Below are 230,686 nucleotides of genomic sequence, written 5' to 3' on the forward strand. Positions count from 1 at the left end.
CGGCTTTCGTCAGCCCCGCCTTCACGGCGACGGCGGCGGCCTGCAAAATTTCGGGCGCGTCGGGACCGATCATGTGAAGGCCGACGACCTGGTCGGTCGCCGCATTGACGACCATCTTGTACAGCGCCCGTTCGTTGCGGCCGGCAAGGACATTCTTCATCGCCCGGAAATCGCTGGTGTAGATGCGCACCGCGCCCAGCTTGTTGCGTGCCTCCGCCTCGGTCATCCCGACCGCGCCGATCGGCGGATGGCTGAACACCGCGCTCGGGACATTGGCATAGTCGACGGTCGTCGGCTTGCCGCCGAAGACACTGTCGGCGAACGCCTGCCCCTCGCGGATCGCCACCGGCGTCAGCTGGATGCGATTGGTCACGTCGCCGACGGCGTAGATGCTCGGCACCGAAGACTGGTTATTGTCATCGACCTTGACCGCGCCAACCTTGTCGAGTTCGACACCCGCCGCTTCCAGACCCAAGCCCTTTGTGTTCGGTACCCGCCCGGTCGCGACGAGCACGGCATCGGCCGCGATCGGATCGCAATTGTCGAGATGGACCATCAGCGATCCGTCGTCCTGCTTCTCGATCGACTTGAACGGCGCATTGAAACGGAATTCGATCCCCTTGGTCATCGAAATCTGGAGCAGGCGGTCGCGGATCTGCTCGTCATAGCCGCGCAGGATCGCGTCGCCGCGGTTGACGATCGTCACCTTGCTGCCGAATTCGTTGAAGATACCCGCAAATTCGTTGGCGATATAGCCGCCGCCAGCGATCACCACACGCTTCGGCAGGCTGTCGAGATGAAACACTTCGTTCGAGGTGATCGCATGCTCGCTGCCCGGAAATTCGGGGACGAAGGGCCAGCCGCCCGTTGCCACAAGAATGCGTTCGGCGGTGAGTTCGGTCCCGTCGGCGAGCCGCACCTTTTGCGGACCAACGATTGTAGCGCGCGTCTTGAGCAGCGTAACCTTGTGATTGTCGAGCGTCTGACCGTAGAGACCTTCGAGACGCGTGACTTCGCCGAGCACATTGTCGCGCAGCCGCTGCCAGTCGAAATGGCAATCGGGAACGTCCCAACCGAAATGCCGCGCGTCCTTCAGATCCTCGGCAAAATGCGCGCCATAGACGAGCAGCTTCTTGGGCACGCAGCCGCGAATGACGCAGGTGCCGCCAACGCGATACTCTTCGGCAACCGCGACCCGCGCGCCGTGCGACGCCGCAACCCGGCTCGCGCGAACGCCGCCCGACCCGGCGCCGATGACAAACAGGTCATAGTCGAAATCGCTCATGAAACACCTCTGGCAATCGTCGCTGACATTCGCGGCGAGGGCCTATGTGGTTACGCCGCGCCGTCTTGCCAATCGAATATTTGGATTAGCCTGATCGCCTAGTCCCCCAGCGCCGCCTGCATCAGCGCTTCGGTGGCCGGATCGAATTGCACCGTTCCTTCGGCAAGGCCCTTCGCCATTTCCTTGCCTAGCTCGACCCCGAACTGATCGAAGGGATTGATGCCGAGCAGCACGGCGTTGGCGAAAACGCGATGTTCGTAGAAGGCGATCAGCGCACCCAGAGTATGCGGCGTCACCTGTTCGAGCAGGATCGTCGTCGATGGACGGTTGCCGGGATAGGCGCGCGCGCCGTCCTCGCTCGCACGGCCGGTCATCAACGCCGCGCCCTGCGCGATGCAGTTCGCGACCAGCGTCTCGTGGTGGGCATCGTCAAGGATATGATCGGGCTCGCGCGCGACGACGAATTCAACCGGGGTCAGATGCGTGCCCTGATGCAGGAGCTGGAACACCGCGTGCTGGGCGTCGGTGCCGACGCCGCCCCAGGTGATCGGCGCGCTCTGCTGCGCGAGCGGCGCGCCGTCGAGCGTCACGCGCTTGCCGTTCGATTCCATTTCGAGCTGTTGCAGATAGGCGGGCAACAGCCGCAACCGTTCGTCATAGGCAAAAACTGCGCGGGTCTGGCAGCCCAGCCGGTTGGCGTAAATCTGGTCGGCGAAAGCGGCGAGCAGGCAGATATTGTCGGCGCCGTCGGCGAGCCGGAAATGGCGGTCCATCTCCGCCGCGCCTTCGAGCATGTCCTGAAAAGCGTCCCAGCCGAGCGCCAGCGCCGCCGGAAAGCCGATCGACGACCATAGCGAATAGCGCCCGCCGACGGTTTCGCTGAACGGCAGAATGCGCGTTTCGTCGATACCCCATTCGACCGCGCGTTCGGGATTGGCGGTCAGCGCAATAAAACGGCCGACCGGATCATCGACGCCCGCTTCCTCCAGCCATTGCAGCGCCGAGGCCGCGTTGAGCAGCGTCTCGGTCGTCGTGAAGGTCTTCGACGCGACCGCGACGAGCGTATAGGCTGGATCGAATTTGGCGAAGACTTCGGCGAGCGCGGCCCCATCGACATTCGAGACGATGGCGACGTCGTAGCGCGAGCCATGCCGCCCCAGCGCATCGATCAACAGGTCGGGGCCAAGCGCCGACCCGCCGATGCCGATGTGGAGCAAATGGCGGATTTCGCCGAACGCATCGGCCTCGATCGCGTCGATCAGCATCCGCATCCGCTGATGCAATGCCTGCGCGACATGGACGGACTCGGGCGCCCCTTCGCCGCGCTCGGCGCTGTGCTCTGCAGCACGGTCTTCGGTCGGGTTGGCGATGCCGCCCGCGAAAAGCGTCTTGCGTCGGCCGGCAAAATCCTGCGCTTCGGCAAGCGTCGAAAGGATCGCCAGCGCCTCGCCATCGAGATGCGTCTTTGCGAAGTCGAAGCGAATGTCAGCGACGTTGCGAACGAGCATCTGAAGCCGCGCCTCCGGATCGGCGGCGATCAGGTCGGCGATTGTTTGCGGTTGCCACGCGGAGAGCGCCTGCCACGCATCGGAGGAGGTGGTCATCGAAAACGTCCTTCTAAGGTCCCTTCGTGTCGAGCAAAGTCGAGACACCCCAAGGCGCGAACGACCGATGGGCATCTCGACTTCGCTCGATGCGAACGGGGATGGAGATGTTCGTCCATTTCATAGGCGCGCCACCGCTCGCGCGCCAGCGTCATCCGCCGATATTTACTTGACGCGCAGACCTATTCACCGTCAATGCGCCCCATGACCGACGCCAGCATCCCCGCCGAAAATCCCGCCCCCGCGACGCCCGAACCCGCGCCCGTATCCGCCAAGGAAGAGGCGGTCGACACGATCCGCTTTCTCGCGCTGCTCGCGATCGCGGTGCTGATCTTTCGAAGCTTCTTTCTGTCGCCCTTCAACATTCCGTCGGAATCGATGCAGCCGCGCCTGCTGATCGGCGACTATCTGCTCGTGAACAAGATGGCTTACGGCTATTCGAAATACAGCCTGCCGTTCAGCGTGCCGCTGATCCCCGGCCGTATTTTCGCGCGTACGCCCGATCGCGGCGACGTTGTCGTGTTCAAGGCGCCGCCGGTCAACGACAACGACTATATCAAGCGCGTGATCGGCCTGCCCGGCGACACGATCCAGGTGAAGGACGGCATCGTCTGGCTGAACGGCAAGCCGCTGAAGCGCGAACCGATGGCCGATTTCGTCATTCCGGTGACGCAGAATATGATCGACGCCTCGCGCGCCAACGGCACCCTGCCCTGCTATTCGCCCGAGTTCGAAGAGATCGGCGCGAACGGCCAGCGTCAGTGCCGCTACAAGCGCTTCAAGGAAACGCTGCCCAGCGGCAAGAGCTACGCCATCCTCGATATCACCTCGATCCCCGAGGATAATACAGCGCCCGTGACCGTGCCTGCCGGCCATCTGTTCCTGATGGGGGATAATCGCGACCGCAGCGCCGACAGCCGCTTCCCCGCCGTCGAGGGTCAGGGCATTGGCCTGGTGCCCGAGGAAAATCTGGTCGGCCATGCGCTGGTGACGATGTTCTCGACCGACGGGTCGGCAAGCTGGCTCAACCCGATCAGCTGGTTCACCGCCGCCCGCTGGAGCCGCGCCGGGGAAGGCTTTTGAACGAAGGCGTATCCGCGGAAACGCTTGCCGCCATTACCGGCGCAACGCCCCGCGACCTTGGCCTCTACCGCGAGGCGCTGACCCACGGCAGCAGCGGTGCGGGTGATTATCAGCGGCTGGAATTTCTGGGCGACCGCGTGCTCGGCCTCGTCATTGCTTCCGAATTGTTCGCCCGCTTTCCGAAGGCGGCGGAGGGCGAATTGTCATCGCGGCTGCACGCGCTTGCGTCGGGCGAAACCTGCGCGCGGATCGCGCAGGCGCTCGACCTTACCGCGCATGTCCGCTTCGGCGCGCAGGCGATCGGCGATGGCGGGCGGCATAGCGACAATATCGCCGCCGACGTGCTCGAAGCGCTGATCGGCGCGCTGTGGCTCGACCTTGGCCAGGACGCCGCGCGGGCATTCATCGTCCGCAATTGGGGCAGCATGATCGAAGGCCAGGTCGCCGCGCCCAAACATCCCAAGGCGGCGCTTCAGGAATGGGCGCTCGCGCGCAAGCGCAAGCCCCCCGAATATCGCCTCGTCCGCCGCGACGGCCCCGACCACGCTCCGCGCTTCCGCGTCGCCGTCGCGATCGGCAAGCTCGCCGAGGCCGAAGGCGACGGCCCGTCCAAGCAGGCCGCCGAAAAGGCGGCCGCCACCGCCCTGCTCGAAATCTTGACCCAGGAAGACGTAAAATGACCCAGCGCTGCGGTTTCGTGGCGGTTGTCGGCGCCCCGAACGCCGGCAAATCGACCCTCGTCAACGCCCTTGTCGGCCAGAAGGTCGCCATCGTCAGCCCCAAGGCGCAGACGACGCGTACCCGTCTGATGGGCGTCGCGATGGACGGCGACACGCAGATCATTCTGATCGACACGCCGGGTATCTTCGCGCCCACCCGCCGGCTCGACCGCGCGATGGTCGCTGCGGCATGGGGCAGCCTGGAGGAAGCCGAGGCCATCCTCGTCATGGTCGACGCCGCGGCCAAGCTGACGGGCCGCGTCGAACGCGTGCTGGAGGGAGTCGCGAACCGGCCCGAGAAGAAATATCTGGTGCTGAACAAGGTCGACCTGACCAAGAAGGACAAGCTGCTCACCATCGCGACCGAGCTCAACGCCCGGCTCGCCTTCGACGAAACCTTCTTCATCGCGGCGAGTAGCGGCGACGGGGTGCCCGAACTCAAGGCGCATCTTGCAGCGCTGATGCCCGAAGGGCCGTGGCATTTCCCCGAGGACGAGGTCAGCGACGCGCCCGAGCGGATGCTCGCGGCCGAGATCACGCGCGAGCAGCTTTATCGCCAGCTCCACGAAGAACTGCCCTATCAGTCGACGGTCGAGACCGAATTGTTCAAGACGCGCCCCGACGGCAGCGCCGAAATCCACCAGCAGATTTTTGTCGCGCGCGACAACCAGCGCGCCATCGTGCTTGGCAAGGGCGGCGCCCGCATCAAGGAAATTGGCGCAAAGGCCCGCGCCGAACTTGCCGAACTGATGGGCCGCAAGGTCCACCTTTTCCTGCACGTGAAGGTCAAGGAAAATTGGGACGAAGACCGCGGCGTCTATCGCGACATGGGCCTCGACTGGGTCGATTGAACGGCGAAATGGCGCACGATCCCTTCAACACCCCCGGCGACCGGTTCCGAGCGGTCTTCCGCTATTGGCAGGCCTATCTGCTCATCGCCGTGCTGATCGCGCTCGTCATCGAGCGCGATCGTTTCGCGAGCAGCGGCAAGGATCATCTGGTCGCCGGCGAAGTCATGCGGATTGAAACGCCGCCCGGAAAGCCGGAGCAGGCCGTCGTGCGCGTCAACAGCCTGCAGCAGGCGACCGTCGCGCTTCCCGCCAACGCGCATTGCCATAGCGGATCGAAAATCCGCCTCGTTCGACACGACGACGTCGCCCAGCACGACTTCCGCGCCGCCGACCAGCCCTGCGCGGGATAGGCGATGGAGCTTGGGCCGGTCGCCCAAGCAACATCACGCGTCCTTCGCGGCCTTCTTCTTTGCCGGCGCCTTCTTTGCGGCCGGCTTTTTGGCCGCAGCCTTCTTCGCGGGCGTCTTCTTCTTGCCCTTCGCCGGTCCCTTCGCGGCGCGGGCGTCGATCAGGGCGACAGCTTCCTCGACAGTCAGCGCGTCGGGCTCGACCGTCTTGGGCAGCGTGGCGTTGGTCGTGCCGTCGGTCACATAAGGCCCGAAACGTCCGGCCATCAGCTTCATTTCGCCGCCGCTCGTCGGGTGCGGGCCGAAAGTCTTCAATGGCTCGGCCTTGGCGCGCGCGCCGCGGCCGCCGCCATTCGCCGCATCGGCGATACGCGCCACCGCCGCGTTCATGCCGATGTCGAAGATTTCGGCGGTGCCGGTCAGCTTCGCATATTTGCCGTCATGGAGCAGATAGGGACCATAGCGCCCCAGTCCCGCGACGATCGGCTTGCCACTTTCGGGATGCGTCCCGACGTCGCGCGGCAGGCTCAGGAGCCGCAGCGCATAGTCCAGATCGAAATCCTCGGCCGGAATGTCCTTCGGGATCGACGAGCGCTTCGCCTCCTTGCCATCGCCGAGCTGGATATAAGGTCCGAACCGGCCGCTGCGCTTCGTCACCTCGAGCCCGCTTTCGGGATCGGTACCCAGCGTTTCGGGGCCGCTGTCGGCGCCGTCGCTGCCGCCCGGCTGCGCGAATTTTCGCGTGAACTTGCACTCAGGATAGTTACTGCACGCGATGAACGGACCGAAGCGCCCGCCGCGCAGCGCGAGCCGCCCGGTGCCACAATTCGGGCAGACGCGCGGATCGCTGCCGTCGCCCTTGTCGGGGAAGAGATAGGGGCCGAGAAACTCGTCGAGCGCCGCGGTAATTTCCGACGGCTTCTGCTCCATCACCTCGCCGGTGCGCGGCTTGAAGTCGCGCCAGAAGCGTTCGAGTACCGCCTGCCACTGGGCGCGGCCGCCCGACACATCGTCGAGCTCTTCTTCGAGGCCCGCGGTGAAATCATATTCGACATAGCGGCCGAAGAAGCGTTCGAGGAAAGCGGTGAGCAATCGCCCGCTCTCTTCCGGCAGGAAGCGGTTCTTTTCGACGCGCACATAGGCGCGGTCCTTGAGCACCTGAAGGATCGAGGCATAGGTCGACGGGCGCCCGATGCCGAGTTCCTCCATCTTCTTGACCAGGCTCGCTTCCGAATAGCGCGGCGGCGGCTGCGTCTCGTGGGCTTCGACCTCGACGCCGGTCTTGGCGGGTGCATCGCCCTTTGCCATCGCGGGAAGCAAGCGCGCATCCTCATCGTCGGCGCTGTCGTCGCGGCTTTCGTCATAGAGCGCCAGGAAGCCGGGGAATTTCACAACCTGACCTGTCGCGCGGAGCATTGTCTTGCCGGTGCCGTCGCTCAGATCGATGCTCGTGCGTTCGAGCCGCGCCGAGGCCATCTGGCTCGCCAGCGCACGCTTCCAGATCAGATCGTAGAGGCGCGCATGATCGCCGCCGCCGACCTTGTCCTTGCCAAAATCGGTCGGACGGATCGCCTCGTGCGCTTCCTGCGCGTTCTTCGCCTTGGTCTGATACTGGCGCGGCTGATCGGGAACATAGCCCCCGTCGTAGCGGTCAGCAATCGCCCGCCGCGCGGCGCTTATCGCGCTGCCGTCCATCTGAACGCCGTCGGTACGCATGTAGGTGATCGCGCCGTCCTCGTAGAGATCCTGCGCAACCCGCATCGTGTGGCTGGCCGAGAAACCGAGCTTGCGCGCGGCTTCCTGTTGCAGGGTCGAGGTCGTGAAGGGCGGCGGCGGATTGCGCGTCAGCGGCTTGGTTTCGACGCTGTCGACGGTGAAATGGCCCGCCTTCACATCGGCTTCGGCGGCGCGCGCATCGGCCTCGTTGGTGATCGTCAAGCGCTCGATCTTGTCGCCGCGCCAGCGCGCGAGCCGCGCCTTGAACGGCGTGCCGCCCATTTCGAACTGGCCGGTGATCGACCAATATTGCTGCGCAACAAAGGCTTCGATTTCGCGTTCGCGTTCGACGACGAGGCGCAGCGCCACCGACTGGACGCGGCCCGCCGATTTGGCGCCGGGCAGCTTGCGCCACAGCACCGGCGAGAGGGTGAAACCGACGAGATAATCGAGCGCGCGGCGCGCGCGGTACGCGTCGATCAGATCGTCGTCGAGACCGCGCGGATGCGCCATCGCATCGGTCACCGCCTGCTTGGTGATCGCGTTGAAGGTCACGCGGTCAACCTTTTGCGGCAGCGCCTTTTTCTGGCGCAGCAATTCCTGCACGTGCCAGCTGATCGCCTCGCCCTCGCGATCGGGGTCGGTCGCGAGAATCAGACGGTCGGCCTGCTTCGCGGCATCCTGAATATCCTTCAGCCGCTTCGCCTTGTCCGGATAGAGCTGCCACTCCATCGAAAAACCGTCATCCGGATCGACAGAGCCGTCCTTGGGCGGCAGGTCGCGGACGTGGCCATAGCTGGCCAGCACCTTGAAATCACGGCCGAGATATTTCTCGATCGTCTTCGCCTTGGCGGGCGATTCCACAATCACCAATTGCATCGAAAATTCGTTTCCCCGAAAACTCTTACGTACGTACGCGCGAGGGTGGCGGGCGCCGATCCCTTCCGTCAAGAGGGGAAATAGAGCGCCCGCCGTCGGGGATCAACGCAATGCGCCAAGTCTTCCGAGCAGCAATTCGTTTGCCAGGCTCGCTGCTTTCGCCGCGCCCTCCTCATAATTTCCTGGCTTTGCAGTGAACTGGAATTTACGCGTTTTGCCGAACATCGGCAGGCCGATGTTCGCCGCCGCTGCAAGGCCGCCTGCAACATTGGCAGCCGATTGCACGGCCTTTTCTGTACCGGTCGACGCATCGCTCTTGTCGATGAACTCGCCTTCGACGCCAATTGGGGCCTTGACCGTTATGACAGCCTGCTTGCCCGAGGGCGCAATAAGCGTCATTCGCGAATAATCCGCGCTGACAGACAGGCCGCTGTTTACATTGACCCCGCCGCCGAAGCTGAAAAAGCCCGGGCGCTTCTGATCCGAAAAGTCGATAAGATAGACGACATCAATCACGCCAACACCTGTTTGCCTGGCATAGTTTGACAGGGCCATATTCGCCTGCCCTGCCGACATATTGATCCCCATGCTGCTCATTCCGGAACCCGTAAAGTCCCCCGGGATCATCAACAGCGACGGGAGCGCACTCGGCTTGTAATAGGTTGCCTTGCCCTTGCTACCCTTCTCGAGCGCAATATTGACATCGAGCGGCGCTTCCAGCGACTTGGTCTTTGCAAGGGCCGCATGATCGAACAGGTCGGCGGCGGATTGAACGACATAACCGCGCGCACCCAGCTGCGACACGAAATCGGCATAGGCGGCATCGGTGATGGCCTGCATCATCTCAGGCGTGACGCCGACCAGTTCGCTCTTGGCCTTTGTGGTGCCGCCAAAGGCACCCATCAGACCACCCGTCTTCTTGATCTGGTCCGTAGACTCAAAGATGAAGCCGACATTGAAGGCACCGATCGTTACCGTCGTCACGCCCCTTGCATTGGCCGGCCCCGAAATCTTGACGGGTTCCTGATCCTTCGCAGCGACGACGACAGGCTGAAACAGCATCGCCGCAAGGGCGATGGCCGACAGCAATTTTTTCATGAAAACAAACCTCCGACCTCCCGCGGCCGGAATCGGACCAGCGACGGGAGATTTCCCGACGCAACCCACACCCCTGCATCGGTCAGATGCAGGAGGGTGTCAATGGCTGACGTCCAAGCGTCAGTTGCTGTCCCATTTGAAGTCGGCAGGCAGTACGCATTTGCCGCCGTCATATTGCCCCACGCTGCGGATCACCTCGTCCTTGTCGGGTTCGATGCGGCGGCCACTGATCTGGCTGTCGATCACCCGGCGCACCAGCGCGTCGAGCCGGGTCACGAGATAGCAGTCGATCGCCGGCGGTGCGTGCGGATTGCCCACGCCGCTGTCGTCGGTCAGGAAGAGGTAGCGCGACTGCGTTGCTGCGGCCATTGCGCGCATCGCATATTCGGCCTCGTCCGCAACGCCCGAAGCGGCGACCGGGGTGATATGGATCCGCTTGGCGCGAGCCGCTTCGGCGGCGGCCCAGGTGCGCCCGAACTTGTCGTCGTGCGGCGGCGCATCGGCGACGAGCAGCAGCGATTTGACCGCATCAGGACGCCAGGATTGCCCCACCGCGCGGATCATCGCCTGATCCATCGCTTCGGGATAGTCGCCGCCGCCGTTCGCGTCCTGCTGCGCCAGCACGCCTTGCGCGCGGCCGATATCGCGGTCGAAGCCGATAGTGCGCGTCACATAATCATCGCCGAGGTCGCGGTAGAAGACAAAGCCGACACGGATGTCGAGATCGCGGTGCCGCGTCGTGATCGCATTGATGATCGAACGCAGTTCGGACTGAAGATAGCGGATCTCGTCGCCCATGCTGCCGGTCGTGTCGATCACCAGCATCAGATCGAGCTTGGTGGCCTTCGCCGCCATCTGGTTAGCGGTCAGGCCGACAAGCTGGCCGCCCGGCGCATCGGCGACGAGCACCGGACGCGCGTCGGCAATCGTCCGTCCGCCCTGGCGCGCCGACACCGTAATGCGCTCGCTCAACCGGTCGAGCCCCGGAAAGAAGACTGCGCCGCCGTCGGCCTGCGTCGCCATGGTGATGCTGTTGCCGTCGCTGCACGTCACCACGACATCGGCGAAGGGAATGGGCTGCCCGTTGCGGTCGTTCACCTTCACGGTGACCACGCGCATCGTATCGACGCGCGGAAGATCGCGGATCTGCTGGCCCAGATTGCTGCGACCGACATAGGCCGCGTAAAGTTCCGGATTGAGCAGATCGTCATGCTCGCCGGCGGTCAGGATGCCCGACTGCGGCTGCGGCTGCGGATAGGGACGCGGCGGCATCACGGCGCCCGGCGCGCGATCGAAATCGGCCGACGATCCCTTTTCCATGGCGACGGGCTCGGCTGCACCGGCGCTGGCGTCACTGCGCGAGCCGGTGACGACGACGTCGCTCGCCGGCGGCGATGCCGCTTCGGCAGCCGGCGCCATCATCGGCGGTGGTGGCGGCGCAGGCGGCGGCGGTGGCGGCGGCGCGGCCATCACCGGTGCCACACTGTCATAGCGTCCACCCTTGCCGCCCGCGGCGGGAACGGGCCGCGGCCGCGTTTCGGGATCGAGCTGCGGCAGCGGGTCGGCATTGCGGCAAAAGCCGTCATTCCAGCCGGGCGCCGCCGCTTGCGCCGCCATGATCGGCAAGGGCGCCGGGCCGGAGGCCAGCAGCGCCGTTAATGTCACACCTGTCAGAAACCTGTTCCGCATCACCCAACTCCCCGCATGTGATACAATATCATCAGCCTGTCGCCGCGCCGCTGAACCGTGGCTGAACCGCGCCGAGCCGTTGCGGACCCTAAAGCAGCGCCCCCCGCGGGCCCATATGCCGCGCCAGCCCCCCGGCGCGTTCGAGTTCGAGCAGGACCGGTTGCACCGACGCGGCGGGATGTCCCGGCTGGCGAACGATCTCGTCGATCGCCACCGGCGGCGGGCCGAGCGGGCTGGTCACGACATGCGGCGTGCGGATCAGCCGGATCCGCGCCGACCGCTCTGGGTGCGTCACGCAGCGCCCTTCTTTGCGCCGACGCGCGGTTCGGTTCCGGCGCGCAGCCGCGCGATATTCTCCCGGTGGCGCCACAGCACGATCACCGCCAGCCCGGCGAGGCCGACTGCATAGACCGGATAGCCGAAGGCAAGCGCCGCGACCGGCGCCGCGACCGCTCCCGCCATCCCGCCGAGCGACGAAATGCGCAGCAGCAACACAGTCCCCAGCCACACAGCTGCGAACACCAGCCCGACCGGCCAGGCGAGCGCCAGCGCGAGGCCGAGCAGTGTCGCAACCCCCTTGCCGCCGCGAAACTTCAGCCAGACTGGATAGCAATGACCGATCATCGCCGCCGCACCCGCGATCATCGCAGCATGATCGCCGAGCTGGGGAACGAAATGACGCGCGAGCAGCACCGCGACCGCGCCCTTCGCGCCGTCGAGGATCAGCGTCGCCGCGGCGAGTTCCTTGCGTCCGGTGCGCAGCACGTTGGTCGCGCCGATATTGCCCGATCCGATCTGCCGCAGATCGCCGGCGCCGAACGCGCGCGTCAGCAGGACGCCGAACGGAATCGAGCCGAGCAGATAGCCGGCGGCGGTCAACAATAAGATGGTCATGGCGCTCCCGGGCGTTGGTTCGGGAATATTGTGGCGATGTTGCAGCGGGCAATCAATGGATTCGATGAATCTGGACGCCGCAAAGGACCGGATTGACGCCGGGCGGGCGCATGCTAACCGGCTCGCATGCAGACTCCCGCGCCCGACGCGCCTATTCTCTTTTTCGACAGCGGCCTTGGCGGACTGACCGTCCTCGGACCGACGCGTGCGCTGCTGCCGACCGCGCCGATAGTCTATGCCGCCGACTACGCCGGCCTGCCCTATGGCAAGAAAAGCGACGCCGAACTCGCGGCACGCGTGCCGGCGCTGCTCGGCCGGTTGGTCGAACGCTACCATCCCCGGCTCGCCGTTATCGCCTGCAACACCGCCTCGACCATCGCGCTCGCGCATGTTCGCGCAGCACTCGATCTGCCGATCGTGGGAACCGTGCCCGCGATCAAGCCGGCGTCCGAACTGACGCGCAGCGGCGTGATCGGCGTGCTGGGGACCGAGGCGACGGTGCGGCAGCCCTATGTCGATGACCTCAGCGCCAAATTCGCGCGCGACAAAATCGTGCTCCGCCACGGCAGCCCCGAACTCGTCACCGCTGCCGAGAGCAAGCTGCGCGGCGAACCGGTCGATCCCGCCGCGATTGCACGCGCGCTCGCCGGGCTGACCGATCAGGCGGGCGGCGGTGCCATCGACGTCATCGTCCTGGCCTGCACCCACTTCCCGCTGCTGCAGGACGAATTGCAGGCAGCTGCCGGACCCGGCGTCACGCTCATCGACGGCGCTGCAGGGATCGCGCGGCGGATCGCGCACCTCACCCAAGGGCAGGCGTGGCCCCAGACGGCGGCGCCCGGCATCGCGGTCTTCACGCGCAGCGACGATCGCCTGCCCCCGCCGCTGGCCGCGCTGGCGCCTTATGGCATCGGGCGAATTGAGACAATTTGACCCAGATCTGCGAATCGTTCGCACTGGATTTCACGGAAAATCGCGCGTATTGCCGCCCGGTTATCGCGCCGGCGGGGGCCGCGCACCCGAAACTGCGGGGCATGCAAGTGAACTACGACGATATTTTCGCCCGGGCCATCGACCGCCTTCACGAAGAAGGCCGTTATCGCGTGTTTATCGATATTCTGCGCAACAAGGGGGCCTTCCCCAACGCGCGCTGCTTTGCGGGGCATAACGGGCCGAAGCCGATCACCGTCTGGTGTTCGAACGACTATCTCGCGATGGGCCAGCACCCGAAGGTCATCGCCGCGATGGAAGAGGCGCTGCACGACGTCGGCGCCGGATCGGGCGGCACGCGCAACATCGGCGGCAACACCCACTATCACATCGATCTCGAAGCCGAACTCGCCGATTTGCACGGCAAGGAAGGCGCGCTGCTCTTCACCTCGGGCTATATCTCGAACGAAGCGACGCTCGGCACGCTCGGCAAGCTGCTCCCGAACTGCATCATCTATTCGGACGAACTCAATCACGCCTCGATGATTGCGGGTATCCGCAATTCGGGCTGCGAAAAGCGCGTTTGGCGCCACAACGACCTCGCGCATCTCGAAGAACTGCTCGCCGCCGACGATCCCGACGCGGCGAAGCTGATCGCGTTCGAAGGCGTCTATTCGATGGACGGCGACGTCGCCCCGATCCACGCGATCTGCGACCTTGCCGACAAATATAACGCCCTCACCTATTGCGACGAGGTCCATGCAGTCGGCATGTACGGCCCGCGCGGCGGCGGTATCACCGAACGCGACGAAGCCGCGCACCGCGTAACCATCATCGAAGGCACGCTGGGCAAGGCATTCGGCGTGATGGGCGGCTATATCGCTGCCGACAAGAATATCGTCGATGTGATCCGCAGCTACGCGCCGGGCTTCATCTTCACAACCAGCCTGTCGCCGGTGCTCGTTGCCGGCGTGCTCGCCAGCGTCCGTCACCTCAAGGGGTCGAGCGAGGAACGCGATGCGCAGCAGGCCGCCGCAGCTTACCTTAAGCGATGCTTCCGCGATGCCGGCCTGCCGGTCATGGATTCGGTGACGCACATCGTCCCGCTGATGGTCGGCGATCCGGTGCGCGCAAAGAAGATCAGCGACATATTGCTCGCCGAATATGGCGTCTATGTGCAGCCGATCAATTTCCCGACCGTGCCGCGCGGCACCGAACGCCTGCGCTTCACGCCCGGCCCGGCGCATGACGAAGCGATGATGCGCGAGCTGACGCAGGCGCTGGTCGAAATCTGGGGCCGGCTCGAACTCGAATTCAAAATCGCCGCGTGACGCAAGTCGAAGCGTATGACGCGGTCGTTCGCGGCCGCCGCTCGATCCGCGGCTTTCTCGACAAGCCCGTTCCGCGCGAACTGATCGCCGAAATCCTCGGCGTCGCGATGCGCGCGCCCTCGTCGTTCAACAACCAGTGCTGGAATTTCTCGGTCGTCACCGGCGACGCGCTCGCCGCAATCCGCCGGGGGAACACCGAAGGTATTCTTGCCGGCAAGCCGGACAGCCGAGAGTTTCGCCGTTTCGACGGCATTGCCGAGGAGCATCGCTTCCGGCAGATCGAAATCGCCAAGCAGCTCTTCGGAGCGATGGGGATCGCGCGCGACGACAAGGGCGCGCGGCAGGATTGGGTGCTGCGCGGCTTTCGCCAATTCGACGCGCCGGTCAGCATCGTCGTCACCTATGATCGGGTGCTGCTCGGCAGCGATATCGCGCCTTTCGATTGCGGCGCCGTGACCAATGCGCTGGTCAACGCCGCCTGGTCGCGTGGGCTGGGGTGTGTCATCAACAGCCAGGGAATAATGCAAAGCCCGGTCGTGCGCGAACATGCGCAAATCCCCGACGATCAGGTCATCATGATTTGCGTCGCCATGGGCTGGCCCGACGAGGCATTTCCCGCCAACGCCGTGGTATCGAACCGCAAGAACATCGACGAGGCGGTGCGCTTCGTCGGCTTCGACGACTGATCGCAAGCGCCCCGCCTTTCGAGAGGCCTCTGTAACGTTGGAGCCGCAGGCGCCGAATGACGGCCATGCGCATCCTGATCGTCCACGCCCACCCTGAACCCCGCAGCTTCAACGGCGCGCTAACCGATAGCGCCCGCGCATTATTGCCGACAATCGGTCACGAACTGATCGTGTCCGACCTCTATGCCATGGAGTGGGATCCGGTATCGGATCGACGCAATTTCAGGATACGCGCCAATCCGGAGCGATACGATCAGCAGGCCGAAGAGCGTTTCGCCGCATCCGCCGGCAGTTTCTCAAGCGACCTGCGCGCAGAGATGGACAAATTGCTGTGGGCCGACACGGTAATCTTTCAATTCCCCATCTGGTGGCTGGGAATGCCGGCAATCATGAAAGGGTGGATCGACCGCGTGTTCGCCGTGGGCGTCGCCTATGGCGGCGGCAAATGGCTTGACCAAGGGCGCCTGGCGCCGCGGCGAGCGATGCTGTCGGTTACGACCGGCGGCGGGGCGGCACCCTATTCGGATGACGGACTCTACGGCCCGATCGATCCCATACTCTATCCGATCCATCACGGAATTTTGCGGTTCTCGGGTTTTCAGGTGATCGAACCATTTATCGTATACGGTCCATCGCGAATGACCGAGCTTCAGCGCGCGGCGACGCTTGCCCAGTATCGGTTGCGACTGATGAACCTCGCGTCGGCGCCCACACTCCCTGTCATACACGCCGCCGACTATGAGAATTTCGTGCGACGCCAGGGCTAGGTCAGGACCGGTTGCCGCATCATGCCCCAGAAATGGGGGCCGCCGCCCGCAACGTCCCATTCGGCCTCGATCACGAAGCCAAGCCGCTCGTACAGCGGCACATTCTCGGGCGTCGCCGTTTCCAGCCGGCAAGGAAGGCCATCGGCATCGGCCACCGCCGTCTGCGCCCGGATGATCCGCCCGCCATGCCCCTTTCCCTGATGATCGGGGCGCACGCCGACATAATGGAGATACCAGAAGCGCCCTTTGGGCCGGTGCGCGTCGATGCTGCCCTGAACCTTCAGCCCGCGCGGGAGCGCCGTGCCGAAGGTTGCGATGAGTGGCAGCACGGTGCGCAGAAACTCAAGCCCGCCGCTGTGCGCTCGTCCCGGCCCACGCCACAGCGCCGCCGCCTCGCCCGCATCGGATCGCAGCGCTACGCCCGCGCGCATATCTGCGGGGACGAGCGTGCGGAACAGTCCGCGCAAGGCCCGCGCGCGATGGGCGGGGTCCGGCAGTATCCACGACAAGGCGGGATCGGTCTGGAATGCCTGCGCCAGCGTTTCGCCCACAACCGCTGCATCGCCGAGCCGCGCCGTCACGATTGCCTGCTCCATCGCCCACTCTCCCCCTGTTGCGCGCATGGGGATAGCAGTTTTTCAGCGCCGCGCGAGGCCCGCGCGGATCGCATATCCACGATAGAGCCGATCGCAGTTGACCCGTGCGGCGTCGGCCTCCCCCGCCAGGTTCGCGACCGCGATCGGCAGATCGGCGCGCGGCGCGACGTGAAAATGCGACAGCCAGCCGAACAGCAATCGGCGCCACAGGCCGGGTAATTCGTCCTGCTGGCCGAAATCGACAATCTCAAGCCGTCCACCCGGTGCGACGCAGCGCGCCGCTTGGGCGAGTGCCGCCCGCCAGTCGGGGATCATCGAAAGCGCATAGCTGATGAAGACGCGGTCGAAGGTAGGACGACCGAACAGCGCCACCGGGTCGAAATCGCACGCGTCGCCCCGAACGAGCGATGCCGCAATCCCGGCCTTTGCAAGCGATGCGTTGGCCTTTTCCAACATGGCCGCCGATATATCGATCCCGAACAGCTCGGCCTCGGGCCATGCCCGTCCGACGGCGATCAGATTGCGGCCCGTCCCGCAACCGATCTCGAGCACGCTGCCACCCGCCGGCGGCGCCAGATCGGCGATCAGCGCATCGCGGCCGAGCAGATAATATTTGCGCGTAGCATCATAGATGTGGCGCTGACCGCGATAGACGCGGTCCATCAACGCCCCATGGCCGCTCATATGCCGGCGTCCCGAAGCACATAGAGATGCACGCCGCCATATATCGCCGAGCGATCGCGGCGCGTGAAGCCCGCCGAGTCCTCGGCCCGATAGTCCCAGCGGCGCAGCAGATCGTCGGGCAGGCGCCCCGGCAGCAGGCTGGGTTCGGCCGCGGTGCGGAACAGCACGCGCGCGCCCGGCCGCGCGGTGCGCGTAACCTCGGTCCACAACGCCGCAAGCTGCGCGTTGCTCATCCAGTCCTGCGCGTCGAGGAAGACATAACGATCGAAGCTCGCGGCGTCCGACGCTGCCAGCATATCGGTCATATTCGCGTGGAGCATCCGCACGCGCCCCGCCCGCGCCTTGACCGCATCATAATGGCGGGCCTGAAGATAGGGCGGCAGCGGCGCCCTATCATCCTTGGCGTAGCCGCGCCCGAACGCCTGCCAGGCGAAATAATTTTCGGCGAGCGGGAAATCGCAGGCCAGCTTTTCGAGCCGCGCGCGCAGGACGTCGGCCATCGGCTTGCCGCCCGCCAGGGCATCATATTGCGCCGGCGGAATGCCGAGCCCGAAAAGAGATGACCGCTGTGCCGTGACCCAGCGAATGAAGCCGCGGTCGAAAAAGGGCGCGAATTTCGCGTCGAAGATTGCCCGCTGTTCGGCGACGCTTTCCGCGGTCAGCAACACACGCGGATCAACGCCGTTCAGCCGCGCCGCCAGATGCGCAAGGCTGATGAAACTGCCGAGCAGGCCGCGCCGATAGACCCCGCGTGCGAAGCCCCCGATCCGCCGCCGTCCCGCGAGATCGCGCCCCTCCCAATAAGCCCGGCTGACCGCGTCGAGATGCGGCGCGATATAATGCTGGTAGTCGGCGATATTCAGCTTGCTGTCGGCATCGCCGAAAAAGCGGCGAAGGCTGGCATGATCAGGCAGACGCTCGACCGCCGTGCGCTTCAGATGATTGAGCGCGACATGCGCGGTGTTGAGATCGACCGCGACGATCTCGCCGGGGTCGGCGGTGAGATAGGAGAAGACGTTACAGCCGCCGCTCGCGATCGTCGCGATCCGGTTGCCCGGTTCGATCGCAAGCGCCTCCATGTCGACCACCGGGTCTTCCCATATCTGGGCATAGACAAGACCCTTGAAGGCTAGCGCAAAGGCGCGGTCGAGCAGGCGCTGCTTCTGGTCGGCATCCTCGCGGACGACGGCGGTGGCGATCTTGCGGTTTGCTTGGCTGGCCATCGGTCATGGTCTCCCGGAAAAGCAATGTATCCGGGGCCGCGCATGGCAGCCTATGTTGCGATTCCCGCGTCGTTTCGATGACAAATCGGCGACACGGACGAAAATTATGATCCTATCCCGACATCCCGGCAGAGGTCGGGCTGCCGGGATGGAGGCCAATTAGTCGCGGCAATAGCCCTCGCCGCTTTTCACGATCAGGCATTCTTTCTTGCCCGCCAGATATTTGAGGCCGGTATCGTCGCCGTTGCCGCGATGCAGGCTCAATTCCTCGTCGCCGCGCTTGAACTTGATGCCATGCTCGCTGTCCCAACCGTCATATGTGCCCTTGGTGTCGAGATCGGATTGCATCTCCAGCTTGTAATGCTCGGGTTCGGTCGGGGTGATGGTGACGTACATGCCCTCTACCCCCGTCCACTTTCCAGCCCAACTGGCAAAGCGGTGCGGTGCAGTAGCCGGATCGCTCTCGGCTGCGGTGTCAGCAGCATCGGCCGGCATTGCGGTTTCGACCGGAACCTCGGTCGTTTCGGTCTGTGTCGGGGCGGGCGCTTCGGCCTTCTGACAACCCGCGAGCAGGGCCATCGCCGCGGCGCTGGCCAGAACCATGGTCTTCGTCATCTTGCGTCTCCTTCGCCTTCGTAAACGCGCCAGCGCCGACAAATATCCTTGATGGCTCAGCCGGCAATGATCTCGGCATATTTTTGCGGATCGACATTACCGCCCGACAGGGTCACCAGCGTCGCATCGCCCGGCTCGACCTTCCCCGCAAGTATCGCCGCCAGCGCCGCCGCGCCGCCGGGTTCGACGACAAGATGAAGCTTTTCGAACGCAACGCGCATCGCGTGGCGCACTTCCTCGCGCGTCACGACCACGCCGCGCACGCCGCGCGCCTGCAGCACCGCAAAATTGATCGGCCAGGTCTGCGGCGTCTGCAAAGCGTCGCATTCGGTCGGTGCCGCCAGATCCTCTACCGACAAGATTTCGCCGGCGGCGAGGCTGCGGGTTACATCGTCCCATCCTTCGGGTTCGACAGCGACGATCTCGGCATCGGGACAGGCGAGCGCCAGTCCCGCCGACAAACCGCCGCCGCCGCAGCAGGCCACGACCTTGTCGGGCCCCACAATGCCGCGCGCGGCCAGTTGAGCGCGCGCCTCGATCCCCACGCTCCCCTGCCCTTCGATGATCCACGGGTCCCCATAGGCATGGACGAGTGTGCCGCCCTTTTCCTCGATCAGCCTGGCCGCGACGGCATCGCGCGATTCGGTGACGCGGTCATAGAGCACGACGTCCGCGCCAAGCGCGCGGGTCGCCGCAAGCTTCATCTGCGGCGCGTTGCTCGGCATGACGATCGTCGCCTTGATGCCGAGCCGCTTCGCTGCCCATGCGACGCCCTGGGCATGGTTGCCGCTCGATACGCCAACCACACCTGCCGCCGCCTGATCGGGGGTCAGGTCGGTAAGCCGGTGCCACGCGCCGCGAATCTTGAACGCGCCGACCGGTTGCAGGCATTCGGCCTTGCACCAGATCGTGCGCCCGCCGACATCAAGCGGCAGGAGCGGCGTTTGCGGCAGGAGTGCAGCGACTTTGGCCGCCGCGCGTTCCACTCCGGCGAGGCTCGGCGTACGGTCGGGGCTGAGCAAGGGATCGGGGCTTTGCTGAGTCATGGCTTCGTCCTATAGGGCGCGGCATACAAGACAAGCGGCGATGATCGCCGCGACAGGAGATTTTCGAATGACCAAGGTTCTGGTGATCGGCGCCGGTGGCGTCGGATCGGTTGCGGTTCACAAGATGGCGATGAATCCCGACATCTTTCCCGACATCACCCTTGCCAGCCGCCGCAAGTTCAAATGCGATGCGATCGCCGAATCGGTCAAGGAACGCACCGGCGTGACGATCAAGACCGCCGAGGTCGACGCCGACCATATCGACGCGACCGCCGCGCTGATCCGCTCGGCAGGAGCGACGCACGTCGTCAACCTTGCCCTTCCCTATCAGGATCTCACGATCATGGAGGCGTGCCTGTCGACCGGCGCGCACTATCTCGACACTGCCAACTACGAGCCGCGCGACGAGGCGAAGTTCGAATATCACTGGCAGTGGGCCTATGACGACCGGTTCAAGGACGCCGGCCTGATGGCGCTGCTCGGTTCGGGCTTCGACCCGGGGGTGACGAGTGTGTTCACGACCTGGCTTCGCAAGCATCATTTCGACCGCATCGACACGCTCGACATCCTCGACTGCAACGGCGGCGACCATGGTCAGCATTTCGCGACCAACTTCAATCCGGAGATCAACATCCGCGAAGTGACCGCGGTCGCGCGCCACTGGGAAAATGGCGACTGGGTCGAAACACCGCCGATGTCGGTGAAGCAGCAATTCGACTTCGAGGCGGTCGGCCCGAAGAATATGTACCTCATGTATCATGAGGAAATCGAAAGCCTCAAAACGCATCTGCCCGAGATCAAGCGCATCCGTTTCTGGATGACCTTCGGCGATGCCTATATCCAGCACCTGACCGTGCTTCAGAATGTCGGCATGACGCGGATCGACCCGGTGATGTATGAAGGCAAGGAAATCATCCCACTGCAGTTCCTGAAGGCCGTTCTCCCCGAACCGTCGAGCCTCGGCGAGACGACGAAGGGCAAGACCAATATCGGCGTCATCGCAACCGGCCTTGGCAAGGACGGCAAGGAAAAGACGCTCTATCTCTACAATATCTGCGATCATGAAGACGCCTATGCCGAGACGGGCAATCAGGCGGTCAGCTATACGACCGGTGTCCCCGCGATGATCGGCGCGGCGATGATGGTCACCGGCACCTGGTCCGGCAAGGGGGTGTTCAACATGGAACAGATGGACCCCGACCCCTTCATGGACATGCTAATGAAGCACGGCCTGCCCTGGCAGGTGAAGGAACTCGACGCGCCGCTGGATTTCTGACGCCACGTCTTTCAATTTCGTCATTCCCGCGACAGCGGGAACCCGGTAGCAACGGCTGAACTGGGTTCCCGCTGTCGCGGGAACGACGAGGGTTGGATAATCGATGAGACTTCGAATAGCCGCACTTGCTCTGCTCGCGGCCTGCGTCGCCCCCGCTGCCGCCCAAACCGACGACGCCTATGCTCCCGCGCGCGCCATTGTTGCCGACATCGGCAAGATCGTCACGCCGAACGGTGTGCAGGAGACGTTCGAAGCGACGCTGGGCGGCGCGCGGCAGGTTGTGAACGTGCGCGGCGCGGACCGCGACAACCCGATTCTCGTTTTCGTTCACGGCGGCCCCGGCGCCGTCGAAATGCCTTTTGCATGGGCATTCCAGCGGCCGTGGGAGGACGTTTTCACGGTCGTCCAGTACGACCAGCGCGGCGCCGGGCGCAGCTATCCGCTGAACGATCCGGTGGTGCTCACGCCCACGATGACGCCCGAGCGTTACCGCGACGACGCCATCGAATTGATCGAACTGCTGAAGACACGCTATGGCAAGCGCAAGGTCGTCCTGATGGGCCACAGTTGGGGCTCGATCGTCGGCCTGTCGGTTGCGGTCAAACGCCCCGATCTGCTCTACGCCTATGTCGGCGTCGGCCAAGGCATAGATTTTCGCGAGGGCGAGAAAGCCGGCATGGCCTGGACACGTGCAAAGGCGCTGGCCGCCGGGAACAAGGAGGCCGTTGCAGCGATCGACGGCCTCGCGCCCTATCCGCAGGGCAACTTCACGATCGAGAAAGCCGATGGCTGGCGCAAATATGCGATCCCCTACGGCTCGCTGATCCACAACAAGCCCGATCTGAAATATTATTTCCAGACCCCACGGCTTTCGCCCGAATATTCCGCCGCCGACGTTCAGGCGTGGGGCAAGGGCAGCGAATTTTCGGTAAAGACGCTGTGGCCGCGTCTTGCCGATGTGAGCTTCCGGGGTGTGCACAGGATGGACGTCCCGGTGATCTTCCTGCTCGGCCGCCACGACTATACCGTTCCTTCACCGGTCGCCGCCGACTGGTTCGCGCAGGTCAAGGCGCCGTCGAAGACGCTCGTGTGGCTCGAACATTCTGCGCATATGCCGATGGTCGAAGAGCCGGGACATTTCTTTGCCGCATTGCTGAACGACGTGCTGCCGCTGACGAAAGAGAAGAAATGATCGCCTATCTTCTGCCGATCGGCCTGCTGTTCGTCTCGAACATCTTCATGACCTTCGCCTGGTACGGCCACCTCGGCGACATGTCGCGGCCGATCTGGCTCGCGGTGCTGCTCGCCTGGGGGCTGGCCTTCTTCGAATATTGCCTGGCCGTTCCGGCGAACCGGATCGGCTATAGCGTCTACACCGCCGCCGAACTCAAGACCTTGCAGGAAGTGATCACGCTCATCATCTTTGCGGGCTTCGCGGTCTTCTGGCTCGGCGAGAAGCTGACGGTGAATCATCTCGTCGGCTTTTCACTGATCGCGGCGGGCGCCTTTTTCATCTTCAAGGGGCCGATCGCGGCCTGACAGGAACGATATCATGGAAACCCGTGCCGGCGACCCCGGAGCCTTCGCCCGTTTTGACCTAAACCGCGTCCCTTCACCGGCCTTCGTCGTCGATGCGGCGAAGGTTCGCGCGAACCTGTCGGTCCTCCGCCACATCGGCGACGCGTCGGGCGCGCGGGTGCTTGCCGCGCTCAAGGCCTTTTCGATGTGGCCGCTCGGCCCGACGGTTGCGCACTATCTCGACGGGGTGTGCGCCTCGGGGCTTTACGAAGCCAAGCTCGGCCGCGAGGAATATGGCGGCGAGGTTGCAACCTATTGCGCAGGCTACAAGGAAGTGGATCTGCCCGAAATAGCGGCGCTGTCCGATCATCTGATCTTCAATTCGCCGGGACAAATTGCACGCTTCCGTCCGCTGCTCGCCGAATTGCGCGCCAAGGGTGTGACCTTCGATGTCGGGCTGCGCATCAATCCGCAGCATAGCGAAGGCGATGTCCCCAAATATGACCCCGCGGCGCCGTACAGCCGGCTCGGTTTTCCGATCAGCCAGCTTTTGCCCGAACATATGGACGGCGTGGATGGCGTGCATATGCACACGCTGTGCGAGCAGGATTTCCCTCCGCTCGCGCGCACCTGGGCGGCGGTCGAACCGATGCTGCGTCCCTTTTTCCGCCAGCTCAAATGGATCAATTTCGGTGGCGGCCACCATGTGACGCGCGCCGACTATCAAACGGATGACCTAATCGCCTTCCTGAAGCAGGTGCGCGCATCGACCGACTGCGACGTGATGATCGAACCCGGCGAAGCCGTCGCGCTTGATGCGGGCATCCTCGTCGGAGAAGTCCTTGACCTGTTCGACAATGGGATGGCGATCGGCATCACAGACATTTCCGCAACCTGCCACATGCCCGACGTCATCGAGGCGCCCTATCGCCCGGCGATGCTGGGGGAGGAAAGCACGGGCAAGCCGGTTCGGCTCGGCGGCCCGTCCTGTCTCGCCGGCGATGTGATCGGCGATTACCGGCTGCCCGGTGGCGCGCGCATCGGCCAGCGCTTCGCCTTCCTCGACCAGGCGCATTATTCGATGGTGAAGACGAACAGCTTCAACGGCGTCCCGCTGCCATCTATCTGGCTGTGGGATAGCGAGAGCGACGAACTGACGGAAATACGGCGCTTTTCCTATGAGGATTTCAAAGCGCGGCTCGGTTGAACGCCAGAAGTTAACGCGCGGTCCGATAAGGGTCTTTACAGGGGGGACCCCCCGCCATATATGCGCACCCCGCTGCCCCAGGGGGACTTCCAATAACCGCAAGGCAGCCTTTGATGTTTAACGTTAATTTTGGGGGTCCCTTGAGTTGCACCAGCATCATAGCGCCCACGGGCTGATTCAGGCACTTTCGCCGGTCGAACCTGTTACGCTTGTCCGCCCGCACGCCGCGCGGCGCGCAGCGCGTTTCTTCATCGAGCGATTTCCCGGCACGACCATGTATGCGGTCAAGGCGAATCCGTCGCCCGATCTGCTGCGCGTGCTGTGGGATTCGGGCGTCACCCATTTTGACGTCGCCTCGATCGCGGAAGTGCGTCTCGTTGCCCGCACGCTGCCCGGCGCCACCTTGTGTTTCATGCACCCGGTCAAGGCCGAAGAAGCCGTCCACGAAGCCTATTTCAAATATGGCGTGCGCACCTTCTCGCTCGACACGATGGACGAACTTCAAAAGATCGTCCGCGCGACCGAGGGCGCGCAGGATCTCAACCTGCTCGTCCGTCTGCGCGTCTCGTCCGATCATTCGAAGCTGAGCCTCGCCGCCAAATTCGGTGCCGAGCCCGAAGATGTCGCCGAACTGCTGATGGCGACCCGTCAGGCGGCCGATGCTCTGGGCATCTGCTTCCACGTCGGCAGCCAGGCGATGACGCCGCACGCCTATGCGCAGGCGATGGAACGTGTGCGCGCGGCAATCGTGGCGGCCGCGGTGACGGTCGATATCATCGATGTCGGCGGCGGCTTTCCGTCGTCCTATCCGGGCATGGAGCCTCCGCCGCTCGACGCCTATTTCGACACGATCCACCGCAGCTTCGAGAGTCTGCCGATCAGCTATTCGGCCGAGCTGTGGTGCGAACCGGGCCGCGCGCTGTCGGCTGAATATAGCTCGCTGATCGTGCGCGTGGAAAAACGCCGCGGCGAAGAGCTTTACATCAACGACGGTGCCTATGGCGCGCTGTTCGATGCCGCGCATGTCGGTTGGCGCTTCCCCGTTTCGCTGATCCGCGAGACGGCGAGCGACGAGATGACGGCGTTCAGCTTCTATGGTCCGACGTGCGACGACCTCGACCATATGGCGGGCCCCTTCTATCTCCCGGCCGATGTGAAGGCCGGCGATTTCATCGAGATCGGCATTCTCGGCGCCTATGGCTGCGCGATGCGGACGCGGTTCAATGGCTTCGGTGCCGAGGAAACCCACGTCGTCAGCGACGAACCGATGGTGAGCCTCTACACCGGCGAAGTCGAGCAGGAACGCCGCAGCGCGACGGTGACCAAGCTCTTCTGAGCCAGCGGAAAAAGCCAAACGAAAAAGGGCTGGCGCAGCGATGCGCCAGCCCTTTTTTCCATTGCGCCCGCAGGTCGGGCTACCGCGCTTTCGCCTTTTGCCCCAACGCCTGCAGTTCGGCCTTGCTGACCTGATTGTCGCGGTTGCTGTCGGCGGCATCGAACATCGGCATCGGCCCGCCGACGAACTCGGCGCGCGAGATGCGACCGTCGCGATTCTTGTCGAAATCGCGGCGCAGCTGCGTCATGCGGTCGCCATCCCAGCGCGACCGCGCCAGCGCGGGCAAGTCGTCCCTGCTGAAATAGCCATCGCCGTTGCGATCCATCTTCGCCCAGCGGCCGACGCGATAGTGCTGAAACTCGGCGCGGCTTACGGCGCCGTCGCCATTGCGGTCGGCGTCGCGCAATTCCTGCGCAGCGCGTTCGAAATCGCCGCCGGGCGCGGCCAGCGCACCCATTGCCGGAAGAAACGCCGCAAAGGCGGCAAGCGGCAAGACAGTCCTGATTCGCATAAATATCCTGATAGCGTCTCGATGCCGTTACGGGAGGGGCGATGGGGACGCCCCTCCCAACCGGGGTGGGTCTGGAGGGGGGAGGCCCCGGTTAACGGCAGGGGATGACGGCGCCCGACGCGTCGGTGCAAGTTCCGCTGTGAACAGGCTTGCCCGTCGCGGGATCGATCGTCGTCGATCCCGAATAGCTGGTGCCGGTTGCCGAATTGGTGGCGCTCGTCGAACGACCGCCCGACCAGCTTCCGTCGGCTGCGCGCGCGACGGCGCCGCTGCTGTCGAAGGTGCCGCGCGCGCCGGTGGCCGACGCGCTGCCGCTGTGGGTCAGCGAACCGTCGGGTTTTACCGTCGTCGTCGACTGGCGCCTGCCCTTGCTTCCATTGGCACCGCGGAACGCACCGCCCGAGCGCGTGGTCACCGATCCATCGCCGTTCTGTACAGCGCCGCGGCCGCGGATCACGCCGCCCTTCGGCCCTGCGCTGCCGGCGACGACGCCGTTCGAACCGCGGGCGCGGAACGAACCCTGCCGAGCATCGGCGGTGGTAACGGCGGCAAGCGCAGCGGTCGCGACGAAGGCGGTCAAAATGCGGGAGGGGGTGTTCATCGGTTTCATCCTTCCTGATGGTGAAGACCAGCGTCCAATGCCCCTGCCCTGTATCGCGGCGATGTCGGCCAAACGCGACTGTGCGGCAAAATGCGACACAGGTGCCGCTTCGACATGCTTTGTCACATCTTTGGCTCTGGCGACGGTGCCACCGGGCTGGCATGTCGGGTCCATGGACGCCAAGCCACCCCGCATCCTGATTGTCGACGACGATTCCGAACTGCGCGCATTGCTCCAGCGCTTTCTGGCCGAGCATGGTTTTGCCGTACGCGCGGCCGACGGCGGCAAGGCGATGGATATCAGCCTGACGCGCGATCCGGCCGATCTGATCGTGCTTGATCTGATGATGCCGGGCGAAGACGGGCTGGCGATTGTGCGCCGGCTGCGCGAGCGCGACGAGACGATCCCGATCATCATGCTGACCGCGCGCGGCGATCCGGTCGATCGCGTGCTCGGCCTGGAAATGGGCGCCGACGATTATCTCGGCAAACCCTTTCTCCCGCGCGAACTGGTCGCGCGCATCAATGCGCTGCTTCGCCGTCTTTCGACTGACCGGGCAACGCTGCGCGACGAGGTGGTGACCATCGGGCCCTTCGTCATCAACTTTTCCGCCATGTCGGTGCGCCGCGAAGATCAGGCGCTGACGCTCTCGTCGCGCGAATTCGCACTGCTCGCCGCGCTCGCGCGGAGCGCCGGACGGCCGCTCAGCCGCGCGCAGTTGATCGACCGCGCGCTCGGGCGCGACGCCGAAGTGACCGACCGGGCGATCGACGTGCAGATCGGCCGTCTCCGCAAGGCGATTGGCGATGATGCCGCCAATCCCCGCTTCATCCGGACAATATGGGGCGTCGGCTATGTGCTGGCGCCGGGCACCGATGCTTAGGCGGCTGTTCAGTCGCAACGTCGCGATGCTGATCGGCGTCGTGCTCGCGGGGCAACTGCTCGCCGGGCTGCTGGTGCAGATATGGGTGATCGGCCCGCAAACGACACGCGTCGCCGACGTGACCGCCGACATGATCCATGCGCTGTCGACGACAGTGGGAAATCTGCCCGCCGATCGCCGCGCAGCCGTGATCGCCGACCTCAGCGACGGATCGCATTTGCTGATCCGCCCCGTTTCCGCTCCCCCGACCGACGGGCAGCGTTTTCCCACCTTCATCGAATATAGGTTCATGCGGGCGCTCGCCGCGCGCCTGACGACACAGCACAAGCTCGACTGGATTACCGACACGCGCGGGCGGCTGTGGATCAGGCTTGCGCTCGGCCCCGATGATTATTGGGTGAGCGTGACACCGCCGCGTCGGCGCAGCGCGATGACCAGCCTGCTCGCCGCGCTTGCGGCGGCCTTCCTCGTCGCGACAATCGCCGGCCTGTTCCTGCAGCGCCGGCTCGATCGCCCGCTGCGCCGTCTCGCCGCTTCGGTCGACGCCTATGACCCCGAACGCCTGTCGCCGCCCGTTGCGACCGACGGCCCGGCCGAGGTCGCGGCGGTTGCGACCGCCTTCAACCGGCTGACCCAGCGCCTGGCCCGCAACGATGCCGACCGCGCGTTGATGCTGGGCGGCGTCAGTCACGACCTGCGCACCCCGCTTACCCGTCTTCGCCTGTCGCTCGAGATGATCCGCGGCGACGACGAGCTCAAAAATGTCGCGGTGCGGCAGGTCGACCGCATCGAAGCCATGCTCGGCCAATTTCTCGATTTCGCGCGGGGGTTCGAATCCGAACCGATCGCGCGCACCGATCTCGCGCCGCTGCTGCGCCAGATCGTCGCCGATTGCGGGGCAACGGACGGCGCGACAATATCGCTCGGCGACAATATCGTCATCCGTACGCGCCCGCACGCGCTGGCCCGTGCTGTCGCCAACCTGCTCGGCAACGCGCTGCGCCACGGCGCCGCACCGATATCGCTTACCGCCCGGATCGCGGGCGACCGGCTGCGCATCGTGGTCCGCGATGCCGGGCCGGGGCTGTCCGCCGGCCAGGCCGACGCGATGCTGCGCCCCTTCGCCCGCGGCGATAGCGCACGCGGCGGCGACGGTGCGGGGCTCGGGCTGGCGATCACCGACCGCGCGGTCCGGGCGATCGGCGGACGCTTGCACTTTGCCCGCGACAGTGAGGGCTTCGCCGCGACCATCGACCTTCCGCTCGCAATAGACAATTGATCCGCTGGCGGATTTGCCCTTCCGTTTTGTTCCGCAACCATTCTATCGTGGCGGCGCAAAGCAGAGGGGAGGACAAGCAATGCGGACGTCATCAGCACGATCGAGATGGCGGCGTGCGCAGGCAGGGCGCGCGCGGGCATGACCATGTTGTCGGGCATCCGCATCATCGACCTGACCACGGTCATCTTCGGCCCCTATGCCACGCAGATGCTCGCCGATCTTGGAGCGGAGGTCATCAAGGTCGAGGCCCCGGGCGTCGGCGACGTATCGCGCTATCTGGGGTCCGCGCGCAGCGATCCGACGATGGGATCGATCCATCTGACCGTCAATCGCGGCAAGCGCTCGATCGCGCTCGATCTCAAGCAGCCCGCCGATGCCGCCGTGCTGCGCGATCTGATCGCCGGGGCTGACGTCTTCTTCCACAACGTCCGCAGCAAGGCGATCGAGCGGCTCGGTTTCGACTATGCGAGTTGCAAGGCGCTGAAGGACGATATCATCTACGTCCATGGCACCGGCTTCGGCCAGAATGGCCCCTATGCCGACCTTCAGGCTTATGACGACGTCATCCAGGCGGCGACGGGGACGACCAGCCTCTTGCCGCGCGTCGATGGCGACCCGCGGCCCCGCTATTTTCCCTCGCTGATCGCCGACAAGATCGCAGGCCAGTTCGGCGCGCAGGCGATTCTCGCCGCACTGGTCCACAAATTGCGCACTGGCGAAGGCCAGGCCGTCGAAGTCCCGATGTTCGAATGTTTCGCGGCCTTCATGCTCACCGAACATCTGCGCGATGCCGCGCTCGACCCGCCGATCGGACCTGCCGGCTATCCGCGCCAGCTCGATCCGAGCCGCCAGCCCTTCCCCACCGCCGACGGCTATCTGGCGATCGTACCCTATACGCCCGAATCGACCGCGCGGCTGATGACCTTGCTGGGCAGCGAGGCGCTGCTCGCAAGTCCGGCGTTCGAGGCGGCGCGCGCCGCCGGAACCCATATGTCGCTCGTCTATGCCGAAATCGCGCGCAAGACGCCGGCGAAGACCAGTGCCGAATGGCTGGAAATCTTTGCCGCCAACGATATCCCGGCGATGGTGGCGCGCGATCTCGACGATGTGATCGACGATCCGCATTTGCGCGCCTCGGGCTTCTTCCACCGGCGCGAGCATCCCGACGTCGGCTCCTTTTTCGAGATGCGCTCGCCCGTGCGCTATGGCTCCGCGCCGCATGTCGAACCCCGCTTCGCGCCGCGGATCGACGGCGACGGAGCCGCGATCCGCGACGAATTGGCGCGCGGCGCTCCCTGACATCAGTTTCCGTTGCATATTGCGACGCACGCCCTAGCATCGCGCGCAGGCGGCCAGGTCGTGAACGAGCCGCGAGGACAAGGGGGACTTTATGCCAGGAAATCTGCTGGCGGCCGGCGCGGTGCTCGTGCTCTGGACGCTCATCATGCTCGTCTGGGTTGCGGCAACGCGCTTCCCGGCGATGGCGAAGGCCGGAATCGACGTCAAAACGGCGCAGCCCGGCGGGCGCGGCGCCGATCTGGAGCCGGTGTTGCCGCCCGGCGTGAACTGGAAATCGCACAATTACACGCATCTGCTCGAACAGCCGACGCTCTTCTATGCGGTGATCGTCTTTCTGCACCTGTCGGGTGGTGACACGGCGCTGACGCAGGGCTTTGCCTGGGCTTATGTCGTGCTGCGCATCGTGCACAGCCTGTGGCAGGCGACGGTCAACCGGGTTCCGGTGCGTTTCGCGCTGTTTGCACTATCGACATTCTGCCTGCTCGCGCTGTCGGTGCTGGCCGTTATCGCAACCTTGGGCTGAGGGGGATATCATGGACACGAATGCAATATTGGGGCCGGTCGCGACGCTCGCGCTCTGGTCGATGGTCATGTGGGTGTGGATGTATGCGACGCGCATCCCCGCGATGAACCGCGCCAAGATCGACGCGAAGAATCTGGTCGGTACGACCGGGCGCGGGCTCGACGAGGTGCTTCCGCCCGAGGTGCAGTGGAAAGCCCATAATTATAACCATCTGATGGAACAGCCGACGGTCTTCTATGCCGTCGCGCTAGCGCTCGCGGTCGGCGGCATGGGCGGCGGGCTGAATGCCCAGATCGCCTGGGCCTATGTCGGCCTGCGTATCGTCCACAGCATTGTGCAGGCGACGGTCAACCGCGTGATGTGGCGCTTTGCCATCTTCGCGCTCGCCAGTCTCGCGCTGATCGCGCTATGTCTGCATGCCTTCATGGGTTTCGTGCTGCATTGATCAGCGACTGAACCGCGCGGCCAGTTCCACATGGGTCGACCAGCGGAACTGGCCGACGGGTTGCACCCAGTCGAGTCGATAGCCGCCCGCGACAAGCAACTTCGCGTCGCGGGCAAAGCTCGCCGGATTGCAGCTGACATAAGCGATCACGGGCGTCGCCGCGGCGGCAAGCTGCTTCACCTGCTCCTCGGCGCCGGCGCGCGGCGGGTCGAGGATCACGGCGCCGAAGCGGTCGAGCTCCGCAGGCACCAGCGGCCGCCGGAACAGGTCGCGATGCTCGGTCGCGACCAGCGCCCGCGCGCGGTTTGCGGCCCCCGTCAGCGCAGCGATCGCATCGCGCGCGCCCTCGGCGGCGTAGACTTTCCGTCCCGCCTGCACCGATAGCGCGAAGGTGCCCACGCCCGCGAACAGATCGGCCACCGCAGGCGCATCGCCGATTGCCTCGCGCACCGCGCCGAGCAGAGCCGCTTCGCCCGCAGTCGTCGCCTGCAGAAAGGCAAAGGGCGGCACTTCCACGGCAATGTCGCCGAAGCACACCGTCGGCGGTTCGGGTTGCCACAGGATTTCGAGCCCGTCGCCCTGATCGATGGCGAACCGCGCGAGCGCATGGGCGCCGGCAAAATCCTGCAGCGCCATCGCGGCATCGAGTCCCTCGGCCTTCACGCCTTCGAGGATGAGTTCGACGCCCTGATCGAGCCGTTGCAGCTTGACCTTCACCGGGCGCCGCTGCGGCGCGATAAGTCCGAGCAGATCGCGGATCGGAGCGATCAGCGCGAAGAGTTCGGGCGCGAGCAACGGACATTCGCGCATGTCGACGATCTGATTGCTCTGCGCGGCGTTGAAGCCGATCGCGACCTGTCTGCCCGCCTTGATCGCGGTGAGGACCGCGCGGCGGCGGCTATGGGGCGGCGACAGACGCGCGAGGCGGACATCGCCCGCCGTCACCTGCTGACCGGCGAGCGCCCCGGCAACGCGCTCGCGCACGAAATCCGCAAGCGCCGCCTCGCTGACATGCTGGAGCTGGCAGCCGCCGCATTTGCCGAAGTGTCGGCAGACCGGAACCGCGTGGTTCGGCCCGGCGACGAGCGTTCCGTCGGCGGCCACTTTGTCGCCCGGAACTCCGCCCGCGACATGGCGACCGTCGGCGGTTACGCCGTCGCCGCGCGCGGCGATGCGGACAATCAGGTCGGTTTCGGTCACGGGTATAGCTTTCGTCAGAACGGCGCGGCAACAAGATCGTCGGCGACAAGGCCGGCGCCTATACGCCGCGCCTGCGCAATATGCCAGCCGACGGCTGCGACCGCGGCATCGAAGGGGTCGCCGCCGCGCGCCAGCATCGCGCCGCACGCCCCCGCCAGGACATCGCCGGTCCCCGCCGTCGCAAGCCAGGGGCTCCCGGGCCAGGCCGCGCATATCCGCCCATCGGGCGCGGCGACCACCGTGTCGGCGCCCTTGTAGATCACGACGGAGCGCGCCCGTGCCGCCGCGGCACGCGCTCGGTCGATCTTGCTGCCGGTCGCTTCCGGAAAGGCGCGCGCGAACTCGCCCGCGTGCGGGGTCAGGATCGCGCTCCTGTCTCCGCCTTCGAGATTCGGAAGCGCGGCCGGGATCGCCGCCGCATCGAGCACCACCGGCGTCCGGCTTGCCAGCGCGGCGGCTAGTTGTTCATCGAGTGCATCGCCGGCGGGAAAGCCGGGGCCGATGACGAACGCGCCGACACGCGGATCGCCGAGCCGCCGGGCAAAGGCGTCGCCCTCTTCGGCGATGATCGCCGACAGCGGCGCCGGGCGATCGCTTTCGAGCACGACATAGCCCGCCCCGGCGCGCAGCGCCGCCGACGCACTCAGCGCCGCCGCGCCCGGCATCGGACCGGACGCGACCAGGACCATGCCGCGGCTATATTTATGCGCATCGGCGGCGGGCGCCCCGCGCGTCGGAGCAGGCAGCGTCTGCATATGGCGGTCCGCCGCAATCCCGATCGGTGCCAGCAGACAGCGCCCGCAGGCGGGTGCGGTCGGCAGCAGCACATGCGCGGGCTTGAGGGCGCCGAGCGCCAACGTCACGTCGGCAGCGAGCGGCGGCAGCCAGTCGGCGTCGCCGTCGCTCGCAACCCCGCTCGGCACATCGACGGACAATATCCGCCGCTCGGAAAAGCGCCGCAACATCGCTGCCAGATCATCGGCCAGCGGCCGCGTCAGCCCGGAGCCGAACAGCGCGTCGACGATCAATGGCGCCGCAGCCGTTTCGTCGCTCAGGCTTTCGACGGGTCCGTCCCAGGCATCGCGCGCGGCCTTGGCCAGATCGGTGGTGGGCAGGCCAAGCGCGGCAACCCTCACCGCCGCGCCGCGCGCCTTGAGCCGGCGCGCCGCGACATATCCGTCGCCGCCATTATTGCCCGGCCCGCAAAGGATCAGGATCGGCGCGCCTGCCGTCATGCGCCAGGCGAGATCGGCGACCGCGGCGCCCGCGCGCTCCATCAAATCCCCAAGCGACACGCCCGCGCGCACCGTCGCGGTCTCGGCCTCGCGCATCGCGGCAGCGGTCAGGATCGGTGCATCGGCGGGAACGGACATGCCCTTTCCTACCATGCGAGCGGGAAAAGTCGCGCTACTTCGCTCCGCCGGTGTTGGCAGGCAGCCGGTAGCGGTCGGGGCCAACCGCAACCTCTATCACCCCGTCGCCGATCACCGTCACCTTCGCCGGATCGACGCCATCGGCCGAAACGACCCCGCGGCCATCGGTTGTCACCTGCAGGCGGCGGTAGCCGCTGTCGCTGCGGCCGACGATCAGGATGGTGCCGTCGGCGCTGCTCATTTCGGCGATGGTGCAGGTGCGGTCGAACAGCTTGGCGCCGCCAAGCGCGCAGTCGATCCGTCCGCTGATCGCGGCGTCCTTCGACCCCTGCGCTTCGGCCTCGGCCAGCGCGCCATTGTCGGGACCGGCATTGCAGCCCGCCAGAACGAGCAGCAGCCCTGCCCCCGCGATAGATTTCATCCCTTGCCCTTCAACTGCGATAGGTCGCGCACGGCGCCGCGCGCCGCACTCGTCGTCATCGCAGCATAGGCCTGAAGTGCTACCGAAACCTTGCGCGGGCGCGCCTTTTCGGGTTGCCAGGCAGCCTCACCTTTGGCCTCCATCGCGGCGCGTCGCGCCGCCAGTTCGGCGTCGGGGACCGCCAGCGTGATTGTGCGGCTCGGGATGTCGATCTCGATCCTGTCGCCATTTTCGACCAGTCCGATCGTGCCGCCATCGGCCGCCTCGGGCGACACGTGGCCGATCGACAGCCCCGACGTGCCGCCGGAAAATCGCCCGTCGGTGATCAGTGCGCATGCGGCGCCCAGCCCCTTCGATTTGAGGTAGCTCGTGGGATAGAGCATTTCCTGCATCCCCGGCCCGCCCTTGGGCCCTTCGTAGCGGATGACGACGACGTCGCCCGCCTCGACCTGTCCGGTCAAAATGCCCGCTACCGCCGCATCCTGGCTTTCATAGACCTTCGCCGGGCCGGCAAATTTCAGAATCTTCTCGTCGACCCCGGCGGTCTTCACGATGCAGCCGTCGAGCGCGAGATTGCCCGACAAGACGGCGAGGCCGCCATCCTTGCTGAACGCGTGGGTGGCTGAGCGGATCACGCCATTTTCGCGGTCGAGGTCGAGCGAATCCCAGCGCCGGTCCTGGCTGAACGCCGTCTGCGTCGGCACTCCCCCGGGAGCCGCGAGGTAGAAGGTCTGCACCGCCGGATCGTTGGTGCGCGCAATGTCCCATTTATTGAGCGCGTCGCCCAGCGTCGCGCTGTGCACCGTCGGCAGATGCGCGTGGAGCAACCCCGCGCGTTCAAGTTCGCCAAGGATCGCCATGATCCCGCCCGCGCGGTGAACATCCTCCATATGGACGTCGCTCTTCGCAGGCGCGACTTTCGACAGGCACGGCACGCGGCGCGACAGCCGGTCGATGTCGTCCATCGTGAAATCGACCTCTGCCTCATGCGCGGCGGCAAGCAGGTGGAGCACGGTGTTCGTCGATCCGCCCATCGCGATGTCGAGGCTCATCGCATTTTCGAACGCCTCGAAACTCGCGATGCTGCGCGGCAATACCCGCTCGTCCCCTTCTTCATAATAGCGGCGGCACATGTCGACGATCATCGCGCCGGCGCGCAGGAACAGGGCCTTGCGATCGGCATGCGTCGCGAGCTGCGATCCATTGCCGGGCAGCGACAGGCCCAGCGCTTCGGTCAGGCAGTTCATCGAATTGGCGGTAAACATGCCCGAACAGCTGCCGCAGGTCGGACAGGCGGACCGTTCGACCGCCGCAACCTCTTCGTCGCTATAGGCTTCGTCGGCTGCGACGACCATCGCATCGACCAAGTCGAGCGCGACCTCCTTGCCCTTCAGAACCACCTTGCCGGCCTCCATCGGCCCGCCCGACACGAACACCACGGGAATATTGATCCGCAGCGCCGCCATCAGCATCCCGGGCGTAATCTTGTCGCAGTTGGAGATGCAGATCATCGCGTCGGCGCAGTGCGCGTTGACCATATATTCGACGCTGTCGGCGATCAGGTCGCGGCTCGGCAGCGAATAGAGCATGCCATCATGCCCCATCGCGATGCCGTCATCGACCGCGATGGTGTTGAATTCCTTGGCGACACCGCCCGCCGCTTCGATCTCGCGCGCGACCATCTGCCCCAGATCCTTGAGGTGGACGTGGCCGGGCACGAACTGGGTGAAGCTATTGACCACCGCGATGATCGGCTTGCCGAAGTCGCTGTCCTTCATTCCCGTTGCGCGCCACAGGCCGCGCGCGCCCGCCATGTTGCGGCCGTGGGTGGTGGTTCGCGAACGATAAGAAGGCATTTTAGCGTCTTTCTGATAATTTTATTTCATAAAATGGCGACAGAAGGCGCCTCTACACGCCTAACGCGGTAGAATCAAACCCAGTTTCCGGCCCATATTGGACAGCCGCTGCGCCCAGAGCGCATGCCCCGGCGGATCGCCGACCAGGTCCTGCCGCATCTCGATCCCGACATAGGGGATGTCATTCGCCTCGGCGTGGCGGTTCATCGTCGCGTTGAGCAGCTTGCCCGAATAGGGAAGCTGGTCGCCGACGATCAGCCCCTCGTCGCCGAGCGCTGCGATCGCTGCGGGCGCCAACCGCGCGTCCTCGTTATAGAGAACGCCGACATGCCACGGCCGCGCCTGCGCCGGATCGCTGGCGAGCGTGGGGGTGAAGCTGTGCAGCGAAAGGATCATCGCGGGCCGGCGCGCGGCGATCACCGCCGCGATATGATCGTGATAGGGGCGGAAAAAGCGCGCAATCCGTGCCTCGCGTCCGGCATGATCGAGCGCGTTGCCGGGGATCGCATGGCCGTCGCTGGCGATAGGCACCGCGCCCGGCGCATCCTCGTCGCGATTGCAGTCGACGACCAGCCGCGACACGCCGCCCAAAATCGCCGCGTCGACCGCGCCGTTCCGGACGAGCAACGCCGCGACTTCCGCAACGCCGATGTCGATCGCGATATGCTGCGACAGCAGCGCGGGGTCGATGCCGAGGTCGATGTCGGGCGGCACGGCCGCCGACGCATGATCGCCGATCAACAGCACCCCGCCGACGCGCGGCGTACCTAGTTGTTGCCACGCCTCGCTCATCGCAGCGCCCCCGTCATCTGCCACCAGCCGGGATGGCGCACGGCGATTGCCGCCGCCGCGGCATCGCGTTCGGCGGGCGCGTCGAACAGCGCGAAACAGGTTGCCCCCGATCCCGACATGCGCGCGAGCCACGGGCCCAGCCCGCCAAGCTCGGTCAATATGTCGGCGATCGCCGGGCATTGCGCGATCGCCGGGCGCTGCAAATCATTGCGCGCCGCAAACAATTGCGCGCGCAGGTCGGCGCCGGTGAACAGCGGGCCGCGATCAGTGCCGTCCCAGGCCGCGAACACCGGCCCGGTCGCGACGGGGGCGCGCGGATTGACCAGCAGCACCGGAGTCCCGCCCAGCGCCAGTTCGGGCACAGGGCTGAGTTCGGCGCCGGTCCCGACGCCAAGGCAGGTCGCGCTGGCGACGCAGGCGGCAATATCGGCGCCGAGCGTGCCGACGAGCCGCGCGAGCGCCGCATCGCCGACGTCGGGCAGAAAATGCGCCCGCACCAGCCGCGCCATCGCCGCCGCATCGGCCGAGCCGCCGCCGATCCCCGCCGCAACGGGCAATGTCTTGGTCAGGCGGGCGGCAAGCGGCGGCACGCGAGCCGCGCCATAGCGATCACGCAGCAAGGCGAGCACGCGCAGCACCAGATTGTCGGCGCCGGCGCTCAGCCCGTCGCCGAACGGCCCTTCGATGGTCAGATCATCGGCGTCCGACACCGCCGCCGCAATCGCATCGCCGCCGTCGACGAACGCGAACAATGTCTCGATCTCGTGATAGCCGTCGGCGCGCCGCGCCCGCACGTGCAGCGCGAGGTTGATCTTTGCCCAGCCGGTCTCGTGGAACAGGGTCATGGCGCGATCAGGGCGCGGTCGTCTGCGGCGTAAGCCCGCCTTCGAGCTTTGCCGCGACGCGCGCCGCCATATCCTCTTCGGCGAGCAGTGCCGCGGCCCGCCACGTATAGCGCGCGCGGAAGCGTTGCCCCGCCTTCCAATAGGCGTCGCCCAGATGCTCGACAATCACGGCATTTTCGGGCTCGCCCTGCTGCGCCTGTTCGAGCAGTTCGACGGCCTTGTCGGTGTGTCCGGTCAGAAAATAGGCCCAGCCGAGCGAGTCGGTGATGCTCGCATTCTGCGGGTCGGCCTTCCATGCCGCCTCGATCTGGCCGAGCGCGCGATCGACATCGATCCGCCGCTCCAGCGCGGAATAGCCGACAAAATTCAGGATCGTCGGGTCGTTTGGGCGCAGCGCGAGCGCGCGTTGCATCAGCGGCGCCGCCCCGTCCCAATCCTTCGCCTGCAGCCGCAGTTCGGCGCGCGCCACAAGCAAGGTCGCACGCAGCGGAGCGCTGTCGTCGCCATCGCCGAGCGCGGCTTCGAGCCGCGTATAGGCCCGCTCGGCCGCCGCGGCATCGTCGCTCTGCCGCGCCAGATCGGCGAAACGGACGAGCAGGCTGCGCGGCGCATCGCCCGCGACGGCGTCCTCGGCCATCTTCACCGCCGCCGCACGATCACCCTCCTCCGCCGTCAGTTCGGCAAGGCGCATCCGCAACACCGGCGGCAGGGGTCCGCGAAGACCGGCAAGAAAGGCAGCGCCGTCGGCGGCACGATCGCTGCGCGCCAAGGCGTCGGCGAGCGCGCTGCGCGCGGTCCAGTCCTGATCGTTGAGCCAAGTCGCAGCGCGCGCGAAAGTCAGCGGCAGGCGTGCATTGCTCTTGGGTAACCGCGCGAGCGTGTCGGCGACGAGCGCCAGCCAGTGGGCGGCGCCGGCCCGCGGGTTGGTCACCGCCTGTTCGGGCAGCAAGAGCAGAGGATCCTCGCGCTCACCCGCCGCCAGTGCAATGCGCGACCGCAGCGTCCCCGCCGCATCCTTCTCCCGGGCAGCATCGAGGCTGGCGACAAGGCGCAGAGCGACGAGCTGGCTCAGCCGGTCGGTCGGGGTTGTTTCCAGGGCAGCGGCCACGGCGGCATCACTTTGTCCGGCCGCAAGCTGAACCAGCGCCGCTTCGAGCGCATAGGCGGGTTCGGGGCGCCCGCGCGTCGCGGCGGCCACCAGCGCGCGTTCGGGCTGGCGCGCGCGCTGCCCGGCATCGACCCATGCGCCCAGCGCCGGATCGATCAGGCGCGATATCGCATCGCCGCCCGACTTGTCGTCCTGCGCCGTCCCCAGAAGGGCGCGCGCGCCCTTCCAGTCGCTGCGCCGCATCGCGTCGACGACGAGCACGAGCCGCGCGTCGAACCGCTGCTCGCCGCTCGCCCACAGCGCCGCAGCTGCACTGCGCGCTGCGATGAGGTCGCCGGCGTCGATGGCGCGCTCGAGCATTTCGGCGCGCAAGCCCGGCAGATCGGGCGCCTGGCTTGCGAGCGATTGCAGCGCCGCCAGCGCCTCGGCGGGATTGCCTGCTTCTTCGGCAAGCCGCGCCCGGACAAGCGCGTCGAGCGCTGCCTGATCGGGATCGACCGCCGCCATCGCAGCGGGCGCCGCAGCCACCATCAGGGTGGCCGCCAGCGGCGCGAGAATCGATCGGCGAGCGAACTTACATATTGGGATAATTGGGGCCTCCGCCGCCTTCGGGGGTGACCCAGTTGATATTCTGGGTCGGATCCTTGATGTCGCACGTCTTGCAATGCACGCAATTCTGCGCGTTGATGACGAAGCGCGGTTCGCCCTCATCCTGACCGACAACCTCATAGACGCCGGCCGGGCAATAACGCTGCGCGGGCTCGTCATACATCGGCAGATTATATTCGATCGGGATCGTCGGATCCTTGAGCTGCAGGTGGATCGGCTGATCTTCCTCATGGTTGGTGTTGGAGAGGAACACCGAGGACAACCGGTCAAAAGTCAGCACCCCGTCGGGCTTCGGATATTCGGGCTTGGGCATCATATCGGCGCGATAGAGCGTCGTGTTGTCGGGGTGATGCTTCATCGTGAACGGCATGCGGATGCCGAAGCTTTCGAGCCACATGGTCATCCCCGACAGGACCGTCCCCGCCAGATCGCCGAATTTTTCGACCAGCGGCAGCACGTTGCGGACGACACTCAGCTCCTTCTTCACCCAGCTGTCGTCATAGGCGTCCTGATAGGCGGTCAGCGTATCGCCCGAACGACCGGCATTGACCGCAGCGAAAGCCGCTTCGGCCGCCATCATCCCCGACTTCATCGAGGTGTGCGTGCCCTTGATGCGCGGCACGTTGAGGAAGCCGGCGCTGTCGCCGATCAGCGCGCCGCCCGGAAAGGCGAGCTTCGGCACCGACTGGTAGCCGCCGTCGCTGATCGCGCGCGCGCCGTAAGAGATGCGCTTGCCGCCCTTCAAAATCTTCGCGATCTCGGGGTGCGTCTTCCACTTCTGCATCTCCTGGAAAGGGGAGATGTGCGGGTTGCGGTAGTTGAGCCAGGTCACGAAGCCCAGCGCCACCTGCCCGTTCGCCTGATGATAGAGGAAACCGCCGCCATTGGCGTTGGCATCGAGCGGCCAGCCCTGCGTGTGGATGACGCGGCCGGGGGCGTGATTTGCGGGATCGATGTCCCACAATTCCTTGATGCCGATGCCATAGACCTGCGGCTCGCAATCGGCGTCGAGTGCGAACTGCGGCTTCAGCATCTTGGTCAGGTGGCCGCGCACGCCTTCGGCAAAGAAGCTATATTTCGCATGGAGCTCAAGCCCCGGCGCATAGTCGGGCTTGTGGCTGCCGTCGCGCGCGATGCCCATGTCGCCGGTGGCGACGCCCTTCACCGACCCATCGTCGTTGTACAGGATTTCCGCGGCGGCAAAGCCGGGGAAGATTTCGACGCCCAGCCCTTCGGCCTGTTCGGCCAGCCAGCGGCAGAGATTGCCGAGGCTGCCCGTATAGGTGCCCTTGTTGTGCATGAAGCCGGGCGTAATCAGATGCGGGACGGAGATTTTCTTCTTCTTCGTCAGCACCCAATGCTGATTATCGTTCACCGGCACCTCGGCGAGCGGACAGCCCTGCTCGCGCCAGTCGGGAAGCAGCTCGTCGAGCGATTTGGGATCGATCACCGCTCCCGACAGGATATGCGCGCCGACTTCGGACCCTTTTTCGAGCACGCAGACCGACAGCTCACTGCCCGCTTCGTTCGCGAGTTGCTTCAGGCGGATCGCCGCCGAAAGGCCCGCCGGCCCTGCCCCGACGATCACCACGTCATAAGGCATCGATTCCCGTTCGCTCACCTCAAAGCCCTTTCTGCCGTCCCCGCCGCGATCATTCATCGTAAGCGGCGCTCATTCTGTCACGATTTGCGATGCCTTCCAATTGACGCGCGCGTCAACCTCCTGTTTCAACATTTTCATGGGTGGGCGGAATTCAGCCTTGCTGGCGGAAAGCTATTGCGACTGGTGGTCGCTGGCCGGCGTCGATGCGCTGGTCGGCGAAGTGCCGGCCGGCTGGCTCGACGTGCCTGCCGCCAATGACGCTGCGGCACCGCGGCGAAGCCCCGTCCTTGCCGAACCCGAGGTCGCCCCGCTGCCCGCCGCGCTCCAGCGCGTCGAAGCGCCCCAAAATGACGAACCCAAGGGGCCGGTCGCCTTGCCGGGCGAATGGGACGAATTCCAGCTTTGGCTCGCCGAGCACCCCGACGTGCCCGGCAGCCAGTGGGACGCGCGCCGCGTGCTGCCGCAGGGAATGCCGGATTCGGCGCTGATGGTCCTCACCGCGTGGCCCGAGGTCGATGATCAGCGTGACGGGACGCTCTTTACCGGACCGGCTGGTCCGTTACTCGACGCGATACTGCGCGCGATCGGGCTGACGCGCGACGACTGTTATATCGCCAGCCTCGCAGTGACGCGCCCGGCGGGCGGCCGCTGCGACGAAAGCGACGCTGCAGAGCTCGACCGACTGCTGCGGCACCATGTCGCGCTGGCGCGGCCGCAGCGGTTGCTGCTCGTCGGCAGCGACATGCTGCGCATTGCGACGGGACGCCCGCTCGCCGATGTGCGCGGAAAGTTACTCGATCTTAACCATGATGGCGGCAAAGTGGAGGCGGTGGCAATCGCGCATCCCGCGATGCTCCTCGCCCGGCCAGCGCACAAGGCGGCGGCCTGGGATAGTCTCAAACTGCTCAACCGGGGACGTTGACAGATGACAAAAGCGAAATGGGCGCTCGGCGCCTCGATCCTGATTTTCCTTGCGGCCGGAACCGTCCCGGCGATGGCCGCCGACGCGCCCGATCGCGATTTTTCGGCTCCGTCGCAAACGGTGCCCGAAATCCTGTCGGCGAAGCAGAAGCAATTCTACACGCAAGTGCTGACCGCCATTCGCGGACAGCGCTGGGCCGATGCGAAATCGATGCTCGACGGCGCCGACAAGGGCCCGCTCAACGATTTCCTGCGCGCCGAATTGCTGCTCGCGGCAAACAGCCCGCGCGCCGAAGTGTCGGACCTTATGCCGGTTCTCGCACGATCGCCCGAACTGCCGCAGGCCGACCGTCTGGCAAGCCTTGCCGCGAAGCGCGGCGCCACCGACGTGCCGGTCCTGCCCAACCAGAATCGCCTGAGCTGGTCGGGCAGCGCCCCGCGCCGGCTCGGCGCCGACAGCGTGGGCGGCGATCCGGTCGCCGCCGGGCTGGCCCGCACCATCCCGGACCGTATCAAGAACGACGATCCCGCTGGCGCCGAGGCGCTCTATGCAGCGGTCGCCGACCAGCTGACGCCCGAGGCGCGCGACGAATGGCGGCAGAAGATTGCTTGGTCCTATTATATCGAGAATGACGACGCCAATGCGCTTCGCCTCGCGGCGGAATGCAGCGCGAGCCAGGGCGCCTGGCCGGTGCAGGGCGCGTGGGTGCAAGGCCTCGCTTCGTGGCGCCTGCGCGACTATCGCACCGCACTGGGCGCCTTCGACCGCGTCGCCAAGGAAGCCCCCGACAGCGAGCAGCGCGCCGCCGCTTATTATTGGGCCTCACGCGCGGCGATCGCATCGGGCGAGCCGCAGCTTGTCGAGCCGCGCCTGCGCGCCGCGGCGAGCAATGAGGAAACCTTCTACGGCCTTCTCGCCGCCGAAACGCTGGGTCTGGAAACCAATATCCAGCGCGAGAATGTCCGCGCCGACCGCAGCGCCTTCCGCGCGCTCGAGGAACTGCCCAATGTCCGCGCCGCGGTTGCGATGGCCGAGATTGGCGAGGACGGCTACGCCGACGCGCTGCTGCGCCAGCAGGCGCGCATCGGCGACCCGCGCCAGCACGAACAGCTCATTGCCCTGGCCCAGGCGCTCAGCCTGCCCGAAACCCAGCTCTATCTGGCCCACAACACGCCGCGGGGCCGCAAGCTCGCCGCCGCGACGCGTTATCCGCAGCCGCGCTGGGAGCCCAATGGCGGGTGGAAGGTCGATCCGGCGCTGGTCTTTGCCCACACGCTGCAGGAATCGCGTTTCCAGCGCACGGTGGTCAGCCCGGCGGGCGCCTATGGCTTGATGCAGGTGCGCCCCGGCACCGCCAAGGATCTGGCGCGGTGGCGGGGCGAAAGCGTCAATCCTGCCGATCTGCGCATCCCCGCGGTGAATATGGATTTCGGCCAGAGCTATCTGCAGTATCTGAGCAAGGATTCGTCGACCGGCGGCCTGCTGCCCAAGGTGATCGCCGCCTATAATGCGGGCCCCGCGCCGGTTGCGCGCTGGTCGACCGAAGTGCGCGACAATGGCGATCCGCTGCTCTTCATGGAATCGATCCCCTATTGGGAAACGCGCGCCTATGTCGGCATCGTGCTACGCAATTACTGGATGTACGAAGCCGAACAGGGCAAGCCGTCGATCAGCCGCGCCGCCCTCGCGCAGGGCAAATGGCCGCGCTTTCCCGACAGCAAGGACCGGGTACGGCTGACCTACGCCGGTCCCGCCGGTCTCGCCAATGCCGATTGATCCGGCGCGCCCGTTCAAGCCCGTTCGCATCGCCATACTGACGATTTCGGACAGCCGCAGCAGCGACGACGACACATCGGGCGACAAGCTCGCTGAACTTCTGACCGGCGCGGGGCACGAGCTTGCGGCGCGCGCGATCATTCGCGACGAAACCGATCTTATCGTATCGCGGTTGCACAACTGGATTGACGACCCTGCGGTCGATGTCGTCATTGCGACCGGCGGCACGGGCCTGACCGGCCGCGACGTGACGCCCGAGGCGCTGCACCGCCTCGATGGCAAGGATATTCCGGGCTTCGGCGAACTGTTCCGCTGGATCAGCTTTCAGAAGATCGGCACCTCGACGATCCAGTCGCGCGCCTGCGCCGTCGTCGCACGCGGGACCTATATCTTCGCGCTGCCCGGGTCGACCGGCGCCGTCACCGATGCCTGGGAGGGCATTTTGGAAAGCCAGCTCGACAGCCGGCACCGCCCCTGCAACTTCGTCGACCTGATCCCGCGCCTCACCGAATAGCCCAAATGTCGCCACCGGCTTCCCGCGGGCGACGATATTTGTTCTTTATATGTTCTCGATGTTCCACTAGATTGCGACAGTGGAACCGACCCGTCCCCTTCCCCCGATTTCAGGCCGCGGCGCCCCGACCAACCTCCGCCCGACGCGGACCGGATCGCTCGACCGCGCGGCCGATGGCGACTGGCTCGACACGGCCGAAGACATCGACGGCGCCGCGCCGGCGCTGCGCACCACCGTCACCGTCGAACATCCCAGGACGATCATCGCGCGCAACAACTCGCCAGACATCGGTTTCGACCGTTCGATCAATCCGTATCGCGGCTGCGAACAGGGCTGCATCTATTGCTTCGCGCGCCCCACCCACGCCTTCCACGACCTGTCACCGGGGCTCGATTTCGAAAGCCGGCTCTTTGCCAAGCCCGATGCCGCCGCCTTGCTGCGAGGGGAACTGGCCAAGCGCGGCTATGTGCCCGCCCCGCTTGCCATCGGCACCAACACCGACGGCTATCAGCCGATCGAACGCGAATGGGGCGTGACGCGCGCGGTGGTCGAGGTGCTGGCCGAAACGCGGCATCCGCTGATCGTCACGACCAAGTCCGATCGCATCCTTCGCGATATCGATCTGCTCGCCGACATGGCGCGCGACAATCTGGTCGGGGTAGCGATTTCGGTCACGACGCTCGATCCCGCAGTCGCCCGTACATTGGAGCCGCGCGCGCCGCATCCCAAGCGGCGGCTCGCGGCGATCCGCAAGCTGATCGACGCGGGCGTCCCGACGCAGGTCAATATCTCGCCGATCATTCCCGCTATTACCGATCACGAGATAGAGGCGATCATGGCTGCGGCGGCAGAGGCCGGCGCGATCCGCGCCTCCTATATCCTTCTCCGCCTCCCCCACGAAGTCGCGCCGCTGTTCCGCGCCTGGCTCGACGCCCATTATCCCGACCGCGCCGCCAAGGTGATCCACATGGTGCAGGACATTCGCGGCGGCCGCGACAATGACCCCGACTATTTTTCCCGCATGAAGGGGCGAAGCGTTTGGGCGCAGCTCATCCGCACCCGTGTCAAGCGCGCGGCGCGCGAACATGGCCTCGACAAAAGCTTTCCGCCGCTCCGCAGCGACCTGTTCAGGCCGCCGGAACGCGACGGACAGATGGAATTGTTCTAACCGGCTGCAAAAGCCAATCGTCATTGCGAGCGAAGCGAGGCAATCCCCAGTTATTCGCTTGCCCTGTCGCGGTTGGCTGGAGATTGCTTCGTCGCTGCGCGCCTCGCAATGACACCCATAGGGGGTTACGCCTCCGCCAACGACTTCAGCTTGTAATCCTTGTAATCGTCGCGGATCTGGCGCTTCAGGATCTTGCCCGTCGCGGTGTGCGGCAGTTCTTCGACGAAAACGATCTCGTCGGGCAGCCACCATTTCGCGACCTTGTCCTTCAGATAATCGAGGATGCTCGCTTCGGTCGCCTCGGCGCCGGGTTTCCTGACGATCAGCAGGATCGGTCGTTCGTCCCATTTGGGGTGGAATACGCCGACCGCGGCGGCTTCCTGAACGCCGGGGGCGCCCACCGCGGCATTTTCGAGTTCGATCGACGAAATCCACTCGCCGCCCGATTTGATGACATCCTTCGCCCGGTCGGTGATTTGCATGACCCCGTCGGGATGGATCACCGAGACGTCGCCGGTATCGAACCACCCGTCGCTGTCGGCGGCATCGGCGTCAGCCTTGAAATAGCGCTGGATGATCCAGGGGCCCCGGCATTGCAGCCGCCCGCTCGTCACCCCGTCGCGCGGCAGGACATTATCCTCCTCGTCGACGATGCGCAGTTCGACGCCAAAGGGCGGGCAGCCCTGGCGGCAGACGATATCGACGCGCTCGTCGAAGCTCATTTCGTCCCAATTCCACGGCCGCTTGCCCATCGTTCCGATCGGCGAGGTTTCGGTCATGCCCCATGCGTGGCCGACGTCGATCCCCGCCTTCATGAAGCGTTCGATCATCGCACGCGGCGCCGCCGAGCCGCCGATGATGACGCGGTAAAGCTTGCCATAGTCGATCCCGGTCGCATCCATATGCGCGAACATCGCGAGCCACACCGTCGGCACGCCGGCGCTGTGCGTCACCCCTTCGGCGTGCATCAGTTCGCAGAGCACCTGCGCATCATTGGTCGCCGAAAAGACGAGCTTCGCCCCCACCGTCGCGGCGGCGAAGGGAATGCCCCAGCTGTTGGCGTGGAACATCGGCACGATCGGCAGGATGACGCTGCGGTTCGACATGTCGAAGACATCGGGTTGAATCTCGGTGATCGCATGGATGACGTTCGAGCGATGTTCGTAGAGCACGCCTTTCGGATTGCCCGTCGTTCCGCTGGTATAGCAGAGGCCCACCGGATCGCGCTCGTCGAGATCGACCCATTCGAAGCTGCCGTCTTCGGCGTCGATCAGATCCTTGTAGGAAAGATAGCCGTCGCGCGCCGGCGCATCGAACAGCACGAAATGCTCGACGGTGGGAAGCTGATCGCGCAGCCGTTCGACGATCGGCAGAAATGCCGCGTCGAAGAAGAGAATGCGGTCCTCGGCATGATTGACGATATAGACAAGCTGTTCGTCGAACAGCCGCGGGTTCACCGTGTGCAGCACCCCGGCCATGCCGGCGGTCCCGTACCAGCTCACCAGATGATGGCCATGGTTCATCGCGAGCGTCGCGATACGGTCGCCCTTCGTCATCCCCAGCCGCGTCATGGCGGCAGCGAAGCGGCGGGCGTCCTTGCCGACCTCGCCCCAGCTCGACCGCGTCATGCTGCCGTCGGCCCAGCGCGAGACGATTTCACGTGCGCCATGTTCGCGCGCCGCATGATCGATCAGGCTTGTAACGAGCAGCGGCTGGCCCTGCATTCCCATATGCATCTCTCCCGTGTCTTTCGTCAGGGATAGGGCCGGAAATGCGCGGCGCGCAAGAGGGGGCGAGCCTAGCGGACGCGAAAATCGCGCGGCGGGACCAGCGAAAGCGCCACATCGGTTACGCCTGCAACCATTTGGAGCCGCGAGACGGTGTCTGGGCCGAGCGCGAAGCCGCGTCCCAGCTCGATCCGGATGTCCTCGCCCGTCAGCGGATCGGGCGTCGATACGATCACCCGCCCGCGCGCATCCTCGCGCCGTTCGAGATAGCGGAGCATCTCGCCCGGCGCCTCGGCGAGTTCGATGCGGCAATCGAGTTGCAGCGCGGCACTCGCCGCAATGTCGGCGAGCGACTGCGCCCCGCGCACCGTCACGCGCGGCGTTTCCTCGCCCTCGAGCAGATCGAGTTCGACGTTGAGCAGCGCGCAGCCGCCGTCGACCGCCAAGGCCTCCAATATCTTGCCCGTCTGCTCGTCGAAGCAGCTCGACTGAAATTGTCCGCTGCGGTCCGACAGCGTCAGGTTGAGGAAGCGATTGCCGCGCTGCGACACGCGCGGGCGCGCGCTTTCGACCATCGCCGCCATCACCATCGGGATGCGGGTTCCGGGCGTCATTTCGACCGTTTCGCAGATATTGCCGTAGGTCCGCGCACCGCGCGCCGCGATCACCGCCTCATATTGTTCGACCGGGTGAGCCGAGAAATAAAAGCCGAACGCGTCCTTTTCCTTCGCCATCCGCTCGGCAAGCGTCCAGGGTTCGGCAGCGGACAGCTGGAGCACCGGCGCGATCGCGACATCACCGCCGAACAACCCGCCCTGCCCCGTCGAGCGTTCGTGCGCCGAACTATTGGCGCAGGCCAGCAACGCCTCGGCTCCAGCAAAGGCGCGCGGTCGGTCGGGTTCGACGCAGTCGAACGCGCCGCCCCCCGCCAGCGCCTCGATCTGGCGGCGGTTGAGCAGCTTGGGGTCGATGCGCGCGGCAAAATCGTCGAGACTCGCAAAATCGCCCTTGGCTTGACGCTCGGCGACGAGAGCCTCCATCGCCTTTTCGCCGACACCTTTGAGCGCGCCGAGCGCGTAGCGGACCGCGAGCCCGTCTTCGCTGCGCCCGACCGAAAAATCGGCCTCGCTGTCGTTGATCGACGGCGGCGCGATCGCGATGTCGAGGCGGCGCATATCGTCGATGAAGATCGACAATTTGTCGGTCTGATGGCTGTCGAACGACATCGACGCGGCGAAGAATTCGTGCGGATAATGCGCCTTCAGCCACGCCGTCTGATACGAGAGCAGCGCATAGGCCGCCGCATGGCTCTTGTTGAAGCCATAGCCCGCGAATTTGTCGATCAAGTCGAACAGCTCGTTCGCGGCCTTGGCGTCGATGCCATTATGCTCGCCGCAACCTTTGACGAAGGTGTCGCGCTGCGCGTCCATCTCCGCCTGCACCTTCTTGCCCATCGCGCGGCGCAACAGGTCCGCGCCGCCGAGGCTGTAGCCGGCCAGGATCTGCGCCGCCTGCATCACCTGTTCCTGATAGACGAAGATGCCGTAGGTTTCGGCGAGGATGCCTTCGAGCAGCGGGTGCGGATAGGCGATCGGCTCACGCCCGTTCTTGCGCGCGCCGAACAGCGGAATATTGTCCATCGGCCCTGGCCGATAGAGCGCGACGAGCGCGATAATGTCCCCGAAATTGGTCGGCTTCACCGCCGACAGGGTGCGCCGCATCCCTTCGGATTCCAGCTGGAACACCCCGACGGTGTCGCCGCGCTGGAGCAGCTCATAGACCGCGGGATCGTCCCAGCCGAGCGTATCGAGATCGACATCGATCCCGCGCAGCGCGAGCAGGCGCCGCGCTTCCTTGAGCACCGACAGCGTCTTGAGGCCAAGAAAGTCGAACTTCACCAGCCCCGCCGTCTCGACATATTTCATGTCGAACTGCGTGACCGGCATATCCGAGCGCGGATCGCGATAGAGCGGGACAAGCTGGTCGAGCGGCCGGTCCCCGATCACGACCCCCGCCGCGTGGGTCGAACTGTGCCGCGGCAGGCCTTCGAGCTGGCGCGCCATGTCGAACAGGCGGCGGACGCCGTCATCCTGCTTATATTCGGTCATCAGCTCGCTGACGCCGTTCAATGCGCGTTCGAGCGTCCAGGGATCGGTCGGATGGTTCGGTACCAGCTTCGCGAGCCGGTCGACCTGCCCATAGCTCATCTGGAGCACGCGGCCGGTGTCCTTCAGAACCGCGCGCGCCTTCAGCTTTCCGAAGGTGATGATCTGCGCGACGGTGTCGCGGCCGTATTTCTCCTGCACATAGCGGATCACCTCGCCGCGGCGGGTTTCGCAGAAGTCGATGTCGAAGTCGGGCATCGACACGCGCTCGGGATTGAGGAAGCGTTCGAACAGCAGCCCGAGCTTAAGCGGGTCGAGGTCGGTGATGGTCAGCGACCAGGCGACGAGGCTGCCCGCACCCGATCCACGCCCCGGCCCCACCGGAATATCGTGCGCCTTCGCCCATTTGATGAAGTCGGCAACGATCAGGAAGTAGCCCGGAAAGCCCATCTGCGTGATGACGTCGACCTCGAAGTCGAGCCGCGCGACATAGGCCTGCTTTTCTTCCTCGGTAAGGTCCGGATAGAGCGCAAGCCGTTCGGCCAGCCCTGCGTGGGCATCGACCTTGAGCTGCGCCGCCTCGCCCTCGCGGTCGCCGGCAAGGCTCGGCAGGATCGGTTTGCGCTTGGGCGCCATGAAGGCGCAGCGCTGCGCGATCACCAGCGTGTTGCGGATCGCCTCGGGCAGGTCGGAGAAACTGTCCTCCATCGCCTCGGCCGATTTCAGCCAGGCTTCGGGGTTGGACGAGCGGCGATCCTCGCTTTCGACATAGGCCGACTGCGCAATGCACAGCATCGCATCATGCGCGGGATGAAATTGCGGATCGACGAAATTGGCGGGATTGGTCGCAACCAGCGGCAACGCGCGCGTGTAGGCCAGCTCGATCAGCGCCTCCTCGGCGGCCTTTTCAGTCGCATCGCCCCGCCGCGACAGTTCGATATACAGCCGATCGGCGAAAAGCGCTTCCAGCTGCTCGACATACTCGTCGGCGGCCGTCTTCTGCTCGCCGGCCAGCAAGCGCGCCAGAGCGCCCTCGCCGCCCCCGGTCAGGCAGATGAGCCCGTCGGTCTTGCCGGCGAGGTCCGAAAGCAGGACATGCGGCTCCTGCTCGACCGGTCGGCCGAGGTGCGCCGCAGACACCAGCGCGCAAAGATTATTGTAGCCCGCATCGTCCTGCGCATAGAGCGCAATCCAGTCGATCAGCGGTGCGCCGCTCGCCAGCCGCTGCCCCGGCCGCGCCACGCTCAGCAGCGCACCGACGATCGGCTGGACACCCGCCGCCTTGCACGCGTCGCCAAAGGCCATGACACCGTACAGCCCGTTGCGATCCGCGACCGCTATCGCCGGAAAGCCCCGCTCGCGCGCCGCTTTCGCGATCGCCTTGGGCTCGATCGCCCCCTCCAGCATGGTGAAACTGGAAAAGACGCGCAGGGGAACAAAGGGGCTGTAGGCCATCGGATGACGCTAGGCACATGTGACGATTCGGGGAAGCGTCCGTGTGCAAAATATGCACATTGGCCGCGCACCCGAACCGTTCGTTCTGAGCTTGTCGAAGCACCGTCCTATTCTTCACCGCCGCAAAGTGAAGTACGACCCTTCGACAAGCTCAGGTCGAACGGCTTTGGCTTGGGGGTTCCTAACCCAGCAATTCCTCAATCTCCTTGCGCAGCTGCTCGGGCTTGGTTGTCGGCGCATGGCGCGAGACGACATTGCCGTCGCGGTCGACGAGGAATTTGGTGAAATTCCACTTGATCCCGCTGCCGAGCAGGCCGGTCTTTTCCTTCTTCAGATGCTTGAAGATCGGATCGGCGTCGTCGCCGTTGACGTCGATCTTCGCCATCAGCGGGAAGCTGACATCATAGGTCAGCGAGCAGAAATTCTTGATTTCCTCGGCATCGCCCGGCTCCTGCGCGCCGAACTGGTTGCAGGGGAAGGCCAGAACCTCGAACCCGCGATCCTTGTAATCGCGGTAGAGCTCCTCCAGCCCTTCATATTGCGGGGTAAAGCCGCATTTGGAGGCGGTGTTGACGATCAGCAGCACCTTCCCCTTGTAGTCGGCCATCGCCTGCGATCCGCCGCCCGGCAGTTTCGCTGAGAAATCGTAGAGCCCCATATTCGCTTCCCCTTCGGCTGGGCGTCGGCAATCGCTTCCAGCTTTGCCTACGCCTCGATCTGTCCTTCGTGCAAGCGCCACACGCGATCCATTCGCGCCGCCAGCCGTTCGTTATGCGTCGCAACCAGTGCGGCAGAACCATGATCGCGGACGAGTTTGACGAACTGGTCGAACACGCGGTCCGCCGTCGCTTCGTCGAGATTGCCCGTGGGTTCGTCGGCGAGCACGAGCAGCGGCCGGTTCGCCAGCGCGCGCGCCACCGCAACGCGCTGTTGCTCGCCGCCCGACAGCTTGCTCGGCTTGTGGTGCAGACGCTCGGCAAGTCCGAGCCGGCCGAGCAGGTCGGCAGCGCGCTCTTCGGCTTCGGCCTGGCGCGCGCCGCGAATGAGCTGCGGCAGCACGACATTCTCGACCGCGCTGAAATCGGGGAGCAGATGGTGGAATTGATAGACGAAGCCGATCTTCTCGCGCCGCGTCGTTGTCCGCGCGCCCTGATCGAAGCGCGTCACATCCTCGCCATCGATGCGGATCGTGCCCTCGAAACCGCCTTCAAGCAGGCCGACCGCCTGCAGCATCGTCGACTTGCCCGATCCCGACGGGCCGAGCAGCGCGACGATTTCGCCGCGCTTCAGCGCCGCATCGATGCCGCGCAGCACATGGATGGTAACGTCGCCCTGCGTAAAGCTGCGCTTCAGGTCGACAAGTTCCAGGACGACATCATTCATAGCGCAGCACCTGCACGGGATCGGTATTCGCGGCCTTCAGTGCCGGATAGAGCGTCGCGAGGAAACTGAAGACGATCGCCATCACCGCAATGCCGACGATTTCGAACGGATCGGGCTTCGACGGCAATTCGGTCAGAAATCGGATCGACGGATCCCACAGCGGCTGCCCGGTGATGAATTCCGCTCCGCGCAGCACGCCGGCGCGGAAGTAAAGCAGGCTGAAGCCGATGATCATGCCGACAATGGTTCCCGCAACGCCGATCGACAGGCCGATCGCCATGAAGATGCGCATCACCGCATCGCGCGGCGCGCCCATGGTGCGCAGGATCGCCATGTCGCGCGTCTTGGCGCGGACGAGCATGATGAGCGAAGAGATGATGTTGAAAGCGGCAACGAGCACGATCAGCGACAGGATCACGAACATCGCGACGCGCTCGACCGACAGCGCCTCGAACAGACTGCTGTTCATCGACCGCCAGTCCGAAATCACCGCCTGCGCCGCGACCTTTTCGGCCAGCGGCTGCAATATCTCGCCCACCTTGTCGGGATCGGTCGTCTTGATCTCGATCATCCCCACCTGATCGCCGGTGAGCAGCAGCAGCTGCGCATTCTCCATCGGCATCACGACATAGGCCTTGTCGAAATCATAGACGCCGATCTCGAAGATCGCCGACACGCGATAGGCAATCTCGCGCGGCACCGTTCCGAACGGCGTCGACCGGCCTGCGGGATTGATGATCGTGATCATCGACCCGACCGTCGCGCCCAGATTACGCGCCAGTTCGCTGCCGATCGCGACATTGTCGGTGCCAGGCTTCAGCGAATCGAGGTTGCCCTGCAAAACCTTGCCGTTGAGCACGCCGTTGCCGCGAATGTCGGCGACGGTCATCCCGCGCACCAGCACCCCCTCGACGCGCCCGTTGAAGGTGGTGAGCAAGGGTTGCTCGATCAGCGGGGTTGCGGACACGACGCCCGGCGTCGCCTTCACCTCCTTGAGCAGATCGCGCCAGTCGTCGAGACGGCCGCCGAAGCCCTGCACCACCGCATGGCCGTTCAGCCCGACGATCTTGTCGAACAGGTCGGAGCGGACACCGTTCATCACGCTCATCACGATAACCAGCGCCGCGACCCCCAGCATCACCGCGGTAAAACTGAACGCCGCCGCGACGAAGATGAAGCCTTCGCCGCGTTGCGGGAGCAGATAGCGTTTGAAGATGGCGCGTTCGTAAGGACGCAGGATCATCGGGCGGACGCCCCTTCAGGCGCGGTGCGCGTTGCGGTCATGCCGCCGCTTTAGGGGGCGTCCGGGCCGCTGGCAATGGTCACCGTGGGGCGCAATTCGCTGCGAATGATTCGCAGAATATGTTGCCGAACGGCCACAGGGCGGTGCAAAAGCGCCGCAGCCTGTCGACGAATGGGTGACAAAGCCCGGCGCGGCGCATAGCCCAATGGCTTCTGGTTCAACGCGGCGCAAGGCCCGGTTCCAGGGAGTGCAGGCCGGTCGCCTGGCCTGCGCACAAGGGGGATGGCGACGTTCGTCACAGGCGCCCGGGTCTCGAATGAGGCCCGGGCGTTGTGATTCCGGGCCATCGTGCGGCCGGACCTCCGCGCCGCCCTCATTTGCGCCCGCACAGCTTCTCCACATCGTCCATCGCCAGCTTCACCCCAGCCAACCCACAAGAGGTGCCAGCTTTTCCGCCGAAGCTGGAGTAGAAATTCCCGATATGGGGATAGGAAGCGGACGAGAGACCGTCCTATTCGGCATTGGCGGCTAAGCCTTGATGCCATCCAGTATCGACTGTGCTTCGGCCCGGATTTGCTCCATTTCAGCTGCTGCGAGCATGGCCTCGGCATCACCGGAAGTTACATCGACGAGGTCGCAAAATCTTTCCGCAAGAGCCATGATCCGCGCATCCCAATGACCGAATACCGGTCTTCCGGACTTGAAATTCAGCGCCAAGTTGCTGCTGAACAGAATGGAATGACATAGCTCTTCAGGAACGCATACTACGCTCTGGTCTCGCCCCATCCAGTAGTATTCTTGAAAGCCTTTGTCGCTTAGCTCTCCAAGAGCCTCTAAAACTATTCCCTTGTTTGGTTTAAACATGTCGGGGAATGCCTGCTACGATGATCGGTAACGACATCTTGGCAAATTGAGCCAAAGTCCGCAATGTCGGTCCTTTGCAGTCATCAATCATAGTCGTCCAAGCTATCAACAATGATCAATTAAAATAGCAACACGCTAACCCATTCATTTACGCCCAAAAAGTCGCTCAACGTCCGCCATCTGCAATTTTACCCAGGTCGGACGGCCGTGGTTGCACTGACCCGAATGGGGCGTCACTTCCATCTGTCGGAGCAAGGCGTTCATTTCGGCGACATTGAGCGGACGCCCGGCGCGCACCGACCCATGACACGCCATCGTCGCCGCCACGAGTTCGAGCCGCTCGGAGAGGCCCAGCGCTGCGTCATAGCCCGCCAAATCGTCGGCGATATCGGTGACGAGTTTGTGGCAGTCAATCGCGCCCAGCATCGCGGGCGTCGCGCGCACCATCACCGCCGCGGGGCCGAAGCGCTCGATCTCGACCCCCAGCGCGGAAAGCTGACCCGCAGCCGCTTCGAGGCGATCGCACGCCGGCTCGTCGATCTCGACGATCTCGGGCAGCAGCAAGCCCTGCGACGGCACCGCCTGCCCCGCCATGCCGCGGCGCAATTGTTCGAGCACCAGCCGCTCGTGCGCCGCATGCTGGTCGACGATGACCAGACCGTCCTCGGCCTCGGCAACGATATAGGTGTTTGCGATCTGTCCGCGCGCGATGCCTAGCGGATGGTCGGCGGCGACCGGCGGCGGCGCTTCGGCCACTTCGGCTCGCCCTGCGATCGGCGCGGCGGCGCCCGCAAAGGTCATCATTCGGTCATAGACGCGCGCCGCGTCGGCGGGCGGCGGCGCGGCATCGGCGCCGAACAGATGCACCGCGGGCTCGCTGCGCTGGCCGAACAGAAATCCGGTCGTCGGCGCCGGTGCGGCCGGTTCCTGCTGCCACGCGGCGAGCGCGGCTTCGGCAGGGCGCTGGACGCTGCGAAACCCCTGCTCGTCGAGCGCGCGGCGCAGCCCGCCGACGATCATCCCGCGCACAAGCTGCGGATCGCGGAACCGCACTTCGGTTTTCGCCGGATGGACGTTCACATCGACCTCGCTCGTCGGCAGATCGAGGAAGAGCGCGACGACCGGATGGCGATCACGCGCGAGCAGATCGGCATAGGCGCCGCGCAATGCCCCGACAAGCAGCCGGTCCTTCACCGGACGGCCGTTGACAAACAGATATTGATGATCGGCGATGCCGCGGTTGTAGGTCGGCAGGCTGATCACGCCGCCGAGCCGGACCTCGCCGCGCTCGACATCGACGCCGATGCTGTTCGCCGCCAGGTCGCGCTGGGTCAGTGCCGCGACACGGCTGAGACGATCCTGGCCGCCCTGCACGTCGAGCACGCGGCGCCCGTCATGCTCGACGGCAAAACCGACGTCGGCGCGCGCCATCGCCAGACGTTTCACGACATCGAGGCAGGCGGCATATTCGCTGCGCGCGCTACGCAGAAACTTGCGCCGGGCAGGCACGCGCGCGAACAGATCCTCGACCATCACCCGCGTGCCCTTGGCGAGCGCCGCCGGCCCTTCGGCGATGAGGCTGCCATTATCGATCACACGGCGCCACCCGTCCGCGCCCGCAACGCGGCTTTCAAGCGTCAACCGCGCAACGCTGGCAATCGACGGCAAGGCTTCGCCGCGAAAGCCCATTGTCGTCACTTCCTCGATCGCATCGGTCGGCAATTTCGAGGTCGCATGGCGCTCGAGCGCGAGCGCCATGTCGGACGCGGTCATCCCGCACCCGTCGTCATCGACTTCCAGCCGCAGAATTCCGCCCTCGGCGATTCGCACCGCAATGCGAGTCGCCCCCGCATCGAGGGCGTTTTCGACGAGTTCCTTGAGCGCTGCGGCGGGTCTTTCGACCACTTCACCGGCTGCGATCCGATTTACTAGCTTTTCCGGCAGGCGGCGTATTGACATGGGGGCTGTCCTAGCGCAGTCGGACGCAAATCGCGACCCATCCGCTCAGCCCTGATCATTTTGTCCAGCCACCCCGTCCGGGAAGAGCCGGAATCTCCCCCTGATTGGTCCTGTGCCGGTAGGCGCGCGGGTTCACATTCGATGGCGGCAGGACCAGACCGACCCGGCTGGCACGTGCCGATGACAGGAAGCAGTATCGATGTCCTTCTTTTCCCGTTTTCTGAAGTTCAATTCCCAAGACATGGCAATCGACCTCGGCACCGCGAACACGGTCGTTTACGTGCGCGGCAAGGGCATCGTGCTCAATGAGCCCTCGGTCGTCGCGGTCGAGACGCTGAACGGGATCAAGCGGGTCAAGGCGGTCGGCGACGATGCCAAGCTGATGATGGGCAAGACGCCCGACAGCATCGAGGCCATCCGCCCGCTGCGTGACGGGGTCATCGCCGACATCGATGTCGCCGAACAGATGATCAAGCACTTCATCACCAAGGTGCACGGCGGCAAGGCCAACGCGTTTCGCAGCCCCGAAATCGTGATTTGCGTGCCGTCGGGTTCGACCAGCGTTGAACGCCGCGCGATCCGCGACGCCGCATCGAACGCCGGGGCAAGCCAGGTGTGGCTGATCGAGGAACCGATGGCGGCCGCAATCGGCGCCGACATGCCGGTTACCGAACCGATCGGCTCTATGGTCGTCGACATCGGCGGCGGCACCACCGAAGTCGCGGTGCTCTCGCTGCGCGGCCTGGCTTACACGACCTCGGTCCGCGCCGGCGGCGACAAGATGGACGAAGCGATCGTCTCCTACGTTCGCCGCCATCACAATCTGCTGATCGGCGAATCGACCGCCGAGCGGATCAAGAAGGATTTCGGCATCGCGCGCGTGCCCGCCGACGGCGTCGGCATGACGATCCACATCAAGGGCCGCGACCTCGTCAACGGCGTGCCGAAGGAAATTTCGATCAATCAGGCGCAGATCGCCGAAGCACTGTCCGAACCGATCGGCACGATCGTCGAAGGCGTGCGCATCGCGCTCGAAAACACCGCCCCCGAACTCGCAGCCGACATTGTCGACCAGGGCATCGTGCTCACCGGCGGCGGCGCTTTGATCCGCGAACTCGACGAATTGCTGCGCGACGCAACCGGCCTGCCGGTGACGGTCGCGGAAGACCCGCTGACCTGCGTCGCGATTGGCACCGGCCGCGCGATGGAGGATCCCGCCTTCCGCGGCGTGCTGCAGCAAGCCTGATCGCGGACAGACGGTCCATGGTTCGCCCGGCACATCGGCGTCCGGGGCAATCCCGAAAGGCCCAGTACAGCCTCTTCGCTGCCTATGTTATTGCGATAACGGGCGCGCTTGCGGGGCTGCTTCTGGCGATCCTTTCGGTCGCCGACCCCGTCGGCTTTGCCGCCCTGCGCGTCGCCAGTCAGGAAATAACCGCGCCGATCGCGCGCGGCACGCGGTCGGTGATCGGGTCGATCTCGGGCGTCGACGACACTGTGTCGGCCTATGTCGGCGCGGGATCGCAGAACCGCCGCTTGCGCAAGGAACTGGCCGAGGCGCGCCGCCGTCTCGTCGCGACCAGCGCGCTCGAAGAGGAAAATCGCCAGCTCAAGTCGCTGCTGGGTCTGCAGCAGACCGATCGCTCGGCGCTCGCCCATGGCTATCTGCTCACCTCGACCTCGACGAGCAGCCGCCGCATCGCGCTGCTCAGCCTCGGGCGCAACCGGGGTGTTTTGGCGGGCCAGCCGGTACGCGGCGCCGACGGCCTGATCGGCCGCGTGCTGACCGCCGGGCCATCGGTGTCGCAGGTGCTGCTCCTTACCGACGTCGAAAATGTCGTGCCGGTGCGCCGGGCTCGTGACGGCCTGCCGGCGCTCGCAACGGGCCGCGGCAACGGCGATCTCGACGTTCGCACGCTCAACATCGCGAACAATCCCTTCAAGCCCGGCGACATCCTCGTGACGTCGGGAACCGGCGGCCTTTATCCTCCGAACATTCCGGTCGCCATCGTCGTGCGGCGCCAGGACGATGGCGCGCTCGCGCGTCCGCTGGCCGACCCGGCAAAGGTCGATGCGGTAGCGGTGCTGCGCCCCTATACGCCCGATAATATCGAGGCGCAGGCGATGCCCGCCCAATCCTCCGCGGCGGCCGGCGCGCCATGAACCGACACGGACAGCGGATCGGCGAGCCAGCCTCGCGCTGGCGGATGCAGGTCGTGCCGATCGCGACGGTGATGATCGCGTCGGCGCTGCCGTTGATGCTGCCGCTCGTCGCCAGTTCGCCCGTGCTGCCCCCGCTCGGTCTCCTCTTCTTCCTGAGCTGGCAACTTCTGCGCACCGAAATGTGGCCGGTGTGGATCGGTCTGCCGCTCGGCCTGTGGGACGATCTGTTCAGCGGCGCGCCGATCGGCACAGCCATCGCGCTGTGGACCGCCGCGAGCATCGCGATCGCCTATCTCTCGCAGCGCATCTATTGGCGCGGCTTCCTGCACGACTGGGCGATCGGCGCGCTGCTCGTCGCCGCTGTTCAGGCGCTTGCGGTGCTTATCACCTTTCCACACGCTCCCGCCGGGCATATGCTCGGCCTCGTGCTGCCGCAGATCATCATTTCGGTGCTGCTGATGCCGCTGTTCCTCCGCCTGACCGGCAAGTTTGACAATTTCCGTCTCAAGCGCCGATAATCGCCCGCCTCCCGCCCCCGCCTTAGCCTTCGCCCCAGATTGCCAACGAATTTCCGCTTTCATGTCCCGCAAGAAAAGTCCGCCCATTACCGAAGCCTGGAGGGGCCTCACCTTCACGCGCCGCACCCTTGTCGTCGGCGGCGGACAAATCGCCGTGGGCGCCGCGCTCGCGGCGCGGATGGGCTATATCTCGATCATCGACAATGATCGCTATGTCCTCGAATCCGAAAGCAACCGCGTCAATCTGACGCTCATCCCGCCGCGTCGCGGCTGGATCGTCGACCGCCACGGCAAGGCGCTTGCCAACAACCGCGTCTCGCTCCGCATCGACATCATTCCCGATCGCATGCACAGCAAGGAACTGGTGCTGGGCCAGCTCCGCACGTTGTTGCAGCTCGACGGCGACGCTATGGCGCGCATCGAACGCGACCTCAAGGCGGCATCGGGATTCCAGCCGGTTGCGGTTGCGGAGGACGTGACCGAGCAGCAATATGCATCGATCCTCGTCCGCCTCCCCGACCTCCCCGGCATTGCCCCGACGCGCGGTTTTGCCCGCAACTATCCCACCGGCGCCGCGGTCGGCCACCTGATCGGCTATGTCGGCGCCCCGACTGCCGAGGAATATGAAAAGGTCAAGGATCCGCTCTTCATCACCCCCGGCTTCAAGACCGGCAAGGACGGGCTGGAGAAATATTTCGAGGAATTGCTGCGCGGCAAGGCCGGCGCCAAGCGCGTCGAAGTCACCGCGCGGGGCAAGGTCGTGCGCGATCTCAGCACCCAGCCCGACACGCAAGGCAAGACCGTCCACCTGACCATCGACGCCGATCTGCAGGAATATGCCGCGCGCCGCATGGGCCCCGAATCAGGGGCGGCGGTCGTCATCGACTGCCTCAATGGCGACATCCTCGCCTTCGTTTCGATGCCGTCTTTCGATCCGAACAGCTTTTCGGACGGGATCAGCAATGCCGAATATGGCTGGCTGCGCGCCGACGATCACCAGCCGCTGATCAACAAGGCGACCCGCGGCCTCTACCCCCCGGGATCGACGCTGAAGCCGATGGCCGCGATCGCCGCGATCGAACATGGCATGGACCCGAGCGAACGCCACACCTGCATCGGCGGCTATCGCCTCGGCAACCGTTTCTTCCGCTGTCTCGGCACCCACGGCAGCGTCGACATGCCGACCGCGATCATGAAAAGCTGTAACAGCTATTTCTATTGGGTCGCCGACCGGCTGGGCTATGACGCCATCGCGCCGACCGCGAAGATGATGGGGCTGGGCGAGGAATTCCAGCTTGCCGGAAGCAACCAGCGATACGGCACGATTCCCGACAGCGCGTGGAAGATGAAAAAATACGGCCAACCCTGGTCGGCGTCCGATTCGCTGAATGCGGTGATCGGCCAGGGCTATGTCAGCGTGAACCCGCTCCAGCTCGCCGTCATGGCGTCGCGTATCGCCTCGGGCCGCAAACTCTACCCCCGCCTCGTCAGCCGGCAATTCTCGAACGAGCCTTTGCCCTTCTCAGCCGAAGCCTTTGCGACCGCGCGCGAGGGGATGAACCGCGTCGTCAACGCCCCCGGCGGAACCGCGGGGCGCAGCCGCCTGCCGCTCGACGGCATCCAGATGGCGGGCAAGACCGGCACGGCCCAGGTTCGCGGCCTCAACACCGGCAACGGCAAAGGCGGAACGTGGAAATTTCGCGATCACGGCCTGTTCATCTGCTTCGCGCCGGTCGAAAATCCGCGCTATGCCGCGTCGGTCATCATCGAACATGGCATGGGCGGCAGCCGCGCGGCGGCGCCCGTTGCCAAGGACATCTTCACCTTCCTCTACGACCGTGAAAAGGCGATGGAGGCACTGACCGCCTTCGAGGCCGGCTGGGGCGGCACGATCAAGGAGCGGATGGACCGCGACTATGCTGCGTGGAAGGCGGGTATCGCGCGCCCCGATCCGGGGCTCGCGCAATGATCCCGGTTCCGCCCGCCGTCCAGCGCATCCCCTGGAAGCTGATCGCACTCCTGTCAGCGATCACCGGCTTCGGCCTGCTCGTCCTCTATTCGGCCGCCGGCGGCAGCGTGACGCCCTGGGCGCTCCAACAGGGGGTGCGCTTCATCGTCTTCCTGCTCGTCGCGCTCGCGATCGGGCGCATGCCGATCCGCATTTTCGAAGATTTCTCCTACCTTGGCTATCTGGGCGTCGCGCTGCTTCTGCTTGCGGTCGAAGCGCTGGGTTTTGTCGGCGGCGGCAGTCAGCGATGGCTCAATCTCGGATTCATGAACCTCCAGCCGTCGGAACTGATGAAGGTCGCGATCGTCCTCGCCCTCGCGCGCTTCTACGCCCAATTGCCGCCGGGCAGCACGCGCACCTTCAACGCCTTGTGGCCCGCGCTGGTGATGATCGGCATCCCCGCCGCGCTCGTGATGCTCCAGCCCGACCTCGGCACGGCGCTGGCGATCTGCGCCAGCGCGGCGATCGTGATGTTCGTCTCGGGCCTTCCGCTGTGGTGGTTCGGCAGCGCCGCGCTCGCGGGACTGGCCGCGTTGCCGATCCTCTTTTCGATGCTGCACGACTATCAGCAGAAGCGCGTGCTGATCTTCCTCGACCCCGAAAGCGATCCTCTGGGCGCCGGCTATCACATCAGCCAGTCGAAGATAGCGATCGGATCGGGCGGACTGTTCGGCAAGGGCTTCCTCAACGGGTCGCAAAGCCACCTCGATTATTTGCCCGAAGGGCATACCGACTTCATCTTCGCCACCATGTCGGAGGAATGGGGGCTGGTCGGCGGGCTGTTGCTGCTCCTCGGCTTCTTCTTCCTGCTGCGCTGGTCCACGCGCGTCGCGCTCAACGCGCGGACGCGCTTCGGCCAGTTGACCGCGACCGGCCTCACCATGACGATCTTTTTCTACATCGCGATCAATCTGGGGATGGTGATGGGGCTGGCCCCGGTCGTCGGTATCCCGTTGCCGCTCTTCTCCTATGGCGGATCGTCGATGCTGACGATCATGACCTGCATCGGCATCATCCTCGCGATCGAGAGTGACAGCAAGAAGCGGCACAGCCGGCTGAGCTGACGACGCCAGCGGCGCCGCGACCGCGCGTGCCGCTTATTCGTGCCGCAGCGCGTCGATCGGATCGAGCTTCGACGCCCGGCGCGCCGGATAATAGCCGAATGTTATCCCCATCAAGGCGGAGAACAGGAAGCTCATCACATTGACGACCGGATTGAAGATGAAGGGCACGTCGATCACGCTCGCCATCCCCCAGGACAGGATGAAAGCGAAGGCGATGCCGACCGCACCGCCGAAACAGCACAGCACGACGGCCTCGGTCAGAAACTGGAGCTGCACCTCGCGCGCCAGCGCCCCGATGGCGAGACGGATGCCGATCTCGCGCGTCCGTTCGGTGACCGAGACAAGCATGATATTCATGATCCCGATCCCGCCGACAAGCAGGCTGATCCCCGCGATCACGGCAACCATCGCGGTCAACGCGCCGGTTGCCGCACCGAGCGCCTGATTGACCTGCGCGGTATCGACGATGTTGAAGTCGTTGGTGGCCGCGCCCTGCAACAGGCGCCGCTCGCGCAGCAGGCCGACGAGCGAATCCTGAATGGCGGTGCTGGCGTAGGCGCTGTCATATTTGATCACGAAATATTGGATATCGTCGCTGCCGGTGAAGCGGCGCTGCGCCATTTTCAGCGGGACCATCACGACATTGTCGCTGTCCTGATCGGGACCGCCGCCCTCGCCGCGTTCCTTGAGGACGCCGATCACGGTGCAGGACACGTTGTTCAACCGGATATTTTCGCCGAGCGGACTGCTCCCGGCGACGAATATCGCCTTTTGGACCTTGGGCCCGATCAGGCACATATTCTTGCCCGCGCTTTCCTCCTCGTTCGTGAACGCGCGGCCGCTTTCGACCTCGATCGACCGGGCGCGCAGGAAGTCATTGCCGACGCCCTGCACGGTCGTGCGCCAGCTCTGCCCGTTATGAAAGGCCGCGACGCTGGACGACACGCTGCCCGACACATCGACGACGCCGGCGATCTGCCTGCTCACCGCATCAACATCGGCTTGCTTGAACGGCCGCGGCCTGCCGCGATCGCCCTGCACGGGAAAGACGATCAGCACGTTAGACCCCAGCGAGGATATCTGGTCCTTGATCGATGCCGTGACGCCATTGCCGAGCGTCACCATCGTGATCACCGCCGCGACCCCGATGATGATGCCGAGCGTCGTCAGGAACGAACGCAGCAGATGGCGCCGTATCTCGCGAAAGGCGAGCAGGAGCGTTGCGCCGAACATCAGGCGGGTTCCTCGCTGCGGGTGCGCCTGCCGCGTTCGACCCGTTCGACCAGCCCGTCGCGAAAGCGCACGATGGTGTTGGCAAAGGCCGCCATTTCCTCCTCATGCGTGACCATCAGGATGGTGATGCCCTCGCCGTTCAGGCGCGTGAGCAACTGCATGATCTCGATCGAGCGTTCGGTATCGAGATTGCCCGTAGGCTCGTCGGCGAGCAGCACGTCGGGCTGGGTGACGAGCGCCCGGGCGATCGCCACCCGCTGCTGCTGGCCGCCCGACAATTCAGCCGGCGTGTGATCCGCCCAAGGCGCAAGACCCACCTGATCGAGCGCGCGCATGGCTGCGGCGTGGCGCTCGCTCTTCTTTTCGCCGCGATAGAGCAGCGGCAGTTCGACATTTTCGACCGCGCTGGTGCGGGCAAGGAGATTGAAGCCCTGAAAGACGAAGCCCAGATATCGCCGCCGCAGCAGGCTGCGTTGATCGCGATCGAGCGCCTGCACCTCGACCCCGCGAAAGCGGAACACGCCGCTCGTCGGGACATCCAGGCAGCCGAGGATGTTCATCGTCGTCGATTTGCCCGAGCCCGACGGCCCCATCACCGCGACGAAATCGCCGCGCTCGATGCGCATGTCGACGCCCTTGAGCGCCTGGAAGGCCGCCTCGCCCCGGCCGAAGGTCTTCGTTATCCCTTCGAGTTCGATCAGCGGGATCTCGGGGGGCGTCACTGGCCCGTCGCCCCCTTGCCCGTCACCACCTTCATGCCGGGCCGCAGCCCCTTGGCCGTCACCGCAGTCAGGCGGCCGTTGCTCTGCCCTGTCACAACGTCGACGGGCTTCAGCGTCCCGTCGGCCTGAAGCACCCAGACGCGCTGCTGGCTGCCCACGCCGATAGTCGCGCTCTGTTCATTCTTTTCCAGCCCGATTTCGGGATTGAGCACGCCGCCCTTTTCCTTTTCCTTCGCATCGGGCTGAAAGCGCAGGGCCCCGTTCGGAACCAGCAATTGTTTGCCGGTGCTGCCCGTCGCAATGGTCGCCGTCGCGGTCATCCCCGGACGCAGCAGCCCGTCGCCATTGGCGACCGCCAGCCTTGCCTCATAGCTGACGACCGCATTGGCGGTTGCGGTGGCCGTCTGCTGGCTCGCCTGCGAAGCCGTGTTGCTCGACGCCTGATCGACGCGCTCGACGACCGCGGGAAAGCGACGACCGGGATAGGCATCGACCGTGAAGTCGGCCTTCTGTCCGGTCTGGACCTGTCCGACGTCGGCTTCATCGATCTCGACGCGAAGCTGCATCGCGGACAGATCTTCGGCGATGATGAACAGGGTCGGGGTGTTGAAGCTTGCCGCGACAGTCTGCCCGGGCTCGACCTGGCGCGCGAGCACGACACCCGAAACGGGCGAACGGATCTCCGCGCGGTTGCGGTTGGTCACCGCCGACGACAATTGCGCCTCGACAGCGCGGACATTCGCCTGCGCCGCGGCAACGGCGGCGGTATCGCGCTTCACTGCCGCGCGACCCTGATCGAGTTCGACCCCGGAGGGAACCTTGCCGCCCGAGATCTTGAACACATTTTCCAGCCGCGCGAGCTGCGCCTTGTCGACGTCAAGCGTCGCCTGCGCCTGCGCCACCTGCGCGCGCGCCGCGTTGAGATTGGCCTCGGCCTGGGTGATCTGGTCCTCAATCACGTCGGTGTTGATCTGGGCGAGGACCTGCCCCTTGGAGACGCGGTCGTTTACATCGACATAAATGTGATCGATCTTGCCCGACACTTCGGACCCCACCTCGACCTGATTGGTCGGCCGCAGATTCCCCGTCGCCGTGACGCTGAGCGTCAGCGACTTCTCGGTCACCGGCTCGGTGATATATTTGGCCTCGTCTTTCCCGCGCGAACAGGTTGCCATCGCCAGCAATATGACGAGTATCAGCGCCGCTGGCAGCCAGTATTTCATCCAGCGCCGCCACTTGGGGCGCGGCCTCGCGCCAAGAAAATCCTCGAGTTCCTGCGTCGCAGTGCCGGTATCGGTCATTCGCTAGTCCCCTGTGTCCGAACGCCGGCATCCGGATCGAAATTGGTCCCGTCCCAACCGCCGCCGAGCGCCTGGTTGAGGCTGATAAAGGCGTTGGCCCGCTCGGCCTGGCTCGCCGCCAGCGCGTTGCGGGCCGCGAGCAACTGGTTCTCCGCAGTCAGCAAAGTTTGAAAGTCGATCAGCCCCGCCTGATACTGGCTGCGCGCCAGCAGCGCGGCATTGCTCGCCGCATCGCGCGCCGTTTCGAAAAGGCTAACGCGCTCGCCCGCCGCGCGCTGGGCGGCGGCGGCGCTCTCGACATCCTCAAGCGCGCCAAGGATCGCCTTTTGCCAGGCCGCAAGCGAAGCCTGCGCGGCTGCATTGGCGGCGTCGACACCCGCGCGCGCACGGCCGCCGTCAAAGATAAGCTGGCTGATCCCCGCAAAGAGCCGCCCGGTTATCACATCGAACAGATTGCCGATCCCGAACGAGGCGGTGCCAAGGTTGCCGGTAAGGTTGACAAGCGGTAGCATCTGCGCGCGTGCAACGCCGATGCGCGCCGTGTCCGCGAGCAGCGTCGCTTCTGCCTGGCGGACGTCGGGGCGGCTGCGCAGCACGGCGGCCGGCGCATCGAACCCCACTGCGTCCGGCGGAGCCGGAATTGCTCCTTCTTCGCCCTCGATCGCCGTCCGCACCGGGCCGGGCGCTTCGCCGATCAGGGTCGAAATGCTGTTCGCCGCCTGCGCGAGATCGCGTTCAAGCGCCGGAATGCTCGCCGCGGTCTGCGCCCGCTGCGCGGCGGCCTGCTCGACATCGAGGCTCGATACGAGGCCGGCCTCGCGTCGCCAGCGCGCGATCTGGAGATTATCGTCCTGAATGGTCAGCGTTTCGCGCGCGATCGCGAGTTGTACCGCGAGCGTTCGCGCCGAAACGGTGGTCTGCGCCACCTGTCCCACGATCAGGCGCTGCAGGTCGGCAAGGCCATAGCCTGCGGCGGCAAGATCGGCCCGCGATGCAGCGACATTGCCGCCGATGCGTCCGAAAAGATCGATCTCCCACTGCGCGTCGGCGCCGAGCGAATATTGCAGCCGCTCGTCGCCCAGATCGCCGACATCGCGCTGAAGCCCCCCGGAGGCCGTGACCTGCGGGAAATAGCCTGCCCGCGCCGCGCGCACGCCCGCGCGCGCCTGCACCAGGCGGGCGGCCGACTGGGCAATGTCACGATTGTTCGCCAGCGCCCGCGCGACATAGGAATCGACCAGCGGATCGTTCAGTCGCGTCCAATAGGATGCCGTCGCGGCGGGATTGCCTCCCGATTCGACCGACCATTGCTCGGGAACGGGAATGCCCGGCCCGGATGGATATTCGGTCGGCGCCGAAACGCAGCCCCCAAGACCGCCCGCCATCAGGGCTATTGCCAGCCAGCGCCGTCCCGTCTGCATGCGCCCCTCAAAGTCCCACCGCGGATGCAAAAATTACCGCGCTTGCCGGACGGCAGACCATAAATTGCTGGAATACGCAAGCTTTCGGGCGCCGCGCAAGCCACCCGATGCCTCCATTTGGGTCGCCGACGCTCCCCCATTCCCGACATTTCCCGGCGCCGCCGTCCGACGCCCTCAACGCAAAAGCCCGATCGCACGCCTTACCCAAGCAACGTAAATTGCCTTTTGCGAAAAAATATTGCCGAAGCCCATTGCCATGCCCGAACGAGCATGATAGCGGGCCGCTCTCTTCGCAGCACAAAGCCTTTTTGGCCGCCGCGAAGTCCGCCGAAAACCGGCATGTGGACGCATAGCTCAGTTGGTAGAGCAGCTGACTCTTAATCAGCGGGTCCTAGGTTCGAGCCCTAGTGCGTCCACCAAAAACTTCAATAAAATCAATATTTTAGAGCAAGGTCGCCGAAAGTGGCCTTCTTCGTTTTCGGCTTTCGTGCAACAAAACGTGCAACAAATTCGAGGTGATGCGGGGCGTCACCGGGTTCAAAAAAATTTTCCGATGTTTCATCCCAAGGCCGCCTTCCGACGCTCAAATGAGCGGGCAAGGCAGCGAATCACGCTCCACAATCAGTGGGCTTCGATTGTTCGGGAAATTGGATGCTCCATCCACACGGCGATGCTCCAAGCAGATCTCTGCGTGGTCTTCGAGAACTGCGGCCTCAAGATGCCGCCAATCCCCTGCCTCACGCATTTCGGCGGTCGATTGGTATTCTCAACCGCGCCTGCCCACCTGGATCAGGTCTATGTTATCAAGTGGACCTAGTGCTTTTGAAGCGGGAGGGATGCGCGAGACTTTGGCCGTCTTTGCCGATACGCACCCTAATCAGGAGGGGCTGGCAGCAGACCTCTGCGCCGGGCAAGCTCAGCATCCCTTTCAGCCATGCGCTGGACGAACCAGGCATCAACTTCCGCGGCGATCCACCGATTGGTTCCAATTCCGAGCTTGATCGGCGCGGGAAAGCGCCCCTGCTTTATCAGGCGGGCGATGTGCTGGCGGGTGAAGGGAATCCCTCTCCCCGCGAGATCAGAGTAGGCTAGGTAGGAATCGTCGGTTGCACGGACGGCCTTTCCACCTTCTGCGCCGAGGGTGCCCTCAACCATTGGCCTGCTCCGGCCACCAATGCGGCGTCAACTCGCTCGTGAGAGCCTTGATCGATCCAGCCGCAATCAAATCGACACACTCGCGTTCGAGCCCGGCGGTTTGGGAATGCAAGATATGTCGCGGCACGGGCATCCCCGAAGCGACGAACAGGATTGCTAGCGATATGTGAGCGGTGGGAAGCCCGAGCAGCATGGCGCCATGAAGATGGTCCTCCAACCTGGCGGCGGGGTTTCCTGTCTCGATTTCCCGAATCCAGCGCCCGCTCACATTGAGAGCGCGAGCGAATTGTTCCTGCGTAATGTGTCTGCGCCGGCGCTCATCGCGGATCATCTCGCCTGATACCTTCTTGATCAGGCGGAGGCCGGAAAGATCGGCTGAAGCTAGGCGTTCGAAGCGTGACATACCGAATGTCCCTCTGGAGAACAGTTTCGCCAGCATTGCCCAACAATTTATTGTGACGCCGAAATCGCAAATGCAAGATGAGACGTCGCCAAATTCATCAGCAAACCCGTATTCAAAACAATATCGGTCATTTTTATGATATTGGTCTGCATTTTGGCGCAAATCATCATAAAGGACGCATTCCGGTAAATCCGCCTGCTATATCGGTAAAATCGCGATTTATGTCGAAAATTCCACGTTACGACAAAATCGCCTAATCCATGACATTATTGACCGAAACCGGAAGTTAACTTCCGCATCGCGTTGCACGGTCATTCTTTTCCTTTCATGCACTGGTCGTCGCCGGACTGGTTACACGAATCGATCCTGCTGGTCCGGCTTTCATCACCGTCAACATCGGCGCTCTCCGCGCCGAACAGGGAGTCGTGCATGAACAAGCCGATTACCAGTGCGATCGTTGCTGCCTGCGCGCTTTGCGCAGCGGCGGCCCCCATCGCCGCCAAGACCAGGGCCATCGTCGTCCCGTCGCCCAAGCCGCGCCAGATCGTCGAGACCGCCAATGGCTTCGTCATCAACGAGCGTGTCGCGACGGAGGCCGCCGACAAGCCGGTACTGGCGGCGGTCCCGATCGGGGCCAGCGTGCGTCTCGATGCCTCGCTGCTGCGGGGTGCGAACGGGGAGACCACCGATGCGCAGCGCTAAGTTCTATATTGCCAGCGCCGCGCTCGTGTTGGGTATCGCGCCCGTGGCCGCCCAGGTTGCCGTCGATTCCCCGCTCGAAAAGGCAGCGAAGGAAGCTGAAGCACAACTCCAGCAGACCTTCACGAACCTGAAGTTCGAGGATTTCGGACCCTCGCCGATCAAGGGGCCGATCTACCAGGCGAGCGCTGGCGGCCGGATCATCTACTACGCCCCGGATAGCGAACATCTGCTGTTCGCGGCAATTTACGATCGCAACGGCGTCAATCTCACCGCCCTGGCGCAGGAAGCTTCGGCGCGGCGCAAGCTCGGCGCGATCGATCCGGCCAAGGCCCTCGTCATCGGGCCCGCAAATGCTCCGACCGTCATCGAGTTCACCGACCCCGACTGTCCCTATTGCCGGGCGCTCGAACGGTTCTGGGCGGCCAAGGAGGCTGAAGGCAAGCCGGTCAGACGGCTCGTGTTCTTCGTCTCCGGCATCCACCCCGATGCGGCCGCCAAGGCGGAGCACATCCTTTGCTCACCCGACAAGGCAGCCGCGTTCAAGGCGATCTATGCCGGAGCCGCGCCCAAGGACCTGATTAAATGCGCGCCCGGCGCCGCCAAGGTCAAGGCCGACGCCGAGATGGTGAGCAAGATCGGCATCGGCGGCACGCCCACGATCATCGCCGGCGGCAAGGTCATTTCGGGCTTCCGGCAGGACGAACTCGAGACGTTCCTCGCGGAAAGCAAGGCTCCGGCCAAGGCGGCGGCCAGTGTCCCGCACTGATCATACCCCATTCATGGCGGCCGCTGGCGCGCAAGGGAGCCTGCGAGGAGCAGGCCAGGATGCGCCGCGGACCGGAATGCCGGCGGCCATGGCCCCATCGGGCCGTCCAGCCATGCCGCCGGCCGACAGCGATCCCAATCGATGCCGGCAGGCAGTCTCACGGACGGCCCATATTCGACGGAGCAAGTCTATGATCAGAAAGCTCGGCAACCGGATCGCCCCGGTCGCCAATTTCGGCCTCCCTTTGGCCGTACTCGCCCTCGCGAGCACCGGGGCCCACGCCTTCACGGCGCCGGCCACCGGCGACCTCGGCTACGATATCTACGACATCGTGGTGAACAAGGGCGTGAAGGGGCCGCTGGGTTTCGTCGGCGGCGTCGCCGCCTTCCTGTTCGGCGTCAGCCGCCTGTTCTCCAACGTCATGGTCGGCATCCCGACCATCGTCGCGGCGGTCTGCCTGATCAAGTCGGACACCATCCTCCAGACGTTCGGCATGGTCATCTGACGCCGCCGCCCCGGCGCGGCAGACAGCGAGGCCGCGTCGGGGCGACACCCCTTCGGGATGCGCAGGCGCCCGAAATCCCCGTTCTGCTCAAGTCACCCAGCTTCGCGGGACGGTTCTGAAGCAAGAGGAGAAGGCTCGTGGACGAGCGGTTACCCCAATACCTGCACAAGCCGGTTCAGATCCTGTGGTTTGCATCGGACGAGTTCGTGCTGGTGATCACGACGATCTTCGTCGCCACCATTCTCGGCGGGATGCTCGGTTGGGCGCTGGTCGCGGGCCTTCTTCTTTTTGTGCCGTGGCTCAGGACCAAGCCGAGGGGCTTCATTCCCCACCTCGCCTGGCGCTGGGGCCTCGTCTCCTTCCGCAACTATCCGGGTCCGACGCAGACCCGCTTCTACGAGTGAGCGCGTCCATGTTCCGTCGAACTCCCCGACCGTCCGGCGATCCGCTGCTCGGCAAGCCCGCCAGCTTCGGCATTCATCGCTACCTCCAGGGGTCGAGCAACCTCTTCGAGGAAAACCGGCTCCTGAAGCTCGCCATCGCCGGCATGTTCGGCGTCACCCTCGTGCTCGGCACGGTGATGTACACCTCGAACCAGAACCAGCGCACCGTGGTAGTGCCATTCGGGGCCAGCGGCGATCTCTACGTCACTGGCAGCAAGCCGTCCGAGGCCTATCTGCGCACGATCACGTTCAACGTGGTTTCGCTGTCGGGCACCTACTCGGCCTACTCGGCTGACCGGCAGTTCCAGGAACTGCTGAGCATCGCGCACCCTTCGGCCTACAATGCCCTGCGCGACAGCCTGAACCGGCTGCTCGATGAGCTGGCCGACAATCCGACGCTCTCGATCTCGACCTATATCCGTCCCGACCAGCCCGTCACCTGGACCGACCGCGCAATCGTCGTGCCGGTCGAGAAGGTCCGGGTGATCGGCGGCGTGGTCCGCAAGTTCCGGGGCAATCTGCGGATCAGCTACGCGATCGACAATGGCCGCTTCTGGCTGACCGCCCTGACAGAGGAAAACTTCGATGCCGACCCCCGCTAAGCGGCTGCTGGCGCTCGCCCTCATGGGCCTGCCCTTGCCCTCCATGGCCCAGACCATCGTCGCGCTGCCCGACCAGACCAGCACGGTCCGCCTGTCCAACCGCGACATCAACCATGTCGTCTGCACCGGCGGCGAGATCGAGGATGTCAAGTTCAGCGCGGAAAAGGCCATCGCGGTCGAACGCGCGGGCTCGGACGCCTGGATCAAGTTCCTGGTCAAGGAGGTCGATGACGCAGGCGCGGTCACGCGCTCCTATGTCACCGTCCCGTCCGAGTTCTTCATCACCTGCAACGGCGCGGTCTATGCGCTCTATGCCGAGCCCTCCGACATTCCGGCGACGACGGTGATGCTCCAGCCCGGCACCGCGCAGCGGGCACGCGCCAACGAGGACCTGCTGGGGCCGCTGGTCGAAGAGGAGCGCGCGGTTTCGATCACGCTCTCGATGCTTCAGGACCGCATTCCCGGCAGCTTCACCGCAGTCGCGCCGCGCAGCGCCAGGATTCGCCTGTCGGACCTGCCGGGTGCGAGCATCGAGGAACGCCGCCGCATCGAGATCGAAGGCTCCGGGCTTTCGGCCTCCGAATATCTGGTGACCGCCGCAGCCGACGCCGCCATCGATGAACGCAGTTTCCTCGTGCCGGCGTTCGGCGCCAACATCTTCGCGGTGACGCTCGACAGAGGCGTCCTCAAGACCGGCGAAACCGCGCGCGTCATCGTCGTGCGCCGGGGAGCGGTCCAGTGAGCGGCGGCGGCGAACCCACCGGCCCCGGCCGCGACCGTCCGGAGTCCGGCAGCTACCGGGCTCATCTCGACGCGGAGGCGCGAGCCGACATCGACACCGAACCGCGCGGACCCGCGCTGCTCGACTTGCGGACCCGCTGGGCGGCGCTCAGCGCGCAGCAGCAATTGCGGTTGAAACAGGTCGGCGTCGTCGGCGTTGTCGGTCTCCTGGGCATCGGCCTTTATACGGCAAGCGGCAGCAAGCATGAGGAGCAGAGCGCGCCGCCGGCCTCCAAGCTGGAAATGGGCGCAGGGCTGCGCGGCGATAGTCTCGAGGTAAAGCTGCGCGGCGACCTCAAGAAGATCCTCGACGGCCAGTCGCTGCTTGGCGAGCGGGTCACCGCGATCGAGGAAGGCAAGATCGTGCCCGGCGCGGGATCGCAGGCCGGAACGGGCGCGACGGGGAGCGATCTTCCCCCGGCGCTTCCCGGCTCGGTCCCGGCCTTCCCCGAGCCGCCCGCGACCGGCGACGTGTCCGCGGGCGCCCCGACGCCGCCCGCCATCCCCTCCGCCCCGCCCGCACCGCCGGCTCCTCCGGTCGAGAAGACGGTGGGCGCGATCGGCGCGGCGACCGCCCTGGTCGCGGCCACCGACAAGCCTGGCGGCGCTAAAAAAAAGTCGAGGACGATCTATTTGCCGCCTGGTTTCATGAAAGCGCGGCTGCTGACGGGGATCGACGCGCTGGCGAGCCGGGACGCGACCAGCAATCCCGAACCCCTGATCGCGCGCGTGCAGGCGCCGGTCGTACTCCCCAATGACGTCAAGGCCAACCTTGCGGGCTGCTTCGTCATCGGCAACGCGACGGGCAGCCTCGCCAAGGAGCGCGTCGAGGTCCAGCTCGTCTCCCTGTCCTGCGTCGATTTCGACGAACGCTCGGTGGTCGACCAGCCCATCAAGGGCTTCTTCGTCGATACCGACGGTAAGAAGGGCCTGTCGGGCAAGGTCGTCACCCGCGCCGGCGCCGCGCTCGCGCGCTCGTTCATCGCCGGCACCATCACCGGTGTCGCCCAGACGGTTCAGGACACGGTCGGCGAGGTCTCGACCTCGGCGCTGGGATCGGTGCGCAGCTTCAACGCGGGCGACGCCGCCAAGGCCGGCGTCGCTGGCGGGCTGTCCCGATCGTCCGAGAAGCTGACCGACTTCTATCTCGACCTCGCCCGCCAGGCGGGGCCCATCGTCGAGGTGGGCGCGGCGAAGGATGTCGTCGTGGTCATCCAGGAGGGAGTCACCCTCGAAATCAAGCCGACCGCGGGGAGCAAGTTCTGATGCGGTCGTCCTCCATCCAACCGGGAGCAGTCTCCATGCGCATCTCGTACCGCGCGCGGCTTTCGCGCGCCGCCCGTCTCGGCCTTCCCCTGTGCCTCGCGGCCAGCCTCGGCGGCTGTGCGACGCTCGGCTCGATCATGTCGCCCTACAGCGAGAAGTTCTCCTGCAAGAACTCCGATCATGGCCAGTGCATCCATCCCGACAAGGCCTATGCCGACGCGGTGGCGGGCGCGGCGTCCAAATCCGATCCCGCCGTCACCCGCGACAAGGCGATGCTGCGCGATCGCGCCGCCGGCGCCGTGATGCCCGGCAAAGGCCAGTCGACGTCCGGCAGCGGCTTCGCCGGATACCGGGAGAGCGTCTATCGCGAGCTGCAGGGTCTGATCGATCAGCCGGTCACGCCGATGCTGAAGCCGCCGCGCACGATCCGCACGCTGATCCTGCCTTACGCCGACCAGCAGCGTCCCGACCGGCTTTACATGCAGCGCTACGTCTTCTCGATCCTCGAGCGGCCGCAATGGGTGGTGGGCGACTATCTGGTCACCCCGCAGGCCTCGTCGCTCAATGTGCCGATCCTCGAGCAGGTGCGCGAGCGTCCCGCGGACAAGGACGAGCGGCCGTGAGCGGGCTCGTCGACCAGCGCGACGGCATGACGCTGGCGCGGCTGCGCCAGAGCGTCTCGCGCGACAGCTATTCGGATTTCCTGCCGCTCGTCGCCTGGGTCGAGGAAGAAGGCGCTTTCCTCACCATCGACGATGGCTGGGGGTATTCCTGGGAGTTGGTGCCCAGCGCCTACATGTTCGCGCATGTCCATGAAGCGCTGCTGGGGCTGCTCAACGTCAACTTCCCCGAAGGCACGGTCCTCCAGTTGCAGAGCTTCGCCGATCCGCTGATCGACGACGCGCTCGACGCCTATCTCGATCTCAAGACCCGGCCCGATCCGCTGATCCAGGCCTCGGCGCGGCGGACCTTCGATTATCTCAAGGCCGGGACCGCAGGGCTGAAGGCGCTCCACGGCATTCCCGTCCGCGACTTCCGCACCTTCCTGTCGGTGAAGACGCGCGAGCCGATGGACAATGACCTGAAGCGCCAGATCGAGGAGCAATTGGCCAAACTCGGCATCCGCCGGCTCCCGCCGGAGGAAGTGGTCGCCTTCTACCGCCGCGTGTTCAACGGCGTGTTTGAGCATGCGCCGGGCGTCTTTTCCGCAAGCGATGCGAACCGGGCAGTACCGATCAGGAAACAGATCATCGACGCGGGACCAGGCTTCGTTTTCGACGGCCCCGAGGTGTTCCTCGGCAATCAGGTGGCGCGCTGCCTGACGCCGAAGTCGCCGCCGCGCCGAATCACCGCCGAGCGGGCCAACCGGCTGACGGGCGGCATGCGCGGCAGCTCGGAAGACACCGACCAGATCGGCGGCCCGTTCCTGTTCACCTTGAACGTGCTGTTCGACCAGTCGGCCTTCGAGATCCACAAACGCGCGCAGATCCTTTCGGCACAGAAGGCTGCAGGCAGCTTCGCGGTCGAAGTCGGCAAGCAGATCGAGGAAATCTCCTGGATCCTCGACGAGATCGGCAACAGCCGGTTCCTGTCGGTCATCCCGACGATCTGGGTGTTCGGCCAGACCCGCGCCCAGGCCCGCGAGATGTCGGCCCGCGCCAAGCGTTTGTGGGAGAGCGAGCCGCTGCCCTGGATGGTGCAGGAGGAAAGCTACCTCAATCCCATCCTGCTGTCGGCAAGCCTGCCTTTCGGACTCTATCCCGATCGCCGCACGATCGGCATGCTCCAGCGCGATTTCCGCGTGCCGGCGCGCGCGGGCGTGCTGATGGCGCCGATCCAGACCGATTTTCGCGGCGGCGGCCGGCCGGCACTGCTCTATACCGGCCGCAAGGGTCAGCTCATCACGCTCGACCTGTTCGATCCCCGGATCAACAACTACAATTTCATCGTCTCGGCGGAATCGGGCGCGGGCAAGAGCTTCCTGCTCAACAACCTGTGCCAGCAATATTTTGCGCAAGGATCGCTGATTCGCATCATCGACATCGGCGGCAGCTACCGCAAGCTCTGCACGCTCTGCTCGGGCCGCTATATCGATCTCGGCGAAGAGCATCTGGTGCTCAACCCGTTCGATCTCGGCCTCGCGCTCGATGGCGATGACCGGGAATCGGCGATCTCGATGGCCGTCGCGATCGTCGCGGAAATGGCAAATGCCGCGACCCGCAAGGGCGTCTCCACTTCCGAATGGAACCTCATAAAGTCCGCGGTGCAATGGGCGATAGAAAGCGGCCGCGCCGAGGCCGGGATCGACGCGGTGCGCGAATGGCTCGGTTCCTATCCAGCATACGCGACCTCCGATCTCGACCGGGTGGAACACCTTGTGCCGGTGTCGCGCGAACTCGCGTTCAACTTGCGCGATTTCGGGTCGGACGGCGCCTACGGCCACTATTTTAACGGGCCGTCGACTTTCGACATTTCCACCGACGAATTCGTCGTGCTCGAACTCGAGCGCCTCAAAGCCATGCCCGACCTGTTCAACGTCGTGATCATGGTCGTGGTCAACGCGGTCACGCAGGAACTCTATCTCTCCGCCCGCGATCGCCCCCGCTTCGTGCTGTGCGACGAGGCCGCGCAGTTCATGACCCGCAGCGACGGCCAGGACCTGTCGCGGCTCGCCGAAGCCTTTGCCCAGGGCTATCGCCGCGCGCGCAAATATCGCGGCAGCTTCGGCATCGTGCTGCAGTCGATGAACGACCTCATGCTGTTCGGCGGCACGGGGCAGGTCATCCTCGAAAATGCCGCAACCCGGTTCCTGTTGCAGGGCTCGACCTACGACAAGGCGGTCGACAACAAGATCCTCGATTATTCGGGCTTCGTCCTCGATCTCGTGAAATCGGTCAGGAACAACAAGCCCAACTACAGCGAGGTCTTCATCGACTCGCCGCTGGGCCTCGGCATCGCCCGGCTCGTCGTCGATCCCTTCTCCTACTGGATCAACACCTCGGCGCCCGAAGACGTCGCCGCCTTCGAGGCGCTGGTGCGCGCCGGCCGCTCGCCGCTCGAGGCGGTCTGCGATCTCGCCGGTGTCGATCCCGCCGAAATCCTCACACCGCAGGGAGGGCATGATGCTCAGGCGTAAACCGCATCCCGACCAGCTTGCGCTCGCGCTGGCTCCGGACGACGAACTCGAAGCGCTCATCGAGATGCGCGTGGCCGCACGCGCCGAGGCCGACGCTCTACGCTGGCGCTTCCGTCTTATTGTTGTCGAATCGGTGATGATGACGACGCTGGTGCTCGCCGCCGGCATCGCGCTTGCCCAGCCCACCGGCATGGTGGTGCGCGGCGCGGCTGTCATCGGCGCGAGCTGTTTCCTCACCGGACTGCTGCTGATCGGCCTGACCGGCGCGGCAAGCCGGCTGATGGCCCGCTGGCGGAGGGCGCGATGATCTCGGTGTCGCTCGGCCGCGACGGCGGTGGCCGTCTCATCCCCGCCTGCGATCCGCGCAGGCCCGGCGAGACGCTCTACGACTATCTCGTTCGCTCGCGCCACGAGATGGGCGTCCAGATCCGCATGCTCGAAGCGCACAGCGACGCGCAGGCCGAGTTGTTCGCTTCCGAACAGGTCCGCTGGCGGCGCGGCGCGATCTTGCTCGCGATCGGAGAGGCGGGGTTCGCCGCGGCGTCCTATGCCGCCCTCGACCACTACGAACTCGCAGCGACCATGCCTGCGCCGCTTGTTGCCGCCGCGATCGGGGCGAGCGCACTGGCTGGCGCGGCGATAGCAACCGGCGTCGCCGCCACCCGCGCCCGTGTTCCTTCCTGGGCGCTGGCGGTCGAAGACCTAACGCGGCGTCTGCTGGGCAGGCCGCGCCGCGTCATTGCGCCGTCCGCCATCCTTCCTCCGCGCCCCGCCGCCCGTGAATGCTGGCTCAAGGGTATCGTGCCGACGCCCGTGTCCGACACCGAAACGCTTGCGCAGCGCTGCGATCGTCATGCCGGAATCGTGGAAGAGATCGAAGAACGCGCGTTCGACCAGATGGAAAGCAAGACATTTTTCTGGGGGCTCGGGCTGCTGGTTTTCGAAGCTGTCATCGTCACCCTGGCTCTCTGCACCCTGCGGGCCTGGCTCGGTGTACCGCTGGGCATCGTGATGGCGGATGTGCCGCTGGTTATGGGCGTCTGCCTCATCGGCGGTCTGTTCCTGCTGCTCTTCTCCGATCTTGTCAGCACCGGCCTCGCCCGGCTCGCACGCTGGTGGAGGCGGCGATGAACGGCATCTTCTCCTCAAGTCCCTGCGCGGCATCGATCCGACTGCTGGTCGGCACCCATCTGCTGCTGCTCGTCCAGGTGGGGCTCGTGCTGTGGTCGGCTCCGGTTGCGGGCGTGATGCAGGCGCTGGTGCTGCTGGTGTTCATCGTCGGCCTCTCCGCATTCATCTGCGCGGTCAGGGGCGACAGCGGCGAGGATCGCCGCGACGGGTGGAGGCGCCGCCATGGCCGATAACGATCACCCTTCGGATCGCTATGCGCCGGGATGGTATGTCGTCGCCATGCAGGCCTCGGTTGTCGCCGGCCTCATCGCCAGCGCGCTGATCCTGGCAGCAACGGCCCATGCCGAGACGTCCACAATTGGGCGAACCTGGCCGATCGCCGAGCCCGACGCCATGACCGAGATCGAGGCGGCCGCCGCGCGGCAGCCGGTCAACATCGCGAGCCGGTTCGGCCCGCGCGCGAGCTGGAGCGCGCTTAAGGGCGCCTCGCTCGGCGTGGCGCGCGAAAACCACACGCGCAGCGTCGTCCCTTTCTACACGCTGGATCAGGAAATCCGCCTGCCGGACGGGAAGCTGCTCTATCCCAAGGGGTTCACTTTCAATCCGCTCTCCTATGTGACGCTGCCCCAGCGCCTCGTGATCGTCCACCCCCGCGATCTGGGCTGGGCGCTGAAAACCGCGGCGCTCACCGACTGGATCCTACTGACGGGCGGCGGCGATCCCAAAGACGACGCCCTGTCGCTGGGCGAACAACACCATCGCGCGCTGTTCATTCTCGAAGAGCGCGTGAAGCAGCGGCTCGGTCTCACCGTCGCCCCGGTAATCGTCCGCCAGGTCGGCCAGCGCCTCGAACTCACCGAAGTGGGCTTAGATGGCCGGACCCTGTCAAAGGAGCGTCAGGAATGACTTGGTTCTCTTGGATAGTTTCCTACGAGACGGTTGCCGGGCGCCTATGGGTCGACGAGTTCGCGCAGGGTCGCCGTGGGCAGGTACAAACGAAGCGGTTGGTCTTGCAGCGGCGCGAAGCCGTGGCGGACGTAGAAGCTTTTGCGCCGCTCTACCTGCACAGGGTCGCCACAATCGAGGACGTCCAGCAGGGTCAATGCGATGCCGATGGATTTCTCGGCCTCTGCTATGCGCCAAAGGCTGTCGACCAGAAGGTCGCGCCCCAGCCCTTTGCCCTGAGCTTTATGATCGACGCCGATCATGGCGATGAACGTGGCAGGAATCTTGCCGTGGACGGGACGCGTTCGCTTGAAGCGGGCAGGCAAATCCTGACAATCGATCGAAGCTGCATTGAGGGCATAGAAGGCAAACACTTTGCCATGCTCGTCCGCAAGGACGAATGTGCGGAGATTTGCTGCCCGCGTCAGCTTGTTCGCTGTCTTTTTGAAGAAGTCGTCGACAGCCTTTACCCCGCTTTCGAAGCTGTCCCGATCATGACGAGCGACGTCGAGCGGCTCGGTAATCGAGCGGTACATGGTCGGTGCGCCAGCTTACTGGTTCAGAAGTCGTTCGCGATAGCTCGCGAACGCATCGCGGAGCGCCTGCGTTGGCGGGGGAGGATTGTCCAGCGCGTCAAGAATCTTCTGGAAGTCGTCGTGGCTCAGAATCGTGCGTTCATGCGTCTCGATCGTTTCCAGCGCGGCCTTGTAGGCAGCATTGATCGTGAATGCGGAGTCGTCGACGCCGGACAAGGCGGCAGCGCGCTGGATCGCCCGCTTGATATGCGGCTTGGTGCGAAAATGCATCCGTTCGGTGCTGCGCTCCGTGATCTCGTCGGGCTTTCCCTCGAACGCCTGCATTGTCCGCTTCCTTCAATTGATCATCGACCATTTATGTACGCCAATTTGGCGCACAATTCAAGCTGCGCAGTATCACAAAGCGCGCGGTGGAACCGTATTCTGCGTGCACCTCGCATTCGGCTCGCGGGGCTGCTGCTCGCCATCGTCATAATTCCAACGCCGGCCCATGCGTCCCAATGCCCTGCGGGCACGGTGTTCAACCCGATCACCAAGGTCAGGTGGAACTGCATCTTCCCGATCACCATCGGCGGCGTCCGGGTCGGCTCCTACGACAAGCTCGACAAGGAACTCGACGCGCAGTCGGCTTCGAAGCCGCTGTGCGCGTGCCGCAAGGGCGCGACGTTCTGGTTCGGGGTCAAGGTCAGCTTCTGGTCGCCCAATCGCATGGTCGATGTGGTGACCGAGCCGGGCTGCATGATGGCGCTGGGCGCCGATCTCATGCCCACCGGCGGCAAGCTTCAGGGCAGCCAGTCCTCGATCGCCGACGGCACCAACACGGCCAAGATGTTCGCGCAGACCCACTACTATATCGCGCCGGTCTGGAAGATGCTCGACATGTTCACCGACCTGCCGTGCATCGAGGACAACGGCTTCGACGTCGCGATGATCACCGAAGTCCTGCCGACCTGGCAGTCGGGGACATTGGGCGCGATCATCCAGCCCGAAGGCATCCTGTTCGGCAATCCCGCCGCCGGCCTCGCCTGCATGGCCGACAGCGCCGCGGCCGCTGCCGGCAAAGTCATCGACCCGCTGTTCTGGTGCATGGGGTCCTGGGGCGCGACCTATCCCGTCGCCGGCGACATCCACTTCGACGACAGCGTCGAGGCCTGGGCGGGTCTCGCGGCGCGCACGACCTTCATGATGGGCCGACTCGGGCTGCTCACCATCAGTTCTTCGGACGGCTGCTCGTTCAAGCCGCAGCCGATCTGGACCAAGAGCCGCTACAAGTTCCAGATCATGGAGCCCGTCAAGGGCGGCAAGTGCGTCAATGTCGGCCGTCCCGGCGCGCTCTGGACTTCGGGCAAACACGCCCCCGGCAAAGACAATGCCCAGTTCATGCTCTTTGAAAAGGTGATCTGCTGCGCGGGGGTCTCCACCCCATGAGCGGATCATCCACCCCAAACCGCACGCATACCCCTCAACCCCGCCGGTCCGTTCGCCATGAGGCCCGGGAGCGAGCAGCGGCCGTGCGTGCGGCAGGAGCAGCGGCGGTTCCTCCCCCCGCCGCTGCTCCGACCTCGGTCAGCGCGGCCGCATTGCCCCCGCCGGGGCCGGCACATGCCCCAGTTGCCACGGCTCCGGTCGTGGCCGCGCTGACCACCTTTGCCGTTCTGACCACGTTCGAGGGCCAGGCGGCGTTCCGTGTGCTGCCGCCGGGTACGGCCGCTTTCCGCAGCGGCGATCTGTTCCGGCTGCGGATCGGTTCGCGCATCATCGAGGAGCGCCGGTCATGAGGATGCGGCTGCTTCTCCTGCTTGCCGCCGCCAGTCTGCCCGCGACCTCGTGGGCGCAAACCGTCGAGGAGCGCGCCCGCGCGGCTGCCGAGGCATCGCGCGCCAAGACCTCCGACAGCGATACGCTCCAGCAGAACTATCTGACGCCCGGTCTTGCCGGACAGCCAATCGCCACCATCGACAACAGCAAGACCTTCAACCCCAACATCGCCTGCCAGAAAACCGCGACATTGCTCGAACTGCTGGCGCAGCCGGCGGGCACGGGGGACATCGGAAGCTTGCGCATCTCGCGCGACAAGGATCTTGACGGCGCGGTCGACCAGACGCTGATCCTGCCGTTTCCGGTATCCGGCATCTGCGCCAACGGTGTGATCGGCTGTCAGCCGGGCACCTGGAACCAGTGCCATTTCTACAAATGGGATGTGGGCTCCTCGGGCGATCTCAAGCTCAGCGAAGTCGGCCAGACCGAGGTCGCGGGATGCTATTGCATCAACAACAGCTGCGGCGCCAATCTCGCCTGGGGCAATCTCGCCTCGCTGCTCAAGGACCTCGGCGGCGGCGTGATCGGCGCGCTGACCACCGCCGATCCGCGCGTCGGCGTCGCGCAGACGGTGATCGACGGCCCGGTCATCCGCTACACCGGCGCGCAGAGCACCGCCTGTTCGCCCAATCCGGCGCTGCCCCAGACCGCCTATCGCAGCAACCCGACCGCGCTTGCCGGTGACGCCAGCGTCGCCGCCGCCTCCAACAGCATTTTTCAGGCGCTCAAGAGTTCGCCCGCCGGGGTGGGCAAGGCCCAGCAGATCCGCAGTTGCACCATCACCCGCGCGGTGTCGCTGGGTGCGGTGAAGGCCGAGGACGTGATCGCGCGCACCTCGGGCGGCTATGGCACCTACGACTATGGCGACGGCACGCTCGCCTTCATGATGGGCTCGCCCGCCGACAACAGCCTCGGCGGCAGTTGCACCTTCTTCGACTATCGCATGACGCTCCATGTCGAGGACCCGGATCGGCTTGTGGACGTGCGGCTTCCCTACTGGTTCGCCGACGATTGGGGGCAAGTCCGGATCGACGGCAATCTGGTCTCCTCCGGCCCGTCGGCCTGGACCGGCATGGGCTACCCGCCGGGCAATTGCGAGCGCAAGGGCACCTTCTACGCCTACCCCAATCTCGACCTGAAGCCGTTCCTCACCAAGGGCGACCACGAGATATGGCTGCGCGTCGCGGTCTCGGGCGGCGGCGAGGCCTTCGCGATGGTGCAGGCGAGCGTCGATCTCTCCTGCAAGCCGACCGAGCAACTGGTCGATCTGTGTGCGGCCAATGCGGCGGATAGCAAATGCCAACTCTATGATGAGGCCGTCGATGGCGTCGATACCGTCAGGTCGGGCGTGGCGACCGGACTCACGCCGCTGGCGCAGACTCGCCTGTTCGAGAGCGGCACCTGTTCGCTCAGTTTGACCCGGCCGTGGTTCGAGCGGCAGCGCAAATATCGCTGCACGATTGATACCGGCGCGCTGCCCGAACCCGACCTCAGCCGCGGCGCCTATATCATCGACCATTCGACCGAGACGCTGCTTGCCGACCGGGTGACGAACAAGGACGGCAGCACTGCGACCTCGAGCCGCGGTTTCGCACTGCCGGATCGTGGCTCGGTCCCGGCCTGCGAGGCGATCTGCAAGACCCGCGCGCCCAAGGCCAACAGCGAGGCCGCGATCGACGGGGTAGTCGGCGCCAAACAGAACGCGCCAGTCGGTTACGACACCTTCTATCACACCTGCACGGCGTCCGCGTCCGGCAATCATTGTCCGCTCGGAACGGGCGAGGAACTGGTCTCGGACTGCGGCTGCCTCGACGATTTTCCCGAAGCCGTCGTGATGATGCAGACCGTGCGGCTCGGCGGCGCGGACATGATCTGCACCTCGGAGGCGCGCTGATGGCCAGAAAACTCTCCTTTCGCGCGGCGTTGCTGGCCACGGCACTGTCCATCGCCTTTGCCGCGACCTCCGCACAGGCGCAATCGATGTGCGCGGCCGACCTCAACGGCAACGGCGATGCCTCCGAAGCAGGCGAGGTGGCGAGTTGCACGCTCGCCGCCGACGCGACCTGGCAATGCCCGCTCCAGGCGGTAGCCTGCACCGGCGATGAGGTCGCCGGTTACAGCTGTCCGCTCGGCGCCAGCTATGCCTGCAAGGCGCCGGCGAGCGGCGGCACCCCGACTTGCTCGCCCAATGCCTGCACCGATCCCGTGGCCGCGCCGATCGCGGACGAACCCGTCACCGACGATCCGGGCGTTCCCGCCGACGGCGCGATGGACACCGCAGGCGCCTGCCTCGGCAATATCGAGATCTTCTCGGGGCGCGCGATGCGCTGCCGTCCGCCGGGCCTCAAGACCACCTTCTCCAACTGCTGCAAGGACAAGGGCAAGATCGTCAAGGACGGCATGGGCGGATCGATCACGTCGATCTCGACCAAGATCGCCGTGGCCAAGGGCGTGTTCACCGGCATGAAGGCCGCCTACACCGCGTTCAAGGCCGGGGCGACGGCGAGCCAGGCGGCAAGCGCGGGCGCCAATGCGATCATCGCCGGCATCGATCCGACCTCGATCGCGATCAGCCTTGCCATCAACTTCATGTTGGATTTCCTCCTCAGCGGCTGCGACCAGCAGGACATGGAAGTGGGTATGCTGCGCGGCTCGGGCATGTGCCACGAGGTCGGCACCTATTGCTCCTCCAAGATCCTCGGCATCTGCATCCAGAAGTCGAAAGGCCATTGCTGCTTCAACACCAAGCTTGGCCGCATCATCCAGGAACAGGGCCGCCCCCAACTGAAGTCGTTCAACGGCCTTGGCTGGGGCACGCCCAAGAACCCCTATTGCCGCGGCTTCACGCCCGAAGAGTTCCAGGCGCTCGACTTCAGCAAGATGGACCTCTCCGAATACTATTCGGAAGTCGAGGCCCGGGCGCAGGCCGACATCCAGGTCGACATGAAGGACAAGATCGATGCCTATATGCAAGTCATCGGCAAGTAGCGCGCGCGCCGCAGCCGCGTGGCCGGTGTTGCTCGCAGCACTGCTGGCCATACCCGCATCCGCGCAGGAAACATCCGCGTCGGCGCAGGAAACGCCTGCGGCGACTGGCGCGGCCCCCACCAATGCGCGCGAAGGCACCGCGGCCGCAGGCGACGCCGCGCTCGACCGCCTCAAGCGCGCGACCCTGCAGCGCAAGGCCGATGCGCGGCAACAGGGGCCGACCGCCCTGCCCGCGCCGTCGGAGGAAATGCGCCGCCGGGCATTCGACGGCTTGCGGCACCGGGCGGCCGCGCCTGCGATGGATGCGCGGGCGCGCACCGCCCTCGACAAGGGCAAGGAAGCACTGGCAGCGCAGCGCGAGGCGATGGCGCGGCGGCTTGGACAAGCCTTCGGGCTCGAAGCCCCGGACACCAGCGCCTTGGCCGGCGCCGCCGCACCGGGCGCGAACAAGGCCTGGGTGCCGGTTCTGTTCGTCTCCTCCTCGATGCCGATTGCGACGCTGCGCACCTATGCCGCGCAGCTCGAGCAGGCACATGGTGTGCTGGCGTTTCGGGGCATGCCGGGCGGTCTCACTCGAGTCGGCCCGATGGCGAAGCTCTCGGCGGAGATCCTGCGGCTCGATCCGGGCTGCGAAGGCCCGGCCTGCGCGATGCGGGGTGTCCAGCTCATCGTCGATCCGCTGATCTTCCGCCAGCACGGTGTCGCCCGGGTGCCCGCGCTGGCGATGGTCCCCGGCGATCCCACCCAGCCCTATTGCGAGCGGGAGGATGACAGTCCGCGCGCGGCCCACGTCGTCTACGGCGACGCCGCGCTTTCCGGTTTGCTCGAAGAATATGCCCGCCTCGGCGGTAAGGAGGAAGTGCGCGATGCTCAGTCTCGCCTGGAACGCCGGTAAGGCGCTATGGAATGAAGCGAAACTGCTGCCGCTCAAGGCAGCGGTGGCGCTCGGCAGTTCGGGTCTCGGACAGCCGCCCCGCCCCGAACAGCTCTGGAAAGCCTATGGCATCGTCCTGCCAATCGGGCTGCTGACGATGTGGGCCATCCCCCAGTTCACGCTGGTGATGAGCCCGTCGATCGACGCCTGGATCGTGCATGAGGCGCCGGGAACGATCCGGCGCGGCGATTTCGTATCGTTCACCCTGTCGCATCCGCTTGCCGGCCCCAAGCCGGTCCAGGTCACGAAGATAGCGCTGTGCCTGCCCGGCGACCGGATCGACTGGCTGGAGAAGCCGTCGATGACGCCGCATGAATGGGATGGCTGGTATTATTGCAACGGCAGGCTGCTCGGCGTCAGCAAGCCCTACGGGCATAACGGCCAGAAGCTCGAGCATTGGCGGCCGTTCACCGCCACGATCCCGGCGGGCACGATCTATGTCGGCTCTTCGCACCCGAGCGGCTTCGACAGCCGCTACTACGGCCCCGTCGAGATCGGCCGCCTCACGCGCATGGAGAAGCTGCTGTGATCCGCACCGCTATGCTGATGGCCGCCGCCGCACTTCTGCTGCCTGCCGCGCAGGTCCATGCGCAGGCCAACGCGCAGACGAATGTTCAGACAAATGCTCAGGATCGCCGCGACACCCACACCGGCTACTGGTGGTATCAGGCACCGACCAGGCCCGTCGACGACAAGCCCGATCCCGACGCGCTGGTGAAGCCGGCGATCCCGCCGATGGCCGAGCTTGCGACCTCGACGCCGCCCAAGATCAGGAAGCTGATCGAGCAGCAGCGCGACTATGCCGCCACGGTCTTGACGGTCGATGCCGTCGCCGACTTCTGGCGCCTGCAGGATTTCGCGCGGCGCAAGGCGCGTGCCTTTGCCGGCGTCACCCAGATCGCGATGCTGCAGCATCCCGAACTCAACTCGCGCTCGGCCAATCCCCTGGTCGGCGACGCCCGCGACCAGCTTTCCGCCCACAAGGACGAAGTGCGCCGGCAATATCTGCGCTCCCGCGCCAATGAGTTCGCGCTGGTCATGTTCTCTCGCGGTTCCTGCGGCTATTGCCGGGTACAATGGCCGATCGTCCAGCGCTTCCAGGACGAGATGGGCTGGCAGGTGACCCTGATGGACATCGATCGCCGGCCCGACGTGGCCCAGCGTTTTGGCGTGGAGGTCACGCCGACCACCATGGTTATCCGCCGGGGCAGCCAGCAGCGCATGGTGATCGCGGCGGGAATCGAAGCCTATCCCAATCTCATCCAGATGGCCTACCAGGCGGTGCGACTGCTCGCGGGCGACATTCGGCCCGAACAGTTCATGACCGGAGCGGGCGAGGAAGACGGTTTCTTCGATGCGCTGGCCAACGGCCCCGTCTCGGCGACCGATCCCCGCGCGCTCGGCGGCGATCTGGTCGACGCCCGTGCGGAGCCCAGGCCGTGAAGCGCGCAGTACCCGCCGTTCTGGCCGGTCTCTCCCTGCTCGCCGGAACCGCGCAGGCGCAGGCTCCGACCCGCGAGCAGGCGATGCGCGCGGCGATCCATCCCGTCGCGAACGCCGCCGAGATGCAGGGCTGGCTTGCACGCGTGCCGCTCACGCGCGACTGGCCGCCCGATTTTGCCGAAACCCTGACCGGACAGGCGCCGGCCTATGTGGTCGAGATGAGCACCGCGCCTGGCTGCGTGCCCTGCGCCGATCTCTGGGCGAAGCTCAATGTTCTCGGCCGGCGCTATGGCTGGCAGGTCCGCACGATCGGCACCCAGGAGGCGCTGCTGCGTTCGGGGCGGCTCGGCCTGCCCTGGGTCGGGCACCCCGTCGCCTGGGTGCGGCCGCGCGCCGATCCCAATCGTATGGTGCCTGTAGCGATCGGCACCGACCATGCGCCCAATATCGCCCGCAATCTCTATCTCGCCGCGAAGATGCTGGGAGGCGTCCGGGTCGCGGTGGGCGTGCGCGGCATGTCCAAGTTCACCGGAATCGTGGGCGTGCCCATGCGTCCCCTCCCCAACCGGCAAGGCAACTGATCATGGCGGCAGTTGCCTTGTCCCCCTTCACGAACGGAACCCCGCCATGCCGAAGATTTGTCCGCGCCTGAGCCTGCTCGCATCCGCCGCCATTGCCTGCGCCTCCACGCCCGCTCACGCACAGAGCTGGGCGGAAAGCTGGTTCGACAATGTCACCTATACCAGCCCCGGCAGCTTCAGCGACCAGACCCGCGGCTATGTAACCGCCGGCGGCATGTCGGGCCGCGTCGATGTCCACAACGACTATCTGATGAGCATTACGCTGCCCAAGGTGAAGGCGGGCTGCGGCGGGATCGACATGTTTCTGGGCGGGATGTCGTTCCTCGACCCGGACTATCTCGTCCAGAAACTGGAAAGCATCCTCCAGGCCGCGCCCGCCGTCGCCTTCCAGTATCTGCTCGAGACGCTCGACGAGAAGATGGGGAACATCATCTCGAAGATGGAGGCCGCTACCAACTACCTCAACTCGATCCAGGTGAACGACTGCCGCCTCGCCAACCGCATGGTCCAGATCGCCAAGGGCGACGACAATATGAGCGGGATCATCGAGGAGATGACTGGCTACAAGTCGGTGAAGGAAGGCTTCGCCAAGAGCTACCAGCAGAGCCGCGAGAAGATCCAGGCGAACGCCAACAGCCCGACCGAGGATTTGCGGGACGCGCTGGAGAATTGCCCGGCCGAGGTCACCGAAATCTTCAAGACCGGCTCGCTGCTCGCCCATGCCGCCGCGCGCGTGGGGGCGTCGGACTGGGCCGGCGTCATGCGCGCCCGCGTCGGCGACGTCTACATGCGCTGGGACACCAACGACAAGGTGCCGATCTTCTCGGCGATCCCGGCATGTCCGCATCAGGACAGCGACAGCATCGACGATTTCCTGACCGGCAAGGTCCAGACCCGCGCATTGAATGTGCCGCCGTCCGCCGCCGATTGCTCGGTCAACGGCTCGGGCAAAGGCGCGCTGGTGCTGGCCCGCACGCGCATGGACAGCATCGCGCTCAAGATTCGCAGCCGGGGCGCGCTGACCGATGACGAACGCCAGTTCGTCGCCAATGTCCGCACATTGCCGGTCTATCGCCTGCTCGAATGGGGTGTGCGGCAGGGTGTTACCGACAGCGTGATCGCCGACACCGACGAGCTGGTCGCGTTGACGCTCGCCTACCAGATGCTGAACGACCTCACCCGCTCCATCGATTTCGCGGTGAGCAACGCCGAGCGCGGCGTCAGTGCCGCCGGCGCCAGCGATGCCGCTAACGCCAAGGTCTGCCAGACCCGCGTCCTCACCAAGGGTATCGAGCAGCTGCGCGATCTGCGCGACGAAGTGCTGCGCCAGCGCGCGCAGATGCGTCAGTCCTATATGGCCGCGCTCAGCCAAGCGAACCTGTCGGCCACCTACTCCGGCGTCGTGCGCCAGCGCGACCGTGACGCCCGCGATGCCGCGGGCACCGCCGCCAACAGCAACCGCTGATCGGGACCGCCCTCCATGACCCGCACCCTCCGCGCCATCGCCATTTTCCTTGCGCTTATCGTCGCGACGCCCGCCTGGGCGGTCGACACCAGCTTCCACACCTATGACGGCTTTGCCGAGACGGTGGATGCTTTCCGGCTCGTCTCGCTGATCTTCGCCGATCCGCGCTACGAGACGCTGGTGATGATCGTGGCCGTCGCAGGGATAGCGCTCGGCGCGCTGCTCGCCAGCGTCAAGGGCTCGGGCATGGGGCTTCTCGCCTTCGGCTTCCAGATGCTGATCGGCATCGGCCTTTATGTGGGGCTGGTCGCCACCACAGGCACCGTCCATGTCTACGACCGGGTGCGCAACGCCTATCAGCCGGTCGGCGGCGTGCCGAACCTGATCGTCGTCGTCGCGGGCATGACCAACATGATGGAACGCGCGCTCGCCGAGGTGATCGACGACAACACCACCGACCCCAACGCCAAGCTCGAGTTCGGCGCGGGCGGGCACAGCTTCGATCTGTTTCTCAACGCGGCGTCGCCGCGCGGGCCGATGACCGACACCTTCCTCGATGCCACCATCAAGGACTACGTCCGCCAGTGCTATCCGGTCGCGCGGGTCTCGCCCGCCTACGGCATCGACGACGATCAGCTCTATCGCACCACCACGGATCTTCCGGCGTCCTTCGCCGCGATGGCAGGGCCATCGACCTACAGCACCGTCTATACCGCTGCCGACAAGGGCGGCACCACGGTCACCTGCAACGAAGCCTGGGAGCATATCTCGACGCGGCTTTCCGAGCCCGGCCTTTTCGACCAATATGTCGCGCAGGTCTGCACGCGCACCGGCTATGACGTCGCCAACGCCGCGCAGCTGCAGCGCTGCCGCTCCAATCTCGGCGAGATGGGCCAGATGATGATGGGCTCGCCGCTCTCGCTCCAGCAATTGCTGACCGATGTCATGCTCGGCAACAGCGTCGGGGACGTGCTGTTCGAGGACAGCCCGGCGACAGCAGCCAGGGTCATGGCCAACCGGGCGGTCATCTCGAGCGGGCTCGCGACCATGTCGACCGCGAACGAGTGGATGCCGACCATTCGCGCGACGGTCTTCGGGATCATGCTGTTCATGATGCCGATCGCGCTGCTGTTCATCCTCACACCGATCAACCTGCGCGTCGCCAGCTTTGCGATCGGTCTGTTCGTGTTCGTCGCGATGTGGGGCGTGATCGATGCCGGCATCTACCAGCTCACCCTCGGCCGGGCGACCGACGTGCTCGCCGAAATGCGTTCGAACAGCGTTGGCGTGAACGCGTGGATGTTGGCGCCGTCGGCCGCGATGAAGGCGCTGGCGATCTTCGGCTCGTTCCGCACGGCGGCAGCCGGGCTCGCCGGCGCCTTCGTCTTCACCGTGTTCCGCTTCTCCGGCAACGTCTTCACCGCATTCACCAGCGGCGCGCTCGGCGTCCAGGGTCAGGGCACGGCAGCGGCCGCGCCGCTCGGCACCCGCGAGGGCTATGCCGGCGCCCTCGAAAGCCAGGCTTCGGCCGCCGGCACCATGGCGCGAGCCCGCGCCTCGTCCGGCTTCGGGGATTTCGGAGAGCGCACGACCTTCGGCGCCGATCGCGCGTTCGGCTCTGCCGGCCGGGTGCTCGGCGAGCAAGGCGGCGGAGCGCCCGGCACCGCCGCGATGGGGCTCGGCGGCCTCGATGCGGCGCGTGAACTGGGCAGTCTCGCGCCTGCCATGACCGGCCGCAGCCTGACCGACCCCGCCACCGTCCGCGCCGTGCGCGAAAACGCCGCCACCAGCGCGATCCACAACTTCGCGGAAAAGGACGCGCTGCGCAGCCTCGGCACCACCTATTTCGGGGAAGGCCAGTCTGGCGAGCGGGCCTTTGCCGCCTTCGCGCAGCGGATGGTGCAGTGGCGGGCGTTCGGCGACCAGCGCGCCTACGACATGATGCAAACGGGCGCACAGCGGCATTTCGAGCGCAGCGGTTATGATCCGAAGGACGCGGCGCTGAAGGCATCGACCGTCATCGGCCAGGCTTCGGCCGATCCGACTTTTGCCAAGCTGACCGCCAACGCCTTCGATCAGGAGCAGATGCTGCGCAATGACCTGACCTCCGCGCAGATCCAGGTTGGCGCGATGGAAGGTCGGCGCGACTTCGCCGGCGACAATGTAGCCCGGATCGAGCGCGGCAACGTCGCGACCGAGCAGGCACACCGCACCGGCACCAATGCCGGGCAGAGGCAGGCCGCGGCGATGCTCGGGATTCCCGTGCAGGAAGCTGCCAAGCGCATCGGCTTCATCAACACCCTCTCCGGCGAAGCCCGCTCCACCGCCATTTCCCAACTCTCTCGCGCCACCGGCCGAAATGAGGCGCAGGTCATGCGCGCCCTCGAAACCTACAATGCCGCCGTCCAGCTCGGCACCGCCGATGGCGCGAGCGCGGAAGCGGCGCGCGAGGGCACCAGCGTCTATGGCCGCACCCGCGACGCCGCAGGTTACGACTTCGCCGAACGCTCGGGCAAGCTCGATGCGCAGCGCGAGGTCGGCACCGCCGGTACGCGCTCTTCCGCCCGCATTGGCGAGGAGCGCCGCCAGGCCGACAATGCCGGTTTTGCCGAAGGCGCGGCGGCCGCAGGCATGTCGGTGCGGCAGGCTGCACGGCTCGACAGCTTCATCCGCACGCTCTCCCAGGGCGCAGGCAATCAGGTCGATATGGCGGAGGGTGGCGCGGAAGGCATTGCCGACCGTGCCCGCAATGATCGGCTCACCCGGATCGTCGAGGGTGAGCGGCTGACCAGAATGCAGAAGCTGCTGGCCGATCACGGCGTCACCATGTCCAGGCGCGAAATCGCGATGGCCCAGAATGGCGATCTCAGCCTCAACCTGACGCCGGAAACGGCGGCGCAGATGTGGCGGGGCGGGCTCATCAACGAGAGTCAGCTCGGCGCGATCGCCAATGGCGGGCGCGCGCGGTTCAGTTTCGCGAACAATGACGTGCTGGTGTCGAGTTCGGTGGGGTTCCAGCAATCGGCGCGGAACGACACCAGCACGCGCTTCGAGGCGGGCAAGCAGGCTGGTCCCGACACGATCGAGCATTTCCTGAGCAGCGGCGAGCAGGGCCAGGCCATGATGTCGAACTGGCTCAAGGGCGGGTTCGAGATGGACCGGCACGGCAACTGGCGCCTGAAGCCGCAGGTCGCCGACACGCTGACCCGCGACGTTCAGTCGATCATTTCCCAGACAGGCTGGCAGCGTTCGCTATCCCGCTCTGCTCAGGATCAGACGACCATGGGCACCAATGTCGGACTGGATATCGGCGGTGCTGTTTCCATGTCCGAAACCGAAGCGACCGGCGGCAAAGGCGGCACACCGAAGCGAGCGCAAGGTTCTGCAAGAACACCTGCGGTTCAGCAGGCTCGCACGACCAGCGGCAAGGTGGGAGCGAATCTTGGATTTCAGAGCAATGACGTCGGAATCACCAGCGAAAATGCTCAGTCTTCGATTGATATCGTGAACTACGACGTTCGTGGGGCAATCGTTGCAGCAGAAAGGGCTGCCGCTCGATCAGACCGACCGGAGGAGACATTCTCTCGTGAACTGTCGAACCGTATTCTCGGCGCAGATGGCATGCGTAGCCACTACTTGCATGATGCCGACGCTGGCCGTGCGACGTTTGACGTCACGGGGCCACTCACATCGATTGAGCAGAATTCGGTCCTCAAGTCTGGCAGCTTCTCAACCGATGTTGATGGCAGTCCAGGAGATGGCGATAACAGCTCTAAGAGGCGTTGATCCGGGCACCATTGTTGGGGCTAATTGGGTTGCCAATATAGATTCTTCCCGATCTCGGATCATAAATGTCTACCGAGGGATGCGGCTGTCCCGGCTTACGAACATCCCAATCGTCGTCAAACGGATCGACCGGGAACACGCCCAGACCGATCACCTCTTCGTTGCTCATAGCCGGACGACGTTCCAGCAAATGCTGCACATAGCCGATACCCAGCACCATGAGCGCAGTCATCGGGAAGAACAGGATATTGAGGAAACCGGCCATCGCGCTGTCATAGAAAGTTTCCAGTACGGGCGCCCGGGCGGACGCCGCCATGCCGAGCCACCAGATCGGAATGGCGGCCCACCAGAGCTTCGCGTACCACGGACGCCAAAGCCAATCGGATGCACGCGAACGCGTTGCAGTGTTGGCGTCGGTGACTTCATTTGGCGCGTCGAAAACAGCGTCCATCACGATTTTCCTTCGCCGACAGGCTAACACCGATGGCGCAAAAATGGAATCCTTGTTTTGGCGCGATATTTCCCTAATTCATCTTATTATGAATACCGTGGGCCGGTTATCTTCCCAATCTCCAGTTTTTCTCGTCGCTTGTGTCGCCAGGAAGTTGGACCGCCCTGCTCCGGCTCGCGACCTTTATATATCGGCTTGGTTCCGCAAGGCCCGCGCATATGTCGAGCGTCAGGGTCGCCAGTGGTTTATCCTCTCCGCCAAGCATGGTTTGATCGACCCCGATGACGTCATACCACCCTATGATGAGTCACTTGTTCGGATGCCTGCCTCTGAGCGACTTCTTTGGGGAACGCGCGTGATCGAAACGATAGGGCGCAAGATCGAGGTCGACACGCCTCTGATCGTGCTCGTAGGACGAAAATACCGCGAACCGATCTGGCCAGCTATCGCAAGCCGATCATCCGTCCCAATGGAGGGACAGGGCATCGGAGCGCAACTGGCCTGGCTCGGCCGGAACTGAGAAGATGGCTTCGCGATTGGCCGTCGAAGGCATCGAAATCTCAGTTTCGTTCTGGAGACCGGCGATCACCATACTCGATGGCACGTTACTCAGCCCGATCGCGATATCAGCCGTGGGGCAGCCTAGCGCGCGACAGCAGCATCCAGCCACGCGACGAAGGCACCATCGGCAAAGCGCGCCGGTGTCACTACGAAGTCCGCGTCCACGGCTGTGATACTATCCTCCGCCGAAGCGACTGCGATAATGAGCCGTTGCAGCTCTCGACCTTCGCGCCCGGCGGTCAATTTGATGCGGGGTGCATCTGCATTCGCGCCAACCCCAATACATCGTTCGACCTCGCACTCTACCCCGTGAGCGTCGAGGGCGACTTGCAGCGCCTCGAGCGCGCGCAAGACATCGCGTTCCAACTCAGAGGCGACCGGGATAAACCTGCCCGCATGGTAGATCGGATGGGCACATGCACGGATGGCCTCGGCTGTCCCGTCGGCGGAAAGGCCGCATTGGACGAGCGCGAGATATGGTCCGCCCGCCGCCCCCGCTGTGGTGATGCTCTCCTTGACCCGCAGCGGCAAGCGTTTCGGGCCATAAAGCAACGGGGCGCGCACATGGGTCGCATAGGTCGCAACGAAGCCGGAAATCATGCCGCCCGGGATCGCGGTCCTTGCATGCCGCCCCGCGGTTTTCAGCCGATCCGCAACATCGCCATTTCGCAGATGAGAGTGATGGGTCCAGAAAATGTCGCTGAGCGGCAGGCCCGGCAGAACCTCAAAATCCGCACTCGCGGCTTGCAGGGCTGCAAATTCGCTGAGAAGCGACGGGTCGTCAGGCGCTCGCGCGGGTGCCTCAATGCGATTGCAATGACCAGCTGCGATTATGGCCAGCAGCAACTCGCCCAACGAATTCCCATCAAATGGGATCGCACTCGGAGCCGTTCGGGCGGTGGCCAATCTACGGAATCGCGTCGTGTCAACAACCGGTTCTTCGCTGTCTGCCGTCATAAGCGCCAACCCGCCCTCTGTCTGCCCGACATTCTGTAGCGATTGTCCAACCGCGAGGAAATGGTGGGTCCCAGGCGCGGATCCGGATCAGGTGGGGATGCGCGGTGGTTGACATGTGACGTCGGGACAAATGCCTTGCGAGCCTATGCGATCACCTTTCGAAAATGTCGACACCGTACAGACGGCGCATGTGACCGGCGACTTTCGCGGCATAGGCGCGCTGGCGCCAGGCCGTCGGACTGTGATAGGCTCCCACGGCTTTCCAATAATCTCCGGTCGCCGCCAAGCCGGAAAGAAATATCCACCGCGCCACTTCCGCGTTGAAGCAGGGATCGAAGCGCAGCCAATAGCGAACCTGGCCCTGCGGTCTCCCGACCAGCCTCGATATCTTTGGAATCCAGCTAGTGTTGATCTGAAGTGGCCCCAGGTCATGGGTGCCGTTGGTATTGGCCACTTCCGCTCCAAGCCAGCCAGCCTCCTGTGCCCGGAGGCCGCGCAGTGTCTTCTCGAGCCAGTCATGGCCGCGAGCAGCCTGCCGGACGCACTGGGCGATCTGCGCTTCTTCTACGCTGCGCCTCTCGGCAGCCAAGGCGGGAGACGCGGGGGTTAGGGTAGCGGCGAGCGCCGCCAGCATTATTGCGGCCTTGCTCACGACTACCTCGCTTTCCAGTGTTCGGGATGGGCGCTGCCGCGCGCTATCGAAGGATTGCATGACGGCAATTCGAAGGGCCCACCCGTCAGCAGCGCCAGCAGGGTCCGTCCCGAGATGACGTCCACGCTCGCGCAGCCGTCGAGAATGGTGCGACTAGTCCCGCCGGTTCGCCCGGTGTGGATGAAAAGTCCTCGCTTACGACGCGCCGCGCAGAGATCGGCAAATGCGCGGACATGCTCGGGTCGGATCGTGTCGCGATAACGCTTTGCCTGGATCAGATAGCGTTTGCCGTCGATCACGATCTCGCCGTCAATACCGCCATCGCCGGTATAGCGGCGGTTGCGCACGACGCGGTGACCGCGCAGTTCGAAGGCTTCAAGCAGCAGTTCCTCGAATGCCAGCGGATCCATTGCCCGTAGCCGCGCATAGATCATCGTTGCTGGCTGACTCTGGTCACGACCACGCAATTGCCTGCACATGGTCCGCGCCTGTTGCCGTCGCCAGCGATGCCGGATCGGGACGCGGTAGCGCCGCAGCAGCCACAAGAGGACTGCTACGGAGGTGAAAGACAGCAGAAGGACAAGCATGGGGCGTGCTCCTATCGGTCATGCCCGCCATGACCGGAGTGGCCATGATCGGGATGTGGTTGGGATTGCGGTTGGGACGGAACAGGATCGTCGCGACTGGCATCGCTTGCCCGGTGCTCGGCATCGCGGGCGAGGCCGCCGCGCAGGAAGCGTTCAATCGACTGGGCGCCTTGCAGCACGCGATTGGCGAGGAACTCGCCGATGCCGCGCGGTTCACGCGCTGGAAGCACGTCACGCTCCCGCGTCTTGCGCTCCTGTTCTTCGCGCCGCACCTCGCGGTCGCGCGCATTGCTTTGGCGTGATTTGTCGATCCGGTCCTTGTGGCGTTGACCGCGAAATCGGTGGCTATCCTTGGCGAGCCGGCCGAGCCCTTCGATCGAGGAGGATTTCTCGCCGCTATATTTGGCGAGCTTCTCCGCTAGGGCGCTCAGATTCTCGGTCCAGAGCCGAACGCTGTAGCGGGCGCGTGTGATCGCCGTGTAGAAGTTCTGGCCGTTGACGAGCCCCGATCCAACCGGCGCGAGTAAATAGACCCGCGCGTAGGTCTTGGATTGAGCAGAATATACCGTCTCTGAATATCCGTGATCCCAGGTTTTGTGCTTGTCGAGATCAATCTCCTGGGTTCGATTCCCGCGATCCCATCGGACCGTGGCAATGGTTCCATCCAATTTCTCGACGGTGCCGCGCTCAGCGTTCTTGACCCCCAGTTCCTTGTTGACCAGCCGCCATTGGATGCGGTCGCCTGCAGAAAGGTCACGCAGCTCCGAAACGAAGACGTTGACGTTGGATGCTTTGCTGAGCCTCGGATTCCAGGCGATCGTGCGCCCGTTCTGGTCAACCAGATGGACAACCTGACGGCCGCGGCTGTCCCGCCCGGTGCCGGTCACGCGATATTCGGTTGCGCGAGCAAGGCCGAGACCGGCATTGTCGCGAGAGAACATCACGACCTGGCCGCCCGAATAGAAGCGCGCGAAGTGCTTCTCCTGATCGGTCATGCCCGCTGGGCTGAGGATCTGCAGCCGGGCTTCCTGAGCGGCGATGCCGCCCTCGGTCTTCAGCACTTCCCTGATCTGGCTGTTGACGATCAGTCGCGTCGCGTTGTCGAGAACGAGGATGTTGGTCGCCTCGCGGGCAGCCGGCTTGAGGCCGGTCCACGCCCCAACGAGGTTCTTCGCCAGATCTTCAGCGGAGCCGCCAGCGGTCACCCGCTCGAGCGCGGCGATGGATCCAGTGTAATTTCCTTCCCGAGCGAGGGAAACGGCCTTCTTGATGGAGACGGTGTCCTGCCGGATCGCCTGGGTCAGCTCGGCGGTCGGCATGCCAAGCTTCTGGAGCAGCCAGAAGGGCTTTCCCTGTTCGATGGCGCCGGTCTGCTTGATGTCGCCGAGCAGGATCAGGCGTGCGCCGGTTTCCCGGCTGATTTCGAGGATACGAGTCGCCTGGCGGTTGCCGAGCTGGCCCGCTTCGTCGAGCACGAGGATGTTCCGGTCGGTAAGGCCGCGCCCGCCGCTGGCCAGCAGGGCGGCAACCGTTTGGGATTTGATCCCCGCATCCGCGCCGAGACCGCTTGCCGCCGAGGAAGTCGGCGCCAGCGCGATCGGTTCGAACTGCGGCCGCACCGCCTCGACCATGGCCTTGACCAGAGTGGACTTGCCGGCTCCCGCCACGCCCTGGATCGCAACCAGCCGGTCATTCCCCAAAGCAATGACATGAAGCGCCTTGGTCTGATCCGCCGTAAGCCGGTTCGCGCGGGCCGCCTGATCGAGCCGCTCTGCGGTCGCAGTCGGAGGCGCATCGCCCATGGCAAGGGAAAGATGCTCGGAGAGCGCGATCTCGGTGCGGATCGAACGAAGGCTGGTTCGCCCCCTGACAAGGAGTTCGTCGCCGGTCTGCCGGTAGGTACGATAGAGCTTGGCCCGTTGTTCCTGCGCCGCGATCAGCGGGCGAATATCGGACAAACGCACCTCCCCTACATGCGAGGCAAGGCCAGTGCGCAGGATCAGCCCGACATTGTTGACGGCCTGATGGGTTTCGGTTTGCCGGATGCCGAAAGCTGCGCCGCGCGCCGCGGCACGGGGATCGATATCTTGCGGCTGGCCTTCCTGGCGTGCCGCCTCCTTCGCGATCTCCTTGAGGGTCTCGAGGTGATCACCTGCGCGCGCAGTCCAACGATCCTGCAGGTCTGCGAGGCCGACCTTCTGCTTGGCGCGGCGGGTCGCATAGAACGATTTGACACGCTGCGCCTGCCCCTCAAGACCATGTTCGCGAGCATGAGCGTTGATCTGTTCGGCGCGCTGGGAATAGTCGCGAATAAGGTCTTTGGGGACGCATCTGATCTCGAACAGACCGCGGCGCGGATCGAACTCGATGCCGAAGCCCATACCGCGCAGGTCGCGTGCGAGGTCGTTGCGGTAAACCTGGCCCGCGACCGTCTGCTCAAGGTACATGGCGCGGGTTTCGAGACTGGCGAAGTTCTGCCCCTCGCCATGGTTCGTCATGTTGAGGAAAACGAGATGAGTGTGGAGCTGGGGATCGAGCTCACGGCTCGAATGTTCGGTGAAGCGCGCAACAAGCAGACGCCCGGTCGTTTCGTGAACGATCTCGCCGTTCACCCGCCGCCGCAGCTCGGCATATTCCTCGAGATAGGCGATGGTTGAGGTTACGGCACGTTCATGCGCCGCGATGATGCGCTCGTCACCCAGCACCAGCGCCATGATCGATACCGATTTGGGGGCGCTGATCGCGAAATCCCAACCGGGATGATGCTGGATGGTCCCATCCTTGCGTCGACGACCGAGTTGCTGATCACCGATCTTGCCGGCGAGCAGTTCCTTGAACGTCGCAGGATCGACGGGACCCTCGAGCCCGAGATCGGCGGCGAGCTTGCCGCCCCATTCGCTCGGTTCGTTCCCGCCTTTCGTATAATAGTCGCCGATCGTGTAGTAGCGCGCGATATTGGCGGGTGCGCCCTTTAGCCTGCGGGGATGGATCATGCCGGCCTCGCGGGATCACGCGGACCGGCGGTACGGGCATGGGCGTCCAGCGACACCCGCATCCGTCCACGCGCCGCGCCCAGGAAGGTCACCGGCCCGGTGTCGCCGGGCGGCGGTGCTTCGGGCGCATCGCGCTTGTCCGCGTCGCCCTGATCCATATCGACCGGAAACGGCTCGAATGCGTCAGGGTCGGGGGACGGTGCAGACGGCGGTGCGTCCTGGCCGAACAGGTCGGGCTGGCCGTCCGGCGCCTTGGGCGGAGATGCTCCGCGTTCGGCCGCATCCCGCTGGGCGGCGGCGCGCGCTCGCGAGGCTGCCCGAACATGGGCGATAATCTCCCCGCCCACGGCCAGGCGCTTGGGAGGCGCCTCGCGTTCGACGAAGGCCGGACACAGGGATGCGATGGGATTGAAGCTATCGGTGAAGCGGATGACCGGCAGATTCCGGCCGAAACGAAGATAGCCGGCAAAGTTGGGGAGATTGGTGACCTCGGTGTGCATCACCAGCGGGCGGGTCACCTGCATGCGCGAGAGGTTCACCCCGTCGCGCATGTCGTTCACCCCGTAGGACATGCCCTCATTGGCCTCGACCTGTTCGACCTGACCGAGATTTTCCGAGACGTGCTTTGCCGTATCGGTGTCGTTGGCCCTGAGCGCGACCCAGGTCGAGCAGTAGCCGGTGATGGCCGCTGCATCCTCTTTGCCGTAGGTCGCGTTGAGTTGGGGATAGGACTGGAACCCCAAGATGCCGCAGCCGCCATATTTGCGTGCGCGGGCAAGGAAGTCCGACAGGCTGGGCAGCTTCTGGAGTGTCGGCAACTCGTCGATCACGCAATAGAGCCGCCGGTTGCGATCGGGCGCAAGGCTCATGATCGCGCTGATCGCGATGTCGAGCCAGACCGTGATCAGGGGGCGCAGCGACGGGAGCTGGTCGGCCTTGACGGTGATGAACAGCCAGGAATCGTCCTTCTCATTCTCGACCCATTTGCGGATCGACAAGCCGTCCTCGGTGTCGTCGAGATAGGCGAAGCTGCGCATGACCGAGGCCAGTTCGGCCTGGATGCCCGCCGAGGTTCGCTCGCCTTCGGGGGATATGAAGGCGGCAGCATCGGTGCCCTTCACGAAGGCGGCAAGATCGGCGAGCGGGGAGCGCAGCACCCGCTCGAGCAGTACCGAGATCAGGGTGTGATGCTGTTTGGCGAGCTTGCGCAGGACGGCGACCAGGGTGCCGCGCGCCGCCTTCGACCAGAACGGATCGCCGTGCTTGTCGGGAATGGTCGATTCCGCGATCTGGTCGTAATGGTATTCCTGCGGCACATCGACCCAGGGGCTCCAGATATCGGTGCGCTGGTCGAGGGGGTTCAGCAGCACGTCGTGCCCCTGCCGGTAGAATTTCTCGACGAAGGAGCCGGCGGTGTCATAGACGATCGCGCGCTTGCCCTGCTTGCGGATCCCTTCCAGGATCGTGGTGATGAGGTTGGTCTTCCCCGTTCCGGGGGCACCGCAGATGAGAATATGTTCCGGCTCGAAGGCGTCTGGAACGGGAACGCCCCCAATCCGGAAGCTGCCGCTCTTTTCCTTGCCGAGCATCCGGCGCAGCTGCCGCACCGTGCCGAAGCGCGCGCCGCGGATATATTCGTTCGATCCGAGGCCCCTCCCTGTGCGCGTAAAATAGAACCAGGCCCAGACCAGCGCGAGGATCGTTCCTCCACCCGCAATCGCGGCCCCATGGATGAGGTCGATTTCGAGCTTGTGCAGCGCCTTCTTGGCAATCCCGGATTCGAGCAGGACGTCGGCCGAGGCCCAGTATTGCCGACCCTCGGGCGTGCGGAACAGCACCGGATCATTGGTCCCCGGCGCGGCGTCGACCTTGAAGCTTGCCTCGACCAATTTGGTGAGGACAAAGCGCTGATATTCGGTCGATCGCTCGAGGGCGTACCAGGCGGTGCCCATCCCCCAGATGATGAGACCGGCGACCATCGTCTGGATGAAGACCTGGGTGGTCATCCGGACGTTGTGGACGATCGCCTGTCCCCCGCGGGTCCATGAGCCCAGGGTGTCGTTGCGGAAGATGCTCATGACCGCTGCTCCGGGTCGAGCAATCCCCGTTCGAGGAGCATCTGGCGGGCATCGGCCATCCCCTGTTCGAGGAGGTCAGGGGAGCGTTTGCGGACCGAGGCGGCAACGATCGACAGCGTCTGCAGGACGCCGGAGAGTATCTCGTCCTGGGTCGTATAGACGTAGCCGCTGCGCGGATCGGCCGCCTGCTCGAGCAGCGGTCGGATCAATTCGGTGATGGTGACGCCGACGATACGAGCGCGGCGCGAAAGACGACCGTGCAGATCGTCGTCGATACGAATGGAAAGGTGGGCCATGGAAGCTCCGGTGAAGGAGCTTCGCAAGGACAGGTTCTGAAGCAGCCGCAGATTAGGCGAAGCGCTCGGAAATCACAACAAAACAGTGGCGTCATACGCGTGTTACGGAGATTTCCGATCCGATTCAGCGACATATCAGACGGTCAAACTGAGCGGAAACACGCGTATGACGGTTCGGCTCGATACCGTCACACATGTATGACTAGATATGCCATTGATATTAGCTATTTTTCTATCGCAGCACCCGTGCGTAGGGTGCATTCTATCCGCCCTTGGGCGTGCGTCCCTGCCCCGCAGCGACTCCGTGCGCTGCGCCCGATCTTCCAGCGGCGCGGGGCGTCCTTGCCGGTGCTGTTCGATTGCGCGGATGGCGGGTTTCGTGCGACAAGCGCGGCGGCGAACGGACCGGCGATGATATGAAGGAATCGCCATGCCCAAGATGTCCGAACGCGAGCGGCTCGCCGACCTGGTGGAAAAGCGCCGCAAAATTGCCGATGAAATCGAGACGACGGAGAAGCGCTTGCGCGAACGCTATGGCGCGATTGTCGCCGCGCTGCCTGTTGAGGCCATCGGGGAACGCGAGTTTCGCGAGGCTGTGGGGCTACTGGTGAAGTTGGGCGGGCCTGCCGCGATCGGGGCGCTAAAGGCGGCGCTGCCGAAGTCCTGACGGGGGAAAAGCCAAGCGGGCGGCTCCCCCATTTCGGGCAAGCGCGCTCCTCTCCGCGCATCCCCATGCCGGGCGATCCGCTGCCGCGCCGCAAGGCGCGGCGGCGGCAGGCACAAAAAAAGGCCGGTGCGGCGCTCTGCCGCATCGGCCTTGTTCGTATCGGGGATGGTTTGGGGCTTGCGCCATGTGGTCCAGCGCAAGCCCTGTTCCGAGTCAGGCTATCTTGCGGCTGGGCCGTTTGAACGGTCGCGGCGGGGCCTGATCGGCGCGGTAGAAATAGTGGGTCGGAACGCGCCGCCCGCTGCCGGTGTTGAACAGTTCGTAAAGGTGGCCTTGGATGCCGGAACCTTCGCAGATGATCGCTTCAACGGGCTTATATTTGTTGACCCTGCGGTTACGGTCGAAGGCCCGCTTTAGGCTCTTGCCGCTGCCGGTAAGATATTCGCGAAGGCATTGGACGCCGCTTTTCCTCGCCCATGCGCGGGTGGCCGCGTCGGTGCCTGTGTCCTGCGCGAACTCGACCAGCACCATATGCGGAATACGCGCCTTGATGATGTCGAGCCGGTTCCAGATCAATTCGAAGTCGTGCCAGTCGGCGGGGCCGGATACGACGACGATGGGGCCTTGCGGCTCGTGACGTTCGCGCCATTTCTCGGCACGCGCGCGCAGGAAGTCGATTGCGCTGATCTGGCTGGCGGTGCTGATGGTGCTGGCCTTCGATCCCTTAGACGGGGACCACGCGCGGCCGGTGTAGGTGTAATACATCGCCTCGCAATAGTCGCGCATGGCTTCTATCGCGGCGCGCTGTTCCTCGACCGACTGGCATTGAAGCTGCTTGTCCTCAAGGTCCTTGGTGAAAACCTCGCTCATGTCGATGCGGCGGGCCATCTCCCCGATTTCGTCGGCAAGCCGGGTTTCCTGCCGCTCCAGCTTTCCGGCGGTGAAGTGGAAGGAATTGACGATACCCCAAGCAACCTCTGCGGCCAGCGGTTCAAGCCGGGTGTCGGTGAACAGGTCGAACAGGCTGGCGATGATGCCCCCGCATTCGGCCTGCGCGGCGATGGGTTCCGGCATATAATGCTCGGCGGGTTCCTCGCCCGGTTCGATGATGGTGAGGGGCAACGGGTCGCCAAAGGATGCCGTGAAAGCGTCGGTTGCGGTAAGCTCGGCGTAGAGTTCCGGAAGGTCGTCAAAGCTGCTAACGCTGCGGGTAGCCGTGGATTTGCTCATGGGTCCTAACTCCTGAATGTGGGTTTGCGGTCAGGGTCCGGGAAAGCGTTCCAGCGCTTCCCCGGCCCGTCTTGGTGTGCGGCTTAGAACGGCACCTCTTGGTCAAGGTCGCGGCTCGCGGCCCCCACATAGTCGCCGTTCATGTCGGCGGTGCTGCCTCCCGGAAAGCCGCCGTTCTGGCGCTGGGGCTGCCCGGTGCGCCGCTGCGGGTAGCCGCCGCCCATGCCGCCCCTCGCCTGCCGGAATTGCGGCTGCTGCTCGCGCTCGCGCCGCCATTGCACGTCGAAGCCATTCAGTTCGTCGCCGAAAAGCGCGATGGGCAGCGGCTCGGCGAAGCTCGGATCGTCGATCATCCCCGAAAGGAACGTATCCTTGCTGTTGCGAATGTTCCTGATCCACACCGCGCCGACCTGAATGTCGATCCCGACCGGCGACGGCTCGAAGATCTCGAACACCGGCGGCTGGCGGTCACTGGCGGCCCCGTCCTGACGCGCTTCGACGCTGCGCAAGATCAGGAAAGGAAGGTGCAGTGCGCGCGTAAAGATGCTGCCGGTGATTTCATTGGTCTGCTCGTTGAGGCTGAAAGTTCCGATCTTCATGGTCTTTACTCCTATAGTCCTAGATGCTTCCGGGAACCCGTTTCCCATCCGCACCTTTCTTTTACCCCCTCCCCTCCATGGGTCATAGGTCATTGTTTTCTTGACAGAAGTTCATCGTATCTGGTGAGCCTGAGCCAAGAAAACGGACGCGGTAGCGGCCCGAACAAAGAAAAGCATGGCGAAGCCATTCCTTCCTGATCGCCGGAAGAGAGAACCTGGCCCGCCTGTCATCGCATCCGGAGCCGCCTTCGCCGGGGCGCAAGGGGCGGGGCTGGTCCGGGCAAGCAAGGGACGTCGCGCTGCGCCCTAGTGGAGGTTGAAGAAAATGGGCCTGCCGACACCTTTGGATCGGATAATCCGGTCGGCAGGCCCGTTTTCTTCTACCGGAGCTTGGGCGGAGGCAGCCCTTGCTTGCCCGGACCAGCCCCGGCACGCCGCGAACCTGCGAAGCGGCGCAGGATGCGATGACAGGCTTGCTCTGACGGTGATAGCGGGTGCGGAGGTCCCCCGACGCGCCCGCAGCGACGTCCGCGCGTGTGCGCAAGGCTTGATGGGCGCACCGGGATCGTGGCGGTGCGAAAGGTGGATAGCGTGATCGGCGTCACCCCATCGCGGGAAGATCATCGATCTGGCGGCGGCCCCTGCGGGCGGTCCTCCTTGCAGGCGATTGGCAGACTATATTGCGGGGCCGGCCCAGAGCAGTTCGAGCAGGTTTGGCGCGCGTCGATAGGCTTCGACAACAATCGTCTGCTCGGCAAGCGCCGCGAACGGCTCGGCGCCTTCGACGCGCCAGACCTGGCCGTCGTCGGCATGGAGGCGATACCCGCGCCCGGTGACGCGCAGTGTGCCGTGCAGGCGTGCGGGAACGCGCGTCGCGCTCATCGATGGCCTCCCGGCCGCGTGCCGGCGGCCCCTGCGGCGCGCGACAGATGACCATGGGGGATCGGACGATCGGACATTCTGCGAGGATGCCACGGACGCTTTGGGCTTGCAATTATGTTCACTATACGTTCTATATCACCCCTATCAGCGATGGAGCCCGCCATGATCGAAGCCTATCTTGCCGAATATGATTTCAACCTGCCGATCGAGGACGCGGCGGCCGATCCGGAACTTCCGGCGCCGCGCGCGCGCCTGGCCCTTCTGGCGCGGGGCGAAGGTCTTGATGGCGCCTATTATGACGCGCGGGAACTGGCCGAAGCCTTCCTCGACATGGCTCGGGAAGCCAATGCAGGAAATGAGGAACCGGCAAGCCCGGCGCGGACCCGCATGGGCGATATCCTCGATCGCGCCGAGGGCTATCAGCGGGCGCTCTATGATGAGGTCGCCGCGCTGCCCCTATCCGAAGCTGCCGCGCATCTTTGCTGGCTTGCCGAGTTGATGAAAAACCGGGCGGACATGTATCTCCCGGTCGTGGCCGTGCGGAACAAGGGGCGCTGATCTTCTCCCACCGGGGGAGCGTACTGGCCATTATCCCCCGACGCTGCTGATTTTCCGCTCCACGCACATTTCAGGACCCGCGTTGCTTGGCAGCAGCGCGGGTCTTCCTTATAGGCAGTCCATCCCGCCGATGGCGGGTGGGGCTTCGAAAACCCCTACCAACAGAGCCGACCGCACCTTTGCGGCCGGGTGGCGGACGCTATGTCCAGGCCACGCGGCTAAAGGCGCCCGCGCATATCTGTTGGTATGTTTTCGAACGCCCGGCTTCAGAAGGCTGGCCCTCTCCCGCAAGGAGAGGCGCCACCGGCTGAATGGCTTAGGAGGCACATATGTCGGACCTGACGGCCAAGAGGCGCAAGGCAACGCAATTAATGGAAGAAGCTGCCTCCCTGCTCGACGAGCGGGAGGACGCGGTGTTGCTCATGCGGATCCAGCACGCGATCGACATCGCTCGCGAAGAGGAATGGATGCCGCCCGAGGGACGCTGGCAGGGGCACCCCCGCGAAGACAGCATCTGAGCGAAGGGCTATCCGCTGATCAGGCGGAGCCGTGCGGGCGATCCGAACCGGTCGCGATCGACCAGTTCACCGCGCCCCCGAGCTGGTGCGAGAGGATCGCGATCGCTGCGAGCAGGTCCGCCCGGCCGAGGAAGGTCTCGATGGTATAGGCGCCCCTCGCCAGGAGCTGGGGATCGAGGGCGGCCCGTGCGGTGTGTTCGCGGGGCCAGTGGCAGAGCAGGAGCCAGGGCCAGCCCGCTTCAGGCGGCGCATATTCGAACAGCGCGATCGCTCCGGTATAGAGCGTGCTCGGCCGGGTGGCGAAGATATCGGGAACGACGGCAGAGGTGCGCTCCGCCGCAAGGAAGATTTCGAACTCGGCAAGCTCTGCGTCGTTTTCGAGGATCACCGGATAGTAGCGGCCGAGAGGAAGGTCGGCGCCGGCCAGATGCGGCGGCACGTCGATCAGCATCATGGCGGGCGCGGTAAAGCCCGGACGCGCGTAAAGGCGGCGCCGCGCGGCAAGATCGTCTGTGAGTCGCATATATGCTTCCTGGTTGAAGAAGGGCGACAGCGTGAGCAACGGCAACTGTTGCCAGATTGCGCACCATCGGCCGTGTCAGAGACAATCACGGCCCATCCGCCTCCCCCTCCAGCGTGAAAGACCGTGAAGCCTCGCCGGTTGCACATTCGCGGCAAACCATGTGGGGCGTCTGCGGTCCGCCGACTTCCCAGGGGCGGTCCGGTTCTTCCGCGAAGAACGATCAGGCTTCGCGTTCCTGGACGTTTACCGCGTGCGCTGTGCCTATGCGCCGCAGTTATGCGGCGCGGCTGTCGGCCAGCTCGCAGGCCTCGATATCAAATTCGTCGAGACAATGCTCGACGACGGCATAGGGCGGTCCAGCATACCAGCTGTCGTCCGGGGCATCGAGCTTGATGGCGAGCACGGTTCGCGTGCCGATGTCGGTGCAGCGCCATTTGCCATCGCTCATCACGAATTCCATACCGATGGTGAAGTCGCTGTGTTTCATGGGCTTTGTCCATGTGCGGAGGCGTTGGTAACGCGCGAGAATTCGCCTTCAGTGCGGCGCGAAGGGGTTAAAGATCCGCACGTCGAACGCCTCGAAGTCGGAGACGTTGCGGGTTGCTACGGTCAAATCGTGGACCTGTGCGGTGGCCGCGATCAGGGCGTCCTCGATGAGATGATCCTGCTGGCGATGCATGAGCTTTGCCCATGCCCGAAACACGGGTCCATCGGCGGCCAGGATATTGTAGGTCGCCGTAACCTGATCGAGCCATGTCTCGATCTCGGCGGCTTTGGCCGCATCCTGTTCGCGGGTTATCTCGATCCCTGCCTGGATCTCAGCGAGCGTTACGGCGCTGAGGTAAAGGTCCTGGTCGGGAACACCCTCGATCCAGGTGAGGACGGCGCCATGCGGACGTGGACGTCTGAGTTCCGAGACGATGTTCGTGTCGAGCAGGAACACGGATCAGGCGAGCCCTGCGGGCGTCCGGCGGCGCGTGCCGCCCCGCGCAGGCACCGGAAGATCGATCCGCGCCGTATCGGCGAGCAGTAGCTCTTTCAGCGACGGCTTCGCGGCGTGTTGCAGTCGGCGCCACGCGCTCGCCGAGACGAGCACGGCAGCATCGTTGCCCCGCTTGGTGACAAGCTGCGGACCTTCGCGCAAACAGGCGTCGAGCAACTCGCTGAAACGCGCCTTCGCGTCCTGGACAGGCCAGCTCTTCATGGGCACCTCCATCGATTAAACTAGTCAGAAAACTAGTCTGTTTACGAGAAAAATGCAAGGCGCGACGAATAGGCTTCTTGGCGGCGCACCGATCTGGAAGCGCCCGATACGGTTCGCACGACAATCCCCGTATCGTCCGACCAGCCCCCAGCCAGTCCCCTGCTGCGGCGCGCGCCAAGGGATTCAATGTGCGATTTTCCTGGCGTTCAAGGTTCCGCTTTCCTGCGGCTGAGCCGTCCAAGCTGCCCTCGGACGCGCGAGAGTGGGTGTTGGCGGCACAAAGTCCAACTAGTCGGGAGTGGCAATACCCGCGTTGAAGCGATCGAGCCAGTTTCGCATGGTCGGGCGCTGATGAAGCGGGACTGCAGCGGCCCCCTCGAGAAAGTCGAGAAGCTCTGTCGGCGCCTGGGCGATGATGCGGTCGATCTCGCGTGGCGGCAAAAGGCCCTGCTCGCGAATGAACCGTGTCATCGAGCCCGGACGGGCTTCTTGGCCGCGCAAGCCCTTGGTGGACGATCGCCATAACCCTTCACAGGTCCGCAGGCGGGGCTTTGCCCGCGCTTCCATGAGAACGATCAGCCTTAGATGCGCGCGAGGCAACATGCGGACCTCGTTGCAGGTCATTCCGGTACAAAACCAGCACGAACTCGCCACAACGCGGGGAAGACCGGCCTTGGCAATGCGCAACTCGCAGTCTTCGCGAGACCAGCCCCATTCACGCAAGGGATAGCGATATTCGAACAGGTCACTGATCTGGCCTTGGCGGTGCGCATAGCGTTGGCTGTCGCGCACGCTGCAATCATATCCTATCAGCCGGACCACTTTCTGCCCGCGAGCCCAGGCGCGTTGGGCGGGTGGCCACGCCTTGGTCCAGGCATCTTGCGGGCCGACTTTCCACTTCGAGGAACAAACGCCCCGGCCGAACGCGATCGACGGCAAGGTGCCGTTGGTCAGGCAGTTTTCCAGGAGATCGGAATAGGGAGGCCAGTGCTTGAAGCGTTTCGGGGTGTAGCAGACCGTTTCGTGCGGTATGCCGCGATCGTACATCCACGCCTCGAAGATCGGGATGAACGCCTCGGTCTCCGGTCGCTCCGGCATCCGGGCGCGCAGCACCATGTCGATGCGCTCGCCCCGCGCGTCCATTTCGATGATCATCGCGGTGGAATCGACGCCCGCGCCCCAAGCGACGATGACGGGCGCCGCCTCCTGCGCCGGGGCGCGTGGATCGTCGTTGGCAAGACATGGCCGCGCGGTCACGGGGCCGTCTCCCCGCACGTCTCGGCCGAAGCGCCATCGATCGCGGGCGGCTGGAGCAGGTCGTCACCGTCCGCCTCGCAGGCCTCGCAGAAGGCGCCCGGATGCACATCGGCCAGTACCCATCGGCGGTTGGCCTTGTCCCAGCGCGCGCAGGCATCGCGCACGACCTTGGTGCTCCCGCAGCGCGAGCAGACGGGTTCGGCATCGCTTCCGTCCGGATCGGATGGCGGGGAACCCAGATGATAGTGGCGCTCGCCCGCCGACACGATCGTCCAGCCTTCGGCCAGACGCATGGCGACGATGCCTGTGAGATATTCGGCAGCGAATACCTCATAGCCGTCGGTCACCTCGGTCAGCGTCAGGGTGGTGAAGGTCGGTTGGCGGATTTCGAGAACTTCGAGCGTGACTTGGCGGTCTTCGCTGGTCTCGAAGAAGCTGTCGCAGTGGATATGCCGCAGCATCGGTTCGGGGACGACCTGCTTGTCAGCGGTTTTGTAGGTCATGGTTGTATTCCTTTCAGCGGAGACACGCGAACGGACGCGCAGGCCGCGAAGGGCGGCATATGTGCGGGAACCGCGGCGTTTACGGGGAAGTGACCGGGAATGCCTTGGTGCGCTCCCGGCGGACGGGGCATCAGGCGACGCGCAGAACCATCTGCTCGTCATTGGCGGGAGGCTTGGCCGTCAGGCGATAGGGCTGGATCGGATTGCCCGTCCGCACGACGAACAGGTCGCAGTCGGAAAGCGAACTCAGCCTTATGGCCAGGGCGTAAGCATGGTCGAAGCCGGCAAGCCGCGCCCTTAGCGGAGATAAATGGGACATAACATGCTCCATGAGGATTGAGGAGTAAGGCAATGCCTTGGCAGGAGGTTTCAATACACGCCGGGATCGATCAGACCGGGAGACGGACCTTCGGAGGAAGTCACCGGGAGACCGAGGGCGTGCCGGACGGCGCGCGCTGGCTTTTCCCAGCCGGCCTCGTCGAGAACGTCCATGGCTTCCATTCTGGCCGCGTCCAGTTCGCTCTGGGTCGAGGACAGCGCCAGTTGTCGCAGAGCGCGCAGGGCTATGGTCATGTCGATCATTGCTCGACACGCTCGACAGTGATGCGAAACGCCGTTCCGTCGTCCAGCACGAGATAAATCTGCGACGCACCATTCTCGGCCTCGCAGCTGGCGATGCTGTCGATACTGGCGCTGGTGCCATGAATCTCCGAGATCACATGAGGTGGCCGGTCCTCCTCCTGGCCGCCGCTCTTTTCGCACTTGTCGATATGGGTCTCGACCAGTTCGCCGATCAATGCGGCGATTGTGCAGGCCCGGGTCTGGATTTTGCAAGCGGGCACAGCGTTGTCGATCGCCTCTCGCAGGATCGGCGTCAGCGCGTCATTGATGCGAATGAGCATCTCCGATCGCTGGCTGGCGCTGAGTTCTTCAAGCACCCATCCGGGAATGAGGTCGTTGACGGCGTGGGTCGCATTGTCGACCAGCCCGTCGAATTGATCTTCGGTCATGGGAGAGTTCCTCGGTAGGAGCGACCGGACGCGACGCGTGAGATGCGCCGGCCCGGCTCTTCTCCTTGGCTCTGGGTTTATCCGGCGGCGGCGATCACGGCGGTCTCATCGTCGTTCGCGAAGGCCGCCTCGACCAGATAGTTGATCGCGCGCACGGTTATCGGCCGGTCTTTCGGGACCAGCCAGGAGACGTGCTCGCGCACCGCCTCGCGGACCCGTTCGATGATCGCCGCGTCTTCGCCGAGCAGCAGCATGTTGGCGGTGAAACGCGCCTGCATTTCGAAGGCAGCCTGCTGGGTATGATAGCTGTCCGCGTCGCAGTCATCGCTGGGATAGAAGCAGGCGTTCTCCAGCAGCGAGGCGAGATCGGCGGGCGTGATCGCGCAATCGGGGCTGAGCAGAATGGCGATGTCATCGAGGTCGTTCCAGCAACCTGTGGCAACGATCAGGACATCGACGGGTAGCGCGAGGATGTCGGCGGGCATTTCCGGATCGCTTGACGCCCGCACCGCAAGTTCGAGCGTGATCGCATGGACCCGGCCGGACACGATATCGGGCGGCACCTGCGCGTCGACGACGTAATCGAAAATGTCTTCCTGCTTCCTCTCGATCCGGAAGGATGTGCCCACCACGCACGGCAGGGCATCATACCAGCCATAGCCCGCGAATTCGTCGACGCGATCGACAGGCACTGCGCCGAGCGGCTGCCCCGCCAGGATCGTGCGCGCAATACACTGGTCTATATAAGCCTCGTCGGACGGCATCAGGATCATCGGCTCGCCGGCGATCCGTTCGCCCGGCATCGCACGATCGGTCTCGGCGGTGCTGGGCGTCCATGCGGCCAGCCAAGGGGCGGCTTCCGGCAGCGGCACACCCATAGACTTCGCCTGCAGCCAATGGGCATGGGAGAGCCGATGGTGGCCCTCGCGGGCGATCGTGCGGAAAATCGCGGCCGTGCAGGCCTCGCGCAGAGCATCGAGCGCGGCATTCTGCACCATTTCCTTGCGTGCGGGGAGCACAAGCTGCAGTTGCCTTGCCTCGATGATGTCGACCTTGGCATACCAGCCCCGACCGCCATCGACGTCGACGATATGAGGCAGGCGGCAAGGCACGGTGACGCCGTGGAAGTTGATCCGGACCAGTTCACGGGGAACGCTGTGCTTGTCGGAGAAAATTCCGATGCGGCAGCCGTTCCAGTCCTCGACCCGTGCGGCTTCGCGCAGGAAGCTCTCCTGGGATACCCGGTCACCGCCGAACCAGATGGGAACAGGGCAGAAGCGCGCCGCATCCTTGACCGCCTGCGCGAGCGCCGCAGCCCAGCTTTCGGGGAGGTCGATCTCGATTTCGGTGCCCTTATCCAGGGAACACGGAACGACATCGATCGACGCTCCGCTCTCCCAGGCGTGCGGAGGAATGGTCGCTTGCCAGGCGACGCCGACCATGGCTGCGTAAGAACGCACCGTGACGTAGCGTCCGGCGAGGCTGAACACGCCCATGCCTGCCGGATCTTCCGAGCGCGCGATTTCCTCCCCCCAGCCGGAATCGCCCAGCGTCAGGAACTTGGCCGGGTCGGAGATACCGCGCCCGTCGTCGCGAATGCGCAAAACCGGCCCGCGATCGGTGTCGATGCGATCGATATCGATCCGTGTTGCGCCGGCCCGGCGACAGTTCTGGATAGACTCGTTCAAAACATCGAGCACCGAACCATTGAAAAATCGTCCGATTTTGGTAAGCAGCGACTGCCCTACAGCGGTGCGGATCGTGGTGGAAAAGGTCATGGGTTCCTCGCGGTTTCCAGCGACGTTTTTGTCGCCACCTTCCTCCGCCCCCTCCCCTTCATGCTCGCACGGGCCGGCCGAATCCAGGTCTGATTTCCGGCGCACCGGCAACCGACCAGTCGATGTGGCGAGCGATCCAGTCGGGCACGAAGTCCCAGTCGAAGCTCAGCGGATAGTCGGCGGCGACCTCGGACCATGCGGCATCGACGACATCGCTCCATCCGATGACGATCAGGCGCATGGCCGAAGTGCCGATCGCCTCGAAACTCGCACCGATCCGTAAGGCGAGGTCGATGGCGTCGGGGTTGGTGGCCGGGTGGTCGCGTAGGGTCAGGACCGCTTCCCAGAGGCAGGCGGCGGTTTCCAGCGCAAAGGCTGGATCGTCTGGCAGCGACATGGGATGACTCCTCTTGCTGCGGGAAGGTCAGGCGGCGATACGGTCGGGCTCGGAAAGCCCGATGTGATCGGGACCGATCATGGGCATCGCCGTATCGAGCCGTCCAAATGCGTTCGTCAGGTCGTCGGTCAGAACCCAACCTCGTGCGTCGCCGGGGTCCTCTTCGATGCGGGCAACCAGCGGGATGATGTCGTCGGCCATCTCGGGGAATCGGGCGGCTACCAGCATGGCTTCGACACGGCGCGCAACAGAGACGATGCGGACCGAGTGCTGGGCGAGGTCTCTTTTTTCAGCGTGGAACCAGCTGTCGGGGGCGATCACCTGCGCGATGTTGACGCAGGGCATGGTCGGTACGATCCGCCGGAGCATGATCGGCCGCACCAGACGTCGCCGTTTGGGGTCGAGGGCGCCGAGCGGGACCAGTGCGCGATATTCGTAGAACGGGAGCGTGCCCGCGATCCGCGAGCGTGTGACGATGATTTCCATGGGTCGTCTCCAGACGGAAAGGGGGATGGTCAGGCGGCCAGGCGATCGATAGCCGGGTCTGGGCGGGGCAGGCCGAGTTCACGGCAGATGCGGTTTGCAAACCGTGTGGGCTGCACCAGCTCATGGACTGAGGCCCAATGGTTCCGCTCGCCGATGTGATCGTCGCGGCCGGCGACCTTGCGGAACATCACTTCTCGGCCCGCGCCGGTGAGGCCCAGGCTGAGCTGAACATAGATGCCAGTTGCGTGCAGAATCACGTCACCGCTGATCGCGACGCCGCCGCGGTGGGAACGGATGTCGTAGCTGTCGTCGACGAGGCCAAGCGCATCCGCCAGCGCCCGAAGAGCCTTGCGTCCTTCGCTGTGGAAGACCTTCTTCGCGTGCGCGTCATAAGCCACGCCCTTGTGCGCCAGTGGAATCAGCGAGGGCTTGCGCCGGAGATCGGCGATTGCGTCCATGCACTGGCGGCGCAGCAGCGGCTCGGGGCCGCCGATGGATGCCGCGAAGGCGCCGAGGTGCCGGGCAAGGAGAATGACCGCCGGATCGCTGTCATGCGGCTTGCCCGCGTTTCGGCAGTCCTCGATCGCGGCGTTCAGGCCGTGGAGGCAATTGCCGAGGGTTGTGAGAGCGGAGGGGTCGAGCGCCTGCTGGAAGCGGAAGGCTATATCGTAGGACATGGGGGTGTGGCTCCTGACATCCGGGCGCACCAGCACGCCCGCCCCCAACCTCCTCCCTCCCCTCCCGTCAGACGGTCACCATTCGAAACAGGGCAGCCGGTCACTCGCGGTCGCATCGCGATCCAGGATCAGATAGTCGCAGGCCATCTGCTCCGCGAATGCCAGCACGGCCACCAGGTCGGCGGGAATCTCCGATGGTTCGCCGAATGAAGAAGGCCGAGAACAAAGGAGCCAGCCATAATGCGTGTCGGCGATGCTGACCGGCCGATCGCATGGTTCCTGCGTCATCCATTCATCGATCTTCAGCGTTGTCGGCCATGACACATGGCGCGTCGACAAGGCGATATAGCTGCCCACCTCGAGACGCTCGGCATCGGCGCCGGGTTCGGGGGCGATCGATCCGATAGCGCAGTCGAGGTCGGCTACGAGATCGGCATTGTCGGCAGATGCCGCACCGTCCGGCGCGAGGGCGGCTTTCGCGCGTTTCAACAGGTCGAGATGCGCGGGTCGCATATGCTGCGTCATGGTAGTGTCCTCTTGTTGGCAGGCTGGGCATGCACTGGCGGTTGTCGCGGCGCGGTCAGGAGCTGCGGCCGTGCTTCGCGGCGAGAAGCTCATCGAAACGGGCCCGGACGGCCGGGCCGGTGGGAAACAGGTTTCGCAGGCCATGCCGACGCAGGATCGGCGCGCGGGCAGCGGCGATCTGCGCGGCTTCATTCCGTGTCGGAATCCGCGGCGGCCAACCCTTGATGAACCTGAGACCGGCCGGCATGTGTGCCTCGATGGCGCGGCGCGTATCGGCGTCGCTCCTGGCCTGTTCGATGTGGCCAAGCTGGGTCGGCGACAGCAGCCGGGGCGCGATGTCGGCGAGCCAGCGGTTCGGCTGGAAGGAAAATGTGGAGCGTGCTTCCATCGCCACCAGATGCCGATAGAGATCGATATTGCCTGGCGCGCTTGCCGAAGCTGCGAGGTCCGCGCCCGAGGCTAGTACGCAAAAGGCGCAGGACAAACGGCTTGCCCCATAGACTTGGTAGCTTTCGTGAAGCGGCAGGCGATGGGCGCTGTGCGCTGCGAAAACCGCGTCGGTCGTCCAGTCGGCAAGCGGATGCCAGGAGATCATCTGGGTGCCCGCCCGGTTGCCGGGTTTGGCGAAGCGGTGATCGGCGCGCGAAATCGGCGTGAACCGCCGGGCTGCGCTTTCCTCGCGCCGCAGGCCGATGACCGAGACGATCGTCTCGCCCCGGAAGCGTCGGGCCAGTTCCGGGCCGATCTGGGTCGCCTTGAGTTCGGACGTGCAGAAGCGAAGGGAGCTGGAGGACCACGGCCCGATGAGATGATAGGTTTCCAGCGCTTCGTAGCGCGCCTTCCCGCTCGCGAAACGCTGCTCCCACCGCGCCACCATGTCGCCGACCTTGCGCCGGACGATGAGCAGCGGCACGCCGAGCAGGTCGGCGACCGCTTCGACCATGGCCGGGGTCGAGCGCCATTCGGCGCGGCCGAGGTCGGCATGGATCGCCATGCGGCGCGCGCGCGGATGGCCAAGCTTGTCCAGGAAGGACATCACCGCCCAGGCTGCGAGTGTCGAATCCTTGCCACCCGAAAGGCTGAAGGCGAGCCAGGCATTTTGCCGCACAGCGGTCATGACCGCCGTATCGACAGCGATGGGAATGTCGCGCCCGAAGGTTGGCCGCGCTACGAAAGCTGCAAGGGACATGGGAAGCTCCTGACCGCTCCCTCAAGGGAAGCGCCTCCCGCTTCCCCCTCCCCTTCGACGCTATGATCAGCGGCCTCCTGACGGCATGCCGATGCCGCGTAGACTTGAAGATTCTGGCCCGGCTTCAGATGTCGGCCAGTGCGTCATGGGTGTTCGCCCCAAGCGCACCCGGCGCGATGGAATCGCCGTTCGCAAGCCGAATGAAAGCATATGTATCGAGCAAAACGGCCCGTGCGGCGTTCGGGTCTTCAGGCTTTTCGTTCATTCGTGGATCCGCCCGTCTTCGGCATCCAGAGGCTCGTCGAGAATGGGCTCGAGCAAATCGACGCCGTGAGTCACGGACACGGACCCGCGCATGAACCCGTGCAGCGACTCGATCGCTTCCGCAGCGCTGGGCGGCGGCGCCAGCACGGCAACCACGCGCCCCCGCTTGGTGATCGTCACTTGATCGACATCGCGCCGGGCAAGTCGATCGATGATGGCGTGGCAGTGCGTCTTGAAATCGGCTGCACCGTAGGTTTCCGCTTTCATATGACAATTCCTGACCATGTTAAAAAGTCCATCGGTATCGCTTGCCATTCATGCCTCGACAACCTCCTCGTTTTCGAGCGTCCACGAAGACCGCCAGCCAGGATCGTCGAACGCCGGAGCGTCGCTTTCGCTCTGGAGATCGATGGCCGCCTGTGCGTCGGCGGCACGGACTTTGACGACGATCTCGCGCTCGACGCGAAAGACCTGGATGATCCGGATATCGTGACTTGTCATTGCTTGTTTTCCTCAGGATCGTGATCGGGGCCATAGGCGCGAGACCGGATGAATGTGTCATCGCCGTCCTCGTCCACCAGATAGCCCGCGACTTCTGCGGCATACTCGGCGTCGAGGATGCCTTGCGCGGCTGGCGTCAGACGAACGGCCAGGCCGCCGGCGAACAGCAGTTTATCCGCGGCTTCCATCGCAGTCCGATGATTGTCCGCATCGACTTCCACCTTGATGCGGATGACGGCGTAGACATGGACGAAGTGCCGGCGGTTTGCGCCGCCGGTCACCTCCTTGTCCGATTGGTAGCCCGACATTCCCGGCTTCATGCGGCCTTGGCTTCAGCACATGGGGCCGCGGACGGGTCAGAAACGATCTCGGCGCGCATATTGGAATAGTCGTTTGCCTCCATCCAGCGCTCGGCGCTGCCCATGTCAGCGGCCAGGTGCAGCAGCTCCTCGCGGTCGCCATGGCTGGTCAGGACGCGCACCATGCCGGGTTTGGGAAGCTCGGCGATTTCGAAGAGTTCCGCGCTATCGGTGTCGAACTGCCGGCGCATGACCATGATGATCACGCCCTTGCTGCCGAAATTGCCGAGGTGGAGCGTGAATGTCGCCGGGAGCCTGTCCGATGCCGGTGCCCGCGCGACAAGACGGCCAGAACCGTTCTCCCTTTCCCAGTCGCGCAATTTGATCCTGAACCGCTCAGGGGGACGCGGTTCGCCGTTGGCGAATTTGATGAGGCTGCCAAGCGGCGCGGTTTCGTGGATGTGACGTGCAGAGTGCATGAGAGTGCTCCTCAAAATGTACGAAGCCCGGCGCGCTGGCCGAGCTTCGTGAGAATCATGGAAATGGGAAGGTGATGGATCAGGCGCGCAGGCCCCCGGCGGCAATATCCGCAATCCAGGAGGCAGCCTCGTCGAAATCGGCATCGTCGTCTTCGACCAGGGCTGCGAGCGCGACGGCGCCGGTGCGGCCAAGCTGACCGAGACGCTGAATGGCGGCATGGAGGATCGGCGCGAGCACTTCCGGACTCGCGGTGTCGAGATTGGGGATATTCATACAGGTGTCTCCTGCTTGTGGTGGAATGGCCGGGAAGAGTTCGCATCGCACTCGATGCGGTTCAGCGCGCCCGGCCGGCCGCGCCAAAGAGCGACAGGGACGATGTCAGGCGGCTTTTGCGGGCAGCCACTGATAGAGAAGATGGGCGTCGGGCCGGTCCTCGCTGCCGATCGCGATCCGCACGAGCTTGCCGTCGCAGGCGAACTGCGCGGCGCGCGGCAGAGTGAGGTAGCTCGGTCCCTCGAGGATGATGTCTTTCGACCGGACAGCCTGAACGGACCTGACGGTGCCGATCGCGCGATGCGAGCCCGGTGCGCTGATGAGCTTCAACTGATCGCCCGGCTTGATCCGCTTCTTGAAGGCTGCGAGCGAAACGAGGGTATCGACCGTGCTGCCCAGGCCGCGCCGCGCCGCGAGAGCCACCCAATAGGGCTGCCCGATCCGGACCTCGCAGAAAAAGGCGCAGTTATGGGAGTCCTGGTAGATGTTCGAGCGGGTGAAGCCGAAGCGTTCGATCTGGTCTTTCACTTTGACGATGAAGCTGTTCTGCGCGTCCCTGCCGGTCAGATCCTCCGGAGCGTCGAGCAGTTCAGCGATGATCTTGCGTCCCCCGGAATAGGTTCGCGTGGACAGCGCGAAGCGTGTTTCGGGGAAAGAGGCGCGCAAATGCCGTTCGACGCGCGCGACGATCGCAGCCAGGCCCTCGCCCGACCGCTGGAGGTCACCCTCATAGTGAAAATTGCCGCGCTCATCGCATTCGGTCTGGCTGTAGAGAGGCGCGGGAGCGCCCGGCATGCTGTCGACTGTCTGCATGGGAAAATCTCCTTCAAAAACGAGAAGGCCCGGCGTGACGTGCCGGGCCTGGAAAGATTGCGGGAATGGTGGGGGGCGCCGCCAAATGGCGGACGGTCAGGAAAGGCGGTCCGCGTAACCGAGCGTCCAGATCAGGCACGGTCGGTGGCTCGCGCCGTGGCGCTGCGGCTGCGTTCGGGAATGCGGGGATCGTCATAGATGCTCGCCCCGGAGCATTCGAGGGCGGCGAGTTCGGCGCGATACCAGTTGGCAGCGTCGATCGTGTAGGTCTCGCTGGCATAGTGTTCGCCGCCGCTGAAGAAATCGACGGTGACGAGAAAGGTGGCGAGGCGTGCGCGTGCATGTCGAACCATGATGAAAATCCTTGGAGGCATGGCGCTGGCCGCACCGGAGCAGGTCCGGCGCGGGCAAGCGATGAGGAACGAGGCCGGACCGAACCGCAGCGCGGACGATCCGGCGTGGTGCGGAGTAGGAATGCGGGTGACCGGAGGGAGGTCCGAGGTTGGTCCCGCTCCTCAGTTCAGCTTCTCGAGCAGGCCGCGCGCCTTGCCCTCGAGGTCGAGCCGGGCGTCCTGATGTGGCTTGGAGCGCGCCACCGCGGTGATGCCGTTCACGAAATCGAAGATCGATTCCGGCGGCCTGCCTTCCTCAGCCAGGACCGCCTCGATCACCTTGTTCGTGTCGGTCCTGGAGAAACCGCGGCGACGCAGGAAAGTCTCGCGGTCCTCGTCGTCGCGCGCCACGATCCGCTCGCGCGCCGTCCTGATGCCGTCGATGAAGCTGCGCGGCGAGGCGTCGGCATAATGGGCAAGAGCCGGCTCGGCCTGCTGGGCGAAGCGGCCGGCAGCGAACTTGCTGTGCCGGATCTTGATTTCTTCGAAATTCTCGACGCCCCAGAGTATCCGGTTGGCGCAGACCGCGCGAAGGTAGAACGTCGCGATGCCGAGCGTTTTCGCGCCGACCTCGCTGTTCCAGGCGTAGAAGCCCCGGAAATAGAGGTCGGGATCGCCGTTGGGGAGCTTTCCGGCCTCGATCGGATGAGTGTCGTCGACGAGGAACAGGAAGACGTCGCGATCCGAGGCATAGAGCGTCGTCGTTTCGCGCGTGACATCGACGTAGGGGTTGTAGTGCATGGTTCCCCAGTCGAGCACGCCCGGAACCTTCCAGCGGGTATCGCCGGTGCCATTGCCCGCGAAGCGCATCACCGCCTCCACGAGCTGGGCATCCCAGACCCGCCCATAGTCCGGACCGGTTATCGCCCGCAGCTCGGTGCGGCCGTTATCGACCTGGAGGAGCTTCACCTGTTCGACCTCGTGATCGATCAGGCCGTGCTGGAGGTTGATCGCGGCGAGCGGCGCTGGAAGATTGCGCAGATAGGATGCGGGGGCGCCGACGATGGAGCACATCTGTCCGAACGACCAGTTGGTCGGCGCCACCGGCATGTCGCTTCCAGGAAGCATCAGCGCCAGACGTGTCGGCGAGTCGCGCCGCGCTTCGACTTTGATAGACCGGCTTTCGATCACGCGGGTATGGGCTCGCTCACGCCTGGCCTGCACCGAGGCATGGAGATCGGAGAGCGACAGGAAACGCTCATCGTCGGGCCGGGAGAACCATTCGGACGAAACGCGGGCATTGGACGAGCCGCGTGACACATCGACGCGGAAGCCACCGGGAGCGGGGCGCGCGGAATTGACGCCGGCGGGAGCAAGCGAGGCCATGGGACATTCTCCGTGAAAGGGATGGAACAAGCGCCGGCGCGGCACGCAACCGCTTTCAACCGACACCAGCCTTCCCCCTCCTCCCCTCCCGGATCGCCGCGTGCGAGCGTTTGGCGAGGAAAGAACGTCACCCGGATTTCTTCAGATTCGCTGGGGAGACACGACAGCTACGCGCCGCGCATCTCCCTTCCCGGCGCTCCGTGTCCGGAAAGGACCCTCACCGCTATCACGCGGCGGTCAATTTCCGATCTTGTCGGAAATCAGCCAGTCGCGTGCAGCCTGTTCCTCGTTGCTATCGAAATGGCGGAATTCCATCCTGAGCAGCGGTGCGGAGAGCTGGACGATCCGCTCCATCCACTCGGGGCCGCCGACGATGGCGTAGCGCGCGACGCGCCGTAGCAGCGAGAGCTTCAACGCCGCACATTCGGGATCGACCAGAATCGCGGGATCGAAGCCGTCGTAGGCCCGGATACGCGTGAGAAGTCGCAGCGGCACCTCGGCGCCCGCCACCGCTTCTATGCGTGCTTGCAGTGCTTCGATATTCTCGCGCGTGATGCGGCCGTTTACATCGAACCTGATGAACCCGTCCTCGTCGGCCAGGGTCACCGCCGGCGGGCGCGGGACATCGATTTCACCCTTGACCCAGGCCAGAGCGTGGTCCCGATGCTCAGGGGTGAACACCTCGTAGGACACGAAGGGCAGCAACGCGCTCTCGATCCGCGAGGCGATCCGGATCCAGCTTTGGTCGCTGACGATGGCTATCCGTCCGAACTGTCCGAGACGGCCGAGATATCCGAGGCCGTGTCGGATGTCGCTGAGCCAGGCGTCGGCCGACATGCCTTCGAAGGCGCGCACTTCAGCGAAGATATGCACTTTGCCATGGCGCGCGAAGGCGGCGTCGAGACGCTGCATGATGCGCTCGACGTCGGCCCTTTCGAGACGTCCGCTAATGGAAACGGCGATGATGTCCTGCGCATCCGACAATTCTGTAAGCATTGTCCGCTCCGATCGTGGCGATCCTGGTTCATTGCATATTTACACGATGCAGCGCACCGTGGGCTATCGGTTGTCTGCCTGATGATGTCGTCTTGTCAGTTGGCTGACGACAATCTTCATCGGCAGTGGAGCTTTCCAACCCGACGAAGCCAACTTTTACGCGTTGCTATTCATCAGGACAACGCACAAGCAAGCAAGCCGTATCGGCCCGGTCCGATCATGCCGAAAAGGAAAAAAGACCCATGACTGATACGCCGAACCTTTCCGAAACGCTGATCACGCTCACCGCCGATATTGTCGCGGCGCACCTCACCAACAACAGTGTGGCGGTCGCGGACGTTCCCGTGCTCATCGGCAATGTCCATGCCGCGCTGAGCGCACTCGGCCAGCCGGCGGAGGCCGTTCAGCCGAAGCCCGAACCCGCGGTTTCCATCCGCGCTTCGGTCAAGCCCGAATATATCGTCTGTCTGGAAGACGGGAAAAAGCTCAAGATGCTCAAGCGGCACCTGATGACGCATTATCAGATGAGCCCGGATCAGTACCGTGCGAAATGGGGTTTGCCGTCCGACTATCCGATGGTCGCGCCGGCCTATGCCGAAAAGCGCCGTGCGCTTGCGAAGTCGATTGGCCTGGGCCGTAAACCGGGCGTGCGGGTAGCCAAATCCGCCAAAATGGCAACGCCATCCCCTGCTCCAGCAAAGGCTCCCGCAGCCCGTCGCGGGCGCAGGAAAGCCGAGGCGACCCAGCCTGCATGACGTTCGGACAGAAGGCTCTCATCTTTTGTTCCGCAATGGGGGCATTCACCTCGACTGGCCATGCTGACCCATGCACCGGAGTGTTGCCCTCCGCCGGTACGCGGTTCATCGGCGTCGTGCGGTACGTCGGCGACGGTGATAGCCTGTGCATCGGCCCCGAGGACCGTCCGGATCGTTGGATCGAGATCCGCCTCGGAGATTTTAGCGCGCCCGAGCTGCATGAGCCCGGCGGCGAGCGATCCAAGCGCCTGCTCGCCGCTGCTACGATGGGGCACACCCTGATCTGCCGCGCAGGCCGACGCAGCTATGACCGCATCGTTGCCACCTGCATGATCGGCGGTCGCCCGCTCGGCAATGAACTTCGCCGTCTGGGCGGCGTGGAGGGCGGCAGATAGCGCCCGTCCTCATCATGATCCAAGGAAGGTCATAATCTATTTGGAATTAGGTTCTTAAATGGCCTTGACCATGTGATTTCCATCGGATGGCCGTCCTGCAGGACGGGCGGCGATCTGCGACACTATTTTGCGATCGAGTTCATTTCGATCCACTGCAAGACCTGTTGCAAGACCCAAGGGGCGTAATGGATATCGAAATCGCCAAGCGCATATATCGCGCCTATCTCGCCATCTTCGACATGGAACTACGAGATAGCCTGCGGCGCGAAATGCTTACCTGGGCCTTTGTTGAAAACCCCGATCACTGGCCGGTGATCGGGGTAACGGGGGCCGCGCTGGAGCGTTTTGCTGAACATGATTTTCGATGTGTAAGCGGCATGAAGGTTCAGCGCGCTCATCTGGCGGACCGCAAGGTTTGGCAATCTGCCATGCTCGCCGAGAAATTGAATTTCGACGATTGGCTCACCCTATACGCTCAAAGCGATCGCACTGTCCTGGCGACATCGAGCGAGAACATGAGGGGCGAGGATTTGAAATATGTCCCGATCCCGGCGGAGTTGGGCCTATTTCGGTCAATGGGATACAAATGGCGGCACACCATGGCCGAGCGGGAGTATCTGCGAGATCTGCATGTGAAGTTGGACCCGTCTGGGCGGATTCACCGAGGCGATCCGGAATCGGGCCAAGTAATGCGTCAAATTTCGCAATCTGGATGACAATCGGCCCGACGGGCGGTAGTGGCGGCGGGGCATGTCGAGGATGCGCGCCTTTCTTTTGCAACATCGGTTCCTGGCCATCACCCTGGTCATGGCTGCTCTGTGCATGAAGATCGTCGTTCCCGCCGGTTACATGATCGGTCAGAACGCCAAGGTTCTGACGGTGCAGCTTTGCACCGATGGCCTCGGCCATGCTGTGACCGCCAAGATCGCGATTCCGATGAAGGGCGAGCCAAGCGACTCGTCCGGGAAGCAGGGCAAGGCCGAGTGCCCCTTCGCGTCGCTCTCGATGGCCTCGATGTCCGGTGCCGACACCGCGCTGCTGGCGCTGGCGCTGGCGTTCATCCTCGCTCTGGGCTTCGCGCCCTTCCCCACCCCGCACCCCAAGCGCGTATCCTACCTGCGTCCGCCGCTCCGCGGACCGCCGGCTCTCGTCTGACAATCTAGCCTGATTTGTCGGACCGACCGGCGCGCGCGCCTTCCCTTTGCGTGCGCCGGCCTTGCCGGAGCACAATTCCATGTACGAACTGCTGTGCCGTTCATCCGAACGGCCCTGGGCGCCCCAGCCTGTAAAGCTGGGGTCGGAGCCCGATCGGGGCGATTCCAGGCCCCTCATCCTGCACATGCAGGAGAACCGCTCACACCTGACGCAAGACGCGCGGGTCTGTTTCAGCGTCATTGCCCTGCTCTTCATGGTGACCAGCATCGGCCCCGCCCTGCGCGGCCAGTGGCTCGTTCCTGCCTTCTCGATCCTGGCGATGGCAGGCCTGACCTTTGCCCTCGAACGGCATGGCAAGTCCCGGCCGGCCAGCGAGACGCTCGAGCTTGCCGAGGGCCGTGTCCGGCATCGTGACAGCGCCGGGCGGCTGATCGAACTGCCCGCTTTGTGGATGAGGCTTGCAACCGAAGGACGCAGTCCATCCGATCTGCGCCTGTTCTTGCGAGGCCGGAACGGATCGATCGAATTCGGGCGCTGCCTCAGTCTCGATGAACGCCGTGCGATCATCCCGCTGGTGGCGGCAGCTCTCGCACAAGCGCGGGAGCGATGAACCATGTGCATACTCTCCGTTTCCGATGAATGTCATCGTCAGTTGCAGCGCTTTCGCCGCCGCACCTGGCTGCTGATCGCCTTGTGCATGTTTGCCCGCGGAACCGACGCGGCATTCGGTCTCGGGCTCATCGAACCCACCCGGCAAGTTTCAGCGCAGGAAGTTCAGTCCTGCGCGGTCTCCAGGGAGCCTTTGATATGATTCCTCACCCGAAGATCCTGGCGCTTGGCACCGCGGCAAGCCTCATCGCCGGCACCGCCCTCGCCGACGGACGCCAGACCGGCCTGTCGGTCCAGCACGCATGGTCGCGCGAAACCGCGGCCGGCCAGGCTGTGGGCGGCGGTTTCCTGACCATCACGAACAGTGGAAGCCGCGACGAGCGCCTCCTTTCCGGCACCACTCCGGTCGCCGCCGAGGTCCAGTTGCACACGATGACGATGGACGGCGGTGTCATGCGGATGCGGCAAGTCACCGATGGCATTGCCATTCCAGCCAAGGGATCGGTCGAGCTGAAGCCTGGCAGTTATCACATCATGTTCATGGGGCTGAGGCGGCAACTCCGCCAGGGCGAGCGCTTCCCCGTCGCACTCCGCTTTCAGCGCGCCGGCAGCGTGACTGTCCAATTCACCGTGCAGCCGGTCGCCGCGACCGGTCCGATGGAGGGCAGCCATGCAGGTCATTGACCCTGAGCCATTCGAGCCTGTCGCTGACGAACAGGACGGAGATCGCGGCTCGCCGCGCTGGATTCTCTGGCTTGTCGCGCTTCTCGTCGCGGCCGGGATTGCCATCGCCGCCTTCACGCGCGGTAACGGCGCCGCCGGAGATGCGCCGGGCGGCTATGCCGGTGCAGTCGGCGGCCCATTTACGCTGACCGCCACGGACGGATCGACGGTCACGGACAGGACGCTGGCGGGCAAGGCCTATGCCATCTTCTTCGGCTTCACCCGCTGTCCGGATGTCTGCCCTACCAGCCTTGCCCGCATGGCGCGGCTGAGAAAGCAGCTCGGGCCGCAGGCGATGAAGTTCAACATCGTCTTCGTCTCGGTCGATCCCGGCCACGACAAGCCGGCCGACATCGGAAACTACGTCGCGCTGTTCGGCACGCCGATCATCGGTCTGACCGGGACCGACGCCCAGCTTGAGCAGATCAAGAAGGGCTACGGCGTTTACTCGGCCAAGGTGCCGCAGCCGGGCGGCGACTACACCATCGATCACACCGCTGCGATCTACCTGATGACCGCCAGGGGCGAGTTCTCCGGGACCATCGACACGCAGGAATCCGACGCGTCCGCGCTTGAGAAGCTCAAGCACCTGATCGCGTGACCAACCAGATTTGAACAGGGAAATACCATGAGGACTTCTATCATCGCGCTTGGCGCAGCACTTGCGGCCGCAACGCCGGCTCATGCTCAAACGGTCGATCGGCCGAGCGGCTGGACGCCGACCGACATCGTCGTCACCGCCCGAAAGGACAGCGATTACACGGCCACGGACACCGCCACCCTGCGCACGCCTGTGCCGATCCTCGAAACCCCGCAATCGGTGCAGGTGCTGACCAGGACGCTGATCGACGAGCAGAGCCTGGCCACGCTGGCCGAAGCGCTGCGCAACATTTCCGGTGTCGTGCCCGCCCAGCCTTCGGAAGCCGTGCTGATCAAGCCGATCGTGCGCGGGTTTTCCTCGGAAATCTATGTCGATGGCTTGCCGCAATATGGCGATGCCTCGACCTACGATCCTTCGAGCCTGATCGGCGTCGAGCGGATCGAGATCGCCAAGGGGCCGACCTCGCAACTGTTCGGCGGCGGCACGGGCGCACCCGTGGGCGGACTGATCAACGTGATCAGCCAAAGCCCGGAACAGAAGGCCAGCTACAGCGCGACCTTCCGCGCCGGCAGCTTCCGCACGATCCAGCCTTCGGTCGATATCAATCAGCCATTGGGCCGCAACGTCGCGGCGCGCATCGCAGCGGAATATGTCGATGCCAAGGATGCCATCGATGCCGTCACCAACAGCCGCGTGACCGTCGCGCCGTCGCTGAAGATCGGCTTCGATGACACCAGCCTGGTGCTTCGGGCCAATTACAACCGGATCGAGCAGCTGGAATATTCGGGGCTGCCCTTTGCGATGGCGGGCTACCCCGGCGTCGATCCGTTCCACTTCACCGGCGCCAGGAACGGACCGAAAACCACGATCGAGAATGTCGTGCTGACGGGCGTGTTCACCCACCGTCTCTCCGACCACCTGACCACGCAGGTCCAGGTGCGCAGCTACAACAACACCATGACCGAGCACGGCAGCTTCCCGTACCTTGCCTTCTATCCGCCGGCCGGTACGGTTTACCCGATCGTCACCGCCTACATGCCGGGCGTCAGGATCAGGGAAATGACCTTCGACGGGAGCCTGACCGGGACGTTCGCGACCGGCCCGATCGAGCACGTTCTGATCGCCGGCGCGCAATATGACATGGTCGACTATCACGGCGCGATGGGGTTCAACCTCGTGCCCGTCGGGCTGCTCGACTATTCCAATCCGAGCAGCGACGTGCCGTTCGGTCCGACCGCCTATCCGGTCGATACCTACGTCAACACCTACCGGACCCTGGGTTTCTACGCGCAGGATCAGATGACGATTGGCGGCCGCCTCCATGTGCTGGCTGGGCTGCGATACAGCAGGCTGGAAAGCACCGAGGGCTTCGACGGCATGTTCGGTCCGAAGCACCGCTTCAATCATGTCGATCCCCGCATCGGCGTAACCTTTGACCTTGCCGATGGTGTCGCCCTCTTCGCCGGATATGCGACGGGCTCGCGCGAGGCGATCTTCTTCAATCCGACCGTGACGCCGACCACGCCGGAAACATCGCGGAGCTGGGAAGGCGGCGTGAAGTTCGCCCTGCGCAAGGCCGGGCTGTCCGGAACGCTCGCCCTCTTCGACCAGACGCGCAATCACACGCCGCTGACCGACCCCTTGAGCCTTACGACCCATCAAATCGGGCAGCAGCGCGCACGCGGCGGCGAGGCCGACGTGATCTGGGAACCGAGCAAGCGCTTTTCGCTGCTTGCAAGCTACGCCTATACCGACGCCGAGGTCACGCAGGACGCATTCACGCCAGCCAATGTCGGCCAGCAGCTGTCGCGCGTGCCCGAGCATAGCGGGCGTATCGCGGCGCGCTATCGCTTCCTCGACGGGCCGCTCGAGGGCTTCGGTCTGGGTGCGGGCATGACCGCTGCGTCGGGCTCGCAAACCACGCTGCCCAATACCGACAAGACCAAGGGCTACGCGGTGTTCGATGCGCAGACGAGCTACGAAACGGGGCCATTCCGCATCAGCGCGTCGGTCACCAACCTGACGAACAAGCTCTATTTCCTGCCCTATCTTTACCTCAACCAGTCGGTCGTGCGGCCGGGAACGCCCCGTTCCGCCTTCCTCGCCTTCAGCGTCAAATATTGATCGGAGGGTCATCATGGACACCAACCGCCGCGCCTTCTTGCAGGGCATGACCGGAGCAGCATTGCTTGCCCCCTACCTGGCTGTCGAAAAGGCCATGGCCGCGCAAACGACAAAACCGGCAGGATCGGCCGCTTCCGCTGATCCGGTTGCCGCCGATCAGACGGCGATGACCGACATGCACATGGAAGAAATGAACCGCGTGCTGGGGCCGGGCCTGTGGGGGCAGGAACAGGTGGCGATGCTGCTCTATCCCAGGTTCACCGCGCTTGATCTGGTCGGCCCGCATTTCTTCTTCGCCAGCCTCTACGGCGCAAAGGTCCATCTCGTCACCACCGAGAAGGATATGTCGCCGGTCGTCTCCGATCTTGGTCTTGCGATCCAGCCCACGGTGACAATGGCGGACGCCCCCAGGGAGCTCGACGTGTTGTTCATGGGGGGCGGCACCGAGGGCACCCTTTCGGTCATGGGCCGGGCCGACGTCATGGCGTGGATCAGGGACCGCGCTTCGCGCGCCAGGCACGTCACCAGCGTCTGCACCGGATCGATGATCCTGGCAAAGGCCGGTCTGCTCGAGGGAAAGCGGGCCACCTCGCACTGGGCGGCGCGCGACGCCCTGAAAGACTTCGGAGCGATCCCGGTCGATCAACGTGTGGTCAGGGACGGCAACGTCCTGACCGGCGCCGGTGTCACGGCCGGCATGGATTTCGCCATCGCGCTGGTCGAGATGCTGCGCGGCCGCGCTTACGCGGAATCGCTGGTCCTCCAGAGTGAATATGCGCCCGATCCGCCGATCAAGGGCGGCACGCTTGCCACGACCTCTGCGCCGGTCGCGCACATGATGAGCGAAATGGCCCGCCCGCTCGCCGCGCAGTTCCGCGCGATGGCCACAGGCTGAATCCAGTTATTCAAAACGCATCGCCGCTGGTCTCGCGCTACGAACAGCATGGGATCAGGCGGCGTTCGCAAGGGATAGCTACTGCGCCGAGCCGGATCGCATCTTCATCCACCGGACCAGGACGGGACCACGACGTCGCCTTGCAATTGAATTGAGAGCAGGTGAACGCTCGGTTTGGCCGGTCCGTTGTAGCGGCGTGGCGGCGGATTCCTCCTGTTTGTGCGGGTAACATTGTCCAGTCGCAGGGTATCGCCCTAACGGGAAAGGGAGCGAATCTGCCATAGACCGAGCAGGACAGAAAAGAAGCCGATGACGCCCAGCACCGCATCGCCATGGGACAGAGCGGCCATTCCCGCCCGGTGGAACCCCGCGAGGCCGAGCGCGGCGAGTCCCAACAGCACGAACAAGCCGAACAAGAGCTTCCCTTGCCGGTTGCTCGTTGGCCGATAGTAGGTGTGATAGCTGGTGCGGTCGCCGCGTCGCCACCACTTTCCCGAAGGATCGCCTCGTCCCATCGCGCCGATGATGGCACCTTGCTGGCCGGGCTGCAACGGCTGGATTCAACTGATTGCCTGTCGAATTGGATGAGCGTTTCAGTGATATGTCAGCGAATGCGATCAAAAGCGTACCCACGCAGCCAAGCCTCCCGGTGGGCGTGGGGATCCGGCATGAATACTTCCGCAATGGGGCGGGACGCGATTGGCAGCTTCCTGTTGCGAATCTCTGCTCCTGACTAGACGCCGATCACAGTCGCAATCGCGACTGCGTTGACATTCAGCTATCGTGCATCCATATGTCTGTATGTAACGACATACGGATGCACCAATGCCAGCCACCTTCACCAGCAGGGATTTCAACCGTGATCCTGGCAGCATCAAGCGTGCTGCCCTGTCGGGTCCCGTGTTCATCACCGACCGCAACAAGCCTTCGCTCGTCGTGCTGGCGATCAAGGATTATGAGCGCCTTGCGGGGCGCGGCACCTCATTGCTCGACGTGCTGATGCCCGACGACGATCAGGATTTCGATTTCGAGCCGCCCAAGGCACGCATCGGCGCGCGGCCAGCGGACCTCGATTGATGTTCCTGGTTGATACCAATGTCATTTCCGAAAGTCGCAAGGCCCGATCAGGGCGTGCGGCGCCGGAAGTCGTGGCATGGCTCAAGGCGACCGATCCCAGCACGACGTTCATTTCGGCCATGTCGCTGTTCGAACTGGAACTGGGCGTGGTTCGCGTCGAGCGCCGCGATCCTGCGCAGGGTGAGAAACTACGGCACTGGCTCGACCATATCATCAAACCTGGTTTTGCCGGTCGTGTGCTGGCGATGGACACCACGGTTGCGATCGCCTGCGCAGCACTGCACGTCCCTGATCCGGTCAGCGAGCGCGATGGCTGGATCGCGGCCACCGCTCAAGTACATGGTCTGACCGTCGTGACGCGCAATGTCGCAGACTTCGAGGCAACGGGCGTTCTCATACTCAACCCGTGGGAAAGCCATTGAGCGAACGCCGGAAGCCCTCAAAGTGCGGAAAACACCTGTTTTTCGTGCATTAGGGGGCATTGCACTCGGCTGATCTGCGAAAGATCAGCTTCACGGCTTTGAAACCGCTATGACGCTAATGAAGCCAGATGAATTTCGAGCACACACTCCATGCCCTCATAGCAACGCTGTATCAGCGCCAATACGAAATTGCGCGGCGGCTGCTGGACGATCCCAGCGACATTGCCCTCCATGCCGAAATCCCCAATGGGGCGCTATTAACGCAATGGCTTACCCATGACGAAGACGACGAAATCTTTGAAGCTCTGGACAAGCTCGGTTTTCTTGAACGGGAAGCGGCTCCAGGATCATATGATTATTACGTCCATGCGCTGAAACTCCAGTATCCGACACTACGCGAGCAACTTGCTCGGGAGGCTCTTTCCGATTCCGTCGATGAACAATGGTTGGTCGGGTGTTTCATCCGATATGCGGTGCGCATGGACAGGCACGATGTTCTTGGAAATGTGCGCCTAGCTGGCCTGCCGATTCATAAGGATTGGTTCCCGGTCCCCAGCTACTATGTTGAGGCGATGCGCGACATAGCGGCTGTCGGATACTGCGAGTTCGAAGCGGGGAAAGCCAAATGGCTTCCAGCGGTGTCAGCTATCATGGAGGCGCGGGGCTGCTGGATTGAGGATCGCACCGCTGATGAAGTCCGACAGGACTATTTAATCGAAATCTGGCACGAAATGCCGAACGAAATCAGGAGACTTACGCTGCTGGACAGCGATTCCCCCCATGCGATGGCACTCGCCACTTTTATGAGTTATTTCTGGGATAAAGATGAAGGATGGCATTTCGATCCCGATGTTCTCGCGACCGAAATTCTCGCGGACGAAGCGAAAATATCATTGCGAGGCGGCTACTTTGCTCTCGCACTCGAGATAAGCAAGGCGGTTAAATCGGCGCTTTTGCCCTGATTTCATCCGATTGACCCACATGCGCCGACAATCACATGATTCCCGACAGGGTGCCACGCATTTCTGCGGAAAATCCCCGATCGGCGGGGCGGTCCCATCCGTTGTAGGCCGGAGTGTCCGAAAAACACTGTCGGAAAGTAAAAGTGTCCGACAATGCCGTTTCGGGGGTGTAGCCATACGGCGAGGGCCGCAGGCAGACTAACGTTTGGCGATTTGCTGGTCAGCGATGAGCGTTTCGAGGTTGTCGACGCCGTCATAGGTGAAGGCCATGATGCCGTCTTCGTGCTCGGGGCTGTAGATCCAGATCAGGCCGTCTTGCGGATCCATGCCGAGTGCGAGATCGGCGATCTCGTCTTCGGTTTTGTCGAGTTCCCGGGCGACGAGGCCGATGGTTCGCACGGAATGGACCTTGTTGACGTGGGCCATCAGGCGGCCAGCGCGAGCTGAGAGAGGCGCCAGTTCCACGGCAGGAGTTCGTCGAGACGGCTGACGGGATGGTCGGCGATGCGGGCCAGGACATCGGCGAGCCAGGCCTGGGGATCGACATCGTTGAGCCGGCAGGTCTGGATGAGCGAGTAGGCGACGGCGGCGCGTTGCCCGCCGCGATCGGAGCCGCAGAACAGCCACGACCTGCGTCCGAGGGGTACGCAACGCAGCGCCCGCTCCGCGGCGTTGTTCGACAGGCAGACCCGGCCGTCGGTGAGGAACCTGGTGAACGCGTCCCACCGGCGCAACATGTAGTTGATGGCCTTGGCGAGGTCATGGTTGCGCGATATCCGACCGAGCTGGGTGTTCAGCCAATCGTGGAGTTCTGCCATCAGCGGGGCGCTGAGTGCCTGGCGCATGGCAAGGCGCTCGGCCGGACTTTGGCCATTCATCTCCCGCTCGATCGCAAACAGGGCGTCGAGCTTCTGCACGGCCTCGAGCGCGATCGGATAGATCATGCCAGGCTTCTCGCCGCGGCTCTTCCGGCGCGCAGCGCCCTCGACATCCGCGAGCTCGAAGAACTTCCTCCTCGCATGGGCGAAGCAGCCCGCCTCAAGGATCGGACCGGGCTCGCGGTTCGGGGCATAGAGCTCGTTGTAGCCGGCATAGGCATCGGCCTGGAGAATGCCGGACCATGCTCCGAGATGACGGCGAGGATGATCGCCGCGCCGGTCGCGCGAGTAGTGGAATACGACCGAGGGCGGATCGTTGCCGCCGAAGGGCTGATCGTCGCGAACGTAGTTCCACAATCGGCCGGTGATGGTCTTGCCCTTGGCTCTGACCGGCACGGTCGTATCATCGCCGTGGAGCCGCTGGGCGGCAAAGGTGTGTCCCTCGATCAGGCGGAAGATCGGCATCAGCGCCTCACAGGTGGTGCCAATCTGGTCGGCCAAGGTCGAGACGCTGAGCGGCACGCCCTCGCTGACGAAGCGTTCGGCCTGTCGGTGCAGCGGCTGATGCTGGCCGTACTTGTCGAACAGCAGCATGGCGAGGAAGCCAGGGCCGAACATCCCGCGTGGCGTAACGTGGAAGGGCGCCGGGGGCTGCGTGATCTTCTCGCAGTCCCGGCAGGCGAACTTCTCGCGCACCGTCTGGATGACCTTCCACTGGCGCGGGATGACCTCGAGCGTCTCGGTCACGTCCTCGCCGAGCTTCGACAGCCGGTCGCCGCCGCAGGCCGGGCAGGCGCATGGCACGGGAATGACGACACGCTCACGCGGCAGATGGTCCGGCAGGGGCTTCCTGGCCGGCTTGCGCCGTTCGAAGGCCGCAATGGTTGCAGTCTTCGCCGCCGCCACTTCGGCGGCACGCTCGTCCTCGGCGGCATCGGCTTCGAGGTCTTCGAGCTCCAGTTCGCCTTGGCCGAGCAGCCGCTCGGTGCGTTCAGCGCTGGGGCCATATTGCTCGCGTCGCAGCTTGGCATTCTGCAGCTTGAGGTGCGCGATCATCGCCGCGGTGGCGTTCTCCCTGGCCCGGGCGTTGGCCTCGATCTGATCGATCTTCTGCAGCGCTGAAGCCAGCAGCACCTTGAGGACTTCAACATCGTCCGGAAAGGGTGGAACAGCGGCTTCCATGGGAGGAGTGAATCACTGCCAGCCCTGCAGATCAAGCCGTAAATGCGGGACTTTGCAGCCTATCCGGCGCTCTGCGGCCGCCAGCTGTACTGCGGGTTGCGCCAGTCGATCCCCTCGAGCAGGCAGGCCAGCTGCGCAGTGGTCAAACTGACCACGCCGTCCTTCGCCGAGGGCCACACGAACCGCCCCTTCTCGAGCCGCTTGGCGTAGAGCGACATGCCGATCCCATCGTGCCAGATAATCTTCACCAGTGATCCGGAACGACCGCGAAAGACCCACAGATCGCCGGCGAACGGATCCTTGAAGAAGTTCTGCTGCACCTGGGCGGCCAGGCTCTGCATGCCGCGCCGCATATCGGTGTGCCCCATTGCGATCCACACCCGCGCGCCCGACGGGATCATCGCACCGCCCTCAGCGCGGCGGCCGCAAGCGCTGGCGGGGCCGACGCCGAAATCCGCAGCCGCCGACCATCGGCCAGCTCCAGCACGATCGCCGCTTCAGGTTCTGCAGCCGATCCGCAGGGCGGCTCCGATCGCGCCGCATCCTCGATCACCGCCGGTGTGAATGCTGACTGTGCTCGCCTCAGCGCCTCCCGGCGCCAGATGTAGATCAGGCCTCGCGACACGTCATACCGGCGAGCGACCTGGGCAACTACAGCGCCCGGTGAGAACGCCTCCCGCAGGATCTCCAGCCGTTCCTCATCCGACCAATCACGTCGGCGCCGGGCGTCCGACAACACCGTCACCTGCATCATGCTGCCCTGCGTACGTCCATATGTGCGTCCATAAGGACGTCCTGAGCCACACCCGCCTTCCTCAGCAAGCGGGCCTCACCGGACAGATACTCGGGGGTTTTCCGTCATGCCCCTGCACCATGTATCCGCATCACCGATCACGGCTTCCTGCATCAGTGATCCGCGATCGGCCCGTAGAAGGCATCGACCGGGGCCAAGCGCGCTCGGCAGACCTCTCCCACGAGCTGGCTGAGAACAACGACGCGCTCGAACGCCCATTCAAGTTCGCTGCGGGTGATCCGGTAGTTATGGCCATATCGCGCTTCAAGGTAGGCGCGGCGGATGCAGTTGTAGGCTCGCCGCTCGAAGTATGTGGTTCGAGGCCAGGCCGCAAAGAGGCGTTCGTCGAGCACCTCCGCCGCCCGCCGGAGATCGTCCAACTCATGCGTCCGCAAACCATAAAGGGTCAACGACCAGCTGACGCAGCTATAGAAGAGCTCACAGGCTTGATGCAATTGCAGCGCCGCCATGGAATCGTTGACCTGGTCTCGGCAGAAACCTGCGCACTGAAGAAAGTCGCTTCCTCGTGCATACCAGCGCGCATATTCGGCCCGTCCGCGCGATTGCCGTTCAGCCGGAGACAGGTGTCGCGGGGATTTGAACGGTGTCGCGTCGCATTGATACAGCGCGATGCCGTTCGATACGATGTCCACGAGGCGCGGATCGCCCGTGACCAGGGCTCTGTTGACCGATTCAAGGCTTTCCACCTCGAGCCGAACCGGATGGGAGACTTCGCCACGCTCCCATGCGAGCCGCAAGCGATCGTGTACCGGCCCCCAGGCTCGTCGCCTTGCCGCCAATTTCGGATAGTTGACGATCGCCAACAGTTCGATGGCTCCCGTGACAGCGGGTGCGCCCTCGGCCCCAGCGTGCGCCCCATGGAGGATGAGCTTCAAAATCCGCCCCGACCTGAAATGCTCGGACAACTTGCCCTGAACGATGCCGGAAAATGTATCGAACAGAATGCCGGTCAAGCGGCGGACATCTTCTCGAAGGGCTGCGGAAAAATGCTCGGTGTCGGTTTTCAGGAGCAGGACCGCCGGAGCTTTCTGATCAATGTTCGAACATGTCATGTTCCACCGGCAACACTGATCTCCAAACCTATGTGTTCAGCAGTTTACAGACGTCGGCTTTGTGCTGCTGCACGTTCCCGGAAAACCGGGCAGAGTGTCAATGATTCGCCGGGAGTACTTCCAGGTCAGTCTTTCGCAGAAGGCTGTCGAGGGTGAGAATTGGCTGTCCGGCTGCCTTCGCGTGCGCATAGTGGAAGCAGTCGAAATTGCTCAGCCGCCGCTTGCCGATTCCGTGGTCTTCGGCAACTTCGACCGCCAAACTCAAAACCTTGGTGGGAGACGTTGCTTCACGCAGCGCGATATTTCGCAGTTCAAGCCATTCGGTAACGACGGCATGAGCATCTCGATAGCTGCATCCCAACTGTTCGGGCCTCGACAGGACGATGATCGCTCCCAGGCGGCAAGCGCCGAAGTGAACGGAGCTTGCGCATCCACGAGCGCCTCTTCGTATGCTTCAGCGGCTTCTTCCCCAGCGAAGATAGAAACGATTGCACGGGCATCCACGAACATCACGCCTCCCCGGCGAGATCGTGATCAAGCTCATGCCACACGCTATCAGGCACCGGCTTGCGATCCGGCTTGAACGCAAGCCCTCGACGAGCAAGGAGCCTCTGTGCGGTCTGGGAGGGACTCTCGTGCCGAATCCGTGACTGCAGCGTCTCCTTGAGCGCAGCTACCACTGCCTCGGTAATCGTCGTCTGGTCGATCTGAGCGAGACGTCGTGCAAGCGCATCGGCTTCGGGATTGCGGATGTTCAGCGTCATGTGTAGCTTCCTTCGTGTAGCTCGTATGTGTCCATTCCTTGCGGAGTCCGCAATGAGCCTGGCTGCTGACCGAATTCCGCAGTGCGTAAATCCGGCCAGCAAGCCCTGAATTATCCGAGTTCGGACAATATCCGTTCGGCATCGTCAGGCGGAAGGAACAGCCGGGTTCGGAAGCTGATGATCTCGGTGAACGAGCCGAGCGATTTCAGCCAATCGAGCCTCTCGGCGGGATACCCCCTGATCTCGAGGCGCTGCTGCCCATTGACGCGCACCCGGATCAGACGCGCACCGGGCAAGGTATCGATCGGGGCGCCGTCGTAACTCGAGGCGGCGACAATGAGATCGGCGGGCGACAGCTTCACGGCGTCGGCGACATTGAAGCTCGCGGCGGTTTGGGCGAGCATTTCGGCAGAGATGATACGGCCGAGCCGCGATTGCCCGCTGGCCTCATCGACGATCCGCCACACCCGCACGTCGTTTTCCGGGAGCTTGTTCCAGACGGGCAGCAACAGGCCGGTCGCAACATGCACCGTCTCGGTATCGACTTGTTCGCGCGCCTGCTCGGCCTCCTCGCGCCAGAGACGTTCGAACGCTTCCTTGTCGATATGCTGCCAGAAGCTGCGGGCGAGACTTTCGAGACGCATGCGATCCTGGCCCGTCGGCCGGACGAGTTGGCACATCGGTATTGGGCGACCTTCTTCGTCCATCTGTGACCATGACGGTACGCGCAGCGCGACGCGGCCCGAGCGCGCATTGCGCAGGAACGCGATATCGTCGGCCCCTTCCCATACATTCATCAGCCGGCCAAAGCTGGTGACATTGCGCTTGAGATGGAGGTTGAGCTTTTGCAGTCGGGTTTCCGCGCCCGATACCTCATCGCGGTGGATGATGGTGTCGGAGAGCAGTTCGACCTTTTGCGCGAGGATCGTCTCCACGCCAAGATCGAGCGTCCCAGCCTCGCGCGCAGCATCGATCCGCGTCTGGATGAGCGCGAAGAATTCCTCGAATATCGCATTTTGCATCGCGATCCTGAGCGCCAGGAGCCGATTGAGCCAGCGCTGGATCGGCGGGAGCTTGTCAAGCAGCTCACCCGAATTCCCATAGGTGAGCTTGAGACCCGTCATCATCTCGAATGTCGCAAGGGTCGTGCTGGCCAGTTTGCCGGCGTGAAGCAGATGATACCATTGATGCAGCGCATCCTTGGCGTAGTCGCTCTCCAGATTGTCGGCCGGATCGAACAGGTTCTGGCTCCCGGCCTGCCGCTGGCCGCGGGTGAGCGCGCCCAGCGCGTCGAGCCGACGGGCGATGGTCGAGATGAACCGGCGTTCGCCCTTGCAATCCGTGGTCACGGGGCGGAAGATCGGTGGTGTCATTTGATTGGTGCGGTGCGTGCGGCCCAGTCCCTGGATCGCCGCCGGGGCCGACCAGCCCGGTTCCAGCAGAAAGTGCACGCGCCGCCGATGAGCGCTGTTGGAGCCTCGGTCGGAATGATAGGATCGTCCGGTGCCGCCGGCCCGCGTGAACACCAGAATGTCTTTGTCGCCATTCTGGAACGCGTTCGTGTCCGCAATCCGGGCAAGCGGGGTCAGGCGCTCGATTTTCTGGCGCCCCGCGCAATCGTTGACGATCCGGCGCGTGCGCCCGGTGACTTCCGCCACCCTGTCCGTCCCGAAACGACGGATCAGTTCGTCAAGTGCGGTCGAAACCGGCGGCATGGCGCAGAGCTTCTCGATCAGCGCATCGCGGGCGCGCACGGCTTCCTGGCAGAGCACGGGATTGCCATCGGCGTCCGCCGCAGGACGTGAACGAAGCTCACCGCTATTGTCCTTGTAGACCGCCATCTGCCGGGTCGGAAAAGCGTCGGTCAAGTACCCGACCAGGACGTCGCGGGGCGAGAGGTCCAGGTCGAGCGAGGCCCGCTCGTCGGGGGAAAGCTCGGCCAGGCGCCGCTCGAGGATCGCCTCCGAGGTAGAGACCAACTGGACGACGGCAACGTGGCCGCGCGCCAGTTCCTCATCGATCGCCGTCAAGAGCGTCGGCATTTTCATCGCGACCAGAAGGCTCGAGTAGAAGCGCTGGCGAGAGCTTTCGAACCGGGAGAGCGCCGCGCCCTTGGCCTGCCCGTTCAGCGTATCGCCGCTCACCCGGTCGATGACATTGGTCGCCTTGAGCACGGCATCGAGGCCCGCATGCACAATAGCCCAGGCATCGCAGTAGGTGTCATAGATGGCGATCTGTGCGGGTGTGAGCTTGTGCTCGAGCGGATCGTACTCGATGCCGGCATAAGATAGCGACCGGGCCGTATAGAGGCCGGTGGCCTTGAGGTCGCGGCTGACGACTTCCATCGCGGCAATGCCGCCTTTTTCCATGGCGGCGGTAAAATTCGTGCGCGTGTTGAACGCGGTTCCTGCGCCCCACAGGCCAAGCCGCATCGCGTAGCCGAGATTGGCGGGTGTGGTGGCGCCGGTCGCCGAGACATAGAGGATGCGCGCACGCGGCACCGCGTTCTGGAGACGCAGGCCCGCAATGCCCTGCTGGGAGGCTACCGCATCGCCGAACTCGCTGGCACCCGGCGCGGCATTGGCAAGCGCATGGGATTCATCGAAAATGATGATGCCATCGAACTCACCGCCCAGCCAGGCGAGAATCTGATCGAGGCGCGAGGCCTCCTTGTCCCGAACCGAGCGCAGCGTGCTGTAGGTCAGGAACAGGATACCCGATGACATGGCGATAGGCTGTCCGAGCGCGATCGCATCTAGCGGCTGGATGTCGGCGGCCACGCCGCCAAGAGCTTCCCAGTCTCGCCTCGCATCGCCCAGGAGGGGGCCGTTCAGCGAAATCCAGACATGCCGCCGATTGCCGCGACACCACTGATCCATGATACAGGCGGCTGCTTCGCGCCCCTTCCCGACGCCCGTGCCATCGCCGATGAAGAACCCTTGCCGGTAAACATGCCCTTGATCGTTCTCGTGCAGGACGTCACCGGCTTCATTGGTCTGGTAGCGTCCCGGAAGGTCCCGGTCGAACGCGCTGGTGGCAAGCATCAGCGTTTCGAGCTGGGCATCCGACAGCGCCGCAAAGGTGGCTGGCGGCAGCGAGGGGCGATAGGTTGGCGCCGGCGGCAGGACCGAGGCCATGGCGAGCGTTTCGACCAGCATGTCGGGATGCGGCGTCGCGCCTGTTATGTCGACGCGGGCCAGGCGCCACGGCGCAAAGATGCCTGCGGCCTCACCCATCGGCAGCGGCTCGTCGCGGAGCACATAGTCGACGGGCTTCGCCTCGGTGTCCACCGTCTCGCGTTCGGGCGGCGCGACGCGGGGCATGGGCTTGACACCGCCAAACAGAGAAAAGGCCGGCCTGCGGGTGCAGACCGGCCTTGCGGAAGGCATGGGCGCCGGATCGCCCGGCGGCGATGGTGGCGGCCCCAGGCGGGAAGGAAGCGCCAGCACATGGGGCAAGGCGTCCACAAGCGAGTCCACGGCGATATGGGCCGTCTCGCCGATCCAGCCTTTGTCGAAAATCAGCAGCCGGATACGCGTGGCTGTCCCGTGCTTGGCATAGACATCGCCGCGGATGTCGATCTCGACGCGCGGGCGAACCACTTCGGACACCGAGGCATATCCGGCTCGGCCCGGTCCGTCGGCGGTAAAGCTGGACGCCATGATTGCAACGCAGCGACCATGGTCCCGGAGCCGCAGCAGCGCCGAGCGCAGATGGCGAGCGCCGGCATGGCGATCACGTCCCCTGCCCTCGCTCCGCGAAAATGGCGGATTGATGAGCACGACGTCGGGCGCGAAGCTCGCGGGGAGCCAGTCGTCGATCGAAGCAGCATCATAAACGGTGACAGGCTGGTCGGCGACCTTGGCGAGCAGCGCCGCGCGCTGGGGATCGCGCTCGTTGAGGTGGAGGACCGCACCGGCGCGCGCCGCCAGAACCGTCAACATGCCGGTGCCCGCGGATGGTTCCAGCACCACGTCTTTCGAGCTGGTCCGGGCGCAAAGCCCAGCGATCCAGGCCAGCGCCATGGGCGTGCTGAATTGCTGGAAGTCGACCTGATGCTCCGAGCGGTAAGTCTGCGTCGGAAGGCTGCGTTCGATGTCGATCAAGGCCTCGAGAGTCGCGTCCGGACCGACCGAGGCCAGCGGCGATGTCCCGGCATCGCGAAGGAACAGAACCTGCCCGGCTTCAAGCGCGTCATAGGCGTCGCGCATCGACCAGGCGCCCGACGCATCGGTGGCGCCGAAAGTCTCGCGCATCATGCGGACCAGCGCCTGGCGCGAGATCAGCCCGCCCTGGGTGAGTTTTTCGGCGACCAGCATGGCGACGGTGTGGAGGTTGACCGCCTTTGCGGCAGCCTCGTCGGTGCAGGCGCCGCGAACCGCGGTGAGTGGATTGCTCATGTCGAAATACTCCGATGGGTGCGCGGCAGCTCCCGAGGCGGGCCGGCAAGTCACGCGCAAAAACGAAATCGGGCCGGAACGACGGTGCGTCCCGGCCCGAAAGGTGCGGAGGCGATGGGCTCAGGCGGCTTCGGCCAGATCCTCGCCGTCGCCGTCGTTGGCAGCCTCGACGGGCGTGACGGTCAGACCGCCATCCTCGTTTGCGCCGTGACCGATCGCGGCTGCCGGATCATCGCTGGAGGGCCGGGCCGCCTTGTCCTCGGCCGAGGGCTCCTCGAACCGGATCGGCCTGGGAACCCAGGCGAGCATCTTGTCCTTGATCTCGGCTTCGATGATCGTCTGGCCGGCGAACAGCTTTTCAGCGGACTTCGCCAGTTCGCCCTTCTTCGCGGCACCATACCGCGTCGTCAGATCCTCGCCGCCGATGTCCTCGAACAGGTCGAGGATCCACTTGCGGCTGACGGCATCGAAGAAGTTCCGCGCCGTCGGCCGCCACCAGCGAGCGACATCGATGTCGAGGCTGCGACCGATATGGCGGAGGAACGGTGCGCCCGAACCGGCGTCATTGACCGGCTCGATGGTCCGCGCGATCGCCCAGGCGAACCAGGCGGCGCGCTTTTCGTCGTCCAGCGCCCGGAACGCATCGAACCGCGCGATAACCTCGCCCGCATCGCGCCAGGAGTGGTCGAGTTCGCCTTCGAGCTTGGCCCAGGCTTCGGCCGCGGCGGTCTCGGTGACGTAGTTGCCCACGCGGCGTTCGGGCAGAGGCGCCTTGAGGCCGGAGGCGAGATCATAGGCGCCGCCGAACTTGCGATGCGCGGCATCGATCATCACGAAGGTGCCGAGGTCCATCGCGAAGTGCGGATCGTTCGCCACATGGAGCGCGACGAGTTCGGTCCGCATGACCGAGAGCCGGTCGACCAGCTTCTGGCTGAGAGCAGGCTTGCGCGGAGCGGGATCGCCGTCCGCATCGTTCGCCGGGCCGTCGTCTTCGCCGTCGCCCTCGTAGTCGGCACCCGACACGTCGTCGTCATCGCCGCTCTCGGACAGGAAAAGCGTTTCCTCGACGACGGGCTTGCCATCCTCGCCGATCACGACATAGGCGAGCGCGGTCGCTTTCTGCTCAGGCTCATAGACCGGCTGCCGGTTCAGGATCTTGCCGAGTTCGGTTTCGAGCGCCTCGACCTTCTCGATCTGATCGTCCGTGTACCCGTCGACCTCGTTGGCGTCCTGCTCGATCGCTTCGATCTCGGCCTCGATTTCCTGCATTCGGGCCTGCAGTTCGTCGCTGAGCAGCGGAATGACGCCCGAGATCCGCCGCAGCCCCATCGTTGCGGTATAAGGAACATGGGTGGATGCGATGGTACGGACCTCGGCGAAGCCTTCACGCTGCCGGATGGCTTCCGCCGCCTCGGCGAGGGCTTCCTCGGCCAGCTGGTCCAGCACTTCGCGGCTGGTCCACAGTTCGCTTTCCGCATCGGAATAGAGGTCCCTGTCGATCGTGCCGCCCGCCGCGAGATAGGCCTCGCGACCGACCAGCAGCGCCTTGGGGTGGCCGCCGGTGTAGCTGCCCGCCGTGACCTGGGTCTCGATTTCGCGCACGTTGTTGGCGTAGTAGGTGCCGGCGAGGCTTTCATAGACGGCGGCCTGCCGAACCGTGTCGCTGGTCTTGGCGTAGGCCTTGGCGATATCGAGGGTGATTTCGCCGCGGGCCAGCGCTTCGAACACGGGCGTTGCCAGATTGGCGAGGCGCAGACGGCCCAGCACGAACTTCTCGGTGAGGCTGAACCGCTTGGCGATGTCGGCGGCCGTCTTCTTTTCCTTGTCGATGATGGTGCGGAACGCGGTGCAGGCGTCGGCCGGGTTCATCGCCAGCTGGAAGAAATTTTCGGCAAGGCTCATCGAGATCGCGTCCTCGGCGGTGGGCACGACCATCACCGGGACCTGGAAGTCCTTGGGCAGAACGCCCTTTTCGATGTTGCCGAGCGTGCGCGACAGACGGCGGCCGCCGGCATAGATATCGTAGTGGTCCTTGCGGCGCTTGATCGGCACGCCGATCAGATTCTGGAGGACGATGCCGGTCTCGCCGAGGTGGGCCTCGAACTGGGCGTCGGCATCGGCATTGGAGTGCTTGCGCACATTGTCTTCGGCGACCCGGCAGTTGACCGCGGGGACGTAGATGATCGGATAGGTCATGGGTGTTACTCCTTGCGCGGCGTGTTCGCCTGACCATCAGGCCACTTTCCGCACCATCCCCTCACCCCCTCCCCTCCAGCCCGGTGCGGTCGAGAGCCGCGTCAGCTTGGGGAAATTCGCGCAGACCGCGCGGCCACAGGTCGGCTGGATGGATGGGATTTGCGCCTATGCTGCGCTGCGCCAGAGGGGATCGGGTCCATGGCGATCTTGAAGGCGGCGGCCCGAACGGGTTGCCTGTTAGGGGCGATCGGATTTGCTGGAGGCTTTTTCGGGCCGATGATCTTCACCCCGGATGCCAACCAGGGGCCGATGCTGGGAATTTTCATTACCGGGCCAATCGGATTTCTGCTGGGGCTGCTGGCCGGAGCCTTCGGCGCGATCCGGAAGCGTTGACGCAGGCTACTCTTGTCCGGCGCCAATGCGGCGTTCCTGAATGTCCGCGCAAAGCTGATCGTTCCAGTCGTTGCAGCCATGGTCCGGCAACCAGACGTCGATCGAGCGTCCGGGCCGATCATGGGCTTCGCGTGCGGTCGCGGTGCCGATGCGCCCGGCCTGATCATCGTCGGGAAGGAGGATGAGCCTGGTCACGCTGTCAGGTATGGCTATGTGACCGAAGCGTTCGCTTCCGAGCGACGCCCAGACCGGAATTCCGAGCAGGATGTGCGCGGACCAGCCGGTTTCCCAGCCTTCGGCGAGGCCGAGCGTGTCGCCGGGCAGACCGAAGCGCACAGCGCCATCAAGGGGGCGCCCGAGCATTCGCTTTGGAGGATCGAGGTCGGCGGCGGGCAAGCCCGTGACGGGATCGAGAAACAGCCGCTCCAGGGCCACGACGCGGTTCTGACTACGGACGGCGGCAAGCAGCGCGGGACGGAACCGCAAGCAATGTCCAGAGCCAAGCGGCGTTCGGGGATGATAGCGCAGCGTGGCGGCACTGCCGACAAGCGCCCTGCTGCGGGCATAGCGCTCGGCCGGCGTCCCTCTCATCGGCCAGGCTCCGTTCCAGAGTTCCCGCGCCCGCACGGCGATACGCTCGTCGCGCGATCGCCAGGTGGGCGGACGATCATTGTCATTGTCGTTGGTGGGCACGTCCAGTCGCAGCAGCCGAAGTGCGCGCAGGACATCGATGGTGTCGCAGCCGGCGAAGCATTTGAACAGCAGGCTTCGACGCCCCGCCCGCACCGACAGGCTTGGATCGTGATCGGCATGAGCGGGACACCGGCACAGGCCGAACTTTCCGTTCCAGCGGCCTCCGAGCCGTCTGACGAGATCGGCGGCGGCAGTCTCGAGGTCGAGGTTGCAATTGTGCGGCATGACGAAATTCCTTCCGCCAGCTTCCCGCCCCCTCCCCTTCCCAAGGTCCGGGCAATCGGTGATCGATCAGCGAAGTGCCGATACGCCGGAGATGACCGCCGACGCGTTGCTGCATAGAAGCGTCGAACGCCTGCGCCGGGGTGATTCGGCATGGGCCCCACGACAAATCGAAAAGGAGTTTCCCTCGGTGAACAACAGTGATCTTGCCGACGTCCTCGCCGCAGCCAACGGCATAACCAAGACCGACGCGCGCAAATACGTGGACGGCATCTTTGCCGCGATCGTCGAGGCCGCGGCCAAGGGCGAGGAAATCGCGCTGAACGGCTTCGGCAAGTTCAAGGTGAAGCACAGCCCGGCGCGCGAAGGCCGCAATCCGTCCACCGGCGCGGCGATGACGATCGCGGCTTCCAGGAAACTGACGTTCACGCCGGCGAAGGCCGTGAAGGACAAGTTGAACGGGTAATCAACCGCAATGCCGGGGCGGCCCAGGCCAGCCTCGGCATTGCCCTGTCATCGCAGCGTCAACCGAAGCCTTGGAACGATGAAGACCGCGCGGATCAGCGGCCTATCGGACAGCGCCGGACGCCTTGCTTACCACCGTGTCTCGAGGGTGACCCCGAATACCCGCGGATCGCCGAGAACGGCACGCGGCAATCCGTCGAGACGATATTGGTAGTAGTGGTCGTTGAAGATGTTGGACGCGAAGACGGCCAGGGTCCAGTTCCGCGTTCCGTAGGCGAGCCGGGCGTTGACCAGCGTTCGCCCGGCCGCACGGGTCGCGGCCTGGGGAATGCGCACCTCTGTGAATATGGACGAGCGATGGCTGGCGTTCAGATTGACGATGACGCATTCGGCGGGCCGAAAATTCACGCCGCCCGCGAGCGTCCAGCGCGGCGCATGTGAAAATTCGAGCCCCGCATAGTTCGTGACGCTGCCGATCGCCGCGGCGAATGCGTCGAACTTCGTGCGCGTATACCCGAGCGACGCATACCAGTCGATGACGGGGCTCACCCGGTGGGCGGCCTCGATTTCGAAGCCGTAGAGGTGCGACGTGCCCGCATTGACGATATTGGTGTCGTAGATGTTCAGCCCGAAATTCGCGGAAACCTGCTGGTCCTTCCAGTCGATATAGAAGGCGTTGGCATTGAGGGTCAGCCGGCCATCGAGCCAGGCGGACCGCAGCGCCAGTTCATAGTTCCAGGTGAATTCCGGATCGTAGGCAAAGGTCGATGATCGCGCGACATTGCTGCTCGAGCCGCCCGAACGATAGCCGCGCTGAACGGTGAAGGCTGTCTTGATATTCGGCGTCCACGCCATCTCGATCCCCGCCTTGGGCAGGAACGTGGCGAAGGTCCGATCGTCGGCGGCGGCCGAGCCGCTCGCCTGGGCGACGATGCCGTCCACGCCCAGGTTAATTCCGGCGACTGCGAGGTAGAGAGGCGATCCAACAGGCCCGAACGCGCGCGGGTCGGGATATGTCCCGGCGAAACTCGCGGCCTGAACGATGCCCGTGTCGCTGATTTCCCGCTCATAGCGCAAGCCGGCCAGGATCGAGAGCCGATCGGTCAGCCTGAGGCGCGCGTCGCCGAAGACGGCATAGGTGTTCACCCGGTCCGTAGACTGCGCCGCGAAGCGAACCGGGATCTGTGGCAGCGCCCGGCCGTACTCCCCGGCTATGAAGCGGGCCGTTGGGGTATCGACGCCGCTGCTGCGCAACAGCGCGACGATTGTGTCGATCGGCGTCGGGACGGCATTGTCGCTGGCGGTGGCGACGCTGCTCGTGCGGCGATAGGCGAAAGCGCCGACGAGGCCGCTCAGACGTTCGCCCTCGTAGTTGAGCCGTAATTCCTGGGATAGCGTCTTGAAGCGGCTTTGCTGGCGATAGGTCCCGCCATCCGCCGAACCGGCGTCATTGTCGTAGCGGCTGGATTCCCGCACATCGTCATAGGCGGTGATCGCCGTCAGGGAGAGCCCGTCACCCAGATCGTAGCGCAGGTCGATCGTGGCGATATCGCTCCTGGCGTCGCTATCGTTGGGGTCGTTCGAGAAATTCCGCCGATGGTCGAAGAAGTCGGGTGTCGTCGTATCGACGTAGCTGAAGGAATAGCCGCTCAGACGGTGGTAGCGGGTGTAGCCGAGACGCGCTTCGAAGCCCGGCAAGGCGCTCGGGCTCCACAGCAGTTTCGCGCGCAAAAGGGTCGAATCGAGAGGGTTTTCGTGCGTGCGCCGCGTCGGATTCCAGGTGAAGCCATCCGCATCGCGCTTGTCCACCACCACCCGAAAGGCCAGTTCGCCGGGAACGAGCGGCCCGCCTGCGGCAGCGGCGAACTGGGTCTCGCCATGATCGGTGATCATCGCCCTGGCCCGCATGTCCCAGGTCATGGCCGGGTCCGCCGTTTCGACGACAACCGCGCCCGCCAGCGTGTTCAATCCGCGTATGGTCGACTGCGGCCCCCGCAGGACCTCGACTTGCGCCACGTCCCACATATCCGTCGGCGCCGCGTGAACGAGGGCGGCAGGCAAGGCTGCGCCATCGACAAAGACCGTGGCCAGGGCCGCGCCTTCCCCGCCCTTGATCCCGCGATCGGCAATCCCGCGAAGCGTGAAACCCCCGGTATAGAAGGTATCGCTCATGTTCGCGGTGCGCTGGAATATCTCCTGGACCGAGACGATATTTTCCTGATCGATGCGCTTGGGGGTGGTCACCGCGACGCTGGCAAGCGTGTCCTGCAAGGACCTCCTCGCCTTTTCGCCGGTGACGACAATCGCCGAATCGGCGTCTCGCTCCTGCGCCGCCGCAACTGTGCTCGAGCACAGTGCGGCAAGGCCCACCGCTCCCCACGGACATAGACGCGCCATCGATTCCCCCCGAAGCCAACGACACGGCCAATAGATAACGTAACCTATTGCAGACAATAGCCTGACCGAACAAGTTGCGCTCCGCTTGCGGGATCGGAGCGGGCGTGGTTGTCACCATCATGGTGATTCGCAGGCATCATCTCCGCGCCGTTGCGGCCCGTAGTTGATTCTTGTCAAAGCCAGGCCCTGCCAGGTGCAGGATGCGACTATGAGGGGATCGGAAAATATGGGGAATTGCGTCCTGTCCTGCCGCAGCACGGTCCGCGTGGGGGCTGTCGCGCGTGCGTTTGGGGTAGCGGCGATGTCCGGATTTGGACTACGGCGATAAAATGATCGCCCCTCTCTTTTCTCCAGACCGGATCTCGTTCCGGACCGTTTGCGATAGGCGCGGGCATCCCGGCCTATCCGCAGGCGCCGCGCGGGTTCGGAAGCGATCATGACCGAACAGGAGCAGGAAGAGCGCGATCTCGCGCGCTGGCGCCGGCTGACCGACAAGCAGCGCGTTTGCCTCGACCCGCTCATCGACGGTCTCACATCGAAAGAGATAGGCCGCCTGCTCGGCATTTCCAAATGGACGGTCGATCAGCGCATTGACACGGCGAAGCAGGTTCTTGATGTGCAGGATCGCCGGGCGGCTGCGAAGGAATATGCCCGGCTCAAACGGATATACGATCACGTCGCATACGATCCGGTGGAGGTTCCGCCGGCCCCCATGTTCGTGCCATCCGACTTTCCGGACGGCGACCCGAGCCCGGTCCTGACGCTGAGCGACAGTGCGTCGCCCAGCTTCGATGCCGGGATCGGGTCGAGGGAGTTCTTCCTGCCGTTCCGGGACGGATGGAGACACGATTACAGCATCCAGGCCCGCGTCGTGATCATGGTCGGCATCCTTTTCGCCCTGGTCATCGTCGTGTTCCTGGGCCTCGGCATCGCGGAAACGCTGACGAGGCTGGTCTCCAACTGAACCTGTCCACTTGTTGACCCAAGGTTCGCCGGCGCGCGGTGCGTTTCCGGCAAAGGAGAACTCATGCCTCAAACCAAGCTCATGGCTGCGCGTCTGCAGCAAGATGTCCCCGCCGCCGAAGCCAAGGTCGATGACGCCATCATCGCGCTCTCCTCGCTGATGACCAGCATGGTGACCGCGCGGCGCGAAAGCGGCGTGCCGGCGAAGACCGGCCAGGCCACGATCCTGCGTCTCGCCAAGGCGCAGATGTCGCTGGTCGACGTCAGCAGCGACGTGCTGCGCATTCATGGCGATCTGATCGAGATCGGCAAGGAAACCGGCAGCTACGACCTGCGCGACTGTCCGAACGGCTCGGCCGGTACCACCCCGCATCTCGCGGCGGTGGCCTGACTGTGGTTGACCGGGAGCGACCAGCATGAAAAGCGATAGCGATGCGCATTGCAATCTTCATCGCCCTTCTGCTGGTGGCTCTCGGTTACGCCGCCTGGAAGGGTGGCGGGCCGGAACGGGTGATGGTGGTCATAGCGCTGACGATGGTCGCGCTCGATTTCCTGCTGTCGGCGCTCGGACTGGCGGACTACGGGAATCTCGATCGGGAGTATCTGGCGCTCGATCTGATGGGTGCGGCTGCGACCGTAACCCTTGCGCTGGTGGCGCACCGTTTCTGGCCGATGGTCGCGGCGGTCCTGCACGTCCTGCCGCTTCTGGGCCACATCAGCCGCGCGCTGGACGTTACGATGAACCCGATTGCCTATCTCACGATGCAGGTCGCATCGTCCTGGCTGCTCCCGCCCCTTCTCCTCGTCGCAACCTGGCGGCACCAGCAGCGCTTGCGTCGCAACGGCAGCGATCCGTCCTGGCACGTTTCCTGGCGACGGTCGAACCGGTCGATGGCGAGCGCCTAGCGGGCGCGCTGCTCGAGGAATTCCAGAGCATCAACCGCATCCTGGCGCAATCGCACGAGGCGCTCGCGCGCGTTCTCGGCCAGGATGGAACGATCGCCAATATCCTGCTGGGCGCGCGCGATGTGTTTCTCGAGGGCCTGCAAGCCGACCTCGCGACGCAGCCGGTGGATCCCGCCTGCCCGAAGCTCAACCGCTATCTCATGGCTTCGATGGGCTCGCTTCCGGACGAAGTGCTGCGCATTCTCTTCCTCGACGCGTCCCACCGGCTGATCGCGGACGAGACGCTGCATCGCGGGTCCGTCAGGCAGATCGAACTGTACCCCCGCACGATCTTCCGCCGGGCGATGGAGCATGGCGCCACGGGACTCATTCTCGTCCACAATCACCCCAGTGGCGATCCCAAGCCGAGCCAGAGCGACATCGACGCCACGCGCAAACTCGTGGACCTTGGCCTCTCGCTCGATGTCGAAATCGTCGATCACATCGTCGTCACCGCGACCAGCGCGCGCCGCATCGGTGCGCTTGGCCCCACGTCCGGCGATCGCTGCGACGGTCCCGCGCATCGCCTGCGCGACAGCATCAACCGCGGCGATCCTTCCGGGAAGCGTTCGATCGCGCTGGAAAATGCCCGCCGCGCCTTCGCCCGGCGCAAGCATCGCCGCGGTCTGTTCGGCACGTCGAAACTGTTCAACGAACCGGCGTGGGACATCCTCATCGACATCTTCGTTCACGAATGCGAGGGCAAGAAGGTGCCGATCAGCGCGCTGTGTCATGCCTCCTATGCGCCGGCGAGCACCGCGCTGCGGCGGGTCAACGACCTGTGCGAAGCAGGGCACGTCGTGCGGATCGACGATCCCGATGACGGGAGACGGCATTTCGTCGCCCTGCGGCCTGCGACCGTGGACCTTCTCTACGACTATTTCGGCGTGACCGACGACTGGCCTGGTGACGACTGAATAGGCGGCTTGCCGTCCAACGCCCCGAACAGCTTTTCGATATCCGCCATCGGCTTGAACAGCCGGTTGGCCTGATACAGCAAAGAGAAGTTGACTGATGCGATCGAGCCTCGCGCGGGCGAGCGGCAGACGGCGCTAGAACCGGAGCGCGCGCCAAAGATCGCGCACCAGGCCGAGCAAGCCGCGCCGAAGGGCGGGCGCGGGATGGAACTGGGGTGAGTTGCGGTCAAACGCCCAATCGGCGGTGAATCGCCAAATCAGCTCCGGGTCCACGCCCCAAGGTTCATAGTCGATGGTTTCGGTGTAATAACCGCGTTGATCGGGTCGAAGCTGGCCGGGAGCGCGTTCCCCAATAGCGCCGTAGCGAGCGGCCAGTTTGCGCGCCCCGCCCCGGATTCAGGGGTGGGGTGCGATTGGCATCCGGCGGCTAGATCAGCTTTCTGGCTTGCAGTCCGCCCGCGAACAATTGCAACGGCATGACCAGCGTGAGCGGCTTGTCCTGTAGCGGCTCCGCGCCATAGCTCGCATACCACTCGGCGGCGCGTTCGTTCTTGGCGTCGATGATGAGCAGACGGCCACCAGCCTGCTCGGCTATTCGCAGGCAGCGCAGAGCGGCCGAAACGAGAAGCTGGCCGCCCAATCCTTGACCGGCCACAGCAATGTCGGTGGCGATCCGCGCCAGCCTGAAACCCGCAATTTCATGCTGGGCCAGGCCCTTGGTCATCCGGGTGGGCACGTCCTCATGGGCCACCGCAGACGGGGTGATCGTGTAGAAACCAAGCACCCGATTGGGGGCGCTGGCATCGATCGCACAAAAGGTCTTGGATGCGTTCTGTTCGTGGCTCTGGCGTGCGTAGCGCCGCAGAAAATCGTTCATCGCCATGTCGCCGCAGTCGAAAGTGTGGCAATCGTGGGCTTTTGCTATGGCCTCCTCGCGCCAATCCGGCAGCGTCATAGGTTGGCGGGCAGTGCTGCCATAGCCGCTTTCAGACGCGCATTGGGCTTGGGCGGATTTTCCAGCAGATCAAGCACGCGCGCATAGTCGCGCGCCGAAACTCGGACCGCTTCGGCCGCCTCGATCACCGCTTCCGCCTCGCGCAGCGCGGTTTGCATCACAAAGTTTGTCAGGTCCGTGTTGCGCAGGGCGGCCGCGCGCACGAGCTTGGCCTTGGCCTCGGCCGAAACCCTGAGGTTCATGCGTTTGTTGTCGTCGATAGCCGCGCGGGGCATGGTCAATTCGTCCTTTGTGTACTTATTGAAGATGTACGATAGTCGCGCAGAAAATTCAAGCTCGCGGAGCGCCGCAGACGCGATGCTCGCCCAGATGGTCGAAGCGGACCAGCTCGCGGCGGCCGTCAGGATATTCCTTCACGACCAGGCCGGGGGGCGTGTCGCGCTCGCCATAATAGATCGGCCGCCCTGCCGCGAGATGCGACCGTGCGGCTTCGCCATCATCATGGCGCGCGGCCGCCTCGATGATCGGCCAGAGGTCCGCGCCGGTGGAAGCGGATCGTTTCAGTCGGGTTGCCATGAGCCTGTTATCGCATGCCGATGGCCGATCTTCAGCCCCGTGCGCGCCAGGATCGACTGCCAAGGGCGCTGTTCAAGTGACGTGGCGCTATCCTCATTTCCGTTTCAGCACCCTATGGCGTATCGGAGTCGGCAACATTGCCCGTCACGCAGCTCGGCCATAGGTCGTTTTCCCGGTGCAGGTTCAAGAATGGCGCGATACATCTTCCCGGACAAAGTGGCGTCGCCCTTGGCCAAACAATTCGGGGATCGGCTGCGCGAGCGGCGGCTGGCTCTCGCCATGTCCCAATGCGAGCTGGGCGAACGAAGCGGAGTCGCCGTATCCCTGATTATTCATATCGAGCGTGGGGAGGCCAATCCGACGTTGTCCATGATGGGCAACCTGTCGGCGGCAGTGGATTGCTACATCATGGAATTGTTTTCGGCTGAAACGTAGCCCTTGCGATGTCACCAGCCTATCGGACCCGGCCGCTCGCAGCGACCGTAGGCGGACTGCGAATATAAGCCCAGATCCCTTCCTCGGCCAGATCGGGGTTGGCATAGCGAAACACCAATGCGCAGCCCGTGAGGACCAGCAGGCCTGCGGCAGCCCAGTCTCCGAGCGTAAACGGCTCTTTCACATCACCCTGCATTCGCTCGCGGATAGCAGGCAGGGGCGACGGAAGCCTTTTCGAAGAGAGTGAACGAACCCGCATCTGGATCGGAGAACAGCGCCGGGTTGCATTTTGTCCAAATTTGGACTATATCCCGATCCAGTCAGGAGAAGAGCATGGCGATCGACGCGATCGGGAGCAGTGGCCCCACAGCGGACATTCCGCCCCGCCTGGATTTGTCGCGCTTCGCGCCGGCCAACCGCCGGCGATTGAGCGCGCCGGCCATGCGGACCTTCGTCGCGGTCGCCGACCTGTGGGGCCTGAACGAGGAACAGCGCCGCCTGATCCTCGGCTACCCTTCGCGATCGACCTATCACAACTGGTGCAAACAGGCGCGCGAACATGGGGCGATCACGCTCGATGTCGATGTGCTGACCCGGATCTCGGCGCTGTTCGGCATCCACCAGGCGCTGGGCGTGCTGTTCGCCGACGAACACGAAGGCGTCGAATGGCTGCGGCATCCGCACGGCGCACCGATATTCGGCGGCCATCCGCCGATCGATCTGGTGACGAGCGGCACGCAGGATGGTTTGATGACCGTGCGGCGCTTCCTCGATAGCGCGCGTGGCGGCATCTACATGGCGCCGAACGCCGCCGATGACGGGTTTTCTCCCTATAGCGACAGCGAGATCGTTTTCGGGTGACCGACAGCTATGTTCCCGCGCCTCGCCCGGCCTTCCGGCTGGTGCCGTCGCGTTTCCCTCCGGTCGGTCTTTTCGACACGGTGGCGACGGCGGCCGACGCGGCTGCCGTGATGGAACTTGCAGGCTGGACCAACGACCGTCTGGTGGCCGAACGCATCGACCGTTTGCCGCAGGACCAATGGGTTTACGGCCGGGCCAATGCGAGTATCGTCATGGCGTCGTTTCTCCACGTCGCGCCCGGCGGCATGCGGTTCAACGGCGCCGATCTCGGGGCATGGTACGCCTCCGCCTCGATCGTCACCGCTGCGGCCGAGGTTGGCCATCATCTGCGGCGTGAAGCCGCGGCGCGATCGGTCGGGACCATGCGGCGAACCTATCGCACCTACAGCGCCACCTTGACCGGCGACTTTCTCGATATCTGCGGCAAACAGACCGCCTATCCCGATGCCTATACCCCGGGGAGCTATGACGGGGCGCAGGCGCTCGGCGAGCGGGTTCGCGCGTCCGCCGCAGCCGGCATCGCCTATGATAGTCTGCGCCATCGTGGCGGCAGGAACGTGGTCGGCTATCGGCCTGCTGGAATCACCGATGTCGTCCAGACAGACCATTTCGAGATCGGCGTCGAAGCAGCGTCCCGGCGGATCGACGTTCGCAGGCTGAGCGCTTGATCGCCACCAGCCGTCATCAACTCTGGGAAGGCAAACCTGACGTTGGGTATCATGGTCAATCGGCCCCACGTCGCCGGCGTCCATGTCTCGGGCGTGCTGGTTCCCGGCCTGCGCGCCATCTCGGAGGAACCGGAGTATCTCCATGTCCGCACCGCGCATAGCGAGCCAGGCTTTCTATCGTCGCGTGACTCGTAGTGGATCGATCGATGCGGGCCGGCTGATGACTTCGCTCGGGCGATAGGGCTTCGCGATAAAGGCGGCGTCGGTGGGCATCACCGCCGCATCGGGCCGAACTCGCCCGGACGTTATCAGCACTCATATGTGCGGCCAGCGGGTCTTGATCTCGGCGGCCAGCGAGAGGCCGTTTGTCTCGCCCGGCATCTCGATGTCCGTGAAAACCGCCGTGATATCGTTGCCTCGCTCCAGGATCGCAATCGCCTCCAGAGCATTGCCGGCCTCGAACACGCGGTAGCCGGAATCGATGAATCTGTCGGCGGCCATCTTGCGAAGCTGGGGTTCGCCCTCGACGATCAACACCACCCTGCCCCGCCGCGCGGCCGTCCGTGTCAGTATCCCCATATCGCTTCGACTCCCTGACCCTGCGCGTTTCGGTTCTGCCGCGGGTCGATCAGGCGGTGCGCGAAGCCGCGCAGGATGCGGGCCCCAGATCCCGGGACCAGACCTTCGTCGCGGACAGTTTCGTCGGTGACGACTGCATGGGCACCGGGAAGACGGGCGAACTCCCCTGACCGGAATCTTCCCTCGGCAATCGAGTGGTTTGCGCGCGTCCTGCTCTCATTCAGAATGGACTCCTCTTGCGCGCGACCGGACCCAAAAAGGTGTAGCTGGCGGCACGTCTCTCGTTGGAGACGTGCCGGCCACTAGAACCGGGTGTTGCAAACCTGAAGCAAGTCAGGCGCGGACGCCTTTAGCCGGGTGGCCTGGACATACGCGTCCGCCACCCGGTCGATAAGCTCGACCAGCCCTTGCTTCAGGAGGTTTGCACGCCTCCACCCACGTCTCCGCAGGCGGTGGCATGGTAGGCCGAAGTCGTTAAGAAAAGCAACCTAGCGCAGCCACGCCGGCTGCGCCGCGGGGGATGCACGCACGATATTTTGGCGCTCCGAAAGGAACCGTCACCCGGATCTGGTGAAAAGCCGACGAAAGAGCTCTTCGCTTCGCCTCCGACCGTCCAGCGTCAACACCACTGATTTCGATCGGTTCACCGGATCAAGGATCAGGCCCTGGTCAGCGAGGCGATCGAGTGCGTCCAGGTCGAACGACTTCCAGGCGCGCTCCGTGCCTGAAGGCCGATGCGGGTCATGCAGCGTCAGAAACATGAGGGCGAGTACCGCGTCATCGATGCGGTTCGTGGCGATCTGCCCGTCTGCCATGCCGCCTCTCCCGATGGTCGGCGGCATATTACCACACGAGACGCTGGCGATCATTGCCCCGCGATCAGACCTTCAGGCCAGGCGGACCAAAACGGGTCCGGCGGCAAACGCCCCCTCTCCGCGCGCTCACGGCGCTTGCTTGTCGCCGAGTGCCTGCCCTACGTCACGGAGCATCGCGGCCCAATATCCCAGGATCAGGCCTTCGGCGGCGGAACTTTCCGCGGTCGTGGCGGCATAGACCCCGAGGATGCCCGAGATTTCTTCTACCGACGCAATCTTCTCCCGGCCCAGCACGGTGCAGAGGACGGCCAGCATGCCGCCGATCGCGCGCACCATCGTCGGATCGGCCGCGACCGCGGCTTGCCGTAGAAGCTCGCTGCCGGGCGCGGCGGGCTCCACGCCGCCAAGCGCATCGAGCGCCTGTTGCAGGTACGCGGCCGGGCTCGCTTCACCGGCCTCGTCGAGTATCGACAACGCCACGCGCATGAGGCCCGCCGCGCGCGCCAGCGGCGAGGGAGCGTCCGTCATGCCGACCCCTTGCCGGTTGTGGGGCCGGTTGCAGGCGCCCCCGCCCTGGGGGCGATCCGGATCTGATTGCGGCCGCCTTCCTTCGCGGCATAGAGCGCTTCATCGGCCGCCTTCAGCGCTGCGCGCGGGTCGGGAAAATCGAACACGTCGGCGATGCCGGCCGAAAAAGTAATCTGGCCCAAAGGCTCGTCGGTCTTGCGGTTCACCAGGCGACGGTCGGCCATCTGCTCGCGCAGCTCGTCGAGCTTCCTGTGGGCTTGCGCCAGGCTGACGGCGCGGAACAGCATCACGAACTCTTCCCCGCCATGCCGGGCGATATGGCAATTGTCGTTCGAGATGGTGGCGAGCATTTCCGCGATCAGGCGGATGACACGGTCGCCGGCATCGTGGCCGTGGGTGTCGTTGATACGCTTGAAATGATCGATATCGCAGAAGGCGACGGTGAGGGGATCGAACGACGCCCGCGCCTCGCGGAACTCGCGCTCGAGCACCGCCTCGAACGCGCGGCGATTGGGCAGCCCGGTCAGATGATCGACCTCGGCGTCGCGCTTCGCCTTTTCGAGGCTGCGGCGCAGCGACCTGGCCTCGTCCTCGCTGCGCCGCATGTCGGCCTCGAGCGTGCGGGTGCGTTCGAGCATGGCTTTTGCGAGATCGGCGAGGCTCGAGATGATGTGGCCGGTCTCCTGGACCTGAACCAATTCGGCGACGTGCTGTTCCAGATCGTCGCCGTAGATCGACGTCGCGCTCCGCGCGGCCGAGGTGTTTCTCGAGAAGGTCTCGAGCGTCGATTCCAGCTTCGCCATGAGCTGCTGGATGCCGTCGTGCTTGTCGGTGGCTTCGTCTGCCGCCGTGGTTTCATCGAGCCATGCCTGGGTGATGTCGAGGCCGGCGGTGACGCGCTGCGCGATCTTGCGCGCGAGGGCCGGATTCGAACCGGAAAAGGCGCCGTGGGCGATAACCAGGTTACCCGGTGTCACATCCAGTTCGTAGGAGAGCAGGAAAGCGGCGATCTCATCAAGGAGATGCTGGCGGGCCTGCTGGAATACACCGCCGCGACCCTTGCCGATCGCGGAAGCCGCCTTGCCAGTGCCGCGGTCGGACCCGCGCGAGCCGCGAAAGCCGAGCCAGCCCAGGATCGAGCCCGAAGAATTGTCGGAACCGCTCACTTTCCCCCCTTGAAACGCTGCGCGGGTCGCTGCGCCCCCTGCGCACCATCCGCGATTGAACACCGCTCGTTCCCGTCGCCGGCATCGCCTGCGGCAGGTCACAAATCGGAGACGGCCGGTCGCTGAACCGGCGGTACAGACCTGGAGCATGGAAGGTGCGAGCGCGCGCAGCCGGACAAGCGGCACGCGATGTCCACCACCCGGCCGATACGCTCGGCGAGCCCTTGCTTCAGGAGGTTTGCACGCCTCCGCCTGCTGTTTTTGCAGGCGCAACGATTGTAGGGTGGAACGCCTGCGAAATGCAATAAATCATCGCAGGTCAGTCTCTTGAACAGCTCTCATAACGGCGAATTCGTTTCTACCGAGGCATTTGCACCACGAACGAAAAGCCAAGTAAAAATCCTTACCATCGTCAAATTCCTGCGCCGTGCAGCCACAACCAAGGCAGGCTGCTTGAACTGTTGACCACGGCGACGGCCTTTTTTTGCGCGCGATGCCGCAAGCCCCTCCCCCCGTCCGACAACACCATGGCCGTGGCACAGACGCAGGGGGAAGCGCGCTACCAGGGCCCAGCCGAGGCTTTGGCGCGAAACCGGGAGACGGAAGCGCATTTTGCCAATGATCTGCACGGTGGGAAACGCTGATAGTCTTCCCCAAACCAGTCGCACGGAGATCGTTTTTCGCAGATTCTCGCACCTGTGATGGATATTCGCAGCCGGTGAACGGGATTCGCGGGTCGCCTCGACCTCGCTGAGAGTTTTCCGCGACGGATCGAAGCGATGACAGGCGGCAGGGATGACAGGCGGCAGGAATGATTACGCCGCCCTCAACCCAAATAAGAACCAGTCTGAATGCAATACGCGCAGCGCGCGATTTGCCGTGTATGATGGATTGCAAACTATACGAGAGGAGTCGGGCTAATGGCGAACGGGTATTCTCTCCATATCGGGCTCAATAGCGTTGATCCCAACCACTACGACGGCTGGAGCGGGCCTCTTGTTGCTTGCGAAGCCGATGCGGCTGCCATGCGCAAGATCTGCCAGGGACGCGGTTTCCAGCCCAAGGTTTTGCTGACGGCGCTAGCGACCCGCCCGGCCGTCCTTGATCATCTGTCAGATCTGGCGACAAGCATGATCGCCGGCGACACCCTCATCGTGAGCTATTCCGGGCATGGCGGACAGCTTCCCGACCGCAATGGCGACGAAGACGACGGCCTCGACGAGACCTGGTGTCTTTTCGACGGCCAACTGCTCGATGACGAGCTGTATCGAGCCTGGGCGAATTTCAAGCCGGGCGTGCGGATCGCGGTCTTCTCAGACAGCTGTCACAGCGGGACCGTCATCAAGGAACTCGCGTTGGCCCATCACGTCATCTCGCGTCCGCTGGGGGCTCTCGATCCATCGGCCGGCTACCGCATCATGCCGCCGGAAATCCAGTACCGGACCTATGAGGCAAACCGCGAATTCTACGACGACCTGCTGCAGAAGCCCGCGCCGCCTCCAGAGCCCGCCTGCACGGTCCTGCTTGTCTCGGGCTGCCAGGACAACCAGCTTTCGCAGGATGGCGCGTTCAACGGGAAATTCACGGGCGCACTGATCAGCACCTGGGCGAACGGGAAGTTCAAGGGCACCTATGCGGAGTTCACCAAGGCGATCCGCAAGCGCCTGCCTTCTTCGCAATCGCCGAATTACCTGCCCGTCGGCGTGGCCAATCCGCAGTTCACGGACGGTGAGGTCTTCTCGGTTTGACATTCCGAGCGCCTCACCTTTTGCCTGGATTGGCGATGGCCATGCTCCTCGCCGCCAACGGCGCGGCGAACGCGGCGCCCGATCAGAACACCGACAGCCGCATAACTCGCGCCGAAACCAACCGCGACCGGCGGGAAGCAGCCCGCGAGCGCGCGACAATCATCCGACCGTGCCAACGCGCACGCAACAATGGGGGGAAACATGAAGACACTTTGGAAAGCAGGCCTGACGACGGGCCTGCTCACGATTGCCGCAGGCGCGCAGGCCCAGACAAGTCCGGACGTCGGGGTCAATCGGGCGGAGGCGCGGCTGGAGCGGGTCGAACGCCCTGAGCGCCCGGCGATGCGCGCCGCACCGGGCGAACCCGAGCGGTTTCCGTGGGAAGTCAGCGTCTCCGTGCCGTTCACCTACAACAGCAATGTCGCCAATGCGGAGACGAACAGGGATCAGGCGTTTCACGCCGATCCGACGATCACGATCGCCAAGAAATGGGCCATCGGCGGCGGCGCGCAGTTCTTCATCGAGGGCGATGTCGACAGCGACGCCTATACCGCGCACAACGAAAACGACAGTTCGACGCTGATGGGTCAGGCGGGTTTCCGCTTCGGCGATGCGACTACCGGCATCGCGCCCTATGTCCACTATACGGTGATGTCGCTCTACACGGGCCAGTTCGACAGCCACGACGTTACGATCCATCACTTCACCCTCGGCGCCAAGCGATCCTGGGCTGCGGGCGATCACGCCCGCGTGGCGCTGGACGCCAATGTGCTGCGACGCGAGGCAAGCGTGAACACGGTCGAACTCAATCGCGGGACAGCCACTCTCACCTACTCGGCCGACATCAACGAGACGACGAGCTGGTCGCTGAGCGCCCGCGGGCAATATTCGCACTATACCGGCGGCACATCGAAGGGGCGCGACGACGTTCTGCTGCGGGTTCTCGGCGGGGTCAGCTTCGCCCTCAGCGAAAACCTCGCCCTCGACCTGCAAGCCAATTTCCAGCGCAACTGGTCCGACCGCGCGGGCAAGGACTATTCGGTTTGGGATGTTGGGCCGACCGTGACATTGTCGACGCACTTCTAATCCAAGGTTCCAGTCAGGAGAGATCGTCATGCCGACATCGGAAGTCGTGGTGGTATTCGCCGATGACACCACTGCACACGCAGCCCGGACCACCAAAAGCCTGCTGTCCGATGCACCCGGTGATGACGGCCTCTCCAGTCTGCTCGGGGAATTCGGGGTGGTTCTCGCGCCTATGTTCGACAGCCCCGGTGACAGGGGAGCACCGCATGCCCTCGATGGCGGCGCTGCGGCTCAGGCAGCGCCCGACCCCGAAGAAACCGAAATGGCGCGCTACTTCCACGCCGAGGTGCCCGACGACAAGGTCGATGCCTTCGTCGCGCGAATGCGGGAGCAGGCTGCCGTCGAGAAAGTCTATGTAAAACCCCCCACCTTCAACCCCATCGCCCCTTTTGACGAAGCGGTGGCGGCCCCCGCGATTCAAGCGGTCGCGCCTCCCGGCGGCACAATCCCCCGCTTCGACCAGTTCCAGACCTACCTCGCCGCAGCACCGGGCGGGATTGGTGCCATCGACGCCTGGAACCTCCCGGGCGGAAGAGGCGCGAACGTCAGCATTATCGACATTGAGGGCGCCTGGCAGTTCACTCATGTCGATCTTGAGGACAATGGCGGTCTCGCTGGCGGCACAGCGATCGACGAGGTGGATTGGCGTAATCACGGAACCGCCGTGCTAGGGGAAGTGATCGCAAGGCATAACGGCCAGGGTGCCATGGGCATCGCACCCGATGCGCGGATGGCGGCCGTCTCGCACAATGGCATCGGCTCGGCAGCGGCGATCGACATGGCGTCCGCGCAACTCGAACCTGGCGACATCCTGCTTCTCGAAATGCATCGGCCAGGCCCGCGCTTCGATTTCACCCAGCGCGACGATCAGCGCGGCTATATCGCAGTGGAATGGTGGCGCGATGATTTCCTGGCGATCCGCCGCGCGATCAAACGCGGCATCATCGTCGTCGAAGCCGCCGGCAACGGTGCGGAAGATCTCGACGATCCGCTATACGACACGCCGGCCGCGGATTTTACAGCCGATTGGCGAAATCCGTTTCGCGGCGAGGTGGATTCAGGCGCGATCATCGTTGGTGCTGGTGCACCGGTATCCGGTCACTATGGACTTGCCCGATCACGGCTCGGATTCTCCAACCATGGTAAACGGGTCGATTGTCAGGGCTGGGGCCGCGAGGTCACGACGACCGGCTATGGTGACCTCTATGCAGGCCAGGGCGAGGACGAGTGGTTTACCGTCAGCTTCAGCGGCACCTCGAGCGCCTCGCCGATCGTCACCGGTGCAGTGGCGGTCCTCCAGGGCATCGCCAAGGCGCGTGGCCGAACGCTCACGCCGAATAATGTCCGCGCTGGCCTGCGATCGACAGGAACGCCGCAGCAGGCGGCCCCCTCGGCGCCGCTCGCCCAGCGCATCGGCAACCAACCCGATATCGCCGCCATGATCGCCGCGCTGTAGGCCTGATTTCGTGGACGAGCGCGGACCAAAGGCGGCAAGGGATGCCGCTCGCGCTCCTCAATTATAGTAATCGGGCGGATAAAGCGTCACATACTGGAAATCGGCGTTGCGAAAGCGCAGCGCCTCTATCTCGTCAGGTTTGCCCTTCTGGTTGACCGTGATGCTCATGGCAATATCGATCGAAAGCTCTACCTCGGTATCGCCGCTCACGTCATCGAAGGGGATGAGAACCTTGTCCTCGGAATCGTACATCGCCTCGTCCCAATTGGGATGGGTATAGGAGATGGTGGCGCGCACCTCGGCCGAAGTGACCGCGAGGATCGAGCCCCCCTTCTCAATCGCCTTGAAGGCGGTGACCTTACCCAGCTCGATTCCGTTGACGACGATCTCGTCGATTTCCGCGTCCACCACATCATCGCTTTGCAGGCCCCAACTGGTCATCTCCTGATTGACGAGATCGGTCACGCAAACCTCCTGCGTTTCGAGGAAGGCATCGACCTCCGGCGCCGCCATCTCGAGACCGAGCGCAGCGAATAGGTCGGGCAGCGATTTGACCAGCGTGATGTGCTTGGTGTCCTCCACCGGCCCCGTAAAATCGCCGTCGGCCGAGACGATGATGACGGGCTGCTTCTTCGACGCGACCGTTTTCAAGCACTCGAACGTGAATGCATCGGGGAACTGATCCTTCTTCCCCTCCCCGGAAAAGAACCCCTTCCCCTGCGCATATGCATCGAACACATCCGATGCCTTCACGTCGTCGATCGCCAGCTCTTGCGCGCCGAGTGAGACGAACATTGCGGCGGTCGCGGCATCGTAGCGCTCTTTCAGACGGCCCCGTAGTTCGGGGCGCTTGAGCGCGGGCAAGCCGACGCCGGTCACCTCTTCGACAACCTTGCGGAAATGGGGCTGGCAGATCTCGCGGATGAGATCGAAGTCGTTCTGTGCGTGCTTTTTGGCGACCTCGGTGATGGTTAGGTCGGTCGTCAGCACGCGGACGAGGCCTGCTTCCACCAGATCCTTGACTCGGTCGATCTCCGGGCCGCCGGGCGGCTTGCCCGCGGCGATGACCACGTTTGCATCGAGAAAGACCAGGGGGACAAGCTTGCTCATGCGCTATGAAAAGCCTGTGCACGCATCGTTGTCTAGTCGCGGGGTGAGCCGGACCGTCTCACTGGGCGGCCCGGCTCGATGGGCAGAGCGTCAGTTGACGGTCGCGCTTTCCGGGACTGCCGCCTCGGTCGTCGGGGCGATCTTCTCGGCACCCATCTTCGCCAGGGTTTCGGCATCGACGAGGCGCGTGATGATCGGATGGAGGCGCAGGCTGCCCTCCTTCACGACCTGCTTGAAATTGGCGATCACGTTGGCCGTTGTCCTCTGATCGGGCGCCACGACGTCGAGGAGCCAGTTGATGTCGCCGGAATTCCAATCCTCGGCCTTGAGCCGGACCGGGAAGGTGCCAGCCTGGATCTGCTCGCGGATGCGCACGTCCGCGTCCGCGTTGACGCTCGCCCAGATCGCCAGGCCCGCCATGTCGGCCAGCGGTCCCGCCTTGTCACCACCCGGATAGGCGATCGCCACCCGGTCGCGCATCAGCGGCTCAAGCACGAGATGCTGGAGGTCCGCCAGCGTCTGGTTGCGGTAGCGTGGCAACATCATCATCGCCATGACAACCTTGCCGAAGCTTTCCCGGATATGGGTCCGCACGGCCGTAATCTTCGCCGCAATCTCGGGATCAATCCCTTGACCTTGAACAGATTCCGCCCCGGAAGAGCTGGCTTCCAAACCCTTTGCCGCACCGTTAGATTTCTTGACCACTATATGTCCCCTTGATCGCGTTCTCTGCCGTGCCAACTATGTGCAAAATTTGCAGGGAATTTGGATACTCAACTTGCGATCTCCAGATCACCCTGCCCGCTCTTGCCATGCCATTGCGGCATCTCATGTATTTACCAGATACATTCAATTTGAATGTAGTTTAATCTATGTATCGACTGCGACTATCACGAGGTATCGCCTCGAAAACTCACGTCCATCCGACTCAAACCTAGAGCCACCCTCACCCCTATTAATTCAAGTACCGCTTTCCACCATCCGGATCGACAAATTTCTATTGCATACTTACAGTGCTGTGGCATCTAGGCAAGTGTGAAGAGGGGTTCCTGGGGCCATGATATTCCATTCTGCATGCGATCGTATAACCCCGAGGCTCGGGCGCCTGGGAGTGTCGAGCGTGGGAAGACGAGGACAGCAGACCGCAGATCAGCTGTCGCCTGGCGTCAGCCGAATTGACGGTGCCAGCATCCTCATCGCCAAGACGGGTTGCTCGCTTAGCGAAGGCTTTGTTGCGAATGGACGCACATCGAAGAGGGCGGCGGCGTGAACGCCGGGTTTTCCGGAGCGCGATTGCGAAGAATCGTGAACATGGCGCTAGTTTCAAGCACCATGATGCTAAGCGCATGTGGAGACGTATACCCCTCGGAGGGTGATGGCTTCTGCAAGCCAGAAAACAGGCGTATTCCCGAAAATGAGATGAAGGCGCGATTGTTGCTGAGCATTCACAAGCAACACCAGTCAGGCACCCTCAGCACCGGCTACCCGTATGGCCACGGCCAAGTTGTGCATGGGTTACCAGATTATCTCGAAGCCTACCTCATTCAGCAACTGCCCGCATCTGCCCCAGATACGTCAATCCGCGCTACTCTACAGACATTTGTCGAAGCTAACCCGTTGTGCTGTCAAATCACCACCGTGGATGCGGCGCTCGTTAACGACAAGGGCGGAGAGAACAGAAGCGACAACCCGTATTATAATGTTAATTTTCCCGGAAGACCCTTGGGGGAATTAAGCAAACACCCAGATGGTGAAACATATTTCGCAAATTTTTATGTCTTAAATAAGTTACAAAATGGAAAGTTGGAATTTTCTAATCTCTCAGAGGATGGTAATCTACTTTCCAATGGAACAATTGGGCCAAATGTTCGTAATAGTGTGCATGTACGATCCGCCGCTTACAGTTGCGGATTTTCTGATGTTAACTATTAATACACACAAGGTTTAGGGGTTTTCGATGTCGGAAGATGTCTCGGGCAATGATGTCAATGACCGGATTATTCGACTGTTCCTTTATGGGAAAGAGCTTGGTCTGACAGGTCCGGCAAATGAAGCGCTTATTCGCCCTGACGACGCAGTCACCACGATTGACGTTACAGCGCTCGATTACAAAAATGGCCCTGGTCGATTTGCAAATCCCGAGCTGTTTGAGGTGGTTCGTAGATTTTTCAACGATTCATCTGCAAATCAGGAAAATTACCAAGCGGATAACAGCCGATTTTTGAGTGCCTTAATCGGAAAGCCGCTGCTGAATGGGGAGTACCACTTCACCTTGAAGGAATTGGCGGGAGATTCTATAACAAAAACGCCCGGAATTTTCGGAATAGGCAGTGATAAGCTTTCGTTTAATCAAGCGTATTTTAAGAGCGATGGCGAGTCGGACGATCACTATTTTCAGAGAGTGTTTATTTGGGGAACATCAGCTTTTCACATCAACGAAGATGCGGAATTTATATACAATCCAGTCACTGGCACAAAGAGGATTGAAAACTTCTCAATTGATCCCAATGTTAAATCCGTAGATGGTCAGAATATTGGGGAAGATTTTGATTTCAATGGTGGGGGATTTACTAATCTTTTTCGCCCTATAGCGCAACCTTTGACCGATCCATTTGGCATAGGACGCAAAGTTAACATTATCTTCACCGAGCCAGACGGCGTTGGCGGGCCTTATGTATACAATGATTGGGAATACGAAGCACAGCTAACCGACGAATCGCGAATAGCTGCGCGTAAATCTATATCCGGAAAAGATAACGCCTACCTGACAGCCTCGAGTGGCGTCGTTAACGGCGATATGCTTTCAGTTGGTAGCTTGCCATCTGGGGCCGGCGATAAGCCAGTTGCGACAGCGCTGCTGGGAGAAAGCTATGTGGATTACTTCCGTCGGCTTTACGGCGAAGACGTTATTGCTAGCAGGGAAGATGGATACGATCTCTATTTAGGCACTAACCAGGATGACGGACCGATCGCCAGTCTTGGTCGCTATCTGGCCGATTTGAAGAGAACTCTTGCCGGCGGCACACACGATGAGTCGGCAGTGTTGTGGCGCCTTGGCGTCCCTTTCAATAACGCGCTGGCGGAGCCAAACACACAGTCCGAGGCAATTATTGCGGCATTTGGTGCTGAAATCATTCGCGCCTGGAGTGATAAAAATTACCTCAAGTTGACTACATTGATCGCCGGCGCTGTCACGACCGGTGGAATTGGATCTGTATTAAAGTCAGTTCTCGGAACTCCTCACCTCGATTTTGTCAATGAAACCCATCAAGCGGCAGAGAAGGGAGCGATCATATTTGCCGGAGCAGGCGATGACTGGGCTTTCGGTGATCTGCTTAAGGACAACAGGATATTTGGCGGGTCTGGTGGAGACCTGTTGGTTGGCGGCTTCGCTGGAGATCGCATTGAAGGCGGCGACGGTGACGACTGGATTATCGACCCATTGGGTGCGCAGGGCGTATCGGTCGGCGGGCTTGGGCGCGATTGGATCGCCAATTGGTCTACCGGCGGAATCATCTGGGGCGACATAGAGAACAGCTACCTCGATATCCAGGTCAACGGCGGTCACTACGATCAGCGATATACGCTGGAGAGCACCACCGACGCCGATGGCAACGTCCACCAAACGAAACACTATATCGCCGACGACGCCACCAATGCGGACATTATCTGGTGGGCGGGCAACACCACGCTGGAAGACCCGCAGTATCACGACCGACTGAAGCTGTTCGGCATTCCGCTGATAGGCGGGACCGATACCGGCGGCATCGTCGGCACCTTGTTGACCATGGCGACGGGCGGCGTGGGCGCGGCCGCGGGTCTGGTGCAAAAGGACAAATCTTCCGCCAATACGATCTTCAGCGACGATATACTTCCGTTCATTTCCTACAAGTTCGTGAAGAATGCCGACGGCGGTTATGACCTGCAGGTCGGCAATGTCCTCTCCGCCTTCGTCGACGCTTTCGACGCGATGACCGCAAACAACGACACGGCGCTTGGGAACCTGCTCAAGACGTTCCTGGGCACGATGACGATCAAGGATTTCGTCTCTCCCAAGGACGCGGCGGCGAATGCCCTTCCGGTGGTCTACCGCGGGACGGACCTGCAGGAACTCAAATCCAAGGGGCTCACCGGCAAGCTGGGCATGGTCTTCAAGAAGGCCAACCCGATCGCGGCGATCACAGCGCTCTATTCGGCCATCGACCCGTTTTACGCCACTGCGATCGCCGGCACGAACACACCCCTGGTCGACGAGGCGCTGACCGCCCTCTATTATGCGACCCGCTACGCGGAAGAACTGGGCCTGAAGAAGCCGGGCGATCCGCTGGTGATCGATCTCGACGGCGACGGGCTCGAAACGCTGTCGGGCGATGCGACGTCGATCTACTTCGATGTCGACAACGACCTGTTCGCCGAGCGGGTAGGCTGGCTGAAAGGCGACGACGGGTTCCTCGTCCTCGACCGGAACGGCAACGGCCGAATCGACAACGTCTCCGAGATGTTTGGCGGCGTGGGCGAGTCGGGTTTCGCGAACCTTGCCGCTTACGATTCCAACCAGGACGGCAAGATCACCGCGCTCGACGCGATCTGGGCGGACCTCAGGGTCTGGCGTGATCGCAACGAGAACGGGGTGACCGATGCGGGCGAGATGCTCTCGCTCGACGCGCTGGGCGTGATCAGCCTCGACGCTACGGGCACGAGCCTCGACGCGGCGACCGCACAGGGCGCGCACCTGACCGCTGTAGGCAGCGTGACCTTTGCCGGGGGCGTCGTTCGCCAGATGTTCGACGCCGTGCTGTCGACGAACGATGTCGACACCAAATACGCCGGTGAGGCCGGGCAGCCCACATGGCAGACCTCGACGCTCGACGCCAAGGGCTTCGGTACGATCACCGATCTGTCGGTGGCAATGGCGAACGATCCCGCACTCGGCGAACTGGCCACGACAACGGCCGCCGCCATGACGACGGCGGACCTGTCGGTGCTGGTCGGCCAGGCGGGCGCCGTGCTCGGCGCCTGGGGCGAAACCCTGGAACAGTCGCGCGAGCTTTACGCGGTCCGCCTCTCGGCGGACGGCGCGACCCTGCTCGAGCGCAAGGCCTGGGACGGCCAGACGCTCGGCGAAGGCTGGACGCTCGAACAGGGCTGGAGCCCGGCGGACCGCAGCGCGGCGGAAATGCCCGCGCGCGCCGAAGCGCCCTACCTCACCCGTATCGTCGATGGCCGCGCGGTGATCCTCGACTACGGCATCGCGCAAGGCGACGGCACCTGGATTCTCGCGTCCGATCCCTCGACAATCTATGCCGATGTCGGCGCCATCCTCGCCCTGCCCCATGCCGCGGGCACGGAATGGCGGCGCGAGGAGATCGAGGCCAATCCGCTGGCCGACATTACCGTCGAGAAGATCGGCGTCAATTTCATCAACGGCGTCGCGGTCGATTACACCGTCCAGGTCACCGACAACGACGGTAGCTTCTATGTCTGGGCGCGCAATCTCGACCGCGCCCTCCAGCTTCAGGCCAAGACCGGCAGCGCTTTCGAGTTCAACCTCAGAAACTACGCGATCGACTTCGATACGCTCGATGAGGTCAATTCGACCGACGACAGCACTTACCGTGTCGAGCTGCTGACGCCCGCGCAGCTTCATTTCGCGACGAGCCTCGGCGGCATCGACTTCCGCCCCGAGATGCTGAGCGCGACCTACAACAATACGACCGGACAGCTCGCCTACAGCGTCAACGGCGTGGAGCAGGCCGGCCGCTATGTGAACGAGGTCGATGCGAACGGCAATCCGGTCACGGTCACCTATTCCGACGGGACGACGGCCCAGGCGACGACCTACGAGAGCGACGTCAAGACGATGATCGCGATGCTGCAGCCGGTGATGCAGCAATATATCGTCAGCTCGCGCCGCTTCGCGGTGCGCCTGGCGCTGCAGGGCGGCCTCAGCGACTATGCCCGCGGCCTGACCTATGACGCGGCGCGCGACGTCTATGCGCCGACCACGGACCGCCAGCTCGCGCCCATGTTCGAGGCCATCTTCGAAGACGCGCCCGCGACCAACGAGAACGATGCGGTTCTCGACTATCTGACCCGCTGGAACGAGATCCTGTGGCAGGTCTATCCCGACTATGCCCCGACCGGCGACGGCAATCTCGCCGGCGCGAGCGTCGGCATCGACCAGGCGTTCATCATGCAAATGCTCATCCCGGCCTTCGAGGCGCGGGGATGGACCTACGATCCTGCGACCGGCCAGGGAACCGGCCTCGACATTCGCGGTGTCGCCCATGCGCTCTCGATCGATGAAGAGCGGATCATCACCCATGCCGCCGACGCCACGACCGTCAACGGCACCGGCGGCACCGACTTCTTCTACATGACCGCGGGCAACCAGACCCTCTCCGGCGGGAATGGCGCGGACTACTATTTCGTCGGCAAGAACTCGGGCAACGACGTCATCCACGATCAGGACATCGGCGGCGACGACGAACTGCGCTTCACCGCTGTCGATTCCGGGCACGTCAACGCCGTCCGCGACGGCCAGGATCTGATCATCGAGGTCCGCGACGACGCGGGCGCCCTGCTCAACACGGTCCGCCTGACCGACCAGTTTCTCGGCGAACTCAACCCCTATCTCTCCAACGGCAAGCAGATGGAGAGCGGCGTCAACCAGATCGTCTTCTCCGATGGCGTGATCTGGGACCGCTTCCGCATGGCGATGGAGGTCGCGGACCCACGCGACGGCAGCGACGTCTACGCCGGTTCCGGCTCGGCCGACGTTCTCTGGGGCGGCAAGGGCAACGACGTCCTCACCGGCGGTCTCGGCGGCGACATCTACATCTTCGCGCCCGGCGACGGCCAGGACGTCATCAGCGAACGCGGCGGATTCTCGTTCGGCCCGGTCAAGGCGGGCATCGATTTCCTGATGGTCCGCGGCGGGATCACGATCGACAACCTGAGGCTGACGCGGACGGGTTCGGACACCAACCTGTTCATCACGCTCATCGATGCAGACGGCAATCCTACCGGCGACAGCATCGAGATCGAGGACTATTTCGGCGGCCTCTCGCTCGGCCTTGGCCTGTTCGCCGATACGCTGGGCAGCGATGATGGTCTCGATTACGTTTCCCCCAATCTCGTCGAGCGCTTCATCTTCGATGATGGCACCAGCCTCGAATTCACGCAGGTGGCCGAACGCGTCCTCGCCAACGCCAAGACGGCGGGCGACGATGCGATCTACGGCTTCCTCAACGATAACACACTCGATGGCGGCGCCGGCGACGACTATCTGCAGGGCGGTCGGGGCGACGACACCTACATCTTCGGCCGCGACTACGGCCACGATGTCGTCGAGGACAACGGCCCCAAATACGGCCTGTTCGACCCACCGTCGAAGGATGTCCTGAAGTTCGTCGACGACATCCGCTGGACAGACCTCGACTTTCTGCGCACCGGCAAGAGCGACACGCTGACGCTGCGCATCAGCGGCACCGACGATCAGGTGACGATGGTCGATTTCCTCGAGGAAATCCCCTTCCTCGGCTACGTCAACGCGATCGAGACGATCGAGTTCGCGGACGGCACGCAGTGGAGCTATCTCAAGCTCCTCCAGCATTTCGTCGATGTCGGCCAGACGGCGGGCAACGATCTCGTCTACGGCTTCGAGGGTATCGCCGACGTCTTTAGCAACGGCGCCGGCGATGACCGGATGGAAGGCCTGTCGGGCAACGACACCTACTATTACGCGCTTGGCGACGGCAACGATACGATCTACGACGACGACGGCTCCGATCGCGTCGTCTTCTCGAACCTCAACTTCTCCGACATCGCCGTCACGCGCACGGCGCTCGATCTCGTGTTCACGGTAAAGGCGACCGGCGAGAAGCTGATCGTCGAGGGCCAGTATATCCGCGACGGCGGCCAGCACGCAGCGGTCGAACTCTTCGTCTTCGGCGATCGCCAGATCGCGTTCACCGATCTCAATCCCGAAGATATCGCCCTCGACCGCTTCACCGGCGGCGCGACGAGCGGCGCCGACACGCTCACCGGATCGGATTTCGGGGAAATCCTCGATGGCCGGGGCGGCGACGACGAGCTGATCGGCGGCGATGGCGGCGACACCTACATCTTCGATGTCGGCTACGGCCACGACACCATCACCGACCGCCGCACCCGCGCGCACTGGAGCGACCGGCCCGGCATCTCGGTGCCGGTGAACGATACGATCGAGTTCGGCGCGGACATTCGCTACCAGGGCGACCGGAACGTCGTCTTCACCAAGTCGGGCGATGACCTGCTCATCACCATCACCGGCCGGCCCGACAGTAGCCTACGAATCCGCAACCAGTTCCGCAGCATCGACGATGCGGTGGAAGTCTTCAAGTTCGCCGACGGCACCGTGCTTTCCGCCGGCGACATCGAGCAGGAACTGCAGATCGAGGGCGGCAACCGGGGTGACAACGTCATCGAGGTCAGCGGCCTTCTCATCAACGTCCCCAACACGCTCGACGGCCGTCAGGGCGACGACGTGCTCAAGGGCGGCTATGCCGGCGACACCTATGCCTTCACGGCAGGCTACGACTTCGACACCATCATCGAGAAGCAGGACCAGGCGGGCGTAATCGACCGCCTGGTTTTCGGCGCTTCGGTGCATCTCGAGGACCTGATCGTCACCCGCGACGGCAACGATATGGTCATCGATCTCGGCAGCGGCGTGGACGTCGTGCGCATCGTCGGCGGCCTCGCCTCGACCAGCATCGAGGAGTATCACTTCGCCGACGGCACCGTGCTGACGCGCGACGATCTCATCGACCGCATGCTCACGGGCGGCGCGAGCGACGAGAACATCGTCGGCTTCGACGGGCGCAACGATGTGATCTCCGGCGGCAAGGGCTCCGACCTGCTCGCAGGCGGCACCGGAAACGACACCTACAAGTTCGGCATCGGCGATGGCCTCGATGCGGTGTCCGACACGGGCGGCGTGGACCGGATCGTGTTCGGCGGCGGGATCACCAAGGACCTGGTGACCTTCACCAATGTCGATGGCGACCTGCTGATCTCGCTCGCGACGGGTTCCGACAAGCTCGTCGTCCTCGGCGGCTACAAGATCAACCCGGTCGAATCCTTCGTCTTCGCCGATGGCACGACCCTTTCGCTCAGCGATGTGCGCAGCCTTATCCTCGCGGCCCAGGACAACAGCGGGCAGGACATCATCGACCTGCGCGAACTCGACGTGTCCGAGGCGGTCGTGCCCGGACGCGGCAACGACCGCGTCCTGATGGCGAACGGCGGCACGATCACCATCAATGCCGGCGACGGCATCGACCGGGTCGAGATGCCCTCCGGCGTCACGAACGCGACCATCGACTTTGCCGATTACGGCGCAGCCGATGCGACGTTCCGCCCGCTGGCGCGCGGCAGCAACGACATCGCCATCGTCTTTGCGAACGGCGATCAGGTCATCCTCGTCGACGGGATGCTGGGCGGCGCCCTTCCCTCGCTCACCTTCGCGGACGGTCAGACGCTCGATGGCGCGGCGCTGGTCCAGCGCCTCGTGGGCGACCAGGCGAGCAGCGGCGATGACGTCATCTTCGGTTCGCGCCGGTCCGAAACGCTCACCGGCGGCCTCGGTGCCGACTATCTGAACGGCGGCGGCGGCAACGACACCTACGTCTTCAACCGCGGCGACGGCGCGGATGTGGTCGAGGACGCAAGCGGCGCCGACGACGTGCTGCGCATCAAGGGCTATGCGCCGGCCGACATGCGCGTGTCCTTCACGCCCGATTTCCACGAGACCGAGATCTCGTTCGGCGACGGCAGTGATTCGATCACGCTGCGCCACGCCTTCACCGATTCCGGTGTCACCTATGCGGTGGACCGCGTGCTGTTCGACGACGGCACGAGCCTCTCGCTGGCGCAGCTCGAAACGATCTGGCGCGGCCAGGGAACGGCGCACGACGATCGCCTGGTCGGCACCGCCGCCGCCGAGGTCTTCACCGGCGGCAAGGGCGACGACACGATCTCGGGCAACGGCGGCGCCGACGTCATCCGCTTTGCCCGAGGCGACGGTCACGACCGGATCGAGAGCACGAGCGGCTTCGACGGCCTTGCAACTATCGAGTTCGGCGCGGACATCGCGCTCGAGGATGTGACGGCAACGCGCGACGCGGACGGCAACATCGTGCTCCTGATCGCGGGCAGCGACGACAGGCTGACGCTGGTCGATCCGGTCGGCGACGTCGACGGGATCATTGCGTCCATCAAGTTCGCGGACGGCCGCCAGCGCAAGCTCACCGACATCGCACTCTCGATCGCGCCGACCGACCGGGACGATCACATCATCATCCCCGCCGACGCGACCAATCCTGGCGGCGGATCGGGCGTCGAGGTCTATGGCGGCCTCGGCAACGACCATATCGAATCCGGCCGGGGCAACGACATCCTTACCGGCGGCAAGGGCAACGACCTGCTCGAAGGCGCCAGCGGCGCGGATACCTATTATTTCGCGCGGGGCGATGGACAGGACGTCATCGTCGAGACCGCCGAAGCGGGCGTGATCGACAAAATCCGTTTCGCACCGGGAATCGCCGCGACCGATATCCAGTTCCTGTCGATGGACTCCGACGCCCTCGTCATCCGCATCGCCGGGACCGACGACCGGCTGACGCTCCGGAATATCGTTCCCATCGGCAGCGGCTCGCCCGACTACGGGATCGAGCGTTTCGAGTTCGCCGACAACACGGTGTGGACGCAGAGCGACATCCTGTCGAAGGCGACCGCCGCGATCGCGGGCTGGACCGGCGACACCCCCTTCCCCGACAGCACCAGCGTCGACCTGCCCGTGACCGGATTGTCGATCGCCGGGTCGGCTTCGTCCGTGAACAGCAACACCTACCAGTTGACGCCGGCGGCCGGCTACCAGGCCGGGGCCGTGTGGGGTGCGGTCGATCTCTCGCGCAGCACCGTGTGGACGGCCAGGATCTATTTCGGCGCGAGCGAAGGCGGCGCGGACGGGCTCTCCTTCGCTCTCCAGAACATCGGCCCGCAGGTGACCACCGGGGACGGCGGCGGCGGCCTTGGCGCGCTGGTGGGCGGCTCGCTCGGCATCGCGTTCGATACCTATTCCAACGGCGGCGAACCGGCCGAGGACTTTAGCCAGATCGTCGTCAATGGCGCGCGTAACGACACGACCTTCGACGCGTTCCATCCGCATGGCCAGCTCGAGGACGGCCTGTGGCACGATGCCGTCATCGTCTGGGACGCGGACAACAATCGGCTGTCCTACAGCCTGGACGGTGAATTGGTCGCCTCCAAGGCTTACGACGTCGTGGATCTCAACTTCGGCGGCAACCCCAACGCCTGGTTCGGGTTCGGCGCGGCGACCGGCGGCGCGGTCAACGACCAGCGCGTCGAGCTGATCTCGGTGCGCAGCTATGGCGAGACGGCAAGCGGCGGCGAGACGCCGAACGCGAACCCGTTCGACGATCCGCTGTTCGGCGGGGCCGGCGGCGGTTCGTCCGCGCAAGTGGAGCTGGTCGCCGAGGCGCCGATCGACACCACCCTGTCGGTCCAGGGCTCGGCCTACACCTATGGCGGCTCGACCTATTATCTGACCAACTCGACGGCCAACAAGAGCGGCGCGGCCTGGGGCGAGATCGACCTGTCGCAGGACGTCACCTGGAACGTCCAGTTGGGCTTCGGCTACAACGATTATTACGGCGGCAACGGCATCGCCTTCGTCCTCGCTCCGGCGACATCGCTGGGCACGGACGTGAACAAGTTCGGCGTCCTGTCGGGCCAGTCCTTCGGCATCCGCTTCGATACAAGCGCGAACTACGGCTATTCGGGCGATCCGAACGACGATTTCAGCCAGTTCGTCCTGAACGGCAATATCGCCCCCTCCTCCGCGACCTTCGACCCCTTCCACCTTCACGCCAACCTCGAAAACGGCGCGGCCCACAACGTCACCATTCGCTGGAATGCGGCTAGCCAGGAACTGTCCTATTCGCTCGACGGGGTGCAGATCGCATCGAAGGAATTCGACGTTCGCGGGACGCTGCTCGGCGGCGGGAGCATTGCGAAGTTCGGGTTCGGCGCGGCGACGTCGAACTGGTACAACCCGCAGCAAGTCACGGTGCAGTCGGTCCTCGGCAGCGGGGCGCCGCTTGCGGTTTCGGAAAACGCGCAATCGGGCACGCTGGTCGCGACCCTGCGCGTCAAGAATCCGGCTCTCGACAGCGCCTGGGCCTACCAGATCGTCGATGCCCACGGCGCGGCTATCGCCGACAGCCCGTTCGAGATCGTGGGCGGGAACGAGCTTCGCGTGCGCGCGGGCGCTCAGCTAGACTATGAGACCGCCCCCGCGATCGACGTCTACGTCCGCGCGTTCGATCCGAGCGCGGGCAGCACTGTCACCAAGCTCACGATCGGCGTGCGCGACGTCGAGGAAACGCCGGGCGGCTCGATGACCGGCGACGACAACACAAACTTTCTCTACGGCAGCGACAACAACGATCTGATCGAAGGCCTTGGCGGCAACGACGTTCTCTACGGCTTCGGCGGCAACGACGTCCTGAAGGGCGGCGAAGGCGCCGACTATCTTTCGGGCGGGGAAGGCAACGACACCCTTGATCCGGGCATCGACCTCAATGGCAACTACATCGACAATCTCGACGGCGGCAACGGCGACGACACCTTCCTGCTGAGCGCGCGGCAGGGCACCAGCCATGTCACGACCGGCGAAGGGCGCGATGACATCCGGCTGCTGATTCCGACCGCGTTCGACCCGGCCACCGTCTGGAATCCGTCCAGCGAACACGTCGTCTACGATTTCACCGCTGGTAATGGCGGCGACCTCGTAACGCTTTCGTTCGAGACGGCTGAGGCGCCGGGCTATGACTATTTCGCGGCAGGCGAGATCCGGCTGACGCAGGATGGCGGCGATGTCGTCGTTTATGCGGCGACCCACGACAACCAGATCGGCGCCTATGTGCCCGTCCTGCGGCTTGTCGGTGTCGATGCCGGAGACCTCACCGCCGACAATTTCGGCGGCGTCACGCCTGTCCTCTGGTCGGGCGAGATCACCGGCACCGAGGCTGGCGAAGAAATCCAGGGCTCCGACTTCGCCGAGCTGATTCACGGTCTTGGCGGGGCCGACATGATCTTCGGTAATGGCGGCAGCGACCGGATTTATGGCGATGACGGGATCGCGCCAACGCTGGATGTGGCCACTGTCGCGGCGCTCGGCGCCTATTTCGGTCCGCTCTCGAAGACCCTCGTGAACGGCCTGGGCGGAACGGCAGGCTTTGGTGAGGAAGCCATTGCGGTCGCGGATGATAACGACCTCGACATCGACATCCCCGCCACCTTCCTCGCTACCCTGACCGGCGGCGCGCTCACCGTGAACGGCGAAGCGGTGACCGCCATCCACATCGACAACAACGGCAACTTTGCGATCGGCGGCCTGTCGTTCGACATCTGGCCGTCCGACGTCGATACGACCGGCGGCCCGCTTGCGCCGAGCGCGGGCGGCACATCGACCGGCTCCAATCGCGTCTGGTACGACTTCGACGAAACCAGCAAGACCATCACGGTCACTTGGGACGATGTCGGACAATTCGAAGCGGGCGCCGTGCCCAACGCCTTCCAGGCTCAGGTCAAGATTCTCGACAATGGCGATCTCGACGTCATCTACCGCTATGAAAATGCGGGTTGGGGCAATGCCGCCGGTGATTTCTGGACGCCGGGCATCTATGTGGCGGCAACCGACACGACCTATCAATTGAAGGCCAGCGCCGCGGATGACCTGTCTGCGCTTGCGGGCAATCTGCAAGAACCCGGCGTCTGGGCCATGCAGATCCGCGGCAGCGAGGTCATCGGCCTTCTGCCGTCGCAGGACGACAGCCTCTACGGCAACGATGGCGACGACCTGCTCGATGGCGGCGTCGGCAACGACTACCTCGACGGCGGCCAGGGGAACGATGTCCTGATCGGTGGGAGCGGAGACGACTATCTTCGCGGCGAATCCGGCAACGACACCCTTGACGGCGGCGACGGCAACGACGTCTTCGACGACAATTACGGCGATAACGTCATGTCGGGCGGCGCCGGCGATGACGCCTTTTTCCTCAACTCCGGTGAGGGCTCGAACCAGATCGAAGGCGGCGCCGGACGCGACACCTATTGGCTCCATTTGCCGAGCGGCAACGAAGCGTTCGTCGCGGGCAACCGCATTTCGGACTTCGCGGCGGGAAGCGGCGGCGACGTCATCGCTTTCCAGACCTGGGGCGATGGCCAGGGCAATCCGCTGCCGATCGAATACGACCGGATCGTCGTCGTCCAGCAGGGCGCGGACGTCCTTGTCGCCTACGACAATCAGGACGGCAGCTTCACCACGGTGCTGACCCTCGAAAATGTCGATGGCTCGCAGCTCACCTCCGACAATTTCTCCAACTTCGACGGTCGTTCGCCAATTCTCGGCGGCCTGAACTTCACCGGGACCGAGGACGCCGACGAGCTCACCGGAACCCCGTTCGACGATGTGATCCAGGGCAACGGCGGCGACGATGTCCTGATTGGCGGCTCGGGCGGTTCCGATACCGTCGATGGCGGGGCCGGCGACGACCTGTTCGATCGGGTCAGCAGCGACAGCGCGGGCGACACCCTCACCGGCGGCGAAGGCCGGGACACCTACCAAATCCAGGTCAGCAGCGCCGACGGAACGCCATGGGCGCCCGACACCGTGACGGATTTCGCGATCGGCGATGCTGGCGATGTGCTGGCGATTTTGATCGATGGGCAGGATGAAGGCACGCTCCTGGCGCTCCAGGAAGGCGATGACACCGGCATCTATTTCGTTTGGAATGGCCAGTCGTTCGAGGGTGCGTCGAAGCTCGTCACTCTCAGCGGCGTGCAGGCAAGCACCCTCACCTCCGCGAACCTGGGCGGCCTTCCTTTCCTGCTGACGCTCGACCGGATCATCGTCGGCGACGAAAATGACAACGAACTCACCGGCGGTCCCGGCAACGATCAAATCTTCGGTGGCGAAGGCAACGACACCCTCGACGGCGGGATTGGAGCCGACCAGATCAACGGCGAAGGCGGCGATGATACATTCCTCAATCTCGTCAACGACGCCGATACCGACCGTCTGACCGGCGGCGCTGGCCGCGATACCTACGTCATCAGCTTCGGTGCGGACCAGGAAGGACTGCCTCCGCCTATCGGGATCGTGGCGATGGATGCCTCCCTTCCTGCCGCCTTCGAGATCATCACCGATTTCACCGCAGGCGATGTCGGCGACACCATCGCCCTGCCCGACAGTTTCCGCTCGACCTGGAACGGCGAAGTTGGATCGCAGGCCTATTACAAGCTGCTCGTCGAGCAGGTCGGTGCCGACACCTATGTCCGGGCGCTGGGGCAGGATGACCTCGAACCAACCACCCTTCTGAAGCTCGAAGGGGTCGATGCCGACAATCTCACGCTCGCCAATTTCCAGGACATCCCCTTCATCCGCCAGGATGATCTCAGTCTTACCGGCACCGACTACAACGACGTCATCAATGGCGGCTTCGGCAGCGACACGATCGACGGCGGCTACGGTGCGGATACGATCTACGGCAACGAGGGCAACGATCACCTGATCGGCGACGACGGAAGCGAGCAGACCAACCTGCCCGACCTCGGCGCCTATTTCGGTCCGCTGTCGAACGCATTGGTGAACACGCTCGGGGGCGACGCCGGGTTCGGCGAACAGGCGCAGTCCGAAGGCGAATACTATTCGGGGATCCCGCTTCCCACCGACTTCATGGGCGGCGGCGTCACGCAGAACGGCGAGACGACGAGCGAACTCACGCTCACGCGGTATGGCGACATAGAGCTTGGCGGCCTGCGGATCAGCGTGGGTGATATCGTGGCCGCGCCAAACTCGGGCGGCTATCTCAGCGACGGCGGCAATTCGACCGGCAGCGGGAAAGTCTGGTACGATTTCGACGCCGCTTCGAACACGATCACCGTCACCTGGGACGATGTTCGCAAGCCCTATTACTACTACGATTATGCGCCCGGCGCGATTCAGCTCCAGATCAGGATTCTGGGCGCGGATTCCTACGACATCGTCCTGCGCTACGAGAACATGGACTGGACCTCGAGCGGCTACGAGTCGCCCTCCATCCGCGTTGGCGACGCCTCGGCTGTCTTCGCCCTCCCCGCTGGCGGTTTTGCCGATCTCGATACTGCGGCGGGCAACTCCGGGGTCCCGGGCGTCTATGTCGCGCAGGTGCGCGGCAGCACGATCATCACCGGCCTGCCCTATTACAACGATTATCTCGACGGCGGTGCCGGCGACGACATTCTCGAAGGCGGCCGCGGCGACGACAGGTTGATCGGCGGCGACGGGAGCAACACCTTCACCGGCGGCGCAGGCAGCGATTATTTCGAGGTCAACGCATATGCGGACGGTGACGAGCCCGATCTCATCACCGACTTCCAGGCCGGCGAAGGCGGCGACGTCATCCGCCTCTATGGATACAGTCCCTACAACTCGCTGTTCGTGCGCCAGGTCGGCGCCGATGTCTCGCTCGAGGTCTATGACAGCGTCAATGAGGCGGGCGAGCAGACCTATCGCCGGGCGGCGCTGCTCCAGAACGTCGATGCCAATGCGCTCACTGCCAACAATGTCGAGAGCCAGCTCATCATCCGGCTCGATGACCAGAACCGTCTGGGTGGAGACGGCGACGACACGCTGCGCGGCGGATGGGGTCTCGACACCCTTTCCGGGGGCGCGGGCAACGACACGTTGTCAGGCGACAAGGGCAACGACACATTGTCCGGCGGGGTCGGTGACGACGTGCTCGACGGCGGCACCGACAACGACACGCTCGATGGCGGTGACGGGGCCGACACGCTAACGGGCGGCGCGGGCGCCGATCTGATCGCCGGCGGCGCCGGGGACGATATCTTTGCCGATGTGGCAAGCGACGATTCCATCGACATCCTCACGGGCGGAACGGGCCGTGATACCTATCGCGCTCTCGATATTCGGGTTCTGCCGACCATCGATGCCGAAGACGTCATCACCGACTTCGAGGTCGGACCCGATGGCGATGTCATCCAGATCACCGGCACGAGCGGCAATCCGTTCCTGACCAGCGATCTGGTGATCAAGCAGGTCGGACCGGACACCGTCATTTTCTACCGCGATGCGGTCGGCAATGGCCGCGCCGTCCTGCGTCTGCAGAATATCAGCGCCAAGTCGCTCACGCCCGAGAATTTCGGCGGCCTTTCCTTCCCGGTCGCCGCTACCGGAACCGTGCATGATACCGATGCCGGGCATACGCTGGTCGGCAGCGAAGACGCGGACATCATCTACGGTCACGGCGGCGCGGATACGATCCTCGGCGGCGGCGGCGCGGACCAACTCGCCGGCGGAGCCGATGCCGATACGATCGACGGCGGTACGGGCAACGACGCGATCGCGGGTGAAGAAGGCGATGACCTGCTTCGCGGCGGCGCGGGCAACGATGTCCTGTCCGGCGGTTCCGGCAACGACGTGATCTACGGCGGTTCGACCGCGACTTCGGCCGATGGCGACGATGTACTATCGGGCGGGACCGGCGATGACACGCTGTTCGGCGGCGCGGGCGACGACACCTATCGCTTCGCGCGCGGTGATGGCCGCGATGTCGTCACGGATGCCGGCGGCAACGACCGTCTCGTGTTCGCGGATGGGATCACCGCCGCCGATGTCAGCGTCGTGCAGATCGACGATGCCCATATCGAACTGCGCATTGCCCAGGACGGCGGACGAATCCGGTTTGCCGATGTCCTGCGCGGCGGCACGACCGCGATCGAGACGATTGCCTTCGCCGATGGCGCCGAGTGGAGCTGGCAAGACGTCCTCGTCCGGGCGCAGACCGCAACCGATGGCGACGATGTTCTGCGCATCGCGGCGGGCTCGCAACTCTCCGGGCTTGCCGGCAACGATATTCTTCGGGGAAGCGCGGGCAACGACACGATCGCCGGAAACACGGGTGACGATCGTCTCGAAGGCGGCGCGGGCGACGACACCTACGTCTTCAACCGGGGCGATGGCCAGGACACCGTGGTCGACACGCAGGGCCTCAACGTCCTCGCGTTCGGCGCAGGCATTGCGGCGAGCGACGTGCGTTTCGTGGCTGGCGCACAGTCCGTTTCCCTCGAAATCATCGGCAGCGCGGATCGCATCGATCTCGGCACCGACGCGTCCTTCGCCAGGGGCGTGCGCGAAGTGCGCTTCATCGATGGCACCGTGTGGTCGGCAGCGACGCTGGCGAGCATGGCGCTCGCGGCGAGCGCCGGAAACGATGCCCTCTACGGCACGGCGCAGGCCGACAATCTGACCGGCGGCAGCGGCGATGACAGGCTCTCCGGTCTCGCGGGTGACGACACCCTTGCGGGCGGTGCCGGCGACGACTGGCTGCTGGGCGGCGCGGGCAACGACCTCTATCGCTTCGCCCGTGGCGACGGCCATGACCGGATCGCCGATACCGGCGGCGACAACGACGTGCTCGAATTCGCGTCCGGCATCGGCCCGGCCGATATCCTGGCCGAGCAGAGCGCCGATGGCCTGAACCTGACCCTGCTGGTCGGCGGCACGGCGGACCGCATCGTCATCGAGAACGCGCTGACGTCAGGGCGTATCGAGCAGGTCCGTTTCGCGGACGGGACCATCTGGACCACCGAAGCGCTCCTTCAGCGCGCGTCGACTACCGGCAACGACATTCTCACCGGCGATGCATCTGCCAATATCCTTGCCGGCGGCAAGGGCGACGACCTGCTCATCGGCAGGGGCGGCGACGATACCTATCGTTTTGCCCGCGGCGATGGCCGTGACACCGTGAGCGACAACAGTTCCTCTACCGGCGACACGCTCGAGATTGCCGGATACGAGCTTGCCGATCTCGCGTTCGCGCTGCTTTCGCCGGAGAGCGACGACATCGTCATCCGCCTTTCGCAGGCGGGCGACGAGATCGTCGTTCGCGGCGGTCTGAGCGACGGCGGCGGTGTCGAACGCATCCTGCTCACCGACAGCAACGTGGTCCTGAGCCTCGCCGACATCCGTGCGGCGACGCTGGCCTCACAGCAGACCGACGGCGACGACTGGATCGTCGGCACCGCGGACGGCGAGACCATCACAGGCGGACGCGGCAACGATGTGATCAGCGGCAATGGCGGCGCCGACACCTTCGTTTACCGCTCCGGCGACGGCATTGACCAGATCGAGGGGTTCAGCACCGACGCCGACGTCCTGCGCCTCGAAGGCCTCAATCCGTCCGACGTGCTCAGCGCCGTGCGCGGCGGCCCTGAAAACCTCGACCTCGTTCTGACCTTCGCGAACGGCACTGACCAGATCGTGCTGTCGGGCGCGCTTGCGTCCTCGAATGCTCTCACCATCGCCTTTGCCGATGGGACGGTGTGGAATCTTGCCGCCATGCGCGCCCGCGCGCTGTCCGACATCGACGGCTCGGGCAACGACAAGGCCTACGGCTTCAACGGCGACGACAGCTTCGCCGCCCGCGCTGGCGACGATCTGCTGTATGGCGCCGAAGGCTCCGACACCTACGCCTTCGGGCGCGGCAGCGGCAAGGACACCATCCAGGATAGCGACACCCTCACCTATCCGGTGGACGCCGTGTTCATCGCCGACTTCGCTTCCACCGAAGCCTCGGTATCGCGCCTGTTCCGCGGCAGCGAATCCGTCGTCATCGCCTTCGAATCCTCTACCGCCGACAGCCTGACGATCATCGACGCGCTGGCTACCGACGGGAAGGGTGTCGAGCGCATCCGCTTCGCCGATGGCGTCGAATGGACCAAGGCGACGATGCGCGATCTGGTCGACAATCACGCTCCGACCGCGCTCGACGATGGTTATTACACACTGATCGCCGGCCAGACGATCACGATCCTGGCGAGCGACCTCCTGCGCAACGACCTCGATGCGGACGGCGATACCATCCGCATCGCCTCGGTCGATGGCGGCGCGAACGGCACCGCCACGCTCGACGCCAATGGCAACGTCGTCTTCACGGCCAGCAGCAGCTATTACGGCCCGACCGCGCTGACCTACACGCTGTCCGATGGCCGCAATGCCTTCGACACGGCAGAGGTCGATATCCGCATCCGTCCGGTCGCCACCGCGATCGATGATCGCGGCTTCACCGTGGCCGAGGACGGCTCGCTCAATATCCGCGCCGAGCGGCTGCTCTCGAACGACCTCGACGGCGACCGGATGATCGTCGGCCAGGTCAACGGGGCCACGAACGGCACCGTCTCGCTCTCGAGCGACGGCAACATCGCCTTCACCCCGAACGCCAATTTCAACGGCACGGCCGAGTTCACCTATGTGGCGAACACCCCAGAAGGCGGCGCGGCCAATGCTAAGGTCTATATCACCGTCACGCCGGTGAACGATGCTCCCGTCGGACGCAATGACGGGACGATCACGGGTACGGAGGGTATCCAGCTCGCGATCGATCCGCTGTCGCTGCTCGCCAACGACAGCGACGCCGATGGCGATACGCTCGCTATCCAGTCGGTCATCTCCAACGCCAATGTCGATGTGCGTATCGATGCGCAGGGCATGATCCAGGCTCGCCCCCGCGACTATTTCTGGGGCGACACCTGGTTCGACTATGTGGTGAAGGATCCGTCCGGAGCAACCTCGACCGCGCGCGTCAATCTCTATTTCACGCCGGTCAACGACGCGCCGCAGCCGGCAGCCGACCGGATCGAAACCACGCAGACCGGCGGGCCGATCCTCGAGGACAACCCGATCGTCATCAATGCCCTCGCGCAAGAGGTGAACGGCACGATCGTTCCCGGTCTCCTGTCGAACGATATCGACCCCGACAGCGATCCGCTGACCATCGACGCCATCGGCTCGGCCCATGGCGGGAGCGCGCAGCTGCTCGCCAACCAGACCATCCTCTTCACCCCTTCCGCGAACTTCAACGGCGACGCCTGGTTCGACTACCGGGTCAGCGACGGCCAGGGCGGTTCGGCATGGGTCCGCGCGACGATCGCCTATCAGCCGGTCAACGATCGTCCGGTGGCCGGCGACGATCACTATGCGGCGACCGGCCTGCACTTCCTGCGCGGTCCGGAAGACGTCGCTATCGAAATCCCGATCATCGAACTCCTGAAGAACGACCATGATCCCGAAGGCTACTCGCTCACCTTCCTGACCGATCAGTCGAGCGTACCGACCGCGGTGAACGGCGACATCACCTTCACCGACCACGGCACGATCATCTTCACGCCGGATGCCAATTTCTGGGGAGAAGCGAGCTTCTACTACCTCGTCTCCGATCCCGACGGGGCGGTCGACGACGGCAAGGTCACGCTCTGGTTCGACAATGTGAGCGACGGCCCGCCGGTGGCGCGCGACGATTTCGTCGATGTCCTCGAAGACGTGCCGGTGACCATTCCGATCTCGGCACTGCTCGCCAACGACACCGACATGGACCGCGACCCGCTCCGGTTCGTCGGTTTCCGGCCCGACGACCGTCTCAACGGCACGCTCGAATACGACGCGAACGGCAACATCCTGTTCACGCCGAATGCGAACGCCACCCAATCGTCGGGCTTCTACTATACCATCACCGACGATACCGCCGAGGGCGGCATGGTCGAAGGTTATGTCGATCTCACCATCATCGCTCAGCCCGATGATCCGACGGCGGTCGACGATCTCGACTTCTCCACCCCGCTCGACGTTCCGCTGGTGCTGCGCGTCTCGGACCTCATGGCCAACGACTACGATGTCGACGGCGGCCCCCTGCCCCATTTCACGGGCATCGACGAGGTGCTCGATCCCGTCGCGCTCGCGCACGGCGATCATGTGAGCATCGGCACCGCCGAGGTCGTCACCTTCTCGGGTGAGCAGTTCGTCGTCGTGCGCTTCAATCCGGGTTATTCGGGCGATGCGACGATCCAGTACCGGATCGCCGACCCGACCGGCCTCGAGGATACGGGCTTTGTCCACGCGACGGTCGAGACGACTTACGACGGGACGCTGCGCGGCAGCCGCTATGTCGATTACATCGTCGGCAATGCGCGGGATGAGCTGATCCAGGGCCTCGACAGCAACGACTATGTCCTTGCTCTCGGCGGCAACGACCGCATCGAGACGGGCGCCGGTGACGATGTCATCGACGCCGGTGACGGCGACGACATCATCGACGGCGGCTTCGGCGGCGACCACATCACCGGCGGCGCCGGCTACGATACCGTGGTCTTTGCCGGTTCCAATGTCGGCGTGCGAGCCGATCTTGAATCGCGCGTCGGTCAGGGCGGCACGGCCGCAGGCGATATTTACGTCGGTATCGAGGCGCTGGTCGGCACCGACTTCAACGACCAGCTCGGCGGCGATGCCGGCGACAACCGCCTCGAAGGCGGCGCGGGCAACGACCGGCTCGAAGGCCGGGCGGGCAGCGACACCCTGCTTGGCGGCCTCGGCAACGACACGCTTAGTGGCGGCGCGGGCGCCGATATTCTCGACGGCGGCGACGGGATCGACACCGCCGACTATTTCGACGCGACCCAAAGCTCGGGCGCGACCGAGGGCGTTCACATCTCGCTCGCCAACGGCACCGCCTCTGGCGGCGATGCGGCGGGCGATACGCTGATCTCCATCGAGAACGTCATCGGCACCGACTTTGCCGATACGCTCGAAGGCGATAGCGGCAACAACCGGCTCGAGGGCGGTCGCGGCGACGACGTCCTCAGCGGCGACGCGGGCGACGACGTCCTGATCGGCGGTCGCGGCACCGATACGCTGATCGGCGGCGACGGCGTGGACATTGCCGACTATTCGCTGTCGGCCGAGGGGATCACGATCGATCTCGCGGATAGCCTCGCGGGCGGCGGCGACGCGCTTGGCGACACGCTTGTCGGCATCGAGATCGTCCAGGGGTCCTACCACGACGACATCATGCGCGGCGATGCCTCCGACAACCGTCTGCGCGGCGGCCTGGGCGCCGATGTGATCGACGGGCGCGGCGGCTTCGACATCGCCGATTATAGCGCGGCGGACGAAGCGGTGACGGTCGACCTGTCGCTCGGACAGGGCCTCGCGGGCGAGGCCGAGGGCGATACGCTGATCAGCATCGAGATGCTGATGGGGTCGGTGTTCGGCGACACCTTCATCGGCTCGTCGGGCGCAGACAGCTTCGATGGCGGCTACGGCGCGGATATCCTCAAGGGCGGCTTCGGCTCGGACACCTATCTGCTCGGCTTCGACAGCGACAACGACCAGGTGATCGAACAGGGCGCGGCGAGCGACATCGACCGGGTGGCGATCAAGGCCGGCGCCCTGCCCAAGGACGTTTCGCTCGTCCGGCAGGGCGACGATCTCCTGATCGAACTGGAGAATGTGGCCGGCGTCCTCACGTTCGATACGATGTTGATCAAGGATCACTTCCTCGGAACCGAGACCGGGATCGAGGAAATCGCATTCGCCAACGGCACCGTGTGGGATCGCGCGAAGATCGAGGATCTGGCCCGCATCGGCCGGTTCAATGCCGAGGACGATGTCTATCTCTTCGGCGTCGAGGACGAGATCGCTGTCATCGATCCGGCCAGCCTGCTGGCGAACGATGCCGAGGAAGGCGTCGACCAGCTTGTCCTGAAGTCGGTCAATGGCACGAGCACCGGAACGGCATGGCTTCGCGAGGACGGCAAGATCGCCTTCCAGCCCTCCGCGAACTTCAACGGCCAGGCCTCGTTCGAATATACCGTGGCCGACCCCTATGGCCGCGAGTCCACCGCCCGCGTTCGCGTCAATGTCGCGGCGGTGAACGACGCGCCGGTCGCGGTGCCCGACACCAATGCGGCCCTGCACGGCGTCGAGGACGAGATCCTGCGTATCCGCATCGATACCGTCCTCAAGGATAACGACTACGACATCGACAACGATTGGGAAGACCTGCGCGTCGTCGGGGTCACTCCGCTTCTCGACGAGAACGGCGACACGATCGATGCGTTCGACTACGATGGCAATGGCGGGCCGTGGACGCCGGGCACCAACCTCTCGGCCCGCGTGGTGGGCGGTTTCCTGGAAATCGTCTCGCGCCCCGATTTCTACGGGTTTGCCGGGTTCAACTACATCCTCGAGGATCCGTCGGGCGCGCGTTCGGTCGCGCCGATCGAACTCTATTTCGATGCGGTCAACGACGCACCGCGCGGCTCCGATCAGTATGCGCAGAGCGTCCGGTTCGGCCGCACGACGAGTATCGCGGTCGCGGACATCATGCGCACCGTACATGACGTCGAGGGCGATGCGATCTCCTTCATCGGTCTGCACACCGGCGCCGACGGGGACTCCGCGTTCAACGGCACGGCCGCGCTCGATGGGGCGACGGTAGCCTTCACGCCAGACGCCGAAGGCATGGCCGCCATCTCCTTCGATGTGATCGACGCACGCGGCGCCAGCGCAACGCTCACCTATTTCATCCGGGTCCTGCCGGCGAACTATGCTCCGCAGGCGGCGAACGACCGCTTCACGATCCTTGAAGACCAGACCATCGTCATCGACCCCGCGACGCTGCTCGCCAACGATAGCGACCGTGACGGCGACAGCCTGAGCTTCGTCGGTGTCGAGCGCTTCGCCGATAACGGCAAGGTCAGCGTCAATGCCCAGGGACAGATCGTCTTCAAGGCGCGGCCCGACTTCAACGGCAATGCGGGCTTCCACTATACGATCAGCGACGGCAAGGGCGGCACGGCGACCGGCTATGTCGCGATCTCGATCCTGCCGCAGAACGACGGCGCGATCCTCGGCGACGATCTCGTCTCCGGGCTCGAGGACCATCCGTTGTTCGTGATCCCGGCCGAAGCCTTCGGAAATGACATCGAGCCGGAAGGCGACGTGCTGTTCTTCCGCAGCGCCGGTGTCCTCGGCGTGCTCGACACGCGCTATATTTCGGCGGACTACACCGTCATAGCCAAGCAGGCCAATGGCGAAGACCTGCCGGGCTGGCTCACCTTCGATGCTGCCACCATGATCTTCACCGGCACGGTGCCGGCGGGCGCGACCGCTTCGGTGAACGTGATCCTCAAGGATCCGGCCGGCGGCAGCTACGCGCACATCTTCACCTTCAGCGCAGCCAGCAATCTGTTTCTCGCAAACGGCCTGTCGGTCCACGACGCCGTCCTGGCGGGCTTCACTGTCCGCGAGCCCCACCATAGCGAAATCGCCTTCGGCGCCGACAACCTCGGCGTCGGAGTCACGGTCTCGGCGGCGCTCGCCAATGGCGATCCGCTCCCGTCCTGGCTGCTGTTCGATGCCCTGACCTTGAGTTTCAGCGGCACGCCGGACGCCGGTGCGACGCAGCCGCTGAGCGTCGTGCTGACCTTCACGAAGCCCGGCGCCGATGCCGGGGCTGCGGCCTCGGTCTTCACCGATACCGTCGCGATCGACCCGGCGACCTTCGGCGCGGGCATCACCTATGACAGCCACATCGCGCTGTTCGATGTCAGCCATGGCAGCTTCTCGGCCAGCCTCGAAGGCGGCCGGCCGCTTCCCGACTGGCTCGCGTTCGATCCCGACACCATGACGCTGTCGCTCACCGGCGAAGCGCCCGATGCCGGAGCGCAGCCTGTCCGCCTCCAGCTGACCTTCACGCCGGACGCGGCGGCACTGCCGACAGGCGCCTTCAGTTCGGGCAAGGGCGGCTTCACGCTCGAGTTCGTGATCGACCCGGCGCTGCCGCTCGATCCTGCCATCAATGCGCTCCTCCAGCAGAGCGCCTTCTTCAAGGCGCAGGGGCTCTTCGCCATCGACCTCGGCGCTGCCGCCGCGATCACGGCGAAGAAGGACAGCGAAGCGTCGCTGCCCTCCTGGCTCAGCTTCGACGGCGCCGACCTGTCGTTTGGCGGCACGCCGCCGCCTGCTTATGTCGGCACGCTGGGCGTCCGCCTCGATGTCACCGGCAATGGCGGCTCGCTGCCCAGCCTGTCCATCCTCACCGGCGTCGCGGTCGATACCACCTATACGCTGGCCGAAGGCGGCACGCAGGGGATCGGCGTCCGTACCTCGAGCGAACAGATCGACCTGTCCGCGCCGGAAGACTTCAACGGCTCGGTCGCGCTGACCTACACCACGATCGACGAGAAGGGCGGCGTTTCGCAGAACAGCGGCACGATCATCTTCAACGTCCTGCCCACCGCCGAAAAGCCCGATGCCGTGGCCGACAGCTTCGGCACGATCGAGAACCAGGCGCTGACCTTCGCGCTGATGGACCTCATCGCCAACGACCGCGAGGACGACGGCGACTATCTGCGCGTGAAGTCCGTCTCGGCCGCCGGCCATGGCACGCTTGTCGTCCACAACGGCACGGTGGCCTATGGCCCGCCCGCCTCGCTGAGCGTGCCCGGCGCCACCTGGTCGGCGACGCTCGCCGATGGCTCGGCCCTGCCATCGTGGATGGCGATCGACAGCGCGACCGGCACGATCATCGCCGCCGTTCCGTTCGATCTGCGCCAGACGCTTGCCATCACCTGGAACGCCAGCCTTGGCGGCAGCAGCCAGAGCGCGAGCGCATCACACCTGTTCGACGGCAAGCTCGCCGCCACCGTCACCTATACCCCGGACGCAGACTGGTCGGGCAGCGACAGCTTCTCCTATGTGGTCACCGACGACCTGCAGGGCGACAGCAGCGCCAGCGTCGGCATCGCGGTGGAAGGCCGGCACGAAGCCCCCTACACCGGCGCCGACAGCTTCTCGACAATCGAGGCGACGCCGATCGTCATCACCCCGGCGCAGCTTCTGGCCAACGACCATGACGTCGATGGTGATCCGATCCGTTTCGTCGATGTCCTCAACGCGGTCCATGGCACGCTGGCCTTCGACGGCGTGAACATCACCTTCACGCCCGACGCCCATTTCAGCGGCCAGGCAAGCTTCGACTATGTCGTCACCGACGACATCGACGGCGCCCGCACCGGGTCGGTCACGGTCAACGTGCAATCGACCAACCATGCGCCGACCGCCGCCGCCGACCTGTTTGCGACCGACGAGGACACGCCCTTCGAATTCACGGCGGCCGACCTCCTCGCCAACGACAGCGATCTCGACGGCGACACCGTGCGCTTCGTCTCGCTCGAAACCGCGGACAATCTGGGCCGCATCCAGCGCCTGCCCGGCGGGCGCTACAGTTTCGTGCCCAACGAGAATGTCAGCGGCACGGCCACCTTCCGCTACACGATCACCGACGGGCGCAACGAGACCACCGGAACCTTCTCCTTCACCGTCGCACCGGTCAACGACGCGCCTTATGCCAACGCCGACGGCGTGGGCACCGTCAACAATCCGGCCGGCGTCTTCGTCGGCGATCAGGACACGCCGATCACCATCGATCTTGCCGTTCTGCTCGCGAACGACCGCGACATCGAGGGCGACAGCTTCGGAATCGTCGAACTGCTCGATGGCGACAACGGCACTGTCGCGATGGTCGGCAACACGGCGGTGTTCACGCCGCGGGCCGGCTATTTCGGCAATGCGGGCTTCTCCTACCGCGTAACCGATAGCCACGGCGCCGACAGCATCGGCACCGTCTCGCTCACCATCCTGCCGGAGTTCAACATTCCGATCGCGGTCTCCGATCATGGCTTCGGTCTGCTCGAAGACACCTATATCGACATCGATCCGGCGCAGCTCCTCGCCAACGACTACGACCCCGAAGGCGAAACCCTCTCGTTCCTCGGCTTCATCGGCGCTCCGGCCGACGCCTCGATCACCGCGCTTGCGAACGGACAATACCGGATCACGCCGTCGGCCAACTTCAACGGCACGCTGACGCTGAGCTATGCGATCACCAACGCTTCCGGCTTCCCGGTGACCGCCACCGTCGAAATCGAGGTGCTCCCGGTCAACGATGCGCCGACCGCGGTCGACGACGCGCTGTCCCTCACCGAAGATCAGCCGCTGACGCTGTTCATCTCCGAACTGCTCGAAAATGATGTCGAGCCCGACAGCCAGGCCCTCGTCTTCACCCGCATCGTCGATGCGCACGGCCTGACGGTCACCGACAACGGCATCGGCCAGCTCGTCATCACCCCCGACGCCGATTTCAACGGCGCGGCCTGGTTCGACTATGAAGTCACTGACTCGGCGGGTCTGACCGACATCGCCAGGGTTGCGGTCACCGTGACCGCGGTCAACGACGCTCCGGTCATCGCCGCGATCCCCGCCCTGCGCGGGGTCGAGGATCAGCCGTTCATGGCAAGCCTGCCGGCCGGTCTCGTGTCCGACGCCGATGGCGATGCGGTGCTGGTCGAAGTGCGCGGTCTGGGCGGCAGCGCACTGCCCTCATGGCTCACCTATGACCGGCAGACCCGCAGCTTTACCGGAACCCCGCCCGCAAACTTCAACGGCGCGATCACACTCGAAATCCTCGCCGCCGACCAGAGCGCGACCGTCATCCGGCAGTTCGCGGTCCTGATCGATGCGGTGAACGACGCCCCGGTCCTGACCCAGGCGCTTCCCGACCTTGCCGGCACCGAAGATCAGGCATTCAGCTTCGTGCTTCACACCGACCGTTTCGCGGACGTGGATGGCGATGCGCTCACCTTCGCCGTGACGCTCGCCGATGGCAGCGCGCTTCCGGCCTGGATGAGCTACGCCAATGGCGTTCTCTCGGGACAGCCGCCCGCCAACTTCAATGGTGTGCTGGGCCTGAAGATCAGCGCCAGCGACGGCGAATATAGCGTCAGCGACGCATTCGATCTGGTGATCTCCGGCGTCAATGACGCCCCGGTCCTTTCGCAGCCGATCGCGGACCGGCAGTCGGCCGAGGACGCGGCGGTCGATCTGCTGTTGCCGGCAGGGACGTTCAGCGATCTCGATGGCGATGTGCTGACCCTGAGCGCGCGGCTCAGCGACGGCACGGCGCTGCCGTCTTGGCTGTCGTTCGCTGGCGGTCGCTTCACCGGCACGCCGTCCGCAAACTTCAACGGAGCGCTCGAGATCGAGGTGTCGGCCAGCGACGGCCATGCGAGCGTGAGCGACGTGTTCGTGCTGACCATCACGCCGGTCAATGACGCGCCGGTTGCAGCCCTCGCGCTCGCCGACAAGCAAAGCGCGGAAGACACCGCGATCGACTTCACGATTCCCGCTGGCGCGTTTGCCGATGTCGATGGCGATACTCTGACTCTCGCGGCGAAGCTGGCCTCGGGCGCGGCGCTGCCCTCATGGCTGGGCTTTGCGAACGGCCGCTTCACGGGCACGCCGCCGGCCAACTTCAACGGGGTTATCGACATCCTCGTGACCGCCTCGGACGGCACGCTCGCGGCAAGCTCGGGCTTCCGCCTGACCGTGAGCGCGGTCAACGATGCGCCGGTGCTCGCTCAGGCGCTGGTCGACGTCACGATTGCAGAGGACAACGCCGTCGATGTCGCCATTCCGACGGTGAGCTTCACCGACGTCGATGGCGACACGCTCACCCTCAGCGCACGGCTCGCAGGCGGCAGTGCCCTGCCTGCCTGGCTCAGCTTCAATGGCGCACGCCTGACCGGCCAGCCTCCCGCCAATTTCAACGGCGCGCTCGATATCGAGATTGTCGCGTCGGACGGCTCGCTTTCGGCGAGCGACACGTTCCGCCTGACCATCACGCCGGTCAATGACGCGCCGGTCGTGGCGACGCCGCTGAGCGATGTGTCCATCGCCGAGGACACGGCGCTCGACGTGACCCTGCCCGCAGGCGCTTTCAGCGACGTCGACGGCGATGCCCTGACCCTCTCCGCGGCCCTCGCAACCGGCGCTGCCCTGCCGTCCTGGCTCTCGTTCAACGCCGCGGCCCGCCGCTTCACCGGCACCCCGCCTGCCAACTACCACGGCGGACTCGATATCAAGGTCACCGCGAGCGATGGTGCCGCCAGCGTTTCCGACGTCTTCACGCTCACGGTCACCCCGGTCAACGACGCTCCCGTTCTCGCCTCCGCCCTGCCCAACGTGACCTGGACCGCGCCAGGCGCGATCGACGTGGCGCTGCCGGCGGGCAGCTTCAGCGATGTCGATGGCGATACCCTTGCCCTCACCGCGAAGCTCGCAAACGGCAATGCCCTCCCGAGCTGGCTGAGCTTCAACGGTTCGCACTTCACCGGCACGCCGCCTGTCGGCTTCAACGGCTTCCTCGATCTGGAGGTTTCGGCCAGCGACGGCTCGCTCGCCGCCTCCGACGTGTTCCGTCTGACCATCAGCCCGCCAGCCACGACCAACCACGCGCCGGTGGTCGCACAGCCGCTCGCGGATGTCTCGAAGCTGCGCGGCGCCACGCTCGATATCGCGGTGCCGGCAGGCGCCTTCACCGATGCCGACGGCGATGTGCTGACCTATACGGCGAGCATGGCCGATGGTTCGGCCCTGCCGTCCTGGCTCTCCTTCGCGAACGGCCATCTCACCGGCACGGTCGCGGCAGGCGCGCTCGGCGACTACAACATCAGGATCACCGCCAGCGATGGCAAGGCGACCGCGAGCGACGTCTTCACCCTCACCGTCGGCATGCTGCCGGTGAGCGCGGAGCGCACGCCTTCGCAGTGGGCGCTGTTCGGTAATGGCAACGACCGGATTGTCGGGCGCGGCGCACAGAACTCGGCGATCTGGGCGCTGGGCGGCGACGACTACATGACCGCCGATGCCTGGAACGTCGGCCTCCATGGCGATGACGGCAACGACATCCTCGAGTTCATGGGCTACAGCGGCTCGGGCGAAGGCGGCGCGGGCGCCGATACCTTCATCTTCGACGGCTTCTCGCTGGTCGCGGGCAGCGACACCGACACCTGGGCGACGATCACCGATTTCCAGAACGGCACGGACCGCATCGGCATCGTCAACGGCACGGGCGGTGTCACCACCTTTGCCGAGCTGGCGCCGCACCTCGTCCAGAACGGCGCGAACGTCGACATCGTGCTTCAGGGTCTGCCACGGATCACCATCCAGAACATCACCCTGGCCGCGCTCGATGCGTCCGATTTCATGTTCGGCAACTGGGCGACCTCGGGCGGCTTCGGCGCCGCTCCGGCGGCCGGCGCGGTGCCCTGGCCGACCACCACGGTTACGCGCGCGCTGACCGACTGGCAGAACATCGGCAACGCCAGTGAACGGATCGTCGGCGAAGGGGCCAGCAACACATCTGTCGATGCGCTCGACGGCAACGACTACATCACCTCGGACGGTTGGAACGTCAGCGTTTACGCCGGGCGCGGCAACGATGTGATCGAACTGTTCGGCACCCAGAACTACGCCTTTGGCGGGCCTGGCTACGACTATTTCGTGTTCGACTCGTCCATGCTGGAAGCGGCCGCATGGGATACGCTATGGGCGACGATCGGAGACTTCCAGGATGGCGCCGACAAGATCGTGTTCCTGAGCGGGTCTGACGGGCTCACCAGCTTTGCCGCGCTCGCGCCGTTCATGTCGCAGGTCGGCGACGACGTGCAGATCCAGATCACCGGCCATCCGGCGATCGTCATCGAGGACATCGCCCTCGCAAATCTCACCGCCGACGACTTCCTGTTCGTCGGTCAGCAGCCGGTGATTAAGGCGTGGAAGGCGTCGAACGCCATCCGCATGGGCAATACCGTCGGGGTCACGACCGTCACGTCCAACGGTTTTTCCAACGTGACGATCGCGGGCACCGCCAATGGCGACCGTCTCGATTTCACCAACGTCACCCTGACCGGGATCACCAAGATCAGCGGCAATGCCGGCGATGATGTCATTACGGGCAACAGCGCGGCGAACGTGATTTCCGGCGGCGATGGCAACGACACGCTGAACGGCGGCGATGGCAACGATACGATCACCGGCGATGCCGGGGACGACGTGCTGATCGGCGGAGCCGGCAATGACAGCCTCAACGGCGGTGCAGGCACGGACTGGGTCGACTACAGCTACGCCACCACGAACCTCAGCGTCAGTCTCGCCGTCACGACCGCGCAGGGCGTGACCACGGGCGAGACCGACACGATCACCAATGTCGAAAACCTCCGCGGCGGTAGCGGCAGCGACACCCTCACGGGCACGAGCGGCGCCAATGTCCTCGATGGCGGAGCCGGAAACGACACGCTCAACGGCGGGGCGGGCAACGACACCTTGCTTGGAGGTGCGGGCAACGACGGCCTCAATGGCGGGGATGGCAACGATACGCTCGATGGCGGTGACGGCGACGACATCCTGAATGGCGAAGCCGGGAACGACACCCTCTTCGGCGGGGCCGGCAATGACCAGCTCAACGGCGCCGCCGGCGCCGACACCCTGAACGGCGGCGACGGCGACGATCAGCTGACCGGCGGCGACGGCAACGATATCCTCTATGGCGGGGCCGGGATCGACCGGCTCTACGGCGGCCTCAACGACGATATCATCGATGGCGGTGACGGAGACGACATCATCACCGGCGACGCCGGAGCCGATCAGCTGGCGGGCGGTGACGGCAATGACACCATCAACGGCGGCGATAACAACGATGTCATCGACGGCGGCGCCGGAAACGATACGATCACCGGCGACAATGGCGACGACATCATAGCACCCGGCGCGGGCAACGATCTCGTCTATGCGGGCGCCGGTGTCGACAAGCTGTCCTATGCCTCCGCGACTGCGGCGTGGACCATCAATCTGGCGAACAGCTCCGCGACGTCGGGAAGCGAGACCGACGGCGTATACGACTTCGAGAATGTCGAAACCGGCTCGGGCAATGACGTGATCGTCGGCACCACGGCAGCCAATGTGCTGAGCGGCGGGGCGGGCAATGACCGCCTGACCGGCGGGGCGGGCAACGATACGCTCGACGGCGGCGCCGGAACGGACGTCGCGGTGTTTGCCGGGCTGTCCACGACCTACTCGATCTCGACCGTCAACGGCAGCATCCGGATCGTCGACAACAACGCGTCCCAGGACGGCAACGACGGCACCGACACGCTGACCGGCATCGAGATCGCCGAGTTCAAGAACGGCGTGCAGGTCGGCCTGGCAGCGCCCATCATCCTCGATCTCGACGGCGGCGGCGTCACCACCGTTTCCGCCTCGGTCAGCCGCGCCCGCTTCGATATGAACGGAGACGGCCTGGCAGACGATACGAGCTGGATGGGTTCGGGCGAGGGGATGCTGTTCCTCGACCGCGACGGCAACGGCACACTCAGCAACGCGGGCGAGTTCAGCTTCGTGAACGACGTCGCCGGCGCCGCAAGCGACCTCGCGGGCCTGCGCGCTTTCGACACCGACGGCGACGGAATTCTCTCGGCCGCCGACGCGCGGTTCGCCGAATTCCGCATCTGGCGGGACCGTAACGGGGATGGTCTGGTCGATGATGGCGAGATCGCCACGCTGACGGCTTCGGGCGTCCAGTCGATCGACCTCACCGGCGCGGCCGTAACGGGCACCTTCGCGCTCGGCGATGCGGTCATCGTGAACAAGGGCAGCTTCACCCGCACCGACGGCACCACCGCCGGGTTCGTAGACGCCGCCCTCACCTACTTCTCCGCTTCCGCGCCATCCCCCACGCTTGCCACCTACCGGCAACCGTTCGGGGTTGCTCACGCAGGATGGAAGGGTCGCTTCCAGATCGAGGCCCTGATCGATGGCGTCGAGGTTCCGGGGAGCGGTTCGGATCAGGCTGGCGCCTCCCTCGGGTTCAGCGATCCCGCCCCGACCTTGAGGCCGATCAGCGCTGCGGAGGCTGCGGCTCTCGTCGTCAAGGCGGGCGATATGGGCGCAATCGATCCGTTCCAGGCGGCAGACCAACTCGCTTCCGCGCTCCAGGCGGCGAATGATGACGCCACCGAGGCGTTCGGCAGCTTGGCCTGGCGGAAGCGCAACTTGATGCTAGAACCGGAGTCGCCGCCAGCAATCGCCCGCCTGCTGCAGGACAGCGGCACGGGTTCGGACCTGGACAAGGCAACGCCGGTGCCGGTCCAGCCGAACACCGCTCGCGTGGACCACCTCGTCGCTTCGATGATCCAGGGGATGGTCACGTTCGGCGCCGAAACCGCCGGCGATGGCCTCGGCCAATGGAAGCAGGAGGCGCCCAGGCCCGTCGATCTGTTCGCGTGAGAAGAACGCAACCGATCCGGGCGCTTCAGTTGGCCAAATAGCGCGAGCTTCGGCATGTGGCGCGTTTCAGGAATGAAAAGGACCGCCACATGTCCGACGGCACTGCAGGCTCAAGCTGGTTCCAGTTATGGCTCCCGCATGCTGAAAAATCGCAGCTCATCCGGGCAGCCGAATTTGAACGAACAAGTCTGAAGGATTTTGTGCTCCGCAATGCCTTGATTGCGGTCGCGGCGGTTATCGAGAAGGCGGAACGCCTGCAGCTTGACGAGCAGCAGACGCGTTTCGTTCTCGATCTCCTCGACAACCCGCCAGCGCCCAACGCGAAACTGCTTGCATCTGCCAGTCCCTGGTTCGCCGCTAGCCATCTGTCCTGATTGAACGGGATGGCATGGCCCCATGCCAGACAATCGCTGCACTGTAGTCGAGGGCTATTCCCTAGCGCTTGGGTTTTTGCTATAAGGCGACTGATGCCTACTGTCTTGCGCTTGGGTGGCCTGCGGGTCGTGATCTATCCGAACGATCATCGCCCCGCTCACGTCCACATCAAAGGTGCGGAAGGCGAAGCGGTGTTCATCTTGCATTGCCCGGCGGGACCGCCGGAATTGCGGGAGAGCTACGGTTTCAGGCTGGTGGACATAGGCAGGATCGAAGGCGCACTGAATGACAACCTTGCCGTTCTGTGCGCGCAATGGAGCGCGGTTCATGGCGATTACTGAGCAGCAATTGGACGAAGCCGAACAGCGCATGGCAGCGCTACGCGATGCAGGGCATGCCGTTGCAGCGCGCTATGACCGGCGACGTGCAAGGGTTGTGGTCAAGCTCAGTACGGGAGTCGAGCTGACGTTTCCCGCGCGGCTGGCCGAAGGGCTTGCGGACGCGCCTGCCGACGCCCTGGCTGAAATCGAGGTCAGTCCCGCTGGTCTCGGCCTGCATTGGCCGAAGCTTGACGCCGATCTGTATGTGCCGGCCCTGCTACAAGGCGTGTTTGGTTCAAAAAAATGGATGGCGCGTGAACTGGGAGCACAAGGCGGGCGCTCACGCACCACTGCCAAGATTGCGGCTGCACGGGCAAACGGTCGCAAGGGTGGCCGTCCCCGTAAGTTGGCTTCGGCCTGACAACCGGCCTCGCTACGATGCAGACGAAACGGATTATCGGATCTCGCCATCAGTAGCGCTGCGGGACATAGAGCGATAATACAGTCATTTTGAATGTATTGCATGTAGCTTGGCCCGCATTGACTCGGTCAGTCAATGGATTAATCCGGACCCGCTGGGTGCCATTTTGGCAGCAATGGGGGGCGGGCTATATTATGAACTACCGATTGGCTGAACTGACGACATGCCCGCTATGCCCGAAATTCATGGAATTCTCCGAAGTCCGTTCGTTGTGGCGCGGGCGGGTTCCGGGCGCGGCACAGGTAACAACTCACGCCGATTTGTGAGTTCACGATTCGGGCATGACTCGCGTTCGGCGATTTTCCAGCCTCGTGCTGGCAACCACGACGATGGCCTTCGCATGGCAGGCACGGGCGGAGCCGGAGCGCCTTAGTCCGGTACACGACGCCTACCCCGCCCCGAAGATCGCATTTGACGAGGAGCCGACAGAGCCAGCGTCTGACGACAGCCTGTCAGCCGCCATTGCCGACGCGTTTGCGTCAAATCCGGAGCTTGCCGCACGCCGCTACGATTTGCGCGCCACCGATGACGAAGTCGGCGTGGCCATGTCGCAGACGCGGCCGAACGTGCAGTTGCAGGTATCGGGCGGCTACGATCTCACCCTCCCCGGTCAAATCACCCAGTCGAACCGCTCCCTTGCCGACCGCCTCGCCAACCCCAACATCGAGCGCAACGACATTACCTCCCAGTTCGTGGTCGATCAGCCGGTCTGGACCGGTGGCCGCGCCGCGAGTGCGTTGCGTGCGGCGACGGCCAGCAGCGCCGCCGGGCGCGAGACCCTGCGCGGCGCCGAGGGCGACATGCTGGTCGACCTCATCGCCGCCTACAGCGACGTCCGGCGTGATCGACGCTCGCTGGCGATCCGTCGGCGCAATCTTCAAACCCTCGACGCCACTCTTGCCGAGATCGTCGCGCGACGCGAGGCCGGAGAGCTTACCCGGACCGATATTGCCCAGGCCGAGACGCAGCTCGAGGCCGCGCGCGTCCAGGTCAATGCGGCCGAGGCGCAATTGGAGTCGAGCCGCGCATCCTTCGTCACGATCGTGGGACGCGAACCCGGCAATCTGGCGCCAGAGCCCGATCTACCGGGCTTGCCGGGTTCCGCCGATGAAGCCTTCGCCCTTGCCGAAGTCGGCAATCCGGAGCTCGCTGCTGCTCTCGCCACCGCGCGGGCGTCCCGGGAACGCATTGCCGTTGCCGAGGCGGAGGGTCGCCCGGAACTCTCGCTCCGCGGCACGGCGGGCACGACTGGTCCCGCTGTGCCTTTCGACCGGGCGGATCACGATGTGACGTTTACCGGACGCGCTACCCTCACCATCCCGCTTTTCGCTGGCGGTCGCGTCCGATCCCTTGTCGACCAGGCCCGCAACCGGGAGAGCGCCGACACACTGCGTGTCGAGGCTGCTCGCCGTCAGTTGGTCGAAGGCATCGTCAACGCCTGGAACCAGTGGGTCACCGCGGACCGCAACGTGCGGGCGCAGGAACTCCAGGCCCGCGCCGCCAGGATCTATTACGAAGGCACGCTCGAGGAATATCGCGAAGGGCTGCGCTCGACCTTCGACGTTCTCTACGCCCAGAACTCGCTCAGCGAGACGGAAATCGCACTACTTGGCAGTAAGCGCGACCGGTATCTCGCGCAGGCTATTCTGCTTCGGCGGCTCGGTCGCCTCGAAGCCGATCGGCTGATTCTGGAGGGACCGGGATACGATCCCGACATCTATCTGCGCCGCGTGCGCCAGCGAAGCGCCGTTCCATGGGGCGGCGCGCTCCGCGCCATCGACAAATTGGGCGCTCCGGGTGGAAAGCCGCAAGCGCTCGAAGCACCGGAACGGACGCCCGGAACCCGCGCGGCTCCGGCCCAGCCAGGCGCCGCCCCAGCCGAACTGCTGCGCGGCGCGCAGGCGGGAACCGGCACTGCGCCCCTCGTCCAGGGACCAAGGTAATGACGACTGATGATCTCGGCGATCCGCCGAGCAATGCTCCAGAGCCCGCCGGCGGCCGCGACGATTCCGGGCTCATCGCCTATGCGACGCTGCTTGCCCTTCACCGCATAGCGGTCGATCCTGCCCAGCTTCGTCACGGCCTGGGCCACGAACGAGCGGTCGAAGCCGACGATCTGAAGCGGATCGCCAAGCGGCAGGACGATGTTCGCGCCAAGTCGATCCGCTCCAGCTATGACAAGCTCAGGCAGACTCCGCTCCCCGCCCTCGCCAACGGCCCTGCGGGCTGGTTCATCATCGCACGGGTCAACGACGACGAGGCGTTGATCCAGCCGCCTTGCCCCAGCAGCGAGGGCGTGCAGCCGCAAATCACGAAGATCGATCGCGCCGCCCTGGAGGCGATGTGGTCGGGCGAACTCCTGCTGGTGACGACCCGTGAGGGCATCGGCGGCGTGACGCGGGCCTTCGACGTCTCCTGGTTCATACCCCAGATCGTCAAGTATCGCCGGCTGATCGGCGAAGTGCTCCTGGTCACGCTCGGCATCAATCTTCTTGGCCTGGCCTCCCCGCTGTTCTTCCAGAACGTCATCGACAAGGTGCTGGTCCACAACACGCTGGACACGCTCACCATCCTGGTGATCGGCTTCGGCGTGGTTTCGCTCTGGGAAACGATTTTCGGATGGTTGCGCACCCGGCTCTATTCGGAGACCAGCCAGAAGATCGACGTCGAACTCGGCGCCAAGCTGTTCCGCCATATGCTCGGCCTCAATCTCGCCTACTTCGAGGCGCGGCGCGTGGGCGACATCGCCATGCGGGTGCGGCAGCTCGAAACGATCCGGGAATTCCTGACCAACACGTCGCTCACCGTTTTGATCGATCCGATCTTCACGGTCGTCTTCCTGGTGGTGATGTGGTTCTATTCGAGCCAGCTATTCTTCATCGCCATACTCGCGATCCCCGCCTATATCGCGGTGGCCGTCTTCATTACCGGGCCGCTCCGGGCGCGCATCGAGGAAAAGTTCGAACGCGCGGCCGCCAACAATGCGCTGCTGATCGAGAGCATCGGCGGTATCCAGACGGTAAAAGCCGGCGCCGTCGAACCGCAGTGGCAGGACCGCTGGGAACGGCAGCTCGCAGGTTACAGCTTCGCGTCGCAGAAGGTCATCAACCTCGGCAACACCGGCAGCCAGCTCATCCAGCTCATTTCCAAGATCAACATGGTCCTGATCCTCTATTTCGGCGCGCGGGCGGTGATCGACAAGGAACTCACTGTCGGCGGCCTCGTCGCGTTCAACATGTTTGCGCAGCGCGTCTCTGGCCCCGTGATCCGCATGGCGCAGCTCTGGCAGGACTTCCAGCAGGTCCGCATCGCCATCGAACGCCTGGGGGACGTGCTCAACCAGCCCGTGGAGCCCGGCACGGGAAGCCGCGCCGCCCTCCCCTCGCTCAAGGGCGAGGTGAAGTTCGAGGGCGTCAAGTTCCGCTACGGGCTCGACGGCCCATGGACATTGGATGACATCGATCTGACGGTGCCCGCTGGCACGTCGCTCGGTATCGTCGGATCTTCCGGATCGGGCAAATCGACGCTGACCAAGCTGCTTCAGCGGATGTATGTCCCCGCCGCCGGGCGGGTGATGATCGACGGCGTCGACATCGCCCAGATAGACCCGGCCTGGTTGCGGCGACAAATCGGCGTCGTGCTTCAGGAGAACCTTCTCTTCAACCGGTCGATCCGCGAGAATATCGCGCTCGCGAATCCGGCCATGCCGCTTGAGCAGGTCATGGCCGCCGCCGAGCTTGCCGGCGCGCATGAATTCATCGTCCGGCTGCCGCAAGGCTATGACACACCCGTCGAGGAGCGCGGCACCAATCTGTCCGGCGGCCAGCGCCAACGCCTTGCGATCGCCCGCGCGCTCGTGACCGGCCCGCGTATTCTCATTCTCGACGAGGCGACCAGCGCGCTCGACGCCGAAAGCGAGGAGATCATACAGAACAACCTGAAGGCGATTTCCGCAGGCCGCACCGTGATCATCATCGCGCACCGTCTTTCCGCCGTCCGCCAATGCGACAATCTCATTTCCCTGGAGACGGGCCATATCGTCGAGCGCGGTTCCCATGAGGAACTGCTGCGCAACAACGGTCGCTATGCGGATCTTCACCGCCGCCAGAGCGGCGGCGGCATGGGTGCGGGAGGCGCGCAATGAGCGGATGGCGCCATCACTGGGAAGTGCTGAGGGAATCGCTGCGCGCCGACCGCGAACGGCGCAAAGGCTTCATCCCGTCGCGGGAGGCCGATTTCCTGCCCGCGGCCCTTGAAGTTGCAGAGCGCCCCGTCTCGCCAACGGCGCGGGCGGTAACCTGGGCTCTTCTGGTCGGGCTTCTGCTCACGATCCTGTGGACCGTGTTCGGCAGGGTCGACGTCGTTGCATCGGCGCCCGGCAGCCTGATCCCGACCGGCAACATCAAGCTGGTCCAGTCGCCAGGAGCCGGCGTCGTGCGGACTATCTACGTTCGCAACGGCGATGTCGTTCGCAAGGGGCAACCGCTCCTCGACCTCGACCCGACGATTGTCGGCGCTGATCTGGCTGCGGCGCAAAAGGCGCTCGCCGCTGCGGAACTCGATATCGCCCGCAACAAGGCCATCGCCGATGCCCTATCCGGGCGAGGAATCCATTTCGCGGCGCCAGCGGGTACGCCTGCCGAAGTGGCCGACACACAGCGCCGATTGATTACCGCCCAACTTGCCGAAATCGATGCAACAGTCGCCAGCCTCGCCAATGCGCGGGCCTCGGCCGTCGCCGATGCCAGTGCCGCCCGGGCGACTGCGGCGCGGCTTGGTGATACCGTCCCGATCCTCGACCGTCAGATTGAGCGCATGGACCGGCTCGACGCCAAGGGCTACGCGCCAGGCCAGCGCCTTCTTGAGCTGCAGAGGCAACGCCGAACAGAGGCGGGAGACCGGGAGGTCGCTCTCGCGCAAATCGGAAGAGGCGCGGCCGAGGCGCGCAAACTCGACGATCAGATTCGGCAGACACGGGAGCAAGCCCAACGAACGGCGCTCTCCGATCTCGCGAAGGCGGAGGCCGACGCGATCTTGCGCCGGGAAGAAGTGACAAAGGCAAGCCAGATGAACCGGTTCCAGCGTCTTGTCGCTCCGGTCGATGGCACGATCCAGAGTCTCGAGGTTCATACGGTCGGTGGGGTTGTTGAGGCGGCAAAGCCCTTGATGACGGTCGTACCCGCCCAGGGCGGGATTGAGGCGGAAGTTCGGATCCTCAATCGGGATGTCGGCTTCATCCACACCGGGCAGGAAGCGGCGGTCAAGCTTGAAGCCTTCCCCTTCACGCGCTTCGGCACAATCCCCGGCCGCGTGCGGTCGATCAGCCGTGATGCCGTCCAGGACAAGGATCTCGGACTGGTCTATGTCGCGACGATCACGCTTGAGCGGAACTATGTCGATGCCGACGGTCGCCGGGTGGGTCTGGCGCCGGGTCTCGCGGCAACCGTCGATGTGAAAACGGGTACGCGCCGCATTATCAGCTATCTACTCAGCCCCTTGCAAACCAGCATAGCTCAGGCTGGCCGGGAACGCTGAGGTCGATCATGGCGATCCCCGACAGGCATGGTGGGCGCGTCAGAAACAATCTGATTGGTTCCAGTTGTCCTTGTCCGAAATAGCCAATTCGGCTTGAAGATCGAAACGCCGACAGGATGCGGCGATATCGAGGTCGCGCCGGGTTCTGTTCGGGAGTATTCTATGGATGGCATATGCCCTCGTCTGGCGGCGATGGACGTGAACCTCATTCCGTTGTCACGGACTGCCGTCATTTCGCGATGGCAGGCACGCTCCTGCAAGGCGGACCAATTCGAGACCGGCTTCGATGAGTTGACGCGCCCGAGGCGTCAAGCCGACGAGATATCGACGGCCATCACTGGGGTCCGGAAAACGCTGGACAACGCCGCGCTCCTCCATCGCCGTCACGCACCGCCGCGCCGTGCTGTAGGCGACGTTCGACGCACCCCATAGGGCAGACAACGACGTCGTGCGGCCATCATGCTCTCGAATATACAGATAAAGCAGCATGTCACCGTTCGGATCCGTCGCAAGGTCGAAGCCAAATGCGCGGCCGAATTTCTTGCGAGCTGTAAGGATCGCTTCCGCGATCGCAGCATAACTGGCGGCCTCTTGGGACCTGCACCGGGCGAGCGGCTGATCGCCCTCCTCATCGTTCCACATATGCTTCCCCTCATGCCGTTCAGATCGATTGCCCGCGAGCGCAGCAGATTCGCGGCATCGGGAAAGTTCTCCGAAAGATACGCATTTGAAAACTGACTGATCAGATGGGATTTGCGACCAACAGTTTGATGAAACTGGCGAAACAAGAACGATTTTGGTAAAGTAGGTATATACCATACATGCGGATTGGCAACCGACTGCATCACTTCTTAAAGGAATTCATGGAGGCCAATTCGGTTGCCGAGCTTGTTGATCTCCTCCAATCGGCAACGGTCGAACTGGGTTACGACTGCTTCAGTCTGGTACAGCATGTCGATCTGAGGGGGCCGCTTGAAAATGTCGTGGCGCTCTCGACCTACCCTTCCGAATGGATAAAACGGTTCGTCTCGCGTGGATATCATCGCTTCGACCCCGTAGTTGCGACCAGTCATCGCTACGGCGCTCCGTTCAACTGGAGTCTGATTTCCAGCGTGCTTGCTATGACCAAGCGGCAGAACAGGGTTTTTATCGAGGCGAGACGTTTTGGTATCGTCGATGGCCTGACAGTTCCTTTGCATATGCCGGGAGAACGGCTCGCCACCTGCACTTTCGCGACCGGGAAGCGAAAGAACGCACTGATCGAGCAACTGGCAACAGCGCATGTGATCGCGACATTCGCCTATCAAGCGGCGCGTGATCTTATCCAGGGGCCTCCCCGCAAGCCTTGGCCTCCACCGCTGACCGATCGCCAGATCGATTGTGTAGCCCTGTCCGCCGCGGGTAAGACCGAATGGGAGATAGCCCAGATACTGTCGCTCGCCCCCGCAACCGTCCACTATCATCTAACGCAAGCCATGCGCCGATACGGGGTGTTCAACCGTCAGCAGCTTCTTTTCCATGCGCTTCGGGACGGACTGATTTCGTTCTGCGACATCGAACCTGTCCTGCCGCCGCAGTAGGAATCTACGATGCCCGCTTCAGCCCGTCTCCATTGAGGGCTGACGGCGCTTTGCGCCCCCGCTTGATGGCGACGACCTTTCCTGTGGAGTTGAGGATATTGTCGACCAAGGCCCCCAGCTTCTTCAAGGCGTCGCTCTTCTCGGCAAAATAGTCATGCTGGTCATACACGCCTTCGACCCCTTCGATGGCGTGCCCCAATACCCGTTCCGAAATGTGCGGCAGCACGCCGGCGCGCGTCATCAGCGTCTTCGCGGTACGGCGAAGATCGTGAAGGACCCAGTGCGGGATCGGGTGGCCGGCGATTTCCGCCATCTTGGCGTCCAACGCCGCCTTGTCCTTGGTGAACCCGTTGATCGGACCGGCAAGCCGTCCCTGGAAGATGAACGGCCGGGTCGGTGTCGTGGGTTGCCGCCGAATGATCCGCATGGCCTGCACAGAAAGCCTAATTCTGGCTACGTTGCCTTTCTCGCGATCCTCGGTCTCGACTGTCCAGATTCCATCGTCGGACAGATGGTCGCGGTGCATCACACGAATCTTTTCCCGGCGCTGGGCCATCAGCAGGAGACATTGGCAATAGGTGCCGAAGGTCTCCTGGCTTCCGGCCGCCTGCCAGAAAATGCGAATTTCGTCGTCGGACAGCACGCGCTTGCGCTTGCGCTCCGAAGGCTTGCTACGCTTCATCCCGCGAACGATCGGCGAGAGGAAGTCATCTTCCCGGGCCGCGTGCCAATTGAAAAGGGCGCTGATCTGGGCGAGCACCGCATCGGCCTGGGTCGCGCCGCTCGAGTCGCTGATGGTATCTAGGAGACCCGTGACTTCCTTGCGCGTGATCGACTCGATCTGGCGGTCGCGCCACCGGACGTTGCCATCGAGATCCTCCAGAACGTAATGATCGAAGACGCGCTTGATCTCACTCGCCGAGCGCAGCGGCGCCAGCGCCTTCCCCCGACCGTCCTTCTGCCCCTCTTTCATCACATGGCGCTTGTGATACTCGGCGAAAACCTCCCCGATGGTGGCGGAGGATTCCGTCACAGGGGGCGCTGCGTCAGGTTCGTTTTCCTCGACGGGCTTGCTTGGGTCGACGCCTGCGGCAAGCGCAGCTTTCCACTCACGCGCCTTCTGCCGGGCCTCGTCCAGAGTGAGCGTGAGAACCCCCTTCTTGACGACAAACACCCGGTCCTTCGTGTCGAGAGGCCGATAGTCCCCAAGAACGCGCCGCCCCGGATGGCCAGGCGTCCCATCGTCGCGCGGGAACCGCCCGATGAGGCAAAATCTGACCCGCCGCTTGGCGTTCACCTGGACGAGCAAGCCCGTTTCACCTTCGTCCAGCCACTCGTCCCATTTTCCACCCTCGGCTGCCTTCAAGCCGCGAAGCCAAGGGTCGCTGAATTTTTTCGTAGCCATGCCTACCTCAAAACGTGCAACAAAACGTGCAACAAACTGGAGGTGATCGTCCGCACCCCGATGTTCAGAGGTTTGCCACAGAACATGGCTAAATCAAGGAAAACTAGTGCTTTTTATGGCGATATAGTTGCACGGCGTTCGCGGATATTCCATGTGGATTCGCCGAATCCAATTTCTCTTAATCAGCGGGTCCTAGGTTCGAGCCCTAGTGCGTCCACCATTATCTCTTGAAATTGGTCCGACGGTTTCGCCGATAGGGAGCCGTAGGCGTCGCCTTCGATCTGAGGACGAAACCCACGCAATCGCCTTCGAACATTCGCTGCCGTTCGTCCGTCACTCGGCGTCGGCCATCTTTTCGATATCGCGGGCAAAGGCCGAGAAGCCGGCGGGCAGGATCACCGCAGCAAGGGGCAGCGCGATCCCCGTTACGAGCGCGATCGAATAGCGCAGTGCGCCATCGTCCATGAACAGATGATCGGTCAGCAATGCGATCAGCATCGGACCGAAACCCAGCCCGACCAGATTGACGACGAAGAAATAGAGCGCGGTCGCGCGCGCGCGATATTCGTTGGGCGTGATGAACTGCAGCGCCACCGTGCCGACGCCGTGCATTGTAAGCATGGGGAAAGCGACGGCGAGCAGGATGAAAGCCAGCGGCGGGTTCGGCATGAGCACAGCCGCTAAAAGGGGCGGCCCGCCCAGAAGGATAGAAAGGCGCATCACGCGCAGATGGGCGTCGGTCCGGCCCCGCGCGAACATCCGGTCAGCCAGCGTCCCGCCGAGCACGAGACCGGCCGCCCCGCCGGTCGCCATGATCAGGCCGAACCACAGGCCCGCCTGCGACACGTCCATGCCATAGGTCCGCGCGAAGAAGGTCGGCACCCACGCGATCACGCCGTACATGACGAGGCCGATCAGGGACATGCCGGCGAACAGCGCGCCAAGCGCGACCCTCTGTGCCCTGAGATGCGCCACAAAACCGGGCGCCGCCGCCTCGCGCGGCCCGGCGTCAGCCCTGGCCATGCCGCGCCGCAGCGGTTCGCGAAGCGTGAGCAGCAGCAGGCAGACGAGAATCCCCGGCGCTGCAACCCACAGGAAAATGGTACGCCAAGCCTCGACCGGACCGACCAGCGGCAGATGGACCATCGGCGCCGCAAGGACGGCCTGGACGACGAAAGAGCCGAGGATCATCGCAACCCCCGACCCCAGCGGCACGCCGATCGAATAGACCGCCATCGCGCGCGCGAGCCGATCACGCGGGAAAGTGTCGCTGAGCATCGAATAGGCGGCCGGCGACAGCGCCGCTTCGCCAACCCCCACCCCCATGCGCGCGAGGAACAGCGTCGCATAGCTTCCGGCGAAACCGCATCCCGCCGTCATCGCGCTCCACAGAGCGACGCCGATCAGGATGAGCTTCCGCCGGTTCCAACGATCGGCGATCCACGCGATCGGCAAGCCGAGCAAGGTGTAGAAAAGCGCGAATGCCAGCCCGATGAGCAGGCTGACCTGCGTGTCCGAAATGTCGAGCGCCGCCCGGATCGGCGCGACAAGCAGGGTCAGGATCATACGGTCGATGAACGACAAGGTGTAGGCGAGCAGCAGGACAGCAACGGTGTACCAGGCATAGGCGGGTCGCGGGAAATCGGCGGTATCGCCCGCGTCGGTCACGCGTCCGTGGAGATCACCCTGTCCCGCGTTTCCGCCCGCCATCGCACCCATCTCCCCGGCAGCCGCCCGCTCTTGCATCGCAAGTCAGCCTGTTATATAGAAACATATACTTAGAACACTAAGTAAATTTGTGACCGAGTCAAGCGCGATCGGGAAGCAAAATAACAAAACGGCTGGGAGAGTTGAGATGGCAAAAAACGGAAGGAAGCAGTCTGCCCTGTTTTTGACGGGCGTGGCCCTCGCCGCGATGCCCGCGGCGGCGACTGCACAGGATGCGGCAGCGGATAACAGCGGCGATATCATCGTCACCGCGCAGCGGCAGGAACAAAGGCTACAGGACGTCCCTGTGTCGGTCACCGCCTTCGGGGCCGAACAGCTTCGCGGCAACAGCATCGAGACCGTGCAGGACATCGCAATCCGCACCCCCGGCCTGGCGATCAGCGCGGTCGACCCGGTCAACACAAACTTCGCGATGCGCGGCATCGGCAGCGCGCCCGGGATCAGTCAGAATGCAGGCGGCGACCCATCGGTCGTTGTCTTCATCGACGGCGTTTACGCCGGCCGCGGCGGCACCCCCGATCTCGACGCGCTGGACCTCGAACGCGTCGAGGTGCTGCGCGGACCGCAAGGCACGCTGTTCGGGAAAAATGCAATCGGCGGGCTCGTCCAGTTCGTCAGCCGCAAGCCCACCGACGAAGAAAGTTTCCACTTCGAAGGCACCTATGGCAACTACAACCGCGTCGGGGTGATCGCGCGCGGCAACATGGCGCTCACCGACAAAATCTATCTGTCGGCGGGCCTGTCGCATAAACAGCGCGACGGCTTCGAATATAATGAAACCACGGGCAACGACGTCAACGATCTCAACCTGACGACAGGCCGCGCCGCGCTCCGCTTCGTGCCCACCGACACGCTCGACATCATCCTGCGCGCCGACGTCTCGCGTCAGGACCAGAAGGGCAACCCACGCCACAATAATTGCGATGCCACCTTTGCCGGTGGCATCCATTGCGTCGGTATCAACCCCGACCCGCGCGTCGTGAACGCCTATATCGACGGCGAGGTCAAACGGACGATCCAGACCTATTCCGGCGAGGTCAACCTCGACCTTCCGTTCGGGACGCTGACCTCGCTCACCGCGCTCCGCAAGGTCAAGTTCAACTTCGTCACCCCCTTCTTCAGCAACCCGATCAATCCGCCGGACCAGATCGAATCGACCAGTTTCGGCCAAGAAAACAACAGCCAGTTCAGCCAGGAACTGCGCCTCAGCTTCGATGCACTGGACGGCAAGCTGAAAGGCCAGACGGGCGTCTACTATTTGAAGGAAAACAATGATCGCATAGAGGGCCAGATCCAGGATTTCCCGACTCCGGCGGGATCGGGAACCGGCATCTACCCCCAGTCGGTCCATGCCCGCAGCATCGCGGTCTTCGGTCAGTTCGATTACGACATCGTCCCGTCGCTGGTCGCGACGGTCGGAGCGCGCATGACGTGGGAGCGCAAGAGGGGCCGCTTCGCGGGCTACAAGGCCGACGACGGCCCGGGCCTTCCGCCGCCGCTCGGTTCGCTCGCCGGCTATGACGTGACCGGCAAGAAGAGCTGGAAAGCCTTCACGCCGCGGTTTGCACTCAACTGGAAAGCGACCGACGACGTGCTGCTCTATGGATCGATCGCGCGCGGCTACAAGAGTGGCGGCTTTCAGGGGCTTTCGGGCACTGCCGCGGGCGCATCGACCCCCTATGATCCCGAATTCGCGTGGAGCTACGAACTGGGTGCGAAGACCGACTGGTTCGATCGCCGCCTGCGGCTCAACGTCGCGGCGTTCCGCACGGATTATTCGGACCTCCAGATCTCGCAGCTCGTCCCGCTCTGCTGCGTCGTCGTCAGCAACGCGGCCAAGGCGCGGATCAAGGGCATCGAGGTCGAAACTGTCGTCAGGCCCTTCGACGGCTTCCAGCTTGACGGCAGCTATGCCAGGCTCGACGCGAAGTTCACCGAATATACGATCCCGGGGCAGAATTACACGGGCAACCGGCTGCCGCGCTCGCCGAAGAACAAGTTCAATATCGGCGGCCAGTATGAAGCCGCGATCGGCGACCTGTCGGCCAAGCTGCGCGTCGATTACAGCTGGGTCGACGATGCCTATTTCGAGGCATCGAATATTCCGCAGCAGCTTTGGCCCAGTCACGAAAATCTGGATGCGCGCCTCTCGCTAGGGGCGCCCGACAAGCGCTGGGAAATCTCGCTGTGGGGCAAGAATCTGACCAACGCGCTGGTCCCGACCTACGTCACCTACTTCGGCCCCTATCGCCAGACGCTCACCCCCTATGCCCCGCCGCGGACCTATGGCGTGACGCTGTCCTTCGGCATCTGAGTTCTGGCGCGGCGGGATCATCTCCCGCCGCGCCGACCGGTTCGACGAGAGGATGAACGATGGTTAGTCCCGAATTCCGCTACCTTTGCTCCTACCGTGCCGCCTTTACCGAGCCGCAGCAACAGATTGGAACCGCCCATTTCGGGCGCCGGATGATCGCAGCGCTCACGGGCGGCGAAGTCGAAGGCGAGCGTTTGCGCGGCCGCGTGATGCCGAGCGGCGGCGACTGGGCGACGATCGACAGCAAGGACACGCTTCGCCTCGATGCGAGGATCACCTTCGAAACCCATGATGGGGCGTTGATCTACGTATCGTATCGCGGCGTCTTGCGACCGCTGTCGGTGGCGCATCGGCACGCCCGGAACGGCGGGCCGCAAACCGCCGACGAGCGCAAGGAAATCTATTTCCGCACGACTCCGATGTTCGAAACCGGCGACGAACGCTATGCGTGGCTCAACGACATAGTCGCCGTAGGCTTGGGCGCGAGTGTCGGCGGCGCCGTCCGCTGCGACGTGTTCGAACTGCTATAATGTCCCGCGAGGCGGTGCTCGACCGAGCGCGCGCCGTCCGGCAGCGTGGCCGGAAAGCGCGCTAACCTTCGCTTTCGCTGATGTCCTCGAGCAGATCGGCGTCGAGGACGCGTACGCGCCCCTGTTCGAGCGCGATGATCCCCGATTCCTCCCAGCTGCGAAGCTGGCGGTTGATATGTTCGCGGCTCATGCCCGCGAAATTGCCAAGTTCGGTCTGGCTGAGTTCGACCTTATGCTCGGCATCGACGCTATCCTTGCGGATCAGGCGCTTGAGGTAGCGCGCCAGGCGCGGTCCCGAGGCATAGGCGCGGTCGCTTTCGATCGTCTGGTCGGCGGTGCGCAGGCGGCGCGCAAGCTGCTGGAGCAGCGACCAGGCGAATTCGGGATGGCTGGCGGCGAAATCGCGCATCGCGTTGCGTCCGAGTTGCAGCGCGCTGCCGGCGCTGGTCGCGACGACCGACGCGGTGCGTTCGCCGCCGTCGAGCAACGCGATCTCGCCCAGGACGGCGCCCGGCTCGGCATAGGCCAGCACGATCTCGCGCCCGCCTGCGGTCAGCATCGACACCCGCGCCGTGCCTTCGGTCAGGATCAGCATGATGTCGCCCGGGTCGCCCTGGACGAGCAGTTCCTTGCCCTTGGCAAAGTTGATCTGCACCGCGCGGCTGGCGATATCGGACCAATCCTCCAGCGACAGGCCGGAAAAGATGCTGTCAGGCCCCTGAAGCTCGGCGAGTTTCGCGTGATCCATGGGCCCCCTTCCCCTGTTGATCCGTCAGACGAGCCGGCTCTGCTTCACCGCGGCCTTGATGAATCCCTTGAACAGCGGATGCGGATCGAAGGGCTTCGACTTCAGTTCGGGGTGAAACTGCACCCCGATGAACCACGGATGGTCCGGACGTTCGACGATTTCGGGTAACATGCCATCGGGCGACATGCCAGAAAAGACGAGACCGCCGCTTTCGAGCCGGTCGCGATAGGCGCCGTTGACTTCATAACGGTGGCGGTGGCGCTCGCTGATGTCGTTCGCGCCATAGATGGTCGCGACATGGCTGTTGGGCGACAGCTTCGCCTCATAGGCGCCAAGCCGCATCGTCCCCCCAAGATCGGTGTTTGCGCCGCGCTTCTGCAGCCCCTCGGCGCTCATCCATTCGGTGATCAGGCCGACGACGGGTTCGTCGGTCGGGCCGAATTCGGTGCTCGAGGCTTTCTCGATCCCGCTCGTGTTCCGTGCCGCCTCGATGCACGCCATCTGCATGCCGAGGCAGATGCCGAAGAAGGGGACGCCGCGCTCGCGCGCGAATTTGACGCTCTCGATCTTGCCTTCCGAACCGCGCTCGCCGAAGCCGCCGGGCACAAGGATGCCGTGCATCGGCTCGAGCTGCGCAGCGAGATCGTCGCCGCGCTCGAACATTTCGGCGTCGAGCCAGCGGATATTGACCTTCACCCGGTTCGCCATTCCGCCGTGCGCCAACGCCTCGTTGAGCGATTTATAGGCATCGGGCAGCGACACATATTTGCCGACCACCCCGATCGTCACCTCGCCTTCGGGGTGCCGCTTGCGGTCCATGATGTCGTACCAGGCGGTCAGGTCGGGTTCGCGCACGTCGTGCAGGCCAAACGCGCGCAGCACTTCGCTGTCGAGCCCTTCGCCATGATATTGCACCGGCACCGAATAGATCGAGTCGGCGTCGAGCGCCGGGATCACCGCTTCCTTCCTCACGTTGCAGAATTGCGCAATCTTGGCGCGTTCGCCCTCGGGCAGCGGCTTTTCGCAGCGGCAGAGCAGAATGTCGGGCTGGACGCCGAGCGAGGCGAGTTCGCGAACGCTGTGCTGCGTCGGCTTGGTCTTCAATTCGCCTGCTGCGGCAATATACGGCACCAGCGTGACATGCACCGACAGCGTCTTGTCGCGACCCTCTTCGTTGCGAAGCTGACGGATCGCCTCGATGAACGGCAGCGATTCGATATCGCCGACGGTGCCGCCGATCTCGCACAGAACGAAATCGAGATCGTCGGTTTCGGCGCGCGCGAAGGCCTTGATCGCGTCGGTGACGTGCGGGACGACCTGCACGGTCGCGCCCAGATAGTCGCCGCGGCGCTCCTTAGTGATGATGTCGCGATAGATGCGGCCCGAGGTGACATTGTCGCTCTGCCGCGCAGCAACACCGGTAAAGCGTTCATAATGGCCGAGATCGAGGTCGGTTTCGGCCCCGTCGTCGGTCACATAAACCTCGCCGTGCTGATAGGGCGACATCGTGCCCGGATCGACGTTGAGATAGGGATCGAATTTCCGAATGCGGACGCGATAACCCCGCGCCTGCAACAGAGCCGCAAGGCTAGCCGCCATCAAACCTTTGCCAAGGGAGGAGACCACGCCGCCGGTGATAAAAATGAACCGCGCCATGGGAGGAAAGACTTACTCAAAGGGTGGGTGACGGCGCAAGCCGTCGAATCGCATCCCGCGGAAAAAATTCCGCAGCATGCGGGGACGAAGCTGGAAGCCGAGCTTCCGGTTATTTCTTGGCGGGAGCCTGCTCGGCCGGAGCGTTCTGATTTGCAGCGGCGGCGGCGGCGGCAAGCGGATCGTCGCTTACCGGCGCGGCCGGAGCACCTTGAGCGGGCTGCTGCGCCGGGCCGGTCAGCGGCGCTGCGCCCCCGCTCGGCTGCTGCGCGGTCTTCGACAAAGAGGTGTCGAGCGCTGTAGTGCCGGCGCTGCCGACCGACGCCATGGCGGCCAGAACGATCGAAAGGCCGACGAACAGCGTCGCCAGCACGGTCGTCGCGCGGGTCATGAAGTCTGCGGCGCCGCGGGCCGAGAGCAGGCCTGCCGGGCTACCGCCGACACCCAGGCCGCCACCTTCCGACTTCTGCATCAGGATGACGCCGATCATCGCGGCGGCGACGAGCGCCTGAACGACGAGCAGGAAGGTAAAGAGGCTGGACATCGAATTTTCCCGAAAGCGTTGGTTGGCGCCGGATGGGCCGTGCTTGCGGCGCACATAGAGACGAAGCGCCTCCGCTTCAACCCACAGCGTGCGCCGCGCGTCAGCCGAGCGTCGCCGCCGCCGCGACGATCGGCAGGAATTTCTCCGCGGTCAGGCTCGCCCCGCCGACAAGCGCGCCATCGACGTCGCCCGCCCCAAGCAGTTCGGCGGCATTGTCGCCGTTGACCGAACCGCCGTAGAGCAGCCGCATCGCCGCCGCCGCATCGGCACCGACCTGCGCATCGAGCTGCGCGCGGATCGCGCCGTGCATCGCCGCGACATCGCCGACCGTCGGCACCAGTCCGGTACCGATCGCCCAGATGGGTTCATAGGCGATGGCGAGCCGCGCCGGATCGAATTCGGCGGGCAGCGACCCCGCGACCTGCGCCAATACATAGTCGATCGCGCCGCCCGATTCGCGCACGCCGCGCGGTTCGCCAACACAAAGGATCACCGCGAGTCCGGCTGCCATTGCCGCCTCGGCCTTGGCCCGCACATCGACGTCGCTCTCACCAAAACCTTCGCGGCGCTCGCTATGGCCGACGATGACGAGTACGGCCCCGGCATCGGCCAGCATCGGCGCCGACACCGATCCCGTGTAGGCACCCGATGCCGCGCTGTGGCAATCCTGCCCGCCGACCGCCCCGCCCGGCGCCGCCGCCGCCATCGCGGGCACCAGCGTGAAAGGCGGGCACAGGGCGACATCGACCGCACCGTGCGCGCGCGCGCCATCGAATATCGCCCGCGCCTCGTCGATCGAGGCGGCAAGTCCATTCATCTTCCAGTTGCCGACCACATATTTGCGCCGTGCCATCATTTCCTCTCCTGCGATCGAGCCGTTGCGCCGAGCCCTAGCGGCGGTGGGGATCGAAAGGCAAGCCGCGCCTCACCACAGCTAGAAAAGGGGCTTTCCCGCCTTGATGCCCGCCGCCTCCCCGCCTAAAGCAACGCCGAAACCGCGCGCAATGCGCCACGCCGAAAGAAATGCTCCTCCATGATTACCGCAATCCGTCGCCTTTTCGGATCCCGGCTGGGCAAGGCCCTCGCATTGGGCTTCGTCATCCTCATCGGCGTCGGCTTTGCGCTTGCCGATGTGACCGGCAATTCGAGCTTCGGCGGGCTCGGCGGCGCCAATGTCGCGCGGGTGGGCAAGGAGAATATCGGCATTGGCGATCTGCGCGAGCGCGTTCGCAACGCCTATAATCAGGCGCGCCAGCAACAGCCGACGCTAACCATGGCTGCGTTCGTCGAATCGGGCGCGGTCGATCAGGTGCTCGACCAGATGATCGACGGGCTGGCGTTCGAACAATTCGCCGACAAGCTGGGCTTCGGCGTCAGCAAGCGGCAGATCGACGGGCGCATCGCCGATATCCCCGCGTTCGCCGGCGTATCGGGCAAGTTCGACCAGACCCGCTACGAAGCGTTTCTGCGCGAGAATAATCTGAACGAGGCGCAGGTGCGGACCGAGATCAAGCAGCAGTTGCTGCTCGAACAGCTGGGCGCGCCGATCGGCAAACTGCCAACAATCGCGCCGGGCGTTGCCCAGCCCTATGCCGCGCTGCTGCTCGAAAAGCGCGCCGGTCAGGCCGTCTACATCCCCTCTGCGCCCTTCGCGCCGACCGCCGACCCCGGCGATGCCGCGCTCAAGACCTTCCTGTCGCAAAACAAATCCAAATTCACCGTGCCCGAACGCCGCGTACTGCAATATGCGCTGTTCGACCGTAGCGCGGTCCCGGTTCCGGCAGTCACCGACGCCGAGATCGCCGCCGCTTACAAGGCCAATGCCGCCCAATATGCAGCGAGCGAGACGCGGCGCTTTGCGCAGGTCATCGCGCCCGATCAGGCGACCGCCAACAGCATCGCGGCGAAGGCGCGGGGCGGCGCCACATTGTCGGCAGCGGCGCAGGGTTCGGGCCTCGCGGCTTCGACCAGCGGCGAACAGACGCTGGCCGCCTTCACCAGCGCGACGTCGGACGCAATCGCCAAGGCGGCCTTTGCGGCCAAGCGCGGCGAAATCGTCGGGCCGCTGCAGTCCGGGCTTGGCTGGACCGTGCTGCGCGTCGAGGATGTCATTGCCAAGCCCGCGCGCACGCTGGCCGATGCGACCCCCGAAATTCGCGAGGAACTGGCCAAGAACAAGGCGAATGAAGCGATCGTTGATTATTACAACCAGGTCCAGGACGCCGTGAACAGCGGCGCGTCGATCGAGGAGATCGCAGCCGACCGCAAGCTCAAGCTGGTTCAAACGCCCGCCGTCCTGCCGAGCGGCCGCGCGCCGAACGAACCCGGCTTCGCGCTGCCCCCTGAACTCGCGCCGATGGTTGGTCAGGCCTTCCAGGTCGCCGGCGAAGGCGAATCGCAACTTGCAACGCTGGTCGAGAATGAGAAATTCGCGGTTTATTCGGTTAAGTCGGTCGTCGCCGCGGCGCCGCCGCCCTTCGACCAGATCCGCAGCGCCTTGCTCGCCGAATGGCGCCTGTCCGAAGGCCAGAAGGTCGCGCGCGACAAGGCCCGTGCGATCGTGAAGGCGGTCGAAGGCGGCAAGAGCCTGGCCGATGCGACGCGCGCAGCCGGCCCCAATCTGGGCAATGTCCAGACCATCGGCGGGCTGCGCGGCGACATGGGCCGCGATGGCAAGCCGGTGCCGCCCGAACTCGCCCTGCTCTTCTCGATGGCGAAGGGCAGCGTCAAGACGCTCGAAATCCCCGGCAACCGCGGCTGGATGGTCCTGTCGCTGACCGAGGTGAACCGCCCCGATCCCAAGCAGATCGAACCCGCGCGCATCGCCGCGATGGCGCAGCCGCTGTCGCAGGCCTTCGGCAACGAACTGGTCGAACAGCTCGCTGCCGAGGCGAAGCGCCGCATCGGCGTGAAGATCAACAAGGATCTCGTCACCCAGCTCACCAGGGAGCTGACCGGCGCGTCGCCGGTCGGCGAATAACCCCGGTGGCGCTGGAAGGCAGGGCCGCCGCGCTCGAAGCGCTGGCCGCAGGGCGCGGCGCCGTCGTCTGGCAACGGATGATTGCCGACGTCGAAACCCCGGTATCGGCGGCGCTCAAACTTATCGAGCCCGGCCGCGGCGACTGGGTGCTCGAATCGGTTGAAAGCGGCGAGACGCGCGGACGCTACAGCCTGATCGGCCTCGACCCCGACCTGCTTTTCGAAGTCACCGGCGACACGGCGCGGATCAACCGCGACTGGCGCCATGACCGCGAGGCCTTTCGCCCGGTCGAGGCGGGGGCGCTGCAAGCACTACGCGATCTGGTCGCCGAATGTCGCTTCGACGTTCCCGAAGCGCTGCCGAAGGCGCTTGCGACGCTCGTCGGCTTCTTCGCCTATGAGACGATCGGGCTTGTCGAGCGCATCCCGCGCGCCGCGGGGGCCGGGCTCGACCTGCCCGATATGGTGTTCGTGCGCCCGACGACGATCCTCGTCTTCGACCGCTTGGCCGACGAGCTGTTCCTGATCGCGCCGATCTGGCCCGATCCCGACGCGCCGATCGACCGGATGATCGAGGGCGCGCAGGACCGGCTCGACACCATTGCGGCCCGCCTGTCGAGCGCGAACGCGCACAGCGCGAAGGCAGAAACGGCACTGACCCCCGACATGGTCGCGGCGCAGCCGGCAACGACGCCCGAGCGCTTCGCCGAAATGGTCGCGGCGGCGAAGGAATATATCGCGGCGGGCGACATTTTTCAGGTGGTGCTGTCGCAGCGTTTCTCGACACCTTTCGACCTGCCTCCCTTCGATCTCTACCGGGCGTTGCGGCGCATCAACCCCTCGCCCTTCCTCTATTTCCTCGACCTGCCGGGCTTTGCGCTGATTGGTTCATCGCCCGAGATATTGGTGCGCGTGCGCGATGGCGAGATCACCATTCGCCCGATCGCGGGCACGCGACCGCGCGGCCGGACCAGCGCCGAGGATGCCGAAAATCGCGAAAGCCTGCTCGCCGACCCCAAGGAGCGCGCCGAGCATCTGATGCTGCTCGATCTTGGCCGCAACGATGTCGGCCGCGCCGCGGTCGGCGGCAGCGTGACGGTCACCGACAGCTATACCGTCGAATTCTACAGCCATGTGATGCACATCGTGTCGAACGTCATCGGCCGCATCGCGCCCGACAAGGATGCGATCGACGCGCTGTTCGCGGGCTTTCCGGCGGGAACCGTCAGCGGCGCGCCCAAGGTGCGCGCGTGCCAGATCATCGCCGAACTCGAGGCCGAAGCGCGCGGGCCCTATGCCGGCGGCGTCGGCTATTTCGCGCCCGACGGCAATATGGACAGCTGCATCGTGCTGCGTACCGCGATCGTGCAGGACGGGACGATGTACGCGCAGGCTGGCGCGGGCATCGTCGCCGACAGCGATTCCGCCTATGAACAGCGCGAATGCGAGGCCAAAGCGGGCGCGCTGTTCGCCGCCGCGCGCGAGGCGGTGAAGCTGGCCGGCACGCCGGGTTACGGACAATAGCTTGACCGGCGGGTGCGGTGCGTTAGCGTCGCGCTCATGCTGAAACGCCTCCTCCCGCTCGCCCTGCTGCTCGCCGCTTTTCCCGCTCAGGCCCAGATGGTCGAGGGCGCGACCGACGGCGATGCAATACTGAAGGATTTCACCTTCCGTTCGGGCGAAAAACTACCCGAACTCAAGATGCATTATACGACGCTCGGCAAGCCGCAGCGCGACGCGACCGGCGCAATCGTCAATGCGGTGATGATCCTCCACGGCACCGGCGGCACGGGAAAACAATTTCTCCAGCCCCAATTTGCGGGCGAATTATTCGGTCCCGGCCAACCGCTCGACACCGCAAAATATTACATCATCCTGCCCGACAATATCGGTCATGGCGGATCGTCGAAGCCGAGCGACGGGATGCGCATGGCTTTTCCCAGATATGACTATGACGACATGGTGGCGGCGCAGCACCGGCTGCTCACCGAAAAGCTGGGAATCGGCGAGCTCCAGCTCATCCTCGGCACCTCGATGGGGTGCATGCACGCCTTTGTCTGGGGCGAAAGCTGGCCGGGCTTTGCAAAACGGCTCGCGCCCTTCGCTTGGCTGCCCGTCGAAATAGCGGGCGAAAACCGGATGTGGCGGACGCTGATCATCGATGCGATCAAGGCCGACCCGGAGTGGAACGGAGGCAATTACGCGCAGCAGCCTGCCGCGGGTCTGCGGACCGCCGCCTCGATCGGCCTGATTGCGGGATCGAACCCCTATGCGCTGCAGGCGCAATATCCGACCCGCGCCGCCGCCGAAGCCTATAAGGATGCCGCCTTTGCGCGCAGCTATGGCCGCAACGATGCCAATGACGTTATTTATCAGTTCGATGCCTCGCGAACCTATAATCCCTGGGCGGGGATCGAAAAGATCGACGTGCCCCTTTTGTGGGTCAATTCGGCCGACGATTTCATCAATCCGCCGGGCTATGGCATCGCCGAAAAGGCGGCCGCGCGCATGCCCAGGGCCCGCTATGTCCTGATCCCCGCGTCACCCGAAACCAAGGGGCACGGCACGCATAGCTGGGCGAAATTCTGGAAGGATGATCTCGCGAAGCTGATGGCCGAATAAAGCCCGCTTTGGAGCCGCCGAAGCTTCTATCCCTTCCCCCCGCTACGCAAAAGCATTAGGGCCGCGCCATGATCCTGGTCATCGACAATTACGACAGCTTCACCTTCAACCTCGTTCATTATCTGATCGAGCTCGGCGCCGAGGTGCGCGTGGTGCGCAACGACGATCTGACCGCCGCCGAGGCGCTGGCGACCGGGGCCGAAGCGATGCTGATCTCGCCGGGGCCGTGCACGCCGAACGAAGCCGGGATCAGTCTCGACCTCGTTGCCGCCTGCGCCGCCGCGCGGCGACCGCTGCTCGGCGTCTGCCTGGGGCATCAGGCGATCGGCCAGCATTTCGGCGCGACCGTCCAGCGCGGGCATCTGATGCACGGCAAGACCTCGCCGGTCTGCCACGATGGCACGGGACTGTTCGCCGGCCTGCCCTCGCCCTTCACCGCGACCCGTTATCACAGCCTCGAGGTCGTCGACATTCCCGACTGCCTCGCGATCAATGCGACGAGCGACGATGGGGCGGTGATGGGGTTCCGGCACGTCGACCTGCCGATCCACAGCGTGCAATTCCACCCCGAAAGCATCGCGACCGAGCATGGTCATGCGATGCTCGCCAACTTTCTCACGATCGCCGGGCTGCCGGTTCGCGCCCGCCAGGCGGCATGAGCCGCTTCGGTCCCTTTCCCGACCCGACGGGACAGCTCGCGCCCGATGAGGCGGCGCGCGCGTTTGCGACGATGCTCGATGGCGGCGGCAGCGACGAGGAGGTCGCGGCCTTTCTGGTTGCGCTGTCCGAGCGCGGCGAGACGACGGTCGAAATCGTGGCCGCCGCGCAGGCGATGCGCGACCGGCTGATCCCGATCGCCGCGCCCGAGGGCGCCATCGACGTCTGCGGCACCGGCGGCGACGGCCACCACACGCTCAACGTCTCCACCGCCGTATCGCTGGTCGTTGCAGCATGCGAAGTACCCGTTGCAAAGCACGGAAATCGCGCGGCTTCGTCAAAGGCAGGTGCCGCCGACACGCTCGAGGCGCTCGGCCTCGACATGGCGCGCGCGGGCCGGATGGCCGAGGCCCAGCTCGCCGACCTTGGCATCTGCTTTCTGTTCGCGGCGAACCACCATCCCGCGATGGCGCGCATCCAGCCGATCCGCAAAGCGATCGGCCGCCGCACCATCTTCAACCTGATGGGGCCGCTCGCCAATCCGGCGCGCGTCACGCGCCAGCTCGTCGGCATCGCGCGTCCCGCCTATGTCCCTGTCTATGCCGGCGCGCTGCACCAGCTTGGCACCGATCATTCGCGGGTCGTCTCGGGCGACGAGGGGCTCGACGAACTGTCGCTCGCGGGCGGCAACGAGGTGGCGGTGGTCACACGCGCCGGGGTGCAGATGCAGCGCAGCAGCGCCGCCGACGCCGGACTGCCGACGCATCCGATTGCGGCGATCCGTGGCGGTGACGCAAGCTATAATGCCAAGGCGCTGCGCGCGCTGCTCCAGGGAGAACCCGGCGCCTATCGCGATGCCGTTCTCTACAATGCCGCCGAAGCGCTCATGGTCGCGGGCGCGGTCAACACGCTGGCGGACGGGGTCGAGGAGGCCGCCGAAGCCATCGAAAAGGGGCTCGCCAACGCGCTGCTCAACTGCTGGATCGCGTATAAATGAACAAGCTCACCCAGATCCTCGAAACCAAGGCCGGCGAAGTCGCCGCGCGCCGTGCGCAGCGCACGCTCGCCGATCTCGATGCCGTCGATGCCGGGCCTGTGCGCGGCTTTGCCGCCGCGCTGCGCCGCAAGATCGACGCGGGCGGCTACGGCCTGATTGCCGAAGTCAAGAAAGCATCGCCGTCCAAAGGGCTGATCCGCGAAGATTTTTCTCCCGCCGACCATGCCCGCGCCTATGCCGCCGGCGGCGCGGGCTGCCTGTCGGTGCTGACCGACGCCCCCTATTTTCAGGGGCATGAGGATTATCTGATCGCCGCGCGCGCGGCCTGCCCGCTACCCGTGCTGCGCAAGGATTTCATGATCGATCCGTGGCAGGTCGCCGAAGCGCGCGCGATCGGCGCCGATGCAATCCTGATCATCGTCGCGGCGCTCGATGACGGCGCGATGCGCGAGATCGAGGCGGCGGCGGTCGAACGCGGCATGGACGTGCTCGTTGAAGTGCATGACGAGGCCGAACTCGACCGCGCGTTGACGCAGCTCAGGTCGCGGCTCATCGGCGTCAACAATCGCGACTTGCGCAGCTTCGAAACCGATCTTGGCGTCACCGAACGGCTGGCGAAACTTGTTCCCGCCGGAACCCTGCTCGTCGGCGAAAGCGGCATCGCGAGCCACGCCGATTGCGCACGGCTTGCGCAGAGCGGCGTTCGCGCCTTTCTGGTCGGGGAAAGCCTGATGCGCCACGCCGATGTCGAAGCGGCGACGAGGGCGCTGCTGCTCGGCTAAGCTTCGCGCGCGGGCAGGCTCAAGGTGAAGCGGGCGCCCTGGCCGGGGGCGCTGTCGACGGTGAGGTCGCCGCCCATCGCGCGCGCCAGGCGGCGCGCAATATAGAGGCCAAGCCCCGATCCGCCGCTGTCGGTGCGGCCAAGCCGTTCGAATTTTTCGAACACCACCGCCTGCTGGTCGGTGGCAATCCCCTGCCCCTGATCGGCGACCGTCACCATGGCGCGGTCGCCTTCGCGGTCGACGCGAATCCAGATTTGCGACTGTTCGGGCGAATAGCGGATCGCATTGCCGAGCAGATTGAGCAGCACCTGAAGCACGCGGCGGAACTCGCCATAGGCGGGCATCCGGTCGTCGGTACGCGGCGCGTCGATACGGATACCCTTTTCCTCGGCTTTCATGCCGAGCAGGCCGACTGCGCGGCGCGCCAGATCGCCCAGGTCGATTTCATCGCGCGCCGCCTTGAACCCCGGGCGTTCGATATTCTGCAAGTCGGCAAGATCGTCGACGAGGCCGAGCAGGTGCCGGCCCGCATGCGCGATATCGCCAGCATAACGGGCATAGTCGGCGCGGATCGGGCCGTCGAACTGGCCATGGATCGTCTCCGCAGTCGCGATGATGCGGCTGAGCGGACCGCGCAGCGCGCCGTCGATCCGCCGCCCGAATTGCGGATCCGACAGCGGCAGCGAGCCGAAGGCGGGATCGATGGTGCCGGACGTCGGCGCAGCGCCCGCCGTTTCGGGATCGCGTGTCGCCATGCCGCGAAAACCGGTAAAGCCCCCCGCCGCGTCGAAGAGCGCCTCGCCCGCCACGGTCATCGTCAGCGGCGCGCCGCCGATCTCGACGCGAACGCGCTGGCCTTCGAAGCTTGCCTGCCGCGCAAGCGCGCGCAGCACCGCAAAGCGCCCGTCGGCATCGGGCTGAAGCTCGAACAATTCGGACAGCGACCGCCCCTCCCAACCGGCGGGGATCGACGGAGCCTCCGCCCCGGCGCGCAGCGCCACGACGCGCAGATGCTGGTCGCATTCCCACGCCCATCCGTGCGGAACAATTCCCACGTCAGCGACCGGCGGCGTCTGCGGCATCACGACCGGGCGTGTGCGCCAGTCGCTGATCTCGATCGCCGCGCCATCGGCATCGGGGGCAATGCGCACCAGCGCATGAATGTCGCTATGATCGTCCGCGGCATAGAGCGGCCGGCTGATGTCGCGCTGGAGCCGCTGCGCCAGCGCGACGAGCCGCGCGAGCTGCGGCAGCGCCAGCGGACGGCCAAGCCCCGCCCCGGCGCGCTGTTGCAGGCGGAGCAGCGACGGATCGGCGCTGACGAGCGCCCCGCTGGCGTCGACGCGGCCGCGAATGATGCGTTCGCCGCTCATACCGCGGTCCCTGAACCGGCATCATCGCCGGCCAGCGCCCGCGCCGGCAGCATCGCGAGCGACGCCTCGAGCGGCGCCAGCGCAGCCGAATCGAGCCGCAACGGTGCAAGAAGGACCGGCAGTGCGGCCGCCTCGGCAGTGATCAGCGCCAGTGCCATGTCGGCATAGCGCCGTTTGCCCGCCGCCGCGGCCAGCGCAACAAGCGTCGGCCAGTCGTTTCGCGCGATGGCTCCCGCCGCCACTGCGGACAAATCTCCATTCGCGATCAGTAGGGCGTGATAAGCCTTTGCTTCGGCGTCGATTCCTATGGCACTCTGCTGTGCCTCGCCGGTCGTCCTTACCGCGTCGCCGAGCGCCGCCGCGCGATCGCCGTCGCCTTCGTCCCGCGCCAGCCACCACGCCGCAATATCGAGCAGCAGCGCGCGGAGCAGGTCGGGATCGAGATCGGCGACCGCGATCGCCGGGTTTCCGAGCGCGTCAAAGCGGCGCCCGTCCGCAATCCGCAGCGCAAGAAAGGCCCGATCGGTATCGCTGAGCTCGCTTTCGTCCGCAGCCGGCCCAGCCTCAGCGGTTTCGGCTGCGCCCGGCGACACCGTCGGCGCGCGCTGCGCCGATTGCTGCCGCCAGCGATGTTCTTCGGCGCGCGCGAAACAGGCCCGGGCCAGTCGCTCGGCCGAGGGAATTCCGCCCGCAAGCCAGTCGTCCCACAGCGCCGCGCCATCGATCCCGACATCGAGTTCAGCCGCCAGCGTCGTGACGAGCCGCCGGGCAATTCCCAGCGACAGCGCGCGCTGTTCCTCGGTCAGATGCCCCGCGGTCGGCGCCGCCAGATAGGCTGCCAGTTCGCGCAGCCGCGCCGACAGCGTCGGCGACGGCAGATCGAGACCGGTCGAGGGGAAGGATTCAGCCATGCACGCTCGCGGATAGCAGCATGTCGTTAATAGGCATTAAACCTTGAAGGCCTTTGTTCTACTTGGCCTCCGGTCGCCGCGCGAGGCGCATCCAGAGCAAAATCTGGAACAGCGCCAACAGCGGAAGGATCGCGAACATCAGCGGCGCCGCGCCGAAAACCAGCGCGGGGGCGAGCATGATCCATGCCTGATCGGCGTCGGGAAGCAGCCAGTGAAAGCGCCGCTTTTCACCCGCATCCTCATAGAGCAGGCGCGCGAGCAGGATCGTCGCGGCAAGGCATGGTGCAAGCGCCGCTTCCGAAAAGCGCGGCATCGCGTGCCCCGCCCCGCCGAGCGAGAGCAGCCAGGGAAAGGCCGCCAGCAACAGCCACGCAAAACTCCGGATGGTCGCGCGTACACGGTCGTGCGCCGCGCTCTGGGCGCGAAAGGAGGCAAGAAAGCGCATCGCGGCCAGGCAGAGGCCGCCGAACACCGCGACGAGCGCCCCCGCCGCCGCCAGCCCGCTCGCGGCGAGCAGCGCAACGCCGATCCAGAGCAGCGCGGTGACATAGGGCAGATAGCGCGCAGTTTTCGGCGATCGCACGAGCAGCGGCCCCGCAAGCCGGATCAACGGCATCATGACCGCCGAGCGGCCGAGCCCCATGCCGCCATAATCGACCTGTTGCAGGCTCGATTGCTCGATCAGCGCTGCCGTCGGCCGGTCGGTGACGATCGCGATGTCGCCCTGTTCGAACAGCGCGGGTTCGCAATAGAGGCGGCGCGCGCCGGTCTGCACCGCCATGCGCAGCAGCGTCAGCATTACGTCCCACTCGCCGGGCATCTCGGCGAGATCGCGCACCATCGCATCCGAAATACAGGCAAGCCCGCCCCAGCGCCGGGTCGCGTCGATGCGTTCGAACCCCTGCGTCAGCAGCGTATCGGCGGTGACGAGGATCGCCGGCGAACCGGGCTTGGCGATCGCGGCATAATGGGCGCTGCCCGCGCGCAAACCGTCGGCGACGAGGATGATGCGATCGTCGCCCTCGACCAGCGCCATCAGGTCGCTCGCCTCGCGCACCGGCGTCACCTTCATCCCGCGGCGGCGGATCCGGTCGCACGTTGCCAGCAGGTCGGCCGGCACCGCCGCGACGGCCACGGCGATATGCGTGACCCCGACGTCGGCAAGCCGCGCCGCCTGCCGCTCGATCAGTGTCTCGCCCGCAATCGCGACGAGCGCGCGCAGGCCGCCGTCGGGCAGCATTTCGCTGGCGCCGACCAGCGCGATCAAGGCCATCGGCGCCCCCCATTTGCAGCACAGCTCATCGCCGCCGACCTTTAGGCGCGAAGGATCGATTGGCAAGCGATCATCTGCGCAAGCACCGCTATGACGTCATCCTTCCCGCCCCGCGCAAAAACGTTGCCGAGCCACGAAAAAATCACGCTGAAAGGCACCGAATCGCTGGCAAAGACACCGGTCATGGGCTAGGCCCGGAGCATCTCCCGATAGCGCAACAGAAGGCCGGGCTTTGACCGAAGAAAATACGCATTTGCCGCCGTCCGACGACGGCATTTCGCCGATCAACATCGTCGACGAAATGAAGACGTCTTACCTCGATTACGCGATGAGCGTAATCGTCAGCCGCGCGCTGCCCGACGTGCGCGACGGGTTGAAGCCGGTGCATCGCCGCATCCTCTACGCGGCGCAGGAAGGCGGCTTCATTCCCGGCCGCCCCTACAAGAAATCGGCGAAAATCGTTGGCGACGTCATGGGTAACTACCACCCGCACGGCGACAGAGCGATCTACGACGCTCTCGCCCGCATGACGCAGGACTGGTCGCTCCGCGTGCCGCTGATCGACGGCCAGGGCAATTTCGGCTCGATGGACCCCGATCCGCCGGCGTCGATGCGCTATACCGAAGCGCGCCTTGCCAAGACCGCGATGGTGCTGCTGAACGACCTCGACAAGGATACCGTCGACTTCCAGCCCAACTACGACGCGAGCCGCGAAGAGCCGACGGTGCTCCCGGCGCGTTTCCCGAACCTTCTCGTCAACGGCGCGGGCGGCATCGCGGTCGGCATGGCGACCAACATCCCGCCGCACAATCTTGGCGAAGTCGTCGATGCGACGCTCGCGATGATCGACCGCCAGCTCGAGGGCGGTCCGGACATCACCCTCGAAGAACTGATGGCGATCGTCCCTGGCCCCGATTTCCCGACCGGCGCGATGATGCTCGGCCAGGGCGGCGCGCGCAACGCCTATGCCACCGGCCGCGGCTCGATCATGATGCGTGCGACGCATATCATCGAGGAAGGCAGGAACGACCGCCAATCGATAGTTCTGACGTCCATTCCTTTTCAGGTCGGCAAGTCCGGACTCGTCGAGAAGATCGCCGAGGCGGCGCGCGACAAGCGCATCGAGGGCGTCGCCGACATCCGCGACGAATCGAACCGCGAGGGCGTTCGCGTCGTTATCGAGCTGAAGCGCGACGCCACCGCCGAGGTCGTCCTGAACCAGCTCTGGCGCCACACCCCGGCGCAGTCGAGCTTCCCCGCGAACATGCTCGCGATCCGTGGCGGCCGCCCTGAAATGATGGGGCTGAAGGATATTCTTTCGGCCTTCATCGCCTTCCGCGAAGAGGTCATCACCCGCCGCTGCAAATTCGAACTCGCCAAGGCGCGCGACCGGGCGCACATCTTGCTCGGCCTTGTCGTCGCGGTCAGCAATCTCGACGAGGTTGTGCGCATCATCCGCGGCTCGAACTCGCCCGCAGCGGCCCGCGAAGCGCTGCTCGCGCGCGAATGGCCGATCGGCGAAATCGCGCCCTATATCCGCCTCGTCGAAGCGATCGAGGGCGAGATGGAGGACACCGCGACCTATCGTCTTTCCGAAATACAGGTGAAGGCGATCCTTGACCTCCGCCTGCATCGTCTGACCGCACTCGGTCGTGACGAAATCGGCAAGGAACTCGGCGAGTTGGCGAGCGAGATTGAGGAACTGCTTTCGATCCTCGCCGACCGCGTCAAACTCTATGGCGTGATGCGGGAAGAGCTGGTCGCGGTGCGCGACGAATTCGCCACCCCGCGCAAGACGCTCGTCGCCCCCGCCGCCGATGGCATCGACGACGAGGATCTGATCGAGCGCGAGGAGATGGTCGTTACCGTCACCCTCGACGGCTATATCAAGCGCACCCCGCTCGACACCTTTCGCGCCCAGCGTCGCGGCGGCAAGGGCCGCGCCGGCATGGCGACGAAGGACGAGGATGTCGTCACCGAATTGTTCGTCACCTCGACGCACACGCCGGTGCTGTTCTTCTCCACCGCGGGCAAGGTCTATCGCATGAAGGTATGGCGCCTGCCCGAAGGCGGGCCGGCCACGCGCGGCCGACCTATGATCAACCTGCTCCCGCTGGCGCAGGGCGAGACGATCTCGACCGTCCTCCCATTGCCCGAGGACGAGGGTGAATGGGGCAAGCTCCACGTCATGTTCGCGACCGCGAAGGGGAGCGTGCGTCGCAACAGCATGGACGCTTTCACCAACGTTCCGTCGAACGGCAAAATCGCGATGAAGTTCGAAGGCGAGGACGAAGACGACCGCTTGATCGGCGTCGCGCTGCTGGACGAAAGCGACGATGTGCTGCTCGCGACGCGGCAAGGCAAGGCGATCCGCTTCGCCGGTGACGATGTGCGCGAATTCCAGAGCCGTAATTCGACCGGCGTGCGCGGTATGCGTCTGGCCGACGGCGACGAGGTGATCTCGCTCTCGATCCTCCACCGCGTCGGCACCAGCAGCGAGGAGCGCGAAGCCTATCTGCGCGCCGCCCCGTGGAAAGACAATGAAAACGCGCCGACGCTGCCGGCCGACCGGATGGACGAGCTCGCCGCACGCGAACAGTTCATCCTGACGATCTGCGCCAACGGCTATGGCAAGCTGTCCTCCGCCTATGAATATCGCCGCACCGGTCGCGGCGGCCAGGGGATCACCAATATCGACAATATCGGCCGCAACGGCCCCGTCGTGGCGAGCTTCCCGGCAACGCAGGCGCATCAGCTGATGCTCGTGACCGATCAGGCGAAGCTCATTCGCATGGGGCTCGACAGCCTGCGCGTCATCGGCCGCGGATCGGCGGGCGTGCGGCTGTTCGACGTTGCCAAGGACGAACATGTCGTATCGGCGGCGCTGATCGAGGATAGCGAGGACGAAGCACTCGATGCGGCCGACGCCCCGGCGGAGGCAACGGAAGCGGTCGCCGGCGGGACCACCGACGCGGGACCGGACGGCGCCGGCGAATGACCGCCGGCACCGCCTTCAAGGTGCTGACCGCCGACCAGTGGATGGATTTCGAGCGCGAAGGCCTGTTCCACGGCGCCCCCGTGGACCATGCCGACGGCTATATCCACATGTCGACCGCCGAGCAGCTTGCCGAAACGCTCGCCAAACATTTTGCCGGGCAGCAGGGGCTGGTGATCGCCGAGGTCGACCTCGCGCAGCTCGGCAAGGCGGTGCGCTGGGAAGAGTCGCGCGGCGGCCAGCTTTTCCCACACCTGTACGGCACGTTGCCGATGACGGCGGTCATCCGGGTCGAGAGCCGCGACTGACGGCAGCGCTCGCGGCGAGCCTCAGGCCATGCCGCGCGCCAGGTCGAGCCGCGATGCGTCGCCCACCTGGCTACCGCCATCGCAGTCGAGGATCGTTCCGGTGATATAGCTCGCGGCGGGCGAGCAGAGGAAAACCGCCGATTCGGCGACCTCCGAAACCTTGCCCCAGCGCTTCATCGCGATGCGGGCATAATGCGCCTCGCGCGTCGCGTCGTCGGGCGCGAGCCGTTTCATGCCCTCGGTGTCGGCGATCGGTCCCGGCGAGATGCCGTTGACGCGCACATCGGGGCCCCATTCGAGCGCCAGCACCCGCACGAGCTGGTTGATCCCCGCCTTCGCCGCACAGGCATGCGCCTGCAGCGCCGAGGCATTGACCGCCTGCCCTGCGGTGATCGCGATCAGCGAGGCACCCGGCTTGTTGAGCAGATCGTGGCAGCCCCGAAACACGTTGAAGGTGCCATTGAGATCGATATCGACCACGGTGCGAAAGGCGTTGGCCGACATGCCGAGCACCGGCGCGAGGAAATTGCCCGCGGCGCCCGATATGACGATGTCCATCGGGCCGAACTTGTCCGCGACCGTCTCCATCACCCCGCGAATCGCGCCATAATCGCGCACATCGCCCGACAGCCCGATCGCGTCATGGCCGATTTCGTCGGCGGCGCGGCGCGCCTTGTCGGGATCGCGCCCCGCGACGGCAACGCGCGCGCCCAATTCGGCAAAACGCTTGGCAATGCCAAGGTTGATGCCGCTCGTGCCGCCCGCGACGAAAGCGGTCTTGCCGGCGAGCAGATTGTCGCGAAAACTGGTCATGGCCTCACTCTTCCCTTCGCTGTTTCAGCGCCTTCGCCCCGCGCCGCCGCCCCATGCGGGGTTGACGGATCGGATTCGGTCGCCTTTTGAAACGCAACCAGACAGCAAGGATGATCAGATGGCAAGTGGCCCCACGTCGCACTCCTACATCTCGCAGCGGTTGAAGCTGCACTATGTCGATTGGGGCAATGCCGACGCGCCGCCCTTGCTTCTCGTGCATGGCGGGCGCGATCATTGCCGCAACTGGGACTGGGTCGCCGAAAAGCTGCGCGATCGCTATCATGTCATCGCGCCCGACCTGCGCGGCCATGGCGACAGCGCCTGGTCGCCCGACGGCAATTACGACATGGACGCCTTCGTCTATGACCTGGCGCAGCTCATCCACCAGCTCGATCTGTCGCCGGTGACGATCGTGTCGCATTCGATGGGCGGCAATGTCGCATTGCGCTACACCGGGCTCTATCCGGACACCGTATCCAAGCTCGTCGCGATCGAGGGGCTTGGCCCCTCGCCCAAGCTGATCGCCGAACGCCTCGCAACCCCGGTCGCCGACCGGTTCCGCAAATGGATCGACGACAAACGACAGGCGGCGGGCCGTTCGCCGCGCCGTTATCCGACGCTCGACGATGCGCTGGCGCGGATGATGGGCGAAAATGCCTATCTGACCCCCGAACAGGCGCGTCACCTGACCATCCACGGCGTCAGCCGCAACGAGGATGGGACGTGGAGCTGGAAGTTCGACAATTATCTCAACATCTGGTCGGTTTTCGATCTGTCGCACGACGAAATCGCGTCGCTGTGGGCGGAAATCACATGCCCGACGCTACTGCTCTATGGCGCCAACAGCTGGGCGTCGAACCCGGCGAAGGACGGTCGGATCGCACATTTCAAGTCCGCGCAGGTCATCGAGTTCGAGAACGCCGGCCACTGGCTGCACCACGACCAGTTCGAGCGGTTCATGTCCACGCTAGACGATTTCCTCTAATATTGGCCCCGAAGCCGCGCGATGGGCGCGCGCCGGGATCGGGCGATGGCATATAGCGGACAGCTTCCGGCGCGGCAGCGCGCCCTGGCAGGCGGCGGCGCGGCAATGGCCGCGCTGCTGGTCGGCTCGGCGCTCGTCAGCAGCCTCGACATTGCGGTAATCCGCAAGGCCGGCGAGGCGATCAGCGCCATCGCGCTCCCCGCACCGAAACCTCCGCCGACACCCGCGAGCCCCGCTCCGGCGAAAAGCGACGCGGCGAGCGGCAAGGCGTCGGCGGCGAACCGCTTTGCCAAGGCCGCGGCGGTCGCAGCGCCCAAGCCCCGGATCGTCCCGCCCGAGCCGCCTCCGGTCGCGGCGTCACCGCAGCCCGGCAGCGGCAGCGATCCATCGGCGGGCGCGACCCCAACCCCGGGCCCCGGATCGGGCGCGGGCGGACGCGGCGACGGCACCGGGTCCGGCGGTGCAGGCAGCGGAACCGGCGGCGGCACGCGCGCCGTGTGGCGCAGCGGAACGATCGAAGACAATGACTATCCCCGTGAGGCGCGCCGCGCGCATATCGGCGGGGTCGTCGAAGTACGCTTCACCATCGAGGCCAGCGGCCGCGTCAGCGGATGCCGGGTCAGCCGATCGAGCGGCGATGCCTCGCTCGATTCGACCACGTGCCGGCTGATCGAGGCGCGCTTTCGCTTCCGGCCCGCGACCAATGCGCGCGGCGAATTCGTCGCCAGCCCCTATGGCTGGCGGCAGAGCTGGTGGCTCGAGCCACGGCGCTAGTCACCGCCCCGCAGGCGTAGCCACACCCCGATCACTACCACCACCTGCGACAAAGTCGCGACATTATCGCGAACGATTCGCATTATTGTTGACTCTGCGAACGACTCTCAATAGCGGACTCCCAACAACCATAAGGGGGTAACACCGTGAAGCCTGTTTCTTTCCTCGCTCTCTCCTGCGTCGGCAGCCTCGTCAGCGCGCCCGCGCTTGCCGCGACCGCCGACGATGCGCAGGATGCGCCCGGCTATCGGGAAAATATCATCGTCACCGGCACCAATGGCGTCGCGGTGGAAACGCCCAAATCGACCGCGCCGATCGTCGACACGCCGCAGACGGTGACCGTGGTGTCGGAGGAACAGATCAGGCAGCAGAATCTGCTCACGCTGCGCGACGCGCTTTCGACGATTCCGGGCATCACCTTCGGCGCGGGCGAAGGCGGCGGCGGCTATGGCGATTCGATCAACCTGCGCGGCTATTCGGCGAGCAACGACATCACCGTCGACGGCGTGCGCGACAGCGCACAATACAGCCGGACCGACCCGTTCAACCTCCAGCAGATCGAAGTCTACAACGGCGCCAACTCGGTCTTCAACGGATCGGGCAGCGTCGGCGGGACGATCAATCTCGTCAGCAAGATTCCCTTCGCGCGCGATGCGACGACGGTGCAGGCCGCGGTAGGCACCGACAATTATTATCGGGCGGCGGTCGACAGCAACTGGCGGCTCAGCGAGCTGATCGCGGTGCGCCTCAACGCCATGTATCATGAAAATGACGTGCCCGGCCGCGACGTCGAATCCTATCAGCGCTGGGGCGTGGCGCCATCGATCACCATCGGCGTCGACAGCGACACCAGCCTGACCCTCGCCTATATTCACCAGGATGACGACAACACGCCGATCTATGGCGTCCCCTATTTCCTGAGCGGCGTGAACGATGGCCCGCTGCCGGGGGTCGATGACAGCTCCTATTTCGGCATCGTCGATCTGGACGAACAGAAGACCAAGGTCGACCGCTTCACCGCAACCTTCCGCCACGCGTTCAGCGATGCCGTGTCGATCCGTAACCTCACGCGTTGGCAGCGCGTCCACCAAGATAGCCAGACGAGCGCGCCGCAGGGTGTCTTCTGCCTGGCCAGTGGCCTGCAGCCGATCGGTGCGGCGCCCGATGCGACCGTCGGCGTCCCCTGCCCCAGCGGCCAGGATATGCCGGGCAATTATTACCCCGCCGGACCGCGCGGACTGGTCCGCGATCAGCTAAACGAACTGCTCTACAACCAGACCGACCTCACCATCGTCAGCGGTACCAAGGGCGGCATCCACAACACGCTGGTCATCGGCGGCTCGCTGAGCCAGGAGGATTATTCGATCGAGGTTGCGCAATTGCTGCGCAACGCGGGCGGCGCCACGCCCAATCCCGTGCAGGGACCGATCAGCTTGTCGAACCCCGACACCTATTGGTCGGGCCCGGTCAATTATGTCCGCACCGGCAACAGCTATGGCGATACGCGCGGCTGGGCGATTTACGCCTTCGACACGCTCGAGCTGTCGCCGATGTTCGAACTGAACGCCGGGCTGCGCTATGAAAATTCGCGCGCCAAATTCCGCGCGGACACCATAACGACGCCCGCAACCGGCGCGGTCTACACCCGCGGCGCCGACCAGATAAGCGACGAAAATCTCTTTTCCTATCGCGTCGGCGCGGTGTTCCACCCGGTCGAAAATGTCAGCCTCTATGCTGCCTATGGCAACAGCAAGACGCCGTCGTCGGCGACGGTCCGGCTCGGCTGCGGCACCAATTGCGATGTCGCGCCCGAAAGCGGCCGCACTTACGAGATCGGGGCGAAGGCCGAGCTCATGGACAAGAAGCTGCTGCTCACCGCCGCTCTGTTCCGCAACGAACGCAGCAATTACCGCGTGCCGTCGAACGACGCCTCACTGCCCAGCTCGCTGCAGGTGCTCGACGGCAAGTCGCGCGTCGACGGCTTCGCGCTCGGCCTGACCGGCGCGATCACGCCCAACTGGTCGATCTTCGCCAATTACACCTATCTCGACGGAACGGTGCGGCAGAGCGTGTCGGACTATTGCATCGCCAACCCCGGCGGCGGCAACTGCACCAACAGCGCCGCGCTGCCCGATCCGCAGGCGGGCGACCGGCTGATCCAGACCCCGAAACATTCGGGCAGCCTGTTCACCACCTACACGCTGCCGTTCGGGCTGCAGATTGGCTATGGCCTGACCTATCAGGGCAGCTTTGCGACCAGCCAGCGCAACATGGCGCAGCGCTCGCAATATTTCGTCGACGATTATCTGATCCACCGCGCGTTCGTGTCCTATGAATTCGGCAACGGCCTGGTG

The 230,686-nt window shown here is 64.6% G+C and carries 206 protein-coding genes and 1 tRNA gene (2 of these 207 running past the window's edge); 103 read left to right on the top strand and 104 right to left on the bottom strand.

The window, feature by feature from the left end; all coding sequences use genetic code 11:
• Together gor and pgi are read right to left on the bottom strand one after the other, a co-directional pair.
• Window positions 1-1,285, bottom strand: partial view of a glutathione-disulfide reductase gene (gene gor, locus MU856_RS07885; protein WP_062902589.1) — the 5' portion only. Its footprint begins 62 nt before the window's first position; 1,285 of the gene's 1,347 nt are visible here — the first part of the coding sequence; it begins with the start codon at window positions 1,283-1,285; its stop codon lies beyond the left edge, outside the window.
• Between the two features lie 98 nt (window positions 1,286-1,383).
• Window positions 1,384-2,889: a glucose-6-phosphate isomerase gene (gene pgi, locus MU856_RS07890; RefSeq protein ID WP_263588774.1), complete on the bottom strand. Its 1,506-nt coding sequence runs from the start codon at window positions 2,887-2,889 to the stop codon at window positions 1,384-1,386.
• Window positions 2,890-3,093: 204 nt separating this feature from the next.
• Here pgi and lepB point away from each other — a divergent pair, with 204 nt between their 5' ends.
• Genes lepB through MU856_RS07910 form a run of 4 tightly spaced genes read left to right on the top strand, consistent with a single transcriptional unit; the run spans window position 3,094 to window position 5,892 of the window.
• Window positions 3,094-3,972, top strand: a complete 879-nt coding sequence (lepB, locus tag MU856_RS07895) for a signal peptidase I (RefSeq protein WP_062903230.1) — start codon at window positions 3,094-3,096, stop codon at window positions 3,970-3,972.
• Window positions 3,969-4,652, top strand: a complete 684-nt coding sequence (gene rnc / locus MU856_RS07900; RefSeq protein ID WP_003043654.1) for a ribonuclease III — start codon at window positions 3,969-3,971, stop codon at window positions 4,650-4,652. Before lepB ends, rnc begins: the two co-directional genes overlap by 4 nt.
• Window positions 4,649-5,542 carry a GTPase Era gene (gene era, locus MU856_RS07905; RefSeq protein WP_058811562.1) on the top strand — a complete coding sequence of 298 codons (894 nt, stop codon included), beginning with the start codon at window positions 4,649-4,651 and terminating at the stop codon, window positions 5,540-5,542. Before rnc ends, era begins: the two co-directional genes overlap by 4 nt.
• Before the next feature lie 8 nt (window positions 5,543-5,550).
• A complete protein-coding gene (locus MU856_RS07910) occupies window positions 5,551-5,892 on the top strand; it encodes a hypothetical protein (RefSeq protein WP_217372308.1) in 342 nt (113 codons plus the stop codon).
• Window positions 5,893-5,925: 33 nt separating this feature from the next.
• Here the strand turns inward: MU856_RS07910 and topA are convergent, their stop codons facing one another.
• The 5 genes from topA to plsY form a co-directional block, all read right to left on the bottom strand.
• A complete protein-coding gene (gene topA, locus MU856_RS07915; RefSeq protein ID WP_186402057.1) occupies window positions 5,926-8,484 on the bottom strand; it encodes a type I DNA topoisomerase in 2,559 nt (852 codons plus the stop codon).
• A 102-nt stretch (window positions 8,485-8,586) separates the two neighbouring features.
• Window positions 8,587-9,468 carry a hypothetical protein gene (locus MU856_RS07920; RefSeq protein ID WP_234178776.1) on the bottom strand — a complete coding sequence of 294 codons (882 nt, stop codon included), beginning with the start codon at window positions 9,466-9,468 and terminating at the stop codon, window positions 8,587-8,589.
• A gap of 234 nt (window positions 9,469-9,702) precedes the next feature.
• Entirely contained in the window at window positions 9,703-11,271 is a 1,569-nt protein-coding gene (locus MU856_RS07925) for a VWA domain-containing protein (protein WP_263588775.1), read from the bottom strand.
• Between the two features lie 88 nt (window positions 11,272-11,359).
• A complete protein-coding gene (locus MU856_RS07930; RefSeq protein WP_318153203.1) occupies window positions 11,360-11,566 on the bottom strand; it encodes a hypothetical protein in 207 nt (68 codons plus the stop codon).
• The gene (gene plsY, locus MU856_RS07935; protein ID WP_186402061.1) at window positions 11,563-12,165 is read right to left on the bottom strand and encodes a glycerol-3-phosphate 1-O-acyltransferase PlsY; all 603 of its coding nucleotides are present in this window, start codon (window positions 12,163-12,165) and stop codon (window positions 11,563-11,565) included. The genes MU856_RS07930 and plsY overlap by 4 nt, the downstream gene beginning before the upstream one ends.
• A gap of 126 nt (window positions 12,166-12,291) precedes the next feature.
• Here plsY and murI point away from each other — a divergent pair, with 126 nt between their 5' ends.
• The 4 genes from murI to MU856_RS07955 all read left to right on the top strand — a co-directional run bounded on the left by murI (window position 12,292) and on the right by MU856_RS07955 (window position 15,879).
• The gene (gene murI, locus MU856_RS07940) at window positions 12,292-13,098 is read left to right on the top strand and encodes a glutamate racemase (protein WP_062902598.1); all 807 of its coding nucleotides are present in this window, start codon (window positions 12,292-12,294) and stop codon (window positions 13,096-13,098) included.
• Window positions 13,099-13,205: 107 nt separating this feature from the next.
• On the top strand, window positions 13,206-14,426 hold the full coding sequence (gene hemA, locus MU856_RS07945; protein WP_062903231.1) for a 5-aminolevulinate synthase: 1,221 nt from the start codon (window positions 13,206-13,208) through the stop codon (window positions 14,424-14,426).
• On the top strand, window positions 14,423-15,112 hold the full coding sequence (locus MU856_RS07950) for a nitroreductase family protein (protein WP_263588776.1): 690 nt from the start codon (window positions 14,423-14,425) through the stop codon (window positions 15,110-15,112). Before hemA ends, MU856_RS07950 begins: the two co-directional genes overlap by 4 nt.
• Window positions 15,113-15,168: 56 nt before the next feature.
• Window positions 15,169-15,879 (top strand): NAD(P)H-dependent oxidoreductase, encoded by a 711-nt coding sequence (locus tag MU856_RS07955; protein ID WP_217372312.1) that lies wholly within the window; start codon window positions 15,169-15,171, stop codon window positions 15,877-15,879.
• Here MU856_RS07955 and MU856_RS07960 read toward each other — a convergent pair.
• From MU856_RS07960 to MU856_RS07980, 5 genes are all read right to left on the bottom strand, one after another.
• Window positions 15,876-16,475, bottom strand: a complete 600-nt coding sequence (locus MU856_RS07960) for a GNAT family N-acetyltransferase (protein ID WP_263588777.1) — start codon at window positions 16,473-16,475, stop codon at window positions 15,876-15,878. The genes MU856_RS07955 and MU856_RS07960 overlap by 4 nt on opposite strands.
• 42 nt (window positions 16,476-16,517) lie before the next feature.
• Window positions 16,518-17,159 (bottom strand): class I SAM-dependent methyltransferase, encoded by a 642-nt coding sequence (locus MU856_RS07965; protein ID WP_263588778.1) that lies wholly within the window; start codon window positions 17,157-17,159, stop codon window positions 16,518-16,520.
• Window positions 17,156-18,382, bottom strand: a complete 1,227-nt coding sequence (locus tag MU856_RS07970; RefSeq protein WP_217372315.1) for a DUF3419 family protein — start codon at window positions 18,380-18,382, stop codon at window positions 17,156-17,158. The genes MU856_RS07965 and MU856_RS07970 overlap by 4 nt, the downstream gene beginning before the upstream one ends.
• 159 nt (window positions 18,383-18,541) lie before the next feature.
• Complete coding sequence (locus tag MU856_RS07975; protein ID WP_263588779.1) at window positions 18,542-18,997, bottom strand: hypothetical protein; 456 nt, start codon at window positions 18,995-18,997, stop codon at window positions 18,542-18,544.
• Window positions 18,998-19,053: 56 nt separating this feature from the next.
• Window positions 19,054-20,043 (bottom strand): threonine/serine dehydratase, encoded by a 990-nt coding sequence (locus tag MU856_RS07980; protein ID WP_263588780.1) that lies wholly within the window; start codon window positions 20,041-20,043, stop codon window positions 19,054-19,056.
• Window positions 20,044-20,110: 67 nt separating this feature from the next.
• On the opposite strand from MU856_RS07980, the gene MU856_RS07985 reads away from it, so the two are divergent.
• The 5 genes from MU856_RS07985 (at window position 20,111) to MU856_RS08005 (ending at window position 25,380) form a co-directional block, all read left to right on the top strand.
• Window positions 20,111-21,319 (top strand): saccharopine dehydrogenase family protein, encoded by a 1,209-nt coding sequence (locus MU856_RS07985; RefSeq protein WP_062902606.1) that lies wholly within the window; start codon window positions 20,111-20,113, stop codon window positions 21,317-21,319.
• 103 nt (window positions 21,320-21,422) lie between these two features.
• Window positions 21,423-22,511 carry an alpha/beta fold hydrolase gene (locus MU856_RS07990; protein WP_263588781.1) on the top strand — a complete coding sequence of 363 codons (1,089 nt, stop codon included), beginning with the start codon at window positions 21,423-21,425 and terminating at the stop codon, window positions 22,509-22,511.
• Entirely contained in the window at window positions 22,508-22,858 is a 351-nt protein-coding gene (locus MU856_RS07995; RefSeq protein ID WP_003043688.1) for a DMT family protein, read from the top strand. Before MU856_RS07990 ends, MU856_RS07995 begins: the two co-directional genes overlap by 4 nt.
• 13 nt (window positions 22,859-22,871) lie before the next feature.
• Complete coding sequence (locus tag MU856_RS08000) at window positions 22,872-24,044, top strand: carboxynorspermidine decarboxylase (protein ID WP_263588782.1); 1,173 nt, start codon at window positions 22,872-22,874, stop codon at window positions 24,042-24,044.
• A gap of 145 nt (window positions 24,045-24,189) precedes the next feature.
• Window positions 24,190-25,380: a type III PLP-dependent enzyme gene (locus MU856_RS08005; RefSeq protein WP_062902609.1), complete on the top strand. Its 1,191-nt coding sequence runs from the start codon at window positions 24,190-24,192 to the stop codon at window positions 25,378-25,380.
• A gap of 79 nt (window positions 25,381-25,459) precedes the next feature.
• Here MU856_RS08005 and MU856_RS08010 read toward each other — a convergent pair whose 3' ends face one another.
• Both MU856_RS08010 and MU856_RS08015 read right to left on the bottom strand, forming a co-directional pair.
• Window positions 25,460-25,891, bottom strand: a complete 432-nt coding sequence (locus tag MU856_RS08010) for an EF-hand domain-containing protein (protein WP_062902610.1) — start codon at window positions 25,889-25,891, stop codon at window positions 25,460-25,462.
• A 91-nt stretch (window positions 25,892-25,982) separates the two neighbouring features.
• Window positions 25,983-26,492, bottom strand: coding sequence for a hypothetical protein (locus MU856_RS08015; RefSeq protein WP_186402071.1), 510 nt, complete (start codon window positions 26,490-26,492; stop codon window positions 25,983-25,985).
• Between the two features lie 172 nt (window positions 26,493-26,664).
• On the opposite strand from MU856_RS08015, the gene MU856_RS08020 reads away from it, so the two are divergent.
• The 5 genes from MU856_RS08020 (at window position 26,665) to MU856_RS08040 (ending at window position 30,921) form a co-directional block, all read left to right on the top strand.
• On the top strand, window positions 26,665-27,375 hold the full coding sequence (locus MU856_RS08020) for a response regulator (protein WP_263588783.1): 711 nt from the start codon (window positions 26,665-26,667) through the stop codon (window positions 27,373-27,375).
• Window positions 27,368-28,654: an ATP-binding protein gene (locus MU856_RS08025; RefSeq protein WP_263588784.1), complete on the top strand. Its 1,287-nt coding sequence runs from the start codon at window positions 27,368-27,370 to the stop codon at window positions 28,652-28,654. The genes MU856_RS08020 and MU856_RS08025 overlap by 8 nt, the downstream gene beginning before the upstream one ends.
• A 138-nt stretch (window positions 28,655-28,792) precedes the next feature.
• The gene (locus tag MU856_RS08030; protein ID WP_263588785.1) at window positions 28,793-29,953 is read left to right on the top strand and encodes a CaiB/BaiF CoA transferase family protein; all 1,161 of its coding nucleotides are present in this window, start codon (window positions 28,793-28,795) and stop codon (window positions 29,951-29,953) included.
• Window positions 29,954-30,044: 91 nt separating this feature from the next.
• The gene (locus tag MU856_RS08035; protein ID WP_058811540.1) at window positions 30,045-30,476 is read left to right on the top strand and encodes an MAPEG family protein; all 432 of its coding nucleotides are present in this window, start codon (window positions 30,045-30,047) and stop codon (window positions 30,474-30,476) included.
• Between the two features lie 10 nt (window positions 30,477-30,486).
• Complete coding sequence (locus MU856_RS08040) at window positions 30,487-30,921, top strand: MAPEG family protein (protein ID WP_003043707.1); 435 nt, start codon at window positions 30,487-30,489, stop codon at window positions 30,919-30,921.
• Here MU856_RS08040 and MU856_RS08045 read toward each other — a convergent pair whose 3' ends face one another.
• The 8 genes from MU856_RS08045 to MU856_RS08080 are packed head-to-tail and all read right to left on the bottom strand — an operon-like array spanning window position 30,922 to window position 40,746.
• A complete protein-coding gene (locus MU856_RS08045) occupies window positions 30,922-32,121 on the bottom strand; it encodes a class I SAM-dependent RNA methyltransferase (protein ID WP_186402076.1) in 1,200 nt (399 codons plus the stop codon). It lies immediately after the preceding gene.
• A 14-nt stretch (window positions 32,122-32,135) separates the two neighbouring features.
• Entirely contained in the window at window positions 32,136-33,494 is a 1,359-nt protein-coding gene (locus tag MU856_RS08050) for an NAD(P)H-hydrate dehydratase (protein WP_234178766.1), read from the bottom strand.
• A 34-nt stretch (window positions 33,495-33,528) separates the two neighbouring features.
• Window positions 33,529-33,915 carry a hypothetical protein gene (locus tag MU856_RS08055; protein WP_058811537.1) on the bottom strand — a complete coding sequence of 129 codons (387 nt, stop codon included), beginning with the start codon at window positions 33,913-33,915 and terminating at the stop codon, window positions 33,529-33,531.
• Window positions 33,912-35,771, bottom strand: a complete 1,860-nt coding sequence (ilvD, locus tag MU856_RS08060; RefSeq protein ID WP_263588786.1) for a dihydroxy-acid dehydratase — start codon at window positions 35,769-35,771, stop codon at window positions 33,912-33,914. Before ilvD ends, MU856_RS08055 begins: the two co-directional genes overlap by 4 nt.
• A gap of 60 nt (window positions 35,772-35,831) precedes the next feature.
• Window positions 35,832-36,563, bottom strand: a complete 732-nt coding sequence (locus MU856_RS08065) for an N-formylglutamate amidohydrolase (protein WP_263588963.1) — start codon at window positions 36,561-36,563, stop codon at window positions 35,832-35,834.
• On the bottom strand, window positions 36,560-37,408 hold the full coding sequence (locus MU856_RS08070; RefSeq protein WP_263588787.1) for a 4-(cytidine 5'-diphospho)-2-C-methyl-D-erythritol kinase: 849 nt from the start codon (window positions 37,406-37,408) through the stop codon (window positions 36,560-36,562). The genes MU856_RS08065 and MU856_RS08070 overlap by 4 nt, the downstream gene beginning before the upstream one ends.
• A gap of 7 nt (window positions 37,409-37,415) precedes the next feature.
• Entirely contained in the window at window positions 37,416-39,047 is a 1,632-nt protein-coding gene (locus MU856_RS08075) for a hypothetical protein (protein ID WP_263588788.1), read from the bottom strand.
• A gap of 43 nt (window positions 39,048-39,090) precedes the next feature.
• Window positions 39,091-40,746, bottom strand: a complete 1,656-nt coding sequence (locus tag MU856_RS08080) for an electron transfer flavoprotein-ubiquinone oxidoreductase (protein ID WP_062903235.1) — start codon at window positions 40,744-40,746, stop codon at window positions 39,091-39,093.
• Window positions 40,747-40,885: 139 nt separating this feature from the next.
• Between MU856_RS08080 and MU856_RS08085 the strand changes: the two genes are divergently transcribed.
• From MU856_RS08085 to MU856_RS08100, 4 genes are all read left to right on the top strand, one after another.
• Window positions 40,886-41,650, top strand: a complete 765-nt coding sequence (locus MU856_RS08085) for a uracil-DNA glycosylase family protein (protein WP_263588789.1) — start codon at window positions 40,886-40,888, stop codon at window positions 41,648-41,650.
• A 3-nt stretch (window positions 41,651-41,653) separates the two neighbouring features.
• Window positions 41,654-43,426 carry a lytic transglycosylase domain-containing protein gene (locus MU856_RS08090; protein WP_263588790.1) on the top strand — a complete coding sequence of 591 codons (1,773 nt, stop codon included), beginning with the start codon at window positions 41,654-41,656 and terminating at the stop codon, window positions 43,424-43,426.
• A complete protein-coding gene (gene moaB, locus MU856_RS08095) occupies window positions 43,416-43,940 on the top strand; it encodes a molybdenum cofactor biosynthesis protein B (RefSeq protein WP_062902621.1) in 525 nt (174 codons plus the stop codon). The genes MU856_RS08090 and moaB overlap by 11 nt, the downstream gene beginning before the upstream one ends.
• Window positions 43,941-44,019: 79 nt before the next feature.
• Entirely contained in the window at window positions 44,020-45,108 is a 1,089-nt protein-coding gene (locus MU856_RS08100) for a PA0069 family radical SAM protein (RefSeq protein WP_412072821.1), read from the top strand.
• Window positions 45,109-45,233: 125 nt separating this feature from the next.
• On the opposite strand, the gene MU856_RS08105 is transcribed toward MU856_RS08100, so the two are convergent.
• The 7 genes from MU856_RS08105 to mutL all read right to left on the bottom strand — a co-directional run bounded on the left by MU856_RS08105 (window position 45,234) and on the right by mutL (window position 55,844).
• On the bottom strand, window positions 45,234-46,838 hold the full coding sequence (locus MU856_RS08105; protein WP_412072822.1) for a long-chain fatty acid--CoA ligase: 1,605 nt from the start codon (window positions 46,836-46,838) through the stop codon (window positions 45,234-45,236).
• Window positions 46,839-46,906: 68 nt separating this feature from the next.
• Complete coding sequence (gene dnaE / locus MU856_RS08110) at window positions 46,907-50,395, bottom strand: DNA polymerase III subunit alpha (protein ID WP_263588792.1); 3,489 nt, start codon at window positions 50,393-50,395, stop codon at window positions 46,907-46,909.
• A 181-nt stretch (window positions 50,396-50,576) separates the two neighbouring features.
• Window positions 50,577-51,053 carry a glutathione peroxidase gene (locus tag MU856_RS08115; protein ID WP_062902625.1) on the bottom strand — a complete coding sequence of 159 codons (477 nt, stop codon included), beginning with the start codon at window positions 51,051-51,053 and terminating at the stop codon, window positions 50,577-50,579.
• Window positions 51,054-51,100: 47 nt separating this feature from the next.
• Window positions 51,101-51,778, bottom strand: a complete 678-nt coding sequence (locus MU856_RS08120) for an ABC transporter ATP-binding protein (RefSeq protein ID WP_062768337.1) — start codon at window positions 51,776-51,778, stop codon at window positions 51,101-51,103.
• Window positions 51,771-53,021 (bottom strand): lipoprotein-releasing ABC transporter permease subunit, encoded by a 1,251-nt coding sequence (locus MU856_RS08125; RefSeq protein WP_062902626.1) that lies wholly within the window; start codon window positions 53,019-53,021, stop codon window positions 51,771-51,773. Before MU856_RS08125 ends, MU856_RS08120 begins: the two co-directional genes overlap by 8 nt.
• Window positions 53,022-53,549: 528 nt before the next feature.
• Window positions 53,550-53,885 (bottom strand): hypothetical protein, encoded by a 336-nt coding sequence (locus MU856_RS08130; RefSeq protein ID WP_062902627.1) that lies wholly within the window; start codon window positions 53,883-53,885, stop codon window positions 53,550-53,552.
• Window positions 53,886-54,029: 144 nt separating this feature from the next.
• Window positions 54,030-55,844, bottom strand: coding sequence for a DNA mismatch repair endonuclease MutL (gene mutL / locus MU856_RS08135; protein WP_263588793.1), 1,815 nt, complete (start codon window positions 55,842-55,844; stop codon window positions 54,030-54,032).
• 199 nt (window positions 55,845-56,043) lie between these two features.
• Between mutL and MU856_RS08140 the strand changes: the two genes are divergently transcribed.
• The 5 genes from MU856_RS08140 to rodA all read left to right on the top strand — a co-directional run bounded on the left by MU856_RS08140 (window position 56,044) and on the right by rodA (window position 61,597).
• Complete coding sequence (locus MU856_RS08140) at window positions 56,044-57,090, top strand: rod shape-determining protein (protein WP_003043744.1); 1,047 nt, start codon at window positions 56,044-56,046, stop codon at window positions 57,088-57,090.
• A gap of 17 nt (window positions 57,091-57,107) precedes the next feature.
• Window positions 57,108-58,007, top strand: a complete 900-nt coding sequence (gene mreC, locus MU856_RS08145) for a rod shape-determining protein MreC (RefSeq protein WP_263588794.1) — start codon at window positions 57,108-57,110, stop codon at window positions 58,005-58,007.
• The gene (gene mreD / locus MU856_RS08150; RefSeq protein ID WP_062902630.1) at window positions 58,004-58,525 is read left to right on the top strand and encodes a rod shape-determining protein MreD; all 522 of its coding nucleotides are present in this window, start codon (window positions 58,004-58,006) and stop codon (window positions 58,523-58,525) included. Before mreC ends, mreD begins: the two co-directional genes overlap by 4 nt.
• 61 nt (window positions 58,526-58,586) lie before the next feature.
• A complete protein-coding gene (mrdA, locus tag MU856_RS08155; protein ID WP_062902631.1) occupies window positions 58,587-60,494 on the top strand; it encodes a penicillin-binding protein 2 in 1,908 nt (635 codons plus the stop codon).
• Window positions 60,491-61,597, top strand: a complete 1,107-nt coding sequence (gene rodA / locus MU856_RS08160) for a rod shape-determining protein RodA (RefSeq protein WP_062902632.1) — start codon at window positions 60,491-60,493, stop codon at window positions 61,595-61,597. The genes mrdA and rodA overlap by 4 nt, the downstream gene beginning before the upstream one ends.
• A 33-nt stretch (window positions 61,598-61,630) precedes the next feature.
• Here rodA and MU856_RS08165 read toward each other — a convergent pair whose 3' ends face one another.
• The 4 genes from MU856_RS08165 to MU856_RS08180 are packed head-to-tail and all read right to left on the bottom strand — an operon-like array spanning window position 61,631 to window position 66,238.
• Entirely contained in the window at window positions 61,631-62,830 is a 1,200-nt protein-coding gene (locus tag MU856_RS08165; protein ID WP_263588795.1) for an ABC transporter permease, read from the bottom strand.
• On the bottom strand, window positions 62,830-63,552 hold the full coding sequence (locus MU856_RS08170; RefSeq protein WP_003043762.1) for an ABC transporter ATP-binding protein: 723 nt from the start codon (window positions 63,550-63,552) through the stop codon (window positions 62,830-62,832). Before MU856_RS08170 ends, MU856_RS08165 begins: the two co-directional genes overlap by 1 nt.
• Window positions 63,549-64,853, bottom strand: coding sequence for an efflux RND transporter periplasmic adaptor subunit (locus tag MU856_RS08175; RefSeq protein WP_263588796.1), 1,305 nt, complete (start codon window positions 64,851-64,853; stop codon window positions 63,549-63,551). Before MU856_RS08175 ends, MU856_RS08170 begins: the two co-directional genes overlap by 4 nt.
• Window positions 64,850-66,238: an efflux transporter outer membrane subunit gene (locus MU856_RS08180; protein ID WP_263588797.1), complete on the bottom strand. Its 1,389-nt coding sequence runs from the start codon at window positions 66,236-66,238 to the stop codon at window positions 64,850-64,852. The genes MU856_RS08175 and MU856_RS08180 overlap by 4 nt, the downstream gene beginning before the upstream one ends.
• Window positions 66,239-66,617: 379 nt before the next feature.
• Here MU856_RS08180 and MU856_RS08185 point away from each other — a divergent pair.
• Window positions 66,618-66,693: transfer RNA gene (locus MU856_RS08185), tRNA-Lys, on the top strand.
• A 454-nt stretch (window positions 66,694-67,147) separates the two neighbouring features.
• On the opposite strand, the gene MU856_RS08190 is transcribed toward MU856_RS08185, so the two are convergent.
• Together MU856_RS08190 and MU856_RS08195 are read right to left on the bottom strand one after the other, a co-directional pair.
• Window positions 67,148-67,429, bottom strand: a complete 282-nt coding sequence (locus MU856_RS08190) for a helix-turn-helix transcriptional regulator (RefSeq protein ID WP_263588798.1) — start codon at window positions 67,427-67,429, stop codon at window positions 67,148-67,150.
• Window positions 67,422-67,868 (bottom strand): helix-turn-helix domain-containing protein, encoded by a 447-nt coding sequence (locus tag MU856_RS08195; RefSeq protein WP_263588799.1) that lies wholly within the window; start codon window positions 67,866-67,868, stop codon window positions 67,422-67,424. The genes MU856_RS08190 and MU856_RS08195 overlap by 8 nt, the downstream gene beginning before the upstream one ends.
• 393 nt (window positions 67,869-68,261) lie before the next feature.
• Here MU856_RS08195 and MU856_RS08200 point away from each other — a divergent pair, with 393 nt between their 5' ends.
• The 13 genes from MU856_RS08200 to MU856_RS08260 all read left to right on the top strand — a co-directional run bounded on the left by MU856_RS08200 (window position 68,262) and on the right by MU856_RS08260 (window position 78,069).
• A complete protein-coding gene (locus tag MU856_RS08200) occupies window positions 68,262-68,534 on the top strand; it encodes a hypothetical protein (RefSeq protein WP_263588800.1) in 273 nt (90 codons plus the stop codon).
• A complete protein-coding gene (locus MU856_RS08205; RefSeq protein ID WP_263588801.1) occupies window positions 68,521-69,300 on the top strand; it encodes a DsbC family protein in 780 nt (259 codons plus the stop codon). The genes MU856_RS08200 and MU856_RS08205 overlap by 14 nt, the downstream gene beginning before the upstream one ends.
• Before the next feature lie 190 nt (window positions 69,301-69,490).
• Window positions 69,491-69,805: a hypothetical protein gene (locus MU856_RS08210; protein ID WP_263588802.1), complete on the top strand. Its 315-nt coding sequence runs from the start codon at window positions 69,491-69,493 to the stop codon at window positions 69,803-69,805.
• 137 nt (window positions 69,806-69,942) lie between these two features.
• The gene (locus MU856_RS08215) at window positions 69,943-70,209 is read left to right on the top strand and encodes a type IV conjugative transfer system protein TraL (protein WP_263588803.1); all 267 of its coding nucleotides are present in this window, start codon (window positions 69,943-69,945) and stop codon (window positions 70,207-70,209) included.
• Between the two features lie 8 nt (window positions 70,210-70,217).
• Window positions 70,218-70,850 (top strand): type IV conjugative transfer system protein TraE, encoded by a 633-nt coding sequence (locus tag MU856_RS08220; protein ID WP_263588804.1) that lies wholly within the window; start codon window positions 70,218-70,220, stop codon window positions 70,848-70,850.
• Complete coding sequence (locus MU856_RS08225; protein ID WP_263588805.1) at window positions 70,834-71,592, top strand: type-F conjugative transfer system secretin TraK; 759 nt, start codon at window positions 70,834-70,836, stop codon at window positions 71,590-71,592. Before MU856_RS08220 ends, MU856_RS08225 begins: the two co-directional genes overlap by 17 nt.
• A complete protein-coding gene (locus tag MU856_RS08230) occupies window positions 71,589-72,896 on the top strand; it encodes a TraB/VirB10 family protein (RefSeq protein ID WP_263588806.1) in 1,308 nt (435 codons plus the stop codon). The genes MU856_RS08225 and MU856_RS08230 overlap by 4 nt, the downstream gene beginning before the upstream one ends.
• A gap of 35 nt (window positions 72,897-72,931) precedes the next feature.
• Window positions 72,932-73,519 carry a TraV family lipoprotein gene (locus tag MU856_RS08235; RefSeq protein ID WP_412072826.1) on the top strand — a complete coding sequence of 196 codons (588 nt, stop codon included), beginning with the start codon at window positions 72,932-72,934 and terminating at the stop codon, window positions 73,517-73,519.
• 26 nt (window positions 73,520-73,545) lie between these two features.
• Window positions 73,546-76,032 carry a TraC family protein gene (locus MU856_RS08240; protein WP_263588965.1) on the top strand — a complete coding sequence of 829 codons (2,487 nt, stop codon included), beginning with the start codon at window positions 73,546-73,548 and terminating at the stop codon, window positions 76,030-76,032.
• Window positions 76,016-76,339: a hypothetical protein gene (locus MU856_RS08245; protein ID WP_318153204.1), complete on the top strand. Its 324-nt coding sequence runs from the start codon at window positions 76,016-76,018 to the stop codon at window positions 76,337-76,339. The genes MU856_RS08240 and MU856_RS08245 overlap by 17 nt, the downstream gene beginning before the upstream one ends.
• Window positions 76,336-77,163, top strand: coding sequence for a hypothetical protein (locus MU856_RS08250; RefSeq protein ID WP_263588808.1), 828 nt, complete (start codon window positions 76,336-76,338; stop codon window positions 77,161-77,163). Before MU856_RS08245 ends, MU856_RS08250 begins: the two co-directional genes overlap by 4 nt.
• Window positions 77,160-77,396: a hypothetical protein gene (locus tag MU856_RS08255; RefSeq protein WP_263588809.1), complete on the top strand. Its 237-nt coding sequence runs from the start codon at window positions 77,160-77,162 to the stop codon at window positions 77,394-77,396. The genes MU856_RS08250 and MU856_RS08255 overlap by 4 nt, the downstream gene beginning before the upstream one ends.
• Window positions 77,386-78,069 carry a conjugal transfer protein TraW gene (locus MU856_RS08260; RefSeq protein WP_263588810.1) on the top strand — a complete coding sequence of 228 codons (684 nt, stop codon included), beginning with the start codon at window positions 77,386-77,388 and terminating at the stop codon, window positions 78,067-78,069. Before MU856_RS08255 ends, MU856_RS08260 begins: the two co-directional genes overlap by 11 nt.
• Before the next feature lie 44 nt (window positions 78,070-78,113).
• On the opposite strand, the gene MU856_RS08265 is transcribed toward MU856_RS08260, so the two are convergent.
• Together MU856_RS08265 and MU856_RS08270 are read right to left on the bottom strand one after the other, a co-directional pair.
• Window positions 78,114-78,644, bottom strand: coding sequence for a GNAT family N-acetyltransferase (locus MU856_RS08265; RefSeq protein ID WP_263588811.1), 531 nt, complete (start codon window positions 78,642-78,644; stop codon window positions 78,114-78,116).
• A 15-nt stretch (window positions 78,645-78,659) separates the two neighbouring features.
• Complete coding sequence (locus MU856_RS08270) at window positions 78,660-78,968, bottom strand: DUF1778 domain-containing protein (protein ID WP_263588812.1); 309 nt, start codon at window positions 78,966-78,968, stop codon at window positions 78,660-78,662.
• 99 nt (window positions 78,969-79,067) lie between these two features.
• On the opposite strand from MU856_RS08270, the gene MU856_RS08275 reads away from it, so the two are divergent.
• The 10 genes from MU856_RS08275 to MU856_RS08320 all read left to right on the top strand — a co-directional run bounded on the left by MU856_RS08275 (window position 79,068) and on the right by MU856_RS08320 (window position 91,659).
• Entirely contained in the window at window positions 79,068-80,072 is a 1,005-nt protein-coding gene (locus MU856_RS08275) for a TraU family protein (protein ID WP_412072827.1), read from the top strand.
• 200 nt (window positions 80,073-80,272) lie between these two features.
• Complete coding sequence (locus MU856_RS08280) at window positions 80,273-80,422, top strand: hypothetical protein (protein WP_263588813.1); 150 nt, start codon at window positions 80,273-80,275, stop codon at window positions 80,420-80,422.
• On the top strand, window positions 80,419-82,356 hold the full coding sequence (locus MU856_RS08285; RefSeq protein ID WP_263588814.1) for a hypothetical protein: 1,938 nt from the start codon (window positions 80,419-80,421) through the stop codon (window positions 82,354-82,356). The genes MU856_RS08280 and MU856_RS08285 overlap by 4 nt, the downstream gene beginning before the upstream one ends.
• Window positions 82,356-83,450 carry a conjugal transfer protein TraN gene (gene traN / locus MU856_RS08290; protein WP_412072823.1) on the top strand — a complete coding sequence of 365 codons (1,095 nt, stop codon included), beginning with the start codon at window positions 82,356-82,358 and terminating at the stop codon, window positions 83,448-83,450. The genes MU856_RS08285 and traN overlap by 1 nt, the downstream gene beginning before the upstream one ends.
• Entirely contained in the window at window positions 83,422-84,345 is a 924-nt protein-coding gene (locus MU856_RS08295; protein WP_263588815.1) for a type-F conjugative transfer system pilin assembly protein TrbC, read from the top strand. The genes traN and MU856_RS08295 overlap by 29 nt, the downstream gene beginning before the upstream one ends.
• Window positions 84,317-84,913 carry a S26 family signal peptidase gene (locus MU856_RS08300; protein WP_263588816.1) on the top strand — a complete coding sequence of 199 codons (597 nt, stop codon included), beginning with the start codon at window positions 84,317-84,319 and terminating at the stop codon, window positions 84,911-84,913. Before MU856_RS08295 ends, MU856_RS08300 begins: the two co-directional genes overlap by 29 nt.
• An 11-nt stretch (window positions 84,914-84,924) precedes the next feature.
• Window positions 84,925-85,827 carry a conjugal transfer protein TraF gene (locus MU856_RS08305; protein WP_412072828.1) on the top strand — a complete coding sequence of 301 codons (903 nt, stop codon included), beginning with the start codon at window positions 84,925-84,927 and terminating at the stop codon, window positions 85,825-85,827.
• The gene (locus MU856_RS08310; RefSeq protein ID WP_263588818.1) at window positions 85,824-86,408 is read left to right on the top strand and encodes a hypothetical protein; all 585 of its coding nucleotides are present in this window, start codon (window positions 85,824-85,826) and stop codon (window positions 86,406-86,408) included. Before MU856_RS08305 ends, MU856_RS08310 begins: the two co-directional genes overlap by 4 nt.
• A 46-nt stretch (window positions 86,409-86,454) precedes the next feature.
• Window positions 86,455-87,873 carry a conjugal transfer protein TraH gene (locus MU856_RS08315; RefSeq protein ID WP_263588819.1) on the top strand — a complete coding sequence of 473 codons (1,419 nt, stop codon included), beginning with the start codon at window positions 86,455-86,457 and terminating at the stop codon, window positions 87,871-87,873.
• A gap of 15 nt (window positions 87,874-87,888) precedes the next feature.
• Window positions 87,889-91,659, top strand: a complete 3,771-nt coding sequence (locus MU856_RS08320) for a conjugal transfer protein TraG N-terminal domain-containing protein (protein WP_263588820.1) — start codon at window positions 87,889-87,891, stop codon at window positions 91,657-91,659.
• Here the strand turns inward: MU856_RS08320 and MU856_RS08325 are convergent.
• On the bottom strand, window positions 91,646-92,110 hold the full coding sequence (locus tag MU856_RS08325; protein ID WP_263588821.1) for a hypothetical protein: 465 nt from the start codon (window positions 92,108-92,110) through the stop codon (window positions 91,646-91,648). The genes MU856_RS08320 and MU856_RS08325 overlap by 14 nt on opposite strands.
• 43 nt (window positions 92,111-92,153) lie before the next feature.
• Between MU856_RS08325 and MU856_RS08330 the strand changes: the two genes are divergently transcribed.
• A complete protein-coding gene (locus tag MU856_RS08330) occupies window positions 92,154-92,630 on the top strand; it encodes a DUF6884 domain-containing protein (RefSeq protein WP_263588822.1) in 477 nt (158 codons plus the stop codon).
• Between the two features lie 122 nt (window positions 92,631-92,752).
• Here MU856_RS08330 and MU856_RS08335 read toward each other — a convergent pair whose 3' ends face one another.
• From MU856_RS08335 to MU856_RS08360, 6 genes are all read right to left on the bottom strand, one after another.
• Window positions 92,753-93,526, bottom strand: a complete 774-nt coding sequence (locus tag MU856_RS08335; protein ID WP_263588823.1) for a hypothetical protein — start codon at window positions 93,524-93,526, stop codon at window positions 92,753-92,755.
• A gap of 253 nt (window positions 93,527-93,779) precedes the next feature.
• Window positions 93,780-94,280 (bottom strand): lytic transglycosylase domain-containing protein, encoded by a 501-nt coding sequence (locus tag MU856_RS08340; protein ID WP_263588824.1) that lies wholly within the window; start codon window positions 94,278-94,280, stop codon window positions 93,780-93,782.
• 2 nt (window positions 94,281-94,282) lie between these two features.
• Window positions 94,283-94,867 carry a restriction endonuclease gene (locus MU856_RS08345; protein ID WP_263588825.1) on the bottom strand — a complete coding sequence of 195 codons (585 nt, stop codon included), beginning with the start codon at window positions 94,865-94,867 and terminating at the stop codon, window positions 94,283-94,285.
• A gap of 11 nt (window positions 94,868-94,878) precedes the next feature.
• Window positions 94,879-97,860, bottom strand: a complete 2,982-nt coding sequence (mobF, locus tag MU856_RS08350) for a MobF family relaxase (protein ID WP_263588826.1) — start codon at window positions 97,858-97,860, stop codon at window positions 94,879-94,881.
• A complete protein-coding gene (locus tag MU856_RS08355; protein ID WP_263588827.1) occupies window positions 97,857-99,938 on the bottom strand; it encodes a type IV secretion system DNA-binding domain-containing protein in 2,082 nt (693 codons plus the stop codon). Before MU856_RS08355 ends, mobF begins: the two co-directional genes overlap by 4 nt.
• On the bottom strand, window positions 99,935-100,234 hold the full coding sequence (locus tag MU856_RS08360; RefSeq protein ID WP_263588828.1) for a CopG family transcriptional regulator: 300 nt from the start codon (window positions 100,232-100,234) through the stop codon (window positions 99,935-99,937). The genes MU856_RS08355 and MU856_RS08360 overlap by 4 nt, the downstream gene beginning before the upstream one ends.
• 430 nt (window positions 100,235-100,664) lie before the next feature.
• On the opposite strand from MU856_RS08360, the gene MU856_RS08365 reads away from it, so the two are divergent.
• Entirely contained in the window at window positions 100,665-100,901 is a 237-nt protein-coding gene (locus tag MU856_RS08365; protein WP_263588829.1) for a hypothetical protein, read from the top strand.
• Window positions 100,902-101,114: 213 nt separating this feature from the next.
• Here MU856_RS08365 and MU856_RS08370 read toward each other — a convergent pair whose 3' ends face one another.
• From MU856_RS08370 to MU856_RS08380, 3 genes are all read right to left on the bottom strand, one after another.
• Window positions 101,115-102,131, bottom strand: coding sequence for a DUF2493 domain-containing protein (locus tag MU856_RS08370; protein ID WP_263588830.1), 1,017 nt, complete (start codon window positions 102,129-102,131; stop codon window positions 101,115-101,117).
• A gap of 83 nt (window positions 102,132-102,214) precedes the next feature.
• A complete protein-coding gene (locus MU856_RS08375; RefSeq protein ID WP_263588831.1) occupies window positions 102,215-102,730 on the bottom strand; it encodes a DUF736 domain-containing protein in 516 nt (171 codons plus the stop codon).
• Window positions 102,731-103,405: 675 nt separating this feature from the next.
• Window positions 103,406-103,612 carry a DUF5818 domain-containing protein gene (locus tag MU856_RS08380; RefSeq protein ID WP_263588832.1) on the bottom strand — a complete coding sequence of 69 codons (207 nt, stop codon included), beginning with the start codon at window positions 103,610-103,612 and terminating at the stop codon, window positions 103,406-103,408.
• 162 nt (window positions 103,613-103,774) lie between these two features.
• Here MU856_RS08380 and MU856_RS08385 point away from each other — a divergent pair, with 162 nt between their 5' ends.
• Together MU856_RS08385 and MU856_RS08390 are read left to right on the top strand one after the other, a co-directional pair.
• Window positions 103,775-104,170 carry a hypothetical protein gene (locus tag MU856_RS08385; RefSeq protein ID WP_263588833.1) on the top strand — a complete coding sequence of 132 codons (396 nt, stop codon included), beginning with the start codon at window positions 103,775-103,777 and terminating at the stop codon, window positions 104,168-104,170.
• 329 nt (window positions 104,171-104,499) lie between these two features.
• Entirely contained in the window at window positions 104,500-104,688 is a 189-nt protein-coding gene (locus MU856_RS08390; RefSeq protein ID WP_263588834.1) for a hypothetical protein, read from the top strand.
• A gap of 19 nt (window positions 104,689-104,707) precedes the next feature.
• Here MU856_RS08390 and MU856_RS08395 read toward each other — a convergent pair whose 3' ends face one another.
• The 24 genes from MU856_RS08395 to MU856_RS08510 all read right to left on the bottom strand — a co-directional run bounded on the left by MU856_RS08395 (window position 104,708) and on the right by MU856_RS08510 (window position 119,581).
• Window positions 104,708-105,211, bottom strand: a complete 504-nt coding sequence (locus MU856_RS08395; RefSeq protein ID WP_263588835.1) for a hypothetical protein — start codon at window positions 105,209-105,211, stop codon at window positions 104,708-104,710.
• A 274-nt stretch (window positions 105,212-105,485) separates the two neighbouring features.
• Window positions 105,486-105,698 (bottom strand): hypothetical protein, encoded by a 213-nt coding sequence (locus tag MU856_RS08400; protein ID WP_263588836.1) that lies wholly within the window; start codon window positions 105,696-105,698, stop codon window positions 105,486-105,488.
• A gap of 48 nt (window positions 105,699-105,746) precedes the next feature.
• Window positions 105,747-106,154 carry a type II toxin-antitoxin system VapC family toxin gene (locus tag MU856_RS08405; protein ID WP_263588837.1) on the bottom strand — a complete coding sequence of 136 codons (408 nt, stop codon included), beginning with the start codon at window positions 106,152-106,154 and terminating at the stop codon, window positions 105,747-105,749.
• A 3-nt stretch (window positions 106,155-106,157) separates the two neighbouring features.
• Complete coding sequence (locus MU856_RS08410; RefSeq protein WP_263588838.1) at window positions 106,158-106,415, bottom strand: type II toxin-antitoxin system Phd/YefM family antitoxin; 258 nt, start codon at window positions 106,413-106,415, stop codon at window positions 106,158-106,160.
• A gap of 288 nt (window positions 106,416-106,703) precedes the next feature.
• Window positions 106,704-107,672 carry a hypothetical protein gene (locus MU856_RS08415; RefSeq protein WP_318153205.1) on the bottom strand — a complete coding sequence of 323 codons (969 nt, stop codon included), beginning with the start codon at window positions 107,670-107,672 and terminating at the stop codon, window positions 106,704-106,706.
• Complete coding sequence (locus MU856_RS08420; protein ID WP_263588839.1) at window positions 107,669-108,175, bottom strand: hypothetical protein; 507 nt, start codon at window positions 108,173-108,175, stop codon at window positions 107,669-107,671. Before MU856_RS08420 ends, MU856_RS08415 begins: the two co-directional genes overlap by 4 nt.
• A gap of 130 nt (window positions 108,176-108,305) precedes the next feature.
• On the bottom strand, window positions 108,306-108,494 hold the full coding sequence (locus MU856_RS08425; protein WP_263588840.1) for a hypothetical protein: 189 nt from the start codon (window positions 108,492-108,494) through the stop codon (window positions 108,306-108,308).
• 50 nt (window positions 108,495-108,544) lie between these two features.
• The gene (locus MU856_RS08430) at window positions 108,545-108,757 is read right to left on the bottom strand and encodes a hypothetical protein (protein WP_263588841.1); all 213 of its coding nucleotides are present in this window, start codon (window positions 108,755-108,757) and stop codon (window positions 108,545-108,547) included.
• Window positions 108,754-109,185: a hypothetical protein gene (locus MU856_RS08435; protein WP_263588842.1), complete on the bottom strand. Its 432-nt coding sequence runs from the start codon at window positions 109,183-109,185 to the stop codon at window positions 108,754-108,756. Before MU856_RS08435 ends, MU856_RS08430 begins: the two co-directional genes overlap by 4 nt.
• Window positions 109,186-109,262: 77 nt before the next feature.
• A complete protein-coding gene (locus MU856_RS08440; RefSeq protein WP_263588843.1) occupies window positions 109,263-110,963 on the bottom strand; it encodes an ATP-binding protein in 1,701 nt (566 codons plus the stop codon).
• 58 nt (window positions 110,964-111,021) lie between these two features.
• Window positions 111,022-111,360, bottom strand: coding sequence for a hypothetical protein (locus MU856_RS08445; RefSeq protein WP_263588844.1), 339 nt, complete (start codon window positions 111,358-111,360; stop codon window positions 111,022-111,024).
• Between the two features lie 27 nt (window positions 111,361-111,387).
• Entirely contained in the window at window positions 111,388-111,846 is a 459-nt protein-coding gene (locus MU856_RS08450) for a hypothetical protein (RefSeq protein WP_263588845.1), read from the bottom strand.
• Between the two features lie 29 nt (window positions 111,847-111,875).
• Window positions 111,876-112,523 (bottom strand): hypothetical protein, encoded by a 648-nt coding sequence (locus MU856_RS08455; RefSeq protein ID WP_263588846.1) that lies wholly within the window; start codon window positions 112,521-112,523, stop codon window positions 111,876-111,878.
• A 75-nt stretch (window positions 112,524-112,598) separates the two neighbouring features.
• Window positions 112,599-113,048 carry a hypothetical protein gene (locus tag MU856_RS08460; protein ID WP_263588847.1) on the bottom strand — a complete coding sequence of 150 codons (450 nt, stop codon included), beginning with the start codon at window positions 113,046-113,048 and terminating at the stop codon, window positions 112,599-112,601.
• A 55-nt stretch (window positions 113,049-113,103) separates the two neighbouring features.
• The gene (locus tag MU856_RS08465; protein ID WP_263588848.1) at window positions 113,104-114,165 is read right to left on the bottom strand and encodes a phosphoadenosine phosphosulfate reductase family protein; all 1,062 of its coding nucleotides are present in this window, start codon (window positions 114,163-114,165) and stop codon (window positions 113,104-113,106) included.
• Window positions 114,166-114,498: 333 nt separating this feature from the next.
• The gene (locus MU856_RS08470; protein WP_263588849.1) at window positions 114,499-114,768 is read right to left on the bottom strand and encodes a type II toxin-antitoxin system Phd/YefM family antitoxin; all 270 of its coding nucleotides are present in this window, start codon (window positions 114,766-114,768) and stop codon (window positions 114,499-114,501) included.
• Window positions 114,769-114,816: 48 nt separating this feature from the next.
• Entirely contained in the window at window positions 114,817-115,002 is a 186-nt protein-coding gene (locus MU856_RS08475) for a hypothetical protein (protein ID WP_263588850.1), read from the bottom strand.
• Window positions 114,999-115,322, bottom strand: a complete 324-nt coding sequence (locus MU856_RS08480; RefSeq protein WP_263588851.1) for a hypothetical protein — start codon at window positions 115,320-115,322, stop codon at window positions 114,999-115,001. The genes MU856_RS08475 and MU856_RS08480 overlap by 4 nt, the downstream gene beginning before the upstream one ends.
• Window positions 115,319-115,681 carry a hypothetical protein gene (locus MU856_RS08485; RefSeq protein WP_263588852.1) on the bottom strand — a complete coding sequence of 121 codons (363 nt, stop codon included), beginning with the start codon at window positions 115,679-115,681 and terminating at the stop codon, window positions 115,319-115,321. The genes MU856_RS08480 and MU856_RS08485 overlap by 4 nt, the downstream gene beginning before the upstream one ends.
• Window positions 115,682-115,859: 178 nt before the next feature.
• On the bottom strand, window positions 115,860-116,054 hold the full coding sequence (locus MU856_RS08490) for a hypothetical protein (RefSeq protein ID WP_263588853.1): 195 nt from the start codon (window positions 116,052-116,054) through the stop codon (window positions 115,860-115,862).
• Window positions 116,055-116,159: 105 nt separating this feature from the next.
• Complete coding sequence (locus MU856_RS08495) at window positions 116,160-116,867, bottom strand: hypothetical protein (RefSeq protein WP_263588854.1); 708 nt, start codon at window positions 116,865-116,867, stop codon at window positions 116,160-116,162.
• A 131-nt stretch (window positions 116,868-116,998) separates the two neighbouring features.
• Entirely contained in the window at window positions 116,999-117,220 is a 222-nt protein-coding gene (locus MU856_RS08500; protein ID WP_263588855.1) for a hypothetical protein, read from the bottom strand.
• 162 nt (window positions 117,221-117,382) lie between these two features.
• Entirely contained in the window at window positions 117,383-118,585 is a 1,203-nt protein-coding gene (locus MU856_RS08505) for a DUF945 domain-containing protein (protein WP_263588856.1), read from the bottom strand.
• Between the two features lie 237 nt (window positions 118,586-118,822).
• Complete coding sequence (locus MU856_RS08510) at window positions 118,823-119,581, bottom strand: STAS/SEC14 domain-containing protein (RefSeq protein ID WP_263588857.1); 759 nt, start codon at window positions 119,579-119,581, stop codon at window positions 118,823-118,825.
• A 242-nt stretch (window positions 119,582-119,823) separates the two neighbouring features.
• On the opposite strand from MU856_RS08510, the gene MU856_RS08515 reads away from it, so the two are divergent.
• The 9 genes from MU856_RS08515 to MU856_RS08555 all read left to right on the top strand — a co-directional run bounded on the left by MU856_RS08515 (window position 119,824) and on the right by MU856_RS08555 (window position 126,838).
• Window positions 119,824-120,336 carry a MucR family transcriptional regulator gene (locus tag MU856_RS08515; RefSeq protein WP_263588970.1) on the top strand — a complete coding sequence of 171 codons (513 nt, stop codon included), beginning with the start codon at window positions 119,824-119,826 and terminating at the stop codon, window positions 120,334-120,336.
• A complete protein-coding gene (locus MU856_RS08520; protein ID WP_263588858.1) occupies window positions 120,333-120,731 on the top strand; it encodes a thermonuclease family protein in 399 nt (132 codons plus the stop codon). The genes MU856_RS08515 and MU856_RS08520 overlap by 4 nt, the downstream gene beginning before the upstream one ends.
• A 185-nt stretch (window positions 120,732-120,916) precedes the next feature.
• Complete coding sequence (locus MU856_RS08525; RefSeq protein ID WP_263588859.1) at window positions 120,917-121,447, top strand: hypothetical protein; 531 nt, start codon at window positions 120,917-120,919, stop codon at window positions 121,445-121,447.
• Between the two features lie 34 nt (window positions 121,448-121,481).
• Window positions 121,482-121,886, top strand: coding sequence for a DUF2946 family protein (locus MU856_RS08530; RefSeq protein WP_263588860.1), 405 nt, complete (start codon window positions 121,482-121,484; stop codon window positions 121,884-121,886).
• A 79-nt stretch (window positions 121,887-121,965) separates the two neighbouring features.
• Entirely contained in the window at window positions 121,966-122,496 is a 531-nt protein-coding gene (locus MU856_RS08535; protein ID WP_263588861.1) for a DUF2244 domain-containing protein, read from the top strand.
• Between the two features lie 197 nt (window positions 122,497-122,693).
• Complete coding sequence (locus MU856_RS08540) at window positions 122,694-123,179, top strand: copper chaperone PCu(A)C (protein WP_263588862.1); 486 nt, start codon at window positions 122,694-122,696, stop codon at window positions 123,177-123,179.
• Window positions 123,166-123,819, top strand: a complete 654-nt coding sequence (locus MU856_RS08545) for an SCO family protein (RefSeq protein WP_263588863.1) — start codon at window positions 123,166-123,168, stop codon at window positions 123,817-123,819. Before MU856_RS08540 ends, MU856_RS08545 begins: the two co-directional genes overlap by 14 nt.
• 27 nt (window positions 123,820-123,846) lie before the next feature.
• Window positions 123,847-125,943 (top strand): TonB-dependent siderophore receptor, encoded by a 2,097-nt coding sequence (locus tag MU856_RS08550; protein WP_263588864.1) that lies wholly within the window; start codon window positions 123,847-123,849, stop codon window positions 125,941-125,943.
• Window positions 125,944-125,956: 13 nt separating this feature from the next.
• Window positions 125,957-126,838 (top strand): DJ-1/PfpI family protein, encoded by an 882-nt coding sequence (locus tag MU856_RS08555; RefSeq protein ID WP_263588865.1) that lies wholly within the window; start codon window positions 125,957-125,959, stop codon window positions 126,836-126,838.
• A gap of 254 nt (window positions 126,839-127,092) precedes the next feature.
• Here the strand turns inward: MU856_RS08555 and MU856_RS08560 are convergent, their stop codons facing one another.
• Window positions 127,093-127,389 (bottom strand): hypothetical protein, encoded by a 297-nt coding sequence (locus MU856_RS08560; protein WP_263588866.1) that lies wholly within the window; start codon window positions 127,387-127,389, stop codon window positions 127,093-127,095.
• A 274-nt stretch (window positions 127,390-127,663) separates the two neighbouring features.
• Between MU856_RS08560 and MU856_RS08565 the strand changes: the two genes are divergently transcribed.
• The 3 genes from MU856_RS08565 to MU856_RS08575 all read left to right on the top strand — a co-directional run bounded on the left by MU856_RS08565 (window position 127,664) and on the right by MU856_RS08575 (window position 129,299).
• Window positions 127,664-127,915: a type II toxin-antitoxin system Phd/YefM family antitoxin gene (locus MU856_RS08565; protein ID WP_263588867.1), complete on the top strand. Its 252-nt coding sequence runs from the start codon at window positions 127,664-127,666 to the stop codon at window positions 127,913-127,915.
• Window positions 127,915-128,337 (top strand): type II toxin-antitoxin system VapC family toxin, encoded by a 423-nt coding sequence (locus MU856_RS08570; RefSeq protein WP_263588971.1) that lies wholly within the window; start codon window positions 127,915-127,917, stop codon window positions 128,335-128,337. Before MU856_RS08565 ends, MU856_RS08570 begins: the two co-directional genes overlap by 1 nt.
• 128 nt (window positions 128,338-128,465) lie before the next feature.
• Window positions 128,466-129,299, top strand: coding sequence for a hypothetical protein (locus MU856_RS08575; RefSeq protein ID WP_263588868.1), 834 nt, complete (start codon window positions 128,466-128,468; stop codon window positions 129,297-129,299).
• Window positions 129,300-129,497: 198 nt separating this feature from the next.
• On the opposite strand, the gene MU856_RS08580 is transcribed toward MU856_RS08575, so the two are convergent.
• The 9 genes from MU856_RS08580 to MU856_RS08620 form a co-directional block, all read right to left on the bottom strand.
• Entirely contained in the window at window positions 129,498-129,725 is a 228-nt protein-coding gene (locus tag MU856_RS08580) for a hypothetical protein (RefSeq protein WP_263588869.1), read from the bottom strand.
• Window positions 129,725-131,359 (bottom strand): IS66 family transposase, encoded by a 1,635-nt coding sequence (gene tnpC / locus MU856_RS08585; RefSeq protein ID WP_263588870.1) that lies wholly within the window; start codon window positions 131,357-131,359, stop codon window positions 129,725-129,727. The genes MU856_RS08580 and tnpC overlap by 1 nt, the downstream gene beginning before the upstream one ends.
• A 59-nt stretch (window positions 131,360-131,418) precedes the next feature.
• The gene (gene tnpB / locus MU856_RS08590) at window positions 131,419-131,760 is read right to left on the bottom strand and encodes an IS66 family insertion sequence element accessory protein TnpB (protein ID WP_263588871.1); all 342 of its coding nucleotides are present in this window, start codon (window positions 131,758-131,760) and stop codon (window positions 131,419-131,421) included.
• Window positions 131,757-132,113, bottom strand: a complete 357-nt coding sequence (tnpA, locus tag MU856_RS08595) for an IS66-like element accessory protein TnpA (protein WP_263588872.1) — start codon at window positions 132,111-132,113, stop codon at window positions 131,757-131,759. The genes tnpB and tnpA overlap by 4 nt, the downstream gene beginning before the upstream one ends.
• A gap of 152 nt (window positions 132,114-132,265) precedes the next feature.
• A complete protein-coding gene (locus tag MU856_RS08600) occupies window positions 132,266-133,126 on the bottom strand; it encodes a DNA-binding protein (RefSeq protein ID WP_263588873.1) in 861 nt (286 codons plus the stop codon).
• A gap of 196 nt (window positions 133,127-133,322) precedes the next feature.
• Window positions 133,323-133,586 carry a type II toxin-antitoxin system VapC family toxin gene (locus MU856_RS08605; protein ID WP_263588874.1) on the bottom strand — a complete coding sequence of 88 codons (264 nt, stop codon included), beginning with the start codon at window positions 133,584-133,586 and terminating at the stop codon, window positions 133,323-133,325.
• A 148-nt stretch (window positions 133,587-133,734) separates the two neighbouring features.
• On the bottom strand, window positions 133,735-133,989 hold the full coding sequence (locus MU856_RS08610) for a type II toxin-antitoxin system VapB family antitoxin (RefSeq protein ID WP_263588875.1): 255 nt from the start codon (window positions 133,987-133,989) through the stop codon (window positions 133,735-133,737).
• Window positions 133,990-134,099: 110 nt separating this feature from the next.
• The gene (locus tag MU856_RS08615; RefSeq protein ID WP_263588876.1) at window positions 134,100-138,308 is read right to left on the bottom strand and encodes a strawberry notch family protein; all 4,209 of its coding nucleotides are present in this window, start codon (window positions 138,306-138,308) and stop codon (window positions 134,100-134,102) included.
• A 201-nt stretch (window positions 138,309-138,509) separates the two neighbouring features.
• Complete coding sequence (locus MU856_RS08620; RefSeq protein ID WP_263588877.1) at window positions 138,510-140,585, bottom strand: ParB/RepB/Spo0J family partition protein; 2,076 nt, start codon at window positions 140,583-140,585, stop codon at window positions 138,510-138,512.
• Window positions 140,586-140,783: 198 nt separating this feature from the next.
• Between MU856_RS08620 and MU856_RS08625 the strand changes: the two genes are divergently transcribed.
• On the top strand, window positions 140,784-140,978 hold the full coding sequence (locus tag MU856_RS08625; RefSeq protein WP_263588878.1) for a hypothetical protein: 195 nt from the start codon (window positions 140,784-140,786) through the stop codon (window positions 140,976-140,978).
• Between the two features lie 6 nt (window positions 140,979-140,984).
• Here MU856_RS08625 and MU856_RS08630 read toward each other — a convergent pair whose 3' ends face one another.
• A complete protein-coding gene (locus MU856_RS08630) occupies window positions 140,985-141,896 on the bottom strand; it encodes a toprim domain-containing protein (RefSeq protein WP_263588879.1) in 912 nt (303 codons plus the stop codon).
• Between the two features lie 187 nt (window positions 141,897-142,083).
• Between MU856_RS08630 and MU856_RS08635 the strand changes: the two genes are divergently transcribed.
• The gene (locus MU856_RS08635; RefSeq protein ID WP_263588972.1) at window positions 142,084-142,359 is read left to right on the top strand and encodes an HU family DNA-binding protein; all 276 of its coding nucleotides are present in this window, start codon (window positions 142,084-142,086) and stop codon (window positions 142,357-142,359) included.
• A 128-nt stretch (window positions 142,360-142,487) separates the two neighbouring features.
• On the opposite strand, the gene MU856_RS08640 is transcribed toward MU856_RS08635, so the two are convergent.
• On the bottom strand, window positions 142,488-144,629 hold the full coding sequence (locus tag MU856_RS08640) for a TonB-dependent receptor (RefSeq protein ID WP_263588880.1): 2,142 nt from the start codon (window positions 144,627-144,629) through the stop codon (window positions 142,488-142,490).
• A 562-nt stretch (window positions 144,630-145,191) separates the two neighbouring features.
• On the opposite strand from MU856_RS08640, the gene MU856_RS08645 reads away from it, so the two are divergent.
• The 3 genes from MU856_RS08645 (at window position 145,192) to MU856_RS08655 (ending at window position 146,624) form a co-directional block, all read left to right on the top strand.
• Window positions 145,192-145,719: a helix-turn-helix transcriptional regulator gene (locus tag MU856_RS08645; RefSeq protein WP_263588881.1), complete on the top strand. Its 528-nt coding sequence runs from the start codon at window positions 145,192-145,194 to the stop codon at window positions 145,717-145,719.
• 63 nt (window positions 145,720-145,782) lie between these two features.
• On the top strand, window positions 145,783-146,109 hold the full coding sequence (locus MU856_RS08650; RefSeq protein WP_263588882.1) for a hypothetical protein: 327 nt from the start codon (window positions 145,783-145,785) through the stop codon (window positions 146,107-146,109).
• A 41-nt stretch (window positions 146,110-146,150) separates the two neighbouring features.
• Entirely contained in the window at window positions 146,151-146,624 is a 474-nt protein-coding gene (locus MU856_RS08655) for a hypothetical protein (RefSeq protein ID WP_263588883.1), read from the top strand.
• On the opposite strand, the gene MU856_RS08660 is transcribed toward MU856_RS08655, so the two are convergent.
• Window positions 146,621-146,767: a hypothetical protein gene (locus MU856_RS08660; protein ID WP_263588884.1), complete on the bottom strand. Its 147-nt coding sequence runs from the start codon at window positions 146,765-146,767 to the stop codon at window positions 146,621-146,623. The two genes, MU856_RS08655 and MU856_RS08660, sit on opposite strands and share 4 nt — an antisense overlap.
• A 21-nt stretch (window positions 146,768-146,788) precedes the next feature.
• Here MU856_RS08660 and MU856_RS08665 point away from each other — a divergent pair, with 21 nt between their 5' ends.
• The gene (locus MU856_RS08665) at window positions 146,789-147,580 is read left to right on the top strand and encodes a JAB domain-containing protein (protein WP_263588973.1); all 792 of its coding nucleotides are present in this window, start codon (window positions 146,789-146,791) and stop codon (window positions 147,578-147,580) included.
• A 427-nt stretch (window positions 147,581-148,007) separates the two neighbouring features.
• Here MU856_RS08665 and MU856_RS08670 read toward each other — a convergent pair whose 3' ends face one another.
• From MU856_RS08670 to MU856_RS08680, 3 genes are read right to left on the bottom strand one after another with little or no spacing between them, the layout of a single operon-like run.
• Window positions 148,008-148,535 carry a GNAT family N-acetyltransferase gene (locus MU856_RS08670; protein ID WP_263588885.1) on the bottom strand — a complete coding sequence of 176 codons (528 nt, stop codon included), beginning with the start codon at window positions 148,533-148,535 and terminating at the stop codon, window positions 148,008-148,010.
• Window positions 148,532-148,810 carry a DUF1778 domain-containing protein gene (locus tag MU856_RS08675; RefSeq protein WP_263588886.1) on the bottom strand — a complete coding sequence of 93 codons (279 nt, stop codon included), beginning with the start codon at window positions 148,808-148,810 and terminating at the stop codon, window positions 148,532-148,534. Before MU856_RS08675 ends, MU856_RS08670 begins: the two co-directional genes overlap by 4 nt.
• Window positions 148,811-148,865: 55 nt before the next feature.
• Window positions 148,866-149,111 (bottom strand): hypothetical protein, encoded by a 246-nt coding sequence (locus MU856_RS08680; protein WP_263588887.1) that lies wholly within the window; start codon window positions 149,109-149,111, stop codon window positions 148,866-148,868.
• A 189-nt stretch (window positions 149,112-149,300) separates the two neighbouring features.
• Between MU856_RS08680 and MU856_RS08685 the strand changes: the two genes are divergently transcribed.
• The 4 genes from MU856_RS08685 (at window position 149,301) to MU856_RS08700 (ending at window position 151,270) form a co-directional block, all read left to right on the top strand.
• Entirely contained in the window at window positions 149,301-149,546 is a 246-nt protein-coding gene (locus MU856_RS08685) for a helix-turn-helix domain-containing protein (RefSeq protein ID WP_263588888.1), read from the top strand.
• A gap of 333 nt (window positions 149,547-149,879) precedes the next feature.
• Window positions 149,880-150,407, top strand: a complete 528-nt coding sequence (locus MU856_RS08690; RefSeq protein WP_263588889.1) for an MbcA/ParS/Xre antitoxin family protein — start codon at window positions 149,880-149,882, stop codon at window positions 150,405-150,407.
• Entirely contained in the window at window positions 150,404-151,075 is a 672-nt protein-coding gene (locus MU856_RS08695; protein ID WP_263588890.1) for an RES family NAD+ phosphorylase, read from the top strand. The genes MU856_RS08690 and MU856_RS08695 overlap by 4 nt, the downstream gene beginning before the upstream one ends.
• Before the next feature lie 51 nt (window positions 151,076-151,126).
• Complete coding sequence (locus MU856_RS08700) at window positions 151,127-151,270, top strand: hypothetical protein (RefSeq protein WP_263588891.1); 144 nt, start codon at window positions 151,127-151,129, stop codon at window positions 151,268-151,270.
• Window positions 151,271-151,390: 120 nt separating this feature from the next.
• On the opposite strand, the gene MU856_RS08705 is transcribed toward MU856_RS08700, so the two are convergent.
• Window positions 151,391-151,612 (bottom strand): response regulator, encoded by a 222-nt coding sequence (locus MU856_RS08705; RefSeq protein ID WP_263588892.1) that lies wholly within the window; start codon window positions 151,610-151,612, stop codon window positions 151,391-151,393.
• 26 nt (window positions 151,613-151,638) lie between these two features.
• Here MU856_RS08705 and MU856_RS08710 point away from each other — a divergent pair, with 26 nt between their 5' ends.
• Entirely contained in the window at window positions 151,639-151,824 is a 186-nt protein-coding gene (locus tag MU856_RS08710; RefSeq protein WP_263588893.1) for a hypothetical protein, read from the top strand.
• Between the two features lie 387 nt (window positions 151,825-152,211).
• On the opposite strand, the gene MU856_RS08715 is transcribed toward MU856_RS08710, so the two are convergent.
• The 3 genes from MU856_RS08715 to MU856_RS08725 form a co-directional block, all read right to left on the bottom strand.
• Complete coding sequence (locus tag MU856_RS08715) at window positions 152,212-152,523, bottom strand: DUF6429 family protein (RefSeq protein WP_318153206.1); 312 nt, start codon at window positions 152,521-152,523, stop codon at window positions 152,212-152,214.
• Window positions 152,524-152,595: 72 nt separating this feature from the next.
• On the bottom strand, window positions 152,596-152,997 hold the full coding sequence (locus MU856_RS08720) for a hypothetical protein (protein ID WP_263588894.1): 402 nt from the start codon (window positions 152,995-152,997) through the stop codon (window positions 152,596-152,598).
• Window positions 152,994-154,349: a sensor domain-containing diguanylate cyclase gene (locus tag MU856_RS08725; protein ID WP_263588895.1), complete on the bottom strand. Its 1,356-nt coding sequence runs from the start codon at window positions 154,347-154,349 to the stop codon at window positions 152,994-152,996. The genes MU856_RS08720 and MU856_RS08725 overlap by 4 nt, the downstream gene beginning before the upstream one ends.
• Window positions 154,350-155,083: 734 nt before the next feature.
• Between MU856_RS08725 and MU856_RS08730 the strand changes: the two genes are divergently transcribed.
• The 3 genes from MU856_RS08730 to MU856_RS08740 all read left to right on the top strand — a co-directional run bounded on the left by MU856_RS08730 (window position 155,084) and on the right by MU856_RS08740 (window position 158,453).
• Window positions 155,084-155,911: a caspase family protein gene (locus MU856_RS08730; RefSeq protein WP_263588896.1), complete on the top strand. Its 828-nt coding sequence runs from the start codon at window positions 155,084-155,086 to the stop codon at window positions 155,909-155,911.
• Window positions 155,912-156,112: 201 nt separating this feature from the next.
• Window positions 156,113-156,997, top strand: coding sequence for a transporter (locus MU856_RS08735; RefSeq protein ID WP_263588897.1), 885 nt, complete (start codon window positions 156,113-156,115; stop codon window positions 156,995-156,997).
• Between the two features lie 28 nt (window positions 156,998-157,025).
• On the top strand, window positions 157,026-158,453 hold the full coding sequence (locus tag MU856_RS08740) for a S8 family peptidase (RefSeq protein ID WP_263588898.1): 1,428 nt from the start codon (window positions 157,026-157,028) through the stop codon (window positions 158,451-158,453).
• A gap of 57 nt (window positions 158,454-158,510) precedes the next feature.
• On the opposite strand, the gene MU856_RS08745 is transcribed toward MU856_RS08740, so the two are convergent.
• Both MU856_RS08745 and MU856_RS08750 read right to left on the bottom strand, forming a co-directional pair.
• Window positions 158,511-159,563, bottom strand: coding sequence for a PIN domain-containing protein (locus tag MU856_RS08745; RefSeq protein WP_263588899.1), 1,053 nt, complete (start codon window positions 159,561-159,563; stop codon window positions 158,511-158,513).
• 90 nt (window positions 159,564-159,653) lie between these two features.
• Window positions 159,654-160,268, bottom strand: a complete 615-nt coding sequence (locus MU856_RS08750) for a toxin-activating lysine-acyltransferase (protein WP_263588900.1) — start codon at window positions 160,266-160,268, stop codon at window positions 159,654-159,656.
• A gap of 600 nt (window positions 160,269-160,868) precedes the next feature.
• Here MU856_RS08750 and MU856_RS08755 point away from each other — a divergent pair.
• The 8 genes from MU856_RS08755 (at window position 160,869) to MU856_RS08790 (ending at window position 200,361) form a co-directional block, all read left to right on the top strand.
• On the top strand, window positions 160,869-161,495 hold the full coding sequence (locus tag MU856_RS08755) for a hypothetical protein (RefSeq protein ID WP_263588901.1): 627 nt from the start codon (window positions 160,869-160,871) through the stop codon (window positions 161,493-161,495).
• A gap of 1,444 nt (window positions 161,496-162,939) precedes the next feature.
• Window positions 162,940-193,650, top strand: a complete 30,711-nt coding sequence (locus MU856_RS08760; protein ID WP_263588902.1) for a tandem-95 repeat protein — start codon at window positions 162,940-162,942, stop codon at window positions 193,648-193,650.
• Window positions 193,651-193,739: 89 nt separating this feature from the next.
• Window positions 193,740-194,024 carry a DUF1778 domain-containing protein gene (locus tag MU856_RS08765; RefSeq protein WP_263588903.1) on the top strand — a complete coding sequence of 95 codons (285 nt, stop codon included), beginning with the start codon at window positions 193,740-193,742 and terminating at the stop codon, window positions 194,022-194,024.
• Window positions 194,025-194,117: 93 nt separating this feature from the next.
• A complete protein-coding gene (locus MU856_RS08770; RefSeq protein ID WP_263588904.1) occupies window positions 194,118-194,366 on the top strand; it encodes a DUF4160 domain-containing protein in 249 nt (82 codons plus the stop codon).
• Window positions 194,353-194,766: a DUF2442 domain-containing protein gene (locus MU856_RS08775; protein WP_263588905.1), complete on the top strand. Its 414-nt coding sequence runs from the start codon at window positions 194,353-194,355 to the stop codon at window positions 194,764-194,766. The genes MU856_RS08770 and MU856_RS08775 overlap by 14 nt, the downstream gene beginning before the upstream one ends.
• 371 nt (window positions 194,767-195,137) lie before the next feature.
• Window positions 195,138-196,769: a TolC family outer membrane protein gene (locus tag MU856_RS08780; protein WP_263588906.1), complete on the top strand. Its 1,632-nt coding sequence runs from the start codon at window positions 195,138-195,140 to the stop codon at window positions 196,767-196,769.
• A complete protein-coding gene (locus tag MU856_RS08785; protein ID WP_263588907.1) occupies window positions 196,769-198,970 on the top strand; it encodes a type I secretion system permease/ATPase in 2,202 nt (733 codons plus the stop codon). Before MU856_RS08780 ends, MU856_RS08785 begins: the two co-directional genes overlap by 1 nt.
• Window positions 198,967-200,361, top strand: coding sequence for an HlyD family type I secretion periplasmic adaptor subunit (locus MU856_RS08790; RefSeq protein ID WP_263588908.1), 1,395 nt, complete (start codon window positions 198,967-198,969; stop codon window positions 200,359-200,361). The genes MU856_RS08785 and MU856_RS08790 overlap by 4 nt, the downstream gene beginning before the upstream one ends.
• A gap of 216 nt (window positions 200,362-200,577) precedes the next feature.
• On the opposite strand, the gene MU856_RS08795 is transcribed toward MU856_RS08790, so the two are convergent.
• On the bottom strand, window positions 200,578-201,003 hold the full coding sequence (locus MU856_RS08795; RefSeq protein ID WP_263588909.1) for a MarR family transcriptional regulator: 426 nt from the start codon (window positions 201,001-201,003) through the stop codon (window positions 200,578-200,580).
• Window positions 201,004-201,182: 179 nt separating this feature from the next.
• On the opposite strand from MU856_RS08795, the gene MU856_RS08800 reads away from it, so the two are divergent.
• The gene (locus MU856_RS08800; RefSeq protein ID WP_263588910.1) at window positions 201,183-201,941 is read left to right on the top strand and encodes a helix-turn-helix transcriptional regulator; all 759 of its coding nucleotides are present in this window, start codon (window positions 201,183-201,185) and stop codon (window positions 201,939-201,941) included.
• 4 nt (window positions 201,942-201,945) lie between these two features.
• On the opposite strand, the gene MU856_RS08805 is transcribed toward MU856_RS08800, so the two are convergent.
• On the bottom strand, window positions 201,946-203,346 hold the full coding sequence (locus MU856_RS08805) for a tyrosine-type recombinase/integrase (RefSeq protein WP_263588911.1): 1,401 nt from the start codon (window positions 203,344-203,346) through the stop codon (window positions 201,946-201,948).
• Between the two features lie 333 nt (window positions 203,347-203,679).
• Complete coding sequence (locus MU856_RS08810) at window positions 203,680-205,056, bottom strand: spinster family MFS transporter (RefSeq protein ID WP_263588912.1); 1,377 nt, start codon at window positions 205,054-205,056, stop codon at window positions 203,680-203,682.
• Window positions 205,057-205,246: 190 nt separating this feature from the next.
• Between MU856_RS08810 and MU856_RS08815 the strand changes: the two genes are divergently transcribed.
• Together MU856_RS08815 and MU856_RS08820 are read left to right on the top strand one after the other, a co-directional pair.
• Window positions 205,247-207,388, top strand: coding sequence for a TonB-dependent receptor (locus MU856_RS08815; protein ID WP_263588975.1), 2,142 nt, complete (start codon window positions 205,247-205,249; stop codon window positions 207,386-207,388).
• A gap of 59 nt (window positions 207,389-207,447) precedes the next feature.
• On the top strand, window positions 207,448-207,918 hold the full coding sequence (locus MU856_RS08820) for a DUF3237 domain-containing protein (protein ID WP_263588913.1): 471 nt from the start codon (window positions 207,448-207,450) through the stop codon (window positions 207,916-207,918).
• A gap of 61 nt (window positions 207,919-207,979) precedes the next feature.
• On the opposite strand, the gene MU856_RS08825 is transcribed toward MU856_RS08820, so the two are convergent.
• From MU856_RS08825 to tpiA, 4 genes are all read right to left on the bottom strand, one after another.
• On the bottom strand, window positions 207,980-208,666 hold the full coding sequence (locus MU856_RS08825; RefSeq protein ID WP_217372337.1) for a Crp/Fnr family transcriptional regulator: 687 nt from the start codon (window positions 208,664-208,666) through the stop codon (window positions 207,980-207,982).
• 24 nt (window positions 208,667-208,690) lie between these two features.
• Entirely contained in the window at window positions 208,691-210,322 is a 1,632-nt protein-coding gene (locus MU856_RS08830; protein WP_263588914.1) for a CTP synthase, read from the bottom strand.
• A 109-nt stretch (window positions 210,323-210,431) separates the two neighbouring features.
• Entirely contained in the window at window positions 210,432-210,863 is a 432-nt protein-coding gene (gene secG, locus MU856_RS08835; protein ID WP_040589980.1) for a preprotein translocase subunit SecG, read from the bottom strand.
• 100 nt (window positions 210,864-210,963) lie between these two features.
• The gene (tpiA, locus tag MU856_RS08840) at window positions 210,964-211,716 is read right to left on the bottom strand and encodes a triose-phosphate isomerase (protein ID WP_217373539.1); all 753 of its coding nucleotides are present in this window, start codon (window positions 211,714-211,716) and stop codon (window positions 210,964-210,966) included.
• Between the two features lie 180 nt (window positions 211,717-211,896).
• Between tpiA and MU856_RS08845 the strand changes: the two genes are divergently transcribed.
• The 6 genes from MU856_RS08845 to trpC all read left to right on the top strand — a co-directional run bounded on the left by MU856_RS08845 (window position 211,897) and on the right by trpC (window position 218,900).
• Window positions 211,897-213,843, top strand: coding sequence for a peptidylprolyl isomerase (locus tag MU856_RS08845; protein ID WP_263588915.1), 1,947 nt, complete (start codon window positions 211,897-211,899; stop codon window positions 213,841-213,843).
• A 5-nt stretch (window positions 213,844-213,848) separates the two neighbouring features.
• Window positions 213,849-215,366 carry an anthranilate synthase component I gene (gene trpE / locus MU856_RS08850; protein WP_263588916.1) on the top strand — a complete coding sequence of 506 codons (1,518 nt, stop codon included), beginning with the start codon at window positions 213,849-213,851 and terminating at the stop codon, window positions 215,364-215,366.
• A 36-nt stretch (window positions 215,367-215,402) separates the two neighbouring features.
• Window positions 215,403-216,464: an alpha/beta fold hydrolase gene (locus MU856_RS08855; protein ID WP_263588917.1), complete on the top strand. Its 1,062-nt coding sequence runs from the start codon at window positions 215,403-215,405 to the stop codon at window positions 216,462-216,464.
• A gap of 68 nt (window positions 216,465-216,532) precedes the next feature.
• Window positions 216,533-217,123 (top strand): anthranilate synthase component II, encoded by a 591-nt coding sequence (locus MU856_RS08860; protein ID WP_003043867.1) that lies wholly within the window; start codon window positions 216,533-216,535, stop codon window positions 217,121-217,123.
• Complete coding sequence (trpD, locus tag MU856_RS08865; RefSeq protein ID WP_062902642.1) at window positions 217,120-218,118, top strand: anthranilate phosphoribosyltransferase; 999 nt, start codon at window positions 217,120-217,122, stop codon at window positions 218,116-218,118. The genes MU856_RS08860 and trpD overlap by 4 nt, the downstream gene beginning before the upstream one ends.
• A complete protein-coding gene (gene trpC / locus MU856_RS08870) occupies window positions 218,115-218,900 on the top strand; it encodes an indole-3-glycerol phosphate synthase TrpC (RefSeq protein WP_263588918.1) in 786 nt (261 codons plus the stop codon). Before trpD ends, trpC begins: the two co-directional genes overlap by 4 nt.
• On the opposite strand, the gene MU856_RS08875 is transcribed toward trpC, so the two are convergent.
• From MU856_RS08875 to MU856_RS08885, 3 genes are read right to left on the bottom strand one after another with little or no spacing between them, the layout of a single operon-like run.
• Complete coding sequence (locus tag MU856_RS08875) at window positions 218,897-220,273, bottom strand: sensor histidine kinase (protein WP_217372340.1); 1,377 nt, start codon at window positions 220,271-220,273, stop codon at window positions 218,897-218,899. The two genes, trpC and MU856_RS08875, sit on opposite strands and share 4 nt — an antisense overlap.
• Complete coding sequence (locus MU856_RS08880) at window positions 220,270-221,184, bottom strand: hypothetical protein (protein WP_263588919.1); 915 nt, start codon at window positions 221,182-221,184, stop codon at window positions 220,270-220,272. Before MU856_RS08880 ends, MU856_RS08875 begins: the two co-directional genes overlap by 4 nt.
• 58 nt (window positions 221,185-221,242) lie before the next feature.
• Window positions 221,243-222,457, bottom strand: coding sequence for a hypothetical protein (locus tag MU856_RS08885; RefSeq protein WP_186402219.1), 1,215 nt, complete (start codon window positions 222,455-222,457; stop codon window positions 221,243-221,245).
• A gap of 232 nt (window positions 222,458-222,689) precedes the next feature.
• On the opposite strand from MU856_RS08885, the gene gyrA reads away from it, so the two are divergent.
• Together gyrA and MU856_RS08895 are read left to right on the top strand one after the other, a co-directional pair.
• The gene (gene gyrA / locus MU856_RS08890; protein ID WP_263588920.1) at window positions 222,690-225,455 is read left to right on the top strand and encodes a DNA gyrase subunit A; all 2,766 of its coding nucleotides are present in this window, start codon (window positions 222,690-222,692) and stop codon (window positions 225,453-225,455) included.
• A complete protein-coding gene (locus MU856_RS08895; protein ID WP_058811416.1) occupies window positions 225,452-225,760 on the top strand; it encodes a DUF952 domain-containing protein in 309 nt (102 codons plus the stop codon). The genes gyrA and MU856_RS08895 overlap by 4 nt, the downstream gene beginning before the upstream one ends.
• A 21-nt stretch (window positions 225,761-225,781) precedes the next feature.
• Here MU856_RS08895 and MU856_RS08900 read toward each other — a convergent pair whose 3' ends face one another.
• The gene (locus MU856_RS08900; RefSeq protein WP_062902648.1) at window positions 225,782-226,573 is read right to left on the bottom strand and encodes an SDR family oxidoreductase; all 792 of its coding nucleotides are present in this window, start codon (window positions 226,571-226,573) and stop codon (window positions 225,782-225,784) included.
• A gap of 118 nt (window positions 226,574-226,691) precedes the next feature.
• Between MU856_RS08900 and MU856_RS08905 the strand changes: the two genes are divergently transcribed.
• The 3 genes from MU856_RS08905 to MU856_RS08915 form a co-directional block, all read left to right on the top strand.
• Window positions 226,692-227,558, top strand: coding sequence for an alpha/beta fold hydrolase (locus MU856_RS08905; RefSeq protein ID WP_186402220.1), 867 nt, complete (start codon window positions 226,692-226,694; stop codon window positions 227,556-227,558).
• A gap of 45 nt (window positions 227,559-227,603) precedes the next feature.
• Window positions 227,604-228,332 carry an energy transducer TonB gene (locus tag MU856_RS08910; RefSeq protein WP_263588921.1) on the top strand — a complete coding sequence of 243 codons (729 nt, stop codon included), beginning with the start codon at window positions 227,604-227,606 and terminating at the stop codon, window positions 228,330-228,332.
• Between the two features lie 146 nt (window positions 228,333-228,478).
• Window positions 228,479-230,686, top strand: the 5' portion of a protein-coding gene (locus MU856_RS08915; RefSeq protein WP_263588922.1) for a TonB-dependent receptor. 150 nt of this gene lie beyond the right edge of the window; 2,208 of the gene's 2,358 nt are visible here — the first part of the coding sequence; its start codon is at window positions 228,479-228,481; its stop codon lies off the right edge, out of view.

The sequence above is a fragment of the Sphingopyxis sp. GC21 genome (genome assembly GCF_025727575.1).
Classification (GTDB): domain Bacteria; phylum Pseudomonadota; class Alphaproteobacteria; order Sphingomonadales; family Sphingomonadaceae; genus Sphingopyxis; species Sphingopyxis terrae_A.

Bases quoted from the DNA above. Each gene is read 5' to 3' on its own strand.
- pgi (WP_263588774.1), bottom strand. From the start codon at position 2,889: ATGACCACCTCCTCCGATGCGTGGCAGGCGCTCTCCGCGTGGCAACCG.
- lepB (WP_062903230.1), top strand. From the start codon at position 3,094: ATGACCGACGCCAGCATCCCCGCCGAAAATCCCGCCCCCGCGACGCCC.
- era (WP_058811562.1), top strand. From the start codon at position 4,649: ATGACCCAGCGCTGCGGTTTCGTGGCGGTTGTCGGCGCCCCGAACGCC.
- MU856_RS07910 (WP_217372308.1), top strand. From the start codon at position 5,551: ATGGCGCACGATCCCTTCAACACCCCCGGCGACCGGTTCCGAGCGGTC.
- topA (WP_186402057.1), bottom strand. From the start codon at position 8,484: ATGCAATTGGTGATTGTGGAATCGCCCGCCAAGGCGAAGACGATCGAG.
- MU856_RS07925 (WP_263588775.1), bottom strand. From the start codon at position 11,271: ATGCGGAACAGGTTTCTGACAGGTGTGACATTAACGGCGCTGCTGGCC.
- plsY (WP_186402061.1), bottom strand. From the start codon at position 12,165: ATGACCATCTTATTGTTGACCGCCGCCGGCTATCTGCTCGGCTCGATT.
- murI (WP_062902598.1), top strand. From the start codon at position 12,292: ATGCAGACTCCCGCGCCCGACGCGCCTATTCTCTTTTTCGACAGCGGC.
- MU856_RS07955 (WP_217372312.1), top strand. From the start codon at position 15,169: ATGACGGCCATGCGCATCCTGATCGTCCACGCCCACCCTGAACCCCGC.
- MU856_RS07960 (WP_263588777.1), bottom strand. From the start codon at position 16,475: ATGGAGCAGGCAATCGTGACGGCGCGGCTCGGCGATGCAGCGGTTGTG.
- MU856_RS07965 (WP_263588778.1), bottom strand. From the start codon at position 17,159: ATGAGCGGCCATGGGGCGTTGATGGACCGCGTCTATCGCGGTCAGCGC.
- MU856_RS07970 (WP_217372315.1), bottom strand. From the start codon at position 18,382: ATGGCCAGCCAAGCAAACCGCAAGATCGCCACCGCCGTCGTCCGCGAG.
- MU856_RS07975 (WP_263588779.1), bottom strand. From the start codon at position 18,997: ATGACGAAGACCATGGTTCTGGCCAGCGCCGCGGCGATGGCCCTGCTC.
- MU856_RS07980 (WP_263588780.1), bottom strand. From the start codon at position 20,043: ATGACTCAGCAAAGCCCCGATCCCTTGCTCAGCCCCGACCGTACGCCG.
- MU856_RS07985 (WP_062902606.1), top strand. From the start codon at position 20,111: ATGACCAAGGTTCTGGTGATCGGCGCCGGTGGCGTCGGATCGGTTGCG.
- MU856_RS07990 (WP_263588781.1), top strand. From the start codon at position 21,423: ATGAGACTTCGAATAGCCGCACTTGCTCTGCTCGCGGCCTGCGTCGCC.
- MU856_RS07995 (WP_003043688.1), top strand. From the start codon at position 22,508: ATGATCGCCTATCTTCTGCCGATCGGCCTGCTGTTCGTCTCGAACATC.
- MU856_RS08000 (WP_263588782.1), top strand. From the start codon at position 22,872: ATGGAAACCCGTGCCGGCGACCCCGGAGCCTTCGCCCGTTTTGACCTA.
- MU856_RS08010 (WP_062902610.1), bottom strand. From the start codon at position 25,891: ATGCGAATCAGGACTGTCTTGCCGCTTGCCGCCTTTGCGGCGTTTCTT.
- MU856_RS08015 (WP_186402071.1), bottom strand. From the start codon at position 26,492: ATGAACACCCCCTCCCGCATTTTGACCGCCTTCGTCGCGACCGCTGCG.
- MU856_RS08020 (WP_263588783.1), top strand. From the start codon at position 26,665: ATGGACGCCAAGCCACCCCGCATCCTGATTGTCGACGACGATTCCGAA.
- MU856_RS08025 (WP_263588784.1), top strand. From the start codon at position 27,368: ATGCTTAGGCGGCTGTTCAGTCGCAACGTCGCGATGCTGATCGGCGTC.
- MU856_RS08030 (WP_263588785.1), top strand. From the start codon at position 28,793: ATGACCATGTTGTCGGGCATCCGCATCATCGACCTGACCACGGTCATC.
- MU856_RS08035 (WP_058811540.1), top strand. From the start codon at position 30,045: ATGCCAGGAAATCTGCTGGCGGCCGGCGCGGTGCTCGTGCTCTGGACG.
- MU856_RS08040 (WP_003043707.1), top strand. From the start codon at position 30,487: ATGGACACGAATGCAATATTGGGGCCGGTCGCGACGCTCGCGCTCTGG.
- MU856_RS08050 (WP_234178766.1), bottom strand. From the start codon at position 33,494: ATGTCCGTTCCCGCCGATGCACCGATCCTGACCGCTGCCGCGATGCGC.
- MU856_RS08055 (WP_058811537.1), bottom strand. From the start codon at position 33,915: ATGAAATCTATCGCGGGGGCAGGGCTGCTGCTCGTTCTGGCGGGCTGC.
- ilvD (WP_263588786.1), bottom strand. From the start codon at position 35,771: ATGCCTTCTTATCGTTCGCGAACCACCACCCACGGCCGCAACATGGCG.
- MU856_RS08065 (WP_263588963.1), bottom strand. From the start codon at position 36,563: ATGAGCGAGGCGTGGCAACAACTAGGTACGCCGCGCGTCGGCGGGGTG.
- MU856_RS08070 (WP_263588787.1), bottom strand. From the start codon at position 37,408: ATGACCCTGTTCCACGAGACCGGCTGGGCAAAGATCAACCTCGCGCTG.
- MU856_RS08075 (WP_263588788.1), bottom strand. From the start codon at position 39,047: ATGGTGGCTGCGGCGCCCGCTGCGATGGCGGCGGTCGATCCCGATCAG.
- MU856_RS08090 (WP_263588790.1), top strand. From the start codon at position 41,654: ATGACAAAAGCGAAATGGGCGCTCGGCGCCTCGATCCTGATTTTCCTT.
- moaB (WP_062902621.1), top strand. From the start codon at position 43,416: ATGCCGATTGATCCGGCGCGCCCGTTCAAGCCCGTTCGCATCGCCATA.
- MU856_RS08105 (WP_412072822.1), bottom strand. From the start codon at position 46,838: ATGGGAATGCAGGGCCAGCCGCTGCTCGTTACAAGCCTGATCGATCAT.
- dnaE (WP_263588792.1), bottom strand. From the start codon at position 50,395: ATGGCCTACAGCCCCTTTGTTCCCCTGCGCGTCTTTTCCAGTTTCACC.
- MU856_RS08115 (WP_062902625.1), bottom strand. From the start codon at position 51,053: ATGGGGCTCTACGATTTCTCAGCGAAACTGCCGGGCGGCGGATCGCAG.
- MU856_RS08120 (WP_062768337.1), bottom strand. From the start codon at position 51,778: ATGAATGATGTCGTCCTGGAACTTGTCGACCTGAAGCGCAGCTTTACG.
- MU856_RS08125 (WP_062902626.1), bottom strand. From the start codon at position 53,021: ATGATCCTGCGTCCTTACGAACGCGCCATCTTCAAACGCTATCTGCTC.
- MU856_RS08130 (WP_062902627.1), bottom strand. From the start codon at position 53,885: ATGTTTAAACCAAACAAGGGAATAGTTTTAGAGGCTCTTGGAGAGCTA.
- mutL (WP_263588793.1), bottom strand. From the start codon at position 55,844: ATGTCAATACGCCGCCTGCCGGAAAAGCTAGTAAATCGGATCGCAGCC.
- MU856_RS08140 (WP_003043744.1), top strand. From the start codon at position 56,044: ATGTCCTTCTTTTCCCGTTTTCTGAAGTTCAATTCCCAAGACATGGCA.
- mreC (WP_263588794.1), top strand. From the start codon at position 57,108: ATGGTTCGCCCGGCACATCGGCGTCCGGGGCAATCCCGAAAGGCCCAG.
- mreD (WP_062902630.1), top strand. From the start codon at position 58,004: ATGAACCGACACGGACAGCGGATCGGCGAGCCAGCCTCGCGCTGGCGG.
- mrdA (WP_062902631.1), top strand. From the start codon at position 58,587: ATGTCCCGCAAGAAAAGTCCGCCCATTACCGAAGCCTGGAGGGGCCTC.
- rodA (WP_062902632.1), top strand. From the start codon at position 60,491: ATGATCCCGGTTCCGCCCGCCGTCCAGCGCATCCCCTGGAAGCTGATC.
- MU856_RS08165 (WP_263588795.1), bottom strand. From the start codon at position 62,830: ATGTTCGGCGCAACGCTCCTGCTCGCCTTTCGCGAGATACGGCGCCAT.
- MU856_RS08175 (WP_263588796.1), bottom strand. From the start codon at position 64,853: ATGACCGATACCGGCACTGCGACGCAGGAACTCGAGGATTTTCTTGGC.
- MU856_RS08180 (WP_263588797.1), bottom strand. From the start codon at position 66,238: ATGGCGGGCGGTCTTGGGGGCTGCGTTTCGGCGCCGACCGAATATCCA.
- MU856_RS08190 (WP_263588798.1), bottom strand. From the start codon at position 67,429: ATGGTTGAGGGCACCCTCGGCGCAGAAGGTGGAAAGGCCGTCCGTGCA.
- MU856_RS08195 (WP_263588799.1), bottom strand. From the start codon at position 67,868: ATGCTGGCGAAACTGTTCTCCAGAGGGACATTCGGTATGTCACGCTTC.
- MU856_RS08200 (WP_263588800.1), top strand. From the start codon at position 68,262: ATGAACAAGCCGATTACCAGTGCGATCGTTGCTGCCTGCGCGCTTTGC.
- MU856_RS08205 (WP_263588801.1), top strand. From the start codon at position 68,521: ATGCGCAGCGCTAAGTTCTATATTGCCAGCGCCGCGCTCGTGTTGGGT.
- MU856_RS08210 (WP_263588802.1), top strand. From the start codon at position 69,491: ATGATCAGAAAGCTCGGCAACCGGATCGCCCCGGTCGCCAATTTCGGC.
- MU856_RS08220 (WP_263588804.1), top strand. From the start codon at position 70,218: ATGTTCCGTCGAACTCCCCGACCGTCCGGCGATCCGCTGCTCGGCAAG.
- MU856_RS08225 (WP_263588805.1), top strand. From the start codon at position 70,834: ATGCCGACCCCCGCTAAGCGGCTGCTGGCGCTCGCCCTCATGGGCCTG.
- MU856_RS08235 (WP_412072826.1), top strand. From the start codon at position 72,932: ATGCGCATCTCGTACCGCGCGCGGCTTTCGCGCGCCGCCCGTCTCGGC.
- MU856_RS08240 (WP_263588965.1), top strand. From the start codon at position 73,546: ATGACGCTGGCGCGGCTGCGCCAGAGCGTCTCGCGCGACAGCTATTCG.
- MU856_RS08245 (WP_318153204.1), top strand. From the start codon at position 76,016: ATGATGCTCAGGCGTAAACCGCATCCCGACCAGCTTGCGCTCGCGCTG.
- MU856_RS08250 (WP_263588808.1), top strand. From the start codon at position 76,336: ATGATCTCGGTGTCGCTCGGCCGCGACGGCGGTGGCCGTCTCATCCCC.
- MU856_RS08255 (WP_263588809.1), top strand. From the start codon at position 77,160: ATGAACGGCATCTTCTCCTCAAGTCCCTGCGCGGCATCGATCCGACTG.
- MU856_RS08260 (WP_263588810.1), top strand. From the start codon at position 77,386: ATGGCCGATAACGATCACCCTTCGGATCGCTATGCGCCGGGATGGTAT.
- MU856_RS08265 (WP_263588811.1), bottom strand. From the start codon at position 78,644: ATGTACCGCTCGATTACCGAGCCGCTCGACGTCGCTCGTCATGATCGG.
- MU856_RS08270 (WP_263588812.1), bottom strand. From the start codon at position 78,968: ATGCAGGCGTTCGAGGGAAAGCCCGACGAGATCACGGAGCGCAGCACC.
- MU856_RS08285 (WP_263588814.1), top strand. From the start codon at position 80,419: ATGAGGATGCGGCTGCTTCTCCTGCTTGCCGCCGCCAGTCTGCCCGCG.
- traN (WP_412072823.1), top strand. From the start codon at position 82,356: ATGGCCAGAAAACTCTCCTTTCGCGCGGCGTTGCTGGCCACGGCACTG.
- MU856_RS08295 (WP_263588815.1), top strand. From the start codon at position 83,422: ATGCCTATATGCAAGTCATCGGCAAGTAGCGCGCGCGCCGCAGCCGCG.
- MU856_RS08300 (WP_263588816.1), top strand. From the start codon at position 84,317: ATGCTCAGTCTCGCCTGGAACGCCGGTAAGGCGCTATGGAATGAAGCG.
- MU856_RS08305 (WP_412072828.1), top strand. From the start codon at position 84,925: ATGCTGATGGCCGCCGCCGCACTTCTGCTGCCTGCCGCGCAGGTCCAT.
- MU856_RS08315 (WP_263588819.1), top strand. From the start codon at position 86,455: ATGCCGAAGATTTGTCCGCGCCTGAGCCTGCTCGCATCCGCCGCCATT.
- MU856_RS08320 (WP_263588820.1), top strand. From the start codon at position 87,889: ATGACCCGCACCCTCCGCGCCATCGCCATTTTCCTTGCGCTTATCGTC.
- MU856_RS08325 (WP_263588821.1), bottom strand. From the start codon at position 92,110: ATGGACGCTGTTTTCGACGCGCCAAATGAAGTCACCGACGCCAACACT.
- MU856_RS08330 (WP_263588822.1), top strand. From the start codon at position 92,154: ATGGAATCCTTGTTTTGGCGCGATATTTCCCTAATTCATCTTATTATG.
- MU856_RS08345 (WP_263588825.1), bottom strand. From the start codon at position 94,867: ATGCTTGTCCTTCTGCTGTCTTTCACCTCCGTAGCAGTCCTCTTGTGG.
- mobF (WP_263588826.1), bottom strand. From the start codon at position 97,860: ATGATCCATCCCCGCAGGCTAAAGGGCGCACCCGCCAATATCGCGCGC.
- MU856_RS08355 (WP_263588827.1), bottom strand. From the start codon at position 99,938: ATGAGCATCTTCCGCAACGACACCCTGGGCTCATGGACCCGCGGGGGA.
- MU856_RS08360 (WP_263588828.1), bottom strand. From the start codon at position 100,234: ATGGCCCACCTTTCCATTCGTATCGACGACGATCTGCACGGTCGTCTT.
- MU856_RS08365 (WP_263588829.1), top strand. From the start codon at position 100,665: ATGCCCAAGATGTCCGAACGCGAGCGGCTCGCCGACCTGGTGGAAAAG.
- MU856_RS08370 (WP_263588830.1), bottom strand. From the start codon at position 102,131: ATGAGCAAATCCACGGCTACCCGCAGCGTTAGCAGCTTTGACGACCTT.
- MU856_RS08375 (WP_263588831.1), bottom strand. From the start codon at position 102,730: ATGAAGATCGGAACTTTCAGCCTCAACGAGCAGACCAATGAAATCACC.
- MU856_RS08380 (WP_263588832.1), bottom strand. From the start codon at position 103,612: ATGAGCGCGACGCGCGTTCCCGCACGCCTGCACGGCACACTGCGCGTC.
- MU856_RS08385 (WP_263588833.1), top strand. From the start codon at position 103,775: ATGATCGAAGCCTATCTTGCCGAATATGATTTCAACCTGCCGATCGAG.
- MU856_RS08390 (WP_263588834.1), top strand. From the start codon at position 104,500: ATGTCGGACCTGACGGCCAAGAGGCGCAAGGCAACGCAATTAATGGAA.
- MU856_RS08395 (WP_263588835.1), bottom strand. From the start codon at position 105,211: ATGCGACTCACAGACGATCTTGCCGCGCGGCGCCGCCTTTACGCGCGT.
- MU856_RS08400 (WP_263588836.1), bottom strand. From the start codon at position 105,698: ATGAAACACAGCGACTTCACCATCGGTATGGAATTCGTGATGAGCGAT.
- MU856_RS08410 (WP_263588838.1), bottom strand. From the start codon at position 106,415: ATGAAGAGCTGGCCTGTCCAGGACGCGAAGGCGCGTTTCAGCGAGTTG.
- MU856_RS08420 (WP_263588839.1), bottom strand. From the start codon at position 108,175: ATGACCTACAAAACCGCTGACAAGCAGGTCGTCCCCGAACCGATGCTG.
- MU856_RS08425 (WP_263588840.1), bottom strand. From the start codon at position 108,494: ATGTCCCATTTATCTCCGCTAAGGGCGCGGCTTGCCGGCTTCGACCAT.
- MU856_RS08430 (WP_263588841.1), bottom strand. From the start codon at position 108,757: ATGATCGACATGACCATAGCCCTGCGCGCTCTGCGACAACTGGCGCTG.
- MU856_RS08435 (WP_263588842.1), bottom strand. From the start codon at position 109,185: ATGACCGAAGATCAATTCGACGGGCTGGTCGACAATGCGACCCACGCC.
- MU856_RS08440 (WP_263588843.1), bottom strand. From the start codon at position 110,963: ATGACCTTTTCCACCACGATCCGCACCGCTGTAGGGCAGTCGCTGCTT.
- MU856_RS08445 (WP_263588844.1), bottom strand. From the start codon at position 111,360: ATGTCGCTGCCAGACGATCCAGCCTTTGCGCTGGAAACCGCCGCCTGC.
- MU856_RS08450 (WP_263588845.1), bottom strand. From the start codon at position 111,846: ATGGAAATCATCGTCACACGCTCGCGGATCGCGGGCACGCTCCCGTTC.
- MU856_RS08455 (WP_263588846.1), bottom strand. From the start codon at position 112,523: ATGTCCTACGATATAGCCTTCCGCTTCCAGCAGGCGCTCGACCCCTCC.
- MU856_RS08460 (WP_263588847.1), bottom strand. From the start codon at position 113,048: ATGACGCAGCATATGCGACCCGCGCATCTCGACCTGTTGAAACGCGCG.
- MU856_RS08465 (WP_263588848.1), bottom strand. From the start codon at position 114,165: ATGACCGCTGTGCGGCAAAATGCCTGGCTCGCCTTCAGCCTTTCGGGT.
- MU856_RS08470 (WP_263588849.1), bottom strand. From the start codon at position 114,768: ATGAAAGCGGAAACCTACGGTGCAGCCGATTTCAAGACGCACTGCCAC.
- MU856_RS08475 (WP_263588850.1), bottom strand. From the start codon at position 115,002: ATGACAAGTCACGATATCCGGATCATCCAGGTCTTTCGCGTCGAGCGC.
- MU856_RS08480 (WP_263588851.1), bottom strand. From the start codon at position 115,322: ATGAAGCCGGGAATGTCGGGCTACCAATCGGACAAGGAGGTGACCGGC.
- MU856_RS08490 (WP_263588853.1), bottom strand. From the start codon at position 116,054: ATGAATATCCCCAATCTCGACACCGCGAGTCCGGAAGTGCTCGCGCCG.
- MU856_RS08495 (WP_263588854.1), bottom strand. From the start codon at position 116,867: ATGCAGACAGTCGACAGCATGCCGGGCGCTCCCGCGCCTCTCTACAGC.
- MU856_RS08500 (WP_263588855.1), bottom strand. From the start codon at position 117,220: ATGGTTCGACATGCACGCGCACGCCTCGCCACCTTTCTCGTCACCGTC.
- MU856_RS08505 (WP_263588856.1), bottom strand. From the start codon at position 118,585: ATGGCCTCGCTTGCTCCCGCCGGCGTCAATTCCGCGCGCCCCGCTCCC.
- MU856_RS08510 (WP_263588857.1), bottom strand. From the start codon at position 119,581: ATGCTTACAGAATTGTCGGATGCGCAGGACATCATCGCCGTTTCCATT.
- MU856_RS08515 (WP_263588970.1), top strand. From the start codon at position 119,824: ATGACTGATACGCCGAACCTTTCCGAAACGCTGATCACGCTCACCGCC.
- MU856_RS08520 (WP_263588858.1), top strand. From the start codon at position 120,333: ATGACGTTCGGACAGAAGGCTCTCATCTTTTGTTCCGCAATGGGGGCA.
- MU856_RS08525 (WP_263588859.1), top strand. From the start codon at position 120,917: ATGGATATCGAAATCGCCAAGCGCATATATCGCGCCTATCTCGCCATC.
- MU856_RS08530 (WP_263588860.1), top strand. From the start codon at position 121,482: ATGTCGAGGATGCGCGCCTTTCTTTTGCAACATCGGTTCCTGGCCATC.
- MU856_RS08535 (WP_263588861.1), top strand. From the start codon at position 121,966: ATGTACGAACTGCTGTGCCGTTCATCCGAACGGCCCTGGGCGCCCCAG.
- MU856_RS08540 (WP_263588862.1), top strand. From the start codon at position 122,694: ATGATTCCTCACCCGAAGATCCTGGCGCTTGGCACCGCGGCAAGCCTC.
- MU856_RS08545 (WP_263588863.1), top strand. From the start codon at position 123,166: ATGCAGGTCATTGACCCTGAGCCATTCGAGCCTGTCGCTGACGAACAG.
- MU856_RS08550 (WP_263588864.1), top strand. From the start codon at position 123,847: ATGAGGACTTCTATCATCGCGCTTGGCGCAGCACTTGCGGCCGCAACG.
- MU856_RS08555 (WP_263588865.1), top strand. From the start codon at position 125,957: ATGGACACCAACCGCCGCGCCTTCTTGCAGGGCATGACCGGAGCAGCA.
- MU856_RS08565 (WP_263588867.1), top strand. From the start codon at position 127,664: ATGCCAGCCACCTTCACCAGCAGGGATTTCAACCGTGATCCTGGCAGC.
- MU856_RS08570 (WP_263588971.1), top strand. From the start codon at position 127,915: ATGTTCCTGGTTGATACCAATGTCATTTCCGAAAGTCGCAAGGCCCGA.
- MU856_RS08575 (WP_263588868.1), top strand. From the start codon at position 128,466: ATGAATTTCGAGCACACACTCCATGCCCTCATAGCAACGCTGTATCAG.
- MU856_RS08580 (WP_263588869.1), bottom strand. From the start codon at position 129,725: ATGGCCCACGTCAACAAGGTCCATTCCGTGCGAACCATCGGCCTCGTC.
- tnpC (WP_263588870.1), bottom strand. From the start codon at position 131,359: ATGGAAGCCGCTGTTCCACCCTTTCCGGACGATGTTGAAGTCCTCAAG.
- tnpB (WP_263588871.1), bottom strand. From the start codon at position 131,760: ATGATCCCGTCGGGCGCGCGGGTGTGGATCGCAATGGGGCACACCGAT.
- tnpA (WP_263588872.1), bottom strand. From the start codon at position 132,113: ATGATGCAGGTGACGGTGTTGTCGGACGCCCGGCGCCGACGTGATTGG.
- MU856_RS08610 (WP_263588875.1), bottom strand. From the start codon at position 133,989: ATGACGCTGAACATCCGCAATCCCGAAGCCGATGCGCTTGCACGACGT.
- MU856_RS08615 (WP_263588876.1), bottom strand. From the start codon at position 138,308: ATGCTGGTCGCCGAAAAACTCACCCAGGGCGGGCTGATCTCGCGCCAG.
- MU856_RS08620 (WP_263588877.1), bottom strand. From the start codon at position 140,585: ATGACCTATCCGATCATCTACGTCCCCGCGGTCAACTGCCGGGTCGCC.
- MU856_RS08625 (WP_263588878.1), top strand. From the start codon at position 140,784: ATGGCGATCTTGAAGGCGGCGGCCCGAACGGGTTGCCTGTTAGGGGCG.
- MU856_RS08630 (WP_263588879.1), bottom strand. From the start codon at position 141,896: ATGCCGCACAATTGCAACCTCGACCTCGAGACTGCCGCCGCCGATCTC.
- MU856_RS08645 (WP_263588881.1), top strand. From the start codon at position 145,192: ATGACCGAACAGGAGCAGGAAGAGCGCGATCTCGCGCGCTGGCGCCGG.
- MU856_RS08650 (WP_263588882.1), top strand. From the start codon at position 145,783: ATGCCTCAAACCAAGCTCATGGCTGCGCGTCTGCAGCAAGATGTCCCC.
- MU856_RS08655 (WP_263588883.1), top strand. From the start codon at position 146,151: ATGCGCATTGCAATCTTCATCGCCCTTCTGCTGGTGGCTCTCGGTTAC.
- MU856_RS08670 (WP_263588885.1), bottom strand. From the start codon at position 148,535: ATGACGCTGCCGGATTGGCGCGAGGAGGCCATAGCAAAAGCCCACGAT.
- MU856_RS08675 (WP_263588886.1), bottom strand. From the start codon at position 148,810: ATGCCCCGCGCGGCTATCGACGACAACAAACGCATGAACCTCAGGGTT.
- MU856_RS08680 (WP_263588887.1), bottom strand. From the start codon at position 149,111: ATGGCAACCCGACTGAAACGATCCGCTTCCACCGGCGCGGACCTCTGG.
- MU856_RS08685 (WP_263588888.1), top strand. From the start codon at position 149,301: ATGGCGCGATACATCTTCCCGGACAAAGTGGCGTCGCCCTTGGCCAAA.
- MU856_RS08690 (WP_263588889.1), top strand. From the start codon at position 149,880: ATGGCGATCGACGCGATCGGGAGCAGTGGCCCCACAGCGGACATTCCG.
- MU856_RS08700 (WP_263588891.1), top strand. From the start codon at position 151,127: ATGGTCAATCGGCCCCACGTCGCCGGCGTCCATGTCTCGGGCGTGCTG.
- MU856_RS08715 (WP_318153206.1), bottom strand. From the start codon at position 152,523: ATGATCGCCAGCGTCTCGTGTGGTAATATGCCGCCGACCATCGGGAGA.
- MU856_RS08720 (WP_263588894.1), bottom strand. From the start codon at position 152,997: ATGACGGACGCTCCCTCGCCGCTGGCGCGCGCGGCGGGCCTCATGCGC.
- MU856_RS08730 (WP_263588896.1), top strand. From the start codon at position 155,084: ATGGCGAACGGGTATTCTCTCCATATCGGGCTCAATAGCGTTGATCCC.
- MU856_RS08735 (WP_263588897.1), top strand. From the start codon at position 156,113: ATGAAGACACTTTGGAAAGCAGGCCTGACGACGGGCCTGCTCACGATT.
- MU856_RS08740 (WP_263588898.1), top strand. From the start codon at position 157,026: ATGCCGACATCGGAAGTCGTGGTGGTATTCGCCGATGACACCACTGCA.
- MU856_RS08745 (WP_263588899.1), bottom strand. From the start codon at position 159,563: ATGAGCAAGCTTGTCCCCCTGGTCTTTCTCGATGCAAACGTGGTCATC.
- MU856_RS08765 (WP_263588903.1), top strand. From the start codon at position 193,740: ATGTCCGACGGCACTGCAGGCTCAAGCTGGTTCCAGTTATGGCTCCCG.
- MU856_RS08770 (WP_263588904.1), top strand. From the start codon at position 194,118: ATGCCTACTGTCTTGCGCTTGGGTGGCCTGCGGGTCGTGATCTATCCG.
- MU856_RS08775 (WP_263588905.1), top strand. From the start codon at position 194,353: ATGGCGATTACTGAGCAGCAATTGGACGAAGCCGAACAGCGCATGGCA.
- MU856_RS08785 (WP_263588907.1), top strand. From the start codon at position 196,769: ATGACGACTGATGATCTCGGCGATCCGCCGAGCAATGCTCCAGAGCCC.
- MU856_RS08790 (WP_263588908.1), top strand. From the start codon at position 198,967: ATGAGCGGATGGCGCCATCACTGGGAAGTGCTGAGGGAATCGCTGCGC.
- MU856_RS08795 (WP_263588909.1), bottom strand. From the start codon at position 201,003: ATGTGGAACGATGAGGAGGGCGATCAGCCGCTCGCCCGGTGCAGGTCC.
- MU856_RS08800 (WP_263588910.1), top strand. From the start codon at position 201,183: ATGCGGATTGGCAACCGACTGCATCACTTCTTAAAGGAATTCATGGAG.
- MU856_RS08805 (WP_263588911.1), bottom strand. From the start codon at position 203,346: ATGGCTACGAAAAAATTCAGCGACCCTTGGCTTCGCGGCTTGAAGGCA.
- MU856_RS08810 (WP_263588912.1), bottom strand. From the start codon at position 205,056: ATGGCGGGCGGAAACGCGGGACAGGGTGATCTCCACGGACGCGTGACC.
- MU856_RS08820 (WP_263588913.1), top strand. From the start codon at position 207,448: ATGGTTAGTCCCGAATTCCGCTACCTTTGCTCCTACCGTGCCGCCTTT.
- MU856_RS08825 (WP_217372337.1), bottom strand. From the start codon at position 208,666: ATGGATCACGCGAAACTCGCCGAGCTTCAGGGGCCTGACAGCATCTTT.
- MU856_RS08830 (WP_263588914.1), bottom strand. From the start codon at position 210,322: ATGGCGCGGTTCATTTTTATCACCGGCGGCGTGGTCTCCTCCCTTGGC.
- secG (WP_040589980.1), bottom strand. From the start codon at position 210,863: ATGTCCAGCCTCTTTACCTTCCTGCTCGTCGTTCAGGCGCTCGTCGCC.
- tpiA (WP_217373539.1), bottom strand. From the start codon at position 211,716: ATGGCACGGCGCAAATATGTGGTCGGCAACTGGAAGATGAATGGACTT.
- MU856_RS08845 (WP_263588915.1), top strand. From the start codon at position 211,897: ATGATTACCGCAATCCGTCGCCTTTTCGGATCCCGGCTGGGCAAGGCC.
- MU856_RS08855 (WP_263588917.1), top strand. From the start codon at position 215,403: ATGCTGAAACGCCTCCTCCCGCTCGCCCTGCTGCTCGCCGCTTTTCCC.
- MU856_RS08860 (WP_003043867.1), top strand. From the start codon at position 216,533: ATGATCCTGGTCATCGACAATTACGACAGCTTCACCTTCAACCTCGTT.
- trpD (WP_062902642.1), top strand. From the start codon at position 217,120: ATGAGCCGCTTCGGTCCCTTTCCCGACCCGACGGGACAGCTCGCGCCC.
- trpC (WP_263588918.1), top strand. From the start codon at position 218,115: ATGAACAAGCTCACCCAGATCCTCGAAACCAAGGCCGGCGAAGTCGCC.
- MU856_RS08875 (WP_217372340.1), bottom strand. From the start codon at position 220,273: ATGAGCGGCGAACGCATCATTCGCGGCCGCGTCGACGCCAGCGGGGCG.
- MU856_RS08880 (WP_263588919.1), bottom strand. From the start codon at position 221,184: ATGGCTGAATCCTTCCCCTCGACCGGTCTCGATCTGCCGTCGCCGACG.
- MU856_RS08885 (WP_186402219.1), bottom strand. From the start codon at position 222,457: ATGGCCTTGATCGCGCTGGTCGGCGCCAGCGAAATGCTGCCCGACGGC.
- MU856_RS08895 (WP_058811416.1), top strand. From the start codon at position 225,452: ATGACCGCCGGCACCGCCTTCAAGGTGCTGACCGCCGACCAGTGGATG.
- MU856_RS08900 (WP_062902648.1), bottom strand. From the start codon at position 226,573: ATGACCAGTTTTCGCGACAATCTGCTCGCCGGCAAGACCGCTTTCGTC.
- MU856_RS08905 (WP_186402220.1), top strand. From the start codon at position 226,692: ATGGCAAGTGGCCCCACGTCGCACTCCTACATCTCGCAGCGGTTGAAG.
- MU856_RS08910 (WP_263588921.1), top strand. From the start codon at position 227,604: ATGGCATATAGCGGACAGCTTCCGGCGCGGCAGCGCGCCCTGGCAGGC.